The 225286-nt window shown below is 40.3% G+C and carries 293 protein-coding genes, 4 tRNA genes and 33 pseudogenes (2 of these 330 cut by a window edge); 171 read left to right on the top strand and 159 right to left on the bottom strand.

All coding sequences use genetic code 11. From position 1 onward, the window contains the following. From KUH03_RS40575 to KUH03_RS47530, 10 genes are all read right to left on the bottom strand, one after another. On the bottom strand, positions 1-138 hold the 5' end (the start) of the coding sequence (locus KUH03_RS40575) for a hypothetical protein (RefSeq protein ID WP_257090255.1). Its footprint begins 300 nt before the window's first position; only the first 138 of its 438 coding nucleotides appear in the window; the start codon lies at positions 136-138; the stop codon falls past the left edge of the window. Between the two features lie 207 nt (positions 139-345). Continuing rightward, on the bottom strand, positions 346-792 hold the full coding sequence (locus KUH03_RS40570; protein ID WP_257090254.1) for a hypothetical protein: 447 nt from the start codon (positions 790-792) through the stop codon (positions 346-348). Between the two features lie 419 nt (positions 793-1211). After that, the gene (locus KUH03_RS40565; protein WP_257090253.1) at positions 1212-1493 is read right to left on the bottom strand and encodes a hypothetical protein; all 282 of its coding nucleotides are present in this window, start codon (positions 1491-1493) and stop codon (positions 1212-1214) included. An 8-nt stretch (positions 1494-1501) separates the two neighbouring features. Further along, complete coding sequence (locus KUH03_RS40560) at positions 1502-1741, bottom strand: hypothetical protein (protein WP_257090252.1); 240 nt, start codon at positions 1739-1741, stop codon at positions 1502-1504. After that, positions 1738-2766 (bottom strand): hypothetical protein, encoded by a 1029-nt coding sequence (locus tag KUH03_RS40555; protein WP_257090251.1) that lies wholly within the window; start codon positions 2764-2766, stop codon positions 1738-1740. The genes KUH03_RS40560 and KUH03_RS40555 overlap by 4 nt, the downstream gene beginning before the upstream one ends. Continuing rightward, positions 2744-2926, bottom strand: a complete 183-nt coding sequence (locus KUH03_RS40550; protein ID WP_257090250.1) for a hypothetical protein — start codon at positions 2924-2926, stop codon at positions 2744-2746. Before KUH03_RS40550 ends, KUH03_RS40555 begins: the two co-directional genes overlap by 23 nt. Positions 2927-3499: 573 nt before the next feature. Then, positions 3500-4036, bottom strand: coding sequence for a PmoA family protein (locus KUH03_RS40545; protein WP_257090248.1), 537 nt, complete (start codon positions 4034-4036; stop codon positions 3500-3502). Continuing rightward, positions 4033-4377 (bottom strand): PmoA family protein, encoded by a 345-nt coding sequence (locus tag KUH03_RS40540; RefSeq protein ID WP_257090247.1) that lies wholly within the window; start codon positions 4375-4377, stop codon positions 4033-4035. The genes KUH03_RS40545 and KUH03_RS40540 overlap by 4 nt, the downstream gene beginning before the upstream one ends. Positions 4378-4521: 144 nt before the next feature. Next, a complete protein-coding gene (locus tag KUH03_RS40535; protein WP_306429334.1) occupies positions 4522-5571 on the bottom strand; it encodes a Gfo/Idh/MocA family protein in 1050 nt (349 codons plus the stop codon). Positions 5572-5618: 47 nt separating this feature from the next. Beyond that, positions 5619-5885, bottom strand: a complete 267-nt coding sequence (locus KUH03_RS47530) for a twin-arginine translocation signal domain-containing protein (protein ID WP_306429333.1) — start codon at positions 5883-5885, stop codon at positions 5619-5621. Positions 5886-6447: 562 nt separating this feature from the next. Between KUH03_RS47530 and KUH03_RS40530 the strand changes: the two genes are divergently transcribed. From KUH03_RS40530 to KUH03_RS47515, 5 genes are all read left to right on the top strand, one after another. Next, positions 6448-6912 (top strand): hypothetical protein, encoded by a 465-nt coding sequence (locus KUH03_RS40530; RefSeq protein ID WP_257090246.1) that lies wholly within the window; start codon positions 6448-6450, stop codon positions 6910-6912. A 181-nt stretch (positions 6913-7093) separates the two neighbouring features. Beyond that, the gene (locus KUH03_RS40525) at positions 7094-7723 is read left to right on the top strand and encodes a FadR/GntR family transcriptional regulator (protein WP_257090245.1); all 630 of its coding nucleotides are present in this window, start codon (positions 7094-7096) and stop codon (positions 7721-7723) included. A gap of 88 nt (positions 7724-7811) precedes the next feature. Next, the gene (locus KUH03_RS47525) at positions 7812-8297 is read left to right on the top strand and encodes an MFS transporter (protein WP_306429332.1); all 486 of its coding nucleotides are present in this window, start codon (positions 7812-7814) and stop codon (positions 8295-8297) included. Next, a complete protein-coding gene (locus KUH03_RS47520; RefSeq protein ID WP_306429331.1) occupies positions 8237-8491 on the top strand; it encodes a hypothetical protein in 255 nt (84 codons plus the stop codon). The genes KUH03_RS47525 and KUH03_RS47520 overlap by 61 nt, the downstream gene beginning before the upstream one ends. An 8-nt stretch (positions 8492-8499) precedes the next feature. Beyond that, positions 8500-8976 carry an MFS transporter gene (locus KUH03_RS47515; protein WP_373564578.1) on the top strand — a complete coding sequence of 159 codons (477 nt, stop codon included), beginning with the start codon at positions 8500-8502 and terminating at the stop codon, positions 8974-8976. 101 nt (positions 8977-9077) lie between these two features. Here the strand turns inward: KUH03_RS47515 and KUH03_RS40515 are convergent, their stop codons facing one another. The 11 genes from KUH03_RS40515 to KUH03_RS40470 form a co-directional block, all read right to left on the bottom strand. Next, the gene (locus tag KUH03_RS40515; protein ID WP_257090244.1) at positions 9078-10043 is read right to left on the bottom strand and encodes a RagB/SusD family nutrient uptake outer membrane protein; all 966 of its coding nucleotides are present in this window, start codon (positions 10041-10043) and stop codon (positions 9078-9080) included. Between the two features lie 67 nt (positions 10044-10110). Further along, entirely contained in the window at positions 10111-10530 is a 420-nt protein-coding gene (locus tag KUH03_RS40510) for a RagB/SusD family nutrient uptake outer membrane protein (protein ID WP_257090243.1), read from the bottom strand. Beyond that, the gene (locus KUH03_RS40505; RefSeq protein WP_257090242.1) at positions 10476-10952 is read right to left on the bottom strand and encodes a hypothetical protein; all 477 of its coding nucleotides are present in this window, start codon (positions 10950-10952) and stop codon (positions 10476-10478) included. Before KUH03_RS40505 ends, KUH03_RS40510 begins: the two co-directional genes overlap by 55 nt. Positions 10953-11072: 120 nt before the next feature. Beyond that, entirely contained in the window at positions 11073-11678 is a 606-nt protein-coding gene (locus KUH03_RS40500) for a hypothetical protein (protein ID WP_257098095.1), read from the bottom strand. Beyond that, positions 11609-12193 (bottom strand): TonB-dependent receptor domain-containing protein, encoded by a 585-nt coding sequence (locus KUH03_RS40495; RefSeq protein WP_373564577.1) that lies wholly within the window; start codon positions 12191-12193, stop codon positions 11609-11611. Before KUH03_RS40495 ends, KUH03_RS40500 begins: the two co-directional genes overlap by 70 nt. Further along, a complete protein-coding gene (locus tag KUH03_RS49920) occupies positions 12097-12540 on the bottom strand; it encodes a hypothetical protein (RefSeq protein ID WP_373564576.1) in 444 nt (147 codons plus the stop codon). Before KUH03_RS49920 ends, KUH03_RS40495 begins: the two co-directional genes overlap by 97 nt. 47 nt (positions 12541-12587) lie before the next feature. Next, positions 12588-13034, bottom strand: a complete 447-nt coding sequence (locus KUH03_RS40490) for a hypothetical protein (RefSeq protein WP_257090240.1) — start codon at positions 13032-13034, stop codon at positions 12588-12590. A 29-nt stretch (positions 13035-13063) separates the two neighbouring features. Next, the gene (locus KUH03_RS40485; protein WP_257090239.1) at positions 13064-13456 is read right to left on the bottom strand and encodes a hypothetical protein; all 393 of its coding nucleotides are present in this window, start codon (positions 13454-13456) and stop codon (positions 13064-13066) included. An 8-nt stretch (positions 13457-13464) separates the two neighbouring features. Then, positions 13465-13578 carry a hypothetical protein gene (locus tag KUH03_RS40480; RefSeq protein ID WP_257097798.1) on the bottom strand — a complete coding sequence of 38 codons (114 nt, stop codon included), beginning with the start codon at positions 13576-13578 and terminating at the stop codon, positions 13465-13467. A gap of 17 nt (positions 13579-13595) precedes the next feature. Then, on the bottom strand, positions 13596-13808 hold the full coding sequence (locus tag KUH03_RS40475; protein WP_373564575.1) for a TonB-dependent receptor plug domain-containing protein: 213 nt from the start codon (positions 13806-13808) through the stop codon (positions 13596-13598). Continuing rightward, entirely contained in the window at positions 13805-14251 is a 447-nt protein-coding gene (locus KUH03_RS40470; RefSeq protein ID WP_257090238.1) for a carboxypeptidase-like regulatory domain-containing protein, read from the bottom strand. The genes KUH03_RS40475 and KUH03_RS40470 overlap by 4 nt, the downstream gene beginning before the upstream one ends. 552 nt (positions 14252-14803) lie before the next feature. On the opposite strand from KUH03_RS40470, the gene KUH03_RS40465 reads away from it, so the two are divergent. Next, entirely contained in the window at positions 14804-15115 is a 312-nt protein-coding gene (locus KUH03_RS40465; RefSeq protein WP_257090237.1) for a GNAT family N-acetyltransferase, read from the top strand. 263 nt (positions 15116-15378) lie between these two features. On the opposite strand, the gene KUH03_RS40460 is transcribed toward KUH03_RS40465, so the two are convergent. The 8 genes and pseudogenes from KUH03_RS40460 to KUH03_RS40425 form a co-directional block, all read right to left on the bottom strand. After that, positions 15379-15714, bottom strand: a complete 336-nt coding sequence (locus KUH03_RS40460; RefSeq protein WP_257090236.1) for a hypothetical protein — start codon at positions 15712-15714, stop codon at positions 15379-15381. Positions 15715-15952: 238 nt separating this feature from the next. Next, entirely contained in the window at positions 15953-16324 is a 372-nt protein-coding gene (locus KUH03_RS40455) for a hypothetical protein (protein ID WP_257090235.1), read from the bottom strand. A 195-nt stretch (positions 16325-16519) separates the two neighbouring features. Beyond that, positions 16520-17265 (bottom strand): annotated as a pseudogene (locus KUH03_RS40450) (succinate dehydrogenase/fumarate reductase iron-sulfur subunit). A gap of 11 nt (positions 17266-17276) precedes the next feature. Beyond that, positions 17277-19188, bottom strand: a pseudogene (locus KUH03_RS40445) (fumarate reductase/succinate dehydrogenase flavoprotein subunit). Positions 19189-19198: 10 nt separating this feature from the next. Next, the gene (locus KUH03_RS40440; RefSeq protein WP_257090234.1) at positions 19199-19855 is read right to left on the bottom strand and encodes a succinate dehydrogenase cytochrome b subunit; all 657 of its coding nucleotides are present in this window, start codon (positions 19853-19855) and stop codon (positions 19199-19201) included. Between the two features lie 11 nt (positions 19856-19866). Then, positions 19867-20369 (bottom strand): annotated as a pseudogene (locus KUH03_RS40435) (anion permease). A gap of 37 nt (positions 20370-20406) precedes the next feature. Further along, positions 20407-21292 (bottom strand): annotated as a pseudogene (locus tag KUH03_RS40430) (DASS family sodium-coupled anion symporter). Between the two features lie 435 nt (positions 21293-21727). Beyond that, positions 21728-22303 (bottom strand): OprO/OprP family phosphate-selective porin, encoded by a 576-nt coding sequence (locus tag KUH03_RS40425; protein WP_257090233.1) that lies wholly within the window; start codon positions 22301-22303, stop codon positions 21728-21730. Between the two features lie 481 nt (positions 22304-22784). Between KUH03_RS40425 and KUH03_RS40420 the strand changes: the two genes are divergently transcribed. The 7 genes from KUH03_RS40420 (at position 22785) to KUH03_RS40390 (ending at position 27026) form a co-directional block, all read left to right on the top strand. Continuing rightward, the gene (locus KUH03_RS40420) at positions 22785-23447 is read left to right on the top strand and encodes a family 10 glycosylhydrolase (RefSeq protein ID WP_257090232.1); all 663 of its coding nucleotides are present in this window, start codon (positions 22785-22787) and stop codon (positions 23445-23447) included. Positions 23448-23491: 44 nt separating this feature from the next. Continuing rightward, a complete protein-coding gene (locus KUH03_RS40415; protein WP_257090231.1) occupies positions 23492-23986 on the top strand; it encodes a hypothetical protein in 495 nt (164 codons plus the stop codon). 297 nt (positions 23987-24283) lie between these two features. Continuing rightward, positions 24284-24943: a glutaminase gene (locus KUH03_RS40410; protein WP_257090230.1), complete on the top strand. Its 660-nt coding sequence runs from the start codon at positions 24284-24286 to the stop codon at positions 24941-24943. Continuing rightward, entirely contained in the window at positions 24922-25248 is a 327-nt protein-coding gene (locus KUH03_RS40405; RefSeq protein ID WP_257090229.1) for a glutaminase, read from the top strand. The genes KUH03_RS40410 and KUH03_RS40405 overlap by 22 nt, the downstream gene beginning before the upstream one ends. Before the next feature lie 120 nt (positions 25249-25368). After that, positions 25369-25734: a VOC family protein gene (locus KUH03_RS40400; protein WP_077433996.1), complete on the top strand. Its 366-nt coding sequence runs from the start codon at positions 25369-25371 to the stop codon at positions 25732-25734. Positions 25735-25862: 128 nt separating this feature from the next. Next, positions 25863-26153, top strand: coding sequence for a carboxymuconolactone decarboxylase family protein (locus tag KUH03_RS40395; RefSeq protein WP_257090227.1), 291 nt, complete (start codon positions 25863-25865; stop codon positions 26151-26153). 390 nt (positions 26154-26543) lie between these two features. Then, positions 26544-27026 carry an SRPBCC family protein gene (locus tag KUH03_RS40390; RefSeq protein ID WP_257090226.1) on the top strand — a complete coding sequence of 161 codons (483 nt, stop codon included), beginning with the start codon at positions 26544-26546 and terminating at the stop codon, positions 27024-27026. Positions 27027-27106: 80 nt separating this feature from the next. Here KUH03_RS40390 and KUH03_RS40385 read toward each other — a convergent pair whose 3' ends face one another. The 15 genes and pseudogenes from KUH03_RS40385 to KUH03_RS47485 form a co-directional block, all read right to left on the bottom strand. Beyond that, complete coding sequence (locus KUH03_RS40385; RefSeq protein ID WP_257097796.1) at positions 27107-27601, bottom strand: Bax inhibitor-1 family protein; 495 nt, start codon at positions 27599-27601, stop codon at positions 27107-27109. Between the two features lie 341 nt (positions 27602-27942). Next, positions 27943-29382, bottom strand: a complete 1440-nt coding sequence (locus KUH03_RS40380) for a TolC family protein (protein ID WP_257090225.1) — start codon at positions 29380-29382, stop codon at positions 27943-27945. Continuing rightward, positions 29375-32532 (bottom strand): annotated as a pseudogene (locus KUH03_RS40375) (efflux RND transporter permease subunit). Before KUH03_RS40375 ends, KUH03_RS40380 begins: the two are co-directional and overlap by 8 nt. A 22-nt stretch (positions 32533-32554) precedes the next feature. Beyond that, positions 32555-33250 carry an efflux RND transporter periplasmic adaptor subunit gene (locus tag KUH03_RS40370; protein WP_257090224.1) on the bottom strand — a complete coding sequence of 232 codons (696 nt, stop codon included), beginning with the start codon at positions 33248-33250 and terminating at the stop codon, positions 32555-32557. Further along, entirely contained in the window at positions 33175-33594 is a 420-nt protein-coding gene (locus KUH03_RS40365; protein ID WP_257090223.1) for a biotin/lipoyl-binding protein, read from the bottom strand. The genes KUH03_RS40370 and KUH03_RS40365 overlap by 76 nt, the downstream gene beginning before the upstream one ends. 166 nt (positions 33595-33760) lie before the next feature. Continuing rightward, positions 33761-34141, bottom strand: a complete 381-nt coding sequence (locus tag KUH03_RS40360; RefSeq protein ID WP_257090222.1) for a hypothetical protein — start codon at positions 34139-34141, stop codon at positions 33761-33763. A 153-nt stretch (positions 34142-34294) separates the two neighbouring features. Beyond that, positions 34295-35485 (bottom strand): DUF763 domain-containing protein, encoded by a 1191-nt coding sequence (locus tag KUH03_RS40355; RefSeq protein ID WP_257090221.1) that lies wholly within the window; start codon positions 35483-35485, stop codon positions 34295-34297. A 295-nt stretch (positions 35486-35780) separates the two neighbouring features. Next, positions 35781-36095: a hypothetical protein gene (locus tag KUH03_RS40350; protein WP_257090220.1), complete on the bottom strand. Its 315-nt coding sequence runs from the start codon at positions 36093-36095 to the stop codon at positions 35781-35783. Between the two features lie 65 nt (positions 36096-36160). Beyond that, on the bottom strand, positions 36161-36361 hold the full coding sequence (locus KUH03_RS40345; RefSeq protein ID WP_257090219.1) for a hypothetical protein: 201 nt from the start codon (positions 36359-36361) through the stop codon (positions 36161-36163). A gap of 150 nt (positions 36362-36511) precedes the next feature. Then, a complete protein-coding gene (locus KUH03_RS47510) occupies positions 36512-37021 on the bottom strand; it encodes a (Fe-S)-binding protein (RefSeq protein WP_306429329.1) in 510 nt (169 codons plus the stop codon). A gap of 26 nt (positions 37022-37047) precedes the next feature. Then, a complete protein-coding gene (locus KUH03_RS47505; RefSeq protein ID WP_306429328.1) occupies positions 37048-37374 on the bottom strand; it encodes a hypothetical protein in 327 nt (108 codons plus the stop codon). After that, complete coding sequence (locus KUH03_RS47500; RefSeq protein ID WP_306429889.1) at positions 37371-37622, bottom strand: 4Fe-4S dicluster domain-containing protein; 252 nt, start codon at positions 37620-37622, stop codon at positions 37371-37373. Before KUH03_RS47500 ends, KUH03_RS47505 begins: the two co-directional genes overlap by 4 nt. Next, entirely contained in the window at positions 37565-38656 is a 1092-nt protein-coding gene (locus KUH03_RS47495; protein WP_306429327.1) for an FAD-linked oxidase C-terminal domain-containing protein, read from the bottom strand. The genes KUH03_RS47500 and KUH03_RS47495 overlap by 58 nt, the downstream gene beginning before the upstream one ends. After that, positions 38644-39165: an FAD-binding oxidoreductase gene (locus KUH03_RS47490; RefSeq protein WP_306429326.1), complete on the bottom strand. Its 522-nt coding sequence runs from the start codon at positions 39163-39165 to the stop codon at positions 38644-38646. Before KUH03_RS47490 ends, KUH03_RS47495 begins: the two co-directional genes overlap by 13 nt. Then, positions 39126-39431 carry a hypothetical protein gene (locus KUH03_RS47485; protein WP_306429325.1) on the bottom strand — a complete coding sequence of 102 codons (306 nt, stop codon included), beginning with the start codon at positions 39429-39431 and terminating at the stop codon, positions 39126-39128. The genes KUH03_RS47490 and KUH03_RS47485 overlap by 40 nt, the downstream gene beginning before the upstream one ends. 286 nt (positions 39432-39717) lie before the next feature. On the opposite strand from KUH03_RS47485, the gene KUH03_RS40335 reads away from it, so the two are divergent. The 11 genes from KUH03_RS40335 (at position 39718) to KUH03_RS40285 (ending at position 45107) form a co-directional block, all read left to right on the top strand. Next, complete coding sequence (locus KUH03_RS40335) at positions 39718-39954, top strand: FUSC family protein (protein ID WP_257090218.1); 237 nt, start codon at positions 39718-39720, stop codon at positions 39952-39954. 372 nt (positions 39955-40326) lie between these two features. Next, complete coding sequence (locus tag KUH03_RS40330; RefSeq protein ID WP_223585270.1) at positions 40327-40800, top strand: Lrp/AsnC family transcriptional regulator; 474 nt, start codon at positions 40327-40329, stop codon at positions 40798-40800. 19 nt (positions 40801-40819) lie between these two features. Beyond that, positions 40820-41506, top strand: a complete 687-nt coding sequence (locus KUH03_RS40325) for an EamA family transporter (protein WP_257090217.1) — start codon at positions 40820-40822, stop codon at positions 41504-41506. Between the two features lie 38 nt (positions 41507-41544). Further along, positions 41545-41886: an EamA family transporter gene (locus KUH03_RS40320; protein WP_257090216.1), complete on the top strand. Its 342-nt coding sequence runs from the start codon at positions 41545-41547 to the stop codon at positions 41884-41886. Between the two features lie 154 nt (positions 41887-42040). Then, entirely contained in the window at positions 42041-42235 is a 195-nt protein-coding gene (locus KUH03_RS40315; protein ID WP_257090215.1) for a hypothetical protein, read from the top strand. Further along, positions 42220-42498, top strand: a complete 279-nt coding sequence (locus tag KUH03_RS40310) for a 5'-nucleotidase C-terminal domain-containing protein (protein WP_257090214.1) — start codon at positions 42220-42222, stop codon at positions 42496-42498. The genes KUH03_RS40315 and KUH03_RS40310 overlap by 16 nt, the downstream gene beginning before the upstream one ends. 41 nt (positions 42499-42539) lie before the next feature. Then, complete coding sequence (locus KUH03_RS40305; protein WP_257090213.1) at positions 42540-42800, top strand: 5'-nucleotidase C-terminal domain-containing protein; 261 nt, start codon at positions 42540-42542, stop codon at positions 42798-42800. Beyond that, positions 42778-42900 carry a twin-arginine translocation signal domain-containing protein gene (locus KUH03_RS40300; protein WP_257090212.1) on the top strand — a complete coding sequence of 41 codons (123 nt, stop codon included), beginning with the start codon at positions 42778-42780 and terminating at the stop codon, positions 42898-42900. The genes KUH03_RS40305 and KUH03_RS40300 overlap by 23 nt, the downstream gene beginning before the upstream one ends. Next, on the top strand, positions 42897-43736 hold the full coding sequence (locus tag KUH03_RS40295; RefSeq protein ID WP_257090211.1) for a bifunctional UDP-sugar hydrolase/5'-nucleotidase: 840 nt from the start codon (positions 42897-42899) through the stop codon (positions 43734-43736). The genes KUH03_RS40300 and KUH03_RS40295 overlap by 4 nt, the downstream gene beginning before the upstream one ends. Before the next feature lie 155 nt (positions 43737-43891). Then, positions 43892-44491, top strand: a complete 600-nt coding sequence (locus KUH03_RS40290; protein WP_257090210.1) for an MFS transporter — start codon at positions 43892-43894, stop codon at positions 44489-44491. A 16-nt stretch (positions 44492-44507) separates the two neighbouring features. After that, positions 44508-45107: an MFS transporter gene (locus KUH03_RS40285; RefSeq protein ID WP_257090209.1), complete on the top strand. Its 600-nt coding sequence runs from the start codon at positions 44508-44510 to the stop codon at positions 45105-45107. Positions 45108-45171: 64 nt separating this feature from the next. On the opposite strand, the gene KUH03_RS40280 is transcribed toward KUH03_RS40285, so the two are convergent. From KUH03_RS40280 to KUH03_RS40265, 4 genes and pseudogenes are all read right to left on the bottom strand, one after another. Continuing rightward, the gene (locus tag KUH03_RS40280) at positions 45172-47175 is read right to left on the bottom strand and encodes a M13 family metallopeptidase (protein WP_257090207.1); all 2004 of its coding nucleotides are present in this window, start codon (positions 47173-47175) and stop codon (positions 45172-45174) included. 105 nt (positions 47176-47280) lie between these two features. After that, positions 47281-47490 carry a hypothetical protein gene (locus tag KUH03_RS40275; protein WP_257090206.1) on the bottom strand — a complete coding sequence of 70 codons (210 nt, stop codon included), beginning with the start codon at positions 47488-47490 and terminating at the stop codon, positions 47281-47283. Positions 47491-47526: 36 nt separating this feature from the next. Beyond that, positions 47527-48500: pseudogene (gene metA / locus KUH03_RS40270) on the bottom strand (homoserine O-succinyltransferase). A 114-nt stretch (positions 48501-48614) separates the two neighbouring features. Beyond that, complete coding sequence (locus KUH03_RS40265; protein ID WP_257090205.1) at positions 48615-49148, bottom strand: TlpA disulfide reductase family protein; 534 nt, start codon at positions 49146-49148, stop codon at positions 48615-48617. A 675-nt stretch (positions 49149-49823) separates the two neighbouring features. Here KUH03_RS40265 and KUH03_RS40255 point away from each other — a divergent pair. From KUH03_RS40255 to KUH03_RS49915, 7 genes and pseudogenes are all read left to right on the top strand, one after another. Next, positions 49824-51231 (top strand): annotated as a pseudogene (locus KUH03_RS40255) (aconitase family protein); the annotation flags it as partial. 377 nt (positions 51232-51608) lie between these two features. Further along, entirely contained in the window at positions 51609-52289 is a 681-nt protein-coding gene (locus KUH03_RS40245; RefSeq protein ID WP_257090203.1) for a hypothetical protein, read from the top strand. Positions 52290-52566: 277 nt separating this feature from the next. After that, entirely contained in the window at positions 52567-52884 is a 318-nt protein-coding gene (locus KUH03_RS40240; protein ID WP_257090202.1) for a pentapeptide repeat-containing protein, read from the top strand. Then, positions 52881-53132 carry a pentapeptide repeat-containing protein gene (locus tag KUH03_RS40235; protein ID WP_257090201.1) on the top strand — a complete coding sequence of 84 codons (252 nt, stop codon included), beginning with the start codon at positions 52881-52883 and terminating at the stop codon, positions 53130-53132. Before KUH03_RS40240 ends, KUH03_RS40235 begins: the two co-directional genes overlap by 4 nt. Before the next feature lie 208 nt (positions 53133-53340). Next, on the top strand, positions 53341-53649 hold the full coding sequence (locus tag KUH03_RS40230; protein ID WP_257090200.1) for a hypothetical protein: 309 nt from the start codon (positions 53341-53343) through the stop codon (positions 53647-53649). A 71-nt stretch (positions 53650-53720) separates the two neighbouring features. Beyond that, positions 53721-54620 (top strand): WG repeat-containing protein, encoded by a 900-nt coding sequence (locus KUH03_RS40225; protein WP_257090199.1) that lies wholly within the window; start codon positions 53721-53723, stop codon positions 54618-54620. Then, a complete protein-coding gene (locus KUH03_RS49915; RefSeq protein ID WP_373564896.1) occupies positions 54542-54724 on the top strand; it encodes a WG repeat-containing protein in 183 nt (60 codons plus the stop codon). Before KUH03_RS40225 ends, KUH03_RS49915 begins: the two co-directional genes overlap by 79 nt. A 72-nt stretch (positions 54725-54796) precedes the next feature. Here KUH03_RS49915 and KUH03_RS40220 read toward each other — a convergent pair whose 3' ends face one another. Then, positions 54797-55564 carry a DUF808 domain-containing protein gene (locus KUH03_RS40220; protein WP_257097792.1) on the bottom strand — a complete coding sequence of 256 codons (768 nt, stop codon included), beginning with the start codon at positions 55562-55564 and terminating at the stop codon, positions 54797-54799. Between the two features lie 249 nt (positions 55565-55813). Between KUH03_RS40220 and KUH03_RS40215 the strand changes: the two genes are divergently transcribed. The 7 genes and pseudogenes from KUH03_RS40215 to KUH03_RS49905 all read left to right on the top strand — a co-directional run bounded on the left by KUH03_RS40215 (position 55814) and on the right by KUH03_RS49905 (position 59293). Further along, complete coding sequence (locus tag KUH03_RS40215; protein ID WP_120257854.1) at positions 55814-56371, top strand: DUF4256 domain-containing protein; 558 nt, start codon at positions 55814-55816, stop codon at positions 56369-56371. A 45-nt stretch (positions 56372-56416) separates the two neighbouring features. Beyond that, positions 56417-56674, top strand: a complete 258-nt coding sequence (locus KUH03_RS40210; protein ID WP_257090198.1) for a hypothetical protein — start codon at positions 56417-56419, stop codon at positions 56672-56674. After that, the gene (locus KUH03_RS40205) at positions 56668-57291 is read left to right on the top strand and encodes a YciI family protein (RefSeq protein ID WP_257090197.1); all 624 of its coding nucleotides are present in this window, start codon (positions 56668-56670) and stop codon (positions 57289-57291) included. Before KUH03_RS40210 ends, KUH03_RS40205 begins: the two co-directional genes overlap by 7 nt. Continuing rightward, positions 57272-57853 carry a GyrI-like domain-containing protein gene (locus KUH03_RS40200; protein WP_257090196.1) on the top strand — a complete coding sequence of 194 codons (582 nt, stop codon included), beginning with the start codon at positions 57272-57274 and terminating at the stop codon, positions 57851-57853. The genes KUH03_RS40205 and KUH03_RS40200 overlap by 20 nt, the downstream gene beginning before the upstream one ends. Before the next feature lie 271 nt (positions 57854-58124). Further along, positions 58125-58352, top strand: a complete 228-nt coding sequence (locus KUH03_RS40195; RefSeq protein WP_257090195.1) for a hypothetical protein — start codon at positions 58125-58127, stop codon at positions 58350-58352. Then, on the top strand, positions 58349-58990 hold the full coding sequence (locus tag KUH03_RS49910) for a chloride channel protein (RefSeq protein WP_373564574.1): 642 nt from the start codon (positions 58349-58351) through the stop codon (positions 58988-58990). Before KUH03_RS40195 ends, KUH03_RS49910 begins: the two co-directional genes overlap by 4 nt. Next, positions 58896-59293 (top strand): annotated as a pseudogene (locus KUH03_RS49905) (chloride channel protein). The gene KUH03_RS49910 and the pseudogene KUH03_RS49905 overlap by 95 nt, the downstream one beginning before the upstream one ends. 122 nt (positions 59294-59415) lie before the next feature. Here KUH03_RS49905 and KUH03_RS40180 read toward each other — a convergent pair. The 3 genes from KUH03_RS40180 to KUH03_RS40170 all read right to left on the bottom strand — a co-directional run bounded on the left by KUH03_RS40180 (position 59416) and on the right by KUH03_RS40170 (position 62510). Then, on the bottom strand, positions 59416-60837 hold the full coding sequence (locus KUH03_RS40180; RefSeq protein WP_257090194.1) for an RtcB family protein: 1422 nt from the start codon (positions 60835-60837) through the stop codon (positions 59416-59418). A 112-nt stretch (positions 60838-60949) separates the two neighbouring features. Further along, a complete protein-coding gene (locus KUH03_RS40175; RefSeq protein WP_257090193.1) occupies positions 60950-62047 on the bottom strand; it encodes a slipin family protein in 1098 nt (365 codons plus the stop codon). A gap of 400 nt (positions 62048-62447) precedes the next feature. After that, a tRNA-Thr gene (locus KUH03_RS40170) sits at positions 62448-62510 on the bottom strand. Between the two features lie 522 nt (positions 62511-63032). Here KUH03_RS40170 and KUH03_RS40165 point away from each other — a divergent pair. Continuing rightward, the gene (locus KUH03_RS40165; protein WP_257090192.1) at positions 63033-63629 is read left to right on the top strand and encodes a hypothetical protein; all 597 of its coding nucleotides are present in this window, start codon (positions 63033-63035) and stop codon (positions 63627-63629) included. A 157-nt stretch (positions 63630-63786) separates the two neighbouring features. Here the strand turns inward: KUH03_RS40165 and KUH03_RS40160 are convergent, their stop codons facing one another. From KUH03_RS40160 to KUH03_RS40145, 4 genes are all read right to left on the bottom strand, one after another. Further along, a complete protein-coding gene (locus KUH03_RS40160; RefSeq protein ID WP_257090191.1) occupies positions 63787-63951 on the bottom strand; it encodes a hypothetical protein in 165 nt (54 codons plus the stop codon). A gap of 54 nt (positions 63952-64005) precedes the next feature. Then, positions 64006-64239, bottom strand: a complete 234-nt coding sequence (locus tag KUH03_RS40155) for a hypothetical protein (RefSeq protein ID WP_257090190.1) — start codon at positions 64237-64239, stop codon at positions 64006-64008. A gap of 91 nt (positions 64240-64330) precedes the next feature. Next, on the bottom strand, positions 64331-64744 hold the full coding sequence (locus KUH03_RS40150) for a hypothetical protein (protein ID WP_257090189.1): 414 nt from the start codon (positions 64742-64744) through the stop codon (positions 64331-64333). Then, on the bottom strand, positions 64741-65034 hold the full coding sequence (locus KUH03_RS40145; protein ID WP_257090188.1) for a hypothetical protein: 294 nt from the start codon (positions 65032-65034) through the stop codon (positions 64741-64743). Before KUH03_RS40145 ends, KUH03_RS40150 begins: the two co-directional genes overlap by 4 nt. A gap of 228 nt (positions 65035-65262) precedes the next feature. Here KUH03_RS40145 and KUH03_RS40140 point away from each other — a divergent pair, with 228 nt between their 5' ends. From KUH03_RS40140 to KUH03_RS40120, 5 genes are all read left to right on the top strand, one after another. Further along, the gene (locus KUH03_RS40140; RefSeq protein ID WP_257090187.1) at positions 65263-65868 is read left to right on the top strand and encodes a hypothetical protein; all 606 of its coding nucleotides are present in this window, start codon (positions 65263-65265) and stop codon (positions 65866-65868) included. Next, positions 65844-66206: a hypothetical protein gene (locus KUH03_RS40135; RefSeq protein ID WP_257090186.1), complete on the top strand. Its 363-nt coding sequence runs from the start codon at positions 65844-65846 to the stop codon at positions 66204-66206. Before KUH03_RS40140 ends, KUH03_RS40135 begins: the two co-directional genes overlap by 25 nt. Before the next feature lie 61 nt (positions 66207-66267). Beyond that, positions 66268-66744 carry a hypothetical protein gene (locus KUH03_RS40130; protein ID WP_257090185.1) on the top strand — a complete coding sequence of 159 codons (477 nt, stop codon included), beginning with the start codon at positions 66268-66270 and terminating at the stop codon, positions 66742-66744. 26 nt (positions 66745-66770) lie between these two features. Then, positions 66771-67151 (top strand): oxygenase MpaB family protein, encoded by a 381-nt coding sequence (locus KUH03_RS40125; RefSeq protein ID WP_257097790.1) that lies wholly within the window; start codon positions 66771-66773, stop codon positions 67149-67151. Positions 67152-67162: 11 nt separating this feature from the next. Further along, positions 67163-67357 (top strand): hypothetical protein, encoded by a 195-nt coding sequence (locus KUH03_RS40120; RefSeq protein ID WP_257090184.1) that lies wholly within the window; start codon positions 67163-67165, stop codon positions 67355-67357. A gap of 79 nt (positions 67358-67436) precedes the next feature. On the opposite strand, the pseudogene recR reads toward KUH03_RS40120, so the two are convergent. After that, positions 67437-68050 (bottom strand): annotated as a pseudogene (gene recR, locus KUH03_RS40115) (recombination mediator RecR). A gap of 115 nt (positions 68051-68165) precedes the next feature. Here recR and KUH03_RS40110 point away from each other — a divergent pair. The 10 genes and pseudogenes from KUH03_RS40110 to KUH03_RS40070 all read left to right on the top strand — a co-directional run bounded on the left by KUH03_RS40110 (position 68166) and on the right by KUH03_RS40070 (position 77507). Continuing rightward, positions 68166-68868, top strand: a pseudogene (locus KUH03_RS40110) (TIGR00730 family Rossman fold protein). Between the two features lie 739 nt (positions 68869-69607). Next, positions 69608-70153, top strand: coding sequence for an RNA polymerase sigma-70 factor (locus tag KUH03_RS40105; RefSeq protein ID WP_257090183.1), 546 nt, complete (start codon positions 69608-69610; stop codon positions 70151-70153). A 312-nt stretch (positions 70154-70465) separates the two neighbouring features. After that, positions 70466-71368 (top strand): FecR family protein, encoded by a 903-nt coding sequence (locus tag KUH03_RS40100; RefSeq protein ID WP_257090182.1) that lies wholly within the window; start codon positions 70466-70468, stop codon positions 71366-71368. A gap of 36 nt (positions 71369-71404) precedes the next feature. Next, positions 71405-71557: a hypothetical protein gene (locus KUH03_RS40095; protein ID WP_257090181.1), complete on the top strand. Its 153-nt coding sequence runs from the start codon at positions 71405-71407 to the stop codon at positions 71555-71557. Between the two features lie 119 nt (positions 71558-71676). After that, entirely contained in the window at positions 71677-74673 is a 2997-nt protein-coding gene (locus tag KUH03_RS40090; RefSeq protein WP_257090180.1) for a TonB-dependent receptor, read from the top strand. An 18-nt stretch (positions 74674-74691) separates the two neighbouring features. Then, entirely contained in the window at positions 74692-75276 is a 585-nt protein-coding gene (locus KUH03_RS40085) for a RagB/SusD family nutrient uptake outer membrane protein (protein ID WP_257090179.1), read from the top strand. Then, a complete protein-coding gene (locus tag KUH03_RS40080) occupies positions 75185-76240 on the top strand; it encodes a RagB/SusD family nutrient uptake outer membrane protein (RefSeq protein ID WP_257090178.1) in 1056 nt (351 codons plus the stop codon). The genes KUH03_RS40085 and KUH03_RS40080 overlap by 92 nt, the downstream gene beginning before the upstream one ends. A gap of 64 nt (positions 76241-76304) precedes the next feature. Next, complete coding sequence (locus tag KUH03_RS49900; RefSeq protein WP_373564573.1) at positions 76305-76532, top strand: heparan-alpha-glucosaminide N-acetyltransferase domain-containing protein; 228 nt, start codon at positions 76305-76307, stop codon at positions 76530-76532. 64 nt (positions 76533-76596) lie between these two features. Then, positions 76597-76992 (top strand): hypothetical protein, encoded by a 396-nt coding sequence (locus tag KUH03_RS40075; RefSeq protein ID WP_373564572.1) that lies wholly within the window; start codon positions 76597-76599, stop codon positions 76990-76992. Next, the gene (locus KUH03_RS40070) at positions 76989-77507 is read left to right on the top strand and encodes a hypothetical protein (protein ID WP_257090177.1); all 519 of its coding nucleotides are present in this window, start codon (positions 76989-76991) and stop codon (positions 77505-77507) included. The genes KUH03_RS40075 and KUH03_RS40070 overlap by 4 nt, the downstream gene beginning before the upstream one ends. A 525-nt stretch (positions 77508-78032) precedes the next feature. On the opposite strand, the gene KUH03_RS40065 is transcribed toward KUH03_RS40070, so the two are convergent. Together KUH03_RS40065 and KUH03_RS40060 are read right to left on the bottom strand one after the other, a co-directional pair. Beyond that, positions 78033-78692, bottom strand: coding sequence for a hypothetical protein (locus KUH03_RS40065; protein WP_257090176.1), 660 nt, complete (start codon positions 78690-78692; stop codon positions 78033-78035). Beyond that, positions 78692-79363 (bottom strand): exonuclease domain-containing protein, encoded by a 672-nt coding sequence (locus KUH03_RS40060; RefSeq protein ID WP_257090175.1) that lies wholly within the window; start codon positions 79361-79363, stop codon positions 78692-78694. The genes KUH03_RS40065 and KUH03_RS40060 overlap by 1 nt, the downstream gene beginning before the upstream one ends. 343 nt (positions 79364-79706) lie before the next feature. Here KUH03_RS40060 and KUH03_RS40055 point away from each other — a divergent pair, with 343 nt between their 5' ends. Further along, positions 79707-80099, top strand: coding sequence for a GNAT family N-acetyltransferase (locus KUH03_RS40055; protein WP_257090174.1), 393 nt, complete (start codon positions 79707-79709; stop codon positions 80097-80099). Here the strand turns inward: KUH03_RS40055 and hutG are convergent. The 5 genes and pseudogenes from hutG to hutH form a co-directional block, all read right to left on the bottom strand. Continuing rightward, a pseudogene (gene hutG / locus KUH03_RS40050) lies at positions 80096-80976 on the bottom strand (formimidoylglutamase). The gene KUH03_RS40055 and the pseudogene hutG sit on opposite strands and share 4 nt — an antisense overlap. A gap of 107 nt (positions 80977-81083) precedes the next feature. Next, positions 81084-82782: pseudogene (locus KUH03_RS49895) on the bottom strand (hypothetical protein); the annotation flags it as partial. Between the two features lie 313 nt (positions 82783-83095). Further along, positions 83096-83929: an amidohydrolase family protein gene (locus tag KUH03_RS40035; protein WP_257090173.1), complete on the bottom strand. Its 834-nt coding sequence runs from the start codon at positions 83927-83929 to the stop codon at positions 83096-83098. 22 nt (positions 83930-83951) lie between these two features. After that, positions 83952-84347, bottom strand: coding sequence for a hypothetical protein (locus KUH03_RS40030; RefSeq protein ID WP_257090172.1), 396 nt, complete (start codon positions 84345-84347; stop codon positions 83952-83954). Positions 84348-84358: 11 nt separating this feature from the next. Further along, positions 84359-85920 (bottom strand): annotated as a pseudogene (gene hutH / locus KUH03_RS40025) (histidine ammonia-lyase). Positions 85921-85996: 76 nt separating this feature from the next. Between hutH and KUH03_RS40020 the strand changes: the two are divergent. From KUH03_RS40020 to KUH03_RS39970, 10 genes and pseudogenes are all read left to right on the top strand, one after another. After that, on the top strand, positions 85997-86179 hold the full coding sequence (locus tag KUH03_RS40020) for a LysR family transcriptional regulator (protein WP_257097785.1): 183 nt from the start codon (positions 85997-85999) through the stop codon (positions 86177-86179). Between the two features lie 29 nt (positions 86180-86208). Next, on the top strand, positions 86209-86784 hold the full coding sequence (locus tag KUH03_RS40015) for a LysR substrate-binding domain-containing protein (protein ID WP_257090171.1): 576 nt from the start codon (positions 86209-86211) through the stop codon (positions 86782-86784). A gap of 187 nt (positions 86785-86971) precedes the next feature. Continuing rightward, positions 86972-87262, top strand: a complete 291-nt coding sequence (locus KUH03_RS40010; RefSeq protein WP_120257879.1) for an antibiotic biosynthesis monooxygenase — start codon at positions 86972-86974, stop codon at positions 87260-87262. A gap of 106 nt (positions 87263-87368) precedes the next feature. Beyond that, on the top strand, positions 87369-87875 hold the full coding sequence (locus tag KUH03_RS40005) for an S-ribosylhomocysteine lyase (RefSeq protein ID WP_120257880.1): 507 nt from the start codon (positions 87369-87371) through the stop codon (positions 87873-87875). Then, complete coding sequence (locus KUH03_RS40000) at positions 87876-88520, top strand: hypothetical protein (protein WP_257090170.1); 645 nt, start codon at positions 87876-87878, stop codon at positions 88518-88520. Between the two features lie 477 nt (positions 88521-88997). Next, positions 88998-89476, top strand: a pseudogene (locus tag KUH03_RS39995) (trehalose-6-phosphate synthase). Positions 89477-89555: 79 nt separating this feature from the next. Beyond that, positions 89556-90106, top strand: a pseudogene (locus tag KUH03_RS47475) (trehalose-6-phosphate synthase); the annotation flags it as partial. Positions 90107-90160: 54 nt separating this feature from the next. Beyond that, positions 90161-90547, top strand: coding sequence for a trehalose-phosphatase (locus KUH03_RS47470; protein WP_306429886.1), 387 nt, complete (start codon positions 90161-90163; stop codon positions 90545-90547). Beyond that, a complete protein-coding gene (gene otsB / locus KUH03_RS39975; RefSeq protein ID WP_257090168.1) occupies positions 90547-90975 on the top strand; it encodes a trehalose-phosphatase in 429 nt (142 codons plus the stop codon). The genes KUH03_RS47470 and otsB overlap by 1 nt, the downstream gene beginning before the upstream one ends. Before the next feature lie 545 nt (positions 90976-91520). Then, entirely contained in the window at positions 91521-92825 is a 1305-nt protein-coding gene (locus KUH03_RS39970) for a glycoside hydrolase family 15 protein (protein ID WP_306429323.1), read from the top strand. Positions 92826-92845: 20 nt separating this feature from the next. Here KUH03_RS39970 and KUH03_RS39965 read toward each other — a convergent pair whose 3' ends face one another. The 4 genes from KUH03_RS39965 to KUH03_RS39950 all read right to left on the bottom strand — a co-directional run bounded on the left by KUH03_RS39965 (position 92846) and on the right by KUH03_RS39950 (position 94239). Further along, complete coding sequence (locus tag KUH03_RS39965; RefSeq protein ID WP_104382022.1) at positions 92846-93031, bottom strand: CsbD family protein; 186 nt, start codon at positions 93029-93031, stop codon at positions 92846-92848. A gap of 56 nt (positions 93032-93087) precedes the next feature. Further along, entirely contained in the window at positions 93088-93357 is a 270-nt protein-coding gene (locus KUH03_RS39960; RefSeq protein WP_223585233.1) for a hypothetical protein, read from the bottom strand. 280 nt (positions 93358-93637) lie between these two features. Further along, positions 93638-93829, bottom strand: a complete 192-nt coding sequence (locus KUH03_RS39955; RefSeq protein ID WP_257090167.1) for a hypothetical protein — start codon at positions 93827-93829, stop codon at positions 93638-93640. After that, positions 93820-94239 carry a hypothetical protein gene (locus tag KUH03_RS39950; protein ID WP_257090166.1) on the bottom strand — a complete coding sequence of 140 codons (420 nt, stop codon included), beginning with the start codon at positions 94237-94239 and terminating at the stop codon, positions 93820-93822. The genes KUH03_RS39955 and KUH03_RS39950 overlap by 10 nt, the downstream gene beginning before the upstream one ends. A gap of 176 nt (positions 94240-94415) precedes the next feature. Between KUH03_RS39950 and KUH03_RS39945 the strand changes: the two genes are divergently transcribed. Both KUH03_RS39945 and KUH03_RS39940 read left to right on the top strand, forming a co-directional pair. After that, on the top strand, positions 94416-94766 hold the full coding sequence (locus tag KUH03_RS39945) for a hypothetical protein (protein WP_257090165.1): 351 nt from the start codon (positions 94416-94418) through the stop codon (positions 94764-94766). 23 nt (positions 94767-94789) lie between these two features. Further along, positions 94790-95035: a Rho termination factor gene (locus KUH03_RS39940; protein ID WP_120257886.1), complete on the top strand. Its 246-nt coding sequence runs from the start codon at positions 94790-94792 to the stop codon at positions 95033-95035. Positions 95036-95101: 66 nt separating this feature from the next. Here KUH03_RS39940 and KUH03_RS39935 read toward each other — a convergent pair whose 3' ends face one another. Beyond that, entirely contained in the window at positions 95102-95347 is a 246-nt protein-coding gene (locus KUH03_RS39935) for a hypothetical protein (RefSeq protein WP_257090164.1), read from the bottom strand. 402 nt (positions 95348-95749) lie between these two features. On the opposite strand from KUH03_RS39935, the gene KUH03_RS39930 reads away from it, so the two are divergent. Then, positions 95750-96250, top strand: coding sequence for an RNA polymerase sigma factor (locus KUH03_RS39930; protein ID WP_223580154.1), 501 nt, complete (start codon positions 95750-95752; stop codon positions 96248-96250). Positions 96251-96323: 73 nt separating this feature from the next. Continuing rightward, positions 96324-96515 carry a hypothetical protein gene (locus KUH03_RS39925; protein WP_257090163.1) on the top strand — a complete coding sequence of 64 codons (192 nt, stop codon included), beginning with the start codon at positions 96324-96326 and terminating at the stop codon, positions 96513-96515. Between the two features lie 25 nt (positions 96516-96540). Here the strand turns inward: KUH03_RS39925 and KUH03_RS39920 are convergent, their stop codons facing one another. Then, positions 96541-96726: a hypothetical protein gene (locus tag KUH03_RS39920; RefSeq protein ID WP_257090162.1), complete on the bottom strand. Its 186-nt coding sequence runs from the start codon at positions 96724-96726 to the stop codon at positions 96541-96543. Between KUH03_RS39920 and KUH03_RS39915 the strand changes: the two genes are divergently transcribed. From KUH03_RS39915 to KUH03_RS49890, 3 genes and pseudogenes are all read left to right on the top strand, one after another. Continuing rightward, positions 96725-97120, top strand: a complete 396-nt coding sequence (locus KUH03_RS39915) for a PA2169 family four-helix-bundle protein (protein ID WP_257090161.1) — start codon at positions 96725-96727, stop codon at positions 97118-97120. The genes KUH03_RS39920 and KUH03_RS39915 overlap by 2 nt on opposite strands. 171 nt (positions 97121-97291) lie before the next feature. Further along, the gene (locus KUH03_RS39910) at positions 97292-97756 is read left to right on the top strand and encodes a hypothetical protein (protein WP_257090160.1); all 465 of its coding nucleotides are present in this window, start codon (positions 97292-97294) and stop codon (positions 97754-97756) included. Between the two features lie 82 nt (positions 97757-97838). Further along, positions 97839-98255 (top strand): annotated as a pseudogene (locus KUH03_RS49890) (hypothetical protein); the annotation flags it as partial. Positions 98256-98259: 4 nt separating this feature from the next. Here KUH03_RS49890 and KUH03_RS39905 read toward each other — a convergent pair. Next, on the bottom strand, positions 98260-98529 hold the full coding sequence (locus KUH03_RS39905) for an FAD-dependent oxidoreductase (RefSeq protein ID WP_257097778.1): 270 nt from the start codon (positions 98527-98529) through the stop codon (positions 98260-98262). Positions 98530-98700: 171 nt separating this feature from the next. Further along, the gene (locus KUH03_RS39900; RefSeq protein ID WP_257090159.1) at positions 98701-99459 is read right to left on the bottom strand and encodes an FAD-binding oxidoreductase; all 759 of its coding nucleotides are present in this window, start codon (positions 99457-99459) and stop codon (positions 98701-98703) included. Positions 99460-99675: 216 nt separating this feature from the next. Here KUH03_RS39900 and KUH03_RS39895 point away from each other — a divergent pair, with 216 nt between their 5' ends. From KUH03_RS39895 to KUH03_RS39870, 5 genes are all read left to right on the top strand, one after another. After that, positions 99676-100293 carry a hypothetical protein gene (locus KUH03_RS39895; RefSeq protein ID WP_257090158.1) on the top strand — a complete coding sequence of 206 codons (618 nt, stop codon included), beginning with the start codon at positions 99676-99678 and terminating at the stop codon, positions 100291-100293. Between the two features lie 166 nt (positions 100294-100459). Next, the gene (locus KUH03_RS39890; RefSeq protein WP_257090157.1) at positions 100460-100636 is read left to right on the top strand and encodes a hypothetical protein; all 177 of its coding nucleotides are present in this window, start codon (positions 100460-100462) and stop codon (positions 100634-100636) included. A gap of 246 nt (positions 100637-100882) precedes the next feature. Further along, entirely contained in the window at positions 100883-101413 is a 531-nt protein-coding gene (locus KUH03_RS39885) for a hypothetical protein (RefSeq protein ID WP_257090156.1), read from the top strand. 228 nt (positions 101414-101641) lie between these two features. Further along, positions 101642-102631, top strand: coding sequence for a sensor histidine kinase KdpD (locus KUH03_RS47465; RefSeq protein ID WP_306429322.1), 990 nt, complete (start codon positions 101642-101644; stop codon positions 102629-102631). Positions 102632-103071: 440 nt separating this feature from the next. Continuing rightward, a complete protein-coding gene (locus tag KUH03_RS39870) occupies positions 103072-103341 on the top strand; it encodes a hypothetical protein (protein WP_257090155.1) in 270 nt (89 codons plus the stop codon). Positions 103342-103370: 29 nt separating this feature from the next. On the opposite strand, the gene KUH03_RS39865 is transcribed toward KUH03_RS39870, so the two are convergent. The 5 genes from KUH03_RS39865 to KUH03_RS39845 form a co-directional block, all read right to left on the bottom strand. Then, entirely contained in the window at positions 103371-103835 is a 465-nt protein-coding gene (locus KUH03_RS39865) for a family 43 glycosylhydrolase (protein WP_257090154.1), read from the bottom strand. Further along, on the bottom strand, positions 103823-104170 hold the full coding sequence (locus KUH03_RS39860; RefSeq protein ID WP_373564571.1) for a family 43 glycosylhydrolase: 348 nt from the start codon (positions 104168-104170) through the stop codon (positions 103823-103825). Before KUH03_RS39860 ends, KUH03_RS39865 begins: the two co-directional genes overlap by 13 nt. Continuing rightward, entirely contained in the window at positions 104071-105417 is a 1347-nt protein-coding gene (locus KUH03_RS39855) for a glycoside hydrolase family 43 protein (protein WP_257090152.1), read from the bottom strand. Before KUH03_RS39855 ends, KUH03_RS39860 begins: the two co-directional genes overlap by 100 nt. A gap of 96 nt (positions 105418-105513) precedes the next feature. Further along, the gene (locus KUH03_RS39850) at positions 105514-106176 is read right to left on the bottom strand and encodes a response regulator transcription factor (protein ID WP_257090151.1); all 663 of its coding nucleotides are present in this window, start codon (positions 106174-106176) and stop codon (positions 105514-105516) included. Between the two features lie 9 nt (positions 106177-106185). Further along, positions 106186-106803: a hypothetical protein gene (locus tag KUH03_RS39845; protein WP_257090150.1), complete on the bottom strand. Its 618-nt coding sequence runs from the start codon at positions 106801-106803 to the stop codon at positions 106186-106188. Between the two features lie 452 nt (positions 106804-107255). Between KUH03_RS39845 and KUH03_RS39840 the strand changes: the two genes are divergently transcribed. Together KUH03_RS39840 and KUH03_RS39835 are read left to right on the top strand one after the other, a co-directional pair. Beyond that, positions 107256-107762, top strand: a complete 507-nt coding sequence (locus tag KUH03_RS39840; RefSeq protein WP_120257900.1) for an RNA polymerase sigma factor — start codon at positions 107256-107258, stop codon at positions 107760-107762. A gap of 244 nt (positions 107763-108006) precedes the next feature. Beyond that, positions 108007-108630 carry an SIMPL domain-containing protein gene (locus tag KUH03_RS39835; protein ID WP_257090149.1) on the top strand — a complete coding sequence of 208 codons (624 nt, stop codon included), beginning with the start codon at positions 108007-108009 and terminating at the stop codon, positions 108628-108630. 203 nt (positions 108631-108833) lie between these two features. On the opposite strand, the gene KUH03_RS39830 is transcribed toward KUH03_RS39835, so the two are convergent. From KUH03_RS39830 to KUH03_RS39765, 14 genes are all read right to left on the bottom strand, one after another. After that, positions 108834-110228, bottom strand: coding sequence for a TonB-dependent siderophore receptor (locus KUH03_RS39830; RefSeq protein WP_257097774.1), 1395 nt, complete (start codon positions 110226-110228; stop codon positions 108834-108836). Between the two features lie 52 nt (positions 110229-110280). Beyond that, positions 110281-110592 carry a hypothetical protein gene (locus tag KUH03_RS47460; RefSeq protein WP_306429321.1) on the bottom strand — a complete coding sequence of 104 codons (312 nt, stop codon included), beginning with the start codon at positions 110590-110592 and terminating at the stop codon, positions 110281-110283. Beyond that, a complete protein-coding gene (locus KUH03_RS39820) occupies positions 110571-111137 on the bottom strand; it encodes a TonB-dependent receptor (protein ID WP_257090148.1) in 567 nt (188 codons plus the stop codon). The genes KUH03_RS47460 and KUH03_RS39820 overlap by 22 nt, the downstream gene beginning before the upstream one ends. Positions 111138-111621: 484 nt before the next feature. After that, the gene (locus KUH03_RS39815; protein WP_306429885.1) at positions 111622-111891 is read right to left on the bottom strand and encodes a hypothetical protein; all 270 of its coding nucleotides are present in this window, start codon (positions 111889-111891) and stop codon (positions 111622-111624) included. A gap of 23 nt (positions 111892-111914) precedes the next feature. Further along, positions 111915-112805: a hypothetical protein gene (locus KUH03_RS39810; protein ID WP_257090147.1), complete on the bottom strand. Its 891-nt coding sequence runs from the start codon at positions 112803-112805 to the stop codon at positions 111915-111917. A gap of 13 nt (positions 112806-112818) precedes the next feature. After that, on the bottom strand, positions 112819-113928 hold the full coding sequence (locus KUH03_RS39805; RefSeq protein WP_257090146.1) for an alpha-2-macroglobulin family protein: 1110 nt from the start codon (positions 113926-113928) through the stop codon (positions 112819-112821). After that, complete coding sequence (locus KUH03_RS39800; RefSeq protein WP_257090145.1) at positions 113919-114119, bottom strand: hypothetical protein; 201 nt, start codon at positions 114117-114119, stop codon at positions 113919-113921. Before KUH03_RS39800 ends, KUH03_RS39805 begins: the two co-directional genes overlap by 10 nt. Beyond that, on the bottom strand, positions 114116-114379 hold the full coding sequence (locus KUH03_RS39795; protein ID WP_257090144.1) for a hypothetical protein: 264 nt from the start codon (positions 114377-114379) through the stop codon (positions 114116-114118). The genes KUH03_RS39800 and KUH03_RS39795 overlap by 4 nt, the downstream gene beginning before the upstream one ends. Before the next feature lie 41 nt (positions 114380-114420). Then, entirely contained in the window at positions 114421-114606 is a 186-nt protein-coding gene (locus KUH03_RS39790) for a hypothetical protein (RefSeq protein WP_257090143.1), read from the bottom strand. 183 nt (positions 114607-114789) lie between these two features. Further along, positions 114790-115344, bottom strand: a complete 555-nt coding sequence (locus KUH03_RS39785; protein ID WP_257090142.1) for a hypothetical protein — start codon at positions 115342-115344, stop codon at positions 114790-114792. Next, on the bottom strand, positions 115344-115961 hold the full coding sequence (locus KUH03_RS39780) for an MG2 domain-containing protein (protein ID WP_257090141.1): 618 nt from the start codon (positions 115959-115961) through the stop codon (positions 115344-115346). Before KUH03_RS39780 ends, KUH03_RS39785 begins: the two co-directional genes overlap by 1 nt. After that, the gene (locus tag KUH03_RS39775) at positions 115958-116509 is read right to left on the bottom strand and encodes a hypothetical protein (RefSeq protein WP_257090140.1); all 552 of its coding nucleotides are present in this window, start codon (positions 116507-116509) and stop codon (positions 115958-115960) included. The genes KUH03_RS39780 and KUH03_RS39775 overlap by 4 nt, the downstream gene beginning before the upstream one ends. Positions 116510-116568: 59 nt before the next feature. Further along, on the bottom strand, positions 116569-116865 hold the full coding sequence (locus KUH03_RS39770) for a tetratricopeptide repeat protein (RefSeq protein WP_257090139.1): 297 nt from the start codon (positions 116863-116865) through the stop codon (positions 116569-116571). 77 nt (positions 116866-116942) lie between these two features. Continuing rightward, a complete protein-coding gene (locus tag KUH03_RS39765; RefSeq protein ID WP_257090138.1) occupies positions 116943-117497 on the bottom strand; it encodes a hypothetical protein in 555 nt (184 codons plus the stop codon). A gap of 167 nt (positions 117498-117664) precedes the next feature. On the opposite strand from KUH03_RS39765, the gene KUH03_RS39760 reads away from it, so the two are divergent. The 4 genes and pseudogenes from KUH03_RS39760 to KUH03_RS49885 all read left to right on the top strand — a co-directional run bounded on the left by KUH03_RS39760 (position 117665) and on the right by KUH03_RS49885 (position 120162). Continuing rightward, the gene (locus KUH03_RS39760) at positions 117665-118105 is read left to right on the top strand and encodes a hypothetical protein (RefSeq protein ID WP_257090137.1); all 441 of its coding nucleotides are present in this window, start codon (positions 117665-117667) and stop codon (positions 118103-118105) included. Positions 118106-118182: 77 nt separating this feature from the next. After that, positions 118183-118464 (top strand): integrin alpha, encoded by a 282-nt coding sequence (locus tag KUH03_RS39755; RefSeq protein WP_257090136.1) that lies wholly within the window; start codon positions 118183-118185, stop codon positions 118462-118464. A gap of 365 nt (positions 118465-118829) precedes the next feature. Further along, positions 118830-119242 (top strand): annotated as a pseudogene (locus KUH03_RS39750) (family 1 glycosylhydrolase). After that, a pseudogene (locus KUH03_RS49885) lies at positions 119211-120162 on the top strand (family 1 glycosylhydrolase). Before KUH03_RS39750 ends, KUH03_RS49885 begins: the two co-directional pseudogenes overlap by 32 nt. A gap of 3 nt (positions 120163-120165) precedes the next feature. Here KUH03_RS49885 and KUH03_RS39725 read toward each other — a convergent pair. Further along, entirely contained in the window at positions 120166-120681 is a 516-nt protein-coding gene (locus KUH03_RS39725) for a hypothetical protein (protein ID WP_257090132.1), read from the bottom strand. Positions 120682-121113: 432 nt separating this feature from the next. Here KUH03_RS39725 and KUH03_RS39720 point away from each other — a divergent pair, with 432 nt between their 5' ends. Beyond that, positions 121114-121542: a hypothetical protein gene (locus tag KUH03_RS39720; RefSeq protein WP_257090131.1), complete on the top strand. Its 429-nt coding sequence runs from the start codon at positions 121114-121116 to the stop codon at positions 121540-121542. Between the two features lie 917 nt (positions 121543-122459). On the opposite strand, the gene KUH03_RS39715 is transcribed toward KUH03_RS39720, so the two are convergent. The 3 genes from KUH03_RS39715 to KUH03_RS39705 are packed head-to-tail and all read right to left on the bottom strand — an operon-like array spanning position 122460 to position 123276. After that, positions 122460-122585, bottom strand: a complete 126-nt coding sequence (locus tag KUH03_RS39715) for a hypothetical protein (protein ID WP_257090130.1) — start codon at positions 122583-122585, stop codon at positions 122460-122462. Positions 122586-122626: 41 nt separating this feature from the next. After that, on the bottom strand, positions 122627-122929 hold the full coding sequence (locus KUH03_RS39710) for a hypothetical protein (RefSeq protein WP_257090129.1): 303 nt from the start codon (positions 122927-122929) through the stop codon (positions 122627-122629). Continuing rightward, a complete protein-coding gene (locus KUH03_RS39705) occupies positions 122926-123276 on the bottom strand; it encodes a carboxypeptidase-like regulatory domain-containing protein (protein WP_257090128.1) in 351 nt (116 codons plus the stop codon). Before KUH03_RS39705 ends, KUH03_RS39710 begins: the two co-directional genes overlap by 4 nt. Before the next feature lie 272 nt (positions 123277-123548). Between KUH03_RS39705 and KUH03_RS39700 the strand changes: the two genes are divergently transcribed. Together KUH03_RS39700 and KUH03_RS49880 are read left to right on the top strand one after the other, a co-directional pair. Then, a complete protein-coding gene (locus KUH03_RS39700) occupies positions 123549-124208 on the top strand; it encodes an Imm19 family immunity protein (protein WP_257090127.1) in 660 nt (219 codons plus the stop codon). 34 nt (positions 124209-124242) lie between these two features. Next, positions 124243-124620, top strand: coding sequence for a DUF2809 domain-containing protein (locus tag KUH03_RS49880; protein ID WP_373564570.1), 378 nt, complete (start codon positions 124243-124245; stop codon positions 124618-124620). 164 nt (positions 124621-124784) lie between these two features. On the opposite strand, the gene KUH03_RS39695 is transcribed toward KUH03_RS49880, so the two are convergent. The 5 genes from KUH03_RS39695 to KUH03_RS39675 all read right to left on the bottom strand — a co-directional run bounded on the left by KUH03_RS39695 (position 124785) and on the right by KUH03_RS39675 (position 127606). After that, positions 124785-124991 carry a LuxR C-terminal-related transcriptional regulator gene (locus KUH03_RS39695; protein WP_257090126.1) on the bottom strand — a complete coding sequence of 69 codons (207 nt, stop codon included), beginning with the start codon at positions 124989-124991 and terminating at the stop codon, positions 124785-124787. After that, positions 124988-125242, bottom strand: a complete 255-nt coding sequence (locus KUH03_RS39690) for a hypothetical protein (RefSeq protein WP_257090125.1) — start codon at positions 125240-125242, stop codon at positions 124988-124990. The genes KUH03_RS39695 and KUH03_RS39690 overlap by 4 nt, the downstream gene beginning before the upstream one ends. Beyond that, the gene (locus tag KUH03_RS39685; RefSeq protein WP_257090124.1) at positions 125239-125709 is read right to left on the bottom strand and encodes a triple tyrosine motif-containing protein; all 471 of its coding nucleotides are present in this window, start codon (positions 125707-125709) and stop codon (positions 125239-125241) included. The genes KUH03_RS39690 and KUH03_RS39685 overlap by 4 nt, the downstream gene beginning before the upstream one ends. Then, the gene (locus tag KUH03_RS39680) at positions 125697-127103 is read right to left on the bottom strand and encodes a two-component regulator propeller domain-containing protein (RefSeq protein WP_257090123.1); all 1407 of its coding nucleotides are present in this window, start codon (positions 127101-127103) and stop codon (positions 125697-125699) included. The genes KUH03_RS39685 and KUH03_RS39680 overlap by 13 nt, the downstream gene beginning before the upstream one ends. A gap of 236 nt (positions 127104-127339) precedes the next feature. Beyond that, complete coding sequence (locus KUH03_RS39675) at positions 127340-127606, bottom strand: hypothetical protein (protein ID WP_257090122.1); 267 nt, start codon at positions 127604-127606, stop codon at positions 127340-127342. 247 nt (positions 127607-127853) lie between these two features. Between KUH03_RS39675 and KUH03_RS39670 the strand changes: the two genes are divergently transcribed. The 13 genes and pseudogenes from KUH03_RS39670 to KUH03_RS39615 all read left to right on the top strand — a co-directional run bounded on the left by KUH03_RS39670 (position 127854) and on the right by KUH03_RS39615 (position 135842). After that, positions 127854-128546 carry a TonB-dependent receptor plug domain-containing protein gene (locus tag KUH03_RS39670; protein WP_257090121.1) on the top strand — a complete coding sequence of 231 codons (693 nt, stop codon included), beginning with the start codon at positions 127854-127856 and terminating at the stop codon, positions 128544-128546. A gap of 2 nt (positions 128547-128548) precedes the next feature. Continuing rightward, entirely contained in the window at positions 128549-130906 is a 2358-nt protein-coding gene (locus KUH03_RS39665) for a SusC/RagA family TonB-linked outer membrane protein (RefSeq protein WP_257090120.1), read from the top strand. A 25-nt stretch (positions 130907-130931) separates the two neighbouring features. After that, a complete protein-coding gene (locus KUH03_RS39660) occupies positions 130932-131993 on the top strand; it encodes a RagB/SusD family nutrient uptake outer membrane protein (RefSeq protein ID WP_257090119.1) in 1062 nt (353 codons plus the stop codon). Further along, positions 131990-132481: a RagB/SusD family nutrient uptake outer membrane protein gene (locus KUH03_RS39655; protein WP_257090118.1), complete on the top strand. Its 492-nt coding sequence runs from the start codon at positions 131990-131992 to the stop codon at positions 132479-132481. Before KUH03_RS39660 ends, KUH03_RS39655 begins: the two co-directional genes overlap by 4 nt. Before the next feature lie 62 nt (positions 132482-132543). Further along, entirely contained in the window at positions 132544-133137 is a 594-nt protein-coding gene (locus KUH03_RS39650; RefSeq protein WP_257090117.1) for a DUF4038 domain-containing protein, read from the top strand. Beyond that, on the top strand, positions 133124-133387 hold the full coding sequence (locus KUH03_RS39645; protein ID WP_257090116.1) for a hypothetical protein: 264 nt from the start codon (positions 133124-133126) through the stop codon (positions 133385-133387). The genes KUH03_RS39650 and KUH03_RS39645 overlap by 14 nt, the downstream gene beginning before the upstream one ends. Beyond that, on the top strand, positions 133387-133758 hold the full coding sequence (locus KUH03_RS39640) for a hypothetical protein (protein WP_257090115.1): 372 nt from the start codon (positions 133387-133389) through the stop codon (positions 133756-133758). The genes KUH03_RS39645 and KUH03_RS39640 overlap by 1 nt, the downstream gene beginning before the upstream one ends. Beyond that, on the top strand, positions 133755-133991 hold the full coding sequence (locus KUH03_RS39635; protein ID WP_257090114.1) for a hypothetical protein: 237 nt from the start codon (positions 133755-133757) through the stop codon (positions 133989-133991). The genes KUH03_RS39640 and KUH03_RS39635 overlap by 4 nt, the downstream gene beginning before the upstream one ends. 26 nt (positions 133992-134017) lie before the next feature. After that, positions 134018-134191: pseudogene (locus KUH03_RS49875) on the top strand (glycoside hydrolase family 16 protein); the annotation flags it as partial. Positions 134192-134322: 131 nt separating this feature from the next. Next, positions 134323-134529, top strand: a complete 207-nt coding sequence (locus KUH03_RS49870) for a hypothetical protein (protein WP_373564895.1) — start codon at positions 134323-134325, stop codon at positions 134527-134529. A gap of 364 nt (positions 134530-134893) precedes the next feature. After that, positions 134894-135211 (top strand): beta-eliminating lyase-related protein, encoded by a 318-nt coding sequence (locus tag KUH03_RS39625; protein WP_257090112.1) that lies wholly within the window; start codon positions 134894-134896, stop codon positions 135209-135211. An 8-nt stretch (positions 135212-135219) separates the two neighbouring features. Continuing rightward, positions 135220-135654 carry a low specificity L-threonine aldolase gene (locus KUH03_RS39620; protein ID WP_306429884.1) on the top strand — a complete coding sequence of 145 codons (435 nt, stop codon included), beginning with the start codon at positions 135220-135222 and terminating at the stop codon, positions 135652-135654. Between the two features lie 56 nt (positions 135655-135710). Beyond that, positions 135711-135842 (top strand): hypothetical protein, encoded by a 132-nt coding sequence (locus KUH03_RS39615; RefSeq protein WP_257090111.1) that lies wholly within the window; start codon positions 135711-135713, stop codon positions 135840-135842. Between the two features lie 101 nt (positions 135843-135943). Here the strand turns inward: KUH03_RS39615 and KUH03_RS39610 are convergent, their stop codons facing one another. The 3 genes from KUH03_RS39610 to KUH03_RS39600 all read right to left on the bottom strand — a co-directional run bounded on the left by KUH03_RS39610 (position 135944) and on the right by KUH03_RS39600 (position 137724). Next, complete coding sequence (locus KUH03_RS39610; RefSeq protein WP_257090110.1) at positions 135944-136591, bottom strand: MIP family channel protein; 648 nt, start codon at positions 136589-136591, stop codon at positions 135944-135946. Further along, the gene (locus KUH03_RS39605) at positions 136537-136659 is read right to left on the bottom strand and encodes a hypothetical protein (protein WP_257090109.1); all 123 of its coding nucleotides are present in this window, start codon (positions 136657-136659) and stop codon (positions 136537-136539) included. The genes KUH03_RS39610 and KUH03_RS39605 overlap by 55 nt, the downstream gene beginning before the upstream one ends. A 156-nt stretch (positions 136660-136815) precedes the next feature. Further along, positions 136816-137724 (bottom strand): nitronate monooxygenase family protein, encoded by a 909-nt coding sequence (locus tag KUH03_RS39600; protein ID WP_257090108.1) that lies wholly within the window; start codon positions 137722-137724, stop codon positions 136816-136818. Between the two features lie 366 nt (positions 137725-138090). Here KUH03_RS39600 and KUH03_RS39595 point away from each other — a divergent pair, with 366 nt between their 5' ends. From KUH03_RS39595 to KUH03_RS49865, 3 genes are all read left to right on the top strand, one after another. Continuing rightward, positions 138091-138900, top strand: a complete 810-nt coding sequence (locus KUH03_RS39595) for a 2-hydroxyacid dehydrogenase (RefSeq protein WP_306429883.1) — start codon at positions 138091-138093, stop codon at positions 138898-138900. A 170-nt stretch (positions 138901-139070) separates the two neighbouring features. Then, positions 139071-139814 carry a DMT family transporter gene (locus tag KUH03_RS39590; protein WP_257090107.1) on the top strand — a complete coding sequence of 248 codons (744 nt, stop codon included), beginning with the start codon at positions 139071-139073 and terminating at the stop codon, positions 139812-139814. After that, positions 139751-140014 (top strand): EamA family transporter, encoded by a 264-nt coding sequence (locus tag KUH03_RS49865; protein WP_373564894.1) that lies wholly within the window; start codon positions 139751-139753, stop codon positions 140012-140014. Before KUH03_RS39590 ends, KUH03_RS49865 begins: the two co-directional genes overlap by 64 nt. A 6-nt stretch (positions 140015-140020) precedes the next feature. On the opposite strand, the gene KUH03_RS39585 is transcribed toward KUH03_RS49865, so the two are convergent. Continuing rightward, positions 140021-140296, bottom strand: coding sequence for a winged helix-turn-helix transcriptional regulator (locus tag KUH03_RS39585; protein ID WP_373564893.1), 276 nt, complete (start codon positions 140294-140296; stop codon positions 140021-140023). Positions 140297-140478: 182 nt separating this feature from the next. Between KUH03_RS39585 and KUH03_RS39575 the strand changes: the two are divergent. Further along, a pseudogene (locus KUH03_RS39575) lies at positions 140479-141626 on the top strand (MFS transporter). A 201-nt stretch (positions 141627-141827) separates the two neighbouring features. On the opposite strand, the gene KUH03_RS39570 reads toward KUH03_RS39575, so the two are convergent. The 9 genes and pseudogenes from KUH03_RS39570 to KUH03_RS39530 form a co-directional block, all read right to left on the bottom strand. Next, positions 141828-142541: a hypothetical protein gene (locus KUH03_RS39570; RefSeq protein WP_257090104.1), complete on the bottom strand. Its 714-nt coding sequence runs from the start codon at positions 142539-142541 to the stop codon at positions 141828-141830. Positions 142542-142602: 61 nt separating this feature from the next. Continuing rightward, the gene (locus KUH03_RS39565; RefSeq protein ID WP_257090103.1) at positions 142603-142875 is read right to left on the bottom strand and encodes a hypothetical protein; all 273 of its coding nucleotides are present in this window, start codon (positions 142873-142875) and stop codon (positions 142603-142605) included. Positions 142876-142891: 16 nt separating this feature from the next. Further along, on the bottom strand, positions 142892-143266 hold the full coding sequence (locus tag KUH03_RS39560; RefSeq protein WP_257097764.1) for an OB-fold nucleic acid binding domain-containing protein: 375 nt from the start codon (positions 143264-143266) through the stop codon (positions 142892-142894). 300 nt (positions 143267-143566) lie between these two features. Continuing rightward, a pseudogene (locus KUH03_RS39555) lies at positions 143567-146018 on the bottom strand (error-prone DNA polymerase); the annotation flags it as partial. Positions 146019-146220: 202 nt separating this feature from the next. Then, positions 146221-147594, bottom strand: a complete 1374-nt coding sequence (locus tag KUH03_RS39550) for a DNA polymerase Y family protein (protein WP_257090102.1) — start codon at positions 147592-147594, stop codon at positions 146221-146223. After that, entirely contained in the window at positions 147591-148187 is a 597-nt protein-coding gene (locus KUH03_RS39545) for an ImuA family protein (RefSeq protein WP_257090101.1), read from the bottom strand. The genes KUH03_RS39550 and KUH03_RS39545 overlap by 4 nt, the downstream gene beginning before the upstream one ends. A gap of 286 nt (positions 148188-148473) precedes the next feature. Further along, a complete protein-coding gene (locus tag KUH03_RS39540; RefSeq protein WP_223580074.1) occupies positions 148474-149208 on the bottom strand; it encodes a LytTR family DNA-binding domain-containing protein in 735 nt (244 codons plus the stop codon). Positions 149209-149294: 86 nt separating this feature from the next. Continuing rightward, a complete protein-coding gene (locus KUH03_RS39535) occupies positions 149295-150320 on the bottom strand; it encodes a sensor histidine kinase (RefSeq protein ID WP_257090100.1) in 1026 nt (341 codons plus the stop codon). Further along, the gene (locus KUH03_RS39530) at positions 150317-151147 is read right to left on the bottom strand and encodes a hypothetical protein (RefSeq protein ID WP_257090099.1); all 831 of its coding nucleotides are present in this window, start codon (positions 151145-151147) and stop codon (positions 150317-150319) included. Before KUH03_RS39530 ends, KUH03_RS39535 begins: the two co-directional genes overlap by 4 nt. A gap of 538 nt (positions 151148-151685) precedes the next feature. Here KUH03_RS39530 and lgt point away from each other — a divergent pair. After that, a complete protein-coding gene (gene lgt / locus KUH03_RS39525) occupies positions 151686-152567 on the top strand; it encodes a prolipoprotein diacylglyceryl transferase (protein ID WP_257090098.1) in 882 nt (293 codons plus the stop codon). Here the strand turns inward: lgt and KUH03_RS39520 are convergent. Next, positions 152546-153208: a response regulator transcription factor gene (locus KUH03_RS39520; RefSeq protein ID WP_257090097.1), complete on the bottom strand. Its 663-nt coding sequence runs from the start codon at positions 153206-153208 to the stop codon at positions 152546-152548. The two genes, lgt and KUH03_RS39520, sit on opposite strands and share 22 nt — an antisense overlap. A 322-nt stretch (positions 153209-153530) precedes the next feature. Between KUH03_RS39520 and KUH03_RS39515 the strand changes: the two genes are divergently transcribed. Genes KUH03_RS39515 through KUH03_RS39495 form a run of 5 tightly spaced genes read left to right on the top strand, consistent with a single transcriptional unit; the run spans position 153531 to position 155600 of the window. Next, on the top strand, positions 153531-154463 hold the full coding sequence (locus KUH03_RS39515) for a PAS domain-containing protein (RefSeq protein ID WP_257090096.1): 933 nt from the start codon (positions 153531-153533) through the stop codon (positions 154461-154463). Beyond that, positions 154391-154747, top strand: a complete 357-nt coding sequence (locus KUH03_RS39510; RefSeq protein WP_257090095.1) for a PAS domain-containing protein — start codon at positions 154391-154393, stop codon at positions 154745-154747. The genes KUH03_RS39515 and KUH03_RS39510 overlap by 73 nt, the downstream gene beginning before the upstream one ends. 25 nt (positions 154748-154772) lie before the next feature. After that, complete coding sequence (locus KUH03_RS39505) at positions 154773-155018, top strand: histidine kinase dimerization/phospho-acceptor domain-containing protein (protein WP_257090094.1); 246 nt, start codon at positions 154773-154775, stop codon at positions 155016-155018. Between the two features lie 13 nt (positions 155019-155031). Continuing rightward, positions 155032-155406 carry a hypothetical protein gene (locus KUH03_RS39500; protein ID WP_257090093.1) on the top strand — a complete coding sequence of 125 codons (375 nt, stop codon included), beginning with the start codon at positions 155032-155034 and terminating at the stop codon, positions 155404-155406. Continuing rightward, the gene (locus KUH03_RS39495) at positions 155403-155600 is read left to right on the top strand and encodes an ATP-binding protein (RefSeq protein ID WP_257090092.1); all 198 of its coding nucleotides are present in this window, start codon (positions 155403-155405) and stop codon (positions 155598-155600) included. The genes KUH03_RS39500 and KUH03_RS39495 overlap by 4 nt, the downstream gene beginning before the upstream one ends. 206 nt (positions 155601-155806) lie before the next feature. Here KUH03_RS39495 and KUH03_RS39490 read toward each other — a convergent pair whose 3' ends face one another. The 17 genes from KUH03_RS39490 to rocD all read right to left on the bottom strand — a co-directional run bounded on the left by KUH03_RS39490 (position 155807) and on the right by rocD (position 165761). Then, positions 155807-155998 (bottom strand): hypothetical protein, encoded by a 192-nt coding sequence (locus KUH03_RS39490; RefSeq protein WP_257090091.1) that lies wholly within the window; start codon positions 155996-155998, stop codon positions 155807-155809. A gap of 14 nt (positions 155999-156012) precedes the next feature. Beyond that, positions 156013-156222 carry a phytase gene (locus KUH03_RS39485; RefSeq protein ID WP_257090090.1) on the bottom strand — a complete coding sequence of 70 codons (210 nt, stop codon included), beginning with the start codon at positions 156220-156222 and terminating at the stop codon, positions 156013-156015. After that, positions 156219-156407, bottom strand: coding sequence for a phytase (locus tag KUH03_RS39480; RefSeq protein ID WP_257090089.1), 189 nt, complete (start codon positions 156405-156407; stop codon positions 156219-156221). The genes KUH03_RS39485 and KUH03_RS39480 overlap by 4 nt, the downstream gene beginning before the upstream one ends. 162 nt (positions 156408-156569) lie before the next feature. After that, the gene (locus KUH03_RS39475; RefSeq protein WP_257090088.1) at positions 156570-156923 is read right to left on the bottom strand and encodes a phytase; all 354 of its coding nucleotides are present in this window, start codon (positions 156921-156923) and stop codon (positions 156570-156572) included. A gap of 10 nt (positions 156924-156933) precedes the next feature. After that, positions 156934-157140 carry a hypothetical protein gene (locus tag KUH03_RS39470; RefSeq protein ID WP_257090087.1) on the bottom strand — a complete coding sequence of 69 codons (207 nt, stop codon included), beginning with the start codon at positions 157138-157140 and terminating at the stop codon, positions 156934-156936. Then, complete coding sequence (locus tag KUH03_RS39465; RefSeq protein WP_257090086.1) at positions 157137-157742, bottom strand: hypothetical protein; 606 nt, start codon at positions 157740-157742, stop codon at positions 157137-157139. The genes KUH03_RS39470 and KUH03_RS39465 overlap by 4 nt, the downstream gene beginning before the upstream one ends. Then, the gene (locus KUH03_RS39460; RefSeq protein WP_257090085.1) at positions 157670-158194 is read right to left on the bottom strand and encodes a hypothetical protein; all 525 of its coding nucleotides are present in this window, start codon (positions 158192-158194) and stop codon (positions 157670-157672) included. Before KUH03_RS39460 ends, KUH03_RS39465 begins: the two co-directional genes overlap by 73 nt. Positions 158195-158260: 66 nt before the next feature. After that, positions 158261-158602, bottom strand: coding sequence for a TonB-dependent receptor (locus KUH03_RS39455; protein WP_257090084.1), 342 nt, complete (start codon positions 158600-158602; stop codon positions 158261-158263). A gap of 11 nt (positions 158603-158613) precedes the next feature. Beyond that, positions 158614-159705 (bottom strand): TonB-dependent receptor domain-containing protein, encoded by a 1092-nt coding sequence (locus KUH03_RS39450; protein WP_257090083.1) that lies wholly within the window; start codon positions 159703-159705, stop codon positions 158614-158616. After that, positions 159690-160082 carry a hypothetical protein gene (locus KUH03_RS39445; RefSeq protein WP_257090082.1) on the bottom strand — a complete coding sequence of 131 codons (393 nt, stop codon included), beginning with the start codon at positions 160080-160082 and terminating at the stop codon, positions 159690-159692. The genes KUH03_RS39450 and KUH03_RS39445 overlap by 16 nt, the downstream gene beginning before the upstream one ends. Beyond that, on the bottom strand, positions 160060-160725 hold the full coding sequence (locus KUH03_RS39440; protein WP_257090081.1) for a TonB-dependent receptor plug domain-containing protein: 666 nt from the start codon (positions 160723-160725) through the stop codon (positions 160060-160062). The genes KUH03_RS39445 and KUH03_RS39440 overlap by 23 nt, the downstream gene beginning before the upstream one ends. 20 nt (positions 160726-160745) lie before the next feature. Continuing rightward, entirely contained in the window at positions 160746-160919 is a 174-nt protein-coding gene (locus tag KUH03_RS39435) for a hypothetical protein (RefSeq protein ID WP_257090080.1), read from the bottom strand. Positions 160920-161244: 325 nt separating this feature from the next. Continuing rightward, positions 161245-161409, bottom strand: coding sequence for a hypothetical protein (locus tag KUH03_RS39430; RefSeq protein WP_257090079.1), 165 nt, complete (start codon positions 161407-161409; stop codon positions 161245-161247). Between the two features lie 32 nt (positions 161410-161441). After that, positions 161442-162641 (bottom strand): tetratricopeptide repeat protein, encoded by a 1200-nt coding sequence (locus KUH03_RS39425; RefSeq protein ID WP_257090078.1) that lies wholly within the window; start codon positions 162639-162641, stop codon positions 161442-161444. 11 nt (positions 162642-162652) lie between these two features. Then, on the bottom strand, positions 162653-162802 hold the full coding sequence (locus KUH03_RS39420) for a hypothetical protein (protein ID WP_257090077.1): 150 nt from the start codon (positions 162800-162802) through the stop codon (positions 162653-162655). Between the two features lie 731 nt (positions 162803-163533). After that, complete coding sequence (gene rocF / locus KUH03_RS39415; RefSeq protein WP_257090076.1) at positions 163534-164499, bottom strand: arginase; 966 nt, start codon at positions 164497-164499, stop codon at positions 163534-163536. Continuing rightward, positions 164496-165761, bottom strand: a complete 1266-nt coding sequence (rocD, locus tag KUH03_RS39410) for an ornithine--oxo-acid transaminase (protein ID WP_257090075.1) — start codon at positions 165759-165761, stop codon at positions 164496-164498. The genes rocF and rocD overlap by 4 nt, the downstream gene beginning before the upstream one ends. A 123-nt stretch (positions 165762-165884) precedes the next feature. On the opposite strand from rocD, the gene KUH03_RS39405 reads away from it, so the two are divergent. Further along, positions 165885-166070 (top strand): winged helix-turn-helix transcriptional regulator, encoded by a 186-nt coding sequence (locus tag KUH03_RS39405; RefSeq protein WP_257090074.1) that lies wholly within the window; start codon positions 165885-165887, stop codon positions 166068-166070. Between the two features lie 7 nt (positions 166071-166077). Continuing rightward, positions 166078-166335 (top strand): Lrp/AsnC family transcriptional regulator, encoded by a 258-nt coding sequence (locus KUH03_RS39400; RefSeq protein WP_257090073.1) that lies wholly within the window; start codon positions 166078-166080, stop codon positions 166333-166335. A 61-nt stretch (positions 166336-166396) separates the two neighbouring features. Here the strand turns inward: KUH03_RS39400 and KUH03_RS39395 are convergent, their stop codons facing one another. Then, on the bottom strand, positions 166397-166585 hold the full coding sequence (locus KUH03_RS39395; protein ID WP_120257934.1) for a hypothetical protein: 189 nt from the start codon (positions 166583-166585) through the stop codon (positions 166397-166399). A 288-nt stretch (positions 166586-166873) separates the two neighbouring features. On the opposite strand from KUH03_RS39395, the gene KUH03_RS39390 reads away from it, so the two are divergent. The 5 genes and pseudogenes from KUH03_RS39390 (at position 166874) to KUH03_RS49860 (ending at position 169291) form a co-directional block, all read left to right on the top strand. After that, a complete protein-coding gene (locus KUH03_RS39390; protein WP_257090072.1) occupies positions 166874-167035 on the top strand; it encodes a hypothetical protein in 162 nt (53 codons plus the stop codon). A gap of 102 nt (positions 167036-167137) precedes the next feature. Beyond that, the gene (locus KUH03_RS39385) at positions 167138-167797 is read left to right on the top strand and encodes an NAD(P)H-binding protein (protein WP_257090070.1); all 660 of its coding nucleotides are present in this window, start codon (positions 167138-167140) and stop codon (positions 167795-167797) included. Positions 167798-167882: 85 nt separating this feature from the next. After that, positions 167883-168394 (top strand): annotated as a pseudogene (locus KUH03_RS39380) (alkaline phosphatase). Positions 168395-168441: 47 nt separating this feature from the next. Further along, positions 168442-168960: an alkaline phosphatase gene (locus KUH03_RS39370; protein WP_257090067.1), complete on the top strand. Its 519-nt coding sequence runs from the start codon at positions 168442-168444 to the stop codon at positions 168958-168960. Positions 168961-169084: 124 nt separating this feature from the next. Further along, the gene (locus tag KUH03_RS49860; RefSeq protein WP_373564569.1) at positions 169085-169291 is read left to right on the top strand and encodes a hypothetical protein; all 207 of its coding nucleotides are present in this window, start codon (positions 169085-169087) and stop codon (positions 169289-169291) included. Between the two features lie 40 nt (positions 169292-169331). Here the strand turns inward: KUH03_RS49860 and KUH03_RS39360 are convergent. The 3 genes from KUH03_RS39360 to KUH03_RS39350 all read right to left on the bottom strand — a co-directional run bounded on the left by KUH03_RS39360 (position 169332) and on the right by KUH03_RS39350 (position 169617). Then, positions 169332-169404: transfer RNA gene (locus KUH03_RS39360), tRNA-Thr, on the bottom strand. A gap of 34 nt (positions 169405-169438) precedes the next feature. Next, positions 169439-169511 (bottom strand) — tRNA-Thr (locus KUH03_RS39355). 33 nt (positions 169512-169544) lie between these two features. Further along, a tRNA-Thr gene (locus tag KUH03_RS39350) sits at positions 169545-169617 on the bottom strand. Between the two features lie 271 nt (positions 169618-169888). On the opposite strand from KUH03_RS39350, the pseudogene clpB reads away from it, so the two are divergent. Continuing rightward, positions 169889-172489: pseudogene (gene clpB / locus KUH03_RS47455) on the top strand (ATP-dependent chaperone ClpB). Between the two features lie 148 nt (positions 172490-172637). Here clpB and KUH03_RS39325 read toward each other — a convergent pair. Then, a complete protein-coding gene (locus KUH03_RS39325) occupies positions 172638-173066 on the bottom strand; it encodes a thioredoxin family protein (RefSeq protein ID WP_257090064.1) in 429 nt (142 codons plus the stop codon). Positions 173067-173223: 157 nt separating this feature from the next. Between KUH03_RS39325 and purN the strand changes: the two genes are divergently transcribed. After that, entirely contained in the window at positions 173224-173814 is a 591-nt protein-coding gene (gene purN, locus KUH03_RS39320) for a phosphoribosylglycinamide formyltransferase (protein WP_257090062.1), read from the top strand. A 252-nt stretch (positions 173815-174066) separates the two neighbouring features. Here the strand turns inward: purN and KUH03_RS39315 are convergent. Next, positions 174067-175300 (bottom strand): annotated as a pseudogene (locus KUH03_RS39315) (MFS transporter). A gap of 199 nt (positions 175301-175499) precedes the next feature. On the opposite strand from KUH03_RS39315, the gene KUH03_RS39310 reads away from it, so the two are divergent. The 15 genes and pseudogenes from KUH03_RS39310 (at position 175500) to KUH03_RS39235 (ending at position 184775) form a co-directional block, all read left to right on the top strand. Continuing rightward, positions 175500-175637, top strand: coding sequence for a hypothetical protein (locus KUH03_RS39310; RefSeq protein WP_257090061.1), 138 nt, complete (start codon positions 175500-175502; stop codon positions 175635-175637). A 50-nt stretch (positions 175638-175687) separates the two neighbouring features. Continuing rightward, complete coding sequence (locus tag KUH03_RS39305; protein ID WP_257090060.1) at positions 175688-175888, top strand: hypothetical protein; 201 nt, start codon at positions 175688-175690, stop codon at positions 175886-175888. Positions 175889-175928: 40 nt separating this feature from the next. Then, positions 175929-176174 carry a hypothetical protein gene (locus tag KUH03_RS39300; RefSeq protein WP_257090059.1) on the top strand — a complete coding sequence of 82 codons (246 nt, stop codon included), beginning with the start codon at positions 175929-175931 and terminating at the stop codon, positions 176172-176174. Beyond that, positions 176171-176344 carry a hypothetical protein gene (locus tag KUH03_RS39295; protein WP_257090058.1) on the top strand — a complete coding sequence of 58 codons (174 nt, stop codon included), beginning with the start codon at positions 176171-176173 and terminating at the stop codon, positions 176342-176344. Before KUH03_RS39300 ends, KUH03_RS39295 begins: the two co-directional genes overlap by 4 nt. An 82-nt stretch (positions 176345-176426) precedes the next feature. Next, the gene (locus KUH03_RS47450; RefSeq protein ID WP_306429320.1) at positions 176427-176711 is read left to right on the top strand and encodes a hypothetical protein; all 285 of its coding nucleotides are present in this window, start codon (positions 176427-176429) and stop codon (positions 176709-176711) included. After that, on the top strand, positions 176701-176964 hold the full coding sequence (locus KUH03_RS47445) for an SCO family protein (RefSeq protein ID WP_306429319.1): 264 nt from the start codon (positions 176701-176703) through the stop codon (positions 176962-176964). The genes KUH03_RS47450 and KUH03_RS47445 overlap by 11 nt, the downstream gene beginning before the upstream one ends. A 108-nt stretch (positions 176965-177072) precedes the next feature. Continuing rightward, the gene (locus KUH03_RS39285; protein ID WP_257090057.1) at positions 177073-177408 is read left to right on the top strand and encodes a cytochrome c; all 336 of its coding nucleotides are present in this window, start codon (positions 177073-177075) and stop codon (positions 177406-177408) included. A gap of 296 nt (positions 177409-177704) precedes the next feature. Next, positions 177705-178031: a TetR/AcrR family transcriptional regulator gene (locus KUH03_RS49855; RefSeq protein ID WP_373564568.1), complete on the top strand. Its 327-nt coding sequence runs from the start codon at positions 177705-177707 to the stop codon at positions 178029-178031. Positions 178032-178115: 84 nt separating this feature from the next. Continuing rightward, positions 178116-178307, top strand: a complete 192-nt coding sequence (locus tag KUH03_RS39280) for a hypothetical protein (protein ID WP_257090056.1) — start codon at positions 178116-178118, stop codon at positions 178305-178307. Positions 178308-178315: 8 nt separating this feature from the next. Further along, positions 178316-178699 (top strand): TolC family protein, encoded by a 384-nt coding sequence (locus tag KUH03_RS39275; protein WP_257090055.1) that lies wholly within the window; start codon positions 178316-178318, stop codon positions 178697-178699. After that, a pseudogene (locus KUH03_RS39270) lies at positions 178630-179834 on the top strand (TolC family protein). The gene KUH03_RS39275 and the pseudogene KUH03_RS39270 overlap by 70 nt, the downstream one beginning before the upstream one ends. A 23-nt stretch (positions 179835-179857) precedes the next feature. Further along, complete coding sequence (locus KUH03_RS39260) at positions 179858-180142, top strand: biotin/lipoyl-binding protein (RefSeq protein ID WP_257090053.1); 285 nt, start codon at positions 179858-179860, stop codon at positions 180140-180142. After that, a complete protein-coding gene (locus KUH03_RS39255) occupies positions 180064-180822 on the top strand; it encodes an efflux RND transporter periplasmic adaptor subunit (protein WP_257090052.1) in 759 nt (252 codons plus the stop codon). The genes KUH03_RS39260 and KUH03_RS39255 overlap by 79 nt, the downstream gene beginning before the upstream one ends. Before the next feature lie 37 nt (positions 180823-180859). Further along, positions 180860-184027: pseudogene (locus KUH03_RS49850) on the top strand (efflux RND transporter permease subunit). A gap of 136 nt (positions 184028-184163) precedes the next feature. Then, a complete protein-coding gene (locus KUH03_RS39235) occupies positions 184164-184775 on the top strand; it encodes an HAD family phosphatase (protein ID WP_257090049.1) in 612 nt (203 codons plus the stop codon). A 135-nt stretch (positions 184776-184910) separates the two neighbouring features. On the opposite strand, the gene KUH03_RS39230 is transcribed toward KUH03_RS39235, so the two are convergent. From KUH03_RS39230 to KUH03_RS39215, 4 genes are read right to left on the bottom strand one after another with little or no spacing between them, the layout of a single operon-like run. Beyond that, positions 184911-185369 (bottom strand): hypothetical protein, encoded by a 459-nt coding sequence (locus KUH03_RS39230; protein WP_257090048.1) that lies wholly within the window; start codon positions 185367-185369, stop codon positions 184911-184913. After that, a complete protein-coding gene (locus tag KUH03_RS39225; RefSeq protein WP_257090047.1) occupies positions 185345-186292 on the bottom strand; it encodes a hypothetical protein in 948 nt (315 codons plus the stop codon). The genes KUH03_RS39230 and KUH03_RS39225 overlap by 25 nt, the downstream gene beginning before the upstream one ends. Before the next feature lie 14 nt (positions 186293-186306). Beyond that, positions 186307-186588, bottom strand: a complete 282-nt coding sequence (locus KUH03_RS39220; RefSeq protein ID WP_257090046.1) for an RNA polymerase sigma factor — start codon at positions 186586-186588, stop codon at positions 186307-186309. Next, positions 186519-186785 carry a sigma factor gene (locus tag KUH03_RS39215; protein WP_257090045.1) on the bottom strand — a complete coding sequence of 89 codons (267 nt, stop codon included), beginning with the start codon at positions 186783-186785 and terminating at the stop codon, positions 186519-186521. The genes KUH03_RS39220 and KUH03_RS39215 overlap by 70 nt, the downstream gene beginning before the upstream one ends. A gap of 348 nt (positions 186786-187133) precedes the next feature. Here KUH03_RS39215 and lysS point away from each other — a divergent pair. The 10 genes and pseudogenes from lysS (at position 187134) to KUH03_RS39165 (ending at position 193501) form a co-directional block, all read left to right on the top strand. Continuing rightward, positions 187134-188849 (top strand): annotated as a pseudogene (gene lysS / locus KUH03_RS39210) (lysine--tRNA ligase). A 293-nt stretch (positions 188850-189142) separates the two neighbouring features. Further along, a complete protein-coding gene (locus tag KUH03_RS39205) occupies positions 189143-189628 on the top strand; it encodes a patatin-like phospholipase family protein (protein ID WP_257090043.1) in 486 nt (161 codons plus the stop codon). Positions 189629-189666: 38 nt separating this feature from the next. Next, the gene (locus tag KUH03_RS39200) at positions 189667-190101 is read left to right on the top strand and encodes a hypothetical protein (protein ID WP_257090042.1); all 435 of its coding nucleotides are present in this window, start codon (positions 189667-189669) and stop codon (positions 190099-190101) included. A 31-nt stretch (positions 190102-190132) separates the two neighbouring features. After that, positions 190133-190435 (top strand): hypothetical protein, encoded by a 303-nt coding sequence (locus KUH03_RS39195; protein WP_257090041.1) that lies wholly within the window; start codon positions 190133-190135, stop codon positions 190433-190435. A gap of 46 nt (positions 190436-190481) precedes the next feature. After that, positions 190482-191363: a spore maturation protein gene (locus KUH03_RS39190; protein WP_257090040.1), complete on the top strand. Its 882-nt coding sequence runs from the start codon at positions 190482-190484 to the stop codon at positions 191361-191363. A 183-nt stretch (positions 191364-191546) separates the two neighbouring features. Beyond that, a complete protein-coding gene (locus KUH03_RS39185; protein ID WP_120257954.1) occupies positions 191547-191927 on the top strand; it encodes a methylglyoxal synthase in 381 nt (126 codons plus the stop codon). A 21-nt stretch (positions 191928-191948) separates the two neighbouring features. Then, positions 191949-192317, top strand: coding sequence for an OsmC family protein (locus KUH03_RS39180; RefSeq protein WP_257090039.1), 369 nt, complete (start codon positions 191949-191951; stop codon positions 192315-192317). Between the two features lie 227 nt (positions 192318-192544). Beyond that, positions 192545-192910 carry a hypothetical protein gene (locus tag KUH03_RS39175; protein WP_257090037.1) on the top strand — a complete coding sequence of 122 codons (366 nt, stop codon included), beginning with the start codon at positions 192545-192547 and terminating at the stop codon, positions 192908-192910. 5 nt (positions 192911-192915) lie between these two features. Then, positions 192916-193275 (top strand): hypothetical protein, encoded by a 360-nt coding sequence (locus KUH03_RS39170; RefSeq protein ID WP_257090036.1) that lies wholly within the window; start codon positions 192916-192918, stop codon positions 193273-193275. Positions 193276-193285: 10 nt separating this feature from the next. Then, the gene (locus tag KUH03_RS39165) at positions 193286-193501 is read left to right on the top strand and encodes a hypothetical protein (RefSeq protein ID WP_257090035.1); all 216 of its coding nucleotides are present in this window, start codon (positions 193286-193288) and stop codon (positions 193499-193501) included. Here KUH03_RS39165 and KUH03_RS39160 read toward each other — a convergent pair. Next, positions 193498-194424, bottom strand: coding sequence for a mechanosensitive ion channel family protein (locus tag KUH03_RS39160; RefSeq protein WP_257090034.1), 927 nt, complete (start codon positions 194422-194424; stop codon positions 193498-193500). The genes KUH03_RS39165 and KUH03_RS39160 overlap by 4 nt on opposite strands. Before the next feature lie 99 nt (positions 194425-194523). Between KUH03_RS39160 and KUH03_RS39155 the strand changes: the two genes are divergently transcribed. The 8 genes and pseudogenes from KUH03_RS39155 to KUH03_RS39120 all read left to right on the top strand — a co-directional run bounded on the left by KUH03_RS39155 (position 194524) and on the right by KUH03_RS39120 (position 201631). Further along, entirely contained in the window at positions 194524-196392 is a 1869-nt protein-coding gene (locus tag KUH03_RS39155) for a cation-translocating P-type ATPase (RefSeq protein WP_257090033.1), read from the top strand. Continuing rightward, the gene (locus KUH03_RS39150; protein WP_257090032.1) at positions 196290-196514 is read left to right on the top strand and encodes an HAD hydrolase family protein; all 225 of its coding nucleotides are present in this window, start codon (positions 196290-196292) and stop codon (positions 196512-196514) included. The genes KUH03_RS39155 and KUH03_RS39150 overlap by 103 nt, the downstream gene beginning before the upstream one ends. A gap of 272 nt (positions 196515-196786) precedes the next feature. Then, positions 196787-199355: pseudogene (gene gyrA / locus KUH03_RS39145) on the top strand (DNA gyrase subunit A). 342 nt (positions 199356-199697) lie between these two features. Beyond that, a complete protein-coding gene (locus tag KUH03_RS39140) occupies positions 199698-199964 on the top strand; it encodes a hypothetical protein (protein WP_257090031.1) in 267 nt (88 codons plus the stop codon). A gap of 89 nt (positions 199965-200053) precedes the next feature. Further along, positions 200054-200218: a hypothetical protein gene (locus KUH03_RS39135; RefSeq protein WP_257090030.1), complete on the top strand. Its 165-nt coding sequence runs from the start codon at positions 200054-200056 to the stop codon at positions 200216-200218. A 29-nt stretch (positions 200219-200247) separates the two neighbouring features. Then, positions 200248-200457: a hypothetical protein gene (locus KUH03_RS39130; protein ID WP_257090029.1), complete on the top strand. Its 210-nt coding sequence runs from the start codon at positions 200248-200250 to the stop codon at positions 200455-200457. A 2-nt stretch (positions 200458-200459) separates the two neighbouring features. Beyond that, a complete protein-coding gene (locus tag KUH03_RS39125) occupies positions 200460-201161 on the top strand; it encodes a tetratricopeptide repeat protein (protein ID WP_257090028.1) in 702 nt (233 codons plus the stop codon). Further along, positions 201158-201631, top strand: coding sequence for a tetratricopeptide repeat protein (locus KUH03_RS39120; protein WP_257090027.1), 474 nt, complete (start codon positions 201158-201160; stop codon positions 201629-201631). Before KUH03_RS39125 ends, KUH03_RS39120 begins: the two co-directional genes overlap by 4 nt. 135 nt (positions 201632-201766) lie before the next feature. Here the strand turns inward: KUH03_RS39120 and KUH03_RS39115 are convergent, their stop codons facing one another. Both KUH03_RS39115 and KUH03_RS39110 read right to left on the bottom strand, forming a co-directional pair. Further along, positions 201767-202201, bottom strand: coding sequence for an FKBP-type peptidyl-prolyl cis-trans isomerase (locus KUH03_RS39115; RefSeq protein WP_257090026.1), 435 nt, complete (start codon positions 202199-202201; stop codon positions 201767-201769). Positions 202202-202425: 224 nt separating this feature from the next. Further along, positions 202426-202836, bottom strand: a complete 411-nt coding sequence (locus tag KUH03_RS39110; protein WP_120257961.1) for an OsmC family protein — start codon at positions 202834-202836, stop codon at positions 202426-202428. Between the two features lie 203 nt (positions 202837-203039). On the opposite strand from KUH03_RS39110, the gene KUH03_RS39105 reads away from it, so the two are divergent. From KUH03_RS39105 to KUH03_RS39095, 3 genes are read left to right on the top strand one after another with little or no spacing between them, the layout of a single operon-like run. After that, positions 203040-203288 (top strand): hypothetical protein, encoded by a 249-nt coding sequence (locus KUH03_RS39105; protein WP_077434252.1) that lies wholly within the window; start codon positions 203040-203042, stop codon positions 203286-203288. A 53-nt stretch (positions 203289-203341) separates the two neighbouring features. Next, positions 203342-203548 (top strand): hypothetical protein, encoded by a 207-nt coding sequence (locus tag KUH03_RS39100; RefSeq protein ID WP_257090025.1) that lies wholly within the window; start codon positions 203342-203344, stop codon positions 203546-203548. Continuing rightward, positions 203548-204384: an MFS transporter gene (locus KUH03_RS39095; protein ID WP_257090024.1), complete on the top strand. Its 837-nt coding sequence runs from the start codon at positions 203548-203550 to the stop codon at positions 204382-204384. The genes KUH03_RS39100 and KUH03_RS39095 overlap by 1 nt, the downstream gene beginning before the upstream one ends. 239 nt (positions 204385-204623) lie before the next feature. Here the strand turns inward: KUH03_RS39095 and fabV are convergent, their stop codons facing one another. Both fabV and KUH03_RS47440 read right to left on the bottom strand, forming a co-directional pair. Continuing rightward, the gene (fabV, locus tag KUH03_RS39090; RefSeq protein WP_306429318.1) at positions 204624-205640 is read right to left on the bottom strand and encodes an enoyl-ACP reductase FabV; all 1017 of its coding nucleotides are present in this window, start codon (positions 205638-205640) and stop codon (positions 204624-204626) included. After that, positions 205603-205827: a hypothetical protein gene (locus KUH03_RS47440; protein WP_306429317.1), complete on the bottom strand. Its 225-nt coding sequence runs from the start codon at positions 205825-205827 to the stop codon at positions 205603-205605. The genes fabV and KUH03_RS47440 overlap by 38 nt, the downstream gene beginning before the upstream one ends. Before the next feature lie 264 nt (positions 205828-206091). Here KUH03_RS47440 and KUH03_RS39080 point away from each other — a divergent pair. Beyond that, positions 206092-206927 (top strand): annotated as a pseudogene (locus KUH03_RS39080) (multidrug resistance efflux transporter family protein). 327 nt (positions 206928-207254) lie between these two features. On the opposite strand, the gene KUH03_RS39075 reads toward KUH03_RS39080, so the two are convergent. From KUH03_RS39075 to KUH03_RS39045, 7 genes are all read right to left on the bottom strand, one after another. Then, on the bottom strand, positions 207255-207701 hold the full coding sequence (locus tag KUH03_RS39075; protein WP_257090022.1) for an ATP-binding cassette domain-containing protein: 447 nt from the start codon (positions 207699-207701) through the stop codon (positions 207255-207257). Further along, positions 207650-208207 carry an ABC transporter transmembrane domain-containing protein gene (locus KUH03_RS39070; protein WP_257090021.1) on the bottom strand — a complete coding sequence of 186 codons (558 nt, stop codon included), beginning with the start codon at positions 208205-208207 and terminating at the stop codon, positions 207650-207652. The genes KUH03_RS39075 and KUH03_RS39070 overlap by 52 nt, the downstream gene beginning before the upstream one ends. Positions 208208-208217: 10 nt before the next feature. Continuing rightward, the gene (locus tag KUH03_RS39065) at positions 208218-208736 is read right to left on the bottom strand and encodes a hypothetical protein (protein ID WP_257090020.1); all 519 of its coding nucleotides are present in this window, start codon (positions 208734-208736) and stop codon (positions 208218-208220) included. 162 nt (positions 208737-208898) lie between these two features. Next, positions 208899-209261, bottom strand: coding sequence for a S1/P1 nuclease (locus KUH03_RS39060; protein WP_257090019.1), 363 nt, complete (start codon positions 209259-209261; stop codon positions 208899-208901). Continuing rightward, positions 209213-209518, bottom strand: coding sequence for a hypothetical protein (locus KUH03_RS39055; protein ID WP_257090018.1), 306 nt, complete (start codon positions 209516-209518; stop codon positions 209213-209215). Before KUH03_RS39055 ends, KUH03_RS39060 begins: the two co-directional genes overlap by 49 nt. Then, the gene (locus tag KUH03_RS39050) at positions 209481-209690 is read right to left on the bottom strand and encodes a hypothetical protein (RefSeq protein WP_257090017.1); all 210 of its coding nucleotides are present in this window, start codon (positions 209688-209690) and stop codon (positions 209481-209483) included. Before KUH03_RS39050 ends, KUH03_RS39055 begins: the two co-directional genes overlap by 38 nt. Before the next feature lie 102 nt (positions 209691-209792). Then, positions 209793-210173: a DUF4268 domain-containing protein gene (locus tag KUH03_RS39045; RefSeq protein WP_257090016.1), complete on the bottom strand. Its 381-nt coding sequence runs from the start codon at positions 210171-210173 to the stop codon at positions 209793-209795. Positions 210174-210273: 100 nt separating this feature from the next. Here KUH03_RS39045 and KUH03_RS39040 point away from each other — a divergent pair, with 100 nt between their 5' ends. Further along, a complete protein-coding gene (locus tag KUH03_RS39040) occupies positions 210274-210456 on the top strand; it encodes a hypothetical protein (protein ID WP_257090015.1) in 183 nt (60 codons plus the stop codon). Next, positions 210420-210808, top strand: a pseudogene (locus tag KUH03_RS49845) (lipocalin family protein). The gene KUH03_RS39040 and the pseudogene KUH03_RS49845 overlap by 37 nt, the downstream one beginning before the upstream one ends. On the opposite strand, the gene KUH03_RS39025 reads toward KUH03_RS49845, so the two are convergent. Both KUH03_RS39025 and KUH03_RS39020 read right to left on the bottom strand, forming a co-directional pair. Beyond that, entirely contained in the window at positions 210805-211110 is a 306-nt protein-coding gene (locus KUH03_RS39025; protein WP_257090014.1) for a hypothetical protein, read from the bottom strand. The pseudogene KUH03_RS49845 and the gene KUH03_RS39025 sit on opposite strands and share 4 nt — an antisense overlap. 115 nt (positions 211111-211225) lie before the next feature. After that, positions 211226-212528, bottom strand: a pseudogene (locus KUH03_RS39020) (ammonium transporter). Between the two features lie 260 nt (positions 212529-212788). On the opposite strand from KUH03_RS39020, the gene KUH03_RS39015 reads away from it, so the two are divergent. Next, on the top strand, positions 212789-213025 hold the full coding sequence (locus tag KUH03_RS39015; RefSeq protein ID WP_257090013.1) for a porin: 237 nt from the start codon (positions 212789-212791) through the stop codon (positions 213023-213025). A gap of 37 nt (positions 213026-213062) precedes the next feature. Further along, entirely contained in the window at positions 213063-213839 is a 777-nt protein-coding gene (locus tag KUH03_RS39010; RefSeq protein WP_306429877.1) for an outer membrane beta-barrel protein, read from the top strand. Between the two features lie 196 nt (positions 213840-214035). Here KUH03_RS39010 and KUH03_RS39005 read toward each other — a convergent pair whose 3' ends face one another. From KUH03_RS39005 to KUH03_RS38995, 3 genes are all read right to left on the bottom strand, one after another. Further along, positions 214036-215247, bottom strand: coding sequence for an OmpA family protein (locus tag KUH03_RS39005; protein ID WP_257097742.1), 1212 nt, complete (start codon positions 215245-215247; stop codon positions 214036-214038). Beyond that, positions 215208-215426: a hypothetical protein gene (locus tag KUH03_RS39000; protein WP_257090012.1), complete on the bottom strand. Its 219-nt coding sequence runs from the start codon at positions 215424-215426 to the stop codon at positions 215208-215210. Before KUH03_RS39000 ends, KUH03_RS39005 begins: the two co-directional genes overlap by 40 nt. A gap of 78 nt (positions 215427-215504) precedes the next feature. Further along, the gene (locus KUH03_RS38995) at positions 215505-215912 is read right to left on the bottom strand and encodes an NUDIX domain-containing protein (protein WP_257090011.1); all 408 of its coding nucleotides are present in this window, start codon (positions 215910-215912) and stop codon (positions 215505-215507) included. A 910-nt stretch (positions 215913-216822) separates the two neighbouring features. On the opposite strand from KUH03_RS38995, the gene KUH03_RS49840 reads away from it, so the two are divergent. After that, positions 216823-217029: a L,D-transpeptidase gene (locus KUH03_RS49840; RefSeq protein ID WP_373564892.1), complete on the top strand. Its 207-nt coding sequence runs from the start codon at positions 216823-216825 to the stop codon at positions 217027-217029. A gap of 82 nt (positions 217030-217111) precedes the next feature. Next, positions 217112-217872 (top strand): annotated as a pseudogene (locus KUH03_RS49835) (murein L,D-transpeptidase catalytic domain family protein). A gap of 293 nt (positions 217873-218165) precedes the next feature. Here the strand turns inward: KUH03_RS49835 and KUH03_RS38975 are convergent. Beyond that, complete coding sequence (locus KUH03_RS38975) at positions 218166-218756, bottom strand: prolyl oligopeptidase family serine peptidase (RefSeq protein WP_257090007.1); 591 nt, start codon at positions 218754-218756, stop codon at positions 218166-218168. A gap of 224 nt (positions 218757-218980) precedes the next feature. On the opposite strand from KUH03_RS38975, the gene KUH03_RS38970 reads away from it, so the two are divergent. From KUH03_RS38970 to KUH03_RS38925, 10 genes and pseudogenes are all read left to right on the top strand, one after another. After that, positions 218981-219151, top strand: a complete 171-nt coding sequence (locus KUH03_RS38970) for a metallophosphoesterase (RefSeq protein ID WP_257090005.1) — start codon at positions 218981-218983, stop codon at positions 219149-219151. A 94-nt stretch (positions 219152-219245) separates the two neighbouring features. Then, positions 219246-219866 carry a hypothetical protein gene (locus KUH03_RS38965; protein WP_257090004.1) on the top strand — a complete coding sequence of 207 codons (621 nt, stop codon included), beginning with the start codon at positions 219246-219248 and terminating at the stop codon, positions 219864-219866. Between the two features lie 65 nt (positions 219867-219931). Further along, positions 219932-220183, top strand: a complete 252-nt coding sequence (locus KUH03_RS38960; RefSeq protein ID WP_257090003.1) for a hypothetical protein — start codon at positions 219932-219934, stop codon at positions 220181-220183. 75 nt (positions 220184-220258) lie between these two features. Next, positions 220259-220816, top strand: a complete 558-nt coding sequence (locus KUH03_RS38955) for an SMC family ATPase (protein ID WP_306429316.1) — start codon at positions 220259-220261, stop codon at positions 220814-220816. Positions 220817-220912: 96 nt separating this feature from the next. Continuing rightward, positions 220913-221077: a hypothetical protein gene (locus KUH03_RS38950; RefSeq protein ID WP_257090002.1), complete on the top strand. Its 165-nt coding sequence runs from the start codon at positions 220913-220915 to the stop codon at positions 221075-221077. Then, entirely contained in the window at positions 221074-221613 is a 540-nt protein-coding gene (locus tag KUH03_RS38945; RefSeq protein WP_257090001.1) for a hypothetical protein, read from the top strand. The genes KUH03_RS38950 and KUH03_RS38945 overlap by 4 nt, the downstream gene beginning before the upstream one ends. 118 nt (positions 221614-221731) lie before the next feature. Then, on the top strand, positions 221732-222013 hold the full coding sequence (locus KUH03_RS38940) for a hypothetical protein (protein ID WP_257090000.1): 282 nt from the start codon (positions 221732-221734) through the stop codon (positions 222011-222013). 35 nt (positions 222014-222048) lie between these two features. Then, a complete protein-coding gene (locus KUH03_RS38935; RefSeq protein ID WP_257089999.1) occupies positions 222049-223122 on the top strand; it encodes a hypothetical protein in 1074 nt (357 codons plus the stop codon). A gap of 701 nt (positions 223123-223823) precedes the next feature. Beyond that, a pseudogene (locus KUH03_RS38930) lies at positions 223824-224916 on the top strand (AI-2E family transporter). A gap of 235 nt (positions 224917-225151) precedes the next feature. Continuing rightward, positions 225152-225286 carry the 5' end (the start) of a hypothetical protein gene (locus tag KUH03_RS38925; protein ID WP_257089998.1) on the top strand. 231 nt of this gene lie beyond the right edge of the window, so 135 of the gene's 366 nt are visible here — the first part of the coding sequence; the start codon lies at positions 225152-225154; its stop codon lies beyond the right edge, outside the window.

The raw sequence follows: 225286 nt of genomic DNA, 5'->3' as shown, positions 1-225286 counted from the left end.
CACCGCGCTGAGAATAGTTTCTGATTCTAGCCTGACCTGATCAAAATTAAATACACTGATCAATGGATTTGAAGGTTTTGTCAATCCCAAAAATTGATGCAGTGTGCTAATTGATGAAACCTTCTCCGGGGTTTTCATGTGTTCATTGTCGAGTTTACATACGAATTTACTTATTATATTTTGATTGTGAGCTGTTCATTTTTATCAAACTGATGCCCTGATGGTATGATGTTACCTGAAACTCCGGAAATCTGTTCCGAAATTTTGAATCATCGAATATATTGTCATATTCATATCTTGGAAGAAGTTCAAGTAGCTCTTTTAATCGCTTATTAAATAGTGCTCCTATCTTAAATACAAACCTTGGCACAACGGCATACTGTAGTTCCTTATTGTAAATACCAGACGCGATACGAATAAACTCCTTGTAGGTAGGGTGTTTTTGTCAACAGGAAGATGCCAGGTCTGGCCAAATGCATCAGGTGTATTTCCAATCAAAGCCGTTGCTCGACTTGCATCTGGTGTCCATATTAGACTTCTTTTCTTACCATCGCTCAATGGTACCCTGAGTTTCTTATCTTCCTTAATATTGTTAAAAATGAGGGTGTTGGTAATGCTCTGGGTTTTATCTGGTCCATAAAACTCAGGTGCCCGACATATAACTGCGTCTAGTTCACCGGATTCGATTTCACTTAATACCATTTCGGCCATTTTCCTTCTTACATTCCCTTTTCTTCCTACTGGAGCAAATGCCGTTTCTTCAGTTAAAGCATGATCATTCTGAGGATACATGTAAGTGTTATCAAAAATACAAGTTTTGTTCCATTGATCTTACAAGCGTCAATCACGTTCCTTAAAATAAGGGGAAACTGTTCTTCCCACAATGCCGAATTAATCGGAAGACCTAATGTAAAATAGGCAATTTTACTTCCTCTCACTGCTTCAACTGCTTCCTCGTATACGGAAAGATCGGCTGAAAATACCTCGTCCGTATCATTTACCTTTTTGCATTTCTGCTGACAATGCGAATAGCTGAAGTAAAGTTTTTCTTAAGCTCCCTTGCCAGTTCTTCGCCAATCTGTCCATTGGCACCTAATATTGTTTGCATATTATTTTGTTTTACCTATAGACACAAAGTTCTGAAGAACTGTAATAATCAGTGTAACTCAATTAGGGAAATCTGTAACAGAATCTCTGCTATTTATAAGTACCTAAGGCATAATCCTAAAAATAGGATAAAGAAGGTGTGACTTTTCATAATAGTTTGAATGTTTGTATACCCAATCTAACTGTGCTTTTCCGTCAGCAGCAAATTTTGGATTGCTTGCTTTCTCTTTATCAAATGCAGATTTTAGATCTTTATCTTCTTTTAAAAGTTTAGCAGCAGTATCTTCAAAAACATAGGCCGAATAGTATTCTTTTTGGCCTAAAATCGCATCAAAGAAATTCCAGTTGAAATAGGAATCAATCGCTTCTGGTTCGAGTGTTTCCAAAAGAAACTTTACCCCTCTTGATTCAGCGGGACTAAGCAGTCCCCAGCTCTGAACTTAATTTTCTTCAATTCTTTGAGTACGCGAGTATCATAATGGAGATAATGTCCCTCATAGGGGCTTGAAGTTGTCTTAAAATCTTTGATCTTATATTGTTCGACAGTAATAATAGAATCCTTTTGTATTGGATTCAATTTAATCTGATTGAGTTTCAATAAATCAAGAACTTTCCATTCGGATTGTGGAATCACATAATACTTTGGTATAGTAATCTCTTTGGTCGGGATATAGCTGTTATACAATTTAACTTGTTTTGAAAATTTGGCATTTCGGTCATACCATAATCTACTTTCTGAGGAAACTTCACTCGGCTTATATTTAGCCTCAAAACCTTTAAAATCGATGTTTTCATATTTTGTAGAATCGAGTTTCCACATAATGGGATATCTATTCCTATACGATACTGTTTGAGATTTTCTATTCTTTTTTGTCGGATAGCTTTATGGTTCTCATCAATAAATTTGAGGTTATATAGCATATAATCATATGTTGCCTTTACCCGTTCTTTATAAGGTTTCAACATATGTGTTTCCACGACGGTACCAATTACATTGAATAGACTTGTATAGCCGGTTGCATATCGTGGCGAATCCATAAAAACTGGAAAACCACCATCGGGAACATCATTATGAATATTGACATAAGGGACGGAAATAAAACCGTCATTTTCAAGATCCATAAGCAGTTTTCGTTGCATATGACCATTAAAATAGTCTCCTAACTCCTTTCCCAAACGCTCTTTATTGGTAGAAATATAGGTGAACGTATATTGATAATCTGCACCATTACTGACATGGTTGTCAATAAACACATCCGGTTTTATCCATTGAAAAATCTGCTGAAAACTCCTCGAATTTCTGGTATCTGTTTTTATAAAATCCCTATTTAAATCGTAATTTCTAGCGTTTCCACGAAATCCATACTCCTCTGGCCCGTTTTGATTCGCCCTAGAAAAACCATTTCGGTTTAACATTCCACTTATATTATAGCTAGCTATGGCAGCGATAATTACATTTTTAGGTGCTATTATTTTTCCTGTCGCCAAATCTCTCATCAGCATCATTGTTGCGTCGATTCCATCTGGCTCACCTGGATGAATCCCGTTATTGATAAACAACACTGACTTGTCTTTTCTTGATCCTTCCAAAGTTTGTTCTGAAGGGTTGAAAATCACTACATCAATCGGAGCCTTATTATCGTCCTCCCCTTGTTTCATAACTGATCGCTGGAAATTGCCTTGACAATCCCCGATAGAATTCACGCATTTCCTCATAAGTAGTGGATTGATTGCCATTACCTTTTTCGTACGGCGTAAGATTTTGAGAATAGAGTGTATTAGAAATCAGTAAAAGGAATAAAATTGGAAGTTTTTTCATGAGATCAATTTATAAGATCTAATTTAGAAAAAACTTATTGAAATCTATGTCTTATGAACGGTAGTCGAAAACTACTGAGAATCATTTTTATTAGTATTAATGATCTTCTATCGCTGTGCATTTCATACGTGGAAAACCTAAAGAAGCCAATAAAAGAAAAGTAAACGTGACGTAGAATAGCAAGTTCATTACACCCTGATAATTGCCGACTACCGTAAGCCCAAAGCATGAGATAACTGACAGCAGAACCATATAGATGATAGGCCCTGTATAGTGAATACAAAAATAGTATGTATTCACATCCTATAATTATGAAGATTATTAAAACAGAATGAAAATTATCTCTAAATTACTTTTTTCATTTGTGTTTTCGCTACTTAACTGCAGCTCCTAATAAAACTGAAGGCTTCTTCATAAGATCATTTTATTCACCTAAATAAATTATTCAAGTCAATTTCCTTCGAACTATAGCTGAAACAAAATTGTACACTGCGTTACCAAAGGTAAATCGCTATTACTTCCGATCCCTCTTATTGGAAAAAGCAAATTCTTCCCATAATCTGTTGACTGCCATTATTGACAACCTTTTTTGTCCGATGCGATGAGGATACGATAGCGAAATGTAACTGAATTGCCCTTTTCCAATCTTAAATTCAAGACTTCATTTCCATTACTAAAAACTTTTTGTCCGAGCGGATTGGCTGCAAATAAACCATAGCCCCGTGCATGCCAATAGGTCGGATAACCGACATTATCTGGATTGTCCATGATCACAATGCTAATAGTATCCTTTCCCTTTTGTCCATAAAGCATACACCATTTCCCACGCGTACCCCAAGCATCATCATCCACCTTATTCTCACTTGTTATGTAATGGCCTATGGTATTACTCTCAGAATTACCCTTAATTGTTGTTACAGAACCATGCATATCTGTAAACTGCCGTTCTTCTTTGGAAGGCAATTCCAGTTCATGTGCCACGCGCAAGCCTAATAGCCCATCCTTAACATCGGCAAAAGAAACAGCTTCCATAGCAGTAAATGTTGTCGTCCGGTCGATGACTCGAAAGTTGGTCGTTGCCGTAAAAGTAAATGCCGTATGCTCTTTCAATAGCACATGTTTTTAATGTCGCACCAGTCTGCCGTGTATTTTATGACACCTGCTGTACCGCTTTTAGTTTCGGAAATGGCCGTTGTTTTTATCCAGCCATATTTGTTTTTCTTAATTTCGGGTATGGCAGACGAGTTATTCCAAAAATCAAGACCATTGACACTTTCATAGTTCATCCACAAGCCTATATGATGGGGGTGATCCGTTGGTTCATTAGGACGTGGGGCCAATGGAAACCCTCGGGTAATAACTTCGCCATTGGCTGCAAAAATCGGATACAATGTAGGTTTTTCCAAATTATCTGGATAGATAAACGCGGTGAAGGGGCTATCATCTGCCATAACGATAATTTCTTTACGTGCACTGTCTTCCCGAACGGTTATGAATTGCTTTTTTGGGCGGAGACTATGGGTATAATGGCCGCCAGAAATAGCGTAAATGAGAGTATTTTTTTCATTTTTTTGATTGATCTGAATTAAACCCCGCTAATATTTGAATACTTTTCCTCCCGCAATCACTTCTTGTTGCTTATCGTCGAAAATAACCCTTTCGCCTGTCCTGTAGGCCGCATTTGCCATAATAACTGCAATAGAATGGTTGTACCCCGCTTCAATTGGTGCGTTGGGTTCTTTACGGTTGCGGACACATTCCATCCAGTTGCGTATATGTGCCATGGTGACAACATCCCCACCGGTATTCGCCGCTGTACCAACACGGATATTATTCAGACTAATATCCGGCAATAAATTTGCCTTCATTCCCATTGCACGAGCGTACTCTTCAGTCAGACCACCTGTAGCTGAGATGTTATTGGTATCCAAATTGAGCGTTCCGCCGTTGCTGTAATAAATTTCCTTCACCTCCTCCCCGTTCAGGACGCCTGAATTTGTCTGCCTGGATTTAAACAATACCTGAAATCCTTTAGTCAGATCGTCTAATGGACCGTAATCAAATACAGCAGTAAAGGTATCCGCATTTTCTCTTCCATCTTTCCAAAGATAGTTTCCTCCATTTACAACTACACTACGTGGGTGTGGTAAACCTGTAAACCAATGCACTGTATCAATCTGATGGCATAGCCATTGTCCGGGAATACCAGATGAATAGGGCCAAAATAATCGATACTCCAGATAATGTCTGGCATTGAAAGGTTCATACGGGCGATTAAGCAAAAAGCGTTTCCAGTCAGTATCTTCCTCTTTTAGCTTCGCCACTAGATCAGGTCTACGCCATCGTCCCGGCTGATTTACGTTCCAAGTGAGTTCAACCATGACAATATCTCCAAATTTTCCGCTTTTAATAAAATCATTTGCGGCAAAGTAATTTAAACCGCTCCGACGTTGTGAACCGATCTGCACGATCCTCTTACTATCTTTAACGGCCTTTAGTACTGCACGTGCATCTTCCATCGTATCGGCTAATGGTTTTTCGACATAGACATCTTTACCAGCATGAACAGCTTCTATCGTATGTATAGCATGCTGAAAGTCGGAAGTTGAAACAAATACAGCGTCAATATCCTTGATGTCGTACATGGCCTCATTATTTAGACATGGTTTAATGGCATGTCCTAACTTTTGTTTCAGAAGTCAGCACCTTCCTCTCGGCGCAACTTCCAGATATCGCTTACAGCAATAATATCAAAATTCAAATCTTTATAAGCCGCGAGAAACGAAGGTGCATGTGCCCCTTTATGTCTATCTGAAAATCCAACCACTCCAATATTGATGCGATCATTTGCACCAATAATCCGTCGATAACTTGAAGCACTGAAAGCATGTGTTCCTGTATACATACTGGCTCCCAGCAATCCCGCTTTTTTAATAAAATCTCTACGTGAATTAATCATTTTTATAGTTTTAGTTAGTTAACAAAAGAATATTTTTGGTGTTTTGTTTTCTTTTGACAACATACTGCTTATTCAAAATGTAACAAATAGTATTTTTTTAGCTAAAATTCCCCAATCAGCATGGACCACATAGATCGGAGAAATATTAGCAAGCATAGACAGTCAGCCCACCCCATGCCTGCGGTTACCTGCCTTTAGCTATTTCGATTTCCAAACCGCGGATACTTTTATACAAACATACAAAAGAAATACTCAGAAATCTATGTATTTTATGTTAATATAATTTTAGTATTTAACAATATCTGTTTATATTTAAAACAAACCTGACAACATTTAATTAAATACTAAATGAAAAAAATAATCCCGGAAGAAGAACTGATTACAATCGGAAGGATGCAAAAGGATCCTTTTATAATGGCAATCGAAGAAAAAATAGCCTGGAAAAAGACCTAGGACAAAATATCCGCCGTCATCTGTTCTCACAGCAATTACCTTTGATCTATCATAAGAACGGACAAATGATTGCTGAGTACTTGGATGGGACAATTCAATTTATCTGAATATGGCAACAATCTACGTAATAGCGGGACCACCAAACATTGGAAAAAGCACTTGTGGGCCATATTTTATACCCGAAGGCATTAAAATACTTGATGCCGATCTCACTATACAGCGTTATCGCGAGCTCGGAATAATGAATGGATACAAACGGTTCGAGAAAATGTTGCAGGATATGCTTCTAGCTAATCAGGATTTTGCAATAGAAATCAATTTAGGATTGAAAAAACATTTCGACCTGTTGAGACAAATAAAAGCTTTCCACCCTGATAATAGAATCGAAATATTATTTTTCTATACGGACAATCTCGACATTTGTCTGGCTCGGGCACAAAATCGGAAGAGTAGCCAAATACCTCGCAGTTTAGAAAATATTGAGGATTTATACATTCGGGCACTCCCACTCCTGAAACGCAATTTGGATATTTTCGATACATTAAAAGGAGTAGATGTGCGGAAAACCACATAGAGCCCGAAATTATTTTTCAATATCAATATGCTTCAGCAGATATTGAAGTATCCGAAAAACTCCCACAATGGGCCCGATAATAAAAATGAAATTTTATTTGTGTTGTAGCTGAATTTTATTTTACCTTTGCAATCATCAGATGATATGACTATATGAAAATGAACACATCGTACGAAGATCCTTGGCTGAAGAAGTCGCTGCCGCAATTGAAGAAAAAATCAAATTGGGTAATTTTCCGGTGGATTCAAAACTCCCTACTGAGCCCGAGTTGATGAAACAATTTGCTGTTGGAAGATCTACAATTCGGGAAGCAATAAAGTATTTAAGTCAATCTGGTTATCTAAATGTACAACAAGGTTTGGGAACATTTATCAAAAGTGTGACCGGACACCATGCACTTGATGCAAAAATTGAAAAAGGTAATTTTAACGATATTTTCGAGGTTAGACACGTTCTGGAATTGAAAATCATTGAAAAAGCCGCAATAAATCGTAGCGCAAAAGGTTTGAAAGATATGGCTCTTGCGCTTAAAAATAGAGCAAAATATGCCATTAGCGGAGATCTTATCGCTTGTGTAGAAGCAGATATCGCTTTTCATAGCGCAATCGCCGAATCTTGTGGAAATAATATTCTAACAGCGTTATACAATACCTTATCGGTTCACGTGAATAAATTTTTTATGGAAATCTATAAGGATACAACACCCTTCATTGCATCACAAAAGCAACATGAGGAGCTGATGGAAGCTATTAAAGATAAAAACATCCAACAAGCTGTTGCCGTCGCAAATCAAATTATCCAACATAAATAATTTTTAAAAGCTTTTGTAATAAAAATCACGAAAACCAAACAATAATAAATAATGTCACAAAACATCAGATGACCTGATGTATTAATTTATGAAAACAGAATCTTTAAAAGCAGATGGTTCTTGGAATAGTTCCCAGACGGTCTACCCTATTTTATTTGCAATTAGTATTTCTCATCTATTGAATGATCTTATTCAATCAGTTATTCCAGCTGTTTATCCGCTGTTAAAATCTAATTATGCTCTTAGCTTTACGCAAATTGGCTTTATCACCCTAGTATTTCAACTGACAGCTTCCATTCTGCAACCTTTTGTTGGACTTTACACGGATAAGAATCCTACGCCAAGATCCTTGGCTATCGGAATGTTGTTTTCCCTCGCCGGTTTGCTTTGTATTGCCTTTGCTTCCAATTTTATCTATATCTTGCTTTCAGTGAGCCTGATCGGCATGGGATCTTCTATTTTTCATCCCGAGGCCTCCCGTGTTGCACACTTAGCTTCTGGTGGCAAAAAGGATTGGCGCAATCAATTTTTCAGGTCGGTGGAAACGCAGGTGGTGCAATTGGTCCTCTCCTAGCTGCGCTGATTGTTATCCCATTTGGCCAACAATACATCGGCGTTTTTGGTGTATTGGCCATTCTAGCCATTTTAATTCTTACCTATGTCGGAAATTGGTATCAATTGCATCTTAAACCAAAAGCTACGGTCAGCGCACTCAATGCGACACAGGTAAAATCGAGTTTTCCAGATCTAAAATCATCTTTGCTCTAGTTATCCTGTTGATTCTTATATTTTCAAAGTATTTCTATATGGCGTCTATGACCAGCTATTTTACATTTTATCTTATCGATAAGTTTGGCATTACTGTACAAGAATCACAAATTTATCTTTTTGTTTTTCTTGCATCCGTAGCGGTTGGAACAATACTCGGTGGCCCATTAGGCGATCGATACGGCCGTAAACTCATTATTTGGGTTTCAATACTTGGTGCGGCGCCCTTTACATTACTTTTGCCACATGTGGGGCTGACATTAACAATGATACTGTCTATTCTGATCGGACTGATTATATCTTCTGCTTTCTCTGCTATATTGGTTTACGCTACGGAATTGATTCCGGGAAAAGTAGGCATGATCGCTGGACTCTTCTTTGGACTTGCCTTTGGGATGGGGGAATTGGTTCTGCCATTTTGGGATGGCTCGCAGATAGAACTTCCATTGAACACGTCTTTAACATCTGCGCCTATCTTCCATTGATCGGTATTGCGACGGGCTTATTACCCAATATTGAACGTCAGAAAAAGGCCTGATAAAAAAACATCTCTCCGATAATTACCGGAGAGATGTTTCTAAAGATATCAATATCCCGGATTCTGAATAAGCTGTGTATTTCTATTTATTTCATCACGATGTAAAGAAGTAAAATACATCTTATCATCCCAGTTTCTATTTTCGATTCCTGGATCAATATTACTTACAAAATATTTGTAATTATAATTGCTCGGATCATATTTATACAATGTCACTGTCTTATTGTCTTTTAGCGTTCCTGTGATATTGATGATGTTGGCTTTACGTCCTATCGTTTCTGCTGCGATCATCCAGCGTCTTGCATCAAAAAAACGATGCTCTTCATAAGCCAATTCAATTCGGCGCTCATTCCGGTAGCGGTTTTTGAGTGCTGCCCCTGTCTCTTCAACTGCGATTGCAGGCATTCCTGCTCTGAATCGAATTCTATTTAACCAAGTTCTTGCTTCCGCCTCTTCGCCTAATTCGATACAGGCCTCCACATAGTTTAATACAGCTTCAGTATAACGCAACATCGGCCAGGGAATACGTTGTCTTGTATTTTGATCTTCCTGAGCAGGATCAGGATCAACAAACTTCCGCATATAATACCCCGTTCTTGAGCCATTCCAGTCTTCAACAGGACTTTTTCTAGTGTCTAAACCAAAATGCGTGACTTTACTACCTTGCGCATTAACAATTTCATATTGACCGGTTTGGATCTGATTGCTGGGATCTCTTTTTGTCACATCGGCTGTCCTTGGTTTCCAGTCGGAACCATCGTATAGAATTGTTGCCTTCAATCTCGGATCACGGTTTTGATAGGGAGCCGCAGCCATGGCAGCATTTGACCAATCAAATTTTTGCCCCTTATCCGTCTCATAATCATCAACAAGCAATTGAATAGGTGTATTTCCCGCCCAGTTGTGATAACCATTTGGCCCATTATCACGTCCAACCCATCCACCGCGTTCGTCTTTTTCATTAATGAAAAAACGGCCCAAAATAATATCTTTTGCCCCTGCAGCATCTGCCATTTTACTTCCACCCCTAGCGACAAAGCCATATAGTTTGCCGTTCCCTCTGTTGCCGATACGGGCTTGGTCATATCCAGTTTATAGGCAAAACTGGCCCGATCCAAGACTGCTTTTGCCGCTTCCTTTGCTTTTTCCAGCGCTCAGTCTGGCTACCACTGGTATACATCAAATATTCCGGTTTTGTATATGCTTTCAAAAGTGCCGATTTCGCACCGGCTTTATTAGCATCATGAAGATCACTCGCGGCATATAACAATACACGTGATTTTAGTGCCAAAGCTGCTGCTTCACTTGCCCTCCCTTTGGCTGGTGTTATATCCTTTAAAAGTAGCGCTGCGCTATCTAGATCTTTGACGATCGCATCGACACATTCAGCGTAGCTATTTCTAGGCTTCATAAAATCCTTATCATTTAAGGTATAGATCTTATTATCTACGGGTACACCACCATAGAAACGTAAGAGTTGCTGATAATAATATCCACGCAAGAAATACGCCTCCCTAATATTTTATTTGCTTTTACTTGATCAAATTTTGCCTGTCTCAAATTTGAAATAGCAATATTGCTTGCCCGAATACGTACATACATACGTCCATATTCATAGGTATCCATGATATAGCCTTGATCAGCTGGATTGGACCGTGATTCAGTTACTGTATTAATCCCACGATTTGGGTGAGTGAATAGTGCTTCATCTGTCATAGAAGCCATCTCTTGTTCGTAGAAACCGCCCACACCAAAACCATTGTATATTTCAACCACAAAAGCATCTGACAGTCCTGGATCAGACCACACCAGTTCGTTAGGAACTTCACTAAGCGGCTTTGTATTCACAAAATCGTCGTTACATGACTGGAGTCCGGCCGATAATACAAGTATAGATAGTGATATATTTACAATTTTTTTCATTTTCTTATCTGATTTATTTTTCTGAGAATAAATTTCCAATGGCTATTCGTTGTACCCAAAACCTATTGGTCCATAAGTACGGACAACTAGCCTTTCTTTATTTTCATAATTTTATACTACTTAAAACGATAACAACACCCCTGCATTCAGTAATCTCGCCTGTGGATAATATTGTCCCAGTGCGTTTACAGCCTCTGGATCGTACATCTTTAGCTTACTCCAAGTGACTAAATTCATACCATTCGCATACACACGCAATGAACCAATACCAATTTTATCGCAGATTGTTGATGGAAGGTTGTATCCCAATTCTACATTTTTTAGGCGTAGGTAATCGGTGCTCCGCATCCAATATGTATTATTGTACGAGTAATATTGGTTACTCCGATCCGTTAGTCGAGGGTATTCACTGCTCGGATTAGTTATGCTCCACCGTTTATCGTAGAATTCTTCCAGAAAATTACCAATAGAACCCGATTCATCTGTACCAACACGAATTTCTCCGCCTGTTGCTCCTTGGAACAAAACAGACAAATCAAAATCCTTATAGCTCAAACTAAAATTAAATCCTCCTTGGAATGTTGGGTCACTATTTTTATCTCTTCTTACTTTATCATCCGGTGTGATTTTCCCGTCGCCATTATGGTCTTTGTATTTCATATCACCCGGACGTAAAGTTTTGGTAATGGCACTATAATCAAGTTTATTGGCAGCGATATCATCCATATCTCGAAATACTCCGTCATATACATAATAGATATCTGTTTTGATAGGCTTGCCTGTACTTTGCTGCCAAGCAGGAGCACCTGGAGCCTCATCCCAGAAAATAATTTTATTCTTCGCATATCCCCATTGACTCCGACTGTATATCCAAGTTCACCGACTTTACCCTTATAACCGAGATTAAATTCCCAGCCTTTATTATCCACCTTACCAATATTTTCAGCTGGTAGAGTCATACCGGTACTTTGCGGAACAGAAGCATTTTTTCGCCATAGAATGGAATTCCGGCGATTTTTGAAGATATCAAATTCAAAATTTAACTTACCCTGTAAAAATTGGAAATCAAAGCCCAAATTATAATTATTGGCAACCTCCCAGGTAACCATTTCATTTGGTACACGGCTCTCAAACAATGTTTTGGCTAGCTTGTCATCCACAACATAGGTTCCAAATGAATAGGTAGAAAAGTATTGATATTCTTGCAGTTTATCTTCCCAATAAATATTGTCATTCCCCATTTGCCCATAAGAGGCACGAATTTTAAAATAGTTGATGACTGGGATATTTTCCTTCCAGAAATTCTCTTCCGATACCACCCAACCAGCCATTGCACCAGGAAAAATCCAAAACGTTCACTTTCAGGGAACATATAGGAGCCATCATAGCGCCAGAGAAACTCCGCAATATATTTACTTTTATAGTTGTAACCGAAACGGCCAAAATAATTTAACCGCGCTCTTTTCCAAGCTGTTCCGTCGTTATTTTTCTCTTGTTCTCCACCTGCAAATAGGTAATCTATACTATTTGAGAGGAAGTAACGCCTATAGGCACTAAACTTGTCGTTATCCGTCGTCTCTCTGTTCACCCCAGCAATAGCGTTTACTTGATGGTCTCCAAATTTTCGGTCAAAACTTAAAATCCCCCTAATAGAATATTGAGCTGATCTTCATTACTTTGATTTAGGTTTGGATCCGCTGGGCCACGTCGGCCAGCTTGCAATAGTGGCGTCTTACCATCCGCTTCGTAAGCACCCGGCCAGGAATACAATGTCCAAGGAGTACCCCAGGTCTTCTGGTTTTTTACGTACTTATCAACAGAAGCATTTAATGTTAGTTTAAGCCCTTCTACCCATGGATTTGTGATATCCACTTGTCCATTTGTCTGGAAGTAATATCGCTTATCCCGATCATATCCGGTGGCATTCGTTGTAATAACGACAGGATTTTCGCCATTCTCAATATCAGGTCCCGGTTTTCCATTTGGCCATATCGCTGGTTGAGTAGGGTTTCCGCGCATCAACATACGAAAAATAGTTCCTGCACTTTTTGTCGGAAAGTTACGGTTTTCCTGCCTCCCCAAGACACCAAACTGCGTTTTGATGTATTGACTTATGTTTGCGTCAAGGTTAATACGTAAATCATACTGTTTGTAACCGGTTGCAGAATTTTTGTAATAAGCATCTTGATTTTGGTAACCCAATGACAATAGATATTTAACATCTTCTGTTCCTCCATTAATCTGGAGATTATGACGTTGTTGAGAGACCAATCTTTCAATGTAGATTTATACCAGTCTGTATTCGGATGTCCCCAAGGATCTGAACCATCTTTAAATTTCTGAATATCGTCAGGTTTAAAAGGTGCTCCCAACACTGTTCCATCCTTTTTGGTATAAGATCCTGTACCATTTATAGCGGTTAATGCTGCTGACCATTCATCTACAGGTAAGTTATAGATTTCAAGCTCATTACGAATTTCCGCAAACTGTGTAGCGTCTGTCAATTTGGGAATTACCGTTGGTTGAGAATACCCTTGATTGAAGGTATAAGAAAACTGTGGCTTACCGGTTTCCCCCGACGTGTTGTCACGAGGATAACGCCATTCGCTGCCCTTGCACCATAAATTGCTGCTGAAGCATCTTTTAGAACAGAAATGTTTTCAATATCGCGGGGTTAAGCCGCTCGATTCCCCCTTCACGGGCCGGAACACCGTCAATAACCACTAATGGGCTACTATTCCCTAAGGTATTTGTACCACGGATCTTGATCGTGGATCCATCATTTCCGGGCTCCGCACTACCATTTGTAGCAATAACCCCAGGAATTCTTCCCGTCATTGCATTGGAAATGTTCAATGCCGGTGACTGGGCAAGATCACTCCCTTAACTGTAGCTACTGCACCGGTTACTGTTTCCTTCCGCTGTTTACCATAACCAACCACAATGACTTCATCCAAGCTGGATTGAGAATTTAGCAGTGTTACATCTATGGCACGTCGTCCATTGATCACTTCATCCATAGTCTGTTTACCAACCATGCGAAAATTGACCGTACTATTGGGCGGAATTTTGTCCAATTTGTAGCGACCCTCATTGTCCGTTTTTGTCACCAAATTAGTTCCATTAACCGAAACGGTTACTCCAGAAATTGGCATTCCTGATTCATCTCGCACGATACCAGTGACACTTAATTCTTGTTGAAAGAGATTTCCGTAAGACGCTAGGCTTACAGCATCTACAGTTTGGGGCTCAGTGCGACGATTGAACACAGTGATCCTGTCCAAAACGCTCTCTTCCATTGATTTGAGAAATAATGGCAATTAATCATAAAAACTGTTTAATGGTTTAAATTGTATGTTTATTAGTTATTTATTTGCTTTCACAAGATACTCGGTTTAGGATCTTATCAAAGGCGGTTTATAATTGAATTTTGAATAGATGAAAATACAAAAATAAATAAACAATGCAAGTGTTATTTTAACACTATTTAAAAATACACAAGCAGACAACTCATTTACAAGTCATTAAAAGAAAATATATGGATCGCTACAGCTTGATAATACCGGGTAAAATCGATCTGGTTGAAGCTGTACAATAACCAATTTATAGTTATATAGCCCCTATTTGGTAGTTTCAAAAAAATATCGTCTAAATACATAGACGTCTGATCTTTTACTTAAAAATAGAACAGTTATATTTTGAAAAAATCACATGATAAGTTTTAATTATAATCGCTATAGAATTATATGGAAATACGTATTTTTACAAGAAACATTGTTATTGGTTAATTGCGGATAGCAATAGAAATAATAATGTAGAAATATATCTTTCGAAAAAAATCTGCCTCAATCATGAAGATACACATTAGACAAGAAATCCCAAGTGATTATCAAGCCGTTTTTGAACTCGTTCAGAAAGCATTTGAGCAGGAAGAATATAGTGATCATCAGGAACAGTTTCTGGTTGAAAAACTCCGTCAATCGACTGGATTCATACCCAAACTTGCACTAGTTGCAGAGATCGATGGTAAACCAGTTGGCTATATTTTAGTGACAAGGATTAAAATTGTTAATGAAGAAAATCAAGAGAGCTATCCTTCTCTTGCTTTAGCCCCAATTGCAGTATTACCTGAATTTCAGGAAAAGGTATCGGAGGTAAACTAATTGCAGAAGTCAATCAAATCGCAAAGCAACTTGATTTCGGATCTATTATCCTACTAGGGCATGCAGATTATTACCCAAGATTTGGCTATGAACAAACGGTCAAATATGGTATTAAAATGCCATTTGAGGTTCCAGATGAAAATTGCATGATTATCGAACTCCACCAGGGAGCATTAATCGGAGTTAAAGGAGTGGTTGTCTATCCAAAAGAGTTTGGAATAACATAAAAGGATTGGCTGTAGATGACAGCCAATCCTTTTTATTTAATATTTAATGGGGTAATCTTGCATAAGCTCGAATTGGTATCCATCGCTTTTAAGTGCATCGATTAATGAAGATAACTGTTGTTGCCCTTTCTTAGTCTGAAACATGTCATCATGCATTAAAAAAACTACATTATTCGGGACCATGGAACTTTTATTGTTCATAAAGTTGCGTATATGGGATAATGTCGCTTCTTGGCTCACTATCGCATTACCTGTAATACTATTCAAACGCCATTCCACATCCCAACCAAAAATACGATAACCATTTTTATGAAGCATATCAGCTGTTGTAGCGCCATTTTTTAAATCTATCTTCCGGATATCATCATACATCCAGATATTTCTACCCGGAAGTCTAACAATTTTATGCTGAAGATTAAGATCCTTTTCGTTCTTTTCAAAATCTGCAAAAGCTTTTTCCGGATTATTATAGAATCGTGAATATTGGTTATTTGCATGCGTATAGCTATGATTATAGCAAGCAATTAATGGATTACTTTCATATTTCTGAAGATCCCGTTTTCTCCCCTGCTCATGTTGGCATGCTTACCGATTAAGAACACACTTACTTTTATATTTTCTCTTTTGCCAAAGAATCTATCGCCGCACTCCCGATCAAAGGTCCATCATCAAATGTCAAATAAATATGCTTTGGATGTGCATCAAAAGCTCTTCGCAACGAATCTTTCAGGTTACGTTTTTGTTGCTTTACAGGGATAGGATGCAAACTATCAACTGTAAAATGGAGCTGATTTTTTTGAAGAGAATCCCATTTATTCAAAAGAACAGGTACTTTTTCCTTTTGGGTTAACTTTTCGTTTAAAGTATCCCTGCTGCCCTCTTTGCCACTACCCAATACCTTGTTGGAGAAATCTTTGCACGACACATTACCTAAGATCACACCACATGTGAACAATGCGACCAATAACCTTCTACACTTCATATCTATCCTAATAACTTAAGTGATTTTTTTACATTTCAAAAATACTACAAAAACCTACTTAAAAAGTATAATATTTTATAAATCCCTATTTTCCGGGATAATCAGCTACAAAAACAACAAAAATATTTGTCTAAACAGTTTAATATCATTAATTATCGTCTAATACATGACCGCAAAATTTTGAAACAATAGAAGCTATTTCTTCTTAAAGATTAAGGCTCTATTATATTCAAAGTTCATCCTGGCGATATTTAAGACAGATATACCTTGTGGACATTCAACCTCATGCTTCTGTATTTGAACAGTGTCCAAAAGATTCCGCATCCATTTGCTTGACCATACTGAGTACACGGTGATTTCTTTCCTCCTTTCCCTGTGGCAGTAAGGCCATATGTGTAATCTTTGCTGAAGTAAATAGCGCTGCACTCCCATTTTTACAGGTGGCAACACATGCACCGCATCCGATACAAGCAGCTGAATCAAAAGCTTCTTCAGCGAGTTCATGTGAAATGGGAATAACTGTGGCATCCGGTGCCTGACCTGTATTGATAGATACAAAGCCTCCCAGGAAATAATTCGGTCAAAAGCGGACCTATCCACTTTAAGATCTTTTTCACCGGAAATGCTGATGAACGGAAGGGTTCTATCACAATAGTATCATTATCGTTGAACGAACGTAGATGCAACTGACACGTAGTCGTATGTTTCAACGGACCATGCGCAATACCGTTAATCATTACACCGCATTGGCCACAGATCCCTTCCCTACAATCATGGTCAAATTCAACAGGATCCTCTCCGTTCACAATGAGCTTTTCATTTAAGGTATCCAACATTTCAAGAAAAGACATATGTGGATTAAGGCCCTGTAGATCATAGGCTACCAGTTTTCCTGCTGTTTGATTATCTTTTTGTCGCCAGATTTTAAGATGTAGATTCATAATTGTTCATTTTATTTGTAGCTTCTTACGGTAGGTTGTATTTCTTCGAAAGTCAATGGTTCTTTGATCAATTCAGGTTCTTCCCCTTCTCCTTTCCAGGCCCAGGCGGAGATAAATTGAAATTCAGCATCATTTCTCAGCGCTTCTCCATCCGCTGTTTGGTATTCTTCCCTAAAATGTGCGCCACAGGATTCTTCACGGGTCAACGCATCATAGCACATCAATTCACCGATTTCAAAATAGTCTGCAACACGTCCAGCTTTTTCTAATTCCGTATTTAATGAATTTAGTTGCCCACTAACCATAACATTGCTATAAAATTCCTGCTTAAGCTTCTTGATTTCCACTATTGCATATTTAAGTCCCTGCTCATTTCTAGCGAGACCGCAATAATCATACAACAGCTTCCCAAGTGTTTTGTGGAAATAATCGACGGTTTTATTACCCTTAATCTGTAATAATTCATCAATTTGCTTTCTAACCGCTAACTCTGCCTTTTCAAACTCCGCATGATCTGTAGAAATCTTTCCGGTGTGAATTTCATTCGATAAATAATTGGCGATGGTATAAGGCGCAATAAAATAACCGTCCACTGAAGCTTGAAGCAACGAATTTGCCCCTAAGCGATTAGCGCCATGATCGGCAAAATTAGCTTCACCAAGTGCAAATAGCCCTGGCAAGGTGGTCATCAGCTCGTAATCAACCCAAAGTCCGCCCATCGAAAAATGGGCCGAGGGTGATATCATCATCGGTTCAGAATACGCATCATAGCCCGTTATTTTATGGTACATATCAAAGAGATTACCATATTTCTCTTCAATTTTTTGCTTCCCCTGTTCCTTGATTGCTTTCGCAAAGTCAAGGTAGACGGCATTTTTAAAGGACCTATACCAAAACCAGCGTCAATCCGCTCCTTGGCCGCTCTAGAGGATATATCCGCGGTGCAAGATTCCCGAATGCGGGGTATCGACGTTCAAGGTAATAATCTCGATCTTCTTCTGGGATATCATTGGCCGCTCTGTTTTCATCCTGTTTTAATGGAACCCAAATGCGACCATCATTACGTAAGGATTCTGACATCAACGTCAGCTTGGATTGATAATCGCCTGATTGCGGTAAAGAGGTCGGATGAACCTGAATCCAACTTGGGGATGCCATCAATGCCCCTTTTTTATGTGCCCGCCAAATTGCCGATCCGTTACAACCCATTGCTAAGGTAGATAGATAATAGATTTTGCCGTATCCACCCGTTGCAAGTATAACAGCATGTGCAGCATGTCGTTCAATCTCTCCAGTATCTAAATTGCGAACAATAATACCACGCACTTTCCCATCGATGACAACAACATCCAACATCTCATGGCGGGAAAAGAGCTGAACAGTTTTTTTACCGACCTGCCGCATCAAGGCCTGATAAGCTCCCAATAGCAGCTGCTGTCCGGTCTGCCCCTTGCGTAGAATGTTCGACTCACCTGAACCCCACCAAAAGAGCGATTGTTCAGATATCCCCATATTCACGTCCAAAGGGAACACCTTGCGCCACCGCCTGATCTATCAAATTCAACGAACATTCAGCCATTCGATAGACGTTAGCTTCACGCGCACGAAAATCGCCCCCTTTTAAAGTATCCACAAACATACGATAGACACTATCGCCATCATTCTTATAATTTTTGGCAGCATTAACTCCCCTTGGGCTGCTACAGAATGGGCTCTTCGGGGACTGTCCTGAAAACAGAATGATTTGACCTGATAGCCCATTTCGCCAAGAGATGCCGCTATTGAGCTTCCCGCCAGGCCCGTCCCCACAACAATGACATCCAATTTTTTGCGATTGGCGGGGTTAACAAGCTTTGCAGTTTTTTTATAGCGTGTCCACTTTTGCTCCAAAGGTCCCGCTGGTATTTTTGAGTTTAAAGTCATGTCTTCGCCTTTAGTTAACAGTAAAAAATATATAAATTGGCATTAAGGCAAACCCTATGCTGATGACAATGGAGTAGGTTGTACCAATTACCTTAAACCAATGGACAAATTTTGGATGATACAGTCCGAGGGTTCTCACCGCACTATGAATCCCATGGATAAGATGATAACATAAGGCTACCATGGACAAAACATAAATAAGCACATACCACCATTGTTGAAACACTGCAATAACCAATACATAGAGATCCTTATTTCCTTTTGCATCCAGTGGTGGAGCTCCAAACTTATATACGTACCAAAAATTTTGAAAGTGGATAACCAAAAATATCAGAATAAGTGTACCCAGAATTCCCATATTTCGGGAATACCATTTGCTTGCCCGTCCACGCTGGTCTGACTGATATTCCCCGCCTGTTTTTTTATTCTTTATAGTAATGGCCAATCCGTCGATCGCATGCAGTATAATACTCAGATAAAGAACATAGGAAACAATTTTAATCAAGATGTTTCCAGAGAGAAAGTGTGAATAGGCATTAAACTGTAAATGTGCCTGCTCCTGAGGTAAAAATAGCTGCAAATTTCCCAGAAAATGGATAAGCAAAAAGAAAGCGAGAAATAACCCCGTTAAGCACATAAGTATTTTCTTTGATAAGGTCGATAACATAAGCCTTTTATTTAATAATAACCAATAACTTTCATCCATAAACCACCTACACCCATATAGATAATCAGCAGCACAATCCCGATTTCCAGACCCCGCAACCACCAGGACTTAAGATCAACATAACCGCTACCGAAGAATACGGGTGCCGGACCATGACCATAATGTGTTAACACGCCATAGATGGAGCCCAGAAACCCAAGCATCATGGCCAACAACATGGGCGGGATGCCTAATGATACACCCACTCCCAATAATGCAGCATACATTGCGGCAACGTGAGCTGTAGCGCTCGCAAAGATGTAATGGCTAAAGAAATACACCAAAACAATTACGGGAATGCGATCTGCCAACTCAGCCCGCCAATCTGTACCTTGATCAAATCACTAAACCAACCTATAAATCCAAGTTCATTCAGCGAACTGGCCATCATGACCAAAACGGCAAACCAAACAATGGTATCCCAAGCGCCCTTCTCCGCTTTTACATCCTCCCAGGTTAGCACCGAAGTCAGCAAAAGCAAAGTCAATCCAATAAATGCAGTTGTAGTCGCATCAATCGACAGCGAACCTCCAAAATCCAAAGCGCCAGAAGTATAAAAATGCCAATAACATCAACCACTCATTTCTGGATATGGGGCCCATCTCTTTTAATTTTTCCGCCGCCATTTTGGGTGCATCACCCGTCTTTTTTAGTTCAGGTGGATACAGTTTATAAAGTACAAGTGGAACAACAAAAAAGCAACGATGCCCGGAACAAAGCCTGCAACGGCCCAAGACATCCACGTAATATCAATCCCTAGATTAGCAGCAAACTTTTGACACATCGGGTTGCTCGCTGTTCCGGTTAAAAACATGGAGGAGGCAATCAAATTCATGTAGTAGCTATTCAGTGTCAGATAGGATCCCAGCTTTCGATGCGTCTCTGGTTTGTCTGGAACAGAATCAAAACTGATGGCCATAGATTTCATAATCGGGTAAATGATACCGCCACCTCTGGCCGTATTACTAGGTATCGCGGGTGCCAGACACACGTCAGCCAAACCTAGACCATAGGCCAGTCCAAGTGAACTTTTTCCAAAAACTCGAATAAAAAGAAATGCAATACGATTGCCTAAGCCCGTTTTGATAAACCCGCGTGCGATAAAAACGATATCCCTATAAGCCAGATAACCTTATCCCCAAAGCCGGTCAACGCTTTCGTAATAGATTTACCCGCATCTCCGGGAGCTAAAACCTGTGTAAGCGCCGTAAATCCAATCGCCATCATACACATGGTACCCATTGGCGCCGCCTTCAGAATGATCCCGAGTATGGTCGCAGCAAATATGGCAAACAAATGCCAAGCTTCAGGACTAACGCCCTTAGGAACTGGAATAAACCACAAAATGAGCGCAACAATAAAAGTGATGGCAACATTTTTGATACTAATTTCCTTCATAATAATTGAGGTTTAAAAGATTAGAATCTACTTTGTACTTGTACGATAAATAAGTTTTTATTGTATTCATTGGTATTCTGAGTCTGCTTCTTATAGCGATCGAGTTGAAGACCAAGCTGTATCCGCGCACCATAATTTTTCAAAAACTCCAGACCAAACATTGGCGTAAAAGTTTGCCTTGCATTTGCATTTAACTTATAATTTGGGTCGATATACTCATAACGACAGGAAAGCTCAAATGCACTGAGGTTATAATAGTTGACTTCATACCTTAAATTCGGCAGAAAATAGATACCGCGAACGAGGTAGTCACTTAATTTTGAAGTACGCGCCCCTCATCCAATGCATAATATAAGTTATGATTGATAGCCTGTTTTGCTTCCAGTTGCATATCCAGGTTCCAACGTTTCCCAAAATCTACGTTTCCACTCAGATCTACCCCAGTGCATGTACTTGCTTTTTCATAACCTCACCCACACCGCCATTTAGCCCAAGATTGACCCCATATTTTTTTGAAAGCCCAAATACCAAGCGTGTTGAATATTGCTTTCCATTATCATTGTCGACGACTTGGTTTTTACCATTTCCATTGACTACGGAAAAAGAATAACTAAACGGCATATCTCCTAAATTGACCTCCCCTGTTGCTGCCATTCCAATCTGAAAACTCGCCCAACCCAATTTGCCAAATTCAAGATATTGATTTGACCAATCCAACGATTTAATAATATCTATTGGATAAGTTTCCTCAATGCCAAACCAAGGTCGAAACTGACCAACTGTAATGGCCAGCTTAGGGCTAAACGTATATTTTAAATACGCATTTTCAAGTACCTTTGTTTTTGGGTCACTTTTAAAATCAGCTAAATTGGCAAGGACTGCTACTTCAGTTCGCTTACTGATCTGTGCACGCATCTGCACCCGCATATACTTCACCATAAAATTATTGTCCGTTCCAGAACCATCACTATGGTGAAGCCCGTTCACGTCAACATCTTTAGTTGTGCTCACAAGGTACCGCGCCTGAAAAGACCCTTTATCTGCAGTTTGGGATAGGTGATTTCTTCTTTGATTTGCTGTACAGAATCTCTTTTTATCGGCTCAACTGGCCCCGGTTCTTGTCCTTTTACAGTCGTGTATAGCAATAAGTATAAGACAGAAATTGGAATGTAAAGTTTCCTCATATCTAAAACAATTATCTATTCGCCAGTAGCCCAGCGCACTTTTCAATGTCAATAATGTATATTATAATTTATTCTTTCTCTAGTAACATCTAAACGGGTGAATAGTTTTAATTCTCTAATAAATTTTGTAACTAAAAGAAAGTTTCCTCCCAGAGAGTTCAAATTGATTAAATTCCGCGTTTTTGTGTATTTTCACGGTTGAATATATCCAGATTTCAATCTTTGAATTAGTAAAAATTTCAAGATTCAAACAAATACTAAATATCCAAAGAACAAATTATAGATAAATTTTAGAATCAATAAATCATATGAAAGAACAATTAATCAGAAAATGCTGTATTTGCCTCGTACTAATTATCTATGGGTTTTTCATTCCTGTCTCCAAAGCAGCGGAGCGGGAGAAGCCGGCAATGTTTTGGACTTGGCTAGATTATAATCCAACTACAAATTTTGATTCCATCTGCCGTGAGATGAATTACCTGGGTATTGATGGGGTCATGCTAAATGCAGCCAGTCCTGATGAATATAGAGTCGCCATTCCTATTGCAAAGAAATATGGAATACAGGTGATCGCCTGGCTTTGGACGATGAACCTAGAGCATGATCGGGACAAGATCCTAAAAGAACATCCAGACTGGTTTAGTGTTAATAGAAATGGAAAAAGTCTGGCTGATACCACTGCGTATGTTGGCTACTACAAGTTCCTATCACCCGTTGTACCAGGAGTAAAAGAATATATTAAACAAAAAATCCAGTCCTATTGCGAAGTTGAAGGGCTCGATGGTATATCAATAGACTACAACCGCTATGTAGATGTTGTATTACCAACCACTTTGTGGCCAAAGTATAATATCGTTCAGGATCGCGAATACCCAGCGTGGGATTATGGATATCACCCCATTGCCATAGAAAAATTCAAAAACAATATGGTTATGATCCAAGGACACAAAAAGACCCATCAAAAGATCTAAAATGGAGACAGTTTCGTTGTGATCAGATCACTGACATCGCTAATATGATTGCTGAAGTTGTCCACAGTCATGGAAAGACTATGGCAGCCTCGCCTTTTCCTACACCAAAAATGGCTTCAAGAATGGTTCGTCAAGATTGGGGTAAATGGAAACTGGACGTTGTATTCCCTATGGTATATAGCAACTTTTACACCGAGGATCCAAGCTTTATAAAAGATTGTACCCTAGAAAATGTCAGAGATAAGGCTGCGAATACCACTCTGTACTGCGGATTGATGGCTAAAAACAATGATGAAATGTTTGTCGATATGGATGAGGCTTTAAATAATGGTGCTCAGGGAATCTCTATTTTCACCATACACAGTCTCCAAGATCCAAAGATTAAAGAGCGCTTCAGGGCCTATACGACAGCCGCTAAATCCAAAAAAGAAAAAAACAATGGAACCTTACCTCGTATTTCAACCAATAAGGTAGAAAACGACCCTTTTAAGAAAGCTGGCATCATGAAATTGATCACCCAAAAATTCAAGACATGGTAAAAGCGGAAAATCCGGCAGCAAATCCTGTGGTATTATCTAAGTATAAGCAAGTTGATGCATACGATGTCACAAAAAATATCTTGTAAAGGATAAGGTCAGTAACAAAAACTTTTATGTAACTTTCTTTTTCTATGGTGACATACTTTCGGGCTGGAATGTTGATCCTGCACCCTCGAACAGCTAAAGTATCGATACTTTCCTATCTTTGGACTTTCATAAATAGATTGAAGACATGAATAAAACTTTTGGTTTGATAACAGCTTTACTTGTCCTAAGCTATACAGGGCGAATAGATGTGTGCCAGGCGCAGCAGACGACAAGTACCGCAACGGTAAAGGATGCAAAAAGATAGATCAAGCAACATTAAATAGCATTCTTGAAAAGAATAGTCAGCGCTTTAAACTGGGAAAAGTAGCAGATTACATTCCAGAACTGGGCAAAGCAAATGCACAATCCATTGCACTATCTGTTGTAAATAACGATGGTACTCTGGTAAGTGCCGGAGATATACATCAAAAATTTACGATTCAAAGTATATCAAAAATAATTGCGTTGATGATCGCGGTACAGGAAAGTGGTGAAAAAGCTGTTTTTGAGAAAATGGGATATTTTGGAACCGACAAACCTTTCAATCACTTTGGCAATTTAGAAACAATGGGTAAACCGCTTAACCCCATGATGAATGCAGGTGCTATATTGACCACAGCCCTTATTAAAGGGAATGCTGAAGAACCCTTTGCTAAAATCCTTAAGATGATTCGTTTCATTACAAACAATGAACAGATAGATTATAGCCATGCGGTATATAACTCAGAAAGAGAAACTGGTCATCGGAATCGCGGTATGTTCTACATTATGCGAAATAATGGGTTAATTGATGGTGAAGGGAAGAAAAGCTCAATAATTACTTTAAACAATGTTCCATCGAAATCACAGTGGAAGATCTTGCCAAAATAGGCTATTTTTTTGCCAATCACTGTGTCCGTTATGATGGAAACAAACAATTTCAAGATCCTAATCTATCACAGCTTATTCAGTCACAAATGCTGATTGCCGGCATGTACGAATTCAGTGGTGAATATGCCCGTACGGTTGGGCTACCGAGTAAATCCGGTGTGGGCGGAGGAATCGCTGTCAGTGTTCCCCGTAATATGGGAATAGGGGCTTTCAGTCCGGCTTTAGACCAACACGGCAACTCACTGGCAGGTTATCATATGATCCTAGATCTGGTGAATGCCAAACATCTGAGCCTATTTGATTAACAGATCAAATAGCATAAATTAAATCGTTGCAAAACCGAATCCCTGTTTTGCTTGTTAATTCCTAAGTCTGCATAGCTATATGCAGGCCTAGGAATAAATTAAAATACCAAAAATAAACCAATGGTAAGAACAGAAACAATAATCGCTGTGGAAAGTGTTTCTAAAAGTTCAACCTTTTACCAGGATTTGCTAGGTTGTACCAGCGAACATGGTGGCGAGACTTTTGAAATTCTAACAGTTGAAAACAATGTAATTTTATGCCTTCACAAATGGGGTGAACACGCACATCCCACCATGCTCCAACCCAAAAATGCCGGAAATGGTCTAATCCTATTCTTTCGGGTAGATAATCTCCAGGAAGTGTTTGAAAATGCCACCAAACTCGATGCCATGTTCGAAAAAGAAATTCACTACAATGAAAATTCATTAAGAAATCAGTTTATCCTCCGGGATCCTGACAATTATTACCTGATTATTTCAGAATAAGAAGTTCTTCCGTAACTACATGCGTTGGTTTGATTTAACAGATGTTCATTTGACATGTGCTTTCTTAAACCAGTTTAAGTTTATTATTCAATCTTTCCTGCAACTTTGTAGTATCAAAATATAAAACAATGACAGCACGATTAAATATTGCAAAAGTAGATGCAACAGCTTATAAAGCGATGATGGGTTTAGAAACCTACCTCGCTAATACCTTTCTTACCCCTGTCCAGAAAGAGCTTATTAAAATAAGAGCATCCCAAATTAATGGATGTGCTTTTTGCCTTGACATGCACACCAAAGATGCATTAAAGTATGGTGAAACTCCCCAGCGTATATTCTTGCTGAACGCTTGGCGTGAGACCGAATTATTTAATGCCGAAGAACAGGTTTTATTGGAGATGACTGAGGAGATTACCTAATTCATCAACAGGGCCTGACGGAGGAAACTTATCAAAAAGCGAAGAAACTATTTGACGAAAAACAACTTGCACAGATCATTATCGCTATTATCACAATCAATTCATGGAATAGAATTGGTATAAGCACACATTTAGAATTATTAAAGTAGGTAGACCCCGGACATACCCGCTAGGATGCGAATTCAATCGCTCCCGTTGGGATGTAAATGAATCTATAAAAATGGGGTCAGTCCAACGCGAACGGCCCCATTTTCGTTTAAAATAACTAGTCGATAAAATCTTAAATCTACCATCCCGCAAATCGCATTAATCAGCTATCTTTAATCCGAAAAAGTTTATTAAACCAATTAAACTCAGAAAAATGAAAATCGTTAAAAAATTTTAATTGTTTTGGTTATTCTCATTGCCATTCCCTTAATTGTGGCACTTTTTGTTCCTAAGGATTTTGATGCTAAAAGTGAGATTACCATTGACAAACCTAAACAGGAGGTCTTCAACTATGTGAAAATGCTTCGAAATCAAGATCACTTTGGGGTATGGCAACTTTCCGATCCACAAATGAAGAAATCCGAACAGGGCACCGATGGTCAGGTTGGATTTAAATACAGTTGGGATGGCAAGAAAGTTGGAAAAGGTTCACAAACCATTACGCGCATCGTAGATGGAGAAACGATCGAAACATCACTTGACTTTGGATTCGGCGAACCGTCAAAAGGGTATTTTAAGCTGAAAGAAATATCGCCCAATCAGACATCGGTAACCTGGGGTATTACCGGTAAATCACCTTACCCCTGGAATCTAATGAGCCTATTTATGAATATGGATAAGGATTTTGACCAAGGACTCAAAAACTTAAAAGATGTCTTGAAATAGCTTCATACATCATAAAAAAAGGTATTTAAAGCATAATCAAATGATCTTTAAATACCTTTTCTTCAAAAAAACGAATTGAATTAACGACGACTCATCAGAATACGTAAAATATACCAAAACAACAACATGATAGAAGAAAATAGCTGTAATGCTGCCCCTACATATTGTTCATTGCCGTAATTATATTTCAGACTTTGCGTTTGGTACAAAATGCTTCCTGAAGCAATCAACACCATGATGATAGAAAACCAAAGTCCCAATTGAAATCCAAATAATGCGCCCGCGACAATGGCACCCAATGCTAGGAAGCCACCAATAACAAGGATGTTTTTCAGAAAAGAGAAATCCTTATTTGACATAAAAGCAACTGCTGTAAGTGCTGTAAACAAGGCCAGCGTCATTATACTTGCCTGGTAAAGCAAGCCCGCACCATCAGTCATCGAAGCGGCAATAAAAATTATTGGCAGGAAAATAATAGCTTCAATACAATGTAAAATGCCAGTCCAAGATACTGGGTCTGACGACTCTGCGCTAATGTCCATCGAGAAGACAATGAAGCTCCCAACCAGAAACATCCGAGGAGAAACAACCAAATAAACTTCCCACTGACCATCCATACAATAAAATCATAAGGAACTAATTTTATCAATAGGGTTTCTAAAACGATAAATGCTAAAATAGAAAGGGCAACATGAAGATAAGTTTTTTTGTAAAAAACGCCCTTTCAGCCTCATCGTTAACAAGTAAATACTCTTGTGATTCCATAAAACAGTTAAATAAGATGTATTAATATACATTAAAAATAAGCATTAATTCGATTTTCACAAGAAATAATTTAAGCAGAGCCTATCGAATTACCTCGCATTGATACAAAAAAAGAGGACCCCGCCTAGCAGGGTCCATTCAAACAAACAACTTATTTCCAGCCTCCTCCCAAATCTTTGTAGATATTCACAACAGCATTAAGCTGTTGCTTCTTAGTTTCTATCAATTCAAGTTTTGAATCCAATACATCGCGCTGAGTCATCAGCACTTCCATATAATCAGCACGTGCCGACTTAAACAGATCGTCTGATACCGTCACAGAATTATTGAGCACTTCAACTTCCTTGGTTTTGAAATCATAACTCTTGCCGAGGTTTTCGATATTAGACAGTTGGGTAGACACTTCCAAATAGGCATTTAAAATTGCCTTCTCATAATTATAGACTGCCTGTATCTGCTTCGAATTTGCGGTATTGAATTCCGCTTTCAATCCATTTTTGTTTAACAACGGAGCTGCCAACTCTCCTATTATGTTGTACAACATCGATTCGGGCATTTTAAACAAATAGGATGGCTTAAAAGCTTGCAGGCCCAGCGCAGCCGATATTTCCAAGGAAGGATAGAATTCCTTCCGCGCAATCTGTACATCCAATTTTGCAGCAGCAAGTTCATATTCAGCCTCACGGATATCAGGTCTATTGCTCAGGAGTTGACTCGGTATCCCCGTTTGTACTTTCGCAGGTACCATATCCACGAAGCTACTTTTATCACGTTTGATTTCCTGTGGAAAACGTCCTAAAAGGAAATTAATTCGGTTTTCAGTTTCCTTAATCTGCTGGCGTGTCTCAAATTCCATTCCTTTGGTTTTTAATACTTCTGCCTGGAATTTTTGAACAGCAAGTTCTGTCACACGCGCCGCCTGCTTCTGTAGTTTTATGACCTCCAGTGCATTGTCCTGCAACTCGATATTCTGTTTGATAATCGTTAGCTGGTTATCCAAAGCCAACAATTCATAGTAAGATCGTGCAACCTCAGCGATAAGACTGCTCAGGACAAAGTTTTTACCTTCCACCGTAGCAAGATACCTGTTCAATGCAGCCTGTTCAGAATCTTTCAGTTTTTTCCAGACGTCGATTTCCCAGCTTGCATAGGCACCTATCTTTAGATCACCCAGTGGATCGGGCATTTCCTTCCCTGGCGCGATCTCCGTACTGGCATCCCCAGCTCCCTGGCTTGTATAGCGCCCGACCTTCTCCACACCGCCGCCGGCACGTAAACCCACACTCGGTTTCAATGCACCTTTTCGCAGCAAAATATCATTCTTGGCAATAGCCAATTCTTGCAAGGTCACATTCAGCTCCTGATTATTTTTTAATGCCGTATCAATTAAAGCAACTAAATTAGGATCACTAAAAAAATCACGCCACTTCATATTGGCCGAATTCGTTGTGTCCTGTGCAAGTGCTTCAGCAAATTCCTGTGGCACTTGCTTGTTTTCCTGAATCTGAGTCGCTTTAGGAACCTTACAGCCTGTCATTGCTGCGGACAGCAAAACCCCTACTACCCAATATTTATTTGTTTGACTAGCCATTGTTATCGATTTCTTCAGTTAATGGATTTTCATCTTCATGTTTGATAAGTTTACGTTTGGAAGCGATTGTTCCAAAATAAAGTAGAGCCCCGGTATGACAAGGATACCAAAGACAGTTCCAAACAACATCCCTCCTGCCGCTGCAGTACCAATGGTCCGGTTGCCGATCGCTCCTGGCCCAGAAGCCATTACCAATGGAATCAGACCTGCAATAAACGCAAATGATGTCATTAAGATGGGTCTAAACCTCACCTTGGCTCCTTCCAAAGCGGCTTCGATGATACTGAGTCCCTGCGCATGTCGTTGTGTGGCAAACTCAACAATTAAAACCGCGTTCTTACCCAATAATCCAATGAGCATGACCAAGGCCACCTGTGCATAGATGTTGTTTTCCAGTCCTAGAACTTTGAGTAGGAAAAAGCTCCAAAAATACCAATTGGCAATGATAACAGAACCGCAAATGGCATGATAAAGCTTTCGTATTGTGCAGAAAGAATAAGATAAACAAAGCCTAAACAGATCAAAAGATATAGATCGCTTGATTACCACGTCCCACCTGATCTTTGGAGATACCAGCCCAATCAATACCATAGCCCTGTGGTAAGGTTTTCGCAGCGACAGCATTGATCACTTCAATAGCCTCACCGCTACTATATCCAGGAGCAGCAGAACCTGAAATTTCAGAAGCCATGTACATATTGTGACGCGTGATCTCGGAGAGTCCATATACCTTTTCCATATGCATAAAAGCCGAAAAAGGCACCATCTCATCCTTATCATTTTTTACATATAATTTCAAGATATCTTCAGGAAGAGCCCGATACTGCGGTAATGCCTGTACCATGACCTTATATTGCCGGTCATACTTAATGAAATTGGTTTCGTAGTTACTCCCCACCAGCGTAGAAAGCGTATTTAGGGCATTGTCAATAGTCACCCCTTTTAATTGAGCCATATCATTGTCGATATGGAGCATGTACTGCGGAAAACTAGCACTATAAAATGTAAAAACTGAGGACAACTCCGGTTGCTTATTCAATTCACGGACAAAATCCTTACTTACGGTCTCCATTTTCTTATAGTCACCGGAGCCCGCTTTATCCAAAAGCCGCAACTCAAATCCCCCTGCGGCACCATATCCCGGTACTGCCGGTGGCTGGAAAAACTCGATGGAAGCCCCAGGGATATTTTTCGCTGCATTTTCCAGCTGTTCGATAATTTCCTGCGAGGATTCCTTACGCTCTTCCCAACTTTTTAAATTGATCAGACAGGTTCCGGTATTCGCACCAGTTCCCTCAGTCAATATTTCGTAACCGGCCAATGAAGAAACGGATTGTACACCATCGATGTCCTCCGCCTCCTTCTGCAAAGTTTGAGCGGCCAGATTTGTCCGTTCTAAGGTCGATCCCGGTGGCGTTTGGATAATGGCATAAATCATCCCCTGATCCTCGTTTGGAATAAAGCCTGCTGGCACGGAATTATTTAAAAAGTAAGCGCCAATACAGAATCCGATCAATACCACAAAAGTAAAGAGACGCTTGTCAACGATACCTTTCAGTAAGAAAACATATTTGTTGGACATCTTATCAAACAATCTATTGAACGCATCCAAAAATTTGTCCACGATAGATTTCTTACGAGGTTTTCCATGATTGTTCTTAAGCATAATCGCACACAACGCTGGTGTCAAGGTCAATGCAACTACACCGGAAAGGATAATAGATGTCGCCATCGTGATGGAGAACTGGCGGTAAAAAATACCGACAGGCCCCGACATAAACGCAACAGGAATAAATACGGCCGCCATCAGAAATGTAATAGCGATAATAGCACCGCTGATTTCATGCATCGCTTTCTTCGTTGCCTTATAGGCTGAAATATGCAATTCCTCCATCTTGGCGTGTACGGCTTCGATGACGACAATGGCATCATCCACAACGACACCAATTGCCAATACCAGGGCAAATAGTGTGATCAGGTTGATTGTGATACCAAAAACTGCATAAACAGGAACGATCCCACTAAGGAAACCGGTACGGCAATGGTTGGAATCAAAGTAGACCGCCAGTCCCCAAGGAATAAAAAGACAACAATCGCCACCAGTATAAAGGCTTCAATTAAGGTATGGATAACTTTTTCCATGGAAGCATCCAAAATTTAGAAACATCATAACTGATTTCGTAATCCAGTCCTTTCGGAAAAGAAGACTTTAGTTCCTTCATTTTATTTTTAACATCCTGAATTACCTGAGAAGCATTGCTACCATAGGATTGTTTCAGGACAATAGCGGCAGAGGGCTTCCCATTCAAGGTAGAATAAATATCATACATGGCGGATCCAAATTTAATATCGGCAACATCGCGCAAGCGCAACATTTCACCGTTTGCATTTGTGCGTAATACGATATTACCATAGCCTCCTGTTGTTGTGAAACGCCCCGGATATTTCAGGACATATTCAAAAGACTGTGAAGTAATCCCGGAAGACTCGCCGGCCTTGCCCGGAGATGCTTCCAAACTTTGCTCTGACAGAGCTTTCATCACCTCCTCAGCGGATATTTTATAGGCGGTCATGCGATCAGGTTTTAACCAGATCCGCATCGCCAATTCCCGTGTTCCAAGAATATTCGCAACCCCAACTCCGTCTACACGTCTCAATTCTGAAACGATATTCATATCGGCGTAGTTATACATAAAGTTTCCATCAAGGTCTTTATCCTTGCTATATAGGTTGATATACATCAACATATTGGATTCTTCCCTTGTAATTTTCACCCCTCGCGTACAACGATAGGTGGAAGCTTATTAACAACAGAAGCCACGCGGTTCTGCACGTTCAATGAAGCTTGATTTGGATCTGTACCTAGATTGAATACCACCTGTATGCTGGCTTCACCATCGTTACCGGCATCTGAAGCCATATATTTCATTCCCGGAACCCCATTGATGGCGCGCTCAAGCGGAATGATAACAGATTTTATCATGAGTTCCCCATTCGCACCCGGGTATTCTGCTGTAATGTTTACTTTAGGTGGCGATATGGATGGAAATTGAGTTACTGGAAGTTGTACCATCGAAAGAACCCCAGAAACACAATGATCAACGATATAACAATCGAAAGTACAGGTCTATTTATAAAACGACTAAACATAGTAATTTAAGAGTATGGAGATTTATTCTGTTTTTAACTTCAAATTAGAAATGGCATCTTTAGGCTGAACAAAACTGTAGTTGATCTTTTCATCCTCTTTCACTTTCTGTATACCGTCCAATAGGAATTTATCATCTTTTTGAAGTCCACTGCTGACCACATAAAGGTCAGGAAGGGAATTGCTAATTGTGATATAACGCGCTTTTAACTTGCCTGCTTTATCCACGACATAAACATATTTCCGGTCCTGTAACTCGTAGGTTGCCTTTTGTGGAATAATCAATGCCTGCTTCAATGGAAAATTCATAACGACTTTACCACTTTCACCATGTTTCAATAATCGATTGGGATTTGGAAATCTCGCCCTAAAGGCAATGTTACCAGTTTCGCTGTCAAATTCACTCTCTATGGTTTCAACCACACCATGTTCTGGAAGCAATTCGTTATTGGCAAGCAATAATCCAACATGGGTATCTCCGCGTTTACTCACGTTTGTCTGATAATTCAGGTACTCTGGTTCCGACACATTGAAGTATACCAGCATTTGGCTATTGTCGGAGAGGCTTGTCAATAACTCGCCCTCATCCACCAAACTTCCTAATTTTAGCGGGATACGGTCAATTGTACCATCAAATGGAGCTCTTATTTCTGTAAAAGAAAGGTGCAGTTTGGCAATTGCGGAAGCCGCCTTGGCTTGCTCCAGTTTTGCTTTCGCCATCGCAAGTTCGTTGGGGATACGACATTTTTATCGGCTAAGCTCTTGGTGTTCTGCACTTCAATCTCGGCAACATTCACTTCCGCCATAGATTTTCTAAACTCTGCTTCATACATTTTGGGCATAATGCGAAACAGAAGCTGTCCTTTGTGCACAAATTGTCCCTCGTCGACAAAAATCTGCTCCAGGTATCCTTTCTCCTGTGCACGTAATTCGATATTACGAAAAGATTTAATCTGAGAAACAAAATCCTTACGGATTGTTGTATCCACCTGTACAGGAGAGGTAACATTGAATTTTTCCTTTTCTTCTTTCTCTTCCTTTTTGAAGTACACCCAATTTGGCATAATACCATAGCCAAATTAACGAGCATAAATACTCTTTTCATTTGTAAGCGTCTAATTAAAAATAAGTTTGATTGTTTGTTGATATGGTAGTTGAAACAACCTAAGCCTTAGATTATTGTAATACAAAAAGAACACAGAATCATTAGTCTATCAATGAAAGTCTGAATTATTCGGAATACAACGAAAATAAAGTTGGGCTATTTCGGGGATTGGCTATTAAATTCTCCAGTTTTGTTGAAGAATATACCTTTGGGGGTGTAAATAAGCGACAAAATTGCAAAAGGAATCTTTTTGCAAAACGAAATACAAAGATAAAAAGTACAACCGCACAGAACAATAAAGCGACTAAATTAGAAGCTGCTTCGAGGTCTTTGGTCAACTGAAAATTCTCACTATTAAACTCTTCGATAACGGGGTTCTCATCATGTAAGTTTCCAGCTATTAGAGGATCGATGTGGACACTTAGCGTATTAATCCTGTCCTTCAGGTTGGCATTATTGTGCTGGTACATAAAACTGACCGTAGGGCGATCAGATTCGTTAAGCACAGCATGGCTATTACCGCTCCTAATCAATAGGAACCCTATAAAACATAGAATTGTAATAACCGCTTTCATTTGAGGGCAAATATACTAGCGTATAAATAATTTCAATAAGGTTTAACACAATTTAACAAAATGATTACAATCCAACAATAATGTTTAGAAAAGTGACAACTGTTGCCCTATGTCACCACCCTTTGGAGCTTTTGCCTCACCAAATACTGTTCGACCATTGTACCTCCAGGAGTCTCTACGTTCTTCTGCTATGACCTGTTGAATATCAAACTGGGGTGTGAAATTATGCTCAGCGTCTAATATGATCTGATGGAGTTTATGCATGGATTTTAATTTATCGCTATTCCCCAGTTTTGACCTTTCGATACCCTTTTGTAAGATTTGAATACTTTGGTCGTAAATATTCAAAGGGACAGGAAAAGGATGACCATCCTTTCCTCCATGGGCAAAAGAAAAGCGCGCGGGATCTTTAAATCGTGCCGGAGCACCATGGATTACCTCACTGACTAGTGCCAAGGATTGTAATGTACGCGGCCCCATTCCCTTTAACAGCAAAAGCTCCTCAAAATCCTGAGGCTGATTTTCCCGTGCAACATATAACATCGCTCCTAACCTTTTGAGATCAACATCTGCAGCACGTACATCGTGATGGGAAGGCATGACCAATTTTTTAAAGTCCAATAATGCACGGGAAGAATCTTCGTTAACGATAGCCATAATGCCTGTTCTGTTAGGGGCTGCACCAGAAGCGGTCAAGTTCAAAATAAGGCCCTGCGAACGTCCTTCAATACCAGCATGAGGTTCGTCAATGAAAGAGCGAACTTTCTCTGAATGCCAATGATAGCGGCGGGCAGTTCCATCATGATTATGCATACCCTGTTGTACCACAGCCCAATGACCGTCCTTGCTGACAATAAAATTGTGGAGGTATAACTGATAACCATCTTGTATAGCCGTATTATCCACCTTGGCCACTAACTTACTTGTTCGAACCAATTTATTCCCGTCCAAACCGGTTTTATCTGCCAAATAAAGTAGCTCCTGGGGTGTGTCTTTAGAAAATTTACCCTTACCGCCACATATATAAAGGCCGAATGCATCCGCACAGGGATTGATCGCGCGTTTTAAAGCGCCCATGACCGATGTTGTAATACCTGATGAATGCCAGTCCATGCCGAGTACAGCGCCAAAGCTTTGGAACCAAAATGGATCTGCCAATCTCCTCAGCACCTCGTCTTGCCCATAATCCATCAGGATGACCTCCACAATGGATTTGCCTAGTGAACTCATCCGTTCATACAGCCAAGCCGGTACCTTTCCATAGTGTAGCGGCAAATCCGCCGTTCCTGAATGCCTCATAAATAAAACTAAATATATTAGCACAAATGTAACTCTTTTTATTTGCTAAACAAGATTTTCAGAGAATTGGGATTTATCGCTTACAATACCAAGATCCTATACATGCCTAAGGAAATCAGCAGCATGTAAAACCAGGACATCAGACTAATATAAAGAACCGATACTAAAAAGGCTGTATAATCGTGTGATTATACAGCCTTCTCGCTATTTCATATTGCCGGCCAAAGCCGGTTACTTACTATCTATCAATAGTTAAAGATTTACTTTCCAGTCAAAGCCGATATAAATCCAGCACGGAATGATGGATCTTTTTCGGAAAATTCAATCGAGTGTTTATAGGTATCCACATTAAAAACAATTCCGCAGGTTCCGCCTTTTTATTCTCTAAAAATAGTTTGAAACTATAGGCAGTTTTCTTTGATAGATCAACATTCACTTTATTGGATGAAAATACATTTGGCAGAACAACTTCTTTTGTAAAACCATCAGTAGTTGGTATTTGAAACAATTCACCTAAAGCTTTAACTAAGTTGTCAGATTGCGTTCCTAGGGTAGTAATTTTAATTTTTCCTTTCGTAAAGCCCACATCATCACTTGGCTGACCATCGATAATACCTGCTGGGATAAAATCAACGACTTCAATTTTAGCACCTACTGTATCCTTATTGTAAATTGATTTCGTTGTATAAATGCGACTTGAATCGGTTTTAACTTCGTCGGTAATACGCAGAAAGAAATTCTTTTTTCAGGTCCTGGAGTACCATTCGTCAGTTGTTCGATGCGTACCCGCTCAATGGTGTTCGCTGTCGCAGTATCACTTCCATCAGTTTTCTTCTGATTGAATTTCCACAAGCAGCCACCATCATCGTAGCTGTTGCAAGAAGGGCTATAGATTGAATTTTGTACATGGTGAATTGTTTATTATCAGTAATCATTGAAATATTGTTCCTATAATATTACTACTATTACTGATAACAAACAACTATTCGCAATGTTTTTATTTTATTTCAATAAAGCATCGTATAAAATTTCAACGGGGTGAAAAGATTTTCTTCCGGTACCATCTTTGATCTGATGTCGGCACGAAGTACCCGCAGCAGCAATTAGAGTTGCTGTATCTGTGTTACGTACAGCCGGCAATAAAACCAGTTCGGCCACTTTCATTGAGACATCATAGTGTTCGGCTTCGTAACCAAACGAACCTGCCATGCCACAGCAGCCCGACGGAATCACTTCAACGGAATAATTGGACGGGAACGCTAAGACTTGCTGGGTAATGCCTACCAGATGAAAAGCTTTCTGATAGCAATGTCCATGCAGCTTGATCTTCTTTTCCACAGCTGTAAACTGCTCCTGATGAATACGGCCCGCCTCGATTTCCGCCAATAGAAATTCGTCAATCATAAGTGCATTTTTAGCCACCAACTGTGCATGAGTACGAAGATTTTCATCAACCAGACTTAAATATTCATCTCTAAATGTAATGATACCAGATGGTTCAATACCCAACAACGGCGTTTCGTCGGTAATCAGGCCTTTTAGGAAATTAATGTTTTGATTGGCAATCTTTTTGCTTCTTTGACAAATCCTTTGGAGAGATAGGTCCGTCCGCTTTGTACATGTTTTGGAATAATTACTTCGTAGCCCAATGCCGTTAGTAGCTTGTAAGCTGTAATACCAATCTCAGCATCGTTATATTCTGTAAACTCGTCGGAGAATAGATAGACCCTGCGTTTATTCTGCGGTGTTATCGTTTGCTTCCTGACCCATTGGCTCAACGTCGTTCCATTCACCGTAGGAAGAGAGCGTTTAGGTGCAAACCCTACGATTTTCTTTACCAAACCGGATAAAAAGCCATTCTTCACAACAAAATTATAGATTGAGCGACGAGCGATCCCAGTTTCTGGGAATCAGTAAAATTCGCGATCAATTTGGTCCTAAAGCCAGCCCCATGTTCATCGTAATAATGCTGTAAAAACTCGGCTTTCATCTTGGCAACATCCACACTCGACGGACATTCCGTTTTACAGCCCTTGCAACTCAGACATAGATCCATCACTTCTTTGATTTCCTCATGGTCAAAGCGATTTTTTTCGTGGAGTTGGTCAAAAATTGACGCAACATATTCGCTCGTGCACGCGTAGTATCCTTCTCATCCCGTGTCGCCATAAAAGATGGGCACATCGTCCCGCCGGTAATTTCTGTTTTCCGGCAATCACCAGAGCCCGAACATTTTTCAGCCAAACGGAGAATGGATTCATCTTTGGAAAAATCAAAATAAGTTTTTATATCCGTCCTATTTTTGTCATTGTCATAACGCAAATGGGCATCCATTGGTGGAGTGTTGACAATCTTATTTGCATTAAATACTCCTATTGGGTCGAAGATTACCTTTACTTCCTCCAGAAGTTTATAAACCTTTTCTCCGAGTACTTTACCAATAAATTCTCCCCTCAAACGTCCGTCGCCATGCTCCCCACTCAACGATCCATTATACTTTAATACAAGGTCACTTGTTTTTTTTTCCAATATGGAGCGGAAAGTGCGCTTACCTTCTTCTGTTTTCAAATTGACAAAAGGCTCGATATGTAGTTCACCCGCTCCAGCATGTGCATAGTAAGATGCATGCACCCCTTCTTCAACCAAAAGTTTCTGGATGTCACTGACATAGGCCGGAAGATCCTCTGGAGAAACCGCACAGTCTTCGATTAAATTGACCGGTTGGCTGTCCCCAGGAAGATTACGGATAAGCCCTAATCCAGCTTTTCGGACATCCCAGACAAGATTAGTCTGCTCGACTCCAATAATATAAGGATAGGCATAGCCCAACCCTTTCTCAATCAGTTCTGCCTTTAAAGCCATCGCCTTGGCTTCGGTCTCCGCAGCAGTATGACCTCTAAATTCTACGATCAACAGTGCCTGAGGATCACCCTCAATAAAAAAGCGATTGTATTTATAAGTCGGATGCCCGACCGTAAAATCCATGATATATTTATCGACCAGCTCAGACGCCTCAGGCTGATGATTCAATGCGATGACATTTCCATGCATACATTCAACCATATCAGCAAAATGAACACATAATAGTCCAAGCTCCTGCGGTGGTAAATCCATCAAGTGAAGCTTTGCCTCCGTTACAATCGCCAAAGTTCCTCCGAACCCGCCAAAAGGTTACACATATTAAAGGGCTGTGTACGGTCACTCAAAATATCTAAGGCATATCCCGTATTCCGTCGCGTAATTGAACGCTTGGGGTAGCCTGTTTCAATCGCTGCTAAATTTTGAGGATCTGTCAACAAATCATTCATGTGACGGTAGATATCCCCTTCACGATCTGCCTGTAAAAGTTTTTTGAAATAACTTGCCTCATCCAGCGAAGCAAAGCTCACCTCTGATTTATCATCTAAAAGTACATTTGCTGCAATTAGATTATGACGGGTATCGCCCCAGACAATGGAATGTAGACCCGAGGAATTATTACCAATCATACCACCAACCATAGCCCGACTTGCCGTGGATGTCTCCGGACCAAACATGAGCCCAAAAGGCTTCAGGTAACTATTCAGATCATCACGAATCACTCCCGGTTGTACCCGCACCCATTTCTCCTCCACATTCAATTCCAGGATACGGTTAAAATGACGGGATATATCCATAATGATACCATTTCCGACAACCTGTCCTGCCAACGATGTTCCAGCGGTACGGGAATTAAGGTTGTTTGGTTTGCTCGGGCAAAATCAATTAGATTCTTTATATCGTTTATATCAGATGGAATGGCCACCGCCAACGGTTTTTCCTGGTACACCGAAGCATCTGTTGAGTAGGCAAGTAACATGGTTTGATGCGATGCCTCATCTGAATAATACAACTCCCCTTTAAGTTGAGTTGCCAATAAGGCTAACTGATTCTGATCTTTCACTGAATTTGCTTTTTATATAGAAAACAAATTTAGTCAAATTTCTCCTTTGGAAAAAGGAAGAATTGCAAGAAATACACAATTTCTTTTAACAAAACGCATAAAAACGCAATAACAAAATGCAACAAACCGGTATTTTATTTCGCTTCTTCATCAATTGCTTGTATTTTTGCAGCAGCAACACGGTTTAATGAATTAACATCCGCTCTGTTATATGCGTAATCTTATCCTTCGATACACATTACATTCAGATTTTATTATATATTCGATACGGGTACTAGTAGGATTTTTGCTAGGCTACATCCTATTTGTGTCCTTTCCGGAATACTCTGTTTCCTGGACACTTATTTCAATTATCCTAGTGATATCCCCGCAGGAAAACGAGTCCAAAAAAATTGCCATTGACCGTGCCAAATCCAATTTCATTGGCTCTGCCATCGGCCTCAGCTTATACTTCGTACCGATTCCGCAGCTATATGCAATGATTATCGGGATGCTTGCCTCCTCATCATCTGCAAAGCACTGAATATTATGGCTGTGGCCCGCACATCTATGGTGGCTTTAATTATTGTCTACTTACATGAGCAGGAAAGTCGTTCCTATTTTGCAGCCCTCGACCGTTTCGGTTGTGTTTGCGTGGGATGTTTGATCGGCTTAGGTGTCATCCTATCCACCCGGAATATTATTATTAAATTGAGAAATCGGTATAATTGTTGACCATCATAAACTGTAGACCACCTGCAACTCCTTTTCAACCAACAAATTAAAGCAAACAAAGAAAATCAGCAGAAAGGAAAATCGAATAAAATTCACAACAACAACTATTCTTTCAGAATAATATTCATAATTAATACTAATATTTTGAATATTATACTTTTTCCTTACCTTTGCAGTCGAAATGACAAAAGTAGAATATAATTTAGATCAGGTAGATTACAAAATCCTTCGTTTAATGCAGGATAACGGGCGTATCAACAATGCTGATATCGCCAGAGAATTAGGTATGGCTCCTTCAGCAATACTGGAGCGGGTTAAGAAGCTTGAACAGAAAGACGTGATCCTAAAATACAGCGCCAAGATCAATCCAGCGGCTGTTGATCAGAAACTTTTATCATTTATTTTCATCAAATCCAATGATATCATTGGCGAACAACGTGTAGGTCTCGCCCTCGCGGAAATCCCGGAGGTACAAGAAGTACACGACATTGCTGGAGATGACGGTTATCTTATCAAAGTAAGAACGGCAGATTCAACAGGTTTGGTTGATTTAATGCGCAATACACTGGGCAAAGTAGAAGGAATAATTTCTACACGTACCACAATTGTACTTCAGACGGTAAAAGAAGATCAACAGGTTGTTATACCTGAATAACAGAAAGGAGGTTTTAATTATGTTGCAAGGACACAAAAAAGCTGCAAGCCCTTTAATGGTTGTAGTTGCTTATTTTATTATTTATGTGGTATGGGGCTCCACCTTTTTCTTTATAGAAAAAGCACTACATAGTTTTCCACCATTTATATTAGGCTCGTTTCGGTTTGTTACCGCAAGTGCCATCCTGATGAGTTATTGTGCCATAAAGGGTTATAAACTGTTTAACAAACGCTCCATATTGGAAGCTGCCTTTGTAGGCTTCCTACTTCTATTTGTGGATATGGCCGGAGTCATCTGGGCCGAACAATATGTTTCTGGTGGGGTAGCCGCGATTATTGCCGCCGCAGCTGCAATCTGGTTTATTTTACTTGACAAACCCAAATGGAAAGAAAATTTTAGCAGTGTCACCACAGTAGCCGGTGTTGTGCTTGGATTTGTTGGAGTTGTTATGCTATTTGCAGAACAGATCATGGCTTCCAACGACAATGCCAATGGGAATTTGAAAATCATCGCACTTTGTATTTTGGTATTGGGCTCCATCGCCTGGACAGTAGGTTCATTAGCGTCTAAATACTTCAAAAAATCAGAAGCACAAGAAAAGGAAGATCTGCACGTTATGGTCAAAACAGCCTGGCAGATGGTCACTGCAGGTGTTCTTTTAATATCACCGCGCTATTCACAGGCGAGTACGCATCATTTGAATTAAGCAGTGTCGCTCCTGTCGATTGGTTTAATTTGGCATATTTGATCACATTTGGTTCTATCCTTGCATTTAGCTCCTATATTTGGCTTTTGCAGGTGCGCCCAGCGATGGAAGTAAGTACATACGCTTATGTAAATCCGATCATTGCGTTAATATTAAGTCATTTTTTCACTTCACATGCCGTGACTTCCTTACAGATTGTAGGTTTGGCAGTTATTTTGTTCTCTGTTTTACTGATGAACTGGAAGGCTTACCGCACCAAATTGTCAACTAAAAATAAAAACAAAAAGATCCTGCAAGGAGGCACATTGGATACTTTGCCAAAGCATGATGATCGTCAAACAACTATAGATGATCTTCCCGAAGCAGAATTAGTACACTAGGTTGTTATTTTTCTAATTATATGATAAAGCTTAACGTAGATCTATGTTAAGCTTTTATTGTTTTTATCTTTTAGCAAAATTAGACGAGCAGGAATAAGATTTCTTCATATTTAATTGGCTAACTTTGCCCCAGTATTTGGCTAAACTAACTATAATGAATATATCAAAGCAAATTGCCTTTATTGGTAGTTTTGGAGTCGCTTCGCTTTTGATGGTCACAGGTTGTTCAAAGCAACTCCACCCTACACAAAAGGATTTCAAACAATACCATATCAACAAGGATGTACAAGCAGATCCTACCGTCGTTTCCATCTATGAGCCATTCAAGCAAAAATGGAAACCGAAATGAACCGCGTTATCGGACATGCCAATAAGGCGTTGACAAAAGAGAAAACACCTGAAACATTAATGGGTAATTTCTTTTGTGAAGCCTTGTTGTGGATGAGTGATCATTATGCCCACAATCCCGCCGACCTTGCCTTTGCAACAAAAGGAGGAATTCGCAATGATCTCAAAGCCGGGAATATCACAGTAGGACATATTTTTGAAGTAATGCCCTTTGAAAATACATTGACGATTATTGAGCTAAAGGCAGCCAAATACGCCAGCTAGCTGACTATATCGCGACAACCCATGGCCAGCCTATTGCGGGCATGACCTTAACGATAACAGGAAATAAGGTACAGGATATCAAAATCAAAGGACAGGCAATAGATGACAATAAAGCGTACAAACTCGTTACCTATGATTATCTGGCCAATGGTGGCGATAATCTCGTCCTATTGACACAATCGATCGCTAGAACCAACTATCCCCAACGGATGCGTGAAGGTTTGATAGAATATGTAAGTGAATTAACAAAAGCAGGTAAACAAGTAAATGCGGAATTAGATGGAAGAATTAAAATCAATTAATCGGAGAACCTTTATCAAGCAAGCCGGTGGATTTTCTGCAGCACTTGCTTTGGGTTCATTACCTTTTCAGGCGGCAGCAAAAGTAAAAAGATCAAATTGACCATTTTACATACCAATGATGTGCATAGTCGCATTGAGCCTTTTCCAATGGACGGTGGTAAGTATCAGGGACTGGGTGGCGTAGCTCGTCGTAGCACACTGATCAATAAGATCCGTAGCGAGGAAAATAATCTGCTATTATTGGATGCAGGTGACATGTTTCAAGGAACACCGTATTTCAACCTCTTTGGCGGTAAATTAGAGCTCGACCTGATGACCAAATTGCGATATGATGCCGGGACATTTGGTAACCATGAGTTCGATAATGGCCTGGATGGACTCGTGAAATACCTAGATCACGCCAAATTTCCATTTCTGACGGCCAACTATGATTTTAAAGGCACCGTACTTGAAGGGAAAACCCAGGATTATACGATATTTCATAAAGGCGGCATTAAGGTGGGTGTATTTGGACTGGGAGTTGATATCGAAGGGTTAGTAGATCCCAATAATTATAAAGGGATGAAATATCTGGATCCGATTGAAATATCCAACAAAATTGTTAAAATCCTGAAAGAAAAACACAAGTGCGACCTTATTATCTGTCTTTCGCACCTCGGGTATCAATATGAGAATGATAAAGTTTCAGATCTGGTTCTGGCAGCCAAAACATCAGATATCGATCTGATCATTGGTGGACACACCCATACTTTTTTAAATGAACCGACCTTGGTCACAAATTTAAAAGGAACACAGACAGTGGTCAACCAGGTTGGTTTTGCAGGTATCAATCTTGGTCGCATTGATTTTATTATGGAACCGGGATCAGACAAAAAGCAGATGATAGCAAGTACCTATCAGGTCAACCCGTCAATAGCAGAATCGCAACTGGCATAATATTATCCATTTATAATAGATGCCAAATTGACCAAATCAATTTGGCATTTTTTTGACAGAATCCGTTGAAGTTTTTGTGAGCCAAAACCAGCCCATACCGGAAAGATGGAAGCGCTCATAATAAATGACCAGCTTTTAAAAAGCAAATTATTTGCATGAAAAAAATCATATCCATATACCTGGATTCCTTCAAAGGCCTTTCACAGGCCGCATGGCTCTTGGCAGTTGTTATGTTGATCAACAGAATGGGAAGTATGGTCATTCCATTCCTGGGGCTCTATATGACACAGGTCCTTCATTTTGATATCAAACAAGTTGGGATTGTGCTTATGAGCTATGGCATAGGCTCAGTTTGCGGCTCCTACATCGGTGGGTGGTTGACAGATCGGATTGGTAGCTTTAAGGTACAATTCGGAAGTTTAGTATTGGCTTCGCCCCTATTTCTATTGATTCCTTTATTTAAAGAGGTTCAATCCCTGTCTATCATGATCTTTACACTAAGTCTAATTTTTGATGCATTTAGACCTGCGAATTCTGTTTCTGTTGCCAGTTACGCTAAACCCGAGAATATTACCCGAGCTTTTTCGCTCAACCGTTTAGCGATTAATCTAGGTTTTTCAATCGGTCCTGCTGCTGCAGGTTTTCTGGCGACGATCTCGTTTAACTGGATATTCTACGGAAATTCCTTTGCAGTGATGTGTGCTGCAGTAATTTTCTTTATCTTCTTTAATAAAAGACAAAAAGAACAGATGTAAAAGCAAAAAAGAAGCATTGGCAAACAGCAATATAATCGTAAAACAAAGTCGCAATCCTTATACCGATATTCCCTTTGTATTATTTAATATATTCTGCTGCATTTTCTCGTTTTGCTTTTTCCAGCTAATTACGACCTTACCAATATTTTATCGTGAGGTACACCACCTGGATGATCATCAGATCGGATTTCTACTAGGTTGGAGTGGTTTTGTGATTGTGCTATTGGAGATGTTTGTCGTGCATGTCGCCGAAAAGAGGTTCTCCCTGATTAGTACATTGGTGTTTGGTACCGCTTTATGCGCCCTCTCCTACGCCATGTTAAATTATATGGGTGGACTTGGCTGGTTATATTTCACATTTTTCATCTTCGGTCTTGGCGAAATGCTGACACTTCCCTTTATGGCGACCGTATCTGTCAATCGTTCTACACCCAAAACTCAGGGAGCATATATGGGCTTCAACTCCCTGGCTTTCTCTGCAGCAAATATCTTTTCACCATTGCTCGGAACTTCTATTGTTGACTCCTTTGGATTTACAACATTGTGGTGGGCTACAGCACTGACCCTATCCTTTACAGGACTCGGCTTTTACCTTGTGCTGAAATGGATGCGATAAATAATAAAGGGACATTTCAAATGAAATGTCCCTTTTATTATTTAAATAAGATCGGTGGATTTTCTTACCAGATCTTAATACGTTTATCTGTAGGGATAAACATTTTATCGCCATCTTTCGTTTCCCATGCAGCATGGAATGCATCCAAATTGATGATTGGAGCGAATGCCCTATATTGTGCAGGAGAATGTGGGTCCGTTTTCACCTGATTCACAACAAATTCATCCGTTGTCTTCGTTCTCCAAATGGTTGCCCAAGAAAGGAAAAAACGTTGATTCTGCGTAAAACCATCGATTAAACCAGGATTTCCTTTGTCTTTTAAATACAACTGTAATGCATCAAAAGCGACCGAAGAACCACCCAAATCACCAATATTCTCACCTAAAGTGAAACGACCGTTCACAAAAACTCCCGGAACTGGTTCATAAGCTTCAAATTGTTTAACCAACGCATCCGCTGCAGCTTCAAATTTAGCCTTATCACCATCAGTCCACCAGTTGTTCAAATTTCCATTACCATCGTATTTTGCACCCTGATCATCAAAACCATGGGATAACTCATGTCCTATGACAGCACCGATGCCACCAAAATTAACCGCTGCATCCGCTTTGTAATCATAAAACGGAGGCTGAAGAATTGCTGCCGGAAATACGATTTCGTTAAACAATGGACTATAATAAGCATTTACAGTCTGTGGTGTCATTCCCCATTCAGATTTATCAACTGGCTTACCTTGTTTTGCAAGGTTCTCATAAAAAGCCCACTTGCTGGATGATAAAACATTCGCGTAAAGTGATGTTCCAATATCAAGTTTGCTATAATCCTTCCATTTGTCCGGATAACCGATCTTCACTTTAAACTTCGACAACTTTTCGAGCGCCTTCACTTTTGTATCTGCAGACATCCATGTTAGACCATTGATATGTTGCCCGAATGCTTTTACAAGATAGCTTACCAGCTCCTCCGCGTCCGCTTTGGCTTTTGGTGGAAAATTCTCCTTAACATATAACTTACCCAAAAGCTCTCCAGCGATAGAATTAACGAACTCTACCCCTCGTTTGTCCAGTGCACGTTGTTCCTTCTGCCCTTTTAACTTACGACCCCAAAAATCAAAAGAAAGATCATTTAATTCCTGCGTTGTATATGAAGCAGCGGTGTTTAATAAGTGAAATGTCAAGATATCTTTAATAATCGGAAGGTTCGCCGGATTGAAGATTTTATCTAAATTTTCATAGTATTTTAGTTCGGGTACAATAACGGTATCCGCTTTGAATCCTACATCGCTTAGATATTTAGCAATGTCGACGTTTTTTACCATCTTTTTCAAATCAGCAACCGCCACCGGATTATAGCGGCCATTTGCATCACGCGACTGTTCGACAGTTTTTAGATTAGCGGCCAATTCTTTTTCAAATGCAACAATTTTAGGACCTTTTAGATCTCTTGTACGTTGCCCCGATTTGGCATAAAGCGCAGAGATATATTCCGAATAATCCTTTAACGTCTCTTCATTCTTTTGATCCTTAACTTGGTAATAAGAACGGCCTAAGCCTAGACTTCCACCTCCCAAATAAACCGTATTGACATTAGAATTTTTGAGATGCGCATATACATATCCACCAAAGAAAGGGTTTCCTCCGATAGGAGCCACTTCTACCAGATATTTATAAAGATCATCAAAATTCTTTATCGCATTAATTTTTGTCAAATAGGGCTGAACAGGTTCTAATCCCAATTTGTCACGCGTCTTCATATCTACAAAAGACCGATACAAATCCCCTATTTTCTGGTTATCTGTTCCTTTTGTAAACTGGCCTGATAACGATTCCTGCAACACTTTCAATGTAGCGATGTCTGTATTTTCACGCAACTCATCAAAAGAACCCCAACGTGCCTTATCCGACGGAATTTTAACCGTTTTCATCCATTGACCGTTCACAAAATTGTAGAAATCATCCTGCGGACGAACACTTTTATCCATGTAATTTACATTGATTGCATTATTTTGCGCATGGCCGGCCAAAGAACCACATGCCAACAAAGCAGCCAAAAGTATATTTCTCTTCATATAAATTTTAGTTTGTTATGTATCTACACAAACTTAAGAAAAGTTTCGCTATTGTTCCTAACACAAAACATAGTTTTGCAGACAACTGAAATAATAGATATTACACTATGTCTGTCTTTTGTTTTGAGTCGATTTACGGAGCAGGAGAAAGAAAATCACCAGGAAGAGTGCCACTCCACCCAGCCAAATCCAGGGGTTGGCATACCACAACGTGCCGTTTGCCTCCTTGAGCTTTTGATTTTCCTCAATCGGCACCTCAGCATGGAGTATAATAATGGAAAATAGCAAACAAAACAGTAAAGACATTCTTTTCATATGATCTACTTTATATAGATAGAATGCTCCGCCAGCCTATTTTGTTTGCTTAGGATAAAATTTGTGTTCAGTCTTTTTGTCTGATCTCCCCAGATGAACGACATCTTTTAAATCAAAAGGCGTTTCCTGGTATACAAAATAGTTGAGCCAATTATTAAATAACAAGTTCGCATGGCTCGTCCAACGCACCAAAGGTTGATTTTCTGGATTGTCATCTCTATAGTAGTTCTCAGGCATGCGAATGGCCTGGCCTTTTTCTAAATCCCTTTTATACTCTTCATCCAAAGTAAATGGTGCATATTCAGAATGGCCGGTCAGGTAAAATTCCCGACCGCCGCGGGAAGATGCGATGGCAATACCTGCCTCAGGAGATTCGGAAAGAATTTCTATCCCGCTTTTAGCAAGTAAATCGTCTTTCTCCATAGTTGTATGCCGGCTATGAGGAATAAAAACTCATCATCAAATCCACGAAATAACGGGTGTCTTTTGTCGAGAGCAGTATGTTTGAATACACCAAAAAGCTTTTCATCCAACGGTTTTTTCTCCACATCATAAAAATGATACAATGCCGCCTGTGAAGCCCAACAGATATATAAGCTTGACGTTACATGCGTTCTTGCCCAGTCAAAGATCGTCTGAATTTCATTCCAGTAGGTCACTTCTTCAAATCTGACCATCTCAACCGGAGCGCCTGTGATGATCATACCATCGTAGAAGTTTTCCTTCACTTCACTTAGGCTTTTATAAAACATCTCTAAGTGTTCCTCAGGAGTATTTTTTGAAACATGGGTTTCCAATCGAAGAAACTCCATCTCAACTTGCAAAGGATTATTGGAAAGTAAGCGGATAAAATCGGTCTCCGTTGTAATCTTAAGAGGCATCAGATTGAGGACCAAAACACGTAATGGTCTAATATCCTGCTCATTTGCTCTTAGATCACTCATGACAAAGATATTTTCCTTTTTTAAAAGCTCTATCGCAGGAAGGTTATTAGGAAGTTTGACTGGCATATATAAATTTCTCCTTATACAATTAGCATGCAAAATTAACAAGAAAATGGCAGAATACTAAATGAAACCGCAAATTTAAGTTTGCACCAAATCATAGCTTTTTTCCCTTTCAGATTACTCTTCGGTTAATTGCCTTAGGGCTTTTTGAAACTTCGCCGAGCCAAAATCCATCCCGCCCACGTGCTTATTGACCAGTTTGCCCGCTTTATCTATGATAATGGTCGTGGGGATACTCGTCGTACTAAGATCTTTTGGTAAGGCGGAGTTCAGCTGATAGACCGGAAGACTATATTTTCTTTTCTTTAAAAACTTCTCTGAGTATTTCAGGTTACCGTCTACGTCCACCGATAAAAACACAATTCGGCTATTCCCTTGAAAGTCTTTATAGAGTTTGTCCAAAGAAGGCATTTCTGCTAAACAAGGTGAACACCATATCGCCCAAAAATTGATCAAAACAACTTTACCTTTGAGCTGATTCAACGAAATAACCTTGCCTTTACTATCTTTAAAACTAACTTCCTCATTTTTGAGTCGTATGCCAACATGCGTTGTCGGATCATCTCCATACGCATAAACCGATGTGTATGTAAATAGTAATAGCAGTAAGATGCTGATCGCAATAGATCCGACGCTGTTTTTTCTTCTCATATTGTTTCTTTCATGAAGGACACACAATCAACGTTTATTGTATAAATTGATTGTGTTCATCAAGCACAAACTACAATAAAATTACATTTATTCTCGTATTTTAATTCAATATCCATGTCAGCAAATTGACCAAACTTGATGGTTTAAATACATCCTACTGATCCAATGCAGTCTATGAACACAAGAAAAAACTGCAAAATCAGAACATAATAAACCCAGCAGCTGGGAATTAAACCCACCAAAAACAATTTGCTCATTAGTCACCACCCCAATTTATTTTGAGGAAACGATCAATTGAATGCGATGATTTGTCTAAAAGTTATTACAAACAAATTGGCGGCTATGATTATTATATAGTATATAATAAGTAAATCAATATGAGCAAGGAAAATCAATCCAGGAAATCGAAATCAATGGAAAAGTTTATCAGTATAGTTCCCTAAGAAATCTACCGGATGGTGATATCGAACATCTGCCCTTCAGTATTCGGATTCTCCTGGAAAATGTCTTACGTAACCATGATGGATTTAGTATCACGGATGAGCATATCGCCACATTAATCAATTGGTCTCCTCAGCCTGTCGACAAAGATATTCCATTCAAACCAGCACGCATTCTCATGCAGGACTTTACCGGTGTCCCTGCAGTGGTAGATATGGCCTCCTTACGAGCTGAATTTGTTCGACATGGCAAAGATGGTCAAAAATTAACCCAGCGATCCCTGTTGATCTGGTTATCGACCACTCCGTCCAGGTAGATTATTTTGGCACCGAATATTCTTACGACAAAAATGTAGCCTTGGAGTATGAACGTAACCGTGAACGGTACGAGCTTCTGAAATGGGCTCAAAAAGGCTTAAAAATTTCACTGTTGTCCCTCCGGGGATGGGAATCTGTCATCAGGTAAATTTAGAATATCTTGCCAAAGGTGTTATTTCCCGTGATAATTGGTTATTTCCCGACACCTTAGTCGGCACGGACTCCCACACCCCTATGGTCAATGGCATCGGTGTCCTGGGTTGGGGTGTTGGCGGTATCGAAGCCGAAGCAGCGATGTTGGGACAACCTATCTTCTTTACCTGTCCGGAGGTGATCGGACTTAAGCTCACAGGTAGTATTCCTGATATCTGTACAGCGACTGATATGGTACTTTCCATCACAAAAATTCTACGGGATAAAGGTGTTGTCGGAAAATTTGTTGAAGTCTTTGGAGACGGATTAGATACACTGTCCGTCACAGACCGGGCCACCATCTCCAATATGTCACCTGAATTTGGCTGTACGGTCACCTATTTTCCGATAGACGACCGCACACTGGAATACATGCACAGCACCAATAGAACCGAGCAGGAAATCAAGATTGTAGAAAAATACTGTAAACAAAATCTACTCTGGCGCACAGGAAAAGAACAGATCATATACTCCTCCGTTGTCGAATTTAATCTAAGCACACTCGAGCCCACAGTTTCAGGCCCCAAACGTCCACAGGACAAAATTTTGGTTAAGGACTTAAACAATAAGTTTTCACAGCTACTCGATAGTGAACACCATCGACAATACATCCCGATGCCACAACGTTCGGAATCAGCTTGGTTAGCAGATGGCGGATCGGGTACCGAATTTACTTTTGGGAAAGTACCTGTTGAACATGATTCACCACATCAAGTCATTTCAGAGTCTATACATGCCGTAAGAATAAAACACAATCATAAGGAATATATTGTTAGTGACGGTAGTATCGCTATTGCTGCAATTACAAGCTGTACAAATACCTCTAATCCAACAGTCATGATCGGTGCTGGTCTATTGGCCAGAAATGCTATTGAACGTGGGTTACGGACAAAATCTTGGGTAAAACCTCCTTGGCGCCAGGTTCAAAAGTGGTCACACAGTACCTTGAACGATCGGGGCTCAATGCAGATCTTGACGCACTCAGATTCCACACTGTAGGCTACGGATGTACCTCCTGTATCGGAAATTCAGGCCCACTCCCACCACAAATTGCGGAAGCAGTTGAGAAAGGTGAGTTGATTGTGGCCTCAGTATTGTCAGGGAATAGAAATTTTGAAGCACGGGTCCATCCGCAGGTAAAAATGAATTTCCTAATGTCTCCGATGCTGGTTGTTGCCTATGCCCTTGTTGGCCGCGTGGACATCAATTTGATGGAAGATCCTCTTGATTATGATCCGAATGGACAACCCGTTTATTTGAAAGATATCTGGCCAAGTCGTGAGGAAATTACCAAAACAGTCAACGAATGCGTCAAACAATCTGATTTCCAAGAGGTCTACGACGTTATCTTTGATGGTTCTACGGATTGGCAGGATCTAGCAGTCAATCTTGATCAGAACTATCAATGGGATGACACATCGACATATATCAAAGAATCCCCATTTTTGAGAATTTACAGGCTGCTCCGGCACCTATTCAGGACATCCAGCATGCGAGAGTCTTACTTTATTTGGGAGACTCAGTCACAACGGACCATATTTCTCCTGCCGGATCTTTTAAAGAAGAGACTGCAGCAGGAAAATACCTCAAGTCTCACCAGGTCAATAAAGAAGACTTCAACTCCTATGGCTCCCGACGCGGTAATCATGAAGTCATGATGCGTGGCACCTTCGCCAATGTGCGGATTAAAAATAAAATCACCGACCAGGAAGGCGGTTTTAGTAGGTATTTCCCGACGAATGAAGTAAAAACAGTATACGATACTGCAATGGAATATCGCAAAACAGATACGCCTTTGATTGTCTTAGCGGGAAAAGAATATGGATCGGGCTCATCCCGTGATTGGGCAGCCAAAGGCACTTTTCTCCTTGGTGTACGGGCTGTGATTGCCGAAAGTTTTGAACGCATACATCGAAGTAATCTTGTCGGTATGGGCGTAGCTCCACTCGTTTTTATCAATGGAGAAAATGCTGAAACACTCGGACTTGATGGCACTGAAGTCTATACCATCACTGGCTTAGCAAATGCGCTAACACCACATAAACTGCTCGATGTAAAAGCTGTACACGACAATGGAAAGACAACAACATTTCAAGTCAAAGCGAGACTGGATTCAGCCATAGAAATAGAATACTTCAAGAATGATGGTATCTTACAATATGTACTAAGACAATATTTAAAAAACAATTAGTATTGACATTGCTGAAGAAGCATGAAATGAACAAATAGAAAAAGGGCGCCATTAAACGGCGCCCCTTTCACAACCTATATAAAAACCTACCAGAGTTCTATTAGACGATATTCTAGCCACCAAATATACAACGATGAAGCTAGGCCAAAGTTACACCCTTTACCACCTGTTTTCCTCCCTGAAGTCAGCCATTTTTTATCAACGCCCCTTTCATTATCCACGATAAAAATGTATTTTCGCAGGTAATCAATCCCAATATTTACGCAGCAGAAAAATCATGGATGAACTGGTAGAACAGACGATTTCTAAAGTAAGCTTCAATAGCGAATTGCAGCAAATTAAAGAATTTTATAAATGCACGTTTGAATATTGCGATTTCCAAAATGCGGCATTGGTAGATCTGATCTTTACAGATTGTGAATTTAAATCCTGTAATTTATCCAACATTAAGCTCAAGGGAACTCAATTGGATCATATTGTTTTCCAAGACTGTAAGATGTTGGGGATCCAATTCAACGAATGCAGCTCCTTCTCTTTCCATATCGAAGTGAAAAATAGCATGCTCGACTATGCTTCTTTTTTGAACGAAATATGAAGAAATTCAAATTTGAACAGTGTTCATTACAGCATGTCGATTTTGAAAAAGCGAACCTTCAACAGGTAATCTTTAAAGATTGCGACTTTCTGCGTGCCCGATTTGAACAATGCAACCTGGAAGGCTGTGATTTTCGTACCTCCATGAATATCCAGCTGGATCCAGAAACAAATCATATGAAAAAGAGCAAATTTGAATCAGAGCAATTACCCGGTTTGCTCGCCAAATATCAATTGCTGATCGACTGATAAGATTTTAATCATCTCGCTCCAGAAGAAATCTTTAGCAAGAAATTACGAAATAACGGATTTCAGGGATAAAAGAGCCTATTCTAAATCATCATATTTGCCTATCAATTTTAGGTAGATGAAAAATGTCATGCCCTTACGATAGCGAATATACCTTGTGCATATGAGCTCATGATAATTTCCTCACCAAAAAAGCAAATTTATATAGATGAAAAAAACATTCTTATCATTCGCCGTATTAATGGCCGCCAGTACGGTATCTTTCGCGCAGGTCAATAAGGCATTTAAAATTAGTTATGCTATTGTATTCGCAAACAACAGTGGCGGCACGGAGCAAGAAGGCCCTGTTTCACTTTATGAGGCATACGTCAGTAACGACAAAATAAAAGTTATATCTTCGGCGGAGGGACAAGAGTCCATTTTCTTGCGAAAAAGAATGAAGATAAATCAACGATCCTTTATCCCTCCCTATCGAAATACACCGTACACGAAGAGGACGCAACCTCCTTCTCCATAAAATTAGTTCCCGGTCAAACTAAAACCATTGCGGGTTATCCTTGCAAACTGGCACAGATTGAGCTTCCCAATATGGAAGATATTGAAGGTAATACCAACTTGTCCATCTGGTATAGCGAGAAGCTACCTGTTATCTATTGGGAAGGTTTTGATATCTTCAAAAAAATTCCAGGCGCCGTACTTCAGGTAACCACACCTCTTGGCGTAGATATTGTCGCACAAAGTGTCGCAAACAGTCAGTTAAATGACAATGACTTTATTGTTCCCGAAGACTACGATCAAGTGGAATCTATCTACGAAGAAGGCCAAGAGGGTGAGGAAAGCAATCAAATGGCGGAAAACCTTTACCTATTTGAAGACAGTACCTCAGGTCTTATGGGATTGCAAGATAATGCGCAACAAATCATCGTGCCTGCCCAATATCATTACATTACACCATTTGTAGGTGAAATCAGTGTGGTCCAGTTTAAAAATGAGAAATATGGTGCAATCAACCTTGCAGGAAAAGCAGTTATCCCCTTTCAATACGAATATTTAAGCTATGATGATAATTCGGCACAATTTCTATTCGGTCTAAAAGAAAAATATGGGATACTTGACAAGGCAGGTAAAGTCCTTATTCCGGCAAATTACGATATGATCTCCTTTATCAATGGTGGTTACGCTGTTTTTCAACAAAATGAAAAATATGGCATTTTAAATCAAGCTGGAAAAATAACTGTACCGGCTAGCTATAGTTTCATTTCCGAGAATAATAGCACACATTTTATTAGTGTCGAAAATGACAAATACAGTCTCGTTGATATTAAAACAAACAAAACATTGGCTCCGGCTTATGATTTTATTTCAATAACCGAAGAACCGAATCTTTTCCTTGCGAGTAAAGACGGCAAATACGGCTATTTAAATGGTCAGGGAAAATTGCCATTCCTTTTATCTACAGCGGTGCAACAGCATTTAGCGATGGTGTAGCATCCGTCTCGAAAGAAGGCTCAGATGACGTCATTCTAATCAATACAAAAGGTGAACAGGTCGAATTGGATGCAGCTGCTGAAGCGGTAGCCGAAGAAATCTAAAGCATAACCGGCTATTCAAAAAAATAGGGCTGGTAAAGATTACCAGCCCTATTTTTTTATCTATTTACGCTATTAATTCGCGCTTACTGTCTTCTTTTTGCCGAAAATTTTCTTACCTACTGTAAAAAGCAGCACCGCGATAATACCACCGCCCAAGCCGAACAAAAATTCCTTAGCCATACTTGGAAAATTAGGTAATGCATGGTGTAGAAAATCTATATAATGCGAAAAGATACCACCCGAAACCAAAATCAAGGCAATCGTACCTACCACAGCCAATAATTTGATAATAAAAGGCAAAGCGCGAACCAGCAATCTGCCTAAACTGGCCAATGGCCCTTTTTCCTTTGCACTTTTAATCAACTTATATCCAGCATCATCCATCCTGACAATCAATGCTACAATGCCATAAACGCCAACTGTAGCAAGCAAAGCAACCACACAAACAGTAATGATTTGCAAGGTCAGACTTTTATCAAGTACCGTTCCCAATGCAATAATCACGATTTCCACAGAAAGAATAAAATCAGTCGTAATAGCTGCCTTGATTTTTGACTTTTCAGCATCCATATTATTCTCTTCGACAACCTCCTCAACATTGGATTCGCCGGTCTCATGTTTACGATGGAACAAATACTCGATAATCTTTTCAACCCCTTCAAAGGCCAGATAAAATCCACCCAAGATCAAGATATATTTGATGGCTATTGGAAAAAAGACATTCAGTAGTAAAGCTATGGGAACGATAATCAGTTTATTCACTAAAGATCCCTTTGTAATGGCCCACAGAACGGGCAATTCCCTAGATGCTAAGAATCCGGTAGCTTTCTCCGCATTCACGGCCAAATCATCACCCAGAATTCCAGCTGTTTTTTTGTTGCTATCTTACTAGCAACTGCAACATCATCCATTAAAGCCGCAATATCATCTAATATTGCAAATATTCCTGAAGCCATATTTTATTAAAAATTTGAACGTAAAAATATAAATTTAATTCAATTCCCAAATAAGTAATTTAATTGGATTACAATAATCGACTATAAACAGATTTATTTTAATTGTGTATTTTAGATTCAAATTATACCAAATATGAAAAAATCACTTTCAGCTACGGATCAGGCAGCATTATACAAAGTGCTGAAGCAGCGGTTTGATACGAATATGAACAGACATCAGGATCTTGTATGGGAGCAGATACAACATAAACTGGAAGAAAACCCGACCAAGATCTGGAGCCTACATCAAATGGAGCAGAGTGGTGGCGAACCTGATGTTATCGGAATAGATCCGGTTAATGCTGCTTATTTGTTTGTTGACTGTGCCGAGGAAACCCCAAAAGGAAGAAGGAGTTTGTGTTTCGACCAGTCCGCATTGGATTCCAGAAAGGAAAATAAACCGGTAGGCAGTGCCATGGAAACAGCTAAACAGATGGGAGTCGAATTGCTAACGGAAGAACAATATCGACAGTTACAAACGCTGGGGCAATTTGACCTGAAAACATCAAGCTGGATACAGACACCGGCCGATATCCGTAAACTCGGAGGCGCCCTATTCTGTGACCGCCGGTATGATCATGTTTTCACCTACCACAATGGCGCTATCTCCTACTATGCCGCACGTGGCTTTAGAGCAGTATTATACGTTTAACCAAAAAAGAATAAAAAGCTAACTTAAAATAGATTACATCAAAAAATGAAACAGTCTATCATCTTATGGTTTAGCCTCATCTGCATCTTGTTTTCGCGATCAGTATTCGCGCAAGCCCCCTTTCCCGCGTTTCTCCAGGGCACCTGGAAAGTAGCCGATAAAGAACGCTATGAACACTGGGATCGCATGAGCGACGGTGAATTAAAGGGTGTTTCTTACAGCATTAAAAATGGCCAAAAAATCGTCAGTGAGTATCTGAAAATCAAAAACTCGGCGACAAAGTTATTTACACCGCTTTGGTAATCGGTCAAAATAATGGAAAAGAAATAGACTTTGAATTGACTTTTAAGGATAGCACCTATTCGTTTATCAATGAGCACCACGATTTTCCCAACCGAATACGTTATAAACAGCTTGCCGGAGACCGTATTCATATTTCAGTTGAAGGGAAATCCGGAAAAGCACATGCTTTTTATGTCCACAAAATAAAAACTGACAGTCTGAGTGAAAACCCCAATTATGATCGCGACTTAGCTACCAAGTTGGGCGCTGACGACTATGGGATGAAAAGTTATATTTTCGTGCTGTTAAAAACTGGCCAAAATAAAACCACAGATAAACAACTGATCGGCGAAAGCTTTAAAGGACATATGGAAAATATTGGCCGTTTGGTCAAGAATGGGCAGCTGATTGTAGCTGGCCCATTTGGAAAAAATGACAGTGGCTTTCGAGGTCTTTTTATCCTCAATAAGGTTGCAACAATTGAACAGGCCAAAGAAATACTTCAGACAGATCCAGCAATTAAAAATGGTCTTTTGGAACCCCTATACTATTCTTGGTACGGCTCAGCAGCATTATCCGAATACCTACCTTTTTCTGAAAAAATATGGAAAAAGAACATTGATTTACTACCTACCTAAGATTTTGGATCCATTGGGAAGAATCTATTTTTTCAATCCAGCATTCCCTAATGACATGCTGTTGTCAGCTGTCAAATCTATTTTTGAGAAAAATATAAAACGCATGGAAAATAGATCTATACCTTCTTTCAATATTATTGGAATTGCTATACGTACAAGCAATCAGAACAATCAAGCCGCCAAAGATATTCCTGAACTATGGGCCCGGTTTTTCGAAAATGATATCATGAACCGGATTCCAAATAAAGTATCCAATGAGCTCTATTGTGTTTACACAGAATACGAAAGGGATCACACCTTGCCCTACACAACTTTATTAGGTTGTAAGGTCGCTCATCTTGATGATCTCCCGGAAGATATGGATGGCATACGCATCGAAGAAAGTCTGTATCATCATGTTGAGGCTGAAGGAAACCTGGCGGCAGGTATTGTTTACGATGCCTGGTTAAACATCTGGGAAGCCGGTCTTCCAAGAGCATTTTCAGCAGATTTTGAAATATACGGTGAGGAAGCACAAAACCCAGAGCAGGCAAAGGTTGATATTTTCATTGCACTCCAATAGCCAAAGATTTTGTTACATCATTCAGGGCAATAACAGTCAAGCCTGTTATTGCCCTGACAATTTTTATTTATGTAACAAAACGTATGTCGGACCTTTCTTGCATTTATTTTAGCCAAAATATCTTTTACCTTTGTGCCGATTTAATTAAACTAATATGCAGGACACCACAGCCCACCGTAAGAAAATCGTACGATACAGCTACATAAAATTAATCGGAAGTTCAGTTTTCGTAAGCCTGCTATGTTGCCTACTCGCTTTCAGCCTGAAACATATGACCGGATATGTACAGGAAAAAATAGCTGAAGGCGTTTTAAACTGGGATCCTAGACTATTTATCCTATTACCAAGTGTAGGTATTACGGCAATATATTTTCTACGAAAGTATGCTTTTCAAAACCGGAAAAACAAAGGAATCAAGGAGATTTACACAACGCTGGAAACACGAAAGGATCATTTGCCTTTTTCAAAATACCATCCCACTATATCAACGGCTTTTTGACCGTTATTTTTGGCGGATCAACTGGTATTGAAGTTTCTACTGTAGTAGCCACAGCCACTGTAGGAAACCAGGCCTATAAGCGTCTTCACCCTGCTTGGGCCTATAAAACAGAACTGATCTGCGCGGGTGTTATTGCCGGTGTAACACTATTGTTTGGCAGTGCGCTTGGTGGCTTGTTATTTGCCTTTGAAGTCATCGCCAGAAAATACAACAAAACACTATTGATCAGTGGCATCAGCTCCATGTTGGTCGCCTCGCTATTCGTACACTATATGGATGACAGTCCTTTGTTCAACTTTGCAGCGAAGCAATGGCACTGGCAGGCCGTCCCTTTTATCGTCTTACTAGGCCTAATCGCTGGTCTATTAGCCTTGTATTTCACTAAAATTGTGATCTATGCAAAATCTTTCTTTGCCGGAATAAAGAATAATTTTATCCGGGTCAATTTGGGAGCCATTACAGTGGGAATCTTGATCTTCTTTTTGCCAGCCCTATATGGAGACAGCTATCACGGTCTCGGAGAAATCCTGGAAAGTAGTTTACATGGATCTATCAATTGGCTCTACTTTCTTCCCGTTACTGCTATTAGTCCTATTAAAACCGCTTGCAGCAGCACTTACCCTAGGGGCTGGTGGTGATGGAGGTGTCTTCGCCCCCAGTATTGTAACAGGCGCACTTTTAGGTGTATTTTTGCGCAACTGTGCAATCACTATCTGGGCACCCATCTTATTGTCATTAATTTTGCACTATTTGGAGCCGCAGCGATGCTTTCTGCTGCCATCCATGCACCATTTACTGCGATTTTCATTATTGCCAGCATCGTCCCTTCAGGTTATCTACTATTTGCACCCTTATTAGTGGTAAGTGTCATCGCCAAAATACTTTCCAAAAGGATCTATCCTTATAATGTATATACCTACAAGGAAGTCGCCCATAACTAACAGCCAGCATTGACTTCAAGGGGTCTGTCTCCAAATTGAAAATACTAACAGACAAGAAAAAGGATCAAAATTCATTAAGAATTTGATCCTTTTATTTAATTTAATAAAGCTTCAAAATACCCCTAATCTTCGCGGCTACCATCATCAGCCATACGGACAATTTTTGGTGAGAACTTTGCGACGACGTCCACCAACTCCTCTTGCGAGGCCATGACGGTATGGATGTCTTTGTAGGCCATGGGTGCTTCATCCATCCCGGCTCCCAAAAGTGTAATCCCCCGATCAGCAAGCATATCTTTCAACTCAGCAGCGGAAAGCGTCTTGATTGCTTGTGTACGGCTCATCAATCGTCCTGCACCATGAGATGCCGATTGGATAGCAGCCATCTCCCCTTTTCCGCGCACCAGAAATCCAGGAGTAGCCATGGAACCCGGGATAATTCCCATTACGCCTTTTGCCGCAGGAGTAGCTCCTTTTCGGTGTACCACAACCTCCCGGTCATTCCAGGTCTCTTTCCATGCAAAATTATGATGGTTTTCAATTTTGGCTAGTAACTCCGCCCCCAAAGCATCTTTGATCTTGTCATGAATAACTTCATGGCAGGCCGAAGCATAATCACCAGCCAGATTCATTGCCAACCAATATTCTTGTCCTTCCATTGTATTTAAATCCAGATAAGCCAGATTTTGAGCTTGATAGGGTAACTTACATAAAGTCTTCGCCAATTTGGTGTAATGAGCAGCCACAGTTGCGCCTAGACCCCGGGATCCCGAATGTGTCAACAAACCCAGGTAAAGTCCTTTATCAACGTTCAGCACCTCGTCCTTTTCAACAAACTCCACAATCCCAAATTCCACAAAGTGATTCCCTCCACCGGAAGAACCTAACTGTGTCCATGCCTTATCTTTTAAGGATTTAAGCAGATCATTTTCTGCAAACAATTTATTGTCCAGGACGGCATGATCCACACGTTCATGCTTCAGATAGCCATTTCCGGCACCAAATCGCGTATGTTTCAGAATAGTCTCTTTTAATGTCGCCGCATCTGTATCCAATAAGGATGCTGGCAGATCAAAGATGGACAAAGCCATTCGGCAACCAATATCAACGCCAACTCCGTAAGGAATTACAGCATTATCAGTGGCCAATACACCGCCGATCGGCAGTCCGTACCCTTGATGGGCATCGGGCATCAAAGCGCCAGCAACAGTAACCGGCATCTTCATGGCTACTTTCATCTGTTCTTTAGCTCCTGCTTCTATTCCGGACGCGCCATAAATCGTATACTCCACAGGATCTTCATTCAATGCAATTAATGTCGCATCAACAATATCCTGTCCTAATATGGCCTCTGCCAACACACTGAAAATAATATCTTCAGTATACGCTGTTGGATTTTCCAGCACAGATTTAAATTTGGCTAACATTTCTGCTCGCGTAAAACCATGTCGCTTGCTGTTGATTTTCAACGCAGCACCCAATGTATGGTTCTCTTTATATCCTAATGCAATCAGATCATTGCCATTAATTCTTTTATTTTCCATTTTCATCTTTTTTAACAAGGGGATCTTTCCAATCCCAAGCAGGTAGCAATACCTCTTTACAATTGCTACCCGCACCTCTTTTATCCTCAATTTTATTAACTTCCCTTTGTTGTTACTTCACAAACAACTGCTTTAATTGATCTACAATCTGCCCATTTCCCGAAATAGAGATGTTATTGATCCTTTCGGCAATTTTCTCCACATACTCCATTTCCTTCAATTTAAACAACATTGCATTCTCCTCCATAAGTTTTGCAGTATTCAGCAAACTTCTAGTCGAAGCAGTTTCTTCACGGCGCATAATAATATTTGCCTGAGCGCGCTTTTCAGCGATCAACACCTGGTTCATGATATCACGGACATCCCCTGGCAGAATAATATCTTTGACTCCGCAAGTTAATAGACGTAAGCCTAATCCAGCAATATACTCCATCGTATTTTGCAAAATATAAGTGCTTATCTCTGTCTTCTTGTCCATCAGTTCATCCAGCGTCATCTGACCGATATATGTCCGAAGGTTTAATTGCATCACAGCATACAATTGCTTCTCATATTCCTTATTATCCAATAACGCTTTGACGATATCAACGATTTGATATTGCAACGTGAAATTGATCCGTATTTGCGCTTTGTCCCGCGATAGAATCTCCTGACCTACCACATCCAAAGTTAACACACGCATATCTGCTTTTGACACCGCAATAGTCTTTGCGTTCTTCCACCAGTAATACGTTCCTGAATCCAAAATTTCTGTAAACACGCCATCAACAAAAAGTAATCCTTTTTCATTTGGTTCAACTTTGTATTGACGGATATAATAAGCCAACGTTTGCTTTTCAAACAATTGACGGTTGACAGAAACTGGTATTTCGATCTCCGAAATATCCTCCAGCTGAAATTTGCGCACTTGCAACCCTTTCCAGAACACATGTCTACCTGCTGCCAAGGTCTTTTCAAAATTATTGTTTAAGAAAACCAGCGCAATTGCCGTATCCGCCACTTCGACAATATCCACCAGTTCACGAAAGCCCTCCACCTGCAAGAGCACATCAATGTTATGGTTAGACGGAAACGAATTTGCCCTATTGTATACCTCCAGTTTTTCACTGAAACCCAACCAGTACTTACCGGCTTCCAATACACGGATAACTTGGTTATTTTTAACCACCAATCCAATTTCATTGACATTTACTTGTACTCTTTTCATCATATTTATTGTTTATACTATTTTCTAATGACAAAACTTGCTATGAGCTGTCCATCAATGCCGAGCGGGATCAAAAAGAGCCCATACGGAGCTTTACCGTAGAAGCGCTCGAAATGGCCGCCTTAGCGATCCACGACAACGCTCTTCCTGTATCGTCTCTGTATGAGATGTTCCCGATCACGGGCTCCACACCGACTGCCATGAAGAAAACGAAGTTCTCCTCAGTGCCGGACAGACTATAGCAAGCTTTATTTAAGTAACCTTTTTAAAGAAGGTATAACTTTCAAAACCAGAACCTAAATTCTGTGCAATACCCTTATGCTATTCCATCCGAAAATGGAAGTGGGATTCGAACCCACACGATTGAGTTGTTGTTCTAACCAAGCTGAACTATCCTGATTGCTCAGGAGCAGGAGTCGAACCTGCGACCTACAACGGAACTGCCGTGCTCTACCCTTGAGCTACCTCTTTCGAGGGAAGGATTCGAACCTTCAACCCTGGCAACCTTCTCTCATTCTCCTCTTTTTATCAGTATATTGAGTCCCATGGGGAACAATACTATCCTGCTATACAGAAACAGGAGACTAGGATGCAAATCAAAGAATAAGAGTCTTTTATACTTCTCCTAAAAAGAAGTACATATCTTAAAAGCATTTTGCTAGTTTCATCAAAGAACGTTTATCATTGCTGACATTACAAAGATCGCTCTGTTAACATGCAGACCATTTGCGCAATAAAATAAAACACAAATAAAATAACAAAAACAAGCACAACATACTGATAATAAGCTATAAAAATTTAAAAACAAATGTTAGCATTAAAAATTAGAGCCCAAATTGCGCATTTATATTGCGTAGATTAACAGTGACTAGACGAGAGATTTGCATAGATGATCATTAGATAACAATAAATATCACTGATTTCCATGAGAAAGCTTTCTGATATAAGTGCTATTTTTACACCGTTATAATTAATTGGAATTTACTAAATGAGAGCAAAAACATTATTGGTTATACTGGCTATCTATTTTGTCGCTACAAGTTGCACGGGTTCAAAGCCTAAAAATAATACTGTAAAGCCCGCTGGCGACAGCCTAACAACAAAAAGTAGCACTGATACTGCCAAAGCCAGCGATCAGGTAAAGTCAACAACAGATTTTGATCCAGCCAAAGTATGGCTGGAGCACATTTTTCACTGCAATGATGATAAATCAGGGAAGTATTGCTATTATCTGGACAAGGAAGAAGCCCTCTGCACGGCACGTTTTATGGAGTTCTTAGCAGATGCCAATGAAATCTATGGCCCCTCCAATCTAACAGACGCAGAATTACCGGAGGCGGAAGCGCGATACAAAGCGAAGTGGGGAAAAATTTACCCGCTCTACACGCAGGAAATGTGGTTATTCGGCCGAGGTAATGATGATGCCCTAGCCATTAATACCGTCGAAATAAAGAAGCTAAGCACAGACAAGTACAGCGTATTTATAGATTATGGTAACAATATAAAAACGCAAAATGAGGTTCAGCTGGTTCTTGAAAACAGCAACTATAAAATAGATTATTGCAAGACAAGCTTTGTACAATAAAATCTTCGTGCTTTCCGCAGCACAGCCAGAATAATCAACGTAAGGTTCTTTCTGACCAGTATACCGAGCTGACAGACAATTCAAAAAAGCCACTTTTTATCACTAACGGATAAAAAGTGGCAATATAATAAAACAATAAATGGGGCGTGTAGGCCGATTAAATTTGGGGCGAATTGCTCCACTTGACGATATTCCCTTTGTGCAGTAGGCCATCGACAGCTGAGATACGTGATACAGCTTCAGCAGAGCAGCTTGCATCCACCAATAGGAAACTCGCTTCATCTCCTACCTTTGGCCATACTTGTTGACCACTATCGTCCAAAGGTAATTTTCCATTTGTCGCATAGTGTAGGCAACGGACAGATCAAATTCCGTCTCATAACCATAGAGTTGCGCAGCAAGGTTTGCTTTTGCAACATATTGCCACTACCAAAGGTCCCCAGTGATCCTGTACATTATCATTTCCGGTAAGTACCTCCACTCCTGCTTTCCGCAGTTGAGGCAGCGGCATCAGCATATTGCGAAACGGGACTGAACTCGCAATACCGACCTTGGCGGAAGCCAAGCGTTCAGCTGTATATTGAAGATCTTTTTGAGACATATAGCCCAATGCAAAAGCATGACTGATAAATGTCCGTCCCTGCAGTGCGGGATTCTCAAGTACTTTATCTATTAAGTAATGGATCGTTTTGACACCAGATTCACCCCCTCATGCAGATGGATATCGATTCCCTTTTGTTGTCCAAAGCTAACTGAACAGTCAAGTCCATGGGTTTTTCGATACTTCCATCGATACTATAGGGATCTAGACCACCTATAAAATCAACCTTATCCCAAGCGGCAATTTCCTTCATCAGCCCAGCGGAGTCCGTATAATATAAGCCATGTTGTGGGAAAGCAACCAATTCTGCGCCAAAGGAATCTTTCACATGTTCCAATGCCCGCAATAGATTTGCTAATGATTTGCTTCCAGAGGTTGGATCGACATTAAAATGTGTTCTTGCAAAATTAGTTCCGTAACCCTGTAGCAACATGATTAGCTTTTCAGCCCTTTCCACCGAGGTTTTAAGCAGTTCCGGAATAATTTCCTGCTCGCGGGCAATCATATCCTTCACGGTTCTATTTTTAGGAAATACAGCCTTCCAAGGTAGACCATAAAGGGTTTTATCCAAATGGATGTGCATATCCCTAAAGACGGGTAATGCCAATTTTCCTTCGCATCAAATCCACCAGAGCCAACTGTAGTCTGACCCGGCCGAATTTCCTTTATCTTACCGCCCGCTATTGTTACCGTAAAGAGTGCCGTATCAGTTCCAACAATTTTCCCTTCACGATAGAGAAAACCTGTTTCCAATCGTACATTTTCTAATGTATACTGTTCGCTGTGCTGATTGAGTTCATTCATGAAAATATCATTTTTTTCAAAGCTAAGCTATTTAGCCCCTTTTGCTTTGTAGATATTATCACAACATTTGTAAATATTATGGCTGTGGTCGAAAATATCAAGTCTGCATGAATTTTCTCTTAATCCTGTGTTTAATATAAAAATATAGTTACTTTGAACTCGTTTTATAAAACACCACTTTCGTAATATGCAGATTGAAATTGATCACAATTTTTATGAAATAGTCAGTTGGGACAAAGATTATATCCAAATTCAAGGGACAGATTCCCCCTTTCGTGTGTATGCACCGCCTTTTATGATATTGCCTCCCTCAAGCAATATATCAGACTCCATCCGCCAACACCTTCCGGACATGATCAGTCCTATTCCTACCTGGAAAATCCCTATCATTTATTTACAAAACCCTATCTGGTTAAGGTTTTTCATACCTCAGCGGCACCTGTTATTGAACTTAAATCAAGCAGTATCTGCGTTCACCAACGAAAGATTGTAAATACACTCAAGTTGCTCAAGTCCTGGAGTCAGGAATTGTTATACAATGAACTGATCAAAAGGATAACTTATTGGGAAGAACAGCTGGACAACTACGCAATTTCAGCAATCCGTATAGGCAAGCTATCTAACAGGAATTATAAAATCAAGGGCAATGAAATCCATTTTTCATCCCGATTGATCGATTTTGATAAAGAACAGATTAATCTGGTTGTTTTAGCAGCATTTTGTAAATTTTCCAAAAAAACAAGAAAGAATCAGAAGCGATCTATAACTTGTACATCCCTAACTGGAGAGCATTTAATGTATAGTAAGACATGGCAGATATCAGCATACAATTAACAATAACAGGAGACAGCAACTTTGAATCGCTGCGAAACGATCCAATACAATTCTCAGACTTATTAGGCACCGAACAGCAGCGACTGATTAATGATCATGTTGTTGGTCAACTCGATGATCAAGATGGTGCTCCGACACTGACAGATTTTAGCATCAGCAATATTCTCTTTGATCGCATGACACTAAAGGGTTCCTTTCGCCTTCATTTCAAAATTTCCCGACAATTCTGCTGTAGCGATATCTCTTCCTGCCAGACAGATTACATGGATTTTAACTTTACAAAAGAAGATAAAAAAATCTATGCAGAAGGAAGTTATACACTATGGACAATTCAATAAATTCATCCATTTAAAATCGATAACAGATCAGTTGATTCCAAGTTAGGTATCCCATTTAAAAATGAAAATCCCCGAGCGCTATAAAATTAACACAACCTCCTTTTCCTATTATTGGACTAAGGGTATCGGTGTTAAGTTGCTAGATAAGTTGCCCAATAAACCAAATCTGGCCGATGCGGATCAGTATATTCCATTGTTATATCAGTACGATGAGGCCTGCGACCGATTGGTAGAACATTTACATCTGAAAATTGGCTTTACAAAAGGGCAACAATTGATTCGGGATTACCTGCAGGGCAAAGCCATCGAAAGCATTTACGATAAACTGATTTCGGATTTTATGAACACCTTGACTATAGAGCCTCAGTGGCTCGATTGGCAGAAAGTACAACAGGGAATTGCGCTCAGTCAGCGCTCAGGATTGACTGGACTCATTGTATTACGCGATTATTGTCTCATGGGTGGTTATGAATCCAGCGCGATCAATAAACCCTTGATTTTTACTGGAGCACTTAAAAAGGTGCCGTCAAACGCTTAACCGAGACGGTAACATTTTGGGTCGACATCACCGCTGACCAGGCATTACGAAAAGGTGGTATTGGCTTTGAAGCCATTTTATTGACGCGATGTATCCATTCCTTCGCTCGCTTGAATATATTGAAACATGGCGATTGGGACACTGACAAATGGGGTATCCCTTTAAATACGTGGGATATGCTGGCAACAAACTTAGGTTTTTCATTAGTTTATCTAATAGGTCTTAAACAAATGAAATTCAATTTATTAGAAAGCGAAATAAATGGAATTATGCACCTTTGGAAGTATATCGGGAGCTTATTGGGTATTCCATTGGATCTGCTTCCAGACACGGAGGAAGAAGCCATCAAAGCCCTATACTATTGGACCATGACCCAAAAGAAGGCGATCAGGACAGCATTGCATTAGCCCGGGCCCTTATGGAAGAACCCGTACATGCAGCTTACCCGACAAGCAAGTTTGGCAGAAAATTAATGCGGGAGGTACATTTGTACTATAACAACTATCTCCTAGGAAATTACTCCTGCAACCTATTGGGACTGGAAAAGACAACGATCGGTAAGATTGCCTACTTCAACATTCTTAAAAACAAAAAGAAAATAGCCAGATCCTAAAGGATGAGGTTAGGCAACAACAAATACGGAAAGGCCGAAAAGTCCATGAGGGAGTCAAACAGATCTATTTGAAATACAACTAGCCAACATGACGCTCGTAAGGTACCCTGGTGGCGATTGACCGGCCCAAGGTGAGCTCATCGACATATTCCAATTCACCTCCAAATGCGATACCGCGCGCGATTGTTGTAATCTTGATATTGAACTCGCGCAATTTCCGGTACAGATAAAAGATGGTTGTGTCCCCTTCCATCGTTGCTGAAAGCGCTAAAATAACCTCCTCAACACCACCTCGTTGAATACGGTTGAGTAGTCCTTCAATTTTAAGGTCAGCAGGACCTATTCCGTCCATTGGCGAAATCAGCCCCCTAATACATGATAAACACCTTGGTAAGAATTTGTGTTTTCAATGGCCATAACATCACGTGTATCTTCCACCACGCAGATGAGGCTCTTTTCACGTTTAAACGATCCACATATTTCACAGGTCGCATGATCCGAAATATTAAAACATTCCTGGCAATATTGAATGTCTTCTTTCAAACGGTCGATGGACGCCGTAAAACGGGCCACCTCGGGATCGGATTGCTTCAATAAATGCAAGACCAACCTTAGGGCTGTCTTTTGTCCCACACCCGGTAATTTACCAAATTCCGCAACCGCGTTCTCAAGAAGTTTAGAAGAAAAATTCATAATGCAAATGTAAGAATAATCGCAAAAAGTAGCTAGTATTAAAAAAATAGCTATATTGTATTCCTTTTGAAAAAAATGGGTTTTAGAAATTAAATGTATAACGTTATATATGGACATTACAAAAGAAGATAAAATTATCCGCGCTTTTGAGAACAAAACATGGCAGGAAATTAAGGTTAAAGATTCATGGCAGATTTTTAAAGTCATGTCAGAATTTGTGGACGGATTTGAAAAATTGGCTAAAATTGGCCCCTGTGTATCCATATTTGGTTCGGCACGCACACCACGTGAACACAAATATTATCAAATGGCTGTAGATATCGCCGCGCTACTAACTGAACGTGGATATGGTATTATATCTGGAGGTGGCCCGGGATTATGGAAGCAGCGAATAAAGGTGCTTATGAGTCTGGCGGAAAATCCGTGGGTTTGAATATTGAACTTCCATTTGAACAATTTCACAACAAATATATTGATCGGGATAAACTACTTGAGTTCAAATACTTTTTTGTACGAAAAGTAATGTTTATGAAATACTCCCAAGGTTATATCGTTATGCCTGGTGGTTTTGGAACAATGGATGAACTCTTTGAAGCGATTACCTTGATTCAAACAGGTAAGATTGCCCGCTTCCCAATTGTATTGGTTGGTTCAGAGTACTGGAAAGCCTTATGGACTGGGTGCAAAATACCATGTTATCAAACAAATATATCAGTGAAGAAGATCTCAAACTTTATCGCATCGTTGATACAGCTGAAGAAGCAGCAGATCATATTTTCCGTTTCTATGATAAGTATCTGTTGAAACCGAACTTCTAATCGCTATAAGATTAAATAAAACACAAAAAGAGTATCTAAACAATTTGGGTACTCTTTTTGTGTTTTCATGCACACGCCATCTATCCGCAGCCTTCCATCCTAATGAAAATCAGGCCTATCCTAGCATTAAAACTTTTTATTCGCATTGATACGACTACTTCACTTCGTGTTTGTCAGGCATAAATAAACAGCATTTTAACCTTAAACAAAAAGAAATATTTCAAATACATCAGTTAAAAAAAAGCACAACTTATCAGTTCGTTCGATGCAGGTATATAGCGGTCTCACTTCCCCAGTACGGATATAGTACCTCTTAAGTACAGATGAAGCACAGATAAAGTACTATTTTGTTACAAAACGAAATGTACTTTAACAGTGCTTTAAACGAGATATTAGACTACTGAAAACAGATAAAATACAAAAATTGACGCCTTTATCCATTTTAACTACTAGATAACCAAACCTAACACAATAAAGCGCATTCAGCTGTATATAAGAGCAGCGTCCACCGCTACGATTATTCATCCTTTCAGATCTTCTAACCAAGCTCAACGCCTAGCTTATTTACTGAAAAACGAACGAACTATAGGCCGAGAGGCCAAAACAGACAATACCTTATACAATTGGGCTGGCAATATTAATTTTAAAAATTGGAATATTCCTAATTTAGTAACTACATTTACAACACAAATTATATAGTCAGATAACATAACCGAAGAAAAACAGATTATTGTGTCAGATGAAAGATAGTGGGAGCCATTCGGATGAAGAGTTGATTCTATTGATTCAACAGGATGATAATATCGCTTTTGAAGCATTGTATGAGCGCTACTGGAAGAAGCTCTACTATCAGGCTGCCCGAAAAACAGATTCGCTGGAGGATGCACAGGAAATCGTTCAGAATATCTTCACTTCTATTTGGCTCCGAAGACAGCAATTGCATATAGAGAGCAACGTCTCCTCCTATCTCGCTGTCGCTGTGAAATACAAGGTCTTTAAATATCTGGCACAGCGTTATAAACGAGAAGCCTTTCAACAGGATAACGATTGGGTAGATTTTGATAACTCCACCGAAGATTGGCTTCAATTTGAGGAATTGCGAGCCCGGTTGGAACAAGTTGTCTCAACCTTACCCGAGAAATGCCAGCTTATTTTCAAACTATCCCGTGAACAAGGACTGACTTACAAACAAATTGCGGATGAACTTGATATCTCCGTGAAGACAGTTGAAACCCAATTAAGTCGTGCCCTAAAAAAATACGCACTGGTATTCAGCGTTTTCTGATTACTTTATAATTTTTTTCACCCGACTGTCAGGGTACCGCCATATTTCGGGAACTATATAGAAAATACCCCTAAATATGGTTGATAACAATCAATTTGATATTAAGCAATTAGCTTATAAATGGCTTCAAGGCACCTGTACGGAAGAAGAAGAGGCGTATTTACTGCAATGGTATAAAGAAAACAATGAAGCCCCCTCCCTATTCCCGAGCAAATCGCAACGAGTGAGCAAGAGCTTAAGGAACGTTTATTTTCGAATATCAAACAGCAAATAGAAAGCTCCAAAATCGAACCGATTTCCAGATGGTACAAATTGGCTGGAATTGCTGCGGCATTGTTACTCCTATTTGGACTTCCGCTTTATCTCGTACAGCACACGGACTATGAGCAAGTAACGAAAATAGCTACAGTTCAAAAAGTGGTTCATCCTGGGACAAAAGCTGCTGTATTAATCTTGGCAGATGGAACCAAAATAGATCTATCCGACAATAAACAGCATATTCTACATCAAGATGCAAAGGTAAAGATCACGACGACCGCCGAAGGTACGGTTCAATATCAGTTTACCGCCGGAAACAGCAATCCTGGTCATAGAACAAATACCATAGAAACACCGATCGGTACAGAATATAATATCATACTTGCAGATGGCAGTAAGGTATGGTTAAATGCAGGCTCCAAACTGACCTTTCCCGAGACTTTCGCATCCAACAACAGGGAGGTAACATTGTCCGGTGAAGCTTATTTTGAGATTACACCAGATAAGAAAAAACCCTTCTACGTCAATGCAGACCAGCAGATCATCCGGGTTTTCGGAACGCATTTTAATGTACAGTCTTATCCGAACGAGAACAACAGGACCACCCTTGTCGAAGGCTCAGTACAGGTGACACAATCCGGTCGATCCAAGATGTTAAAACCAGGTCAGGCCGCATTCAGCAGGAATAACAATTTACTTGTCCAGGACGTGAACATTGAAGAAGCGATAGCCTGGAAAAATGGCTTCTTCTATTTCGAATCTACACCGGTCAAGGAAGCCCTATCTGCTATAAAACGCTGGTATAATGTGGATATCATCTACAAAGGAACCAATGAAAAACGTGAACTGACCGGAAAAATAAAACGCAACTCCACCGCGCAACAATTGATTGAAACACTCAACTTCCTCGATATTAAATGCCAATTAAAAAACAACAAAATTGAAGTAGAACTCTAACGTATAAAAATATAGAACACATTTACCAACTAAATTATGTATAAAGTTACAACGAATCATTTTGCGCATAAACGGGCAAAACTATTTGGTGCCCTACTTGCCATCCAGTGCCTAGCGACTGTCAATAACAAGGCTATCGCCTTGGTGAGTCAATCAAAATCAAATTACATGACAAAGAATATACATTAGCAAAGTTTGCGCGAGAAATCGAACGGCAAAGTTCCTACGTATTTCTTTACGACAATTCTCAGATCAATGACAATCAAAAGATTCTGATCCATCATACGGACGGCTCCATTGAAGAGATTTTGAATGACAACCTAAAAGAACTATCGTATTCGTACAAAATCGTCAACAACACCATTGTATTAAAGAGGAAAATTGATATAGCCCAGGCAAATAATCAAACTGTCCAACAGCTGATCAAAGGGAAAGTGGTTGATATGGACGGAAAACCGCTAGCGGGCGTCACCATCCGAAATATAGATAATGGCCGTCAGGCCGAAACCAACAGTAAAGGCGAGTTTAGTATAGAAGGCGCACCGACACAACAACTAAGCTTTAGTTCTGTAGGTTATGAAACGGTAAATAATACGATCAGCAACAGCAACCCCTTGACGGTTCAACTGAAAACGGCAAATAACCAATTGGAACAGATCGTTGTGATAGGTTTTGGAACGCAGAAGAAGAAAGATATTACCGGAGCGATTGCTACCATGAACACAAAGGATATTGAAGACAGACCGGTAACCCAGTTAGCTAGTGCCATGGAAGGGAAAATGGCTGGGGTAGAAATCGTCAAATCCTCGGGTCAGCCACAGGCTGGTTTCTCTATCCGTGTACGCGGAACGTCGACAATCACTGCCGGTAGCAACCCCTTGTATATTCTGGATGGTGTTCCTACCGAAAATATCTCCGAACTCAATCCTTCAGATATACAGAGCATCTCGGTGTTAAAAGATGCCGCATCCGCAGCTGTCTACGGTTCTTCGGGTGCCAATGGCGTCGTCCTCATTACAACCAAACGTGGGAATAATGGTAAAACATTAGTAAATTTCGAAACTTATCAGGGTTTTTCAACAATCTGGAAAAGACCAAAGGTATTAAATGCTGCGCAATACAAAGATCTGATGACCGAAGTTGGAGAAACAACCGATTGGTCCAAATATTCAGCCGATACCAATTGGCCAGATCAATTGTTCCGCATGGGGCATAGCCAAAAATATCAGGCCTCTGTACGTGGCGGCGATGAAAAGACCGGGTTTTACATCTCAGGATCGTATCAGAAAGACAATGGTACCGTCATTACAAATACAGTTAACAAAGTCAATTTCAAAGTCAATCTCGATCATCAGATCAACAAGATATTCAAAGTAGGAACGAGCATGTCTTATAACCGCTGGTATGATGTGGATATTCCCGAAAATACACGGAATGGTGTTATTATGAATGCTTATTTAGGTTCCCCAGTGATTGGAATCTACGGTGACAAAGGCGCATTTACCGTAGACCCTTTTTATACAGATCTTGATAATCCTGTAGCATTGGCTACCGGAAATGAACATTCTTATGTCAACAATAGATTTACCGGAAATATCTTTGCTGAGGCGAATATCCTCCCTGAACTAAAATTCAAAACTTTATTTGGCTACGAGAAATACAACAACCAATACCGCAGTTTTGTCGATCCATTTCGTACCACCGAAGGCCGGAAATATAAGGGAATGGCCCAGCTCGACCAACAGGACAATCAGTATTGGATGTCTGAAAATACCCTAAACTATGATAAGACCTTTAATGAAAAACATCACTTCACTGGTTTATTGGGGTATATTACCACCAAAACACAAACAACAGGTTCAAGTATAAGTACACAGAACTTTGCTAATCCAGCGATCCATACCGTTAATGGCGGATCGATGATTACAAGGATGCCTACTGCAAAGGATGCTACAATCACGACCGTTTCTGGTATCGCCAAAATCGGTTATGATTATAATGGCACCTATTTATTTACGGCCAATTTAAGAGCAGATGCATCTTCGGTATTTGGCCCCAACAACCGCTGGGGCTATTTCCCTTCCTTTTCAGCAGGCTGGCGTATATCAAATGAGGGTTTCTTCGAAGCCTGGAAAAATACTGTCAACGATTTAAAGATCAGAGCGAGCTGGGGTAAAGTCGGAAACAGCCAGATACCGGCCTTCGCCTATCTTGGCTTAATAGATGTGACAGGATCGTACGTCATTGGTGATCAGGTTGTACCGGGCTACACACCAATCACGCTGGACAACCCCAGCTTGAAATGGGAAACAACCAACCAGACAGATATTGGTCTTGATGCGAGCTTTCTAAACTCCCGATTGACTATTGCGGCAGACTATTACGCAAAGAAAACAGTAGGACTTTTACTTGATTCGCGTGTACCTTATAGTTCGGGATATGCCAAAGTCCTCAGGAACCTTGGCGATCTACAGAACAAAGGTTTTGAGTTTGAATTAAGTAGCCGGAATTTTGTCCAGGACTTCAAATGGAATACAACCCTAACCTTTGGTCTCAATCGCAACAAAGTTCTGAATATTGATGGCGGCACCTATTACGATGGTAATATTGACGGTCGTGGAAACAGTACCATCGCCAAAGAAGGCCTTGCTTTAGGCACCTTTTGGGGATACGTAGCCAAGGGTGTCAATCCGGAAACGGGCGATATGATCTATCAGATGGCTGATCCCGATGCAGGCCTTCAGACGAGCGATATGGCTGTTATTGGTAATGCTACACCTAAATTTTCTTACGGGATGACAAACGATTTCAGTTACAAAAACTTTAATTTATCTTTTTTCTTGCAAGGTGTACAGGGTAACGACATCCTCAATGCAACACGTATTTATACAGAAGGTATGTGGGAGCCTCGAAACCAAAGTGCGGAAGTCCTTAACCGTTGGAGTCCAACAAATAAGAACAGCACGATGCCACGTCCCGATTTAAACACCACGGAGGATAATTACAATACCAAAATCTCTTCCCGATTTGTTGAAAAGGGTTCCTATCTCCGATTAAAATCGTTAACACTCGGCTATACCATACCCAAACAGGTCCTGGAGAAATGGAAAATTAATAAGCTGCGTTTCTACGTGACCGGTGAAAACCTATTGACTTTTACCAAGTACTCCGGTTTAGATCCCGAGGTCAGTATGTACAGTGCAACCAATCAAGAAGTTGTGAGCTCCAATATGTCTCCGGGTATTGATTTCGGTACTTCACCACAAGCACGCACCTTTATTGTTGGTTTAAACTTAACCTTTTAACCATTTAATTTGAATAACATGAGATCTAATCTATATACGTCGCTCACAATAGCCTTAATGGCATCCCTATCCTTCACTTCCTGTAAGAAGTTTTTGGACGTACAACCAACATCTACGGTAACCAGTGAAAATGCTTACCTGACAGGTGATAATATCGAAAAAGCGATGAATGGCGCTTATAACTCATTCATCGGAAATGGCACAAGACCAGGAAGTAATGCCAATTACTACCAATGGGAGATGATTTTACAAACTGATATCCGCTCTGACAATGCACACGCTGCGGGTGGTGGCGAGATTGACTTTGGACAAATTGATTTCAACACCATCACCAATACCAATGACATGGTTCGAAGGGATTGGGAAGAATTATATGGAGCCATTTCAAAATGTAATATTGTCATTGACAATGTGGGAAAAGTCACTGACCCCACCTTTTCAGAAGAGCGGCGTAAACAAATTTTAGGGAAGCCTCCTTTTGAGAGCTTTCCATTACTACCAGCTGGTCAAATTGTATGGTGGTGTTCCACTGGAAAAACACTCGAACAGCACAGACCCAGAAGTCATCCGTATCAAAAGATCAACTGTAGAAGAGGTTTATGACTTTATAGATTCGGATTTGCAAGTTGCCGTAATCAATCTACCAGACGGATTTGGCCAACCTTCGATCGACAAAGTTCGCGCAACAAAAGGTGCCGCAAATGCCCTCCTGACCAAGATATGGGCACAGCGCCCGGATCGGGATTACAACAAGGTTCTCCAATACGCAAATGCAGTAATTAACGGAAAAGGTGGCTATCAGCTGCTTCAAAACTATGCTGACCTCTTTGATGGCGCACACAACTACAACAATGAGTCAATTATAGAAATCCCATATGTTGCCGGAAGTCCCAATTTAAGTTGTTGGGGAGGTGCCTTCTTTTTCCCCGATCTGGATGGGAATGGACTGATCAATGAAAATGAATGGCGCAGATATGGCACTCCTTCTAAAGATCTTGTAGATGCTTATGACAAAGCGGGTGACACCAAACGAAAAAATGCCAATATCTGGTTCTTTTCTGTCCCTTGGGCTGATGAGTTTTGGAACCCTTGTGCTGATAGCAATACCAAAATCCCCTTTAATGTCAAGCAAAAACACGCCAATAGTTTTCAGAGTGGAGACCATTTCTACCTGCTCCGTCTGGCAGATATTGTTTTGTTAAAGGCTGAAGCTTTAAATGCCTTAGGCAATTCAAACGAAGCAATGAATACCCTTAACATCATCCGTCACCGTGCTGGGCTGCCCGACATCACAACAGGCAACGCAAGTCAGCTGAAATCTATTATACTCAATGAGCGCCGATTGGAACTTGCTTTCGAAGGACAACGTTGGGATGATCTAAATCGCTATGGTGTTACGGTGGACGTTATGAATAAGCTGAACGAGCTCAAGTTTACCTGTAACGAAGGAAATGTAAGTGCCCCTACTCCAATAAAATATAATTTTAACCAAAATAGCCTCCTACTACCAATACCATTATTGGAAATGCAGGCAAACCCTAGCCTGACTCAAAATCCAGGCTATTAGTGACCAACCCGAGGCCGCTTTAGTTGAACTGAATTTACTAAAGCGGCCTTTTTTACATCAATTTATGAACCGCTTTAAATCATTAGACATATTTCGTGGATTTACCGTTGCAGCCATGATACTGGTCAATAATCCAGGAAATTACCACCATGTATATCCGCAGCTGGAACATTCCGCTTGGCATGGCTGTACATTTACAGATCTTATTTTCCCCTTTTTCCTGTTCGCCGTAGGAAATTCAATGGCTTTCTCTTTAAAAAAATGGAAGAAATCCCATCTGCGGTATTTCTAAAAAAATCAGCAAAAGATTTCTATTATTATTTCTGATCGGCTTCTTATTAAATATTTTCCCTTTTGTGGAATGGAATAGCCAGCATCAGCTGGAGTGGCTGTCCATGGAAAAATACCGCTACTTTGGTGTTTTACAACGTATTGCCTTATGCTATTTTTGCAGTGCACTATTAATCTATTACCTCAAAGACAAGGGAGCCGTTATCACGAGTATCTTTCTGCTACTTTTCTATTGGTTAATCTGCTATATAGCCAACCCCAATGATCCCTATAGCTTGGAAGGATGGTTTGGAACAGCTTTGGACATCAAGCTTTTCGGTGCATCTCACCTTTATCATGGTGAAGGTAAAGCATTTGATCCCGAAGATATCTGGAGCGCACCCGCTGCAATCAGTCAAACTGTTTTTGGTTATATTACCGGAAAATATATTATTCAAAGATTAGCGGAAAGAAAGAGTTGATCAGGCTATTTGCCTGGGGACTGGCCTTGATGGTAGCCGGATATTTATGGTCTTTTGCCTTCCCCATCAATAAAAAGATCTGGACCAGCAGTTATTGCCTATTCACAACCGGGATAGCCTTAGCTTTTCTGAGTCTGTTAATTTATCTGATTGATTTTCTAAAGATCAAAGGTCCGCTATACAGTGTGTTTGACGACTTTGGTAAGAACACACTTTTCATCTATTGTCTGAGTGGAATTGTTCCCAGCCTATGTGCCCTTATTTTGATACCAAATACAAAACAAAACCTCTGGGATTTTAGCTATCAGGCGATATTTGGAAACTGGACAAACCAAACACTAGGGTCAGTACTATTTGCCCTATTGTTTGTTTTCCTCAATTGGTTAGTAGCCTTATTCCTCAGAAAAAGAATATCTACATCAAAATCTAGGTTTATTGAAGCAAAAAATTCGGTATTTTCTACTGTCTACAAAGTAGACAGCTCCAGCAGAACGACACAAAAAAAAAGGGCCTAGGCCCTTTTTATATATAAAGATATGGATAAGATATACCGTAGCTACTTTTAGAAAACGCCCCATATTTGTTTACTAATTCCGCCATTACAGTATGCATGTACTAAAGTAAGTCAAATTAACCCTATAGAGAAAAAAAACAAGGGGGACAAAAGGGGGACAAATCGCAATAATTTGATATACAAACCATTACTGTTACAAGATAAAATAGCCAAAAGTGCTTTTTAACAAAAAGAACTAGGTCTAATTTCATCTCGCAAGCACTTTCCATCTATAGGAGCAACGACAGACGCTGTCTCTGTATATAAAAAAAGACCTGAGGTTGGGAGCCCCAGGTCTTAACTAACCAATTATTAACCTAAATTATGAAAAGTCTTTTTTATTATTCTACACAAGGAATATTTCAACTATTAGACCAAAAAGAGTGTCGATTTTATATTTCACATTTTTTTAACAAATTGCTGAGATTGATATGACGAATCTCCCCTTTCCGGATCGCCTGACTATATTATCGAATAATAGATCAACTTATTGGAAGAGCTTGTCTGTGGCAATTTTGTCATAATCAGTGTCAGGTTCAGCAGCTATAAGCCCAGCCGGATTTTGAGTCAGAAAATGCACCTTATTGGGATAGCGTTCGGCCATTTGCCTGACCAGCTCCATCATATAATGATTGCTTGGATAAACCTTTACCTGGGTTCTGATATCTGCTAAATCAGCATATTGACCATATAGATCAATATAGCCCATGCCATAAAACCGGCCATTTTCAATGACAATACAGCTCTTTTCTTCTATACTCCGCCCCTTATCTATAAATACATAAGATGGCCTTTGTTTTAACCATTCATCAATACAACGCTCCACACGTGTATTATGCAGTGCTTTGTCAGGCAAATCAGCTCGACTGACGGATTTAGCTGCCAAACTAGCAGTGCCAAAATGACAAAACTGAGCGCTAATCTCTCCTTCTTTCATAAAGGACTGTAATAATTGAATGGCATCATATTCCCGTTGAAATAACTGAATGCAGTCCTGGATCCGATTCATTTTACCTATTGCCAAATGGAGATACCCATTTTGATCCTCATAGCAAAACAAACCAAATTTTGGTTCATACCGTTTGAGTGCCCGATTATATTTGGGCCAAAGTCGTTTAATCTCCGCACATTCCAGTAGCAGGGACATTAGTTCTGTGCCACAAGACTCGTAACTAATGTGATAGATCTCTTTAAAAAATTTTGTCGCTGCGCCTGAATATTGTTACCTGTAAAGTGGGATAACACCCTTTTCTTGATATTGACCGCCTTCCCCACATAGATCACCTTCCCATTTCTATCATGAAAATAATAAACACCGGCGGTATCTGGCAATTGCTCAAATTCCTTCCGATCTAAATGCGGCGGAAACCGCTGATCGATCGCCTTGTGTTTGATCATTTCCTGAAACACCTGCGTTGTATCGAGCGCACGAAGATAGGCGAAAAGAATCGCTGTTGCATCGGCATCACCACCTGCCCTGTGCCTATTTTCGATGGGTATGTCGAGGTAATCACACAAACGTCCCAAACTATAGGATAAAAGCCCCGGTTTGATCTTACGGGCATAGCGTACGGTACATAATTTAATGGAAGACCAGTCTATTCCGGCCTCCTGAAGCTGAAAACGAATGAAGGAATAATCAAAATTGACATTGTGGGCAACGAAAACACGATCTTTCAATAATGTATAAATTTCTGGTGCAACATCCTCAAATAATGGCGCATCCGCAACCATCTCATTGTCGATACCCGTAAGTGCAAAAATAGAATTCGGAATTTCAACCCCTGGATTTACCAAAGTCTCCCAACGATGCAGCACGCGATTACCGTCGTGTATAACGATTGCAATTTCAGTAATCCGGCTGGATTTTGCATTACCCCTGTGGTTTCTATATCCACAATGGCAAACTCTTGTTTTTTGCTCCGATTCATAGTCATTCCTAAAACAAATATACTAACATATTTAGTATATCTATATATTTTAGCATTTATTTGGCAAAAGAGCAGACAGCCCTTAGCACAACGTTGATTAATCCCGATCAGCCTAACATCACTTGGTCAATTTTCAGCAATATTCGACAGGATAAACAATTCAAGGATAATGTTGACCAGATTTTGTTTATTTTGGATATACTTTTATATAACACATCAAATTATCATCAATGGAAGTAGTACATAAAAACGACGAAAAACATGGCAGTTTTGAGGTAGTAGATCAAGGAAAATCAGCTGCACAAATGACATATACCTGGGCTGGACCAACAAAGTTTATCATTGACCATACCGAAGTCAACGAAAACTATACCGGCAAGGGATTAGGCAAACAACTATTGATGGCTGCCGTAGCCTTTGCCCGAAAAGAACATCTCAAAATCCTCCCCTGTGTCCCTTTGCAAAGTCAGTCTTTGACAAACAAGCGGAGTTGGCTGATGTACTTTTCTAGTGCAACGAAAAAACATACAAGCAGGTTAGATCTTTCTATGAAAGATCTAACCTGCTTGTATCATTTAGACAAGTCTTATTTCACCAAGACCTATCCAAATACAATCGATTAAAACCTATTTAAAAATTTAAAGATAAGATCCGCCGCCAGTTTTGCTGTACGGGCATCGATATCAAAATATGGGTTTAACTCTGCGATATCCATGGATTTCAAATTAGGCAGCCCCACAATAGCACTGTACAAATCGAAAAATAGATCATCCGGAACAATACCATTAAAGGCTAGTGCACTTACGCCGGGTGCATAAGGAGCCGCAAAAGCATCCAGGTCGACAGTTAAGTATATATAATCAACCTGACTGGCAAATACTTCAATTTGCTCCTTAATAGCATTAAGCTTACCTGGAACCAGATCTCTTCGTTCGATAATCTGCGTATGCTTGGACTTTGCATAGTTGATAAGACCACTTGTATTACTGATCTCCTGTATACCAATCGCCATATAATGAAACGATTGGCCCATACCTTCACGATCCGCTTCAATCTGGTAAAATCCTGTTCCTGAATTCCCCTGCCCTCCAGCAAGTGCACGCATATCCAAATGAGCATCCAGGTTGATAATACCGACCTTATGTCCACCATCAGCCACAAAATCTTTTATGCCGAGATAATGCCCATAAGTCACCTCGTGTCCACCCCCAATACAATAGGAAATCCACCTGCTTTAAGAATTGAAGACACAGCATAACCAAGCGCCATTTGACCAGACTCTAAATCACTATCTTTAAGCAAAATATCACCAGCATCTTTAAGCTGTAGTTCAGATGAAAAATGTACCGGCAGATTAGCAAGTACGTTTCGTATAGCGCCAGGTCCATCTTTCGCACCTACCCGTCCCTGGTTGCGGGCGACACCTTCGTCACTGCAAAACCCCAAGAACACCACTGACCGATTCAAATTGGGATCGACCAACAGGTCCGTACATTCCATCAATTGATGCCAGCGCATCCAATCCCTTTGTTCGCCGTCGATTCGCCCTTTCCAGACGGCCTGGTCTCCCCTTATATATAAGTCCCGCTGGTTAAGTAAAAGATTCATTCGTTGTCATTAAACAATTCATCAATAATATGGTCGTCCACCAGTTGTGCCCGGGTAACCTGTAGCGTTGGATTACTTGCCATTGCACTATCCAAGGCTTGATTTGCCTCTTTATTACGTGCCCAGGCACGCCTAGCGATACCATTATTCACATCAAAGTACAACATTTTCTCCAGTTTACCATCTGCGGCTACCGAACCATCAAGCAACATCCCGAAACCACCATTGATTACTTCGCCCCAGCCAACACCGCCGCCATTGTGAATGGAGACCCAGGTTGCACCTCGAAAACTATCACCTATTACATTATGTATCGCCATATCCGCGGTAAACTGGCTTCCGTCATAGATATTACTCGTCTCCCGATAAGGGGAGTCCGTTCCACTGACATCGTGATGATCTCGTCCCAATACAACTGGACCAGCAAGTTCTCTGTTTCGAACGGCTTCGTTAAATGCTTTGGCAATAGCGATACGGCCATTAGAATCAGCATACAGGATACGGGCTTGTGAGCCCACAACCAACTTATTCTTTCCGGCCTCCTTGATCCATTGGATGTTATCCAACATCTGCTGTTGGATCTCCTTTGGCGCTATCGCCTGAAGCGATGTCAGTACATCCATTGCAAGCTGATCTGTCTTTTCCAGATCTGTAGCCTCTCCGGAGGTACATACCCAACGAAAAGGACCAAAACCATAGTCAAAGCACATGGGACCCAAAATATCCTGAACATAAGATGGATATATAAATTTATCTCCTTCCGAATCCAATATTGCCGCTCCGGCACGACTACTTTCCAGCAGAAATGCATTGCCATAGTCGAAGAAATATGTACCCTTGGCAACATGATTATTAATGGCATCTACATGACGAACTAAAGTTGCCTGAACAAGCTGCTTAAATCTATCCGGATCGGTGGCCATCAACACATTGGACTCGTCAAAAGATAAGCCCATTGGATAATAACCTCCAGACCAGGGATTATGAAGCGATGTCTGGTCAGATCCAACAGTCACATAAATATGCTCACGGTCAAAGGCTTCCCAGACCTCCACAATATTACCAATATAAGCAAAGGATATCGTCTGCTTTTTATCCATCGCTATGCGAACCTGCTCCACCAATTGGGCAATATCTTCCACCAATACATCTACCCAACCCTGCTCGTGTCTTTTTTCGCGGCTGTAGGATTGACCTCAGCACAGACGGTAATGCAGCCAGCAATATTACCCGCTTTTGGCTGTGCACCACTCATCCCCCAAGGCCGGAGGTCAAAAACACTTTTCCTTGGATAGACTCTCCAACTGGAAGCTGCCGACGGAAAGCGTTCATGACCGTAATTGTTGTTCCGTGCACAATACCTTGTGGGCCAATGTACATATAGGAACCTGCAGTCATCTGCCCATATTGGGTGACACCAAGCGCATTGTACCGCTCCCAATCATCGGGTTTCGAATAATTCGGAATCATCATACCATTGCTGACAACAACCCGGGGAGCATGTTCCGAAGATGGAAATAAACCCATTGGATGACCACTGTACATATGCAACGTCTGTTCATCCGTCATCTGCGAAAGATAATGCATCGTCAGGCGGTATTGTGCCCAATTTTGAAATACGGCACCATTACCGCCATAAGTAATCAACTCATGGGGATGTTGGGCAACAGCAGGATCCAAGTTATTCTGAATCATCAGCATAATGGCTGCTGCTTGTTTACTTTTTGCCGGGTAGGCTGCTATTGGACGTGCATACATTTCATAACTTGGCCTAAAACGATACATATAGATCCTTCCGTACGCTTTTAATTCGGCCAGAAACTCCGGTGCCAATTCTGCATGCCATGATTTTGGGAAGTAACGCAGGGCATTTCTGAGCGCAAGCTTTTCCTCTTTTTTAGAAAGAATATCTTTGCGTCGTGGTGCATGACTTACAGTCAGATCACGCGCTATCTTGGGGGTAGCTGCGAAGGGATACCTTCTGCGACTACACGACTAAATACATTGTCCATCATCGTTCAATTGAAAACACTTCCTTACCATTTTTCCAGACAGCCGAAGGCTGCATACTTCCTTGATAATAAGTGATATTTTGATAATTATTGGTCTGAAATAAACTAAAATCCGCTCGCATTCCCTTTGCCAGTTTCCCGCGATCATGCAGATTCAAGGCATGTGCTGCCCGGAAGGTCAATGCTGACAAAACCTCCGCGTTGCTGAGCTTTTCCATTGTTGCCAATATACAGGCACTGGTCAGCAATTGGCCAATCGGCGCGGACCCCGGATTCCAGTCACTTGCGATTGCTAAACTTGCACCAGCGTCCAACAGTTTGCGTGCCGGTGTGAAAGCACAACCGATACCAATAGATGCCGCAGGCAATGCCACCGCAACGGTATCTGAATGTGCCAAAAGCTCAATTTCGATTGCAGTAGACGCTTCAAGGTGATCAGCGGATCGTGCTCCTAATTCCACTGCAACTTGACTTCCGGAGGTGCTGAACTGATCTGCATGAACCGTCAAATCGAAGCCCATTTCTTTGGCCCGTTGCAAGTACGGTCTGATCGTTTCGGCGTCAAATGCTGTTTTTTCAATAAAAGCATCCACCCGATTGGCCAACTGCTGTGCTTTCAATTCTGGGAAGAGAGCTGCCTCCATCAAATCAAGGTAATCTTTTGCCGATCCCTTATAGTCCCGTGGCAGCATATGTGCTGCTAGACAAGTCGGTATTAAATCCGCAGCAGTTTGGTCATTTGCCCTCTTAATAGCGCGCAAAATCTTAAGTTCTTCTTCAACTTGAAGACCATAACCACTTTTAACTTCGATAGTTGTAATACCTTGCCGCAATAAAAACCGGAACGATCGATAGTCAGTTGTACCAGTTCATCTTCAGCACTGGCTCTTGTCTGGGATACCGTACTCCAAATTCCCCGCCGGATTCCGCAATTTCCAGATAGGAAGAACCTGCGTTACGAAGCGCAAAATCATTTGCCCGCTGCCCTGCATAGCTAATGTGGGTATGGCAATCCACGAAGCCTGGTAAAGCAACCTGATCACCTTCAAGATGGATGATGGTAGCTCTTTCCTGCCATTGTTGACATAAAAGCTCAAAATCACCTATCTCTTGAATGATTTCTCCTTCAATCAAAATGCCAGCATGATCAATGATCTGTAATTCGTTATCCTTTATAGCACCTTTCAATGAAATATGATCCATTGTCAATAATTGCCTGAAAGGACCTATAAGTTTTAAATCTTTTTCCATGATATGCCAATCTAAAATGTATCAAAACGTTCTACCAACGCGGTCTCAACATCTTGCTGCGGATTAGTCTGCTGACGTAGGGTAATCAGTTCACCCGATTTGACCAATTCCAATGCATTCGTTAACAAAGCTTCCATTGGCTGATCGGATTCAATATGTGGAATAAACTGCCGTATGCGTTCATGAACCGCTTCCAATGCCGGAGTAGACCGCAGCGGGTGATGATAATCCTTCGCCTGTGCTGCGCATAACAATTCAATACTTAGTATTTTATCCACATTGTCGATCACCTGTAGTAACTTTCTACCCGAAATGGAACCCATACTCACATGATCTTCTTGTCCCAGTGATGTTGGGATACTATCCGCACTTGCTGGAAAACACAAACCCTTATTCTCACTTGCAATAGCAGCCGTACTATATTGGAGAATCATAAAACCAGAATTAAGTCCTGTCGATTTCATCAACAACTTAGGCACCCCATTGGTTTGCCCCTCCAGGGATAAATACACCCTCCGATCTGATATATTACCTATTTCCGATACGGCAAGTGTCGCATAATCCAAAGGCAAAGCAATGGACTGTCCATGGAAACTGCCGCCACTGATCGTTAATTCATCGTTTATAATAACAGGATTATCTGTTACCGAGTTGATTTCAACCTCGATCGTGTCCTTTAAGTGAAGCCATGCATTACGTGAAGCGCCATGCACCTGTGGGATACAACGTAAAGAATACGGATCCTGAACACGCGAACAATCTTTATGACTTTCTAAAATAGCTGACCCATAAAGTAGGGAATGGATATTTGAAGCAACATAGCGATTGCCAGCATGTGGACGCAGTTGGTGTAATTCGGAAAAGAAAGGTTTAATGGATCCATTCAGCCCTTCGATCATCAACGCAGCAATAATATCCGCATTTTGAAGTACTCTGTTGAACTCGCTTACAGCTTTCACACCATGAGCAGCCATAAACTGTGTCCCATTGATCAAGGCCAATCCCTCCTTAGCACCTAATTGAACAGGCTTAAGACCATGTTGCACTAAAATATCTGCCGTTGTATAAATCTCACCCTTGACATTCACTTTGCCAAGCCCAATCAGGGGCAGGAAAAGATGGGACAATGGTGCCAGGTCCCCGAAGCACCAACTGACCCCTGTTTGGGTACAACAGGAATAACATCCTGCTCGATATGCCATATTATACGTTCCAATGTACTGTACTGAACACCCGAAAAGCCCTTGGCCAATGCATGAACTTTCAATATAAGCATCACTTTGGCCAAATCATTTGCGATGGGCTCGCCCATCCCTACAGCATGGCTCTTCAGGATATTCTCCTGCAGCACCTGCGTCTGATCCGCATCAATCAGTGTTGTACAAAGCGGACCAAAGCCGGTATTGATACCATAAACCACCTGCCCACGTTCGACAATCTGGCGTACATAGGCTGCACTCTGATCGATAGCTGCCTTCACTTCTGCTGAGATCTCCCCTTTAACTTCCCCTTTTGCTATTGCCAAGGCAATGGAACTGGTTAAATGTCCACTACCGTATAAAAATTTTTCCATTGTTATAAAGCTTTTCTCAAATTTAGCCGCTATATTTAATAATTAGAAATACCATTTTTATCATCAATTGATAACCATGAATTATCAGATAGAACTTAGACATCTTCTCTATTTTAAAGTATTAGCCGAAGAGCTCCATTTCAGAAAAGCTGCTGAACGGCTGTTCATTGCCCAGCCGGGGCTGAGTCGACAGATCAAGCAACTGGAAGAAAACTATCACGTAACGCTGTTTGAGCGCAATAAAGAAATGTCTCCTTAACGGAGGCCGGAGGTTATCTCTTTGACGAGGTGAAAGAACTGTTTAGGCATCTGGATCAGATTGAAACGCAGCTCCAGAGTTTGGCCAACGGCAAGATCAGCACCCTAAAGTTGGGCTTTATCGGATCAGCAGTACAAACAATATTACCTCAGTTGTTGCTCACCCTCAAACAAAAGCAACCCGACATCGAACTGTCACTACACGAACTTGCCAATGAAACACAATTGGATCTTATTCAAAAAAAAGAACTTGATTTCGGTTTTGTCCGTCTTTCCGAAACACCGATAGGACTGCATAGCCTTCCTATCCATACAGAACATTTCAGTCTGGTGCTACCAAACAATCATCCCCTGTTAAAACAGGAGAAACCTGATCTATACCAATTAAAGGACGAATCTTTTATTCTGTTTTCCAAAAATTACAGTCACTCCTATTATGATTTGGTCATGAGTATTTTTCAGGATCATCAGTTTACACCAAAAGTTACACTCCGGACAGTAAATGCATTAACCATATTTAATATGGTGGTACAAGGACTAGGCGTCGCCATTGTACCGGCGTCTTTAAAAATGGTTATCAGGTTGATGTACGTTTTCTTGAACTAGATGGCCTAGCACAACGAACTACCTTATCTTTGGTTTGGAATGCCGAAAACCGCAACCCAGGGATACCTTTCGTTTTAGACATTATTGCTTCTCAGGGCCTGAAAGCTATCATTACTGACACTTAGACCTTTTTTATCGTGGAAATATTTGATATATTTACTTGACTATATATTTAAAAAAACAAATTATGATTTTAGAAGTAGCCGTACTACAAATTATCGAGGGACAACAGTCTAATTTCGAACGTGATTATAAAACTGCTTGCCAGTACATTAGCGCCAGCAAAGGGTATATAACACATTCACTCCGCAAATGCCTTGAAAAGGATAACCAATACATCCTATTGGTCGAATGGGAAACTTTAGAGGATCATACAGTAGGTTTCAGAGAATCTCAATTATTTAAGGAATGGGAAAAACTATTACATCACTATTATGACCCCTTCCCGACAGTGGAACATTATGAAGTGTTAAAATAGTTTTTTCATCCATCTTTTCAATAATATCTACTACCTTTGTAGGAATTATAAATTCAACTTTTAACCCCTGTAAAGTCCTGGACTTTATAGCTATGTACAGAATAAGATGTATACAAAAGAAAAAGCAAAAGTAAATAGTTTCACGGTAGACCATACCAAATTGAAACAAGGGATATATGCTAAAGCTTCCAATACCAATAGTAGCGCTATTGAAAGCTATACGACTTACGATATCCGCATGATCAGACCGAATTCACCGGAACGCATGTTGTCTCCGGAGGTGATGCATACATTGGAGCATTGTTTTGCGACAGAAATTAGAACAATTTTGGGAGATGAAGTCATCTATGTTGGTCCAATGGGATGCTGCACCGGATTTTATGTGGTCTTAGCGGGTACAGACAGAAGTCCCCAAGCTGTAGCCGAATTGATGAAAGAAGTGCTCGAAACGATTTTGACTGAAGGATACGAAGTACCTTTTCAAAATCCGATCAGCTGTGGTAACTACACATTCATGGATTTCACTACATCGAAACAAGCCTGTGTCAATTTCTTGCATTTAATCAATGCTGGAGAGCTCGCTTTCGAATACCCTTATATTGAAGAAAATTAAATGATTCTTAACAAAGAGATTGAAACAATCATTCTGGTAGCAAATAAAAATGAATTATCTTTTACTACCGAAAATAAATCAACCTTCATCTATGAAATAGGTGTTGGAAAAGTAAACGCGCTTTTGTCGTTGGCAACGCTCTATGAAGACATCAAAGCACTGGGCATCAACCCTGTTCTACTGAATGTTGGCACGGTCGGATGCACAAGATACCCAATTGGGCATGTATTGTATCCAAACTACTATGCTCAAGGTGATGCTTATACAGATGGATTCTTTTTAGAAAATACACTTTTCCTAAAAGGACAAGGAGTAATCGAATCGGTTTCCCTTGACAAATTTGACTACGAAGAGGCACTGCTGACTTCAGACCGTTTTATCAATGTCAATACGGCCTTCTATCAAGATATCAAACACCTGAACCCTTTGGCCTTTGATATGGAATCCTATGCGCTGGCAAATTTCTGCTTGCTCAAAAACCTGCCTTTTCACAGTATCAAGATCGTTTCAGATAACTGTGATGGTACAGTAAAAGATTGGGAAAGTATCCTTGGTGAAATTTCGGGGCGATTGGGGACAATCCTGGATGAGTTTATGAGAGACCGACTGGTCAAGGAAAAAATAGACATCCCGAGCGTTTCATAAGACTGAACACGCCATAAAAAGACCTGTAGCGAATACTACAGGTCTTTTTTGAAATAATTATCGACTCTATTTACAGCTAAAAGTAAAGCGGAACTAACTATTACCTAAATTTTCTATTTAAGTCCGATAAAAATCACCAATAGACTTTATTTGAATTAATCAAAACGATTTTGAGCTAGGGTTTGTTCAGTTATATGGATACGCACCCATCGTTATATTCATTATAACTCTTCTACACTGCAAATAAATCGATCTAATATTTTTATGAAGAATAAAAAAAAAATAATAATTTCAAATAGACTGCCGATACAAATAGAACGAAAAAAAAGACAAGCTTATCATCAAACCTAGTGCTGGTGGTTTGGCTACTGGCCTAAATTCGGCCTTTGACTCTACTGAAATCTGCTGGGTTGGCTGGCCTGGAATAGTTCCCAAAGATGACAGTGAAAAAGAAAAATCATCGCACTGCTCAAGCCGATGAATCTGCTCCCCGTTTTTTTATCAAAAGAAGAAATCCACAATTTCTATGAAGGTTACTCCAATGAGGTCCTATGGCCAATATGCCACTATCAACCGAGCTATATCCATTTTGATCGGGAATACTGGTCAACTTATGTTGCTGTAAATAAAAATTTTGTGATGCTGCGCTTTCGGCACCGCATTCTCCCGATTTTATCTGGGTACAGGATTATCAGCTCATGCTGCTGCCACAATTATTACGTCAAGAAAATCAGGAACTCAATATTGGCTATTTTCATCATATCCCCTTCCCTTCAGAGGAGCTATTTATGAATATTCCCCAACGGAAAGAGCTTATTGAAGGTTTACTCGGCGCGGATCTTATTGGATTTCACACCTTTGCAGATAGCCAAAATTTTCTTAATGCCTGTAAAAAGTATTGCATGTACCTTGTGGTCACAATCAGCTCAAATACAGCGATAGACATATATTTGTAGAATCATTCCCCATGGGAATAGACTACGACAAGTTTGTCCGCACGAGTTCCCTTCCCGAAGTTAATGCCATCGCCACCCAATTTCGCAGTCATTTTCCAAACCAAAAATAATAATATCAGTAGACCGGCTTGACTATAGCAAAGGCATATTGGAAAGACTACGTGCTTTCCTGACCTTCCTGGAAAAATATCCGGAATGGCATTCCAAAGTCGTACTGTATATGCTGATCGTTCCTTCCAGAGATAAGGTGTCACAATATAAAAACTGAAAGATGAAATCAACCGAAAAGTCAGCGAGATTAATTCAATTTATGGCAATCTGAGTTGGACTCCCGTACTCTATTTTTATAAATCCCTTCCTTTTGAAGAACTTATAGGACTCTATATTGCATCTGATATATGTATGATTACTTCGACGAGAGATGGCATGAATCTCGTTAGCAAGGAATATATCGCCTGTAAGACCAATTCTGATGGTGTATTGATTCTGAGTGAATTTGCAGGTGCTTCGAAGGAACTCGTAGATGCGCTTATTGTCAACCCATACAACCGAGTTGAAACTGCGGATAGTATCTATCATGCGATTAGAATGCCACCAGAAGAGATTCGCGAACGTACAGAAGCTAATCGCCAGATTATACAGAAGTTCAACGTACATCATTGGGTTCGCCTTTTTCTAGATCGAATGGCAGAAACAAAGGCCATACAACGTGATGAATGGGCAAGGCGAATTTCAGATAAAGTTTTTAACAGTATCGCTGAACGGTACAGACAAAGCCATAACAGGCTCTTTTTTTTGGATTATGACGGCACACTGGTCAAATTTCAAAATCATGCCCAGAAAGCTAGCCCAACGGTTCTTTTGTACAATCTCCTGGATAGTATTATCGCCGATCCGCTCAATACGTTGGTCATCATCAGCGGGCGTTCGCAGGAGAGCTTATCTACCTGGTTTGATGGGCGCTCCTACTATTTGGTCGCTGAACATGGGATATGGTCTAATTTTCCCAACTTTAACTGGGCCTACAAAAGGGCTTGGCACTACACTGGATGCCAGAAGTCAAAAAGCTGATGGAAAAGTTGGCTGATCAGACACCCGGTGCCTATATAGAAGCCAAACCATACTCCTTGGCCTGGCATTACCGTAAAGTGGAACAAGGACTCGGAGAACTCAAAGCCGCAGAACTGAAGGAAATTTTAAATCCTATGTTAAATGACTATGGATTACAGCTCCTTGATGGAAATGCCGTAATTGAAGTTAAGAATACCGAAGTCAACAAAGGAAAAGCTGCCCTAGAAATCGCGGGGCATATTAAAGCCGATTTTCTATTGGCTATCGGTGATGATGTCACCGATGAAGATCTTTTCAAATATCTACCCCGCTCTACTATTAGCATAAAAGTTGGCAACAATAAATCGGCAGCAAAATATTATTTGGATCAACAGGAAGATGTACTTCAATTTTTAAATCAACTTATTATAAATCATGAAGGAAAATAAGACAGCAAACAGACATATGTATCAAGCGGGTATCATTGGCAACTGTTCCTATATAGCGCATGTAGACATTAACAGTAATATCTCTTGGTTATGTTGGCCATCATTTGAAGATAGTTTCGTTTTTGGTGGTCTAATAGATAAAAACCAAGGGGCTGTTTCGTCGTAAAACCCGAAGAAGAAATTGTAGAAACGAAACAGTATTACATCAAAAATTCAAATATACTCTGTACAGAAATCCATACTGAATCTTTTGCCTATCGCATAACAGATTTCGCACCCCGATTCGAACAATTTGGACGATATTTTAAACCGCTGATGTTGATCCGTAAAATAGAACCGCTACGCGGTGCACCCAGCGTTAATATCCAATGTCAGCCCACGGGAAATTATGGTCGTAATGCGTTAAAAGCCACGCGGGAAGCAACCATATTCTCTATAGTAGCGCTGATATCGGTGAACGCATTCGCCTGACGACAGATGTACCGATATCACATTTTTTTCAAGAGGACAGCTGGACAATTATCAGCGAGAATAAATATCTTATATTGACCTATGATGCAGCTTTCGAATCTGCGATTGCCAGCACATGTGAAGACTTCTTTGTCAAAACATTGAGCTACTGGCAGCGCTGGATTAAAAGATGTAGTATCCCCAATATCTACCAAAAAGAAGTGATTCGTTCGGCCCTGGTACTCAAATTGCACCAATATGAAGATACAGGAGCTATTATTGCCGCATCGACCACCAGCCTACCCGAATTTCCGGACTCAGGAAGGAACTGGGATTATCGCTATTGCTGGGTCCGTGACAGCTATTATGTATTGACCGCATTGACGCATATTGGTCAGTTTGAAGAAATGGAAAGTTTTGCCAACTATATCGCTGGTATTACACATCACAACCCGGGCAGGCTTCAACCCCTATATGGCATACTGGGGACCTCCGAATTAACAGAGCATATTCTACCCTATCTAAAAGGATATCAGGATAGCGGCCCCGTTCGCATCGGCAATCAAGCATTCGAACATATCCAAAACGATGTATATGGACAGGCAATGATAGCCTTACTCCCACTGTTTACAGACCAACGTTTCAAAGTCCACGAGAACAAAAATGTACTGGGCTGGGTAAACTTTATTCTGGAGAAAATCGAAGCAACGATCGATGAAAAAGATGCCGGAATCTGGGAATTCAGAAATTTTGCCAACCACCATTGTTATTCCAACCTTTTTCAGTGGGTCGGCTGCAAGGCTGCTTTGCTTATCGCCCGCCAAAATGGTTATCAAGATATGGAACAGCGCGCCTCTGTTTTGCTCGAAAAGGCAGCCACTTATATTGAAGCTTGCTATGACGAAGAAAGAAAAGTTTACCAAAATGCGTTGAACAGCCGAAATTTAGATGCCAGCACACTACAGCTGATTGTCATGGATTACTTAGATCCCAAATCAGATCGGGCTTGGCAGCATCTCGAAATGCTTGAAAAAGAACTGAAAGGTGAAAATGGACTCTTTTACCGTTACAAACACCAAGATGATTTTGGCAAACCCAAATCTACCTTTTTAGTTTGTGCATTCTGGTATGTGGAAGCTTTGGCCTGCGTAGGAAGAGTTGAAGAAGCAAAAGAAATACTGGAAAAGCTGTTGACCTACAGTAACCATCTGGGCTTATTCAGTGAGGATGTTACGGAAGATAATGGTAGCCAATGGGGCAATTTCCCACAGGCATATAGCCACGTAGGACTGATGAACGCTGTATATCGGCTCGCCATTAAATTGACAAGCCCATCTTTTCATTATAAAGCACAAAAAATGCGGTCAACTAGATTGACCGCATTCTCTTCTTATATGTAAGTTTACAATTAATCGAATGCTTACATTTTATCTAACCAATCTTCCACCTCTTCTTTTGTCTTACCAGTTTTTTGTTGCAACTTACCCAACAACTCATCTTCTTTACCTTCTGCATATAACAAATCATCATCGGTCAAATCAGCATATTGTTGCTTTACTTTTCCTTTTAACTCGTTCCAACGTCCTTTCCATGTTAAATTACTCATAATACTTCCTTTTAGTTTAAAAATGAAATGATATACTATATATTATATTAAAGTTTTTATATCAACGTTTGTTTATATTCATCGAAATGTTCACATATTTCTTCCATTCCGATACTTTTACCCATTAGATCAATGAAGCGGTTTTTATAAAGTGAAAAAATATACAAACCTGTAGCAATATTCCCGATAACAAATATGCCTTCAAGTTCGTTGCTTCTAACGATCTTATCCTTCAAATGACATTCCTTTAGCAATGGAATATTGTAGGAAGACCATTTTCCCATTCGATCTCTAAGTATCAATCCAATATCTTTTGCTTTTACCATTGTTATTGTGTTTTCTAATGATAGAACAGTTGTCAAAGGTTAAATGTTTCAAAAATTCAACGACTAAAAACAGAACAAGTGTTTAATTTTAAGTCCACCGTATTTATACGTCCGTTTATCGTTCGACTACCTGGCCTGACTATGGGGTCATGGCAGGAGTCATACTATTATTACAGGCCCCTACCTAGCATTTCCGATTCCCTAATTGCATTGGGAATACCCTGATTAACATGGTCGATTGAAAAAAAGTTTCCAAACCTTTCGGAATGGAAACTTGATGTTAAAGGTCTCCCATGGAGTAAGGTTTATTTTTACCTGGCAAGTAGATCTGGAACCCAACGCCTACACCCAAACCACTCGCTCCAGTACCGGTATTAATGCTGGCCTTGCTATAATTGTAACCGAAAGTTGCTTCCAAGGCTACAGTTCTGGTAATAAAATGCGCATAACCAACATTTGCTCCTAATGCCAATGCAGCACTTTTTCCAACTGAGCTCCCGAGATACCGATGTCACCCTGACCGAAAAAACGTCCTGTGGACGAGCCACCTTGAGGAAAATAGTATCGAACAAAAGGTGCTATACCATAGGTCCATTCGTTGTCCGCATCCTTCTGTGTTCGCAAACCCAGGTTAGCCTGTGCACCGATTGCTAAACCGTCTGACACAAAATAGCCTGCGCGCGGTTGCAATGCGGCATTAAACGACTTTCCTTCGAAACTATAACCCAGACTACCGATTGATCCACCGACCATCCAGTTGCCTTGACGGATAGGCTCAACACCGACATCGGAGGACATCTGTGGTGTAGTTTCGATCTTTTGCGCGTTTGCCTGTAAACAAATACCGCCTGTAACCAATAAAAGTAGTGCAAATTTTCTCATAGTATCTTTTTTAATAAATTACTTTAGTTTAATAACAAGCTACATGGTTGAAAAGTTTTGTATTTATTATTAATTTCATTTTTAGTACAGAAACTATCTTATCCCATCCAATAGCAGCTCCATCGCACAAAAAGACAACGATTCGATACTGACAGCTGTTCATTTAGTAAAAAGGAATGATGAGAACAACAATTCAATTTCGTAGTGGTGCGCCGATGACATTTGAAGATGCTTTTATACTACTAAACGAAATAGACCCTATCGGCAATAGTCCAGGTACGGATAGCGGCACACCCGTACGCAAAGCTCCAAAGGTTCCTGACTTGAAAGAAGTAACACCGGATAACTATTATCCGGAAAGTGCTACCGGCCCCGACCCTACAGAGGAAGAGCAACGTGAAAGAGATGATCTGGACCATATCGATCCAGAACATGAAAAACATCCACAGAGGCCGGATCATGAAGAGGAGGATATCTATCCGCCCGACGCTGACCAGGAGGAGGACGTGGAAGAAAAAGGCATATAATCAAGAATTAAAAATAAAACGATATGACTAAAAATCATGGCAAACAGATCAAAGATGATGCGAAATACGAAGCTTTACGTCGTGAAGGTTACAGTAAGGAAAAGTCCGCGCGTATAGCCAATACGCCCGATTCAGGAAAAAAAGGTGGAAAAAGCGCTGATTTGGATGAAAGAAGTAAAGCAGAATTGCTTACGGAAGCAAAGAAAATCGGAATAAAAGGCCGCCATAAAATGACTAAGGAAAACCTAATCAAGGCGATTCGTTCATAATCAAAAACTCCCTTCGTAAAGGGAGTTTTTTATTAACGGTTTCCTATTGAGGCGCTGATAGCATGTCTAATGTTTGACATCCTTTGAACTATCCTTTTGTGTGGAGTCCAGCAAGGTCGTATCCTTCTGCATACTCATCTTTTGCTGCTCACTCAAGTTGTACCTTGTCTCATCGGCATCACTCGGGGCAATATTATCCGATTGTCCGCTTCCCTCCTGATTATTTTTGGAGGAATTTTTACAGGAAAACAAGGTTGTGCTACCTAATAGTACAATAGCAATCATAGGTATTAATTTCTTTAATTCTTTCATATGTAATTATTTTTGTTTGCTAATCTTTATTAAAATAACCCTGTTCAAGAATCTTTAGTTCAATAAAAAATGAAAAACTGTTCCAATTGGCTACAAAGGCAGACAGTTTACCTGATTAAATTTTCATTATCAAGCCCCGTAATTAGGACATTTTTTTAGGGAATAAATACCCTATTGACCTGCAAAAAAAAAGTTTGGGCAGACAGTCATAAAGGCTTTATTTTTCGAATAAACTAGCCTTCATTGTAGCGTTTCAGCTACAAGGTGTCAAAATACGGCTATACGTATTTTCCGCAGTTAGCTGTTTAAACAAACATTAACAGCTCAATTTCAGAAAAAATTAGCACTCTAATTGCACCAATCTTTCAAGAAAATCAATCATTTTAATAAACGAAAGATATCATGAACAATTCCAATTTAAACTTGCTGGTCGAAGAAAAAAGAAGCTTATTGAAACATTTCGCGGGAAAATTCACTACTGATCCTGACGAAAAGGAGGACTTGATTCAGGAGACACTTATTCGCGCATTGAAGTCGATCGATGACTTTATTAAGCATCCCAAATTAATGTCCTGGCTGTACGTAATCATGAAAAATGTTTACATTAATCAGTATCGCAAAGCCAAGCGAACGAACGACATTCATGAAACCTACATTGGCCTCGAAGCCTACAATACAACTGAATCGAATAAAGGTGAAAACAAATTCGTATCAGACGACATCGAAAAGGCGATGTGCAACCTTTCGGAAGAAAATTACCAAATTTTCCAGTTATTTCTGGAAGGTTATAAATATCATGAAATTGCCTCCTATTTTGGGATGCCAGAAGGAACAATAAAGACGAGAATACATATGACACGTAAGAAATTACAAAAGCAGTTAAAAGTATATCAACTTAAATAAAACCAAATATCATTTTTATTGTTAACATAAAACAAGTCCTTCACAAAATTTAACAGTACAAAAAAACAGCTATATGAAGTCTAAAATCATAAAATTCGATCAGTACTACATGCCGGTTTTGCTGATTATTTGTGGTGGTCCTATCGGAAAGGGAAATAATAAGACAATCGTTCTGCCAGCTTCAACCACTGCAACAAATAAAAAACAAACTAAGGGCAATATGGAAGAGGAAAAGAAACCTGCTTCTTTAAATAAAACAAAATAAAATACATGCTAAAAAAGAGATCGCTTTAGCTAAATAAAGTGATCTCTTTTTGTCTGCGCAATACCCCAACTGATTGATAGATCTTAGCACCGGCATTTTGCCTATTGATCAACAGCGTAGAAATACCTGTCCTTCTTTTTCCCAACGGAACAGTTCCTGCTTCAGTTCTTAGGTGGAAAGATAATTTAATCACATAAAAATCATACGACATGGAAACGATAACAATCAATGATAGTACTTTAATCAATGATTTGATACAAATCAATAATGACCGTATCGCCGGGTATAAAAAAGCAATTGAAATAGCAACACGACTCCATATTGAAGGCTTAAATGACATCTTTGTCGAATATATGAGTCAATCCGAGCTATTTATTGAGGAACTCAAACCTTATCTGGAGCAACAAGCTCAGGCGGCTACCGAGGGTACAATGGTCAGTGGCAAACTCTTTAGGGTATGGATGGATATCAAATCTGTCGTTTCAGGAAACGACGAAAAAGTTTATTATCAAGTTGTGAACAAGGCGAAGATGCTTTTAAAAAGACCTATAAAGATGTTGTTGACAATCAAGATTGGGAAATTACACACGATTTATTACTTCTGATTGAAAAACAGCTCGCCATACAACTTGAAGCACATGAATACATCAAAACATTACGGATAATGCATCTTAATTCATCTCGCTTTTATCCGAAGACCTAAGATCCTTATTAGCTCAATAAATGAGGATCTTTTTATTAAAATACAGCATCATTAAGCTCCATAAACTACCTGTATGAAGATAATAAATACCAAAGGATACACAAGACGTAAAGTTAAACAAAGCTTTAAATACTTTGATGACTCAGGTAAAGCGATTACCGATACAAAGGTATTGGACAGAATAAATCATTTGGTTATTCCGCCAAACTGGAAAGCTGTGTGGATTTCAAAAAATGCCAGGAGTGATCTACAAGCTTATGGTTTTGACCAGAAGGGCCGTAAACAATATATCTATCATCGCAAATTTGTTCAGCAAAAACAGACAGAGAAATTTAAGCATATACTTTATATGGGACAGTATCTGCAAGAGCTCAGAAAAATAACCTCCCGACATTTGAAACATCAGGACTGGGATATGGAAAAACTATGTGCAATTGCCTTTAAGATAATGGATAGCTCGCTTGTACGGATTGGAAACAAGCGTTATACCTTAGAAAATAAATCTTATGGACTCAGTACACTCGAAAAAGACATGTAAAAATAACCGACAATACAATCATATTAGCCTATAAGGGTAAAAGGGTGTCTTTCAGGAAAAATCCTGGAAAGACAAGCAGCAAGCGAAATTACTTAGCGAACTACTCCAGTTTAAAGGGAAAAGGCTTTTTCAGCTTGATAAAACATCTTGTGAAAGTAGATTTTGCGGTCGCATATTCAATGCTTATCTACGGGATCATTGTCCCGGCCAGATCAGCTGTAAAGATATCCGTATTTGGGGCGCCAGCCGCGAAGCGTTCAACCTTTTATCCCAAACAAAGCAAGGGGAAGATTTAAATACGCGAAAAAAACAGCTGAATGGGGTTATAAAGACAGTCGCCAAGCAGCTGGGCAATACCAAAACAGTTTCTGAAAATTATTATATCCATCCAGCTATACAGATGACATTTATGGAAGGAAGATTTCCATTTATCAAGGAAAAATTGACGCTCAGCAAGCTAGAAAACAAACTGTTTCGCTTCCTGTTAAAATATAGCTAATCCGCTATCGTCCAAATTTAAACCATTCGGACAAGGGATGCTTTCTATTTTCTAACCAAAAGGCCACCATTTCCATTGCAGTGACCGAAAATGTAATCCCATTGCCACCAAAACCACAGACAAAATAGCTGTTTTTAAACGCCTTATGTTCACCAATATACGGCAAGCCATCTTTGGTTACCCCAAAAGTTCCCGCCCAGCTAAAATCTCTAAAGAAAGGTTTATTGAATATTTTGTGAAAAGACTTTTCTAGCTTCTCCGACTTTTTGGCAATTAAGGCATCTCGCTTCTGTGGATCGCGAAACTCTTCATCCTCCCCCGATCAAAAATCGACCATCATCGGTCGTTCTCATATAAAGGTAAGGGTCGGAAGTGTTCCAGATCAATACGTCTTTATACGGTTGATACAATGTAGAGTCCACTTCGGAGACAATCGCGAAGGTACTTAACAAGTCCACAAACTTCTCAGGAATAACCGAAACAGTCTCATAGCCCGTGCAATATATAATTTTTTTGTACGGATCGTTGCACCTGTAGATACGGTGACCACAGTGCCCTGCCCATTGCTTTTAACAGAGACAAGTTCCGTCTTATCAAATACCTCCAATCCCGCTTTTACATTATAAACCAATAGTTCATGGGTAAAGCAAAAAGCATCCATACTAGCGCCCTGTCCGGAAAGTATCCCACCATACACATTGGCTAGCCCATATTGCGCTTGAATTTCGGCCGCAGATAGCCAGTTGACGGCAAATCCTGCAGATTCCCGCGCATGAAATTCCTGTTTTAGCCATGGAATATCCTTTTTACGTGCGGCATAATATAAGGATTCCTTTGCGCGAAAACCGGCTTTAGATTTGATTTTCCGTGTAAGTAAACCAATGTCATCTATTGCTTTGCTACAGGCCTTATAACTGGCAATAGCGCCCTCTTCACCGATTAGTTTCTTTAATTCATAGAGCGGTGTATCAATCTCATATTGCAACATGGACGTTGTTGCTGCTGAGCTTCCATTAGCGATCTCCCGTTTATCAATAAGCACACAGTTCTTCCCCATCGCCATACATTGATGGGCAATGAGGGCGCCAGTGATTCCGCCACCAACAATTAAAATATCGCAGGTTTTGTCCTGATGCAGGGAGGGATAAGTCGCCAAAAGCCCATTTTTTATCAACCAAAAAGGTTCGTTAGATTTTAAATCCATAATAAGTGACAAGCAAATGCCTTAATAACCAAATACAAGAGGAAAAGTTTGGATTGCTGTTTCCTAAAGTTACATTTAACATACTCCAACGCGCCATGGTAGGCCATAGGTATTTCGCAGATTTGGCCTTGTCAGAAAAAGATCTTGCCAATAGATAATTTACAATTGTTCGCATCAAACCAAATTAAATCGAATTATGTTCTTTAGTAAAAAGGCATGAAAAATATTATTCCTGAACAGAAAGAAGGAAAGAAACTGGATTGCTTCGAATCCATTGATTTTGAGAGTACGGCAATGGCTGACCTGGCCTTTGATTCTGCATGTTCCAGTCTCTCGAATGTCAATCACTGGTATGAGCTAGCCACAATTCCAGCGACGACTTTTCAATTAACGAACAGTGTTGGACTGCCTATTGACCGCCCATTGGCGCTACATGACTATATTAGGCTGAATATCCCTGGTCCCGGTCTTCCCAGTAGTGCTGGATATAACTGGGTCAATGTCGTTAATATCATCCAGGATTCAACGGCCGAATATAAACTATATGCCTTAACCCTAAAACCTTGCCCAGACCCACAGCATCCGGAAAATAAAGATACCGCCCACTTTTTTGAAGGGGTCTCCTCCTCTACCTTTCTTGTAGAACAACGACGCAACAGCATTTTAATTCAGTATGCGGGACGAAACGAGATTATCAACGTGGAAAACCATAGCCTTGGAGACAATATCAGAAACTTAATCATTGGGATGGCTGCTAAAATAGGTGCATCCTATCCGCAGTGGAAACTGCTCGTCAAAGGCCTTGCAAACCATATCCGCAGCGAACAGAAATAAATATAGCAACAAACTGCCAGGTAGAATACGATTTTTTTAAAAGAAAATAATTTTAAATATTGAAATCTAACCAATAAAAACATCCGATTTGCCACAGATAACCATTCAAATTGTGTTAATTTTTTCGTATATTTAGGCTATATCATAAGGAGTTTTTGGGTTACGTATGAATACTGCTTTTCAATCTAACAATCAAAATACGATCAATCTTCAGCATTTTGGTAGTCTTGTTGTTTTGGATGAACAATTTACTATTGTGGGTTTGAGTGAGTTTGCAGCTGAAAAAGCTGCCCTTTCTACTTCCGCACTATTGGGAACAAACTTTTTGAAAGTTTTGCTGTAGCCTTTGGCGATGCTATTCAAAAAATAGCGACTGCCTTGAGCGAGTTGCGGGAAAATGGACAATCACGTCATATTCTACCTATTAAAATATTCCAAGAACGTGTCTATTTTAAACTTAAAATATACCAAGGCCATTTTTATATTGAATGGGAGCAACAGCACAAAAAAATATATATCCGCAAGAAAGATAAACGAATTCAACTTTTTACTTGACACCATCCAACCTAATAATTGGGACCGGGTCTGTTTGGCCATCAATAAATTATTGAATTACGATCGTGTTTTTGTTCTTCAGGTTCAAGAAACAGGATATAGTGAAGTGATTGCCGAACATACTTCTGATGGCAAACCTTATTTTAGAGGGAAAGAATTTTCTAAAGACTTCATGCCCAAAGAGGCAATGGAATATTATAGTAACTATTCGTATCGATATATCCCCAATGTTAAAAAAAATGACCAGAATTTTGTTTATGTAGAAGACAGCATCGATACGCTCTCCAGTTTGCTCTGCCCACTACCCCATCTCCATCGTCTTTTTCTGGAAAAGATCAATGTTCAGAGCGCCTTATTTTTCCGTATTTGTATAGATGAGGAATTTTGGGGGCTAGTTATAGCTCAGCACGCAGAAGAAAAAGTGATAGATCTGCAACAACGGAAGCTTTGTACTTTTGCTATTCAAGCCGCTACCAACAAATATGAAAGCCATGTTAAACAGAACCTGCTTGAAAGAACAGAACTCCTTAATAGCGCAGAAGTAGAATTAAAAAAGCCTATCTGAGAATAAAATGGTCAATTGTGCTTTGGTTCAGCACATAGATACCCTCATGCAATTAGTCAATGCGGACGGTTTGTCTATATTTAATCAGGGTGATGTATTTAACCATGGGCATACACCACATAAAAACTGTTTTATGAAGTCATTCAATTCCTGCAAACGCATAGCGATAAAGCTTTATTCAAGGATTACAATTTTACATTAAATCATCAGAATCATTTTAAAGAAAAATTGAATTTTGCGGGTCTGATGTACCTCAAGGTCGGCATAGAAAGTGATTATTACCTTGTATGGTTCAGAAAAGCAAGCCAAAGTCGTGTCATGCAAATCCGGCAGGATCAAAAACACCGTCGAAAGCCGGATTATTTGGAGCTCTGGGAGGATGTTCGTTATGATGTGGCAAAGCCATGGAATGATGCTGAAGTCAATTTTGTGCTGCGATTGAACCAGATTATCAAAGAATCTATATTTAGAAAACTGAGAGAAAGACAGTTACTCAACGAAGAACTGTTGAGCCTGAACAATGAATTAGAAATGTTTACTTATACCCTATCGCACGATCTGAAAAACCCCTTGTCAATCTTAAAAATGGGTATACAATTTCTACAGCAGCATTCCGAAGATATTGATCTTTCAAAAACTAACAAATGGTATCAAAATTTCAGCAGGAGTGTTTCCAATATCGAAGACATCATCAACAATATGGTCCAATTGAGTCAACACCGTGCGAGCGTTTTGGACAAAGAGCCACTTCCCATGGCTTACACACTGCAGCGTATTTTCCAGGAAAACAAAACCCTTTATAATACACCTGATTGTCAATCATATTTTGGGCAATTACTACCGATTTGGGGTGAAAAGAGTGCCGTCTATCAGATCTTTACCAATCTTATTGTTAACGCGATCAAATATTCCGCCCAATCAGACAAGCCTACTATTAAAATTGAAAGTACAAATCAGGAAGATATGACTTATTATCGCATAAAAGATAATGGTATAGGCATCCCTGAGGAGCATCTGCCACATATCTATGAAATGTTTTCCCGTGCTGACAACGTCTCGGGTATTCCAGGTACAGGGATCGGACTATCCCTTGTTAAACGCGTCATGGAACGTTTGGGAGGTACAATAGAGATCGAATCCACAGTTGGTCTAGGAACAACAGTCCACCTATATTTTCCTATTGTGGCACCTTTTCCTGATCATATGCTCAATGATTGATTTACGTAGCTTCGGAGAATATGACTGCTACAAACCGCTCCGGAGCTAATCATATTGCTGATGATTGTCGGGTTGGAGTTCTGCCCAAAAAGATCAATGCTAGTTCTTCTTCGTTAATTTTCGGTAAACAACCAAGGTTATCACAAAAATAAAAATGAGAATAAAAAGCCAAATACCTGGTTCGGCATACCATTCATTTGAATTCCCGCTATTTAACGCTTCTGTTTGTTCCGATGGTTGTGTTACTAGAGCTAGTATATAATTTAAAACATAAGGTACCTTCATCATAATCTGTTTCGTTAATCCAACATCTATAGAACCCTAGTCATGCAAAAGTCGTTTGAATTGGATTAGTTTAAACCAATTGCCCTTTGTAATTGTTCCTTTAATAAAAGCTATAGTTATAAACGATATAGCAATTGCATTCAATCATCAAAATAATGGAAAAGACATTACAGCATTCGATAGTGAAACAAGGTTTGATTATTTTATATTATTTCAGCAATAGATGGTATCGTAAATGTCTCCTTACGGAAGGCCATATTACCGCTCTAAATGCAACTCCCGCCATGAAAACGTCAATAGAGGACCTCGAAAAAACGAATACACTTAGCGAAAAAGAACTTAGGTGCAATCATCAAGATGCAGACAATGATAGCAACAATAGGCTACATCAAATTGATAAAAATCAGGTGGAGATAAGGATTTGAAAAAACAGTTAACCCCAAAAAAATACAGATTAACCCCTAAGGTCAATCTGTAAGAACACGTAGCTGATTGTTTTGGCTAAAATCAATATCACGGATAAATACCATCCGTTTATCTCCGGTTTTTGTTGTTCGTCCATGATAGACACATCGGAGTTTCCCCTCGCGGTCTTTAAAAATGCTGTTGTGTCCTGTACCTGACACGGTCCCGCCTCTATCCGTATTTTTTCAATAATCGGATTCGTTTGTGATTTTTCATAGCTTCCCAACGGAGATTTAGCGGTAGCATAACCAACAGCATAATTTGCTCCCGCAAAATAATTTGCAGAATACATCATATAATACTGTCCTTTTGCGTGGATTAAGAAGGATCCCTCTGTCCACCTTCTGTTAATTTCGCCAGAAGACACCGACCGACTTTCCCATTCCGATTGTGCATCACACATGCGCGCGGGAGGACGTATTAAAAGTACCGGCTTTCCAATCACATGCTGCATACTACTATCAAGTTCGATACCATAAACCCAGCTTTCTTCAATAGCATTGTACCCCATTTAGACTTGGCCCAATCGGCAATTTCGGAGGTAACGGGATGTTCATAGCAGCAACGCGAGTAAAATAAATAATTTCTATTGTCGACATCCCGAAAGACATTCGCATCAATAATAGGATATCCAGGGTCAAATAATGGTTTACCTGTCAAATCTATAAATGGTCCCAAAGGACTATCCGCTACGGCAACACCAATACGATAATTCTCCAGCTTATTTCCAGGGTTTTCCTTCCAGTGCGCACTATAATACATATAGTATTTATTATTGATGGCGTACACCTCTGGCGCCCAAAAGTCCTTGATCCCCATCCTTTGGCCTGGTTGCCATCATACACTTTCCCAGCTTCCTTCCAATGCCTAAGATCTTTAGAACTGTATGCTATGAACCCATTTTTTGTACCTCCCGTTCCGTATAGATAATATAGATCCGTAGGTTGATCATATAAAATAAAAGGGTCACCAAAAGCGACATCAATAGGCTCGTCAGATTGGTTGACAAGTTCAAGCAACCTGAACTTGGAACTGTCAAATTTGGGAATTGCAATACCACTTTGTCTATCAGAAACAAGATCAATAGGTATAATAGCTGTACGTCTTGGAGCAACTTGAGTGTCAGAATAATGTGTATGACATATATAATACCATTGTTGTCCTTTTTGGAATAAATCACCATGGCCAGTACCGGCAAATCCACTTGTATGCTGGCTCAATAAAGGATTTGTTTCAATTTTTTTCCAGGGACCATACACGTTGTCCGCTACCGCAACACCTACGGCATAGTCTTTATTTCTAAAATCATTGGCCGAATAAAACATATAATAATGATTGCCTTGCTTTACAACAGTAGGTCCCTCACTGACTGACCATGTTGAACCAGCAGTATTCTCCCAAGCTTTTTCAGCATGCAAACATTCTTTTAAGGTTTCTGTTTTGATTCCTGAATAGTCATCTTTTAATTCCGCAACGAAGATGCGGTTTCCTTCCACCAATCTCACATGAAACAAATATTTCTTACCATCGCTGTCCCTAAAAACATAGGGATCAATCTGCTTTCCGCCATCAATAAGCGTTTTGGCAATGCCCTGTTTAAAAGGGCCCATCGGAGAATCGCTGATAGCGATGGCAATTTGCTCATCAGCCGTATAAGCCATGTAAAATTTGCCTTGCTCCGACCAGACTTGAGGTGCCCAAAAGCCTTTGGTTCCAAATACATCTTCTTTTACCAATGCAAATCCGGCTTTTGCACCAATGGGGCCCGCCCATTGTTTCAAGTCTTTAGACCGAAATACTTTAAAGCCTAACTGTTTATCGCCATCACCATTGGTACCATATAAATAGTAATAACCGTTATCGTAGAAAATGGTGGGATCCGCCTGAAAAAGACCATTTTCTAATGTCAGTGACCTGACCATAGAATCGGTTTGAGACTGTGTAAAAATACCATGCCCTGTTGCGTAGCTCAACGAATCTATCGCACTGAGAATAAAAAGCAATATAAAAATTTCATCTGTTTCACCTGAATACAATTTAAGTTCACACTAAAATTGAACAAATAATTTTTATATCACAGGTATTATCGTATCAATGAAAGATCAATTTGTATCTTTTTCTTATTATCAGGGTTAATTCAATATCCCATTTTCGAAGGCAAACTTCACTAAATGTGCTGTATTTTTCACACCCGCTTTATCAATTAAATTTTGACGATGGCCCTCCACTGTACGCTTACTCAAAAAGATCTTATCGGCAATTTCAATATTTGTATAGCCTTCAGCGATAAGCCCCAAGACTTCAAGTTCACGTTCAGAAATTTCAAAATCAGCCCGTGATCCTATCGGATGCTGCGCATAACGTTGCCCCGAACGTATATGTTCCAAAAGCAACATGGAGATCTCTTCACTCATATATCGGCCACCAGCTGCAATGTGGTTGAGCGCAAAAAGTAATTCGTTATACCCAATGTTTTTCACCAAATATCCCATAAGGCCATACTCAAACCCTTCGATGACATAATTAATCTGGTTCAACATCGATAGGATGACGACTTTTATATTTCCATACTGCTTATATAAGACCCGCAAAAGCTCTATACCATCCATTTCCTCCATGCTGATATCCGTCAAAATAATATCTGGAACTGAATCTGGATTCGATTGCAGGTAATCTAGCGCTTCCTTACCATTGGAAGCCTCCCCAACAACTTCAAAACTATCCTGGGATTCTAAAAGCAATTTAATACCATTGCGCACCACCATATGGTCTTCTACCAATAGGATTTTTATCATATCGTCTATTTAAATAGTTAATTTAAGAATTATACCCTCTTCGAGGCTGTCACTAACAATTTGAGCACTGTAAAGCTCTGTTATTTTTATTAAACGCAATGGGCTATCCTCACGTTTGGGTCTCTGTAATGAATTGTCTTCTTTAAAATAGGGTAACACCTTAATAAAGATCGCAAAATCGATGAGCTGCACAGATATCGAAATTGCCTGAATAGGCATTTCCTCCTTCAAATATTCAAATAGTGCCGTAAGCAATTTAAAAAGGCGAACTTGAATATGACGCTGAAGTTCCTTTAAATTTGGATCGAGAATAATATCTATGGTAAAACTAAGCTTTTGTTTATAGGAAGCCACTACTTCATCAATCGCATGGAAAATCCCAAGATCATTCAAAATTGGGTTATAGAGCAAAGTCGCTTTATTACGCAACTCAATTACTAGAGAAGCCAATGAATCACGTAAACAATGTAGCTCTTCAAAATCACCGTGTCTGTTGGTGAAATTCTGGAGCGAAATACGCATACCATACACTTCTTGCAAGCTCGTCCCTAAAGTAACGCCCAATACGCCCGAAATCTTCTTGTTGACTCCGGATAATGGATTTGTAAAATTCTTCTTGGTTCCCACCCCAAATCTGATTTAGATCATGCCCCCTTCGTTTCGCTGTGATTGATCTATATATAAATTTTCGTCTTCGTTCCCCATAGTATTATGCTTTTTTGTACCTATGTTTAATAACCATTATCAAACTCGAACAGTTTTTAAAAACTGATAAAACGTTAAAAGATGGCTGTATAGTTTATAGTACTACGTATAAATACGTAGTAATACGGGATAAAGAATGGATTTAAACAAGGTAAACACTTGTTGTTAAAGTAAAAAACACCTTAATTCTCTCCCCGAATCAGACGGTATAACTATTGAAATAAATAGCAATAAACACTGATTTACAATAGCTTACAATAGAAACAAAATTACTCAACGCGATTTTAAATTTAAAAACATTGACTTTTATCTTTTTTTTCTAGCACCCTAATTGTAGTAACCTTGGCACTGATAGACACTTAAAAATTGATAATATGGAAAATACAACAATCGATCAACTGTTTAAGGAAAAGAGACCTACATTAAAATATTTGGCTGCTCAATTTACAAGTGATCCAGATGAAAGAGAAGACTTGGTGCAAGAAACTATGGTTAGATCATTATCTTCCATAGAAAAGTTTATAAAGCATCCTAAACTCATGTCCTGGTTATATATCATTATGAAAAATACGTATATTAATCAGTATACACGGAATAAGAGACTGGAAAATTACCGCAATGAATATATAAGTACCGGTTATGTCAATGAAATTACACGTAACCGTGGCGAAAATAACTTTGTGGCATCGGATATTCAACATGCGCTCAATAATTTACCAAAGGATTATTACAATGCTTTTGCGTTATTTTTGGAAGGGTTCAAATATTATGAAATTGCGGAGCACTTGCAAATACCTGAAGGAACTGTAAAGACACGTATCCATATGGCGCGCAAGTCCTTACAAAAGCAACTTAAAACCTACTCGAAGAGTATTTATTAAAAATAGCAACCCTTTATATAGTGAAGCAGGCGCTTATCGTGCCTGCTTTTTTGTTTGCCTATTTCCGATTTGATTTTTTTGAATCAACAGCAGCTCTCCCATTAATTTAGTATATTAGACTAGGTACTAACTAAATACAGATTAATAATTATAGATATATGAAACCATCATGATTTATTCAATCACATAGGGAGGATGAATAAATCTGATAGCTTCATCACAAATGAAAAACAAATTTAAACGGATGAAAAATAAAATAAAGTTCTTATCGCTAGTTGTCAGTAGTGGTTTCTTATTTATGATATCCTGCCAGTCTGTCTCCAATGACAATCAAAACAGGATACGGGTCAGCGGTGAAGGAAAAATTAGGATAATGCCGGACCAAGTTACACTCACTATAAATACGGCATTTACAAAACCGAGAATGGTGGACGCTGTAAGGGAAACACAAAATACCGTAGATAGTGTCATTGCCATACTGGGAAAATACGGGAATAAAAAGGAAGATATAAAGACAAGCAGTGTATCAGCCAATAAAGACTATCAATATATTGGAAATACGACTAAATTTGTCGGCTACCAGGCACAGCAGACTATTGATTTTGTCCTACATGATTTATCCAAATTCACTGAATTAACGGGAAAATTACTTGAGACAAAAATAAGCGGAATCGGTTCCATTTCATTTGCCCACTCCAAAGCCGACAGTATTCTACGGGAAGCTGACCTGATTGCCTATGACGACGCACTAAAATCCGCCCAAAAGCTCGCTTCGAGAGCTGATGTAAAATTGGTAAACTCTTGTTCCTGTCAAACGATGGCAGCCCTTCCAATGAATCTACCGGTAATAGAACAGGGATGGCTTTAGAAACATTTAGTAAAGCTTATGGCGGGAAGGTTTTAAAATAGCACCAGAGGTGCTCGAATTTAAAAGAACAATCTACACCGAATTTGAAATAAAATAGTACACTCGCTATACAATACATTCGGTCCAGCGTATAATAAAATGTCCCCAAAAAGTTGAACACTTTTGGGGACACGGTATTTTCAGTATTTTTTATTGCAATTTTGCTAGAATTTGAGACTCAGCTCGGCAGCAAAATTCCTCGGCATTTGGGCGACAACCACCCCTTGTCCAGAAAAATAATGTGCATTGCTGATATTGTTCATCTTGACACCAAAACGATAGAAATCACGTTCAAGAGAGATCGAAGCATTAATCAACGTATACGCCGGAAATGTAAATTTCCCTGTTATAGAATTATCAGCCGAAACCTGCTTTCCAACGTGATTGACACCAAATCCAAAACCCAGCCCCTGTAGTTTTGGAGTCTGTAACACATAGCTGATCCAGGAATTAAAAACTTGTGCAGGGCCTGCAGAAGCAGGACGCCGCCCTTCTACCGTAGAATCTGCCCGTTGAAATCTACTATCATTGTAAGTATAGCCCGTAAGAATATTTAACCCTCTTATCGGATTGGTAATCAGTTCCAACTCAACGCCCTTGCTGCGCTGCTCCCCATCCTGAATTGTTATCTTAGGGCCGTCATTGGCTGCCAGACGAGTCATATTATTCACGACGATATCGTAATAAGAAGCCGTAAAATTAAAACGGTTATTCCAGAAATTGGTTTTGATCCCTGCTTCCCATTGATTGGCTAATTGCGGTTTCATCTCTCTTTGTCCCTCAGGATTCTCTAGAGCCGGGGGCACATAACTAAAGCTATTCATATAATTACCATAGGCCGACAATTTATCTTTAAGAACCTGATATACAACCCCAAACTTAGGTGAAAGTGCCGTTTGTTTGAAGTTTGCCTCTCTTATATTTGTACTTAAGTTCAATTGACCACGGCTATTATAATGGTCTACTCGTAAGCTCAAAATAGTTGTTAGACGATCTGTCAGAGACAGTACATCGGATATATAAGCACCATAGATGTTGCTTGAAGAATAGTTACGTTGTAGTGGTCTTGTAGACAGTTGTATTTTTTGCGAGGCCAGTTGATTGGAAATAGGCAAATAACCTTTTTCTAAATCCAGCGCATTGATAGTATCAAACACAACAATAGGTGAATTATTATTCCGTAAGGTCTGGTTCAGATAATCTAGCCCGATCAAAATTTTGTTTTTGACACTTCCGATCTGGAAGCTTCCATTGAAATTTTGCTGGATACTCGTAGAACTTCCTTCGGTATTCTGCCATTGGACATTGCGTTCAAGTAGAGCATCACTTTCCTTGCCCCGAATAAATTGGTATTGGTAGATACCTTCTGTTTTTCTGAAATTTCTGGAGATCAACGTCTGCGAAGTCCAATTATCTGAAATCTTGTAATTTACCTCACCTTTGATATTGATGGACGGGGCTTTCAGCGTAATATCATTATTCGAATAGGATCTATTCCAGTCAAATCCAAAGTCTTGAGGTCTCTTTGCAAAAAACTGGCGTGTGCGTGTGAGAAAGATTATGGGGTATTGGTACCCTCATAATTGTATAGCTGGGCTCCCAGATTAAACGTTAATCGATCATTGACCTCATAGTTAAACGTTGGTGCAACAAAAATGATTTTCTAAATTCCGAATCACGGAAACCGTTTTGGTACTGATAGGCTGTATTTAAACGAAACAGCGTCTTACGGTTGCTGGTGATAGGTCCGAATACATCGGCTGTAAGGCGGTTTAAGTTATAGCTACCAAATAAATAAGATACTTGGCCGCCGTAGTAATCCTTAGGTTTCTTCGTGACGAGGTTGACCAAACCACCGAAAGAGGTTGCTGCTCCACCATACAAAGTACCTGAAGGACCTTTTATAACCTCGATACGTTCCACATCCGCAGGATCAATTTCACCATTCGTGTTTGCAGGAGGCCATCCACCAAACCTATTTTCGTTGGGAATCCACGCAGATTGTAATAAATAGCACCATCTGACCCACGGCCTGGACTTCCTTGCACTTTTACCATCCCCACGACGTTTTTAACAGCCTCCGACAAATCAGTGGTCAACTGTTCTTTCATCAATTCTTTGTTGACATTGGAATAGGACTGTGGATTTTCCATATAGCCCAACTGTACCTTTGCAACTTTTGAGCTATCGCGTTCTAAGAATTTATTGCGTCGATAACCATACACGGTCACCCCATCCAGATAATAATTGTTTTTAGTCCCGTAAATCGTCGGAAGGACAGTTGTCTGCTTGTCAACATGAATATTTTCCCGCAATAACTCAATATCATTTAGACTGACTTGTAGAATATAATCACCTGGAGGAACATGGTCTAAATAAAATTCTCCATCAGCGTTTGTCCGCCCCTGGTAAGATGTATTTAATAGCCGGACAATGGCATCCTTGGCAACAACAGACTGGTCTACCATGATTTTGCCGGATATACGATCGGCCTTCTGGCCAAATGCTGTGAAAAACAGCAGGATTGAGACGATAAAAGTATCGATCTTTTCATAAAAATTGTAATGGTTTTAAATTCTATTGAAAATTTTATTTAGACAAATTCTAAACAAAAGTAATCTATATTTTTAAAATTCAAAACAAGCTTATAAATTCAGGCTGACAACAAGCCTTTCGCCATTCACTTATAATATTTACTATATAAAACAAAAATACCTAATGAGTATAATTATTTCCTCAAAATACTTTCAAACAACAAAAATAGACTATTAGCACTTATTTATATTCAATAAATTTAAACCCAACTTCCACAAAAAAGATAAAAAAGCTGTCTAGCGCACTTATTTTTAGATTAAAAAGCCGCCCCTACTTGCTATCTCATGGTATATTAATAAAAAGGCTACTCCCAGAAATTTCCGAGAGTAGCCAAAGTTTTAGATTTTTTTGGAATAATTAGGGCACGATAGTCAATATCGTATTCGTACTCCGGGCATTAACCCCAGGATCATACATAGATTCTATTGTCGTGATTCCCGAATTAAAAGTCCCCAGGTTATTCGCTTTAACCTCATACTCGTAAATAGATCTCCCCTTAGATAAGCGATCCATAAAATAATTCGTTGAAGCATCTTTCGAGCTGAAATAGTAATTCTTCCGCCATTGATATCCCGAAGGACTATACACCGGTTCTACACCGGCTGGACGGCTATCTTTCAGATGAATGTATTGTATCGGCTCATCATTGATTACCGTAATCCTAACTTTGATACGTTCCCCAGTTTAGCTTCCTTAGATTCTACCCATTGCCCTTTTCGTTCCACTAGATATACTTTCTGAACCGAAAGTGCATTTGTACTTGATTTTATCTGATCAAGATCAGCAAAATACTGATGAACAACAGCTCCATAAACCGTTCTTTCGTTATGATTTTGAACTTGAATATCGAGATCGGTCTGCAAATCGACTTTATCGAACTGCTTACTGACTTCGCCCAAAACAATATTGCTCAATTCGGCCTTTTTGTTGTTAATCGAGATCTGTACCGTATTTTCAATAACAAAGTCTTTTGGATTGTTGGCCAATAACAGTGCATAAATCGCATCTACAGTCATCCATGTACTATACCAATGATTTACCTGTTTGTTATAATAGATCCATTGGGTGACTTGATTTAGCTTAGCCGGATTGTTTATTTTGTAAGCTTCCACAAGATAGGATTGCAAACTGATCTTATTGTACTGGTTCACATTACTTTTCCAGTACATTCCTTTCTGTACATCGATCACAGCTTCCTGATCAAGTCTATTTTTGATCTCCATACTCTGCTTGCTCTGACCAAAGATCTGACTCACAATCCATGTTTTCGCTGCCAACCCCGCGCTCCGACCAGCGCTACTTAACGAAGAATTGACCAATTTGCGTTGCAATATCTGAAGGGAATCCTTTGGTAAAGGATTAAATTCAGTCCAATACCTGCGTGCATACAAATAGTCTATTCCCACATCAGCACTGGTCTTGGGCGAAAATATAACAGGATCCCGGTCAAGATATTGGGTAAGTTTTGAGGCCATTGCACGGATATCACTATTGACCAAGGTTTTGTCCAAATAGAGCACCTTTCCAATGATTTCCAGCATACGGATACTAATTTCAGTATTGGGCTCTCCCCATCAAACCATGAAAAGGAACCATTTGAGGATTGATTATTTCGTATTTTTGTTCAACAGCATTGATTTCCGCTTGTATATCTGTTCCAAAGAACGTAGCAATTTTCTTCAATTGTTCGGCATCACCCTGTATGTCACGCAGCCAGGGCATTTCTTCCATTTTGAACTCATTCAAACCACTATTCTCTTCCAATCGGCCTTTTGTTACATCTACATTCAATTTCTTGAAGTAGGCTGCCACTGCTGGATAATGCAACTGGATATATTGGGCCATCTTGAGACCAAACCACTTACTGCTCAACTGTTCGTTGCATTCGTAAGGATAATTTTTCAGGTAGTCCAGTGCGGAGAGTATTTCTAAAATGGGATTGCTTTGTACCTGGATTCTCCCCATCAGATTGTCCTTCGTACTTCCCTTTACCGTAAAATTTTTGGATTCACCGGCTTTTAGGACAATCTTTTCTGTATCGCCAATCAGTATCTTATTTGGCAGCACGGGTATTTCTACAATCTCACCATCCGAAAACTCGCCACCTGCTGCAACGATGCGGATTTGTATCGTCGGATATTCCGCCGGAATCTTTAACGACCATTCCACTGTGCTGTTATTGGATGGCTCGACACTAAAGTTTTTTAGTACTGAATCGATCTGGAAAGCAGTTGAAACCACTTGATTATTTCGTGGATCGATAAGCTCTATTTTTGTATTTCCCTCAATACGTTCTTTGCTCAGGTTTTGAATCTGTGCCTTGATTGTCAACTGGTCATTCGTTCTAAAATAACGCGGGATATTCGGACGCAACATCAACTGCTTTTGGGTTTGTGTAAAATAGGTCCCGCTAGCCGATGCCAGATGCTGATCATGAGCAAAAAGCAGCAATTTCCATTTCGTCAATGCTTCGGGACTATCAAATTCAAAACTGATATTCCCTGCTTCATCGGTATACAAATTGGGATAGAAGAAAGCTGTTTCCTGTAGATTAGTTCGAGCTTTAATATGTTGTAGCTGTTTATCCGCTGGTAAGTCCATCGCACTGCTACCTACTGCCATTGCCCCCATTCCAAACTGAGCTACTTCCTCATTTACCACCATATATTCGCCGTTTGCTGCACCCCCTCAACTTTCGGCTCATACATAATTGCCGAAGTCGGTAAAGGACTTGACTGCTTTGCCACCGTAGACACTCCTCTCACGCGTGTTTGGAGTACCTCACGAAAGAGACTCGGATCCCGTAATTCATCATACATGACCGATGTCATCCTATAAGCTTGCTCGTCGATCAACTCCTCGTATGTGGCATCCTGTTCCAGGAATTTCCAATGAAGCCCCGGCGGGCTGACAATAGTTCATAGTTGTAAATTTCATCCCGCCGATTATCCACATAAACCCCATAGAAAGTCGAAGTAAAAATGTTACCTGAATAGGTTTGCTGTTGAAAAGCGTTTACAATATAGTAGTTATTTGATCTTGGATAATACGGATAACGAAATTGAAAAGAACCTAAAGCGTGGCTAGCGAATGCGTCCAAAGATGCATCATACATTGTCGCTAATACCTCGGTTGCGATTGGTTTATCCTCTTGTTTTATTGTAAAACTCCATTTTCTTTTTGACCGGGTGTTATTTTATCTCTAAATGTCTTGGTTTGGATTGTTAGTTCTTTATTTTGTTGTGAAATAGGAACAGCAATATGGGATAGTGTCATTTTATTATCCACCAAAAATAATGCATTCAGCTGTAGTTGCCCCACGACATCCTGCTCAGTCAGCACAAATTGATAGGCAATACGACCATCTTTCCAACTTAATACCTTTGTCTCTAATTTCTGCGAACCTCGCTCACGAAACAGTAGTAGTTTTTGGCATTTTTAACATCCGTCTGCATATTGATAGTAACCTGATCGCCAATTTTGTATTTGACTTTATCCAACTGGTAGGAGAAAACTGCTGGTCGCTTAGTTTCTTATCTCTCGACCGATATAGACTAGTGTAGCTAATAGCGCGCACCGTATCCCCTTCCTGTATACTGATGGCTTCGATCTGATATCGTCCCCAATCAAACTGTAATGAGTCCAGTATGATCTTGCTTGTATCTGCGTTATCAAAATCATAGCTAGCAATTTTAATTTTTTCTCTTCTTTTTCGAGCGAAGCCGGATCGAAATAAAGCGGAAAATACTTGCTATAAAGATCTTTTGAAAGCAGGTGGTACTCCGCCCTTCCGAAACTTCCCCGATATTCATCTGTCAGCGGGAGGCTTGCCTGTTCCAATTTATAAATGTTGACCTTTCCGCTGAATTTTAATGGAAAACCATTTTGATTCTGCTTTAAAATGGTAACATCCCGCCATTTTTTCTCTTCCATCAGATTCGGTACCTGAATCTGGAGCTGCCATGGACGGGACGAATAGGTATAACCTCCAGAAGCCATCTGCATCTCCCCTGTCTGATTGATTACCTCAGCCTGGTAGACCAATACATAATCTTTCAATCCGGAAAACTGACGATCCATCAATGGTACCCGTATCGTAAAGTTTCCTTGGCATCAATGGTTGTGGTAGAATCACTATGAACGATATCCTTTCCTTCCTTGGTATTATAAAACGAAACTTTATACTTCACTGCCGCGCCAATTAGCGAAACACCCGAAAGGCTCTCCGCCTTGCCAATGAATACTGCTGTATCTTTCGAAGTATAGGTGAACTTATTTGGCTCAAAAGTTACTTCAAATGTTGGACGTTTATATTCCTCAACCTGAAAATATTGCTGATCAAGCTGTTTAGATTCGTGAAAAACCAATAGATTATAATTTCCGTTCAATGCCTTTGATGGCAATTGGAAATTCGCATGGACAGACCCAAATAAATTGGTTGTCAAACTGATCGAGTCAATCTTCTGACGATTGCCATCCTGAAGATAGATTTTCACATTTTGCCTTTCCAGGACTTTGCCCTGTTGTACATGATCATCGTAAAGAATAGTCTTAAAATAGACTTTTTGCCCAGGACGGTAGATGGCTCTATCCATCAAGCTGAGCGCACGCATATTTGTTCTTTTATTGTTCTCCTCTACAGACGTCATCCGATCTTCATAATAAACATTATTTTGTTGTTGATCCAAAGGAATCATCGTTTTTTCCCATGAAGCAACAGCATGTGATTATGTAAATAGGCAGCATTTTTGGGAGAATAGGTGGATTTGTAATTGAACTCGCCCGCTGCATTGGTCTTTAATTGCGTGATCAGTTTAGGCAGGGCTTTATTTCTCAATTGATAAAGTTCCACCATTTCATTTGCGTAGGGAGCGCCGGTTTTCCGGTTCAATAGCAAACCCGTATAGACAAATTCATTTTGAGGTTTTATATTTATACTGCCAGACAAAAATGCGTCAGAAATAATCAGCTGAGAAACAGCCACATCCCGATCCTGACCGTTATCTTGGAATGATTTATTATTACCGATCAAAATCGTGTAGGTACCAGCTTTAAGGGGATTAATTTTATAAATTGTATTGTGCGTCGTATAATCGTTAAAGGCTTTCAATGCCACCTGTTCCTCATAGACCACTGGTGCATTTACTGTAGTCTGATAACTTGCGGAATCATATTTTACCGTAAAGTCCTTTATGCCCTTAGGCGTAGGACTTGTATTATAAATACGGATATATAAAGTATCCACATTCGTGTGGTTAACCTGGAAAGGAACATATTCGTCCGTCGGTGCCGTTCTTTTATAATTTAGCCTGATGAAAGACTTTTTATTTCCCTCCTCAAATTATCTACATTCGAAAGCCAGGGCGATTTTGGATATTCTTTTAACGCTTGTTCAAGATATGTAATTGCCTTTGTCTTTTTCCCGATGTCGTTGAAACTTGCCGCCAACCGATAAAGTAAAAATGCATTGTAGTCACTTTTATAGGTTTTTATATGCTCCAGGTAGTCGCCTTCCTGCTCTTCGATATTATTCCATTTCCAATCATAAGACATGATATAGCTGATTGCATCTAGATAATCATTCTTGGTGCTGATTGCCAACAATTGCTTTTTAAGTTTATCCTTATCAGCCGCATTAGTAGCTTTTAATGTATTTAAAAAATCCAGATATTGATAACCTAAAAAATGGTAAAGAGGGGATTCAGGCTCATATTTCGTGTTTCTACAAACAGCCCCTTCCAGCGCGCTATAGGTTCCGCACTTAAACTGTTTACGTCCGAAATTGAGAGACGAAAAATAGAATCGATCATACCGATTTTACCTTTTGCATCTTTAGCTACAAATTTGTTCTGGCTTTTACTTGCATATCGGTTGATATTTGAAAATAAATAAAGTGCATAAAAGTTTTGGAGAACCGATTTATCCAGCTTTTCGGCAATCCGGATATTGTCTTCAAAATGTTTCTGGATACGCAAAAAAGCGGAATCTTCAGATTGGTTTACTTCCAACACTTTCCCTTCCGCCAAAAATGCACGTACCCATTCAGCCTGGTTTCCAGAGCGCCGGGCTTCGGCTTTAATATCCGCCAATATGGGCAATGTCTGTGTGAAATTTTTAATTGCAATGAGCCTTTCGACATCATTCCACTTTGTCTCCACCTTGCCTGGCTTAAGCTCCTGCGAAAATCCCCAGATTGGGAGACATGTCAACAATAACCAAATGTATCTTTTCATATAATATGACGCTAAATATCTACTAAATATGAGCATTTTTTTTCTGAAAGGATGCAGTAAATAAATAGATTCCATAATCGTTTAAGAAAAAATTAAATAGCACCCTATTTAGCATCCCGAAAGCGTATTTTACTTCTTTTATTTATCTTTACGGCAAAATACAGCATATGGGTTATTTAAAATTTACGAGCATCTCTTTCTTTCTGGTCCTAATCTTATCAGCATGCCAAAATAAGGCTACGAATTCAACATCCATAAAACAAACAGCAGCAGCCGATACAACAATTCCTCCCCAACAATCTCAAGCAGAGAAAGCCCATCCCACTGCATCAACGCCGACGACCAATCCAACAGACTCCATGATAGATGGTCAGGTTTTAGTACCTTTTGCCTATCGGATCTGGGATGATAACAATGTATCCAAAGTGATTAACAACGGCTGGTTGGAACTTCATCGTAAAAACGGAAAATATAACGTTGCACCAGCGAAATATACCATTACTTATGAGAAAGAAGAACCTTGTTCGGGCTTACCCACAGAAACCATAAATCCGCAAAATGATGTGTTGGTATTTTTAACATATCCGCTATACAGAATGGTTCAGTAGACAGTATAGCGCTCCCCAATAAGATTATTCCACCCAATAAACCGGTTGAATTTAACTATAAAAACGACCGCTATGAGTTGCGTGCTACTGGCATTGAATTCTATAAGGATGAGGATCAGAAACCCAATGCAAGATATACATTAAAGCTTTTTATCAATGGTCAGTATCAGCGGACTTTGATCGACCAGACGGCTTATCATGACACAGCGACGGCGCTTGAATTTATTGGCGACCTCGATCGGGATGGCAAATTGGACTTCGTTATCTCCAGTCCCCGTGATTACGAAGAATCGAGAACAGTCATCATTCTATCTACAGCAGCATATCCATTTGTTGGTACAGTACAGTTTGATTGTTAGCTGGTCTTCTTTTAATATGTCATTCCCTTATTGTAACCTTAAAGATCATAATTTACCCAAAATACCAGATCAAAAATCAAACAATTCTGTTGTCTAAAAACGATCAAAATAAAACAGTTATTTTTTTATATATTTAATAAATAATTCATATCCAGTTAATATCAGTTTCGTTCCTTTATAATAGAATAATTAATGCAGTTAACACTTTAATGTATCAATTATGAAAACGATCAACTATTTTTTCCAACGGATTATATTTAGAATCTTTTTAGGTCGGTTCAGTTCATTCTATTCACCACTAAGATTCCACAAAAATTAATTCATATTCAGGTCGGATAGCACATCTGACAGCTATATTTCATTAAATGCATTTAACCAAAGATGCCTTTGGCAAAGATTTTATTTGGGGAGTATCTACCGCCGCTTATCAAATCGAGGGGGCACATGATCAACATGGCAAAGGTCCTTCTATATGGGATATCTTTGTAAAGAAAAGAAACCGTATATTTCAGAATCAACATGGCGATCAAGCCTGTGATTTCTACAACCGCTACATACAGGACCTGGCATTAATGCAAGGTATGCATATTCCCAATTATCGTTTTCCTTATCCTGGAGCCGTATCTTGCCGAATGGTATTGGGCAAACCAATCAATCAGGTTTGGATTTCTACGATCGTCTGATCGACCTCTCACTGGAATTAGGGATTACACCTTGGGTTACCCTATATCACTGGGATCTCCCCTATGCGCTGGAAAAAAAAAGGCGGCTGGGTTAACCGTGATGTCAAAGAATGGTTTGGTGAATTTGTATCCACCTGTGTTGCCCGTTATGGAGATCGTGTCAAAAATTGGATGGTACTCAATGAGCCGACTGTATTTACGGCCGCGGGATACTTCTTTGGTGTACATGCTCCGGAAAGAAAAGGTTTGGGCAACTTTCTTGCGGCGGCTCACCATGCTGCATTAGCACAAGCACATGGCGCCAGAATCTTAAAATCTTTACAACCGGAAAGCCAGGTGGGCACGACTTTTTCCTGTTCCCATGTAGAACCATTCACAACAAGGGAAAAAGATGTGATTGCCGCAAAAAAGCCGATGTATTACTCAATAGATTGTTTATCGAGCCATTACTGGGTATGGGCTACCCCACTCAGGAAATCAAAATTCTCAATCGAATTGAAAAATACATCAAACCGGGTGATGAGAACGATTTAAAGTTTGATATGGACTTTATCGGTATTCAAAATTACACCCGTGAGATGATTCGCTACGCTATGTTTGTTCCCTATCTTCAGGCAAAGATCGTAACGGCCAAGGAACGTAAAGTTGAAATGACCGAAATGAACTGGGAAGTATACCCCAGCTCCATTTACCAAATGCTGAAAAAATTCAGCAGCTACCCCAATATCCCGCCACTCATTGTCACCGAAAATGGTGCAGCTTTTAAGGATCAAATTGATCATGGACAGGTACATGACCCCAAAAGATTGAACTATCTGCAGGAAGCCATACAACATGTCTACCAGGCAAAAGAAGAAGGCGTAAATGTCAAAGGCTACTTTGTCTGGACTTTTTAGACAATTTTGAATGGGCGGAAGGATATCGCCCACGATTTGGGTTGGTGTATGTAGATTTCCAAAACCAGCAACGTATTATAAAATCCTCAGGTCACTGGTATGCTAACTTCTTAAAATAAACCTTACTTCTTTGCTGACCGACTTTTCCATCTATCGACCAGTTTCAACAGCAGCGGAATCAATAGGAAGGGCAATAATAAACTGATCATACTGACGGCCGTATTTCGTCCGTTATCACCAAAAAAGTAAGCCGAAAGCGAACCCAACAGAATTGGAACACCAAAGACCAGAATTTTCACCCATGCTAATTCGGTCTCGGCCTGACGAGTATCGCGAAGAGGAATAGCTTCGACCACTTTAGCCTCTCCTGCATTGAAATAAGCTAAAATTTGTGTTATTTCAGATGCTGTTAATTCCCGCGGTCGCAAAATCTCTCCTTTTACAACAATGAGCAATCCACGCTCGTCCTGTTGAATACTATCAATATCCTTTGTTTTAAAGTATTTCCTATACCCCATTGGGTTAAGAGCGTATCCTTTATAATCACTTCCGGGACAGAGACAGGAGAAGTTATCCGCATTCAGTGAAAAAATAATATCGGTATGATCATCCCGAATAGCCGCTATAAAAGCTATCACAGCGTGAATACAACTTAGTGCCAGAAATTGAATTATAAATATCCAAAAAGACAGCTGTAATAACCAGGATACAAGCAGCGCCAAAGAACCAAAGCAATGGAAAACCATTTTAGGTGTACGATCAGATTTATTTTGCGGTTCAGAAAATAGGTAGCAATCACGCAGATGACAGAAACTATACCTGATTTCCACTCCCAAAAGATGGAAAGAAAACCTATGAAGAAAATAAGGCTATACAATACCAGTGTGAAATAATCCCCACTTTTACCTAAATTTTTCCGTTCGATTTGGATACTATTTCCCAAGTTTCAACGCTTTTAAAATAATGACTACTTTCTTGTTCGCTTATATAGCATTAATTGGATAAAGATATTTATATTTATCCAATTAATGAATATTTAAATAGAGAGATAAGCAGGGTAAATTTGACTTATGAAGACTTTTCAGTTTAAATCACACAATGTTAAAAAGGGCTTAATCTTTGGATTCAGTTATTTGATTATAGTTTTTACTATTTTCTACCTTATCTATGGTGGCATCGATGGGATGGCCGATGCTGTCAATAACTTTGGATCAGCCAAAGCGCTGGGCTTCTTGGTCGCAATCATTGTTATTGGTCCATTTGTTGTGATCCTGCAGCTAATTAACCCCAAAATAGAGGTACTTATTGATCATCAACATATTCTGATCAAACAACAGAAGAAACCGGATCAGGACATCCTTCTAGACGAAATTTATAGCATGAAGATAAACCATACATTGGTCAATCAACTTCAGCTTTTTGATCAGCAAGGACAGTTACTCATAACGATCCACCCCCAACAGGATATGCAAATCATTTACGGATTGCTGCTGAAATAGCACAGCATAAATCCTTCACCCAACAAAAAGGTAGCAAGAAGATCTTTGGTAATCCGATTGAGACCATGTCTTACACAAGGAAGCTTTAAAACTGAAACAGATTAACATTCCTGACTTGATTCAAAATAACACAAAGATTTTAAATAGAATAAAAATAATAGGTGAAGGTATACTATCCCAATAATCAATGGACATTTTATATGATATCCCCGCTCATCATCTGGGTAGGACTTTGCTATTTAATCTTTGTCGAGCGAAATTTTTCCTTGGTTCTTATGGGCTTTGCTTTATTTTCTTTTCTCTTTTTTGCTATTGCCTTTACGAAAGATTTGGAACCAAGTTAACCATCTATGCAGATCGGCTCGAACTCCGCCAAAACTTTCAGCAGCCCCAATCATGTTACTACACAGATCATGAGTTTGTCGTGGGTTTGACCTATGATACCTATACTCGACAGGTGTTTTCAAAAAAATACGCAGGTCGATCACGTTATTTTTTCTATCCATTGGATGAAGATGGCAATCGTGTGAAAATGCTTTCTACTGCGCTTGAACTAAGTATTACCAAGGGTCGATATCGAAAAATCCAAAAGATTTGTCAGAAAGCTTGGAAAAGCTGGATCTTCTAGCACATTTGCGTTATAATAACAACAATGATACTGTTATTGTTAGAAATAGATAATCCTGTTTATAATAGCTGTACCGCATTCAAATTTATTTTAGCTCCAGCAATTCCTTGCCGAATTTTTTTCTCAATAAACGGATTCATCGGTGGGATGCCAAATTTAGTATTTTCTAACCAAAATTTGCTTGTATACCGGCTTTTCAATTCGAGCCAAAGACCCGAAGTAACCTCTTTCTTTACGCTCTTGAATTCTTCTTTCGTCATGAATCGACGTTCTTGCGTATAAAACTCACTCAAAAATCAAAAGGGACAAATTCGGATTTACGACCTCTTTTGATAGCACCGACGTTCATTACCACCCTGCTGACCAACTTACCCTGTTCAGGTTGATCGAGATTTGTCGGCGAATAATTTTCCATGGTTACGCCGGTATATTGCTGCCCTTTGACCTTAAAGAAACTTACTTCTTTTTGGCTATTGGGTGGAATAATGTCAAAATAGACCTGTACATCGCCACGGGCTGTTTTTTGATATAGCCGGTATTCAGATTACCCGTCCGGATGATTCGCCGCCCTTTATCCGGGACCATAACAAATTTTGGCGGAAGATCATTCGCAACAGACTGTGCCTTCATGCGCATCACATGTGGCTTCCATTGCCAGAAATTACCCATCACCTCTCTAAAATTCTGAGTAGCGATGGAATCCTCAAAAATCCGGTAATCCAAAATACGGTGATAGACTTTCCCATTCTTGTTTTTCAACGGAATATAATATTCAATAATTCCGTCGTAGAAATAACGCGTACGCTTATTGAAAAAGTGGTATTTCTAAAATACCCTTTCAAAACCAGATAATCATACCGACTCTTATCTCCGATTGCGACCTCATCTATTTTAATACTACGTGGAATCAATTTGATCAACTTCTCCTTACGTAGCCCCGAGCTCAATTCCTCATAATTATTATAAGAAATATGCTGTAATATGATCTTTGCGCTTGCATTCTGCCTAAGCGAATCTATAGCAAACTCCCCTTTTGCATTTGCCACACCTAATAATGTTCCATCTTCAGCGTAGATATTCACTAGAGGTACAGGTTCACCACTCAAACTATCAACGATACGTATCTGAGCAAATAGAACGTTGCAACTAAAAAAACACATAAGAGAAATAATATTTTTGCCATAAATCAAATTATTGATCTAAAATATAAAATAGTCATTAAAATAACTGTCAAAAATCGTTAAAGAACAGCCGCAACGAAAATCCACTACAGTAAATATAGTCTACTAACTCCCCTTTTATTAAGAGCTTTTTTGCCCTGTATCGTCGTTCTCTATAAACTTCTTTTTATATTTAGCCATTAATCTAATGGTATAATATGGATAAACGCATTTCAGTTAATGAGCTTGAGGGAAACGTATTCTTTTGGTATTATTATTTATGCTGGTTCCGTGGTTATGATGCTGAAAACGAATTAAATATTGATGAAGCACTGGATGTTCTGAAAATTGATGTGGAAGATTTGGTCAATTGGGAACAATTTTTCTTCCCTCCTAATACAGATGATGAAGTACTTCGATATATCGCTGAAGACCTGACAGAGGAATTGTCCATTCATATCCAATTCCGTTCAAATGCAATCGTTTTCTTTCTCAATGATAACTATATCGGTAATCTAGGCGGCCATTTTGAAGCCTGGTTTCTGACCTTAGAAGAATTGAAATCTTTTGTGAAGTATCCGTTTGTATTTTTGTTACTTCTACCGATGCTCGGCATTCCGGCTGCACAGGCACAAGAAACCAGATCATTGATAGAAAAACACTTGACAATTATTCCAATTCTTAAAGATCATGCTTCCTATATAGCAAGCTGTATCACAAATGGATTAGTTATGACAAACGGTTTTGTACGGCAAAATGCACTAGGCCTAACCAATGATCAAAATCACAGTGTCAGAAATATAAATCAATATCCGAGCGATAAAGATGACATCATCGCACTGAATAAAATATTGGAACAGTTTGTTCAAAAAGACTAACCTCTACCAACTTTATTTGATAAGCATAATCACGATGATAAAATTAACGAGAGTCCACTACCTGGTTTTAATGTGTGCAACAATAGTCTTAGGATTATTATCACGGAAAATTACAGGAATCCCATTATCTGTGGGCGATGGTTTATACGCTGTGATGATCTACTGGTTATGCAGGTTTATATTTTTTCAGCGATCCCTCAGCTTTTGCTTTGTAAGTTCATTGATATTTTGTTTTGCAATTGAGTTTCTACAATTGGTACAACATCCACTATTAATCAGCGTCAGAAGTCATCCGCTATTACGACTGCTATTTGGCCAAGGCTTTCTCTGGTCTGACCTGATCGCCTACATCGCTGGATCTGCTATCGCTTTTCTCTTGGATCGATCTTTTCACCGATCCAAGACAAGATAGAAAAGAATAAGGTTAAAAGCATAGCCTATGCAGAACACCGATAATATACTGACAATAAAAAGAATCTTTTCATATTTTGATCGTTTGTTGTCTGTAACGAATGTGGTAATTCAGCCTTTTATAAATTAATTATAGGTGCTTTCTTTTTTACAGGTATAATTTCCTCAAATCGTATTCAGATAGTCATTTAATGACAGCTCCGTTTCTACCTGTAATTTTTTCCGTAATCTATATCGGTGTATTTCAACTCCTCTGACAGTAATATTCTGCAATTGCGCAATTTGTTTGGATGTAAAATGAAGCTTCAAATAAGCACATACTTTAAGATCATTGCGGGATAATCCGGGATGTTTTTCCTTTAACTTATTCAAAAAACCATCATTAAGCTCATCAAAATGGCTGGCAAATTGATTCCAGTTGGCGCTGTTTTTTCAATATCTTTTAATAGGTTATTGATACGCTTTAGATTGGAATCTTCATCGTCACCCGTATCCAGCTTAGCCAATTCATCTCTTACTTTGATCAATGCTCCCGAATTTTCCAGCAGCTGCATACTCGTACTCGCCAATTCTTTTGTTTTGGTGATGACCTCATTGGCCAACCTCTCATTGTTCAGCTTCACAATTTCTTTTTCATTTTTTTCAATTTCCAGCTGATGGATATAACGCAGCAGCTGCTCAATTGTTTTTCATGTTTTAGCTGCTGTTTATGCTGTTCAATTTTTCGCAGACGAATCAGACCCAATACACCAAGTGTAGCGAGTAGAAAGTAACCGATTTTTGCCCATAAGGTTTTATACCAAGGTGGCAAAACGACAAAACTGTATTCCGCTACACTGGATACTTGATTTAGGTTGTTCCGAACCTTAACTAAGAACGTATACTCGCCGTCCTGCAAGTTGGTATACGACTTTTCGGACTGCTGTGTCCAAGAAGACCAATTCTCATCATAACCCGACAATTTATAGCTAAACTCCAGATGTTGATGTATGCCATAACTTGGTGAAGAGAAGTTAAATCGGAAAGAATTGAAAACAGCCGGCAACTGTAAGATACTGTCCTTTCCAGACGCTTCTTTTAGTTTTGACATATTTGAAAAAAACCAGCAAAAATAAGACTATCGCCCTTCCCTGTTGCCATAACTTGTGAGAGCATAGCGACCGGCTTAAAGCTTTGTTTCAGGTATTTGTCATAATTGATATGAAGCACTCCTTTTTCTGCGCCTACATAGATATTATTTTTATCGAAACTATAGATATGCTCAAAACCGGAAGTACTCATGCCTTCTATTTCTGGAAAATTAACCAAATCATAGGTTCCCTTTTTGGCGTCAAACTGTCCAAGACCAACTGTTTTCTTTGTACAAAACCAGATATTACCATCTTGGTCATCCTTTAGATAGCGGATGGTCAGATCCTTAAAAGCAGCAAACTGTTTGCTTGGCACAAATCGCTTGCTATTATAATCATAATTATAAAGCCCTTTTTCCGTTGCAAATACAACTTGATTTTTTATTCTAAACACATAATTTTGATAATCCGCGGGTAGTCCATTCTTTTGTGTATACAGCTCAGCCTGATAAGACTTCTTATCTTTTGAAAGTGTTATGCGGTATATTCCTCTGTAGGGATGTGAAGCCCATATTGTTCCATTTTCATCCTGTTCAAGAAAGCGAAAAGAATCAGATGGTCCATTGAGCAGGCCTTTAGAAGAGAAAACACCGTTATGAAAATGCAATAGCTCCAAGCCCTGATAGGTACCAACTAAACTCTCTTCAATAGGATATACCATATTTAATGGAAGCAATTTCCATGTCCCTATACCCTGTGTTAGTGGTTTGATGGAATGATCCGTGATCTGAAACAAACCCTTATTGTGCCCCAGTAACACGTAGCCATTGAGTTGTTCTAAGCGCCAGGCTTCTCCAGCATCACTCCCTTGAAGCAGTGAAAACACGGCCGGTGAACGGCTTTGATCTATTAGATCTCTTTTTATATTGGCATAATATACTCCATTGGATGAAGAAAGATAAAGTGTATTATTAAAGATGACAGCGGAATATCCGGTAACATCATTGTCCATATTTGGTCTCAGGTAACGAATAGCACTTCCATAACTGATGACCGAAATTACATTATCAGTACCAATCCATATATTCTTTTGCTTATCAACGAAAACGGTGGTGACGTTCTTATTTTGCAAACCTTCCTTGACGCCGATCCGTTGTATTGTATTTCCGGCCATATCACGTATGTGACAACCTTCTTTTGCATTACCCACAACAAATGTTAACTCGTCGATCTGTGCTAAGGATGGGGTATAGCTACCATCGTTATCCTGCTTATTCAATCGCGTCATTTTTCTGCCTTGCAAGGCATAATTTTCATTATTTAAAGTAGATAATAATATACGATCCTTGCCAAAAGGCATTATAGTAGCAATCTTAACATCTTTAAAGGGTAAGTCTGTGATATAGGAGTCCATTTATTATCCCGGAATTCTAAAAAACCATTCTTCCGATCCTGTGCATATAATATTCCCCCGATTGTCCCATAAAATACCATTCCACAGCAGCAGGGTGTACCTGGATCTTTTGTCCTTTTAACTCAAATATAACATCTGTTCCTCGAAAAAAACTGATTGCCCTACCCCAACAGTATTCCAGATATCTGCAAAGTTCCGATATTTTGGAGGAATTAGCTCTTTCAATGACCTGTAGGTCAATCCTGATTGCGAAGAGCGTTCAAAATAGCCAAAATCACCTTGCCCCCAACATATATACGATCATTAACATCAATCCATATGGAGCGAATATTGGTGTGATTGGGCAAGGAGAATGTTTTCCAATATCGTCCGTCAAACGTCAACAATCCTTCGCTATTGCCAAAATACATAATCCCATGGCTGTCCTGTTTGATATCCCATGTTCGGCTCCCGCCTTGATATATCGATTTGCTATAATTATACACCAGTGGTAAGCCAAGCAAATCCTGTCCAACCAGCCGATTTGAAAAAACAGAAAATAGCGTAAAAAATAGGATGACAAAACACTTCATAATAATTCCCTTCAATTGGCTGACGTAAACTTGACGTAGCCCAAATATATTGAATTTTAGCCGAAAAACCCAACATGACGTAGTGTTGTAGTACCTCTAAAATTTAGCAAACCCATCCGTAAGACTAATTTTGGTATTTGATAATTATAAACAATTCCTAAATTTTAATTCATTACACATGAGAAATAATATCAGTATTATTGCCAGTGTTGCACTGTTCTCTTGCTTGACAAATACGGTCATGGCACAGAACAAAACCATCAGTGGAAGGATCACCAACCAAGCGGGAAATCCTATTGTCGCGAGCATCTTTTTGCAGGGCAATTCCAAGATCGGTACCAGCAGCAACGAGAACGGGGATTTTAGTCTTTCAATTCCGCAAAATTCGACCAATTTGGTGATCTCCTCTTTGGGGTATGAAACACAAACCGTTTCTATAAATGGGAACCTCTTAAATATTCAGCTCCAACCCAAGGGTGATTTCAATCTGGACGAAGTAGTTGTTGTCGGCTATGGTACACAACGAAAGGGAGATCTAACAGCTCCTATTGGAAAGGTAGATATGGGTGAAATGGTCAAACGGACTGTCGCCAATCCAATGGATGCCCTACAGGGTGCTGTCACTGGCGTACAGATCGTCAGTTCGGGAGCACCAGGATCAACGCCATCCGTCCGTGTCCGTGGTGTAGGCTCTTTTAATAATGAAAGTCCCCTTTATGTTGTAGATGGGATGTTCATGGATAATATTGACTTCCTGAATCCAAATGATATAGCCGACATTTCTATTTTAAAGGATGCTTCTGGAGCAGCAATCTATGGGGTTCGTGCCGCAAATGGTGTCATTCTGGTGACTACAAAAAAGGAAGCTTAAATATGAAATCAAAAATTACTTATAATGGTTTCGCAGGTTTCCAGACACCAACAAATGTTTTAAAAATGGCCAATGCGCAGCAATATGCGGCCTATGCAACGGCTATTGGTAATGACGCATTTGTTAAGAGTTCTGTACAGAAATTTGGTGGTACCGAAACCAATCCCGCAATGGATACAGATTGGTTCAAAGAACTGTTGCGTTCCAAGGCCCTGATCACAAACCATAACTTGGATATGATGGGTGGAGGTGAAAAAATAACCTATGCGATGGGACTTAATTACGTCAAACAGGACGGGATTATGGATGCCAGCAATATGAACCAAAAATACAATATCCGAATGCAGGTGGATGCTAAAGTAACAGACTGGTTAAAAGCAGGTTTTAGTGCACATTTCAATAACTTCAAAACCTATTCACCTAACAACGCCGCGTTCAGACAGGCCTATTTTGCTTCGCCACTCTATCCAGTCTACGACCCTTCACTGGAACTTGCCAAACCTGAAAAATTTGGATCTAGTACTGCGATTGGCATGCAATCCGGATTTTGGTACAATAATCCGATTGCAACGGCATTCTACAATACCAATCAAACCAAAGGTTTTCAGATTTTACCAACAATCTATTTGGAGGCAGAGCTTTGGAAAGATAAGATCACTTTTCGCTCACAGCTTAGCCAGCGGTATCAATCTACCCACAACATAAACTATAATCCTGTTTATTATATTGATAATGATCAACGCAACGACCGCTCTTTTTTACGATCAGCGCAAGCACGTAACACCAATTATATCTTAGATAACCTCTTAACCTATAAAGATCAGGCCGACAAACACCACTGGTCTATTCTACTAGGCCAGTCTTCTCGTGAAGAACGCTGGCGTGAGACCTGGGTTCAAGCCAATGATGTACCTGCGTCCGAAGAATTTTGGTATGTGGGGGTGGATGCCCAAGGCACTGGTTCAGCTACTGGTTACGGTGAGAGAGGGTCAAGAAATGCAGGTATATCCTATTTCACGAGAGGCACCTATGACTATGACAACAAGTATCTATTGACGGCAACATTCCGTGCTGATGGAAGTTCAAAATATCAGACAAAATGGGGTTATTTCCCCTCGATAGGTTTGGGTTGGGTATTAACCCGCGAAAAGTTTATGGAAAACCAAAAACTCTTCAATCAATTGAAGGTCCGTGGAAGCTGGGGTAAATTGGGGAACGACGGTATTCAACCCAATGCTGGATACGCGACAGTGTATTCGGGCAATAATTATTCGGGAATATTCGGCAGTGAAGGTGCAACAAATGGAACACGTGTACCCGGATATCGTGTCGGCCGATTTTTCACCCAGGTCCGCTGGGAAGTTGTTGAAGAATGGGATGGTGGTCTAGATTTCGCTTTGTTGAACAATCGCTTAACAGGTACAGTAGACTACTATCACCGTACAACAAACGATCTCGCTTTTAGCAGGCCTATCCCCTTTTCCTGGGATCGTGTCTACGGCAATTGGGGCAGCGTAACGAACAGTGGCTGGGAGATTGGATTGCAATGGAAAGACAAAGTTGGTGACTTCGGCTATGCGATCGGCGGAAACCTGACCACATTAAAAAACCGAGTAAAGAACCTCGGTGGACTGGAAAATATCATGAATGGTTATCCCGAATGGTCGGCAGAATTTCCAGCGAGGATTGAGCTCAATCAACCCATCAACTTCTATTACGGTTATGAAGTTGCAGGTGTCTACCAAAATCAAGCGCAGATTGATGCAGATCCCATTGCGAAAAGATATAACCAACAAAATCCAAATACACCGATTTTACCAGGGTATCTTCAATACAAAGATCAGAACAACAATGGTGAGCTTGATGAAAAAGACCGCGTTAACCTCGGGAACTATCTTCCAACTATCGCCTACGGATTTAACCTAGCATTTGATTACAAAAAGTTTGATTTAAGCATCGCCTTTCAAGGTGTAGCGGGCAACAAAATCCATAATCTTAATCGTGCAATGCGTCGAAAATACAATCAGATGAATGCAGATGCCGCTTTCATCGAAAATCTCTGGACCGGAGAAGGTAGCAGCAACACCCACCCTTCTGCAAAAGGATCTGTAGCCCCATGGAATCTGCAAGCAAGCTCGTTTTTTGTCGAGAGTGGTGCCTATTTACGGATACAGAATATTCAGCTTGGCTATAATTTTGATCTGAATAAAATACCAGTACGTGTTTTTGCAACGGCTGACAGACCTTTTATATTCACGAAGTACAATGGTTTTACGCCAGAAATAACTGGAATGGGATTCGATGCCAACGTCTATCCGATTGCTTCGTCTTATAGTCTAGGTGTCAAAGTATCGTTCTAACTGTTAACCTTTTAATTTAAACTGTATGAAAACTTTAAAATATATTCTGATTGCAAGCTGCTTAGGCCTCTCTTTTACCATATCCAGCTGTAGTAAGTTTTTGGACAAACCCTTAGAAAACCAGCAGCGTTCCGAGGAAATCGATTACAGCAATACGGCATTGATGTACGGCCCTGTATCCGGCGTGTACCGTTCGGCTGCAGATGATAATCTGGTTCATTGGATCGACCTTTCCATTCGTTGTATGCGCGATGACGACTACCAACAAGCTGCCCCAAATCCAAATGACAATCCCGAATTAATGGGCATCAAAAATTTTCAAAATGATGTTACAATTCAATCCTATTGGGGACTAAATCAATCTTGGATTAGTTATTACAGTCTCGTTATCGCAGCAAACAATGCCTTGATCGAGTTGGATAATTTTGCAGCGAAAATTCCCACATCCAATACCGCTGACATAAAGCTCAACAAACAATACAAGGCAGAAGTCAAAGTCTTAAGGGCATACGCCCATCTGATGGCATCACGTCTATTTGGCAATGTACCTATTCTGATTGATAGCGATAATATCGGCCGATTAGCTACGATCAATAAAAGCACCGCTGCGGAAGTCCGACAATTTATTATTGATGAAATGAATGCCTGTTCGGAGGACCTTGAAGATGCACGTCCAAACCAGTCTAAACACATTGGTGCTGTGACAAAATACACCGCTCTCCTGTTAAAAGCAAAAGCGGCGGCAGATCTGGCAGGAAATGACAATGGAAGCACACATTGGAATGAAGTGCTTGATGCCACCAACAAAATTATAGCCAGTGGTCGGTTTTCTTTATATCCTAACTATTACGAGCTTTTTAAAATTCCTGGAAAGCTGGCTAATGAGTCAATCTTTGAACTACAATATTCCGATTTTGGATTAGGCACAGGTGATATCGTTCGACCAGGTGTTGACTGGGGACTTTCTTCAAATGGCAAGGTCCTTCAGGTGATCAGAAAGGGAGTCCTATTTCCGGTGCTGGATGGGTTCCCCCTTCACAAAATATTGTTGATTTCCTTACCAATAGAGGCGAAACCGAACGTTTGAAAACGACGATCCAATATTGTGGAATCAATGGCAATCCGGCTACAACCGCGACAACACCAAGCGGCGACGTGGTTTATGGTAATCCTTTTGGTGTCAAATATTTCAACGGCAAGGCCTATCTTCCGAAATCCCAGATGACAGCAGGCCGAATGGAGTATGGTGCGAATAATAATGTTCGTATATTACGTTATGCAGATGTACTTTTATTAAATGCGGAAGCAAAAGTCAGAAAGGGACAAAATGGAGACGAACCTTTTCGTCTGATTCGCGAACGCGCAAAACTAACACCAATTGCCAATGTCTCCCTCAATCAGATCCTTGACGAACGTCGGGCTGAATTTGCCTGTGAATGGTGGGGCGAACGTTTCAATGACTTGGTTCGTACGGGGCGTGCAAAAGATGTCTTTGGTTCAAAATTCATTCCCGGTGTAAGCGAGTTTCTCCCTATACCTCAGACCCAAATAGATGCAAATCCTAACTTTAGATAAATGAAGACAGCAGGAAGATTAATAACATTATTATTGCTAAACCTTCTCTTCGTTCCTATCGTATGGGGACAAAAAGGGAAAGTCATAAAACAGCAGTCGCAAAAACCGGTAACGGCTTTACAATCATGCGTGATGGAAAACCCTACTTTATCAAGGGAGCGGGCGGAACAAGCAATATGGAACAATTAAAAGCCTATGGAGGCAACTCCATACGTACTTGGAGTCCTCAAGGCGCGGATGAAATCCTAAATAAAGCACAGCAATTGGGGCTTACGGTCACCTTAGGGCTGGATGTGAAAACAGAACGACATGGCTTCGATTATAACGATCAAACGGCAGTTGCCAAACAGAAAGAATACCTTCGCACAGTTATCCTGAAATACAAAGATCATCCAGCCTTATTGGCCTGGGGCATCGGTAATGAGCTCAACCTTCATTACAGCAATCCCAAAGTCTGGGATGCCGTCAATGATATTGCAAAAATGATCCATGAATTAGACCCCAATCACTTGGTAACGACCATGCTTGCGGGTATAAATCAAAAAGAGATTGATTATATCAAGTTAAAGTGCCCTGCTCTGGATCTTATTGCCGTGCAGGTATACGGTGGACTCGCCGCTGTTCCCCAAGAATTAAAAAAAAGTGGGCTGGAATAAAGCTTATATCGTCACGGAATGGGGACCTACGGGGCATTGGGAAAGTCTACAGACACCATGGGGAGCATCCATTGAGGAGAGCAGTAGTCAGAAGGCAGCCGTCTATAGATCCAGGTACGAAGCTTCGATCGGTCAGGACAAAAACTGCCTGGGTTCTTATGTCTTTCTATGGGGTCAGAAACAAGAACGCACACCAACCTGGTATGGTTTGTTTACCGAAGCGGAGAAGAAAATGAAGTCGTTGATGTAATGCATTATCTCTGGTCAGGCAAATGGCCTAACAATCGGGCACCGCAGCTAGAATCCTTTTTGTTGGACAACAGGCAGGCAAAAGATTTTATCTATCTTGAATCAGGTAAGAAATATCCGATTGAAGTCTTTGTAAAGGATCCTGATGGGGATAAATTACAGATCCGTTGGGAACTCCTTCATGAGAGTACAGATCTCAAAGAGGGTGGTGACCGTGAGGAGCGACCTCAAGCGCTATCCGGTCATATCAAAAGTAATTCCGATACCAAGGATCTATCACCGCTCCCATCAAAGCAGGCGCCTATCGTCTATTTGTTTATGCAAGCGATGGGAATAATAATGTCGCGACAGCAAATATTCCATTTTATGTGAATTCAGATTCGGCTAAAACAGGAGACCTCACCTATCATTTTTCTCCTTCACCGACCTGGTCCGACGAATTTAACTATTCGGGTCTACCGGATAAGAACAAATGGTCCTATGATGTCGGTTCTTTAGATGACGGCTGGGGTAACAATGAACTGCAATATTATATGGACGCATCATTAACGAATTCCAAGGTAGAAGATGGCCTCTTAAAGATTACGGCGAAAAAGAAAATATAGGCGGCAAATCCTATACTTCGGCTCGATTGGTCAGCAAGAATAAAGGTGATTTTACTTATGGAAGATTTGAGGCCCGTGCCAAATTACCTAAAGGTCGTGGCACCTGGCCTGCTATCTGGATGCTTCCGACCGATTGGAAATATGGAGGATGGCCCAACTCAGGTGAAATAGATATTCTCGAACATGTTGGCTACGAACAGGATGTCGTTCATATTTCAACGCATACCAAAGCTTACAATCATGGTATAAATACGCAAAAACAAGTAAAAGACAGGTTACAGGAGTTTCCGATGAGTTTCACAACTATCGGGTTGACTGGACTCCCGCCTACATCAAAGGTTTTGTGGATGACCATGAAATCTTTCATGTTGACAATGAGCACAAGAGTTTTAAAGAATGGCCCTTTGACCAAAACTTCCATTGGCTCATCAATTTGGCAGTGGGTGGCAACTGGGGTGGCAAAGAAGGCGTCGATGACAGCATATTCCCTGTGACATTTGAAGTTGACTATGTACGTGTCTATGATTTACTAAATTAAAAGTTCATTCGATGTTCTCGTTTTAAAACAAAACCGCTTGTCATAATCGCTTGACAAGCGGTTTTACTTTTTTAGGATTGCTTCATTGCAGATTTAGCAAAAGACGAAGTAATCAGTGATCCCGAACATGTTTTTTTGTTCAAAAGCAGGAAAAAGTAAGAACGTATTTATACTTTTGAAAACGCAAGCGGCGATTGACTTTTTTCGGTTCATCGTTTTGGTATGAAAGATTGGAAAAACTGCAATAGCCATTGCTTAATTAGAAAGACACCTGAGCTAAAACACTTACTATGTACAACTTTAAAAACGACTATTCGGAAGGGGCCCACCCCGTATTTTAGATAAACTTATTGAAACCAATCTCGTGCAGCAATCCGGATATGGAGAGGATGAATATGCACAACAGGCAAAAGCAATTTTAAAAAAAAAATTAAACAATCCAGATGCGGGCATCTATTTCGTCTCTGGAGGAACGCAAACAAATTTACTGGCCATATCGTTCTTATTGCGTGTCCATGAGGCTGTAATAAGTGCAAAAACGGGACATATTGCAGCAAATGAAACGGGTGCAATCGAAGCCACCGGGCACAAAGTCATCACAACCGAAACAGCAGATGGGAAATTAAGGTCTGAAGATATTGCTAATGTTCTGGAGGCCTATGCGCTGGCCCCCATGTCGTAAAACCACGTATAGTCTATATCTCCAATTCAACAGAAATTGGCACAATTTACACGCGTGATGAACTCAAGGCACTCTTTCAATTCTGTCAATCCCATCATTTGTTACTGTATCTCGATGGTGCCCGATTGGGACATGCACTTACTGCTGAAAATAGTGATTTGACACTCGCTGCCATCAGCGAATATACCGATGTCTTTTATATTGGTGGCACCAAAAATGGAGCCCTTTTGGGAGAAGCCATTATCTTTAATAAACCTGAATTGGCTATAGATTTTGACTATGCAATCAAACAAAAAGGTGCTATGTTGGCCAAAGGACGTATTCTTTCAATCCAGTTTCTGGAACTATTTAAAGATGATCTCTATTTCGATCTGGCTCGGCAGGCAAATGCCCTGGCCATGCGTATTGCGTCAGCAGTTCGTGAAAAGGGCTATACTTTTTAACTGAATCCACCACAAATCAATTATTTCCTATTCTTCCAAAGAAGGTCATTGAACGATTGAGCCAGCATTACCAATTCTATAACTGGAAAAATATAGACGCTGAGCATACCGCGATTCGGCTCATCACCTCTTGGGCGACTGATGAGGAAAAGGTTGAAGCTTTTATTCGGGATTTGCAGGAAGCCTAAAAGAAAAGACGATTATTTGCTGAGCGATAACTACTCTATATAAGCAAAAAAAGCGCGCAAGGAAATAATAGAATTCTTGCGCGCTTCTTTTATACCAAAAATTAATCTTTAGGTTCCAGCGCTCTCCACACGCCAGCTGCGACAGCAGCGCCAACTAACGGTGCCACGATAAATAACCACAGCTGCGATAATGCATTGCCTCCAGCAAGAATCGCTGGTCCAAATGAGCGCGCAGGATTAACCGAAGTACCTGTCACCGGGATCGCCACCAAGTGGATCAAAAGCAATGTAAATCCGATAGCTAAGCCTGCCATAGTACCATTACCTACCTTTGAGGTTGTAGCCAATATGACAAAAAGAAAGAGAAAAGTTAAAACGGCTTCGATTAGAAAGGCTGAAGTTTGACCATACTCGTTTTGATAACCTTTTCCCCATCCATTGGATCCGTAAGCCCACTCTCCTGCCGAAAAGCCGGCTAATTGCCCACTCAAAATCTGTTGCAATACAAAGGCACCCAAAAGTGCACCGATAAACTGCGCAATGATATAGACAATCGCGTCCTTAGCGGACATTTTTCCGGCCAGTAGTACGCCTACTGTCACAGCTGGGTTAATATGACAGCCCGAAATCCCTCCAATGGCGTAGGCGAAAACCACGACCGAAAGACCAAACGCTACCGCAATACCCAAGAGGCCTAGCCCTGAAAGTCCCCCATGGTATTGGCTCCAGCAATCGCGGCCGCACCACAACCAAACAGTACCAAACCAAATGTTCCAATTAGTTCGGCAACAAACTTTGAAGATGTTTTAATTTCCATATGAATCTGTTTATAACTTAGTTAACTCTAATTTAATCATTTTTTATATAAAACAAGAACAACGAATAAATTATTGTAGAACAATATCTACATCCCTATGGAATCAAAGCAACCCTATATTTCTAGTTATATTGGATATGACTTGGTTATTTCGGTTCAATCTGTCAGCGCTTCAACTTCCCGGATCAGTGCCTGAAGGATATCCCCTGTCGAACCATCCCGATAGGGATGAATGGATTGCCCTAGCCAGATACCGACAAAATCTATATTTTTATTCGCTTTGGCAGCCGTTCTCAACGCATTCGTCAACTTATTTTGATAGGGATAAGGTAAAATATAATCCGTCCTATCCAAGGTCTCAATAAAAGTGTTCTTTATCGCCCTGGTAAACCGTCCCGAAAAACTCCGGGTCAATACAATATCTGATTCCTTCACCCTACTTAGACGTTGTTTTTCAAAATCCAACAACGCACTTTCCTCAGATTTAAGCAATAAACTTCCGACCTGAAAACCAGCCGCTCCCAATTGTCTCGCCGCAAGCAAGGTATTGGCATTGTATATCCCGCCTGCATAGATCAAGGGTTTACTTATATGATCATGTACTTGCGACAACAATGCCAGTCCGCCAATCCGTGGGATAGCGATATCATTGAAGCTTCCGCGATGGCCACCAGCCTCTAGCCCCTGTACACAAATAATATCAACACCCGATTTTTCCAATATCAGGGCCTCCTCAACGGATGTGCAGGTACCGATCAGGATAATCTTATTTTCCTTTAAAAGGCCTATGCTCCCATCGTCTAGATTGCCAAAAATAAAACTGACGATTTTGCACTGGCTTGCGATAATAGCAGCTACTTGTTCTCGATAATCCGTCAAATGAATTTCCTCAAACTTCGGCAGCAAGACCGCTAGTCCATGTTGACGAGCTAATGCTGTTACAAAGGAACTCACCTTATCATAGTGGGATCTCAGACTTTCTGACACCTCAGGCATGCTATTGACGAAAATATTGACTGCAAAAGGCTGTGTCGTCAGCTTTTTCGTTGCAGCAATGGCATCCATACATTTTCGTAGGATAAATCTCCAAGGGCCAATGTACCTAAAGCGCCAATTCCTGAAGCCGCTGCAACCATTTCGGGGTTGTAACACCAAACATAGGCGCCTGTACGATCGGATATTTTGTGCCTAATAGCTGTGTAATTTGAGTTGACCAGTTCATGATGAAGTGATTTTTATCGGCAAAAGTTAAATCGGATAAGTTGATTATAATTTCAAACTAATTTACCGCTTTTATTGGGCTTTTTGCAAGCATCAACCGCATTTATTCGACAAACTTTAAACCAGATAAAAAATTAATACTGTATATTTACTTAGGAAATACAATTTTATGAAAATAGCTTTCTTTTCAACCAAACCATACGATAAAATATTTTTGAACGGGAAAACGAAACCTACCGTTTTCAATTCAATTTTTATGAAACCCATCTCGGCCCCCATATTGTCAACGCAATTGACAATGAAGAGGTTGTTTGTGTTTTTGTCAATGACAAGTTGGACCGCAAGGTGATAGAAATCCTTGCTCAAAAAGGCGTAAAATTAATCGCCTTGCGATGTGCAGGTTTCAATAATGTAGATTTGGATGCGGCGAAAGAATTTGGTATCCAAGTCTGTCGTGTACCCGCATATTCTCCTGAAGCCGTTGCCGAACACACGATGGCTATGCTACTGACACTCAACCGAAAAACACATAAAGCCTATAATCGCGTCCGTGAGCAAAACTTTGCCTTAAACGGCTTGTTGGGCTTCAATATCCATCAAAAGAAGATTGGTGTTATCGGAACAGGGAAAATCGGTAAAGCGTTTATCCGAATTGCCCTCGGGTTTGGAGCGGAGGTCATCGCGTATGATCTGTATCCTGATCAGGATCTGATCACAGCCGGTGTTCAGTATACATCTCTTGATCAATTATTTAGGGACTCCGATATCATCTCATTGCATTGTCCCCTTACACCAGACAACCATTACCTCATCAATAAAGAATCGCTAGCAAAAATGAAGGATGGGGTTACCATTATCAATACGAGTCGCGGTAATCTTATTCATACCAATGATGCCATTAGCGCATTGAAAGAGCGAAAAATAGGATTGTTAGGAATTGATGTTTATGAACAGGAAGAGAAACTATTTTTAAAGATCTCTCCACCGTTATTATCGAAGATGACACCATTCAGTTGTTGATGAGTTTTCCAAATGTCTTAGTTACAGCACATCAGGCCTTTTTCACAACGGAAGCATTAACCCAAATTTCTCAACGCACATTAAAAAGTATTGCTGATATATTATCCACCGGCACCACCGACAATGAGGTGATCTTATAGCAGTACATCCAAAGGTCATTAATTTTTAACATGAATAATACAGAGAACAATAAAGTTTTGAAAGGCTTTTTATTGGCTGTTAGCGCAGCCATACTTTGGGGTGTTTCCGGAACTTTTGGTCAATTTCTTTTTCAACAACGAGGGGTAAATGTCGAATGGCTGATTACCATTAGAATGTTGGTAACAGGCGCTGTCCTACTAATTTTAGCAGGAGCAAATAACCGAAGGGACTTATGGTCTATCTGGAGCAACCGCAAAGATGCCATTGACCTGCTCTTATTTAGTATTGTTGGTGTGCTTGCTGTTCAATATTCTTATTTTGCTGCGATTAACTATTCCAATGCTGCTACAGCAACGGTGATGCAATACACCGGTCCGGTTATGATCGCGATCTATATTGCGTTAAAAGAGCGGAAATTTCCCAATGGCAAAACATGCTTGGCAATTTTACTGGCCGTATTAGGTACGTTTTTGCTGGTCACCCATGGTAAAATAGGAACATTGTCGATCTCTGGAATTGCGCTGTTCTTTGGATTAGTGTCGGCAGTAACACTGGCCTTTTATACCTTACAACCTGTTCATCTCCTTAATAAGTATAAGTCAACAGTTGTCATTGGCTGGGGTATGCTCATCGGCGGAATTGCATTTTGTTTTGTCAGGGCTCCTTGGGATGTAGCTGGTGTCTGGGATATACAGACCTATAGCTATACATCGTTTATCGTTATTTTGGAACCCTCATCCCTTTTTACGCGTACCTCACAGCAGTCAAATTAATTGGCGGTCAAAAAACCAGCCTTCTCGCTTCCGCTGAACCTTTATCAGCGGCATTACTGGCGGTATTATGGCTTAATACACCTTTTGCCTTTACAGACTGGATGGGTACTGCTTGCATTATCCTGACGATTGTTTTATTGGGGACCTCAAAAAAGAAGAAATGCATACTGTGTAGACAACTACCAGGATGCATTTCCTAATCCTTCCTATACACGCTCACTTTTATAGCTTAACCACCATTCATCGAGCCGCTCTATAATTGGTAACAATGTTTTTCCCAGATCGCTGAGTTTATATTCTACCCGTGGTGGTGATTCTGCATAAATCTGTCGGCACAGGATACCATCGCGTTCCAGCTCCCGTAGTTGTACCGTTAATGTTGTCTGTGCCATATCATCCATTTCCCTACGCAATTCTCCAAACCGCTTAGGACACTCTCTTGCAATGGCCTTGATCAGTAAAACCTTCCATTTTCCACCTATTATCTTGAAAATACCATTGACATCGCAACAACTTCCAAAAAACTCACTTTTTTTTTTCGTCCATAATCACCTCATACTGACCATTAGTTCATAAAACCATACCAAGTACATAATTTATAACTACTTGATCATAAAAAATTTCCAAACTACTTTTGAGTATAAAATTATCAAAAACTTTCTATATGCGCTTCCAAATTAAAGATTTGCTTCATATTTCTATCTTATCCATTGGCATCTTTTTGTTTGTCATCGATCTATTCATTATCAATGTTTCTTTACCGACCATACAGCATGCCTTGGATCTGAGTAATAGTGCAACGCAATGGATTATTATTCTATATATTATTGGGTATGCTAGTCTGTTGATCAATGCAGGCAATGCCGGAGATTATTTTGGCAAAAGAAATTATACCTACTGGGTATGGCCGGTTTTACTTTTGCGTCGCTCTTATGTGGACTGTCAACCAATATCTATTTCTTACTAATCGGCAGGCTGCTCCAGGGAATTAGTTCAGGTATGATGGTACCACAGGGCATCGCATTAATTACCTTACTTTTTGAAGATGCGACAAAACGATCAATGGCATTGGGAATATATGGCAGTATTGCAGGTGTTGCCTCTGTCATTGGTCAGCTGCTCGGTGGCCTGCTTCCGGATCAATCCTGGATACCGGAAAGCTGGCGTCTTATTTTCCTAATAAATATTCCTATTGGTGTCCTTGCCTGTATTGCCGCTTATCGTTATGTCCCCAGTGATCAGGTAAATCCAAAATCCTCGATCTCATTTATACCGATGCTGACTTTGTTTATACTCATGATAGGCATGATATACCCCTTGATCATGGGACCTGAATTGCATTGGCCGATCTGGTGTATCCTGCTGTTGGGGACCGTACTCATCTTAACGCTATTGTTCCTGAAAAAGCAGAAGAAGCTATACCAAACCGGACAACAGGCACTTTTTAACTTCTCACTCTTCCGCAGCCAGGTCTTCAACCTTGGGCTGGTAGCTGCACTAGCCTATTACATGGTTCAGGATGCCTATTTTATTATTAATTCCAATTATTTACAGAATCACAAGAGCTACACGGCTACCATGACCGGTGTCGCTTTCGTTTACCAAGGTATTGGGTACGTCGTTGCAAGCCTTATGGTCAACAAGTTGATTCAACGTTATGGGAAAGCAGTGGTGCTGGCCGGATTGGGCACAATGGTTATAGGACTGTTCTTTCATCTGCTCGTTTTCAACAAAGAGACTATCGCGACGGATCAGCTTCATCTGCTCTTTTTCATTTATGGGCTTGGATGTGGTAGTGTACTCCCTCCCTGATGACACTTGCATTAAAAGATGTCAACAAGGAATTAATTGGTGTAGGATCCGCCATCTACCTCACGATACAACAGCTGTCTATCTGCCTCGGTATTGCTTTTGTTGTTGGACTTTTCCTATACGAAAAAGGAAACACCTTCTTCCAGCTGAATAATGTCACTGCTGCTTATGGTTATGCGACGACAGTATCTATGCTATTACTCATCTTTGTTGGCTGTTGTATCGCCTACTTACCGACAAATCGGAAAAAGAAAGACAACTGTACCACCGCTCAGCAGCATCATGACTGTGAAGTACTGAATTAATCTTTTCCTTCGTATTTTTTGAATAATGCATAATCATACGGTATGTGCATACTGAGGACTTTGCTTCCCATGTATCTCCACCTTCAGGCAGATAGAAATCATAGGCGTTGTCAAGGAAATTCTCCCCATTGGGAGCTTCTTGCCAAGTCTTCTTTTCGCGGTTATAGAGTAATATCATGCAGCTTACACAGTGTTGGTTGCCCTCTTTCTTGGGGTTTTCATAACATTTGCCAATTTTGATATTCAGTTTTTGTTCGATAATAATAGCTGTCAATCGCTTGTTCGTGAGATAGATTAAAGCCAATTGTGCATCTTCATCTGTGGGAGAGTTCTTGGCAGGAATTAATTTATCAAATTGCGCGTTTTTAATCTTTGCTATCTCAGCCGATTTGAATTCAGGAGCAAGAAGATTGGTATCTACAGGACGAAAGTCCTCCACATCAGCTACACGGGTGACACCGGGTTCTAAGGAAGATCCCCGTGCTGCTGTATCAGCATCCAATGCAGCCGTCCCCTCATCATTTTTCCCAAATACCTGAGCTAGTTCCGACAAATGATGTCCGATATGGTTAAAACCAACAACATAACGTAAAAAAACAAAACCTATCACAAGTACAGCTAAGCCTATTATTAAGCCCTTTTACTCCCTGCCCCTTTGCTTTTGTCTTTTTCTACTTCCAAAAAGAAGATGGGACAGGCTCTTGACGAGTAGTGGAATTGCTGTGCGGAACTTCATCGTAATCAACTAAAAACAAGTCTTTACCATCAAAAAGATCAATATGTCCATCTTCGAACATTTGAACAATATCGCGGGCCGTTTTCAATTTTACATTTGCGCGATTGGCGATCAGTTTAATAGCACCATCGTAATTGTCCTGTTTAATTAGATCAACAATTATTTCTTTATCGATTTCTATCTTGTTGACGAGAATAGTTTTGTTCATCTGCTTGTATCTTCTTTCAGTTGATTCCTGTTATACCATGTTCTTTACGAGGTTCAAAAATGAGATTAATAAATGGAAGATCAATGAAAATTCCGTCCTTTATAAAAATATCATTCACCGGCTCATCCTCTTCGGCCAGATTTTTTAATAAACCGGACATATCAAAGCAACGTTCGGCAATGACATGGATCACCTCTCCCTCTACCTGTACTTTTCCGGCAACCATAAACAATTTAGCCCGAAGGATCTCCTTTCGGTATTTTTCGAATATCTTACTCCAGATAACCACATTTGCAAATCCGGTATCATCTTCAATGGTCACAAATAGCACGCCTTTGGATGTCCCCGGACGCTGTCGCACTGTAATTAATCCGCATACCTTTACGGGCATATTATTTTTGATCAGGTTTAATTTTTCAGTTGGAACAACGTGAAGCAGATCCAATTTGTCACGCAGGAAACTTACGGGATGCGCTTTGATGGACAAACCGGTTCTTGCATAATCCGCTACAACATGTTGGCTGGGACGCAACAAGGGTAGCTCAATCTGCCCTTCTATACCTTGTGGTGAAGGTTTCCCTTCAAATAATCCAATGGGACGATCCCCTAAAGCAGTGATTTCCCACAATGCCCTCCGGCGATCGATGCCCAGTGAACGGAAAGCATCCGCTTCAGCCAGCCTTTCCAGGGCAGACAGGGACAACCCAATTTCCATCATCGTTGTGATAGCCGAATATCCATGTTGGCGCGCTGAGGTCAGCAACAGCGCTTCTTCTTCCGAAAATCCCTTGATCTGACGTAAGCCCAACCGCAGCGCATGTGGGCGCCCCATTTCCCCTTCCAGGGTATTATCCCAGTGGGAATGGTTGATATCTATGGGAAGAACTTTCACCCCATGGCGCTCCGCATCTATAACGATCTGCGCAGGCTGATAGAATCCCATAGGCTGACTATTGAGCAAAGATGCTGCAAAAATATCGGGATAATGGCATTTGATCCAGGATGAAACATAGACCAGCAGTGCAAAAGATGCCGCATGGCTTTCCGGAAAGCCGTAACTTCCGAATCCTTCCAGTTGACGAAAAACCCGTTCGGCAAATTCTACGGTATAATCTTTCTTCACCATACCATCGATCATCTTTTGCTTAAACACCGACACCTGCCCTTTTGCTTTAAAGGTCGCCATACTGCGGCGCAGTTCATCCGCCTCGGCAGGTGTAAATCCAGCCGCAACAATCGCAATCTCCATAGCCTGTTCCTGAAACAGCGGGACACCAAGCGTTTTTTCCAAAATCGCCCTAATTTCCTCTTTAGGATAGTCCACAGCCTCTTCCTTATTACGACGGCGCAGGTACGGATGCACCATATCCCCTGTATCGGTCCCGGACGTACAATGGCCACTTCAATAACCAGATCATAAAATATCCTTGGCTTTAGTCGTGGCAGCATGGACATCTGCGCCCGGCTCTCAATCTGAAATACCCCAGGGTATCGGCATGACAGATCATATCATATACCTTTGGATCTTCAACTTCTCCAATCTTGGCCAACGTCAGATCCAGCCCATAATGCCTTTTGGCAAGATCAAAAGCTTTCCGGATACAGGTCAGCATCCCCAATGCCAGTACATCTACTTTGAGGAAACCCAGCGCCTCCAGATCATCTTTGTTCCACTCCAGGTTGGTCCTATTATCCATACGGGCATTTACCAATGGACAGAGTTCATGCAGATTACCCTGTGTAATAACAAAACCACCGGTATGCTGCCCCAGCTGCCTTGGAAACCCGATATACTGATGCGTCAATTCGAGTACCTTACGCAAATGCGGATCGTCGGGATTAAAGCCTTGTTCCTTCAAGCGCTCCAGATCAATATAATCATCCCAATGACTGCTGACCACGCCGGCCAGACGGCCGACAGTATCCATGGATAGCCCCATGGCTTTCCCGACATCACGTACAGCCCCTTTGGCGCGTACCTGCGTTACTGTCGCCACAATAGCCGCACGATTGCGACCATATTTCTCATAGATATACTGAATCACCTCTTCACGGCGTTCATGTTCAAAATCCACATCGATATCGGGTGGTTCATCCCGCGCATCGGACATAAACCGAGCAAAGAGCAACCTGAATTCGGCAGGATTGACTGAAGTAATGCCTAGGCAATAACAAATCGTCGAATTGGCCGCCGAGCCACGTCCTTGACATAAAATACCCCTTTCTTTTGCAAAACGCACATAATCATAGACGGTCAGAAAATAAGAAGCGTAGTCCTTCCGCTCAATAAAATCAAGTTCCATCTGGATGGTATCCCGGATAGTATCAGGGATTTGATCACCAAACCTATCTTTCGCCCCTTTCCATGTCAAATAGACCAATTCCTCCTGCGCGGTACGCCCATTAGAAGACAGTTCATCTGGATAAACATATTTTAGATCATCCAGGGAGAAGCTACATGCTGCTGCTATTTCCATGGTCCGTGCGATGGCTTCAGGATAAGGTCTAAACAGGCGCTCCATCTCTGCTATAGGTTTCAGATACCGTTCGGCATTGGGGTACAATTTAAATCCTGCATTTTGAATGCTGCATTTCTCTCGGATGCAGGTTAAAACATCCTGTAGTTCCCGCCGTTCGGGTACATGATAATAGACATCCCCAAAGCAACAAGGGAATAGCAAGGTTGTCACCCAATTGTTGCATACGGAACAGGAGCTTTGCATCATCACCACGGTATAGCCGTTTGACCCCAAATACAGGGCAGCGCCCAGTTGCTGCTTATATTCCGTTACAAAAGCGAGAAAATCGGCTTCCAGTTCAAATTTGGCCGTTAACCGGGTGGGTGGACAAATGATAAATCGAATTCCTTCCCTATACTGATAAACATCCGACCGATAGAGATGACATTTTCCTTTTTCAGCCCGCAGGTTGCCTACAGTCAATAAAGATGACAACCGTCCATAAGCTTCTTTATCAGTTGGATAAGCCAATAAACTTGGACCATCCTGTAAGTCCAGGCGACAAGCTGGAATAAGTGTAATACCATGCTTCTTTGCGGCAGTATGGGCGCGAACAATACCAGCAAAACTATTCCGGTCAGTAACCGCAATTTTGCGGTACCCCAATTGTGCTGCACGTTCCATCAGTTCTTCCGGATGGGAAGCTCCTTCCAAAAAACTAAAATTGCTCGTTATCTGTAATTCACAATAACCCATCATTATGCAAAAAAACCATGTAAAAACCATTGATTGGGCAAACTGTCGTCGTAATGCCCCGAACGGTAAAGCCAAAATCGCTGACCTTTCTCATCCTCAACGGCATAATAATCACGATGTTCACCTTTATCTATCCACCATTCCCGTTCAATGCGCTCCGGCCCATCCGCCTTTTTAATGGTATAGACTTCCCTTTATAGCGAAATAACAATGGTGGATAATCGGGAATAGGTGCTGTAACCAGAATAGGTTCTGGTATGCTCAACAGACGTGTGGGCCGGGGTCTTTCCGTTTGCCAGTCAACAGTGGCGACTTCCTGGACTGAATTGGCAGTTTTCATGGAGCGCTCAGGCCAATAATGTGCTGCGGGCAAATAACGGGAAATATCACAGCTGGGGTCTCTGCTTTTCAGACGATCCAATAATTCGGTCACCATGGGATTATCTAGTCCAATACGATTGCCCCATAAATTCTCCTGAACAGGATCGGCCTCTTCAACCTTGGGTACCTCCAAGATAAACAGTTCAATACCCAATGCAGGTTCTATTTGTGCGATCTTCAAGGCAAATAACTGAAACAAGTGCTGTTCATGCGCTGTCGCCCGATTGGTTCCGATGTTGATCTGTTCGATTTTTCCGTCAACGCGGTGACATTGCAGTACCGCCTCCCGTACACCTTTACCTTCCCCAATCAGGCGTTTACAGATTGCGTGTAAAAGCTGCTGGAGGGCAAGCTCAATACCATCGGCTGTACGGATCGGTTCCAGACAGGGCAACCGTTCTTCATAGGGAAAGATCGGCTTTATGGAAACAATAAATTCATCTTCATGCCCAATAGCCTGATCCAGGCGAAGGAGCAAATGATTTCCAAAACGCCTCCGTAATGCTGTACGCGGCATGGCCGCAAAACTTCCAATTGTTTTCAAGCCAAGGCTTTGTAATCGTGCTAATACGGCGGCTTCCAGTCGTAATGCCTGGGCTGGTAAAGTCAATAAGGCGTCAAACTGCCTATCCGTCTTTACAATGCTGTTTTCCTTGCCAAAACGGGCTATTGCCCAAGCTGCACCGATGGTATCTGCAATACAGGTCTGTACATCGTAGCCATGTTGCTTAAACCTGGAAACAATATGCTTTAGATAAGATTCTTCTCCACCCCAAAGGTGGGCACAACCACTGATATCCAAAATCATTCCTTCGGGCGGGTCTATCGCTACGACAGGTGTATACCTGATACACCAATGTGCAATGCTTTGGAGCAATTTTTCCGTTAATCCCGGACGTTCATTGATCACTTTTAAGGAGGGTAAAAATGCCTTTGCATCAGCAATGGCCAAACCGGGATATATACCTTCCTGTTCAGCCAGATGATTACTGGCATTGACGATCAGCTTTCCATGGGTGGAAATTGCCAATACAAAAGGTATTCCCCTGAGCTGGGGATGCCCAATCGCCATCCAGTCTGTTTTTAGATGGCGAAACCACAGGGATGCAAATCGCTTTTTCATGCCAATCCCCGATTATGATAAGATGGTGCCCAGCCTTCAGTCTCTTGCCTTGTTTTAGCAACAGGCTCAAAGCCGCCAGCACTCCATGTCATCTGCCATCGCCCCGGATTTCCGTTCCGAACTTTCAACAAGGCTATATCCCAACTTGGATAGCCAATTCCCGGCAGTCCATCTTCCAATTGGCTTGGCAGCGAGCTAATTTTCCATCGTGCAGCACAGGCTGTTGCTCCCAGTAACTTCGGGTTGTGCTGCAGGATAAATCCCGTTACTGCACTTTTCTCCACGGCCAGCTGCAAGCGCCGCGACTGTACGAAGTCCAAATGATGTATCTCTGCCAGTACAGCCGTTATGCCTTCACACTTTAGGGCCTCTTCCATCGCCCATAAAACATCCTTTTCCCGTTCCATACGGACGAAAATGACATTTTCAGGTACAACACCAAACGATTTCAGGGCAGTAGGAAATAGTGTATGAAAGCAACTTATCCAAATGCAGATCCCACCATTACGCATCAACTTGCCCAACAGACCGCTGATAAAACCACAAGAAACGGCTCCTCCTATCCGATCAAAACTAACAAATTCGTGAATCACTCCCTAGGGAAAATTCCATTGGGGAAAGCCCCTCCAATGGACCAAGGCCTATCGGAAGTACATCAGCCGATTTTTGTGGTACTCCCTGCCATACCAACAGGTCCTTTTTCAATTGGCCGATTAAAGCTTTTTTTTGTTAATAACATAGCCACCTCCGTCTTAAGTTTAAGCAAATTTAATACTAATAATTTTAGTATTAAAGCGAAGCTGCTATATTTTTTAGCTTTTCAGAATTTATAAATATGGGTAAGCCTTCTTTTCGGTTCCAAAAGAACTTACGTTCCCATTAGAAATCATTCAGAAATTGCTGAATAACATCCTTCTTTCTCGTCGCTACAGGAATCATTTTCCCATCTGCCATCTCCAACTGACCATCTTTAAAATATTTTTTAATATAGTTTGCATTGATCAGATAAGATTGATGACATCGGATAAACTCTGTTTCGGGCAACATGGTTTCGAAGTGTTTCAATACTTTAGAAACCATCATAGGCTTGTTGTCTTTGATATAAAATGTGGTATATCCCTTGTCGCCATGGCAATAAAGCACGTCGTCGATATTCACAATCTGTGTATATTCAAAAGTACGCAAAGCTATTTTCTTAGGTTTATTAGGCGCCTTTAGATAGCTCTCCGCCATATTTAACTGCATGCTATTGAATCGATATTCAGTATTCTTTTTATAACATTTTTCGATCGCTTCGATAAACTGATCGGGCACCAAAGGTTTCAACAGATAAGCAATGGCACCGATATTAAGAGCTTCAATGGCGTATTGATTGAATGCTGTAATAAAAATCGTATTGATATCCAATTTAAGTTCAGAGAGAAAGGATAAACTTGAACCATCTTTCAGCTGAATGTCAGCGAGAATTAAATCGGGGTTGGTTGCCAGTAGTTCTCGCTCGGCCTGTGCAATGGAAGGGCTGTAACCGACGATTTGAACATAAGGGATACTATCCAGGAGTGACTTTATATACAAGTATATATTATACTCATCTTCAAGAATATAAACTTTCATAATACTGATTTTTTAGTTAAAATATAAAACAAGTGGAATATAAATTTCGACTTTATAACCACGCTGATCATCGCTATAGTTTGGTGTTATTTCAATCCGTGCTTCTGGTTCAGCATCCGCAAACAAAAGCTCCAGACGTTCTTTTGTAATAATCTGGGATAAGGACGTCTTGTGAGAAACCTGTTCCTTATGCACCTGCATCCCCAGCCATTGTCACAGATGCTGACATGCAGTTGGTTTTCATGTGTACGGAAAGAAATCTCCAGTTGTCCCATATAAGGTAAATTCTTAAATGCATGCTCAATGGCGTTTTCCACAAATGGCTGTATAATCATCGGTGGAATCATGACATCATCCAGATCCAGATCGTCGGTCTCAATCTGAAAACCAAACACATCTTGATAACGCATCTGCTGTAAAAGTATATAATTATTTAATGATTTAATTTCCTGATCCAATGAAATATATTCTTCCCTATTCAATTCAAGAATATCACGGATCTGACGTGATAATAAGAGCAGATATTGATTAGCCTTTGCCTTTTGTTCACTACTGATCAATCCTTGTAGGTTGGCGATAGCATTGTATATAAAATGTGGATTTAGTTGGTTTTGCCTTGTTTTTTGTTCTAAAATAAGCTGTCTATTCTCCGCGAGAATACGTTGATTGATATTCTGCAACAATTTCTGTTTGTTTCTGAAATAGATAAAAAATGCAATACTGAATACCAGGGCCAATAGAATAACAAATATCCAGCGTTGTTGGACCAATATCTTATGGTTGAATGCATTCGTCGTTCGCAACAGCGTAATCGCCTGATCCTTTTTCTCTGTTTGGTATTTTGTATTGATATCGTTGATTTTTTCGGCCTCGATCCGCTGTGTGCTCCGTTTATAATCTTGAAAACTTGAATCCAATGCAAAATAGGCCCGTTCATAATCTCCTTTTAATGCATAAGCTACTTGCAGATTCTTATAATAAAACATTTTATTATGGTTAATCTTATGCTTTTTAATAAATCGGAGACCAGCATTAAAATAAAATATGGCCGAATCCACCTGATTATTGTTTAGGAAATTCTTACCAAGATTTGCAAAAATATATGCATTCAAGGTATTGGTTGCCTGTAAATAATTGAAGTACTTTTGGAGGCCTCTAGCGCTTTTGAGTTGTTTTCGATACTAAAATAATACTGCGACTGTAAGTCATACATACGCATGATAATGGCCGAATCTTTTGTTGCATTTGCATAGTGTTTACAACTGTCCAGGGTACCTTTTAGTTTTTCAAAATCATGCAAAGCCATATATTGCATAAATTTCATCTCCTGGTAGGCCTGAGAGACATGTGCATTCGATTTATTGGGATGATAATGATACCAGGACTCCACATCCTTTAGCGCCTGTCGATATTCTCCCTGCCGGTATTCCGCATTGGCCAATAGATTATAAAACAGAAAGGTAAACACACTTTCATGTGCTAAAGCATACTCTTTCGCATCAATAATCTGCTCCATCATCGTTCCGCTGGTTACATCATGAAAACTGAAATTGGCACGAATCCCCAGATAATCCTTTAAAACAGCCAAATCCGAAGATAATTTTTGCCCTTCCAGATTTTTTAGCGCAATTTCGACGGAATCTATATTATCATCCAGTAAATATTCGTAGGCCAACAGAATCGAACTGTAAGGAGAATGCTCAAAATAGCCATCTTTAAGCAGTTCATTTCTTTTCTTGTTTACAAGGGCTGCACTCTTGAAATCCTGTGTTGAAAGATAGCGCAGCATCACATTCTCATAGCTCAGGTCAAGAGAGTCGTTGGCTACGACCGTAGCCTTCTGTGCGTCCTGGGGCTTATTCTGATGACAAGAAAATAACTGGACCAGCAGTAAAATCACAATAAGACAGTAAAACGCTCCAGTTCTATATAATTTCATCAGAATATTTATTAATTCACTTTTGTTCTTCTCCAAAGGTATACGTATGTCCTTCTGTAATTTTCTGTAATTTAAAATAATAATGCCGCTATGATGAGTACGATATTTTAAACGTTAAGGTATAACGCTCATCAGAGTTCCGTCAATAAGTAATCGAATATCGGAATATTCCCAACAAAACAATATACCTGAGTTCAAAAATATTTAACTTTCCTGATATTTAAGTAGACTCATAATGGATAAAGATACACAGAAGTATGCTACCTAAGATTCATCCTTTAGCAGGTAGGTCCACCATCTTTAAATCAAGTTGTTTATAACAAAAAATTTCGTCATGCGGTCTTACTAACAAACAAATATACAGGATCGAAAAAAGATAAATCAGGCATTTTAACAATCGTACGGGCAGCATCAATATTTGTATTGAATGATCGAGTTTTAGAACCAACAACGCAGCTTTGAACTTATTTTCATGATTTAATGTAACAAAAGACCATCTCCTTATACTAATACCATACACTAAATATTTTAAGGCATAATGACGAGTAGCTTAATATTGAATTTCATCACTTGGGATGTCAATAGCGACATCTTTACCATACCGATCATCAATCACCCTATCCGTTGGTACGGCATATTTTGGCTACTTGGAATTATCCTATGCTACAGACTGTTATGGACAATGTTTAAAAAGGAAGGCCGAGCGGTTGATTTTTTGGATCAGCTTAGTATCTATATTGTCTTGGGCACAATTATAGGCGCACGTTTGGGACATGTCTTATTTTATGATCCCTCGTATTATTTCAGTAATCCGCTAAAGATCTTCGCCATATGGGAAGGTGGTCTGGCTAGTCATGGCGGTGGTATTGGTATTTTGGTCGCTATTTTCTTGTTCGCGAAGAAGCAAAAGCTTCCCTTCCTTTGGGTTGCAGATCGAATCGCATTGGTGGTCCCTATCGCTGGAGCCTGTATCCGCCTGGGTAATCTAATGAATTCGGAGATGATCGGTACGCCAACAAACATGCCCTGGGCTTTTATCTTTACTTCTATTGATCAAATACCACGACATCCGGCTCAATTATATGAAGCGTTGTTTTGTATGATACTATTCCTGTTACTACGTTATCTTTGGACAAAACCGATCCTAAAAAACAACATTGGCAATTGCTTCGCTTTATTGTTAATCCTATTGTTTTCCTTTCGATTTTTAGATGAGTTTCTAAAACTCAATCAGGAAGATTTTGAAAATTCATTGTTCATTAATATGGGACAGCTACTGAGTATTCCATTTATACTTATCGGATCTGTTTTACTTATCATCAACAGTAGAAAAAAACACAACAGCAGTTGCAAACCAAAAGTTAGTCAAGCAGGAATCAATTGGATTATTTTAATGGACTATTTGAGAATACCGGATTGAAAGGCAACCTTAACAAGTTCTGCCGTATTTTTTACATTCATTTTTTCGATCAAACTTTGTCGATGGCCCTCTATTGTGCGTTTGCTCAAAAAGATTTTGTCGGCAATCTCCATATTCGTAAAACCATCAGCGATCAATTTCAGCACTTCCAGTTCGCGTTCACTGATATCAAAGTCAGTTAGCGAACGGTTTGGTAAATCCGTATAATTTTCACCAGAGACCACCTGATCAAGCAGCGCCATACTAATTTCTTCACTCATGTATTTACCCCCATTAGCCACATGGTTTAGTCCAAAAAGAAGCTCGTTATAATCCACGTTTTTAAGAAGGTAACCCGAAAGGCCGTGCTTAAACCCTTCTATAACATAATGGATCTGATTCAACATCGAAAGGATGACAACCTTAATGGATGGATACTTGGCTTTGATCACACGCAACAACTCCATGCCGTCCATATGATCCATACTGATATCCGTTAAGATAATCTCAGGCAATAATTCGTTGCACAGGAGTTGAAGTGCCTCATTGCCATCCGAAGCCTCCCCGATGACGACAAAGTCCTCTTGAGATTCCAATAACAATTTAATACCATTACGTACGACCATATGATCTTCAACCAATAGTATCTTCACCTTACCCATCTTTTGCAATATTTAATAAAAATTTATCTTTCTTCTTTCTCCAAACAGTATGCTACTATGGAGTTCAGTTGCATTTTTACCTTGAAAGACCCAGAAACCTCTTGTACCTCCAGCCCTACTCCGCCTACTGTCCAAACTGGCACAACCTGAATAAAGGTACAAAATTCTATCCATTTAAAGGACTTTATAAAGACATTCCATTGGCACTTATTTCAGAAAGAGAAACCATTAAACACTAAATTTTAAAGAAAGTTTCGGAAGGATCTGGAAAGGGAACAATATTTGTTTTAAACTAAATAGCATTTTATTTTTTTGAAACTTTATGATCCGTTCCGACCAAGATATTTTAACTATACTCAGCACCGCATCGGGGGCTTGTGCGATTTATGATAGTCCTGAGCTTTATATATCCTATGCCAGTGCAAGAATGCTCCAGTTGTGGAATTGTGATGAAACTGCCCTTGGTCAGCGGCTGGAAGATTGTATTATACAGGAGGATCTCCATGCTCGTATCTCCAAATTAAAACAGGTGTGGTTTAGCCAGAAAACCCTGCTAGAAGAAAATGTATCAATCAGACTTGGTCTGGAAGGGCAATCCGATAGGTATAACTGCAGCATAAAATACCAGCCCCTTATCAATGCAGCAGGAGAAATGTATGGTATATATCAAGAAATAAATATTATTCCCCATCATATGCCGATCGCCCAACAGTCGGATGAAAAGAATAACATTGAGCAAAAACTTCTTGAGGATCTACTAACTCCAAAATACAGTCTGGAAGGAAACATTCATGCAGTCACCAGTTTAAATAAATATCCATTACCGGACCGGGAAACCAAAAATTTAAACCAGAAACTAAAAGCAGCACTAAAGAAAATCATTGAAAGCGAAGAGCATTATCATTTCGCACTACAATCTGCCGAAATGGGGACTTGGAATCTAAACTGTAAGAGCTACATTGTACACTGGGATGAACGTACACGTGAGCTCTTTGGCTTTGCCAAGGGTGAGGCTGTTCCTTATAGCGAGGTTTTACGCTATATACACCCCGAAGATAGGAACAGAATAGATCGGGAAGTCAAAAAATCATTGAGTTATCAAAATAAGGGTGTTTATGATGTACAGTTTCGTACTATTGGTGCCGAGGATCAAAAGTTACGCTGGCTCCATTGCAAGGGAAAATGTATTTTGATCAGGACCAACAGCCGGAATGGTTTGCCGGCACCACGCTGGATATTACACAACAGCATGTAGAGCGTGAACAACTGGAGGCCATTAATACCTTGATCGCAAAGAAAGACCAAGAGTTTAGAATGATCGTGGAGGTTGCAGGAATTGGCATCTTTTCCATTGACCTAGAATCCAGGAAAATGGAACTCAATGATCAATGTCGCGAACTTTTTGGCTTTGATCACCAACGAGAAATACAGGAAGTGGATTTTTTCACCCAGATCCTACCGCAATACCGGGATAAGATACGTCATATCTTTCAGGAGGTTGTATCCAAACAGTCCCCTTTGACTGTCAATGTGAAATAGAAGATAAAAAAACAGGCAAAATAAAATGGCTTCGATCTGTTGGTGGTGGACAATTATCGGCCGATTCAAACCGACAAATCATATACGGTGCAATATTCGATACAACCAACGACAAAGAGGAGGAAAGAAAAAACTGGACTTTATCAGTATCGCAAGCCATGAATTGAAGACTCCTTTGACCTCACTGATTGCCTACATACAGCTCTTGCTTACAAAGGAGCAGACACTCAGTTCGGAAAAAAAGACTACAATATCTCCATCAATCAAATGAGCAGGCTACACGCATGCGTGGACTGATCGAGGGTTTCCTGAATGTATCCCAGCTCAATGAGGGGAAATTATTGCTCCACAAAAATACATTTCGCATCTGTACACTGATAGATTACATCCGTAACATCTATTCACTAAAACCCATCAAGCATCTTATTCATTACACCGGAGCAACCCATTCCAGACAAGAAATAGTCGCTGACCGTGATAAGATCGAACAGGTGATCATTAATTTCATCGACAACGCCATTAAATACGCTCCCACCAATTCGAACATTATCATGGATGTTCTGGTGGATGACCATTATTTTAATGTAAAAGTCAGCGATCAGGAAGAGGCATCAGTGACAAGCACCAAAAACAGATTTTTAATAAATTCTATCGGGTGAATGATTCAACAGATAGTTACGCCTCTGGATTCGGTATCGGATTGTTTATCTGCCGAGAAATTATCCAAAAACATCAGGGAGAAATTGGTGTGGACAGCACACTCGGTGAAGGTTCGACATTCTGGTTTAAGGTCCCTATCCATTGTCGGGAATTACCTGTAACTGCTACGCATAATGCATCTAAACAGGATTGATTAATGCTTTGCTTACACTGAGAAAGACCATATTTCTTTCTGAGAGCTTGATTCGCTATCACCAATAGGAATCAGCTGTAGCGTATAAATTGTACGAACAGGATTGATGAAGACTTCACTTGTGTTATCACTGCACGGACATCCAGGATCTTAAAAACAATAGCAGTAAGGGCATTATTCCTTAAAAAGCAACAGCTGTACGTCAATTATACAACTGTTGCCTTATACTTTATCAGTCTTCTCGAAAGACTATTTCTTTTTAGCTCCTGCCCAGCGATATCTTCCCAACGGTAATAGTGAAAAGTCTTATCATCGCTCATGGCAACAAATAAACCATGCTGAAATGTATCATTTAGACGGATAGACACGACGTCCGAACCATCACTTTGTGTAGCCATAACGGGCACCGTCTTTAAATGAGTATGTTCAAATGGGTTTGACTTTGTACCCTCACGGCTAAAAATCTGAAAGCGGTTAGCCCCTGATCGGAAACCAAAATATAGCCCGTACTATCCGTCAATTTATAAATTGAAATACCCTCATGGTCTTCTGTGAAACCTTCGGTCGCAAACAAGGCCAACTGTTGATTGCCCTTTGTAGGATCTGCATAATACTGTTTCACCCCACTTGTTCATCCGAATAGTAGATATAGCCGAGTTCATTGTCTACAGCGATGGCTTCAATTTCTTTCTTTCCACTGAATGAACCAAACTTACGGACTAAGGTGGCCTTCACAGCACCGGCACCATTATCCGTCAAGAGATATTGGCCCAAGTACCCCTCTTTGGGACCATTTTTTCTTCCCACAATGGCATAGATCTCCCCTTCGGTGAGGTATAAAGTGCTATTCCCATCAGATCCCTGAAATCAGGTTCTGTTTCCCCTACAAACATATCCAATCCCCCTGATCGATTGGTTTCATATCTGGCAACGAGAATATGCGTAGTTTATGTGTCATACGTTCTGTTGTCACAGCGATATCGACGGGTTTCCTCCGATGATCAAACCATAGGCGATATCCACATTATTTGGGCGTTTCAAATTTGAGGCTACCTTATCTTTAACAATTTTACCTTGTAAATCGTACACAAATAAAGCACCATCCGCATCTTTGTCGGTTGCGATGACCAGACTTTTGCTAGGATCGGTTTTATTGACCCAGATCGCAGGATCATCGGAATCGTAACGTACCGCATCAGTAACAAAAACAGGTTTAATAGATTCCGTTGCGGATGTATTCGTTTTTGGGTTATTACAGGAGACTTGCAGTAATGTCGATGCCGTCAAGCCAAAAAATAGTATTGTTTTTAACGTTGTTTTCATGTTGAATTAATTAAAATTTGGCACCAAAAGCACCAACATAAGTTGCAGGTTGTGGAGAGCTATAGGATAAACCATTTGATAGTGTCAATCCATCTATAAAATGTGGTTTGAATGCTAACGTACCAGCTTTCAAAGCGGATGAATTTCCTTGTAGATGGAAATCCCAGGCTGCATTAAACACATAATTATCACCGGGAGTTTCTAATGGATAGTTCACAAATTTAGGTTGTTTTCCCCTGCCAATTTGCCCCTGACATCATTGGTCCCTTCAACGATATCATTCTTTCCGACCTGAAATTGGTCCACCGTCAATTGATCATAACCATAATACCAATTGTTGCTTGATACCGAGCGCTTATCTTCGGGCTTCTTGGGGTCGCGTTTAACCCCGAATCGGGTATTGGCGAACAGATTATTGTACACTTCCGCTTTAACAGAGGCCTCTAACCAAACCGAACCACCTTTTGCGGTCGGCCGACGCCAGCCCGTATTCAGCATGGTATTGTTGTAAACGATGATATGTGCCTGTGGTATTCTGTCTCCTGAATTGGAAAGCTTTAAGGCATTGGTGTTGACACTGTAGACCAGATTGTAGGCTACATCAGCAAGACAACCAGATTTAAAGTTCATAGCTTCACCTCCAGTGACGCCATTCGAGAAGAAACGATTGTTAGCGAAGATAATTTTACCACCTTCAATATAGGTGCAATCTTCATGAAAATGACTGATTGTGCTATTTTGAACAATCAGTTTCCCATCAATATTGGAAAACCATAATGCGGGTAGCGCTTCACCAGCTGTCTTTTTATATAATCCCATTTTGACAGACATTGAAGCATCGGAGGTAACTGCTCCCCATATTCGATAATGGTATGGTCTAAAACTAACTCCTGACAACTAGGTGCCGCTAAAATACCACCCCAAAGCTTTCCAAATTCATTGGTTTTGGATTTGTATTTATCTTCTACAGTAAATTTCACCGGATTTTCAGCGGTACCTAGCGCATATAGATTTCCCAACACCACGATTTCAGCTTTACCAACAGAGTCCATTAACACCGTCACGCCCTCCTCAATGGTCAATGTTTTTCCTTCGGGAATAATAATATCACCTTTAATATGCTGGATACTCCCCTTACTCCAAACGCCGGAAACTTCACCAATAGCACTACCATTGGCATCAGAAGTATCCACGTCAATATTTGCCTTTTCACAGGCCGCTAACAATGCGATTGAAAGAGCTGTAAACAATAAAATAATGTTATTTTTCATCTGTATATTTCATTATGAGCATGTGCTCGATTTATTTAATTATAATATGCTAAATGCTTCACAAACCTATTTATTCAGATTATAGCGTAGACCTAGGATATAATTTTGGCCATATAAATCCTTTCGAATAAGCGTATTACCACCCTGCACGAGCTTTTCCATAATCTTATCATTCTCAGGATTTGTCCCCTTCACATATAGTTCCATAGGTGTATTTAAGATATTATTGGCTTTGGCGAAAATTGCCCATCCTGCACGGAATTTCTTTTCCACAGAAGCATCAAGTTGAATAAATCCCTTTTGCCATAAATCATTATTCAAAAACTGGGAAACGGTATTGATCCGGGATCCGGTATAAGATCCAGCCAATTGTCCTTCCCAACCTCTGTTAGCATCTTTGTATAACAAGGATAAATTAGCTATATGTGCTGCTTGCCCATAAAGAGGGCGAGTTTGATCCAAAAGATAGGATCGGGATCCTGCGTAACCTCGTTCGTCTTACGGGTCATTTTAGTCGTGGTGATGCTCGAATGCGTATATGTATAATTCGCCTTAACACCAAATTTTTGGATATACTTGATATAATCAACCTCTAAGCCGAAGTTTTTAGCAGTTCCAAAATTTCCAGGTGTATAGTATACGTCCTGCCTGCGTACCTCATCAGGCTGAAAAGTGTACTCGATGGGGTTTTTAATCTTTTTATAAAACATACCCACAAGAAATTGTGATGACGCTTCTGGGAATAATTCGTAACGTAAATCAAAATTATCGGCCAACGCGTGTTTCAAATCTGGATTCCCTCGCTCCATAAATTCCTCATTGACAACACTAGATGGAACAATTTCGTAAAAACCAGGGCGGTTTAATGCCCGATAGTAAGCTGCATGAAGTTGTTGCTTTTTGTCCAAATGATATTTAATCGTTAAACTCGGCAACCATTCGGTATAGACCTGAGATCCCTCAGGTCTCTTTTCTCCAGCAGGGAATAATAATTTATACCCCTGGTTCGTATGCTCCATACGTATACCTCCGATCATTTGCAGCTTGTCATTCTCATAGTTGAACATCCCGTAAACCGCAGTCGTTTTTTCATCAGCATCGTAGGTCAATGCATTAGCCACAGCACCAGTAGCATTACTGACTGTCAATTGAAGATCCGTGTACTTCTGAAAATCAACCCCATACTTATACTTCGCCTCATCAGAGATTGGAGAAAGGTTATAATTATTATAGAAACTGCTCCTTTGTTTGTCACGATATAAACCACCCGTGGAAATCTCCAGTTTGTTTTCTGCCATCGGCACTTTATAAGCGAGGTCCCAATAGCCGGCTCGATCCTCATCGGTATTACGTTCCCAACGGTAAGTCACTGGCGACTTGTTTACGAGAGAAGTCCGTCTACGTTCAAAGTTCTCCTCCACTCCATCTAAGCTAATTGTCGTATTCTGCGGCAACTCATTGCGCGCCGAAGACAAGACACCCGACCAGCGAAAATTCAAACGATTATCCAAAAATGATGGTCGCCTTGGAGATTACCAGTGTAGATCTGTTGTTGTGTCTTCCTGCTCCGGGTCACATAGGTCAACTCGGACTTACCGTTACTTGGATCGTACTGTCCATTGTAAATCGTATTGACCGCATCTCGTAATTGGAGATTGTTCAAGTTCACATACATCTGGTAAAAACTCAGTCGATGGTTTGGGTTGATTCGATAATCAATTTTGTTATGCAGTCCCAAGCGTTGTTGCTGTTCATCATATTGTCGGTCACTCTGTTCGGTAATGACCGCATTGGGATTGATATCAACGACAGACGATTTGTAGAAAATAGAACGACTGCCGCGATGAAGGTTTTGATAACTTGCCCTAGTATGACCCCAACTTATCATCTAAATAGCGATTGCCAATCGTTAGGTTACCGATAAGATCTGGGGATGGTTTTTTATACGTATAGTCCAACGTTCCCTTATCAAAATCAGCAGAAGTAGCATTATAATTTTTCCCATGAAGTTCATAAGGAGATTTTGACGAAACCCCGCTGGTGGAAAAACTACCAAAATCCCGATTAAAATACCGTTGGCTGTATCCTGTAGCCAGGTTAGCCTGAAACAATAATTTGCTTGGAGCAGATTTCATGACCATATTCACGACACCACCAATGGCATCAGCCTCCATATTTGGCGTCAGGGATTTGTAGATTTCCAATCGCTCCAACATATCCGATGGGAATAGATCCAGGGGCACATAGCGATATTTGTTGTCAGGACTGGGGACTTTCACGCCATTGACCAAAGTCGTGTTATAGCGTTTGTCCATGCCCCTTAAAATAGCATACTGCCCTTCACCATTCGAATTCCGTTCGATGGAAACACCCGAAACACGTTGCACAACATTTGCCACTGTAATATCTGGAGAGATCTCAATTGCCCGAGCTGATACGACGTTCATGATCTGTGAGGCATTCTTTTCTAGTCGACGGGCGCTTGGATCATCATCGCCGCCATTTCGCTTTCCTTTGACAGTTACCTCCATTAAAGTTTGTTCACTCGAGGCTAGCTGAAAAGTAAAATGAGGTGTATTCTCTTTTTAATCTCAATTTCTTTAATCAATTCAGTATAGGCCACATGCCGAATATGGACTTTATCTGTACCTGCGGATAGTCCTTTGAATTCAAATGAACCATCCAATTGTGTCTTGGTTGACAAACCCCTTTGTTCAAGGAACACGGTCGCACCGACTATGGCTTCCCCTGTTTGTCCATCCAGGACTTTCCCTTGATCTTGGTTGCATAAGCGGCGCTGATCGAAATACTGGAGGCAAGCAATACCGTTAAAACGTTTTTCATTTTTAATAGATTATTATGAATCTCTGATTGTTGCTGCAAATATGATAGCCTGCAACAGATTCACAAAATCTTTGGCGTTACAAGAAAGAAACAAGCTGAAACAGGGGATCAACCAGAGGGAATCAACAACAAATAAACAACTGAAATAAAGACAATTACAAGCAAAATAAGCGCCGTTAACCTTCAGTTATCCTTATGTTAAGAAATTATGAAATACTAAGCAGATACCCGGCGAGATCCTCACCCTGTTCCAGTTTTAGTTTTTTCCTTAACCGATGTCTGGCCACACGAAGACTATCCTGTGATATCCCCAACAGGATCGCGATATCTGTATTATTGAGATTGATTTTCAGCAATGCGATCAGGCGCATGTCGGCTGCGGTCAGATCAGGAAATAGCTTGATCAGTTTTTCAAAAAACTATGATGTACGCGTTCAAATGTCCCCATAAACTCTTTCCAATGGATGCCTTGCGTAATATGTTCACTGATCTGTTGTACCAACCGTTGCATAGGTTTCTTTTGATCCCGTCGATCGTCTTTGACTAGCGCTTTCAATTCGTCGCGAAGTTCTTCCAGAAATTGGTTACTGCGGATGAGGTTGAGCGTATGGGATGTGAGTTCCTTTTCCTTCAGCGTTAGCTCCTGCTTGAGCTGCTTATCTTCCAACAGCTGATTTTTGAGTGCTATTTCCGCCAGTTCACGCTCCGCTTCCTGTTTCCGTGATTCAGCGATCTGAGTTTTGATCCTTATTTTCTGCCGGCTATAAAGAACATAGGATAATACACTCAATAAGATCAATACCACAATCGTACCGAGCAACAAGATCGAATTGATCCGTTTGTTTGTCTGTAGTTTTTCTATTTCCTCCGCCTTTTGATTCATATCATACAGTGCCTGGAAAAATGCTGTGTGCCGCGCCCCATCCACACTATAAAGCTCCAGCACGAGTTTTCGGCTCCGTTCTGCATAGAAATAAGCACTGTCCATTTGTCCGCTTAAAGCATATGTCTTACTGAGATCTTTTGTCGTTGATGCCATCTGATAGACATCTCCAAGATTCTCCGCTAGGCGAAAAGCGAGTTGGGTCAGCTGAATACTTTCGGGATATTTATTGGTTTTTCGAAAGATATCACCCATATTATTGATCACCACAATCCTTCCATAGTTATCCTGTGTTTCCTGATATAAATTCCTCGCCTTTTCAAAATGCAAATAAGCACTATCATATTTCCCAAGATCTTCATAGATACTGCCCAAGTTTTCATGAATCTTAGCTTCCCCATTACGATTTGTCTGCTCACGGTAGATCACCAAGGCCTGTTTTTGATAGACAAAAGCCGAATCATAATGTCCCTCCTTTTCAAAAAGATGCCCCATATTTCCCAGGACAGAAGCCTCACCATTTCGGTCATTTTCGCTTTTGAATGTGTGTAGCGCCTTGTTAAAGTATTCCTTGGCCAACTGATGTTGCTTGTTGAAGATATTGAGTTCACCGATATCACTCCAGTTGGATCCCAGTGCCTGTTTCGCGTTGAGCTGGGTGTAGATGCGATCTGCCTGGAAGTAATAGTCCTGCGCCTGGGCATAATGCCCTTGATTCACGCATAACCAACCTATTGTCTGCAGGCAATTTCCTGTAGCAGTAGATCACGGTCGTTTATGGCTTTCGCATAACGTTTTTTCACTAAGGTAATCGCCGAATCTGGATAATTTTGGCTTAATACCCGAATCTCTTTAAATGAATCAGCTTGTGCCGTAGTCAACTGTGAGAAAAAAAAGCTGTACCAGAAAGAAGGTCGAAAATATAATATTGTAAGAAATTCTCATTTTTGCCGTAAATAGTCGCCGCGTAAATTTAAGCGTTAGCATGTTAAGAGAATATTAAATCAGATTAAACTTAATATATGTCTGCTGTCCTATTGGCAGGATATTTTATACGAAAGTGCTTCTTTTCTTTGCTTGCTTATTGCTATTTCTTTGGTGTTTCATTGCTGTTTCTTTGGTTATTTATGGGTTGTTCTTTACCGTTTCTAGGCCTGTTCTTCGAGACTTCTTCGTACCTTCTAGGGACCTGGCTTGGGACTGCTTTGCTATTTCTTTGCTATTTCTTTGGTGTTTCTTTGGTGTTTTATTGCTGTTTCTTTGGTATAACGGCAATAAAACACTAAACAATTAACCTCCAACAGGCCTTGTTGGACGCAGCTTGCCTGCACCAAAGTTCCTATCATATACGAAAAAACGACCTAACAAGATAAAAGCAAATAACTTAGGGCTGAACTATTGAAAAGACCCTATAAGGGACGACATCCAGAAACAGTAAAAAATAAGGGGTATCCGATCTTCCTGTCAGATACCCCTTCGTATTTATTGATTTATTAAATATTAATACAAGCGCACTACATGACCTTTTGCTCAATCTTAGTTAAATATCACTAATCCTTACAGAGAAGCCGATCTAAGCCAAAAGCAATATAAAAGGAAATCATATTAGCTATCAATCACCAGATTTGAGTTCGATCAGCGGTGTTATGCGTTCTAAAATATCAAAAGCAACTTCCGCCATCTTATTCCCTTTATTGTCCAACAAAGGGTTTACCTCAACGATTTCCAGACAGCTTACCTTTTCAGATCGTATAATTTCTTCCAATATCAGGACGATTTCCTTTGGCATAAAGCCCTTGGGAACAGGCGTTCCGGTACCATCTGAAATCAATTCGCTATCCATGCTATCCACGTCAAAAGAGATATAAATCATATCGCAATCCTGCAAACCGAGCAGTGCTTCAGCCACACAGTCTTCAATTCCACGTTGGCGAATTTCTTCGACACGGTAATTTTTGATCCCCAAATGCGCAATCAATAGATCTTCAGGTTCCTCGGTATCTCTGACTCCAAAATAGATTAAACTCGCTGGTTGTATCTTTTCTGCCGGACCAGCAATACGCTTCAGCTTATTCCAGAATTCCTGCGTTGATTGATCAATTTCATTAATTTTACAGGACAGGTTATCTTCGTTCAACATGGCCGCCAAGGGCATGCCATGCATATTGCCAGAAGGTGTTGTATAGGGTGAATGAATATCCGCATGGGCGTCAACCCAAATCACACCCAATTTTTTATCAGGATAAGCCGACTTGATACCGCTTATTGTCCCCATTGCCGAAGAATGGTCACCCGAAAATACCAAAGGGAAATTACCCGCCGACAGACTATCTTCCACTGTAGAGGCCACCTGCTTACACTGCTCATAGATCTGTTGGATATGTTTACCGAAAGGATGGTTATCATTTTGGTAAATGGAACTATTTCGTGTAGGCACATCCACAAAGGGATAATTGATAAAATACTGACTTCCTTTGTTGATCGCCGCAATCTCAATAGCATCTATACCAAGGTCAGAACCTCGGGTACCCGCACCAATATCAGATCTGTTTTTGATCAATTCAATCATTTTCTTCATCGTGCAGTCGCATTAGTCAACGATCGTTCGATTATCTCCAGGCAGCTGTCGATTTGACTTTCCGTAATCACCAATGGTGGCGCCAAACGGATCTTGTTGCCATGAGTAGGTTTTGCCAAAAGACCATTTTCCTTAAATTCTAGGCAAATATTCCAGGCTAGATCACTCTCTTCGCTGGCATTGATCACAATAGCTGTCAATAGTCCTTTGCCCCTGACTTCGGTAATCATATCCGATTTGGCCGCAATTTTTCGTAAACCCTCCAAAAACCGATCCCCCATTTGACGGGCATTGTTGATCAGATCTTCATCCAGCACAACCTGAAGCGCTTCCATCGCTACCGCACAGGCCAGCGGATTACCACCGTAGGTAGAACCATGCTCACCCGGTTTGATACACAACATAATAGCATCATCTGCCAATACCGCTGAGACGGGCAATACACCTCCAGATAGGGCCTTACCCAATATCAATACATCCGGTTTACTCGCACTATCCACATCATCAATGGCATAGGAAGCCAACATACTTCCGGTTCTTGCTATACCTGTCTGGATTTCATCCGCAATAAAGAGTACATTATAGGTTGTACACAACTGGCGTACACGTTTCAAATAATCTGCATCCGGAACCACAATTCCCGCTTCACCCTGAATTGGCTCAACAATAAATCCGGCAATATTTTTATCCTGTTTAAACAAGGCTTCCAATGCCTCGATATCATTGTAGGGCACCAATGCTATTCCTTCCACGAAAGGACCGAAATCGTTGGTTGCAGTCGTATCGTTTGAAGCAGATATCACCGAAATGGTACGTCCATGAAAATTATCTTTGGCAAAAACTATTTTAGCTTGATTTTGAGCAATACCTTTGACTTGATATGCCCATTTACGACAGAGCTTCATCGCTGTTTCAACAGCCTCTACACCCGAGTTCATAACCAAAGCTTTATCAAATACGAACAGCTTACAGATCATTTCCTCAAAATCTCCCAGCTTATTGTTATAGAAAGCACGTGAAGTCAAAGTCAACTTCTGAGCTTGATCTGTCAACGCAGCAATAATACGCGGGTGACAATGCCCCTGATTGACTGCTGAATATGCCGACAGGAAATCAAAATAAGACTTACCATCAACATCCCATACCATGACACCTTCTGCCCGCTCCAACACAACCGGTAAAGGGTGATAGTTGTGTGCTCCATATTTTTCTTCCTTGGCAATAAATGCCGCGCCGTTTCCTTGTTTAGATACAATACTCATAATTTGGATTTTATTTCAAATAATAACAAATATACAATTTTTACTATTTTTAAGATAAAATAATAGAATTTAACGCTATTTTAGCGTTAAAATATTAAAATTAACTTTTAAACCTACATAACAATGAACGGAATAGATGAATTTGACCTTCAAATTTTAAAATACCTAGATGCGGATGGCCGAATGGCGTACTCCGCTATTGCAACAGCATTAGGCGTATCCAATACCATGATCCATCAACGTATCAATCGTCTCATGGAGCAAGGGATATTAACAGGTATAAAACCCGTATTAGATGAAAAAGATTAGGTTATGATTGGGGGCTTTTACGGGGCTCAGTCTGGAAAAAGATCATGATTCAAGTCGTATCATTGCCGAGCTGAAAAAGATCCCTGAAGTTACGGAATGTTATTACATCACTGGAAACTACACTTTATACGTAAAGATTATCGCCAGAAACCATGAACATATGCGTCAGTTGCTTTATGAAAAAATTGACAACATTCCGGGCATCGCAAAGACAGATTCTCTCATCGAATTAGGATGTGCATTTAAACGCAATATTATCCTTTAACAACAATAGCAAGCTCAACTGGTCTTGGATCTCAGACAGCAATCTTGGATTCAAGACCTTGTTATTGTTTCCCGATATTTGCCAGCTCCTCCTCTGTCCAATAAATCAGTTCCCGTAATACAAACACATTTTCATAGCTTCCCAACCCATCAATATAATCCCACAGATTGCCTTCAACTTTAACCGGCCTGCCATGGTGCAGTATATCATACCCATTATCCAACCAATTTTGTATCTGCTCTTTATCCATCTTTATATGATCTTATTGTTAATATTTATTTAAAACGATTACCTCAAATATAAGGCATTTTTGTGAGGGAAATAAGTCTCTATACAAGAAAATTTAAATATGATACTTTATTAAAAAAACAACATATCGGTGACAAGTTTTCAGTTCGAATTAGGCAGTTTTAGGATTAAATAAAGTATATTCGTATAAAACCAAATTGTATAATTATGGCAGATTTTTTTCTATGTTGGCTATGAAGGTGAAGACGAACTACTCGAACTCGTAGCAGTATCAACCATCCAATCGCTATTGTATTTTCAGGACGCCGATCAGGAAGATTTTACGACAATAAAAACCTCTATCGATCAAAATTTTATTGTGGAAGAAGATCTGATTACTGTAGCAGACGCCCTGAGACTGGATCAATCCATCGTACGTTTTACACCCGGAAAACCAAATTACAAAGATTAGGGATTCTGCTGTAAAACTATTGTTTATCAACAGCAGTATTGCTGTCCCGATTGACAGGGATAGCCTGTCGTTCATTTGATGTAAAACAAAAAAATCAACAACATGAGAGCAGTTTTAATTGGTGGTTCCGGTGCCACTGGAAGAGTACTTGTTCATGAACTATTAAAATCTACGGATTTTACCGAAGTCGTCGTCCTCTTACGGCGCAAGAACTTTGATGAGCAACCCAAATTACGGCAGATCGTTGTAGACTTCAGTAAACTCCAAGAGTTTGAACAGGAAATTCACGGCGATGTTGCTTTTTCCTGTCTGGGCACCACAGTCAAAGATGCAGGTAGTAAAGAAGCGCAATGGAAGGTAGATCATGACCTCAACCTGCAATTCGCAGCGCTGGCCAAGAAAAATGAAATCCCCTGTTTTGTATTACTTTCGGCGGTCAACGCAGATGCTGAATCGAAGATTTTCTACAATCGGATGAAAGGGAGTCTGGAGCAACATGTGAAAGCACTAGATTTTGGTAAACTTATTATTGTACAGCCCGGCGGCTTGATCCGTCCCAATACAGATCGTTTAGGTGAAAAAATCGGCATAAGCGCATTGCGCGCTTTTAACCGTATCGGCCTTTTTAAGAGCTATGAAGCGCTACCTGTTGCCCTGGTTGCCCAAGCAATGATAAAGTCCATTCACGCCCGCAAAGAACGCATCAATATCATCTCAGTGGAAGATATCAAACAGCTATCAGACAAGGTGAACCAAGGGTAATGTAAAAAGTATTCATAACAATGAATTAACAATAAGCTAATCCGGGCTTATTAATTTGCTGTCATTTATTTTATCTATCACACTAATGAAAAAACGCGTTTTATTCCTTTTTCTCTTTGCTTTTATTTATGTATTTCCGGCTTTTAGCCAAGAAGCAAAATATATCTTTTACCTCATCGGTGACGGAATGGGACTTAATCAAGTCAATCTGACCGAAATACACCGTGCCGAACTCCAGCAAAAAAACAGTACAGTACCTTTGGTCTTTACCCAGTTTCCCCATGTTGGATTTGCTTCCACGCACTCCCAATCCAATGGTGTTACCGATTCTGGCGCTGGTGGTACAGCTCTTGCCGTCGGTAAAAAACGAAAAACGGTGTTATCGGAATGGACAGTACCGGAACAGTGCCACACAAAAGTATCGCTTATGCAGCCAAGGAAAAAGGAAAGAAAGTCGGTATCATCACCACTGTGAGTATAGACCATGCTACACCTGCTTCGTTTTATGCCCATCAGCCTGACCGTGATATGTATTACGAAATTGGCAAAGAAATTATCAGCTCAATTTTGACTTCTTTGGTGGATCCAATTTCCTAAAACCCGAAACAACCTTTGATAAACAGCCAGCTCCTTCCCTTTTCCCTTTGTTTGAAAAAGCAGGATACAAAGTTTTAAAGGGAAAAGAGGCCTATACGCAACATCCCCGCAAGTCTGACAAAATTATCCTTATGAATACAGACGGAACTGCAACAGATGCGCTAAAATACGCCATAGATCAAAAACCATCTGACCTCAAGCTAGCGGATATTACCGCTGCTGCCATCCAATCGTTGGAACAAAACAATAAAAATGGATTCTTTTTGATGGTTGAAGGTGGAAAAATAGACTGGGCCTGCCATGCAAACGACGCTGCTACCACCATCCAGGAAGTATTAGACTTTAATTCGGCAGCAGAGCTTGTGTATGAATTCTACAAGAAACACCCCAAAGAAACACTTATTGTGGTGACTGCTGACCATGAAACCGGTGGATTGGGTATCGGCAACGGTAGCTCTACTTTAAAGACAAAATTACTGGCTAATCAAAATTATCGCATGCCGAGCTTTCAAATGAAATCGGTAATCTGCGCAAAAACAAAGCAAATGCAACTTGGGATGACCTAAAAATCTGCTTTCCACGCATACAGGCCTGTATAACCAGGTAAAAGTCAATGCGGATGACGACAAATCACTACAGGGAGCTTACCAACGTAGCTTCGTTGACCACCAGAATGAAACAGCAAAAAGTTTGTACGCCAGTGATGACAAAATCGCGGCTTTAAGCATTGCCATACTAAACCGTATGGGCTCAATTGCCTGGGCTTCCAACAACCATTCAGCAGCTTACGCGCCCGTTTATGCCATTGGTGCAGGCGCAGAGCAGTTCAACCAAAAAATGGACAACACCGATATACCGAAGAAAATAGCGATAGCCGCCAAGCTCAGCTTAGACTAAAAACAAAAAAATCCCCAAGAAATTCTTGGGGATTTTTTTGAGCCTCTTATCGGAATCGAACCAATGACCTACTGATTACAAGTCAGTTGCTCTACCAGCTGAGCTAAAGAGGCCTTCTAAATGAATTTTAATGAGTATCGCTCAAAGAGCCTCTTATCGGAATCGAACCAATGACCTACTGATTACAAGTCAGTTGCTCTACCAGCTGAGCTAAAGAGGCTTTTTAAAGAAGTTTGATGAGTAACACTCGAAGAGCCTCTTATCGGAATCGAACCAATGACCTACTGATTACAAGTCAGTTGCTCTACCAGCTGAGCTAAAGAGGCTTTTTACTTCTTTTCAATCTTAAAACGACCTCCGTTTTAAGATGCTGCAAATATCGAAAGCCTAAATCAAAAATGCAAGTCCCCGCTATAATTTTTACCCGCTTTGATGCCAAATATTTAAAAATCAACAGCATTATTTTTTAATACTGAAAATTTGTCATGAATCAATAAATATTAATGTCATTTTTTCCGAATTAACACATAAAACCCGAATGGCATTTCAATTGTTATACCCCTACATATCAACAAAATTTTAATTAAGCGATACAGAATGAACTTTAACAATTACACAATCAAAGCCCAAGAGGCTATACAAAAAGCGTCGGAGATAGCCGCTGGAAATCAGCAACAGGCCATCGAGACAGCACATATATTAAAAGCATTACTTACTGTAGATGAAAATGTTGTCAGTCACCTCTTAAAGAAATTGAACGTCAACATCCCTTACCTTGGCGCTGAGCTTGATAAGCAAATCGAGAGCTTCCCCAAAGTAAGCGGAAGTAACATCTATCTCAGCAGTGATGCAAACAATGCTTTACAAAAAGCACAAGGATATCTCAAAGAATTTAACGATGAATTTGTCTCGGTCGAGCATGTACTACTGGGTATATTGGCCACTTCAGACAAAACTCAACCCTACTGAAATCACAAGGGGTAACGGAAAAAGATCTCAAAACTGCCATTAAAGAATTGCGGGGCAATAGTCGCGTGACCGATCAAAATGCAGAGGCAACTTACAACGCACTTGGAAAATATGCCCGTAACTTAAATGAATACGCCGAATCCGGCAAACTAGACCCGGTCATCGGTCGGGACGAGGAGATCCGACGTGTCATGCAGATTCTTTCACGACGCACCAAAAACAACCCCATACTCGTTGGTGAACCGGGGTTGGTAAGACCGCTATTGCCGAGGGAATCGCCTATCGGATTATCAAAGGTGATGCGCCGGAAAACCTAAAGTCCAAGATTGTATTTTCATTGGATATGGGAGCCCTCGTTGCGGGAGCTAAATACAAGGGGGAATTTGAGGAACGCTTAAAGGCCGTTGTCAAAGAAGTAACGGATTCCAATGGTGAGATCATCCTCTTCATCGATGAGATCCATACTTTGGTTGGTGCTGGTGGTGGTGAAGGGGCTATGGATGCCGCAAATATCCTAAAACCTGCCTTAGCCAGAGGTGAACTACGTGCCATTGGAGCGACCACACTCAATGAATACCAAAAGTATTTTGAAAAAGACAAGGCGCTAGAGCGTAGATTTCAAAAGGTAATGGTCGAAGAACCAGATACACAGGATGCCATTTCCATCCTGCGGGGACTCAAAGAACGTTATGAAACACATCATAAAGTACGTATCCTAGATGAGTCTATCATCGCAGCGGTAGAATTATCGCAACGTTATATCGCCGACCGTTTTCTACCGGATAAAGCAATTGACTTAATTGACGAGGCTGCCTCCAAATTACGCCTGGAAATGGACTCTGTACCAGAAGCCGTGGACGAATTAGAGCGCCGTATCATGCAATTGGAAATCGAACGCGAAGCATTGAAACGTGAGAATGACGATAAAAAGGTGCAGGAACTTTCTGAAAGCATTGCCAACTTATCCGCTGAACGCGATACCCTAAGAGCTTCATGGCAAGAAGAAAAAAAAGCCTGGTGGACAATGTAAATCAAGAAATTGAAAACATTGAAAACTATAAACTTGAAGCCGAACAGGCCGAACGCTCAGGTGATTATGGCAAAGTGGCCGAATTACGTTACGGACGGATCAAAGAAGCACAGGAAAAAGTGGAGAAACTGAAAGCTGAACTGGCTGAAAAACAGGAAAGCAAACGCATGCTCAAGGAAGAGGTAACTTCTGAAGATATTGCTGATGTCGTTGCTAAATGGACTGGAATACCTGTCAGCAAAATGATTCAGTCTGAACGTGAAAAGCTGCTGAATCTGGAAGAGGAACTTCACAAACGGGTCGCAGGTCAAGATGAAGCCATTGAAGCGATCTCTGATGCAATCCGTCGTTCCAGAGCAGGACTGAATGATGCAAAACGCCCGATAGGTTCATTCATCTTCCTGGGTACAACCGGGGTCGGAAAAACCGAACTCGCAAAAGCCCTGGCTGAATTTCTATTCGATGATGAACAGTCTATGGTCCGTATCGACATGTCCGAATATCAGGAAAGACATGCCGTGTCTCGTTTGATCGGTGCGCCTCCGGGATATGTCGGTTATGATGAAGGCGGTCAGCTCACAGAAGCCGTACGCAGACACCCTTACTCGGTCGTATTACTGGATGAAATCGAAAAAGCACATCCGGATGTATTTAACATCTTGTTGCAGGTATTGGATGATGGTCACCTGACGGACAACAAAGGTCGTACGGTCAACTTTAAGAATACGATCATTATCATGACCTCTAATACAGGATCGCATATCATCCAAGAGAATTTCAGTCATTTGGATGATGACAACAAAGAGGAGATCATTGCAAAAACGCGGACGGAGGTATTTGATCTGCTTAAACAGTCGATCCGTCCAGAGTTCCTGAACCGTATTGATGAAGTAATTATGTTTACGCCATTGAGTAGAGATGAGATCGGTGATATTGTGCGACTTCAATTTACACATGTCCAAAAACAACTGGCCGAACAAAACATCTTTATCACAGCCTCAGACGAAGCAATGGATTGGTTGGCACAACTCGGATACGATCCGATCTATGGCGCCAGACCATTGAAACGTGTCATTCAGAAACGTATTCTGAATGAGTTGTCGAAAGAAATCTTATCCGGCAAAGTCAGTCGTGATTCGATTATCAGACTGGATGTGTTTGATGGAAAATTCGTCTTTATCAATAAACAGGAAGATTGATAGTTTATGAATAATCATAAGAGCCCCACTCCATTAGCGGGGCTCTTATGTTATAAACAGGTATTTTACAGGTAAACTATCTTCTAATTCGAAACCCCTACTGCTTTCAGCAATTTCTTCACATCGTCCTCCCCATCAAGATGCTGCACTAAGGCTTTCGTCTTAGCATCATAAACATACAGTGAAGGATAATTACTGGGGCTAAATTTTTCAATAAACTGTGTACCGGAGTCGAACAAAATTTTACATTAGCAGCACCTTTCAGCGCTTTGGCATGCATATTAATAAACCCATCCACGTAAGGTTTGTCATTCATCGAGATAAAATAAAAACTAACGTTTTTTAGCTTTTGCAAATTCTGTGCGATGCCCGCTCCCATTTTCTGACAATGACCACAACCTGGATCATAGAAATCCAAAACGATATAACCTGTCTTCGGCAATTTGTCCGAATGGAACTTGCCCGACTGATAGACCTCATCAAACGTAAATGCCGGAATTGTTTTTGGAGCCTGCGCAAATAAGGGTTGAAAAAGAAAAAATGCACATGCAAAAAATAGGGAGCAGAGTAACTTCATGTTAAAGAATTTTAAACTGACAATGAATATTCAATTAATTTTAATCAATAATAGCTAAAAATGCGGTTCTATTCGTCAATATTTTAGTTTTTTTACAAAAAATGCGTAAGTTTGGACTAATTTTTAAATCGATCAAATCTATTAATACTCATTAATCGTGAAAAAACGAATTGCCATTTTTGCTTCAGGTTCAGGGTCCAATGCTCAAAAAATAATGGAACATTTCAAATACTCAGATGAAGTTGAGGTTGCGCTGATCCTGTCCAACAACCCTGATGCTTATGTTATTCAGCGCGCTGACAATTTTGAAATTCCAGCACATATATTTGATCGCAATGAATTTTACAACACGGACAATGTCGTTAATATCCTTAAAAATTTAAATATCGATCTGATCGTCCTGGCAGGTTTCCTATGGCTTGTTCCAAACAATCTTTTAAAAGCCTATCCAAATCAGATCATCAACATCCACCCTGCTCTCCTCCCCAAATATGGCGGCAAGGGCATGTATGGCGACCATGTACATAAAGCTGTTTTGGCCAACAAAGAGGAAGAACATGGCATTACCATTCATTTTGCCAATGAGCACTTTGATGAGGGCGAGATTATTTATCAAGCAAAATTTAAGGTAGACGCCGGTGATACCCTGGATATCATTAAGTTCAAAGGACAGCAATTGGAACACCAGCATTTCCCGAAAGTAATTGAGAACCTAATCAAAAAATGTAAAAACAACATTTTTATTTAGAATTATTTTAAACAAATTGTAACTTTGCCTTATGAACGAAGTTATTGAATCCTTTGTGGAACAGTGTGAGGGCGAGGGCAAAGCAAGCCCATTTCAATTTAGAAGTGCCGCAATGAATCCTTTTTCTGATTTTTCCTGTGTTTGTTTCAAAAAATGCTGTAAAAAATATAAAGAAGGAAAACGTTGCAAAAAGTGCCCCGGCCGAAAAAAATAGGCTGCTAGTATAGGCTGTCTGTTGTGATATATCTGAGTTTACTCCTCTAGATAGTTCAGGTCCTTATCAAAGCTTTCTTCAAGCTGTGTCAGTGAATACATGGCAATACCAGAAAGAAGCAAGACCATCGTAATTGCCGCGGTGACAATACCAAAAGAATCCACCAAAAGTCCATAGATCATTGTTGACGGTATCAAGGCACCTCTGACAAAATTAGGCGCTGTGGTAGCCACAGTAGCCCGCAGGTTGGTCCCGAATTGCTCTGCCGAAATAGTCACAAATGTTGCCCAATACCCTACTCCTAACCCCATGATAAAAGCCAAAACCAGAAATTTATTGGCTGTAATTCCAGTACTCAAAAGATACCATAGCGAACTACCGATAATAATCAACTGGCAGATAAAAACCACCTTTTTCCGGGATTTTAGAATCTGTGCAAACACACCTGCCAACACATCACCAATGGAAATTCCGATATAAGCAAACATCACTCCTTTACCCGCGCTCAGGGTTTCGGATGCCCCAAGTGCTTTTCCTATTTCTGGAGCCTGCGTGACCAGCACCCCACCACAAACCAGATTGGCAAGCCTATACAGAGACAATTGATATAACGTTTCAATCGGCCTTTATCGGTAAAGAGCATCCTAAAATCACCTTTGGGAACATCCTTTTATCCTGTTCCTTAAATAGACCAGATTCAAAAGAACCAACACGCAATAGCAACAACAATAAACCCATTCCACCACCAACAAAATAAGCGGTACGCCAATTAAATTCCTCCGAAACAAAGTAGGCTAAAATAGCGCCCAACACCCCGACACTGGCAACCAGCATCGTTCCATAACCGCGCTTTGACTTATGCATGCTTTCCGAAACCAAGGTGATCCCCGCTCCCAGTTCCCCAGCCAATCCAATCCCGGCTATAAAGCGGATAATTCCATACTGCCACACATCCCCTACAAAACCATTTGCAATATTCGCTAAGGAATATAGTAGAATGGAACCAAACAACACTTTTAAACGCCCGTATTTATCACCGATAATTCCCCAGATAATTCCACCCAGCAACAGGCCGCCCATCTGCATATTAAGGACAAACTCTCCTTTTACCCGCATCTGTTCTATCGGTACTCCGATATCCGTAAAGGATTGAATGCGGACAATAGAAAAAATAATGAGGTCATAGATATCGACAAAATACCCCAACGATGCGATCGTTACCAATAGCCATACCTTCTTGCTTTCAGTCTGTTTATCTTTTAATGTTGACATTTTAGGTTCTTTGATGCCGTAAAAATACCATAGTGAAATAAGAAAACCAAGATTTCGGAAAATAATCCGGTACATTGTTCTATTTTTGTATCATGAGATACAGTCCGCGTGCATTAACATGGCTATTGCGTTTTTACCCTCCTTTTTTATTTCAGGGAATCTGGGTAAAAAAATCAGTCCTGGCTTTAAAGGAGCCGAAGTGAAAATTTACAAGACTCCGTTCAATATCAACACCAATAAAACCTTGTTTGGTGGAACAATTTTCGCTGCTGCAGACCCTATATTTCCAATCCTAATCGATCAATACCTTCAAAAACAGGGTTTAGAAAGACTGTAGCCTGGCTCAAGTCATCTCGGATTGATTTTAAAAAACCCGGCAAAACAAGTGTGGGCTATTCTGTTCAACTTTCGGATGAACTACTGGACGAATGTAGCCAAACCATTCGCACGAAAGGCAAAATTGTCAAAAACCTGAGTCTGGAAATCAAGGATAAAAATGATGACTTATGTGCTGTAGTACATTGTGAAACCTACATTCGTGACTTGAATTTTACATTCCCGGATAGAAATCGAAAGGTCGAGCAATAAGAAATTGATATCTTTGTCCAATTACCAAAAAAATAGAAACATGAACAAAATCGCTTTCATGGCTATCGCATCCTTGGCAATAGCGGCATGTGGAACCACTGGCACAAACAATGTAAAGGTTTTACAAGATTCAACAATCAAAATCCATGATGAAATCATGCCTCAGATCGCTCATTTTGACCGCGATGCAGTCAAAATAGACTCTATCTTGAATAATCTAAAAACACTGAAAGCTGCTAAGGCGGACTTAGACACCACAGCAACAAAAAAGACCTTGGTATATTGAAAGCCAATCTGGAAAGTGCAACAGACCATATGATGGACTGGATGAAAGCATATAAGCCTGACAGTACCGATATCAAATATTTTGAAGTCGAATTGCAAAAAGTATCCGACATGAAGAAAATATTTGATGCTGTCTCCAAGGAAAGCCAGGAGAAATTAAAGAACTTCTAGGTGAACAGCCCTGCTCAATACGACCCTATAACAGGATAGAAAAGCCCAGTAGGGCAAATTAATAATGAAAGAATAAAAACAGATGAAATCTATATTTAAACTTTGTTGTGCTACGGGCCTATTGCTTGGTTTATTTTCTTGCAAAAACACGAGCCAGTCCAACTTACCAATTTATGGTGAACGGGAAGCCGTCGAAAAAACAGTTGACGGAAAACAAGTGATAGATACAGTTTATCATACCATACCGGCATTTAAATTTTTGAACCAGGATAGTGTGATGATCTCAGAGAAGGATTTCGAGGGAAAGTATATATCGCAAACTTCTTTTTACACATTGTCCAAGCATCTGCCCAACAATGAACCGTAATTTGCTCAAAATCTATACACAATATAAGGACAATGATGCTGTTCGCTTTTTGTCCCATAGCATAGATTTTAAATATGACCAGCCTTACGTGTTGAAAGATTACGCAAATAAACTAGGCGTAAGCAATGACCATTGGCAATTTGTTTCAGGTACAAAGGCAGATATTTATGGTATAGCCAACCAATACCTGGTTTATACAGCTGAGGATAAGAATGCCCCGGAGGTTATGATCACCAAGGTTACCTTGTCTTGATTGACAAGGATAAACGCATCCGTGGCGCTTATGATGGTACTAATGATGAGCAGGTAAAAAAACTAATGGAGGACTTACCAAAGCTATTGAACGAAGCTAAAAACTAATATGCGTACCCTCTTAACGACCTGTTTTATTATCGGTTGCCTAATATCGGCTGTGATCGGCTGTCAAAGCGAAATTGATATCCGGACAGCACAATACAGCGTAAATGGTCAAAAAGTGTATATAGCACATTGTCAGAATTGCCATGGCGAAAAAGGAGAAGGATTGGGAAACCTCTACCCTCCGCTTACAGATACCAAATTTTTGGAAACAAATCGTCAAAAGCTTGCCTGTATCGTTAAACATGGCGCAACAGGGGAACTCGAGATCGCAGGCAAAAATTCAATAACACGATGCCAGCTTCAAATCTTTCCGCCGTTGATATTGCTTATGTACTGACCTATATCAATACAAAGATCAATAAGGGTAAGGAAATATTTCCCTTAAATGAAGTGGAAAAACAATTAAAAAATTGTCAATAAAAAAGAGGAACTTGTAAAAGTTCCTCTTTTTTTTTGGCCTACTGCCAGAGAGACACGTTAAATCCTGCCGACTAAAAAATAATCATCCAAAGCCAAAACAATTTAAATCTTTTTTCCTTATTGTATTATTGGTCCAATTTGTTTTTGTATTTATTGATTTATAACAATAATTTGACATTTTGGATTCAAATTAATCACTAATTTTGCAACCGAATGAACGTTCGATTGATGCAGACAAATGAAAAAATTGCAGCTGTCTTTGCTGCCACACTTAAACTGATACACACAAACGGTTTCCATGGGACACCAATGAGTAAGATCGCACAGGAATCTGATGTAGCGATAGGAACTATCTACCACTATTTTCCCTCTAAAGATGATTTGATCTTTGCATTGTTCAAACATTGCCGGTCAATCTTGAACGATTACATATTTGATGGGATAAAAGAAGACTTTGATTATAAAGCTTCTTTTTTTTCATGTGTGGCGCAACTTTGTTCAGTTCTATTTAGAAAACGGACGAATCTTCAGTTTTTTTGAACAGTTTTTTCCTCACCTTATTACGAGAAGAATAAGGCTGAGATACAGGAACCTGTCGGTGGCCAAAACAAGGTACTTGACTTTTTGCAGGAAGGCATTGACAAAAAAATTTTAAAACAAGTAAATGTTCACCTATTGGTGGCAAGTTATATCGGTGTGGCTTTGTCCACAGTACATAGCATCAAATTCAAAGATCTTCACTTCTCCGAACAGAATATGAAGGAGTTAATGGAAATAATTTGGGATGGTGCTGTCAATAGAAATAAAAATAATTAATGAGATATATGAAGTTTAATAAAATCGTTTACTCCTTAGCGACACTGTCGCTGTTGAGTAATACAGGATTTGCACAACAGCAATCTGAAAACTTGCCGCCAAATGCGACGCTTCAGCAGCTGATAGATTATGCACTACGCAATCAAATTTCTGTAAAACAGGCACAATTGGATGAGGCCATCGGTGAAAAGGATATCGATATCTCCCTTTCAGGTTGGTACCCACAATTAGGTTTGAAAGGAAGCTATAACTATAATGTGATTGTCCCCGTGGTCAATATCGGTGGAAATAATATCAAAATGGGGCAGAATAATGCCAGTGCATTGACGCTACAAGCCGATCAGCAATTGTTGAATCCCGAATTGATACAGGCAAAAAGGCTGCCTCATTAGTTCGCCTAAGCAACAAACAAAACACCGAAAGCAAAAAAATAAATGCGGTTGTGGAAGTCAGCAAAGCTTACTATGACATCCTAACCACAGAGGAAATGATTAAAATTGTCCGCGAAAACATCGCTAGGCTCCAAAAGCAGCTGAAAGACGCAAAATCGCAATATGATGTCGGAGTGGTTGACAAAACGGATTTTAAAAGAGCACAGATCGCTTTGGCCAATTCCAACGCAGACGAAAAACGGAACGTCGAATTACGAAAATATAAATATGAATATCTGAAACAGCTGCTAGCATTGGATAAAGGCCAAAATCTTACTTTATCATTCAGTAATAGCAACATGGAATCCGAAATTTTATTGGATACCACAGCTGCTGTAAGTGTTTCCAATCGGATCGAATTCCAACAATTGGAAACATCGAAAAAAATTCAGCAATTGAATACGCAATATTTTAAATGGACCTATTTACCTAGCGTAAGTGCCTTTTATAACTACGCATTCAATTATCGGAATGATAAATTTAGCAAACTCTATAACGACAATTTTCCGGGTTCTGTCGCAGGTTTGAATCTCTCTTTTTCTATTTTCGACGGATTTAAACGAAAAAACAAGTCAATAAATCCAGGTTGCAGGAGGAACGTATTGACTGGGATATCAAGAATCTGGAAAACAGTATCAATACGGAGTATGCCTTATCAAAAGCCACATACAATGCCAATCTAAATGATTGGAAAACGGCAAAAGAGAATGTAGAATTGTCCAAAGAGGTTTATGAAACAATCAAATTGCAATACGATGAGGGAATCACAAAATACCTGGATTTAATGACAGCTGAAAATGATCTCAAAATAACGCAATTCAATTATCTGAGCGCGCTCTATGCATTGCTATCAAGTAAATTGATGTTCAAAAAGCAGTTGGGGCAATCCAAACTAATTAATCAATTCAAACGGAAACTAATACAAATCATGAATAAAAGACAATTATTATTCGCTTTCTTCCTTGGGACGGCTTTAGTATGGACCTCTTGTGGAAATAAAGATGCAAAAAAGCAAGGTGCAGCACAGGCTCAGGCCGAGAAGGTTGTTCCTGTTACCTTTGGCGCAGCATCACATGAGACTGTTACGGAACCATAAGTTACCCAGCAACAGTCAAACCGTTGAACGAAGCAGACCTATTTGCAGAAGTAAGCGGTTATATTACCAAAATATATGTTTCAGACGGTGCTGTGGTCTCTAAAGGTCAAGCCTTATATGAGATTGACGGAACACGTTATAATGCAGCGGTACAACAGGCCAAAGCAAGCCTTCAAATCGCACAAACAGATCTCGACCGTCAAAAAGAGATTTGGCCCGTTATCAAGTATTGGCTGACAAAGACGCGATCGCTAAACAGGTTTATGATAATGCCGTATCAAATGTTGCTGCTTCGCAAGCACAGGTAGAATCTGCGCGCGCGGCATTGGTAACAGCCAATACCAACCTGTCCCGTTCTACGATTCGTGCGCCATTCTCCGGAACCATTGGTATATCACAAGTACGCTTAGGTGCTTTGGTCAATCCTGGTACTACACTATTGAATACATTATCCTCAACAAGCCCGATTGCCATTGAGTTTCAGGTCAACGAAAAAGATATCAGCAAATTTGCTCAAATGCAAAGCAGCCATTCTTCTTCGGATCTTTCGCTTTTATTGCCGGACGGAAGTACCTATGAAGGTAAAGGAAGCATAACGACCATTGACCGTGCTGTTGACCCAGCGACAGGAACAATTAAAATACGGGCTACATTCCCCAACAATGCCAATGCGTTAAGAGCGGGCATGAATATCACCATGAATGTATCGACCACATCGGCAACTGAAGAAATCGTTGTCCCTTACAAAGCTGTCTTCGAACAATTGGGTGTGTTCAATTTATATGCCGTTAACGATAGCAGCAAAGCTGAAATCCGTCAGGTAAAATTGGGTATTAAAGCCGGTGATAAAATCGTCATCAAAGAGGGTGTCAAAGACGGTGAGAAAATCGTTGTTGATGGAGCTATGAATGTCCAAAATGGTGTTAAAGTTGTCGATGCTGCCACTGCTGCCCAACAAGCTGCAAAAGGCGCTCCGAAAGGAAAATAACAGCATTAATTTTTAAAGAGAATCTAAAAGATATAGAATGATTTCAGAAGTATTTATTAAGAGGCCAGTTACCGCAATCGTTATTTCGATATTGATTTCAATCATCGGAATTATTGCTGTATCTACGTTGCCAATTAGCCAGTACCCTTCTATTGCACCGCCAACTGTAACAGTTACAGCAAACTATACAGGCGCAGATGCACAGACGGTTGAGCAGACCGTGACAACGCTGATTGAGAGTCAGATCAATGGTACACCTGGCATGATTTATATGTCGTCAAATAGTACTTCAAATGGTCAAGCAACAATTACTGTCACATTTGAAGTAGGTACCGACATCGATATCGCAACCCTAGACGTACAAAACCGTGTCGGGATTGCAGAACCTGCCCTTCCAGAAGCTGTTAGACGTTTGGGGATCACTACCCGTAAAGCCAATAACGATATCTTGATGTTGGTGGCTTTAACATCACCCAAAGGAACCAGAGATGAAAATTTTCTGGCCAATTACAACAACTTGTACGTCAAAGATGCGTTATTGCGTGTCAAAGGTGTCGGTGATGTAACGGCCTTCGGTCAACCTTTCTCCATGCGTGTGTGGTTAGATGCCAACAAATTGGCTAATTTAAGCATGACACCTGCAGATGTTTCCGCAGCTATTGCCGAACAAAACACCCGTATACCAGGGGGAGTGTCGGAGCACGTCCACAAGAGTCTTCGACCGTATTTGAATATCCTATTATTACGGATAGTGACCTTTCCAATCCCGAGGACTTTGAAAATATTGTCGTCAAAACCAATAAAGATGGATCCATTGTACTCTTAAAGAATGTCGCACGTGTAGAACTGGGACAATTTAGTTATGGAACTTCTTCCAAAGTAAATGGAATGACCTCGTCAGCGATGATGATCAACCAGACACCGGGTGGAAACGCCGTTGAATCCGCAGAAGGTATTGTTGCTGCCCTGGAAAAATTAAAGCAATCTTTTCCAACTGACGTTGATTACACCATCAGTTACGAAACCGTTTCTGTGGTAAATGCATCCATTTCTTCGGTAATCCATACCTTGGTGGAAGCGCTACTTTTGGTAACCTTTGTGGTATTCTTCTTCCTACAAAGCTGGAGAGCGACATTAATCCCTGTTCTAGCGATTCCAGTGTCGATTATTGGTACCTTCATCTTCTTCCTGATGTTTGGTTTCTCCGTCAACAACTTGACGATGCTTGCCTTTGTACTGGCCATCGGTATCGTAGTGGATGACGCCATCGTTGTGGTGGAAGCGGTTCAGCACTATATTGACCATTATAAACTGGATGCTAAAGAAGCAACACGTCGTGCAATGGGTGATATTACTGCACCGGTTATCGCAATTGCCTTGATCTTGGCCGCGGTATTCGTTCCGGTAGGATTTATTCCGGGGATGGTGGGTAAACTGTATCAACAATTTGCGATTACCATTGCTGTATCAGTTATGTTATCCGCATTTATTGCCCTTTCCCTGACACCTGCGCTATGTTCAATTTTATTGAAACCAACGGCTGTACACGAAGGTGCAAAAGGATTGAACAAGTTCTTCTACAAATTCAACGTTTGGTTTGAAAAAGTGACGATCAAGTACTCACGCGGTGTAAAACAAGCCATCAAAAAGGCGCCGCTTGTGTTGATTATCCTTTTATGTATCTTTATCGGTACAGGTTATATGTTTACCACCAAGCCAACAGGATTTATTCCTTCTGAAGACGGTGGTGCATTCTTCGCTGGGGTCACTTTACCTGAGGGTTCATCCTCTGCCCGTACCAATGAAGTATTAAAAGAGATCGAGGACGATTTACACAAGACCTTCCCTGAAATCAAATACGTAACAGCCATCTCGGGTATCAATATTTTGAACCGTGCCTTCAAATCAAATGGTGCAACGCTATTCGTCTCCCTAAAACCTTGGGAAACACGTACACGTACCGCCAACGATATCGCTGGTATGATAATGGGTAAATATATGGGCTATACCAAAGCAAGGGTATTGGCCGTAACGCCACCGGCAATCCCGGGTTTAGGTACTTCCGGCGGTTTCTCCCTACAAATTCAAGATTTACAAACAGTAAATATCAAAGATTTTGAAGCCACTGTAGGTAAATTCCTGATGGCGGCCAACCAACGTCCTGAAATTGAATGGCCTATACCATGTTTAACACCAATTCGCCAAACTACAAATTGGAAGTCAACCGTGAACAAGCAAAACGTATGGGCGTACCGATCTCAAGTATCTATTCGACAATATCGGCCTATTTAGGAAGTAGCTATGTCAATGACTTTACGAAATATGGCCGTAGCTATCGTGTCGTTACACAAGCCGATATCCCCTACCGGATGAACATTGAAGACATCAATAAGCTGTATGTCAACAATACGATGGGTAATCCAGTGCCAATGGGTACATTGGTGAAATATGAGCTGATTACAATGCCGTCGATCATCAACCACTACAATATCTTTAGAAGTATCGAGATCAATGGTAGTTCGGCCCCAGGCTATTCTTCTGGAGATGCGTTGAAAGCCTTGCAAGAAGTAGCTGCTCAAACATTGCCTGAGGGATTTGACTATCAGTTCTCAGGTCTTTCACTACAAGAGATGCAGTCCGGATCAAAGACCGTTCAGATCTTTGCGCTATGTATCTTATTTGTATTCCTACTGTTGGCAGCATTGTACGAAAGCTGGTCTGTTCCATTCTCTATCCTCCTATCAGTTCCTTTAGGTGTATTTGGAGCGATCTTGACTCTGACGTTGATACCAACATTGGATAATAATATCTATGCACAAATCGGTTTGGTGACCATCATTGGTCTTGCGGCCAAGAATGCGATCCTGATTGTGGAATTCGCCAAAGAGCGGGTTGATATCGGAATGAATCTCTATGAAGCAACGTTAGACGCTGTAAAATTGCGTTTACGCCCGATTATCATGACCTCTTTTGCCTTCATCCTAGGTATTATTCCATTGATGTTGTCACATGGTGCCGGTGCCATATCCCGCCAAACAATCGGCTGGACGGTATTCGGTGGTATGACTGCGGCAACACTTTTGGCAATCTTTATCGTACCGGTTCTATTCGTTGTGATCACACGAATGGCTTACGGTAAGAAAAATTGGCTGAATTAGAAGCTAATTTTGATGAAGAAAAAGCGAAGAATTTAAGTGCACACTAAGCAGATAAAATTTGCCGTATGTGCTAAGACCATACCGTAAATGCTAAGACGCCTTTCCTTCTGACGAAGGAAAGGCGTCTTGCTTTTTGCTCTTCCAATTATAATTTTTAATTTTACCACACACTATTAAATACATATGTCACCTGAATCACAACGTAAATTTGAACAGCTCAACCTTCTTGCCGAATCCTATGACGCCCTACTATTCGACGTCGACGGTACTTTGGCCGACAACATGGATGCCCACAAACAAGCATATCAAGCTGCCGCCGAACAATATGGTGTCATTTTGGATGTCAATCTTATTGACGAAACAGCCGGCTGGCCTACGGTTGCCGTTGCCGAGGAAATCAGTAAACGCTATGGCGTAGACTTCGATTATCAGGAATTTTCAACGCTAAAGTCCACCATATTTCGGGATGAGTATGTCTTTAAAACAAAGCCTGTGGATTATGTTGTTGAACATTTAAAATATCAAAAGGGTAAAAAACATATTGCAGCTGTCTCGGGTGGCACTAGAACAACCTTGTCGATGACCCTGACAACCATAGGCGTATGGGATGACCTGGAAACATTGGTCTGTGCGGGTGATACAGCAGAAGGCAAACCCTCGCCCCAACCGTTCTTACTTGCTGCTTCACAGCTGAATATAGCTCCTGAGAAATGTTTAGTCTATGAAGATGGTGTCCCTGGTGTAGAAGGCGCAAAAGCCGCTGGAATGGGCTGGGTCCGCGTAGATGAGCTATAATTAATCTAATAAAAACGCTACAAAAAGCCCCGAATTTTCTATTCGAGGGCTTTTCTTTATTCCTACGTTCCCTCCTTTCAGACTGTTCAATTCTGGGAGCGATTCGCTTCTACTTTCGCATGACTTCTTTCTATACTAGAAGCTGGTGATAATTTTCACACCACCATTACTATAATTCAGGTCAGATGACCGTAAGCCGCCGACCGGTATTTTATAATAGGGTTCCACAGAAATGGAAAGTTTTCCTACTTTCTGTTTTCTTCCAACCGAGAAATTAACAAAACCATTTACACCTTTATCATCCACATTCTTTTCGGTGGACTTTTGCTTATACTCCGTATTATTGGTTTCATAAATGGTCGCGCGCTCCTGATCCAGTACACCAACATAGGAAACCCCTACAGAGGTATAAAAATTCTTTGTGATTGCATAACGAACATCAACCGGAATATCCACTGTTAGAATTTTACCAGAGACACGTTCGTTGCTTTTGGCATCTTTCGCATCGGCCAAACCCTTTGCAAAAGCATTACTCAAACCATTGGGTTGTGAAAGATAACTTGGTGCGTTCATTTCAAAAGAATTGGAAGCCATCGCCGGTGTGATGGGCGTATTTCCCGAAACAGCACCATAGTGTTGGATCGAAGCACCTGAACGAATGCTGATCTTACTTGAAACATTATAGGCAAGGGCAACTCCCCGCCAAGCGTGATGCTTTCAGAAGTGGAGGCTGGAGACACAAATGCGCCCATTTCCCACTTTCTATCGAGGTCATTGTTGGATTTCAACATCACACTACCCCTCCGGTTTTCCTGTTGTCCAGCATATAGCGCAGCAAGGCGTGCAGCTTCACGTTGGGTCTGTGTGGAAGAAACCACAGTATTTGAGTTCGTTGGTGTCACATTTGATTGCGTTGTTGTGGCAACCTGAGTCCTTGTCGTGATATCGGCCGAAGCAGTGACTGTAGGATCATCCAAATTGATCTGTGCGGATAATGTACTATTTCGCAATTGCATAGTCTGCCCATCCAAAGCGGCGAAATTATTTGATACATTGATATTATTTCCACGCACAGTCTTTCCACCAAATAGGACAAACTGTTGTTGCTGACTATTATCCGTAGGCTCACTTTCCGCCTTCGAATAAGTAAATGGTCTATCCCGCAATAACTCCTGTGTACTTAGCCCCTGCTCTCCAGTGACAGCAGACAATGAGCGTTGAATAGACTCTTTTAAATCTTTATTATCGGCGAGAACCTCGCTATTTTTATCATTTTGTGTTAAAACTGCAGAAGACGGAGCTACCGAAGAATTATTTTTTAAACCCCAATACCCCACACCAAAACATAAAATTACAGCGGCTGCCGCACTCCAATATTTCCAAGCGGAAGAAGGCGGTGCTGCTACCCCATGCTTTGATGCAAACTTTTCCCAGGAGCCTTCCCGATACGGTAGCTCATGGTCTTTTAATTGCCCAATGATTTCTTCTATCAATTCTTTTTTCTTATTGCCTTCCATTGTAACAACAATATTTATCTTATTTCTTGAACTACACCGGTATAGTCCAAGTATAATTTTCTCAGTTTTTGTTTTGCCCTTGTCAGATAAGTACGCGAAGTACTATCGGGTATATTTAGCATTTGGGCAATTTCATCATGTGAATACCCTTCTATTTCATAGAGATTAAAAATAGTTTTTTGAATTTCGGGAAGCTGATCCAACAGACTCAGGATTTCATTCACCTCTAAGCGGCTTTCCAATTGAACCGACGGCGTATGCATATCCCCTTCAGCCATATCCTCAACAGAATACATTTGTTTTTTACCCTCAAAAAATCAATAGAGATATTGGCAGCGATTCGACCGATCCAGGCCCTAAATGACTTTTCAAGGTTCTCCGCATCGATATCCATATTAAAGGATTCCAATTTTCGAAAAATCCGCACAAAGCTCTCATTCACAAGCTCCTCGGCATCCACATCCTGTTTGACATAGCGGATAATGATTGCCATGAGGTAGCCATAATATTTTTATAGACGAAAGCCTTTCCGTCCTCACGATTTCGCAAGCAACGCTCCAGGGCATCATGTAAAGATGATAGCTTCTTGTTATAAAAATATGACTGAATAATTCCCACTTAAACTATTTAAATATTAAGCTTCAAATAACGAAAATAAAATTATAAAACTTAAAATCAAATAGTCGAATGTCCCCGCTTAATATCACTATTTAACTATTTTTATTCTCCTAACGGTTCCTATTTATATTTCGCTACACTGCTTTCAAAAAAATCAATAAAAAGAATTGAAAAAATGGCTATTTTTGCATGATTTTCACATTTTAAATATTATTCAGACCGAATGAGTACTGTATTATCCGAACAGGAACAACTTAGAAGACAGGCGATGCAATCGTTGTTGGATATGGGAATCGAGCCTTTTCCAGCAAATGAATTTGTCGTCAACGCACACGCTGCCGATATTTTAGAAAACTACGATAGAGATAAATTGAATTATAAGAACATTACCATTGCCGGACGTATCATGAGTCGTCGTGTCATGGGAAGTGCTTCATTTTTGAAATTCAAGATTCTACCGGACGTATCCAGGCCTATATCAAGCGTGATGACGTATGTCCTGATGAAAATAAAGATCTCTATAATGTCGTTTTCAAAAAGCTATTGGATATTGGTGATATTGTAGGTGTCAAAGGATATGTTTTCACAACACAGACCGAAGCTATCGCAGTACACGTTGAGGAACTTACCGTATTATCCAAATCTTTGCGCCCACTTCCGATCGTTAAATCTGCCGAAGGCAAAACTTTCGATGCCTTTACAGATCCGGAGCAACGTTACAGAATGCGTTATGTGGACTTGATCGTGAACCCTGCCAATAAAGATATATTTGTAAAACGTACCAAGCTTTTCAATGCCATGCGTCAATTCTTTAATAATGCGGGTTATATGGAAGTGGAGACACCTGTTTTGCAGTCTATCCCTGGTGGTGCAACGGCACGTCCATTTATCACACACCATAATGCACTGGATATCCCATTATACCTTCGTATCGCCAATGAGCTTTATCTAAAAAGATTGATCGTGGGTGGTTTTGACGGTGTGTATGAGTTTTCAAAAACTTCCGTAACGAAGGAATGGACCGGACCCATAATCCCGAATTTACGGCAATGGAAATCTATGTAGCCTACAAAGACTACAACTGGATGATGGATTTTACAGAGCGCCTGTTGGAATATTGTGCTGTAGCGGTCAATGGTACCACTGAAGCAACTTTCGGTGAGCACAAAATTGATTTCAGAGCGCCATATAAGCGTATTTCCATGACCGATTCCATTAAAGAATTTACTGGATTTGACATCACAGGAAAAACCGAGGATGAAATTCGTATTGCTGCAAAAGGCATGGGAATCGACGTCAACGAGACAATGGGTAAAGGCAAGCTGATCGACGAGATTTTCGTGCTAAATGTGAGGGGAACTATATCCAACCAACCTTCATCACGGATTATCCAAAAGAAATGTCACCATTGACAAAGAAACATAGAGACAATCCTGATTTAACAGAACGTTTCGAGTTAATGGTCTGTGGAAAAGAGATTGCCAATGCTTACTCGGAATTGAATGACCCTATTGATCAACGCGAACGTTTCGAGGATCAATTACGCCTTTCGGAGAAAGGTGACGATGAAGCGATGTTTATTGACCAGGATTTCTTGCGTTCTTTGGAATATGGTATGCCTCCTACTTCTGGTTTGGGAATAGGTATGGACCGCCTGATTATGTTTCTGACTAATAATGCTTCTATTCAAGAAGTATTGTTCTTCCCGCAAATGCGTCCAGAGAAAGTGGCAAAAGTTGCTGATGTGAAAGACTATGAAGAGCAAGGCATCCCAGCGGAATGGGTACCAGCTCTACAAAAAATGGGTTTTACAACCATTGAAGCATTGAAAGAAGCCAACCCGAATAAAGTTTTCAATGACCTGGGTGGTATGCGTAAAAAGCTAAAACTAGAGGTTGCGATGCCGAGCAAAGAAGATGTACTTGCTTGGTTTAACTAACCGACTACAAGCATATAAAAGGCGTGTCTAAAAAATTGGACGCGCCTTTTTGTTGGTATAATTAGGAATGTATCACTATTGCAGTTTAATCCAATCTATTGCCTATATTTTTATTACAAAAACCTTACCCAAGAAAGGGTACGCTAAATTGTAAACATTTTCTATATTTACGTATCTTGAAATAAAAATTGCTTTAGCGTATGAAGAGCATACTTGCCCTTGATGGCGGTGGTATTCGGGAATTATTCCGGCTATGATACTTGTGGCTTTGGAGGAGAAATTACAAAAAAACAATGGATCCCAATGCACGCATCGCCTCCTATTTTGATTTTATTGCCGGTACAAGCAGTGGTGGGATTCTGACAAGCATTCTACTATTCCCAGAAGAGGGAAATCCCACGCACCCCAAGTTTTCAGCACGTGACGCCCTAAACCTATTTGTCAATCACGGGACAGAAATCTTTCACACCTCCAAATGGCGACGTTTTCTAGGTGGATTTGGTCTGGTCAGTGAATTGTATTCCTCAGTTGCCTTATCAAATGTGCTGGACAGATATTTTCAGAATGCACGGTTAAGCCATCTCATTAAGCCATGTATTATCACGGCCTACAATATTGAGCTCCGTAAAAATCATTTTTTCAGACAGCAAAAAGCCATTACACATGGCGAAGCGCGTGATTTTTATCTAAAGGACGTCTGTAAGGCAACCTCAGCGGCTCCAACCTTTTTCCCGTTGCTGAAATATATTCGATATCAAACACCAGATACCCGCTCATAGATGGTGGCGTATTCGCGCAAAACCCCTCCATCTGTGGTTTGCTGGAAGTTTTAAAAGCGTTCAATAGTACGCAAATCAATGATGTATTTATGGTATCCTTGGGTACCGGCGTTTCAAAGACAGCATATAATTACGAACACTTCAAGAAAAAGCTTGCGATCCAGATAGGCCCTGCCCTAGTCGATATCATGACAAGTGCTTCTTCTGAAAGTACCGAATTTTTTATTCAACAATTGTTCAGGAACAATGGCAAACAGCAGAATTATGTTCGCCTGGAGCCGGCAAACCTGTCCAGTATCAACGCTTCCCTAGATGCTGCCTCGCCAAATAATATTCAGAAACTCATATCCTTATCCGATAAGCTGATCAGCGAGCATGAGGATACGCTGGATTATATCATCGAACACCTCATTAAAGAAAAGAATCAGAATAAGAAGAAAAATCCATGGAGCCAGTTGATGGATAAATTCTAAAAGGTTACTTTTACGCATATTTAAATCTATTATGGCATTAAACTACGTTTGGGTTGCATTTTTCTTAATCACATTTGCCGTAGCCCTTGTAAAACTTATCTTCTTCGGAGATACCGAAGTTTTCCAACAAATTGTCAACTCCATCTTTGACAGCGCTAAAAACGGAGCTGAAATCTCCTTAGGGCTGATTGGGATGATGAGTTTTGCCTTGGGAATCATGAAAATTGGTGAGAAAGGCGGCATGATCAATATCTTCGCAAAAATCGTAGGGCCTTTTTCCATAAATTATTTCCCGAAATCCCTAAAAACCACCCGGCTCTTGGATCTATCCTGATGAATTTCTCCGCCAATGCACTTGGCTTGATAATGCAGCAACGCCTTTGGGGCTTAAAGCGATGAAAGAGCTTCAGGAACTGAATCCCAATAAGGAAACGGCAACGAATGCACAGATTATGTTTATCGTACTCAATGCCTCCAGTTTGACCTTATTACCGATTTCGATCATGGCTTATCGAAAAGAAGCCGGTGCGCCAGATCCTTCCGATGTATTTCTTCCGATTTTGATTGCAACCTTCTTTTCCACCTTGGTCGCTTTGATCCTTGTTGCCCTTTATCAGAAAATAAACCTATTTAACCGTGTGGTTTTGGGCTATTTAGGTGCGATGGGGTTATTTATTGGCGGATTACTGTATTATTTTTCGGGACTACAACAAGCTGAAATCGAAGTCTTCAGCAAGGTGTTTGGCAATGTGATCTTGTTTAGCTTGTTCACTTCGTTTATAGGATTGGCCTTGTTCCGCAAAGTCAACGTTTACGATTCCTTTATCGAAGGTGCCAAAGAGGGCTTTGAAGTTTCTGTCAAGATTATCCCCTATCTGGTGGCGATGTTGGTCGGTATAGCTGTCTTTAGAGCTTCTGGAACGATGGATTATATGGTTGCGGGAATATCCAAAGGTATTGCTCTCTGTGGTTTAGATACGTCTTTTGTGGATGCTCTTCCTGTTGCATTTATGAAACCGTTAAGCGGTTCGGGTGCACGCGGACTTATGGTCGACCTGATGAATGCCAAAGGCCCGATGGACTTTGCTGCCCGCGTTGCCTGCGTGATCCAGGGTTCTACCGAGACAACATTTTATGTACTGGCAGTCTACTTTGGTGCCGTGGGTATCAAACGGACAAGACATGCCCTGCCTTGTGCGCTTTTGGCTGAGTTGGCCGGTGTGGTAGCAGCAATTATTATCTCTTATATCTTTTTCAAATAGTATTTATTGTTGGCAATAATTAAACAGCGATAGCAAATAAACACTTAATGAATTAAACCAAGAGATCTCTATAGTAGACAAATAACGATAATAGACAGATAATGGTCTATGTGTATTCAATCAGTCAGGAATCGCTTCGAAGGGTTTGAATGCATAGACAAATGAATAAATAATTAGAGACGAATGAAAAAAACAATCGCACTGATCGCCCATGATGGCAAGAAACCAGAAATGGTTGCCTTTGTCAAAGACCACCAAGATTTGTTGGAACATGCTAATATCATCGCAACGGGAACAACAGGTTCCTATGTGCGCCAAACCGGATTACCTGTGGAGCTAAAATTAAGTGGTCCTATGGGCGGTGATGCACAGATCGCTGCATTGGCCGCTGAAGGTAAAGTGGATGGTATTATCTTCTTCCGTGATCCCCTTGGCAAACATGCCCATGAACCCGACATTCAGATGTTAATGCGTGTATGTGACCTCTATAATGTTCCATTGGCAACAAATCCGGCTACTGGAAGCTTAATTATTGAAGGATTATTGGAAGATCTCGTTGACTAACAAAAAGCTATTTTATTAAAAATGATGGAAAATGAAGTTATTGTCACCATAGGTGAAACCCCTTATACAACGACTGTACAATATGGCAAACACCAGATTATTGTCGACGAGCCGGAAGATTTAGGTGGTCAGGATCAAGGGATAAGCCCCACACCACTTTTACTTTCTTCTTTAGGTACATGTAAAGCTGTCACAGTAAAAATGTATGCTGATCGAAAAAACTGGCCCCTAGAAGAAGTTATGATCCGTCTTTCTCACGAAATCAAGACCAGTGAACAGCAACAGACGACCTATATACAATGTCACATTAGCTTCAAAGGGGATTTGGACGACGAACAAAAAAGAGGTTATTTAAGATCGCTGAAAAATGTCCTGTACATAAAATCTTAACTAATCCTATTGTAATAACTTCAAATCATTTGTAATTGTTTCTTGGGATAACGGACAACACTATTTATATTTGTCCGCACAAAAATCTTCCCATAACAATCCATGCCTTTGAGGCAAATGGATACAGAAGGTTCTATTTGGCCTTTGAATTGAGTTGAAAGTACTCAATTTTGAAAGAATAAGCAGGAATCAATAATACATACACGTTCAATAAAAATAGCAAACCAATGCAATTGGATCCACAAATAGCAATAGACTCTCCTTTTAGATCAATTAAACGGGAAGACTGGAAAAATCTAAATGGAAAAATATTGCACAACTTCAGTTCCGAAGATCTTGAAAATCTACATGCGCTCAATGAGCCATTGACAAATCAGGAGATCGAAGAAGTTTACGTTCCTTTGAGCCATTTGCTAGAAATTCACATTGACCGTTTCCAAAGCCTGCATCAACGCACAAATCGCTTCTTTGGGAAAGAAGAGAGCAAATTACCCTATATTATCGGCATTGCCGGATCTGTGGCCGTCGGCAAAAGTACAACAGCAAGAGTACTGCAACGGGTACTGAGTATGCTGCCTTCAAACCAAAAGTAGATCTGGTGACAACAGATGGCTTCCTCTACCCCAATCAACAGCTGATCGAAAAAGGTATACTCAACCGCAAAGGATTCCCGGAAAGCTATGACGCCAAACGGTTGATTCATTTCCTCTCTGCTGTCAAGTCTGGAGCCCCTAAGATTACTGTTCCAGTTTATAGCCACTTGGTTTACGATGTCCTGCCAGACGACCAACAGCAAATCATTGAACAGCCGGATATCCTGATTGTCGAAGGTATTAACGTATTACAGGTTAACTCACAACGCCCCGCAAGGGACATAGTGTTTTCGTTTCCGATTTCTTCGATTATTCCATCTATGTACATGCCAGTGAGAAAACCTCATCGAATGGTATACCAATAGGTTTGAATCCTTGCGCGCTACAGCCTTCCAGAATCCGGCTTCATTTTTCCATAAATATGCGAATATGTCAGCCGAGGAAAGTCATGCCATGGCCGTGAACATTTGGAACGAAATCAACAAACCCAACCTGATCAAAAATATCTTACCGACCCGCTATCGGGCCGACCTTATCCTCGAGAAAGGCAGCCACCACTTTGTCAAGAATGTGAAAGTCAGAAAGATCTAATTGAGCCGCCCCTTAAATTGAAGCACTTCATTCAGGATCTTGCTCTGCACCTGCTGGTGAATCCGATTGCTTGAAGATATGGTGCTGACTTCAACTTTGTATTTCACAAAGTCTTTGGCCAGATCCGCTATTTTCACCGAGAAGCCCTGTCCATGGTCCAAATTGGGATTATTCTGAAATAAAGGTTTAAAATACTGCTCCAGTTCTTCCACAGCGACGGCATGGTCAACCGGCAGCTCGAATTTCACGACTATTTTATTGGACTTCTGTGAGGTTTTGTTGACCAAAGTCGCGGTAAACACCAAGTTATTCGGAATCATCACAGCATCATCATCCTCGTCCCGGACAACCAGATTGGCTAAGGTGATATCAACAATTTTGCCCTGATACTCCCCGATTTTAATGCGGTCACCGACAGAAAACTGATCCGAAAACATAATGATCAGACCCGATATCATATTTGTAATATATTCCCTAAAAATAACAGCAATGGCCATGGCAACGATTGTCATACTGGTGATAAAGTCCTTCGGATTGATACCTAAAGCAATCATCACACTCACAATAATGAAAAATACATTTCCTACGGTCGCCACACGTGTGATGCCGAGCACGAAGTTGCCACGCACAACCTGATGTTCATTTCTACTGTTGTACAGTTTAACCAAAATAAAATGACCGATCGAAATCAGTACGCTGGCTGTCAGAAAGGTATTCAGTCCGTATGCAATATTTAGTATGCTATCTTTCTGCTTATAAAAAGCTTCAAATTGCACAAATGAAGCCGTCAGTGCAACAAGTAGTATGATCCGTACAATAAAAGAAATTGAAATAGATTTCGTCATTTTTAAACGTTGATGATTTGCAAATAAAAACAAATTTATCGTTTTCTCCACTGTCACCAAAGATTTTTTTTGCGGCATGGGGAACTAAAAATGTTGCATAGCTAAACAATTTTACTTTACGTAAAAACCATTATCAGGAAATACCTATCTTTGCCTAAAGACATTACATGCTATTAAATGAAGGAATCCAACGTGCAAACTGAACTCAACGTCACCGGAATGCATTGTACAAATTGTGCTATTTCAATCCATAAATACCTAGAAGACAATGGTGCTAAGGAGATTTACGTTGATTTCGCTTCAGATGAAGTAAAGTTTTCCGATATTCCGCAGGACCAGGTTCCAAAGCTCGTTAAAGGCATCGAGTCTCTGGGATACAAAGTCATCAAGGACAAAGATGTCAGACTAAGCTTCTGGAAATCAGTTGAGTTTAAATTTCTGATCTGTCTGCTCTTTACGATTCCACTCTGGAGTCACATGTTTGTGGATCTCCCCTTACTTCATGACCCCTATGTACAACTGGCCTTATGTACACCTGTCTATCTTGTTGGTTGTATCTACTTTGGCAATAGTGCACTACGCTCACTATGGAATAAAATGCCCAATATGGATGTACTTATCTTTGTGGGTTCTACGGCAGCATTCGTCTATAGCGCTATTGGCACATACTATAAACTAGGGCACGATTACCAATTTTACGAAACCTGCGCAACCATCATTACCCTGGTTTTTATGGGGAATGTACTTGAAAAACGTGCTGTTACCAAAACCACATCTGCCATCAAAGATCTGGTTAAATATCAAGACATTAAAGCGATTAAAATTCTCGACAATCAGGAGATTGAAATTACCGCTAGAGAGATTAAATCCGGAGATATCCTCAAAGTAAATACGGGAAGTCTGATTCCAGCAGATGGTGACATCCTGGATGGACACGGCTGGATAGACGAATCAATGATCACGGGCGAGAGCATGCCTATCGAAAAAACAAAATATGAGGCTGTCATTGGTGGAACACTGCTGACTGCTGGCAATATCAGAATCACGGCAACGAAAGTAGGTTCAAAAAGCGTTTTGTATCAGATCATTCAATTGATCAAAGATGCACAGAGCAAAAAACCGCCTATCCAAAAATTTGGCGATAAAGTAGCGGCCTATTTTGTTCCTATTGTAGTCACAATCGCCTTTTTCACCTTTTTTATTGCTTACTTTATTGCCCAGTTGCCCCTGCAGCAAGCCTTGATGAATGCCATAGCGACACTTGTTGTGTCTTGCCCTTGTGCAATGGGCCTGGCTACACCAACAGCAGTGATGGTAGGTCTCGGTCGGGCGGCCAAGCAAGGTATCCTCATCAAGGGTGGAAGCACAATTGAAGAGTTATCCGAACTCAAACAGATGGTCTTTGATAAGACAGGGACACTGACAACGGGCGATTTTAACATCAAGGCCATTCAGACCTTTGGCATCGAGCAATCCCAGGTTGAATCCATTATTGCACAACTGGAAAGCTACTCCAGTCATCCAATTGCCCAATCCATCCGCAAGCAGCTCAAGGAAATAAGATCCTATCGTATTATCTTCAAGGAAGTCAACGAAATTAAGGGACAGGGAATATTTGCTACAGACAGCAATGGGAACAGCTATTCAATCTGTAATGCAAAAATCGGTAAGAAGGATTATTCCAATCGATACGACCTGACGCTGACGATTAATGAAGTGGTCATTGCAGGCATCGTTTTGGAAGATCAGATCAAGCCTTATGCAAAAGAACTTATTCAATATTTAAAAGATAAAGGGATCAGACCTATTCTCCTAAGTGGTGACCGACAGAGTAAATGTGAGCGTGCTGCACAAAAGCTTGGCATAGCTGATGTCTATTGGGAAAAATCGCCCAGCGAAAAGCTGACGATTCTGTCCAAACTAAAAAGACTGCCCCTACAGCGATGGTCGGTGATGGCATCAACGATGCTCCTGCCCTTACGGCAGCTGATGTCGGTATTTCGCTTGGCGATGCAACACATGTCGCCATTCAATCCGCGAAAGTGATCCTATTGAACAATGATCTGAAATCAATCGAGAAACTGCTACAGATTGGGCATCACACTCTCCTGACGATCAAGCAGAACCTTTTTGGGCATTTGCATATAACATCATTGCGATTCCATTAGCCGCTGCGGGGTTTCTGGGCCCTATGCTAGCAGCGTTAAGTATGGCCTTCTCCGATCTTATTGTAATTGGCAACTCGATCCGCCTACGCTTTAAAAAAAAATTGAAATAAAAACAATACAGCATCAGTACCAAGACAATCCATAAAAGATTGTCTTTTTATGTATATTAGGCTTCAATTCATTCGCTTTTGAGGTTAAATTTTTGTAACTTCGCATGCGTAGCAAGCCAATTAAAAAGGCTTGCTTACTAGTTTTATTGAAACCAAATTCATATGGCTGAAGAAACAGAAAACGACAACAATCTTGTTCCGGCAAACGACCGGATTATCCCAATCAATATCGAGGATCAGATGAAGTCTGCTTACATTGACTACTCCATGTCTGTCATTGTATCCCGGGCTCTTCCTGATGCACGTGACGGCATGAAGCCTGTACACAGACGTGTACTTTATGGTATGTTGGACTTAGGGGTTACCAGTGGCAAGCCTTATAAAAAGTCTGCCCGTATCGTTGGTGACGTATTAGGTAAATATCACCCACACGGTGATTCTTCCGTTTACGACACCATGGTTCGTATGGCTCAAGATTGGAGTTTACGCTATCCGTTGGTAGACGGTCAAGGTAACTATGGTTCCATTGACGGTGACCCTCCTGCGGCAATGCGTTATACTGAAGCAAGATTAAAGAAGATTGCCGAAGAAATGCTTTCCGATATCAACAAAGATACTGTTGATTTCCAAAATAACTTTGACGACTCCTTACAGGAACCTACTGTATTACCGACCCGTATCCCTAACCTTTTGGTTAACGGTGCTTCGGGTATCGCTGTAGGTATGGCAACGAATATGGCGCCACATAACCTATCTGAAGTAATTGATGGTACCATTGCCTTCATCGATAACCGCGATATTGAAGTACCTGAGTTGATGCAGCATATTAAAGGTCCTGATTTCCCAACTGGGGCATTGATCTATGGTTATGCTGGTGTTCAAGATGCTTGTAATACAGGTCGCGGCCGCATCGTTATGCGTGCAAAAGCAGAAATTGAAACAACCAAATCTGGAAAAGAACAGATTATTGTAACCGAAATCCCTTATCAGGTGAATAAGGCCAATATGATCGAGCGTACTGCTGATTTGGTTAACGAAAAGAAACTGGAAGGTATTTCTGCAATCCGTGACGAGTCTGACCGTACAGGTATGCGTGTCGTTTATGATATTAAACGTGATGCTAACGCGAATGTTGTCTTAAACAACCTATTTAAATACACGGCGCTACAAACCTCTTTTTCAGTCAATAACATTGCCTTAGTTAAAGGAAGACCTGTACTGATGAATCTAAAAGATATGATTCGTGAGTTTGTTGAGCATAGACATGATGTCATCGTCAGACGTACACGTTACGAACTGGCGGAGGCCGAAAAACGTGCGCATATCTTAGAAGGATACCTGATTGCACTGGATCATTTAGATGAAGTCATCAAATTAATCCGTAACTCCGATACACCTGAAGATGCGCGACTTGGATTAATGGAGAAATTTGGTTTATCCGATCTTCAGGCACGTGCGATTCTAGATATGACCTTGCGTCGTCTGACAGGACTGGAACGTGATAAGATCAAAGAAGAATATGCTGAATTGATGAAAACAATCGACTATTTGAAATCTATATTGGCAGATGAAGATCTCCGAATGAAGATCATCAAAGATGAGTTGATTGAGATCAAAGAAAAATATGGTGACGAACGTAGATCGCAGATTGTACACTCTGCAGAAGATATGCGTATGGAAGACTTTATTGATGACGAAGAAATCGTGATCACCATCTCCCACAACAGCTATGTTAAACGTACGCCATTATCAGAATATAAACGCCAAGGTCGTGGTGGCCGTGGATCAATCGGAACAAATACACGCGAAGAAGATTTCACAGAGCATATCATTACAGCTTCGGCGCACAACTATATGCTCCTATTTACCGAAGCAGGTCGCTGTTTCTGGTTACGTGCATTTGAGATCCCTGAAGGAAGCCGGACATCCAGAGGCCGTGCGCTTCAAAACATTATCAATGTACCGAAGGAAGAGAAAATTAAGGCGTTTATCTTAGTGAAGAACCTGAAAGACCAAGAATACCTGGAAAACAACTTCATTATCATGTGTACTAAAAAGGTACCATTAAGAAAACGTCTTTGGAAGCTTATTCCCGTCCAAGAGCAAATGGTATCAATGCGATCAACATCAACGAAGGTGATCAATTAATCGAAGCTTGTTTAACTACAGGAAGCAGCGAAATTGTAATGGCACTGCGCTCAGGAAGAGCAATCCGCTTTAATGAGTCTACCGTTCGTCCAATGGGTCGTACAGCTACAGGGGTTCGCGGTATTACCTTGTCTTCCGAAAGTGATGAGGTGATTGGCATGATTAGTGTCGATGATTCAGAAACAACGGTATTGGTGGTTTCGGAGAAAGGCTATGGAAAACGTACAGATATCGAAGACTACCGTGTCACAAATCGTGGTGGTAAGGAGTCAAAACAATCAATGTAACCGATAAAACGGGTGAGTTGGTTGCGATAAAAGGTGTTACAGATGCCGAGGACCTTATGATCATCAATAAGTCTGGTATTGTTATCCGGATTGCTGTAGAAGGATTACGCGTAATGGGCCGTGCAACACAGGGTGTGAGACTCATTAATCTGAAAGACAACGATGAGATTGCTTCCATCACGAAAGTAGATCGTGAAGAAGAATCTGACGAGGAATCTGGAGATATCGAAAATCCAACAGAAGGAGATAACGAAGGATCAGCTTCCGAAGAAAATATAGATTCAAACGAAGAATAAACTGCATGAAAAACTTACTGATATCATTGTTAATATCTGCAAGTAGTTTAACTGTTGCTGCCCAATCAAATTTGAAAGAGGGTAGCAACAGTTTTGCTTTATATACCAAAACTGGTGATTTCAAACATCTTGAAAATGCCAGAAAATTTGCTGACGCCGCATTTCTAACAAAAAAGATACGTCTGCTGTCAACAATAACCTTTTAAGGGCTTTGGTATATAGCTCACTGGCAGTTGCAGATTCAACTAGAAAACAGCAGTATAAAATAGACCCGATAGATATATCCATCAAATCGCTAAAATTGTTGGATGCAAAAAAGCGCGCCGGAATTTTCCTGCAGAGATGGACTATGTTCGTCAAAATCTTGCTGGCGCAATCTCCTATCAGGGCGGTATCGCACTAAAAGACAATAAATTTGATAAAGCTTATAAGGCTTACCTTCGAATAGACTCCCTTGGTTTTAAAAATACCGACCTCAAATATAATCTTGCCGTACTTGCCGGAAAAAATAAAGATTATATGAATGCTATTAATTACTATAACGAGCTTATTAAAGCTGAAAATCCCAAACCAACCTACTTTTTGAATTGGCACAAATTTATAGCTTAGGAGGTACTAAACAGGATGTCTTAAACGTTCTAGAGAAAGGACATGTTATATTCCCGGAGAATAAGCAAATCCTTTTTAGATTAATAGATGTGTATTCGGCCAATAATTCGTATGATGCAATATTGAACGTTATTGCTGATGCAATTCGTTTGGAACCTGAAAATGTAGAATTAAATTACATTGCCGGTTATTCTTACGAAAATGCGAATGATCTAAAAAAGCAAAAGAATATTATAATAATGTATTACGATTAGATCCAAATAACTATGAATCTAATTTGGCATTGGGCTTAATTAATCTCGAAACGCTATTAAAAGATCCGACAAACCAGGATATCCAGGATTTAACGGTCGAATATCTATTAAAAGCAAACGAAATCAAACCCTACGATGTTAATGCCTTAAAAGCCTTAGCAAAATATTATACGCTTATCGATGATGCGTTACAATTAGACAGGGTGAATTTATTATTGAATCAATTAACAGTTAAATAGATATGAATTTAAAATCTCTATTATTATTAGCGGCAATAGGTACTGTATCTACATCAGTTTCTTTTGCCCAAACGGGTAACGTAAAAAAGGCAAAAACTGGTCTCGCTAAATTTCAGGAATTAAAAGATGCTGGTACTGCACAATTAGGCTTACCAAATCTTAAATCAGCAAAAGAAGCTATTGACGCTGCTGTGATCAACGAGAAGACAAAAGATAATGCAGAAGCTTGGACAGTATATGCTTTAGTTAACGCAAACTTATCAACTATAGATAAATCCGCTGAATTGGCAAAATTAGCAGAAGATGGTATTGCCAAAGCAAAACAATTGGATACAGATGGAGCAAACAAAGCAAACATCACTGTAGCTGAGCAAATCCTTGGCCAATACAACTTCAATATTGGTGCAGAAGAATACCAGGCACAAAAATATGCCGATTCCTATAGTTCGTTCACCAAAGCATTGACGTACCTTCCCGGGGATACACTCGTGACTTACTACAGTGGTGTAGCGGCATTGTCCAACAAGGATTATAAAAATGCGATCGAACGTTACAAAGAATTGATCCCTAGAAAAGACTTCTCTTCACATAAAACAATTATGGTTGATTTACCGAAATTGTATTTATCATTGCAAGACACAACTTCTGCTCTAGAATATGCGAAAAAGCTGCTGAAGCCTACCCGGACGACAATGCAGCGATGACGCAAAATATCGAATTGAATTTGATCACAGGGCACGAGAAAGAGACCATTGATGCCATCACGACACAATTGGCTAAAGATCCTTCGAATAAAAGCTTAAACTATTATTTAGGTATCGCACAGGCATCAGCAAAAAATGATGAGGCGGCAGTTGCGGCATATAAAAAAGCACTAGAAATCGACCCTAACTTCTTTGAAGCAAATACAAATTTAGCGATCACGTTGATGAATAAAATTCGTGAAAAACTAAATGTTGTTAACAACAACAGAAAATTGACGCAAGCGCAATACAACACAGAAGTGGACAAGATTAAAGCAGAATTGAAACCTGTATTACCATACTTAGAGAAAGCTGTTTCTTTGCAACCAAAGAATGTAGATGCTTTAACAAATCTAAAGAACTACTATGTTTTTATGCAAGATGAAGCTAAAACTACTGAAGTCACTGCTAAAATCAAGGAATTAGAATAATTTTAATAAATTCTTCTAAAATAAATAGAAAATCCCCAGCGTTTGTTGGGGATTTTTTTATGCTTGAACCGTAATTATTGTCTTCTCCAGGGATTAGCCGCCCACCAGTTGGAAACTGGTATTTCCAATCCGCTATTATAGAATTGCGATCAGTTCAATCTGAAATACCAAGGTGCACTCCCCTCCTTTTCGGGGCATTAATTCTTCCTTGCCATAAGCTAAGTGTGGTGGAAGGTAAACTTGCCAGATTGATCCAACAGGCATCATACACATAGCCTCCTGCCAACCACGGATAAGTTCATTGATATAAAATGTTTCTGGTCGTTTATGCCTATAGGAGCTATCAAATACCGTTCCGTCCAATAGCTCACCCTTATAATGACAGATTACTTTTGAGGTTTTCACCGGAATTTTACCGGCCCCCTCCGTCAATATTTTATATTGTAAACCCGATGGGCAGACTGTTACATCTTCCTGCGTAGCATTCTCTTTTAGAAATGCAATCCCTTCCTCCTTATTCTTTTCCAATAACGCTGTCGCGCTTAGCTTATTCTTCTTTTTCTGTACCAAAGTAATATCGTTTAAATGCTAACGTAATGATCAGCACTGCGTATACAGCTGCAGTATCCGCGATAGGTTTTATTGCAGAATACCAGGTGTTGACCAAGGTCCAAAGTAACGGCTTTTTATCTTTTTAACGAAAAAATGCAGCGATTTTTAGGGAATCCTAAAACGTCACTGCATTCATCGCGTAGATCTACAGTGATCTACACCAATTTTTATATTCCAAACCGCTATACCAAGGCAGCATGCAATGTTTTTTCAAAGCTAAATGCTTTGCTGACCGGGCAATTCTCCTTTGCTTTCTGAGCAAGCGCTTGAAATTCGGTGTCGTCAATGGAGGGTACTTTTGCAGTCAATTCAAGCTCAGAACGTACGATTGCACCATTTTCAAATACAATGGTCGATACCGTTTTGAGTTCATCGGGGACAAAACCAGCTTCGGTTAAAAACGCGCTCAGCTGCATCGTAAAACATCCGGCATGGGCTGCGGCCAATAGCTCTTCCGGGTTGGTACCAATACCATTCTCAAACCGTGTTGAAAACGAATATTGTGCCTGATCCAATACCGTACTATCTGTGGTCAGATTTCCCTTACCTTCTTTTAAACTCCCATTCCATTGGGCTGTTGCTTTTCTTCTCATGATTATTTCTTTGTTGTTATATTTTATTATCCTTCGATACCAGCTTTATTCTCAAAGTTTTGTTGAAAAATAATACGCTAGATCCATTTAAGAACGATCTATATATACAACAAACCTGCCTATAAAAAGTTGTATTTAATTGTATAAAATCATGTCGCACTTCCTAAGAAAGTCTCGTTATTTAATACAATAAAACTAAACTCATGAATAAATTAGCGTATCTCCTCGTCTTAGTAGCATTCACTTCCTGTAAAACTCGTCAGAACACGCAACAGGCTCTAATTCAAGATTGTCCCGAAGAAAAAATTGTCAATAAGATCCCCGGACCACCAGTAAAAGGAGAATCTGAGAAAATCTACTATATCTATCAGGGCAAAAAAGTATCACCTAAACAATTCGATCAGGAATGGCTTGAAAAAAATTGTGAGATTAAGGAGACAGTCGTCTACTAATTTTATTTCTAAAAACAAGCCTAAACACGTATTTTTGCCTAAAATTTTTTAAAATGACAGTTTCTCTTCGGGAGGTCAATAAAAAGATTTTAGGCTATGTTTCTTTAACTTTCCTCGGTTATTTCACGATAGGCTTATCACTTGCGACCTTACCCATTTTTATTCATCAAATTTTAGGATTTAATACAATTATCGCCGGATTGGTCATCAGTGTCCAATATATTGCAACCTTTTACTACGGGGTTATGCTGGAAAAATAGTGGATACCAAAGGCCCCAAGATATCCGTCCTGCGCAGTATGCTCTTTTTTGCACTCTCGGGGATCTTACTTCTATTCGTCTTTTTATTCAAATCACAACCTTTCATCAGTCTAGGTTTATTGCTGATCACGAGGTTGTTCACAGGTATTGGTGAAGGGCTTGTCGGCGCCAGTCCGATCAATTGGGCGCTATTGGAACTCGGCGATGAACATGCGGCCAAAGCCATCTCCTTGAATGGTATTGCGAGTTATGGCGCACTTGCCCTCGGAGCACCACTGGGTGTATTGATGGTGGACCATATCAGTTATGAATCATTGGGACTGCTCACCTGTGCCATTGGTATCTTGGGCTATCTTTATAGCAAATCAAAAACTCCCTTTCGGGTGATTGCCAAGAAGACAAGTACCGTCAGTTTCAAACATGTACTTTTGACTGTCGCTCCATTTGGAACCTGTCTGGCGCTGGGTGGCCTTGGTTTTGGGAGTATATCGACCTTCATGACACTATATTATGAACATTTTAACTGGCAGAATGGTGCCGCCTGTTTGACCGTTTTTGGTATTTTCTTTATCCTGACAAGACTTGTGTTCAATAAGGTTATTGATCAATATGGCGGTTTGAAAGTCGCCTTGGTCAGTCTTTTTGTAGAATCATTAGGTTTATTGGTGATTGCCCTCGCACTCCATCCTCTTTGGACACTTATTGGCGCAGCATTGACAGGCCTGGGCTTTTCACTTGTTTTTCCTGCCCTAGGTGTGGAGGCCATCAAAAGGTTGATCAAAGCCAACAAGGTTCGGCACTGGCTGCCTATGGCTTATTTATTGATATTTCTCTAGGGATTACAGGGCCATTGATCGGCTTTGTTGCTAATAATGTTGGTATGACTGGGATCTACCCCTTCAGCGCCATAATAGTGTCTATTGGTTTTGCAGTCGTGGGCAATTTATTATATAATCAGAGACCGAAGCTTGCTTGACGTCCCACAGATAAACTACAGGGGATATGCAAATAGAAGAAACGAAAAAGGCTAACCATCGGGTTAGCCTTTTTATATTACTCGTATCGCTAGCTTATATTAGTTTTCAATGCTCGGTACAGCTACAACCTCATTGGTATCAGCATTGTAATCTATACCATCAAAGTTAAAACCAAATAAGTTGAAAAACTCATTGCGGTAACCTTCGATATCGGAGATCTCAGTCAAATTTTCTGTATTCGCTTTCTCCCATAGTGCAGCTACTTCAGCCTGAACATCTGCACGCATCTCAAGGTCGTCAACACGGATTCTGCCTTTATCGTCAAGCAATACTTTGCCATCAGCAGTATAAAGACGCTCTGCAAATAAACGTTGCATTTGTTCAATTGTACCTTCGTGGATTCCTTTTTCTTTCATCACCTTGTATAATAAGGAAATGTACAAAGGTACCACTGGGATCGCTGAACTAGACTGTGTTACTAAAGCTTTGTTTACAGAAACATAAGCTACCCCATGAAGATCACTTAAGATCGCATTGATTGCAGGTACAGTACCTTCCAAATCATCTTTCGCACGGCCAATCGTTCCATTGCGGTAGATCGGATAAGTCAATTCAGGGCCGATATACGAATAAGCAACTGTCTTTGCACCTTCGGCTAAAAGGCCTGCAGCTTTAAGATCTTCGATCCAAAATTTCCAGTCTTCCCCACCCATTACGGCAACTGTATTGGCAATATCTTCACTATTTTCTACGGGTTGGATCGTAATATCCGAAACAACGCCCGTATGGAAGTCGACCGTTTTATCGGTAAAAGGTTCCTGTATAGGTTTTAAAACAGAAGCGTGTGCAACACCTGTTTTCGGGTGCGTACGACGCGGAGATGCCAAACTGTAAACCACTAAATCTACTTGACCCAGATCCTTTTTGATTAATTCAATGGTCTGTTTTTTGATATCGTCCGAAAAGGCATCACCATTGATACTTTTGGCATATAATCCAGCTTCGTGGGCTTCTTTTTCAAAAGCTGCAGAATTGTACCAACCAGCGGTACCTGGCTTACCTTCTGCCGCAGGTTTTTCAAAAAAATACACCGATTGTAGCAGCTCCAGAACCAAACGCTGCAGAAATCCGGGATGCAATACCAAATCCTGTTGAAGCACCGATCACCAATACTTTCTTTGGACCATTCGCGATCTCACCCTTCGATTTCACGTATTCAATTTGATTTTTAATGTTTTGCGCAGCCCCTTGTGGATGCGAGGTTAAACAAATAAAACCTCTAGTTCTTGGTTGTATAATCATCTTGATGAATTTTCTTACTACTTGTTTTATTGATTAGGCAAAATAAGGAATTTTAAATGAGAAAATCGCCATAAAAATCAATTACTTTTTGTTTCATTTCCGATTAAACGGGCATTTGCTTACTTTCACTGTATTAAATTGACAGCACATCCATTTTATTTATGCCATTCCAATTTACAATAAAAAACAATAAAAATACGGCACTTTTTTTTTAGAATAGTTGCCGCATTATTTTTCGCCAGCACCTTTGTTTTAAACCGCGTTATGGCTGTTTCGGGAGGAAGCTGGCAGTGGACAGCATCCTTACGTTTCATCTGGATGCTTCCCATCTTGTTTGTTATCGTATTCATTAGAGGCAATTTAGCTCCGCTCTTTGATGCCATCAAATCCAATCTGCCGCAGTGGCTGCTATGGAGTACAATAGGTTTTGGTGTATTTTATGCCACCCTTACCTTTGGTGCTAGTTTTGGCCCTCATGGTTGGTCGCCAGTACCTTTGAATTCACCATTATCGCAGGTATGTTTATCGGCCCCTTGCTGGAAAAGAAAGAGAATCGAAGCAGAATTTCCAAAGCTTCACTCCTGTTCTCGATCATTATTTTTTTGGGAATTGTCCTGATGCAAATCTCAGAAGCACGTGCAAGCTCCATAAAATCCATGTTATTGGGAACCATCCCTGTATTGATCGGGGCGATTGCCTACCCTTTGGGAAATCGCAAGATGATGCAAATAGCGGGAAATAAATTGGATGCCTTCCAACGAACACTGGGCATGACGTTATGCAGCATGCCTTTTTGGATTCTGCTCAGCATCTTTGGCTATATGGACAGTGGACTCCCAACTGAGAGTCAGTTGTTCCAGACCTTCATGGTTGCCATTTTTTCAGGAGTAATCGCCACCCTCCTATTCTTTACGGCAACAGATCTGGTCCGCACCGACCACAAAGCCCTCGCGGCGATTGAAGCAACACAAGCCATGGAAGTAATCTTTACACTATTGGGCGAAATAATACTATTGCAGGCTGGTTTTCCAAATAGTTACTCCTGTATGGGAATTGCCCTCGTGGTCATTGGAATGATACTCCATAGTCGTGCAAATTAAAGTCCGGAAGCATAAGAGATCAATTTTCATCAGCCTGTAGGGTCTTGCTGATCTTGCTTAAATTCAAGCTATTGGCCATAGCAGAAAAAAAAAATTTCGTAGTAAGTACCTTTCTGCATATAAAGTTCCTCATGTTGCCCCTGCTCGACAACATGGCCTTTCTCCATCACGACAATTGCATTGGAATCAATAATCTGGGAGATACTGTGCGATACAATAATTACCGTGCGATCTTTCTTGATCGCATCAAGGCTATTTTTAATCTGCTCCGTAGCAATGGCATCCAGATTTGCTGTGGGCTCATCCAGAAAAATAATAGGGGATTTTTCAGAAACAAACGTGCAATCGCAATACGCTGTTGCTGTCCACCGGAAAGCAATTGCGCATCAGAATCGTAACCTTTTGGCAACTCCATAATCTGCTGATGGATATAGGCTTTTTAGCTGCTTCCACGATTTCTTCCCGCGAACTCCCCATCTTGCCATATTCAATATTTTCAAATATTGTCCCTTTAAAAATATGGTTACGCTGCAGCACCATGCCAATATGCTGTCGGAGGAATGCGGTATCATAGTTAGCCAAATCTACACCATCCAATAAGATCTGCCCACCTGTCGGTTCGTAGAATTTATCCAACAAGTTGATAATTGTACTTTTTCCCGCACCACTTAATCCGACTAAAGCTGTAATTTCATTGGGTTTAATAGCAAAGCTAACATCTTTTAGCGCTTGCGTCCCATTGGGATACTCAAAGAAAACCTGACGCAATTCCAAATGACCGTGAATTTTTTCCGGCCGATACGTTCCTTTTGACTCAATCTGATCATCCGATTCCAGGATCTCAAAAAAGACTCCGAATAGATCAGGGCATCATTGACCTCATCATAAATGCGGTGCAATTGGCGAATCGGTGCCGAGACATTGTTGAACAGCATGATATGGAACATAATGGCCCCAATTGTAATTTGTCCAGATAGCACCAAATAGGCCGTCAATACAATAATGATAACGACCGCAATCTGCTCTACAAAATTCTTTATGCTATCGTAAAAGAAGCTCGTCTTTCGCGTTTCCATTTGATTTTCGGTCATCTCAAATTGAATCTTCTCATGTCGTTTTGCTTCTTCGGGCTCCCGTACAAAAGATTTGATCACGAGTATTGATTCAATAAGACTGATAATTCGATTATTTTTAGATTCACGGTAATTACGCATTTGTCGCCTGAATCCTGTCAGTTTTGAGGCTTGAGTCTGACTAATGTAAAGGTATAATGGAATCACTGCAACCCCACTAGGCCGACGTATACATTAGCATAGAACATACAGCCAATGCGATGATTGCATTGGCAAATAAGGGCAAAATATCAATAAAGAAGTTTTGCACCAAACGAGTAAGTGAGCTGATTCCAGCATCGATACGTGTGGCTAACTTTCCACTTTCATTATCTGCAGAAGTATAAAAGGCAAGTTTATAAGTCAAAATGCGGCTGACAATAGACTGAGAAAAATCCCGTGCAATATAAATCCGGAGTTTTTCTCCATAGAATTTTTGACCAAACTGCACCAGCGCATAGACAATTTCCTTCAGCAACAGTACTGCACTAATGATCCCGACGATATACAGCCCCTTAGATAATGGTTCCTTGGCCACCATCATTGCATTGATGGTATCCACTGTATATCGAAGAATAAATGCATTGATTTGAGCAGCAAATGACCCTACCACAGTCAAAAGTAAAGTATAAACAATCAGCTTGCGATAAGGGCGGGCAAAGGGAACAATTTTTTTAAACAGCTGTGGAATAGTCATGGAGAAAGATTATGATAAGCATGGAACAAGTAAGCATTACGCTTTGTTTAAAAGTAAATAGAAAATCATATAAATCCTATACAGCAAAACTGAAATACCAGGGCAAAAAAAGTCGTACCATAAACGATGATACGACTTCAATATACTGTGCTTTAAATGAGCTTATCCAAAAATCCGGTTCAGCACCTTAGCCAGACGCAGACCACCTTTGAGTAAACATTGCTCCATGGTATCTTTATTTTGATAAACATAGGAATAAGACAGGTTAGCATTGTTGGCTACATCAGCATAAATCTTTTCTGCAAGCTGATTTGACTCATACAACCAATTGGACAATTCACCAGCGGCCAATTGTTCATTTTCCTTTTTGCCATTGATATCCAATACTGTTGCGTACTCCGTATAACTATATTTCTCATTATCCACCAGATCGCTGTCCCAAACGCGGTGAATGTTCGATTTTTTTCCAAACCAGCTCACTTCGATCTTATTCCCACCCTGATCTTCTGCTCGGCTGACGTGCATAGGTTGATGCGCATCCCCAAGATATGGATCAAGAAATAAAGATTCTGTTGCTGTTGATCCAACGAAATATTTTTATCTGCAAAAGATTGCTCGATACGGATTGCTGTTTTGTATAAATTTTCATCAGCCGAATTTTCAAGTCCCAGTTGAAACTCGGCCCAAGGTAAATTAGAATTTAAATTTATAAAATGAGAATTACCTAACTTCTTAAATTCTGGATTAGGATCCGACTTGATAAAGTCCCCCAATTTGCCCAATATGCCAACTTTTGCTGTCCAATGATTTTTCCAATATTCTTTTTGCTTTCTTGTTCAAATGACGCTCAGCGATCTCAGCGACGACACGATGCCCAATGGTTCCCCAGGCAAATACCGATGAAAGTTGAAAACAAAAAGCCACAGCCAGCAAACCCTTAATCATTTTTTTCATTGTTGTATCTATTTAATTGTAATTATTTAAAAATATCGAACGCATATTTTGCCGAAGACCAAAACTCGTCGAGTGCGATTATCCGTGGTTTAAAGAACGTGATCAGCTCCCCCACTCCGTTTCCTTAAAAATACTATGGCCTTCCAGTGTGCTGTAGATCTGACAGATCGGCTTGCCATATTCGTCACAACCTTCCATATCCCATTCCCATTCTTCTCCCAGAATATCATGAAGCAGATTTTTGTACTGCAGAAATTGCTCGGCCATCAACGCACGGATTCCAGCATCGGTATGTGACCAGGTTATCGCAATTTTCGCAGCTTTCTTGTCGGCATCCATTTTAAAATACAGCTGTTTGATCCCTGTTTTATAGTTAACCCAATTTACTTTTTCACCATCAGCGGATGCATGCAGGGACATGAATTGCCCAAACTTGGTCCAGAACAGCTGTTTTAATTGTTTTACCTCTTCTCTAGAATACACAAATACAATTTTTAAGTCAACAAAATTAAGAAAATAGCTCGGTATGCCTAAACCTTATTGGTATTAAAATTGTTGTTTTATCAACAAACAAATTCAAAAGATGAATATAGACAAGAAAAAATCGCTCTTACTGCTGGCCGCTGTGGCTTTGGGAACTGTTGCATATAATGCATTAAAGCCAGTGATATCGCGTCCCGATGTAGTGGACCCTTTTGACTTAGATAAATACCTTGAAAATGGTTTGAAATCGCTCGACTCGATTTCCGTTGGGAAAGAGGACTGAGTCAGGTTTCAGCAGAATACAGCAAAAATAAAAATGGAACGATCCGGGTAAATAACCAAGGCTATTCGGAGGAAAAAGAACAATGGAAACAATCCATCGGAAGAGCCAAATTTGTTAATGGTCCTCATGAAGGCGCATTGAAAGTCTCTTTTTCGGTCCCTTTTACAATGGCTATAATATTGTAAAAATAACCCCAGATTATAAATATGCACTCATATTTGGAGACAATCTCGATTATATGTGGATTTTGGGTAGAGATACAGCGATTCCTGAAAAGATCCGAAACGAGTTTCTAACCTATGCATTACAATGTGGATATGAAACCGGCAATCTGGTCTGGACAAAACATTAGTCGAAAATCGGCGCCAGTACCTGATAATTGAGAGTGGGATCCTGTGCTAAAACATCAGCAATCTCCTGAAGATCCTGTTGGTCGATGGCATTTTTGATTCCAGCATTGTATAGATTCGCAAGAAATAGCGCGGCATCACGCTTTTCAGCTAGCGCTAAAATAGAACTTCCAACATAGAAATTGAGAACAGATGTGGCATAATCGCCAAATATATTAAAACCAAAATCGCCATTTTTCTGTAAGGAATAGCGCATCATTTTCTCAAAATCCGAACGTAAAGTATCTTTTGTAGTATCTTTCATAGCATAAACTCAAATATTCCAGCCTATTCAACCTTTGGCAAAGGTGCAAAAAAATCCCAAACAATGCTGTAAGGAAAAGCATTGTTTGGGATGATTATTATTCCGGTCAAAGGGCCTAAAGAGCCTCAGCGTGCTGAGAAACGTCCAGACCAAGTTCTTCATCTGTTTCTTCCACACGTAAAGGAGAAATCAGATCCGTTACTTTTAATAGAACCAAAGAGCCTACAAAGGCAAAGAAAGATACGGCGAACAAGGCAATGGTATGCACGAAAAATAACTTCGTTTCACCAAAGAACAAGCCATTGTCAACGACCAAAGGATTGACATTATGGTGGGCAAATACCCCAGTCAGCACCATCCCTACCATACCACCTACACCATGACAAGGAAATACATCCAAGGTGTCATCAATACTTGTTTTACTTCTCAAATAGACAACCAGATTGCTGATCAATGCAGCGACTAATCCAATGACCATGGCGTGTGGAATACTGACAAAGCCTGCTGCTGGTGTAATTGCAACCAAACCCACAACAGCACCAATACATGCACCCATCGCCGATGGTTTTTTACCTCGGATAATATCAACAAATATCCATGCCATTGCTGCCATCGCCGAAGCCGTTGTTGTTGTTGCAAATGCATAGGCCGCAATTGTATTGGCCCCACCAGCCGAACCGGCATTAAATCCAAACCAGCCGAACCACAGTAAGGCTGTTCCAAGGATCACATAGCTTATACGGGCTGGATTATGCGTCTGTGATTTACGGCCTTTAAATAAATGGCTGCCGCCAACGCTGCCCAACCTGCTGACATGTGCACGACAGTACCGCCGGCAAAATCAAGAACACCAAGTTTCGCCAAAATCCCCTCAGGATGCCAGGTCGCATGCGCCAAGGGCATATAAATAAAGATACCGAATAAGATAATAAACAACATATAAGAGTTGAATCGGATACGCTCAGCAAATGCCCCAGTAATAAGTGCTGGCGTAATAATCGCAAATTTCAGTTGGAACATCGCGAATAAAACCAATGGAATAGTTGGTAATGCTCCCCAGGCGATATTCCCTAAGGTCCCCTTCATCATAAAGAATGTGCGCGGATCACCTATAATCCCACCGATATCATCACCAAAGGCCAAACTAAATCCGACAATGACCCAAAGGATTGTCATCAGACACATACAGATAAAACTCTGCATCATCGTTGAGATCACATTCTTTTACTGACCATCCCGCCGTAAAAAAAAGCCAGACCTGGGGTCATAATCAACACCAACGCCGAGGAAGTCAATAACCAGGCCGTATCACCTGTATCAAACTCCGCTTTGTCCAGTGCAGACAAATCTATAGATGGAAATACAAGTCCCAATACGCCCAAAAGTACCAGAACTAAAAGTGGAATAATTTTTTTCATTTGTTTAAACTGATTAGTCTTTATTAATACATCAATAAATTGTTATTTAAAATACAAAAACAAAACAAAAACCCATTTTTACTTATTGTTTTGACAAATATAAAGTGTTTTTATTGAAAAATTACTATCAAATATTATTTTTTGTAATATTTTTTACATAATTTCACATCAACAAAGACAAAAAACAACAAAAACCTATAAAAAATCAGTTAAAAATCAACCAAAAATCCAAAACAAATCAAACTTTAAACCTCTTAAACATGAAAAAAATCTTAACATTCATTATTTTTTCAATAATTTTCATCAAAACATCAAAATCACAAGAAGAAAACAAAGAAAAATCAGTAGAAATATCAGGATCAGTAGACACCTATTGGAAATATGACTTTCAAAACAAACCAAATATCAATACTTACTTTACTGAAGACAATAATTCAGTCTCCATTGGTATGGTTGATCTGGCCTTAAAGAAGAATTTCAAAAAGCATCTTTTGTAGGAGAACTATCTTTTGACCCCGCGGACAATATCGATCTATTGTAAATGGAGACGGCCAACCCGGAGACGACAAAAACAGCTTCCACATTCAAAATCTCTATGTAGGTTATAATCTAACGGACAAGCTCAATCTGACCGCCGGATTTATGGGAACATTTGTCGGATTTGAAGTCATCTCACCTACCTACAATTTTCATTACTCCACCTCTTATTTATTCGGCGCCGGTCCTTTTCAAGATGCCGGACTGAAAGCAACCTATAGTTTCTCCGACAAGTTTGCACTAATGGTCGGTATATTTAACGATTGGAATGTATACCAAGATCTAAATGGGGTATCGCATGTAGGTTCGCAATTAACTTACAGACCTAACGATAAAGGCAGCTTCTACCTAAACTTCCTAACAGGCTCCTCCGTTGGTGGTAAATCAAACTACAGCTCAGGCACACTCGTAGATTTTGTGGGCAATTATGATTTCACACCCAAATTCTTTCTTGGCGTAAATGCCACACATTACAAGAGAAGAGCCGAAGGCGGTTACACTGGGATAGCGCTCTATCCAAGGGTTCATCTCTCCGAGCATTTTGGAATAGGATTACGTGAGGAATTCTTCCAAACGCACAAAGAGGAAAGCAATGGCATCCCAAGTTCAAATATGTTAGCAACTACCCTGACAGCCGAATACAACTACCACGGCTTCAAATTCATTCCCGAAATTAGATTTGACAAAAGCAATACCGAAAAATTCATCAAGAATGACCTATCCCCAACAAAATCGGCCGGACAATTTTTGTTAGCCTGTGTATATAGCTTCTAAATGAAGTATTATCCAAACTCTTTTTACCTATAAATGCTTGCAAGAATGATTTCATATCCTCGCGAAATCAATTAGATATCCATAAATACAATCTCTGCAAATAAAAAAGCGGATCTTTTGGATCCGCTTTTTATCTCTCCTATCATATCTAGAATCTCGTATCTCAAGTCTAGCATATCACAACTCAAATCCCCTATTACCTTACGCTAACCGCAACATGTCGGTCTAAAATCCGGTCCGTCTCTGGTGCATCTGCTGGGTATTTTGCAAATTGCGAGCCATAGCCTTCCGCTCCGATCACCTGTTTAGACAGCCCCGCCTTGTCCAGGTAGTCCTTTACCGCATTTGCCCGATCCAACGATAATTTTTTATTATACTCTTCATTTCCGGTTTTATCTGTATATCCACCAATTTTCACATTAGCAGCAGGGAAAGCTTTGAGAATCTCGGCCAGATTACTGAGCTGAGCCTGACTTTCAGGTAATACTTTCGCAGTGCCCGTTTCAAAATTCAGGTTATCAAAATCAAACCACGTATTTTTCAATGAATCCTCTCCCAAAGATTTATAGTCGGATTTTAAAAATTGTACCAACCGATCTTCTATACCACTTTTAAATGCCCCCAGCTTCCCGCCATTTGGCAACATCACATCCAAATGCTCACGATCGACCGGACTAGCCGTACCATTTCCCATTGCATCCCCTGAGTTCATCGGCCCCTGATTAACACTGGTATCTGTAACAGCACCATTTTTATTGCCACTACAGCCTTTTCCAAACAAAAACCAGAGCAATGCGATAACGATCAAAGCAATCAAAATTTTCCACCAGCCTCCGCCTGAGGAACCCGTTGACGCGGCGGCCGTTCTGGCTCCATCTGCTCTAGGCAATGCCAACGGCTCCTTATGTGCCTCCAACTCAGTAGCAGGATTAATGACTGTTGCTCCGGGACGGTTTTCAATATGTTCTACAGGAGTATCCGGTATGACCTCTTCAGGCACTATCTCCTCAGGTTTTACTTCCTCAGGTGCAGAAAAATGGCCACCATCAAATAATTTCCCAAAAGCGCCCAAACCCAACCCCGCCGGAATAGCGGCAGCAAAAGCTGTTTTATTATCCTGTAAAGTTTGATTTATGGTATTCGCATCCCACTGTTGACCTTTATTGGTCAAAGTGGAAAATATAGCTGGCAGGGACAAACCCATCAATTTTTGTACCGACTCAGCGCTGAATCCCAGATAACCTGCCACTGTACCCAATACAGTCTCTAGACCACCACCAAATATTGAAGTCAGTATATTGCTACCTCCGGATTCTCCCGACTGCCCCTCAGTATCTTCACGAGCTTCCTGTCCGCCCAGAAGTTGATTCAGATCAAAATTCGAAAAACGCTGTTTCGCCTGCTCCAGAATTGTAGAAATCCCACCCCGCCTTCCGTCTGCTGACTCAATCCCAAAAACAAAGAGGGAACAACAACATTTAAGCCCTGTTTTACCTGTTCATTATCCTGGTTTAGACTTTGTCCGATCCGAGTAAGAACCTCATCATCAAAAAAGTCTTTCGCTGATTTTAAAAGCTGATTTTCCATAACCTTTGTTTATTAATTGTTTATATATAAAGCATTAACAAACAAAGCCTTAATTTGTTCACATCATGCTATCCAACATCAAAACTCTCCTGACAGCCACTTTGGAATGACGAACTCTTCGGCTAGATGTGCCAGCCGATAATCTTGCCAGTTGGCCTTATTGATCCATTGCACTTCTTCCAGTTCGGCCTGTGGTTGAAAATCAAATTTCATAGCGAATTTGATCAAATAAATATATCCTTCTACCAGCGTATCACGCTCATTCACCGCCTGCGTCACATGCCGACCAATAAACTGCAATGTCGCAGGCTCTGTATCAAACTGCAACTCTTCCCGGAGTTCCCGAACCAAGGCTTCCGAATCGCTTTCTCCCGCAGCAATCTTACCGCCGGGCAATTGAAAATATTTTGAGCCCTTTTTCCTAACCATCAATAGTTCCCCTTCAGGGTTCAGCATCATAGCCGAACAAATTACAATCGTATGCATACTTTATACTTGAAATTACAAAACTAACTTTTTGTCAATCATTTAAAAATGTGTTTTATTCTTATATTTAAAGAATAAAACAATAATTTACATAATCCATATATGCATCAAGGATTAACATGTCTCGTATTTAGCCTATTATTTCTATCGTTGGGCTGCCAGCAGGAAAAGAAGAATACAGCAGAAAAAGAGCAACCAATTAGACATCAAGACACCGTCACTGCCAAAAACAGGACGTAAAGCCTAAACTAGTGACAGCAGCAGATATTATGATCAAAAAGATCTGCTTTACAAAAATACACACTTGAAGATACCTATCCCTATAAGGATACCACGGTAGCTTTCAATGGGATAAAATAAAGGAACGTTTAGCTTACGTTGAAAATTTTCAGCAGACACCGTCATTGTATGCTGTTCTTCAAAATTATCAAAATGAAAAAGGTGAAGCTCCTACGATCAAAGATTTCAAAAGGGATTCTTACAAACGTGTGTCAGACAGTTTCAATGTCGAGCGTTATCAGGCAGCACCATTGTATGACCCAACAACAGACAAACCGGTACGTTATGGACGTGATGGCTGGCTGGTCCGTGTAAAGGGTTCAGACACTTTGGCGCGGGTACCTATTGCCGGAGTATCATTTGAAGGTGAATATACCGTCCCTAAGCGCTATCTGCGACTCATAAGCGATAGTGTACAATTTAATATTATTAATGTTGTTGATGTCAAAAACCAAAACATCTGCACATTGGAAAAAGTGGGTAAAGAGTGGCTCGTGCGCAGTATGAACCCGGTTACCAGTGGCCGGCACAAACCGCCCCATGCCCAAGAAACACCCACCGGACTTTTTGTGGTCCAGGAACACAAATCAAAAATGTTCTATTTTGAAGATGGTACGCGAACCTATGGCGGATTTGCTCCTATGCGACCCGGTTTACCGCTGGAGCATATATTCATGGTGTACCGGTCAATAATCCGAACGGTAGCATCATCGAATACAGTGAAAGTTTGGGCACAACACCTAAGTCACATATGTGTGTCAGAAATGCGTCATCTCACGCTCAATTTGTCTATAAACGGTCAAAAGACCTTTCCTCCTTGGTCATTGTTATTGATTAACAATATTTAACATTCTGTAAATCAAATATGTATTAACTTTAATAATTATTTTTGTAAACATCTACACAGAAAAGGGAGGAGAATGGGAAATACGATTATGTTTCTTTTAATGGCACTTAATACAGCATTGTCATCAAAAGAAGAATTAAAAACAACAGACCAACAAACCAATACCCATCATATAAATGTAGAACGTCAACGGACAGCCGTTGATTCTTTATATGATGAAATGAATCTAGGCCCAGTATTAAAATACGAGGCATTTCGACAAGCAATGGAAGGTAGAAAAGAGCTTTCCATCCACAACAAAGATATTATGACAGTCATCGACTTTTCCATGGCATCCACGGAAAAAAGACTTGTTGTACTTGATCTGGAACACAAAAAGTGCTTTTTAACACCTTGGTATCACACGGAAAAAATAGTGGTGAAAATTATGCTACAGATTTTTCGAATCAGCAGGAATCATTAAAAAGCTCATTGGGATTTTTTGTTACCGAAAACACCTATAATGGTGAAAATGGCTACTCCTTGGTATTGGATGGCCTTGAAGAAGGTATAAATGACAATGCCAAAGCACGATATGTGGTGATGCATGGCGCAGATTACTGCAGCACAGGCACTATCTCAAGCTTGGGAAGGTTAGGCAAAAGCTACGGATGTCCTGCGGTTCCCCGGGAATATGCCGGACCGATCATCAACACAATAAAGAATGGAACACTCCTCTTTATCTATGCGGACAATCCGGACTACCTTGCCAAAACGCACCTGATCCATCAACCAAATGTATTGATGGCGCAATTCAATCGAAAACAACGACTTGATATTGCAGATGAAGGTTAACATAAAGAAAATTTAAAATGTAAAAACGAAGCCCGAGAATTGGCTATTTAAAACTAGATCTCAAAGGGTTAGGAACAAAATTCATAAAAATGGGATGTCCAGATTCTTGTTGAACATCCCATTTTTTATAACATTATATTTTTAAGGGAGCAATAGGCCACACATAAAATAGCTATGCCATCCAACCTAGGATTTATGCTTTTTCTTAAATTTTAACATCCAGTCATAGATCGCATCATCGTGGAATAAGCGTTCCACACTACCATGTGTCCCTCCTTTTATCACATTTAAGCTCACATCAGCTTCAGGGTCCACCTTTTTATGGCTTTCATAATTTTTCTGGATTCTGAAATAGGTACGGCACGATCAGCTGTTCCATGATGTAGCCAAATTGGAACCTGCGTCAGGTTGGAAGCATATTGGCTCGATCCGCCACCACAAATCGCCACGGCTGCAGCTATCCGCTCCGGATATTTTCCAGCAACATCCATGGTCCCATAACCACCCATACTCATACCACAGACGTAAATGCGGTCGGGATCAGCATTATAATGCGCGATAACATAATCAACGATCTCTATCACTTTATCCGGATCCCAGCCACCGCGGGATTGGGGAGCAACAATAATTCCGGGCACCTCCTGCCCTTTATTAATCGCATACAGTAAACCGTAACGTTTTACCCGATCCAAATTCGTACCTGACAGACTTCTACCATGCAAAAACACAAAGACAGGTTGTTTTTCCGAGGTTGCATCATCGGCATCAGCTTCTTTTAATAGAAAAGGATAAGCTGTCTCCCCTTTGATCGCTTCTATTTCCTGCGCATTTATCTTCATCAAAAACAGAAAGAAAACACACAAAAACAGGTATATTTTACGCATAAATTTATTTTATCTACGATTACTTAGCTTAATTCTGGAGGACTAAAAATACAATTAAACTATTTTTTACCTGCCGCATTTAACAACTTTTAACATTTTCAATGCATCAAACTAGGCGCTTCAAACCTGTGTTCCTACAAATTTGGTCTGATATGCAATTATAATTGCATATCAGACCAAATTTATCTTAGTTTGTACTATTACGTAAAAAATAAGGGCTCATCATGAAAATACTGCATACTGCCGATTGGCATTTAGGGAAACGACTGGATAGCTTCTCTCGGATGGACGAACAGCTTTTGGTCATGGAGGAGATTATTCAGCTAGCAGACCAGCAAGAGGTCGACCTGGTTCTTATCGCAGGAGATCTTTTGATACGTTCAATCCCGGTGTAGAGGCTATCGAGTTATTTTACAAAACGATCAAACGATTGGCAAAAATGGCACCCGACCTGTTATCGCTATTGCCGGAAACCACGATTCACCCAATTTGATTGATGCACCAGATCCTTTAGCCCGGGCATCTGGCATTATTCTCATTGGTCACCCAAATGCAGTTGTAACGCCATTTACGGCCGAAGGTTTTTCGGTCCTAAAGTCAGACAATGGCTTTATCGAGTTGAACCTGGAAGGCTATAACTATCCTATCCGTATACTCCATACCGCTTATGCCAATGAAATCCGGCTGAAACAATATCTTGGTGAAGACAAAGAAGTTCAATTAAATAAAGCTTTGGCCGACAATTGGCAAAAATTGGCTGAGACCTATTGTGACGAAAAAGGCGTCAATATACTGACGGCTCACCTTTATATGAATAAAATCGGATCCCCATTAATCGACGAACCTGATGGGGAAAAGCCAATTAAAATTGGAAATGCTGACCTGATCTATTCAGAATCCATCCCGGCTCAGATTCAATACACCGCACTCGGCCATATTCATGGATTCAAAAATATCGGTTCTCCGGAAAAACCTGTTGTATACGCCTCATCTCCCCTTTGTTATAGTTTCGCCGAAGCTGGCCAGACCAAATATGTAAGCATTGTCAATGCTGTACCCGGTGCAAACGTAACATTTGAACGAATTGCACTCCTACAGGAAAACCCTTAGTCCGGAAATCCTTTGATGATATCGACCAATGTATCACTTGGCTCTCCGAGCATCCAGAAACATTAGTGGAATTAACACTCAAATCCGAAACCTTCCTCAAAGCCGAAGACCGTAAGCTGATTTATCAGACACATCCGGGTATCGTCTATTTAATTCCGGTTGTACAGCACGACAAACAAAACCCACTTGATGCAAAAGAAATTAATCTGACCCAAGATATATCCGCACTTTTTCAGGATTATTTCAAATCCAAAAACGCCAACCAGGCGCCCAATGACGATATACTCAACCTTTTTCGCGAAATACTAAATTCTTAAGCCCATGATCCCTTTAAAGTTAACTGTAGAAGGTATATATTCCTATCAAGAACGTCAGACAATAGATTCACAGCCTTGACAGATGCCGGTCTTTTTGGGATATTTGGTGCTGTTGGATCTGGTAAGTCATCTATCCTGGAAGCGATCACCTATGCCTTATATGGTGAAACCGAACGGTTAAATGCGCGGGACAAACGCGCTTACAATATGATGAATCTGAAATCAAACCGTTCCTATATCGAATTGGATTTCATTAACTTCGAAAACCGTACATTCAAAGTAACAAGGGAATTTAAACGCAATTCCAAAAATTTTGAAGATGTCAAATCTCCTACGGTTGTATTATATGAAAATATCAATGAACAATGGGTTCCATTGGAAAGCAGTAACACGCAATCGATCATTGGATTAAGTTACGAGAATTTCAAAAGAACAATCATCATTCCCCAGGGGCAATTTAAGGAGTTCATTGAGCTGGGTGCAAAGGAACGAACTGATATGATGAAAGAAATCTTTCAGCTCCATCGTTTCGATTTGCAGGACAAAGTTGCAGCCCTTTATAAAAAAAAAAAATCAATCCGAACTAGATCAGCTCAATGGCCAGTTGATGGGTTTCGAAGAGATCAACACTGAACGTATCATAGCGACACGTGACAAGCTGAATGAAGAGCGGAATCTTTCAGCAAGGCGCAGCATACAAACAAGCTGCTTCAGGAGAAATTTCAGGCATTGAAAAGTGTGAAAGAAGATTTCCTGGAATTGAGCAAAATGAAGGCCCTATTTCAACAGCTGACCGATCAGCAAGCCGAAAAGGAAGCTTTGCGCCAACGGATGATACGCTTTGAAGAAGCGCATACAAACTTTTTCACATCCTCCAGACACAAGAGAAATTGAATCAGGAAGATGCGCAGGAACAAAGCAAGTTACAGTTAGAGGAAGCAAAATCTGTAGAGCTTCAACAAGCTATCCAACAGCTATCGCAGCAACTGCAACAGGTAAAACCACAATATGAGCGATTGCCTGAACGAAGGATCAGTGAATTGGATCTGGAACTTATTCTACAGCTGATCAATTTTTCAACTGAGATAAAAGGTTTAAAAGAAAGTGCACAGAAAGGACGGGATTTTGTCCAAAAGGCTAAGGAACAACAGCTGCAATGTAAAAACAACATTCAGGAAACCGAAACCCTACTCCTTCGGCTAAAACAATCCAAACCGTCGGCAAATGAGCTGATGGAACTGGGACAATGGTACACCAAACAGCTGGCCATCCAGCAACAGGAGACCGAACTCAACCATCAACTCCTGGAGCTCAAAGCTTCCATAATCGATCTTCAAGTTGATTTGCAAAGCAAAACTTCGATGCTACCGCGTTTGATTCTGCGTATGCAGCCGAATTACAGGAACTTGAAACCCGGCTCAACACGCTAAACGACGAGAAAGCACATCTTCTGTTACAACAGAAGCTCACGCAATTCGCGGAGAACCTAAGTGCGGGATCTCCTGCCCCTTATGTGGAGCCCTGGAACACCCCGCTATCGCGGAAGGAATGGATATCACACAAGAGCTGACAGAAAACCAACGGGCGACAGCAGAAATCAATGCGCGCATAAAATCCAAGGTTGATCAAAAGTTCGAGATTGAAAAGCTCCTACTTCGCCTACAATCCCTACAAGTACAACAAAATGATGTCACAAGCAAGATCCAGGCAAACAAATCTCAGAAGTCCGCTCATCTACTTCAATTTACCTGGCCAGCGTACAGCAGCACGGATGAGTCAATTTATACACAAAAAAACAGGAGCTTTCCAACATCGAAGCGCAGATCGTAGCTACAGAACAGATTGCTACGACCCATCAGACCGCCTTGACAGATATAGAGAGCAAGCTGGAAAGAGCGAATATAAAATTAAGTGGTCTTGAAATTGAAGAAGCGCAAAAGCAAACACAGATCAATCAAAATATAGGCCATCTAAAACACCTGAACTGGGCAGATTATCAATCCGGGGAGAGAGCTACGGTCGAAAACGAATATCATACATTAAAAGCCGAAAATCTTCGTATAGAACAGGACTATAATACCTTGACAGATCGCTTAAACAAGCTAAACAGTCAATTTGCTGCACAAAATAGCCTGGTTCAATCCATTCAGGAACGGATTATCAATATAAGGTCTGAAATCCTACATATTAACACGACGATCGAACAACTCCTCCAGGCTTCTGTATTCAACGCGATAGATCAGGTAAAAGAGACATTAGCGGAGAATCTACCTGTACAGAAAATCCGTGCTGAACTGGAACAGTTTCAAATCCAATTTGAAACCCTGAAAGCCCAGATCATGCAATTAGACAAAAAGTTAGCCGATAAAGTCTACGATGAGGCAGTCTTTATACAGCAAGAAGCTGCTTTGGAAGAAAGCTCCCATCACCTTAAAATCATGACCGAGAACGTTGCTAAATGCGAACAGGAGTTGAATCAGTTGGAGACAGCCTACGAAAAAAAGGAAACTTTACTGCAACAACAAATGCAATTAAACCTTCGTAATGATAATCTGAAACAGCTATTTAACCTATTTAAGGGAGCGGGATTTGTGCAGTATGTTTCCTCAATCTATCTACGCCAGCTTTGCGACCATGCCAATATCCGTTTTCACCGAATGACGCGCAACCAGCTAAGTTTACAGATTAATGAAAACAATGAATTTGAAATCATTGATTATTTGAATGAAGGCAAAAGCCGGAGCGTAAAAACACTCTCCGGCGGTCAAGCTTTCCAGGTATCCCTGAGTCTTGCGCTGGCCCTAGCTGAAAGTGTACAGTCAATACCAAAGCCGCTAAAAACTTCTTTTTTATCGATGAAGGCTTTGGCACCCAAGATATCGCTTCTGTCAATATTGTCTTCGAAACCTTACTTGACCTGCACAAAGAAAATCGAATAGTCGGCATTATCTCGCATGTTGAAGAATTGAAAGAACGGATCCCAATATCACTTTCCATCGAAAAAGATGAAGAGCATGGCAGTCAAATTTTCATTAATTAATTGTAAATCCCAAAGTAATTTTGTAGATTAGTTATAGTGACAGAAGCCAAAAACTGTCGCTATAACCAAAAACAAAAGATTATGGGCTTATTTTCAAATAACCGAAAAGGAAAAGGGTCTCATCCTTTTTTTTCATAAAGCAGCTAAATCGACAATTCATTTAGCAGCAGAAAACAACAATCAATCCACTGAACATAGGACAACCTCATCTATGCTTTTTGTCAAGCAATATGATATCATGCGTATCTTAAAGGATATTTTAATGCCGCAGAACCAGAATTAGTTTTTGGCGAAAAATTTATATGATTCAGGAGGCAAGGAAATTTCTCGCCCTCCCCTGCCATGATCTGTATCTGGTCAGTACTGTTATACTTAATCTATCGCTATTCTTCAAGAGGAAAAGAGACCATTTCCCAGATAAACATCCCTATCCATTCGGGTGATCTTCAAGGCCCTATTCTCTCGCTTTACTGCCCTTAAAAAGAAATAAAAAAATCATTGAAATTCTAAAAAGTAAGTTTAATTTAACGATATAAAACATTTATAAAAAAATATTGTCATACGTAAAATAGAAATTAAAGCGGTACTTATTCCAGACACATGAAATACAAACAGATAAACAACAACTCCATTAACCAGATTATGCTTATCATCATTATTTTGCTGATATGCATTTTGATATTTACGAGTCTATTCTACTATCTTCCTGGCTTTTTGGGAGCAATAACATTATATATCCTCTTCCGGAAAATCAATTTCAAATTAACAGAAGAGAAAAAATGGAACAAATCCGTCGCGAGTATATTGTTAATCTTGCTTACGATTATATTTCTAGTCGGACCATTGTATCTCCTGATCAATTATATGGTACCGCAAGTGACTGATGCAATCAGCAATAAAAATGAGATTATGGAAAAATTTGATTCCATTAAAACCTATTTCAAAGATAGCCCATATCTCAGCAACATTGATCTATCGGACACAGCATTGATGGGTGCACTTCAACGGGCGGCCAAGTTTATCCCCAACATCCTAAATTCCGTTGCAGAGGTAGGCGTAAATGTTTTAGTCGCATTATTTGTACTTTACTTTATGTTGGTCAGCAGCAAGCAATTGGAGCGGGCTATATACAATGCCATTCCGTTTTCTCCGGGAAGTAAGACAGAGTTATGGCAAGAGTTTGATATGATGGTTAAATCAAATGCCATTGGTATTCCGATCCTTGCGATGTGCCAAGGTATTGTCGCGGGTTTAGGCTACTGGTTTTTCGGCTTGAAAACCCCATTTTTTAGGTATTCTGACCGCTGTTTCCACCATAATCCCAATTCTGGGTACGATGGTTGTTTATCTTCCAGCAGCGGTATTTCTCTTAGCAAATGGACAATCCGGTAATGCGATAGGGTTAGCACTTTATGGTATCATTATCATTGGAAGTATTGATAATATTCTTCGCTTTACAATTTTGAAAAAACTTGGAGATGTCCATCCTTTAATAACCGTTTTTGGGGTGTTATTGGGATTAAATCTCTTTGGTATGTTAGGATTGATATTTGGTCCACTTATCCTATCCTGTGTGGGTGTCTTACTCAAAGTATATAGCAATGAATTTGGTCGAAGTACACCAGAAATTATACAATCTACGACGTTGATAGACCCCAATAGTCCCAGCAACACCACAGATACAATGGAATAGCTTAAAATTTGGAGACATATTACAGTGGGAAGCATCAAAGATGATAACCAGTAAACTGTCATAACTTGAGTTTGGACGCTGCATAATCCCATTTTTTTATAGTTTTGGTTCTTCAATGGCGTCGTTGTGGAATGATCTATCCTCAGTTCAAGCTGAACGGTATAAATATATTCTGCTAGCACGCCTGAAAAAGAATAACAAATCACTAAAACTGGTTTAAAATCAAAGGTAGTCTATGAACAAAAAAATAATCTTAGGAGTAACTGCTTTACTCGCGGCGGGCATGCTTTATTCATGTAACAACAAGGGCAATCAAAAGACAGCCGGCACGGAAAATAGTACCACAGAAAATACGGCCGAAAATCATGAC

The organism is Sphingobacterium sp. E70 (genome assembly GCF_019285695.1).
Classification (GTDB): Bacteria; Bacteroidota; Bacteroidia; order Sphingobacteriales; family Sphingobacteriaceae; genus Sphingobacterium; species Sphingobacterium detergens.
This window is presented reverse-complemented; position numbering and strand designations above follow the sequence as displayed.

Excerpts from the sequence above, each read along its gene's own strand:
- KUH03_RS40570 (WP_257090254.1), bottom strand. The coding sequence starts at position 792 with ATGTATCCTCAGAATGATCATGCTTTAACTGAAGAAACGGCATTTGCT.
- KUH03_RS40555 (WP_257090251.1), bottom strand. The coding sequence starts at position 2,766 with ATGAAACAAGGGGAGGACGATAATAAGGCTCCGATTGATGTAGTGATT.
- KUH03_RS40550 (WP_257090250.1), bottom strand. The coding sequence starts at position 2,926 with ATGAAAAAACTTCCAATTTTATTCCTTTTACTGATTTCTAATACACTC.
- KUH03_RS40540 (WP_257090247.1), bottom strand. The coding sequence starts at position 4,377 with ATGGCAGATGATAGCCCCTTCACCGCGTTTATCTATCCAGATAATTTG.
- KUH03_RS40535 (WP_306429334.1), bottom strand. The coding sequence starts at position 5,571 with ATGTACGACATCAAGGATATTGACGCTGTATTTGTTTCAACTTCCGAC.
- KUH03_RS47530 (WP_306429333.1), bottom strand. The coding sequence starts at position 5,885 with ATGATTAATTCACGTAGAGATTTTATTAAAAAAGCGGGATTGCTGGGA.
- KUH03_RS40530 (WP_257090246.1), top strand. The coding sequence starts at position 6,448 with ATGGCAACAATCTACGTAATAGCGGGACCACCAAACATTGGAAAAAGC.
- KUH03_RS47525 (WP_306429332.1), top strand. The coding sequence starts at position 7,812 with ATGAAAACAGAATCTTTAAAAGCAGATGGTTCTTGGAATAGTTCCCAG.
- KUH03_RS40515 (WP_257090244.1), bottom strand. The coding sequence starts at position 10,043 with ATGGCAGATGCTGCAGGGGCAAAAGATATTATTTTGGGCCGTTTTTTC.
- KUH03_RS40505 (WP_257090242.1), bottom strand. The coding sequence starts at position 10,952 with ATGAAAAAAATTGTAAATATATCACTATCTATACTTGTATTATCGGCC.
- KUH03_RS40500 (WP_257098095.1), bottom strand. The coding sequence starts at position 11,678 with ATGGATGATATCGCTGCCAATAAACTTGATTATAGTGCCATTACCAAA.
- KUH03_RS40495 (WP_373564577.1), bottom strand. The coding sequence starts at position 12,193 with ATGGGGAATGACAATATTTATTGGGAAGATAAACTGCAAGAATATCAA.
- KUH03_RS40470 (WP_257090238.1), bottom strand. The coding sequence starts at position 14,251 with ATGGAAGAGAGCGTTTTGGACAGGATCACTGTGTTCAATCGTCGCACT.
- KUH03_RS40465 (WP_257090237.1), top strand. The coding sequence starts at position 14,804 with ATGAAGATACACATTAGACAAGAAATCCCAAGTGATTATCAAGCCGTT.
- KUH03_RS40460 (WP_257090236.1), bottom strand. The coding sequence starts at position 15,714 with ATGTATGATGATATCCGGAAGATAGATTTAAAAAATGGCGCTACAACA.
- KUH03_RS40455 (WP_257090235.1), bottom strand. The coding sequence starts at position 16,324 with ATGAAGTGTAGAAGGTTATTGGTCGCATTGTTCACATGTGGTGTGATC.
- KUH03_RS40440 (WP_257090234.1), bottom strand. The coding sequence starts at position 19,855 with ATGTTATCGACCTTATCAAAGAAAATACTTATGTGCTTAACGGGGTTA.
- KUH03_RS40420 (WP_257090232.1), top strand. The coding sequence starts at position 22,785 with ATGAAAGAACAATTAATCAGAAAATGCTGTATTTGCCTCGTACTAATT.
- KUH03_RS40415 (WP_257090231.1), top strand. The coding sequence starts at position 23,492 with ATGATTGCTGAAGTTGTCCACAGTCATGGAAAGACTATGGCAGCCTCG.
- KUH03_RS40400 (WP_077433996.1), top strand. The coding sequence starts at position 25,369 with ATGGTAAGAACAGAAACAATAATCGCTGTGGAAAGTGTTTCTAAAAGT.
- KUH03_RS40395 (WP_257090227.1), top strand. The coding sequence starts at position 25,863 with ATGACAGCACGATTAAATATTGCAAAAGTAGATGCAACAGCTTATAAA.
- KUH03_RS40385 (WP_257097796.1), bottom strand. The coding sequence starts at position 27,601 with ATGTTTCTGGTTGGGAGCTTCATTGTCTTCTCGATGGACATTAGCGCA.
- KUH03_RS40380 (WP_257090225.1), bottom strand. The coding sequence starts at position 29,382 with ATGGCTAGTCAAACAAATAAATATTGGGTAGTAGGGGTTTTGCTGTCC.
- KUH03_RS40370 (WP_257090224.1), bottom strand. The coding sequence starts at position 33,250 with ATGGCGAAAGCAAAACTGGAGCAAGCCAAGGCGGCTTCCGCAATTGCC.
- KUH03_RS40365 (WP_257090223.1), bottom strand. The coding sequence starts at position 33,594 with ATGCCAAATTGGGTGTACTTCAAAAAGGAAGAGAAAGAAGAAAAGGAA.
- KUH03_RS47490 (WP_306429326.1), bottom strand. The coding sequence starts at position 39,165 with ATGGATATATCCCGTCATTTTAACCGTATCCTGGAATTGAATGTGGAG.
- KUH03_RS40330 (WP_223585270.1), top strand. The coding sequence starts at position 40,327 with ATGACAAAAGTAGAATATAATTTAGATCAGGTAGATTACAAAATCCTT.
- KUH03_RS40325 (WP_257090217.1), top strand. The coding sequence starts at position 40,820 with ATGTTGCAAGGACACAAAAAAGCTGCAAGCCCTTTAATGGTTGTAGTT.
- KUH03_RS40315 (WP_257090215.1), top strand. The coding sequence starts at position 42,041 with ATGAATATATCAAAGCAAATTGCCTTTATTGGTAGTTTTGGAGTCGCT.
- KUH03_RS40310 (WP_257090214.1), top strand. The coding sequence starts at position 42,220 with ATGGAAACCGAAATGAACCGCGTTATCGGACATGCCAATAAGGCGTTG.
- KUH03_RS40305 (WP_257090213.1), top strand. The coding sequence starts at position 42,540 with ATGACCTTAACGATAACAGGAAATAAGGTACAGGATATCAAAATCAAA.
- KUH03_RS40300 (WP_257090212.1), top strand. The coding sequence starts at position 42,778 with ATGGAAGAATTAAAATCAATTAATCGGAGAACCTTTATCAAGCAAGCC.
- KUH03_RS40290 (WP_257090210.1), top strand. The coding sequence starts at position 43,892 with ATGAAAAAAATCATATCCATATACCTGGATTCCTTCAAAGGCCTTTCA.
- KUH03_RS40280 (WP_257090207.1), bottom strand. The coding sequence starts at position 47,175 with ATGAAGAGAAATATACTTTTGGCTGCTTTGTTGGCATGTGGTTCTTTG.
- KUH03_RS40275 (WP_257090206.1), bottom strand. The coding sequence starts at position 47,490 with ATGAAAAGAATGTCTTTACTGTTTTGTTTGCTATTTTCCATTATTATA.
- KUH03_RS40265 (WP_257090205.1), bottom strand. The coding sequence starts at position 49,148 with ATGAGAAGAAAAAACAGCGTCGGATCTATTGCGATCAGCATCTTACTG.
- KUH03_RS40240 (WP_257090202.1), top strand. The coding sequence starts at position 52,567 with ATGGATGAACTGGTAGAACAGACGATTTCTAAAGTAAGCTTCAATAGC.
- KUH03_RS40235 (WP_257090201.1), top strand. The coding sequence starts at position 52,881 with ATGAAGAAATTCAAATTTGAACAGTGTTCATTACAGCATGTCGATTTT.
- KUH03_RS40230 (WP_257090200.1), top strand. The coding sequence starts at position 53,341 with ATGAAAAAAACATTCTTATCATTCGCCGTATTAATGGCCGCCAGTACG.
- KUH03_RS40225 (WP_257090199.1), top strand. The coding sequence starts at position 53,721 with ATGGAAGATATTGAAGGTAATACCAACTTGTCCATCTGGTATAGCGAG.
- KUH03_RS40215 (WP_120257854.1), top strand. The coding sequence starts at position 55,814 with ATGAAAAAATCACTTTCAGCTACGGATCAGGCAGCATTATACAAAGTG.
- KUH03_RS40210 (WP_257090198.1), top strand. The coding sequence starts at position 56,417 with ATGAAACAGTCTATCATCTTATGGTTTAGCCTCATCTGCATCTTGTTT.
- KUH03_RS40195 (WP_257090195.1), top strand. The coding sequence starts at position 58,125 with ATGACCGGATATGTACAGGAAAAAATAGCTGAAGGCGTTTTAAACTGG.
- KUH03_RS40180 (WP_257090194.1), bottom strand. The coding sequence starts at position 60,837 with ATGGAAAATAAAAGAATTAATGGCAATGATCTGATTGCATTAGGATAT.
- KUH03_RS40175 (WP_257090193.1), bottom strand. The coding sequence starts at position 62,047 with ATGATGAAAAGAGTACAAGTAAATGTCAATGAAATTGGATTGGTGGTT.
- KUH03_RS40165 (WP_257090192.1), top strand. The coding sequence starts at position 63,033 with ATGAGAGCAAAAACATTATTGGTTATACTGGCTATCTATTTTGTCGCT.
- KUH03_RS40145 (WP_257090188.1), bottom strand. The coding sequence starts at position 65,034 with ATGAATGAACTCAATCAGCACAGCGAACAGTATACATTAGAAAATGTA.
- KUH03_RS40135 (WP_257090186.1), top strand. The coding sequence starts at position 65,844 with ATGGCAGATATCAGCATACAATTAACAATAACAGGAGACAGCAACTTT.
- KUH03_RS40130 (WP_257090185.1), top strand. The coding sequence starts at position 66,268 with ATGAAAATCCCCGAGCGCTATAAAATTAACACAACCTCCTTTTCCTAT.
- KUH03_RS40120 (WP_257090184.1), top strand. The coding sequence starts at position 67,163 with ATGGAAGAACCCGTACATGCAGCTTACCCGACAAGCAAGTTTGGCAGA.
- KUH03_RS40105 (WP_257090183.1), top strand. The coding sequence starts at position 69,608 with ATGAAAGATAGTGGGAGCCATTCGGATGAAGAGTTGATTCTATTGATT.
- KUH03_RS40095 (WP_257090181.1), top strand. The coding sequence starts at position 71,405 with ATGTATAAAGTTACAACGAATCATTTTGCGCATAAACGGGCAAAACTA.
- KUH03_RS40085 (WP_257090179.1), top strand. The coding sequence starts at position 74,692 with ATGAGATCTAATCTATATACGTCGCTCACAATAGCCTTAATGGCATCC.
- KUH03_RS49900 (WP_373564573.1), top strand. The coding sequence starts at position 76,305 with ATGAACCGCTTTAAATCATTAGACATATTTCGTGGATTTACCGTTGCA.
- KUH03_RS40065 (WP_257090176.1), bottom strand. The coding sequence starts at position 78,692 with ATGTCCCTGCTACTGGAATGTGCGGAGATTAAACGACTTTGGCCCAAA.
- KUH03_RS40055 (WP_257090174.1), top strand. The coding sequence starts at position 79,707 with ATGGAAGTAGTACATAAAAACGACGAAAAACATGGCAGTTTTGAGGTA.
- KUH03_RS40030 (WP_257090172.1), bottom strand. The coding sequence starts at position 84,347 with ATGGAAAAAGATTTAAAACTTATAGGTCCTTTCAGGCAATTATTGACA.
- KUH03_RS40020 (WP_257097785.1), top strand. The coding sequence starts at position 85,997 with ATGAATTATCAGATAGAACTTAGACATCTTCTCTATTTTAAAGTATTA.
- KUH03_RS40010 (WP_120257879.1), top strand. The coding sequence starts at position 86,972 with ATGATTTTAGAAGTAGCCGTACTACAAATTATCGAGGGACAACAGTCT.
- KUH03_RS40005 (WP_120257880.1), top strand. The coding sequence starts at position 87,369 with ATGTATACAAAAGAAAAAGCAAAAGTAAATAGTTTCACGGTAGACCAT.
- KUH03_RS40000 (WP_257090170.1), top strand. The coding sequence starts at position 87,876 with ATGATTCTTAACAAAGAGATTGAAACAATCATTCTGGTAGCAAATAAA.
- KUH03_RS47470 (WP_306429886.1), top strand. The coding sequence starts at position 90,161 with ATGGCAGAAACAAAGGCCATACAACGTGATGAATGGGCAAGGCGAATT.
- otsB (WP_257090168.1), top strand. The coding sequence starts at position 90,547 with ATGGAAAAGTTGGCTGATCAGACACCCGGTGCCTATATAGAAGCCAAA.
- KUH03_RS39965 (WP_104382022.1), bottom strand. The coding sequence starts at position 93,031 with ATGAGTAATTTAACATGGAAAGGACGTTGGAACGAGTTAAAAGGAAAA.
- KUH03_RS39960 (WP_223585233.1), bottom strand. The coding sequence starts at position 93,357 with ATGGTAAAAGCAAAAGATATTGGATTGATACTTAGAGATCGAATGGGA.
- KUH03_RS39950 (WP_257090166.1), bottom strand. The coding sequence starts at position 94,239 with ATGAGAAAATTTGCACTACTTTTATTGGTTACAGGCGGTATTTGTTTA.
- KUH03_RS39945 (WP_257090165.1), top strand. The coding sequence starts at position 94,416 with ATGATGAGAACAACAATTCAATTTCGTAGTGGTGCGCCGATGACATTT.
- KUH03_RS39940 (WP_120257886.1), top strand. The coding sequence starts at position 94,790 with ATGACTAAAAATCATGGCAAACAGATCAAAGATGATGCGAAATACGAA.
- KUH03_RS39935 (WP_257090164.1), bottom strand. The coding sequence starts at position 95,347 with ATGAAAGAATTAAAGAAATTAATACCTATGATTGCTATTGTACTATTA.
- KUH03_RS39930 (WP_223580154.1), top strand. The coding sequence starts at position 95,750 with ATGAACAATTCCAATTTAAACTTGCTGGTCGAAGAAAAAAGAAGCTTA.
- KUH03_RS39925 (WP_257090163.1), top strand. The coding sequence starts at position 96,324 with ATGAAGTCTAAAATCATAAAATTCGATCAGTACTACATGCCGGTTTTG.
- KUH03_RS39915 (WP_257090161.1), top strand. The coding sequence starts at position 96,725 with ATGGAAACGATAACAATCAATGATAGTACTTTAATCAATGATTTGATA.
- KUH03_RS39920 (WP_257090162.1), bottom strand. The coding sequence starts at position 96,726 with ATGTCGTATGATTTTTATGTGATTAAATTATCTTTCCACCTAAGAACT.
- KUH03_RS39910 (WP_257090160.1), top strand. The coding sequence starts at position 97,292 with ATGAAGATAATAAATACCAAAGGATACACAAGACGTAAAGTTAAACAA.
- KUH03_RS39900 (WP_257090159.1), bottom strand. The coding sequence starts at position 99,459 with ATGGATTTAAAATCTAACGAACCTTTTTGGTTGATAAAAAATGGGCTT.
- KUH03_RS39895 (WP_257090158.1), top strand. The coding sequence starts at position 99,676 with ATGAAAAATATTATTCCTGAACAGAAAGAAGGAAAGAAACTGGATTGC.
- KUH03_RS39890 (WP_257090157.1), top strand. The coding sequence starts at position 100,460 with ATGAATACTGCTTTTCAATCTAACAATCAAAATACGATCAATCTTCAG.
- KUH03_RS39870 (WP_257090155.1), top strand. The coding sequence starts at position 103,072 with ATGGAAAAGACATTACAGCATTCGATAGTGAAACAAGGTTTGATTATT.
- KUH03_RS39865 (WP_257090154.1), bottom strand. The coding sequence starts at position 103,835 with ATGCAGCATGTGATTGGAAAGCCGGTACTTTTAATACGTCCTCCCGCG.
- KUH03_RS39850 (WP_257090151.1), bottom strand. The coding sequence starts at position 106,176 with ATGATAAAAATCCTATTGGTAGAAGACCATATGGTGGTGCGCAATGGT.
- KUH03_RS39840 (WP_120257900.1), top strand. The coding sequence starts at position 107,256 with ATGGAAAATACAACAATCGATCAACTGTTTAAGGAAAAGAGACCTACA.
- KUH03_RS39835 (WP_257090149.1), top strand. The coding sequence starts at position 108,007 with ATGAAAAATAAAATAAAGTTCTTATCGCTAGTTGTCAGTAGTGGTTTC.
- KUH03_RS39820 (WP_257090148.1), bottom strand. The coding sequence starts at position 111,137 with ATGGTAGACCAGTCTGTTGTTGCCAAGGATGCCATTGTCCGGCTATTA.
- KUH03_RS39810 (WP_257090147.1), bottom strand. The coding sequence starts at position 112,805 with ATGCTGGAAATCATTGGAAAGGTGCTCTATTTGGACAAAACCTTGGTC.
- KUH03_RS39805 (WP_257090146.1), bottom strand. The coding sequence starts at position 113,928 with ATGGTGGTAAATGAGGAAGTAGCTCAGTTTGGAATGGGGGCAATGGCA.
- KUH03_RS39795 (WP_257090144.1), bottom strand. The coding sequence starts at position 114,379 with ATGTATGATGCATCTTTGGACGCATTCGCTAGCCACGCTTTAGGTTCT.
- KUH03_RS39785 (WP_257090142.1), bottom strand. The coding sequence starts at position 115,344 with ATGGATCGTCAGTTTTCCGGATTGAAAGATTATGTATTGGTCTACCAG.
- KUH03_RS39780 (WP_257090141.1), bottom strand. The coding sequence starts at position 115,961 with ATGATTCCTTTGGATCAACAACAAAATAATGTTTATTATGAAGATCGG.
- KUH03_RS39765 (WP_257090138.1), bottom strand. The coding sequence starts at position 117,497 with ATGAAAAGATACATTTGGTTATTGTTGACATGTCTCCCAATCTGGGGA.
- KUH03_RS39760 (WP_257090137.1), top strand. The coding sequence starts at position 117,665 with ATGGGTTATTTAAAATTTACGAGCATCTCTTTCTTTCTGGTCCTAATC.
- KUH03_RS39720 (WP_257090131.1), top strand. The coding sequence starts at position 121,114 with ATGAAGACTTTTCAGTTTAAATCACACAATGTTAAAAAGGGCTTAATC.
- KUH03_RS39715 (WP_257090130.1), bottom strand. The coding sequence starts at position 122,585 with ATGGAAAATTATTCGCCGACAAATCTCGATCAACCTGAACAGGGTAAG.
- KUH03_RS39700 (WP_257090127.1), top strand. The coding sequence starts at position 123,549 with ATGGATAAACGCATTTCAGTTAATGAGCTTGAGGGAAACGTATTCTTT.
- KUH03_RS49880 (WP_373564570.1), top strand. The coding sequence starts at position 124,243 with ATGATAAAATTAACGAGAGTCCACTACCTGGTTTTAATGTGTGCAACA.
- KUH03_RS39685 (WP_257090124.1), bottom strand. The coding sequence starts at position 125,709 with ATGTCAAAACTAAAAGAAGCGTCTGGAAAGGACAGTATCTTACAGTTG.
- KUH03_RS39680 (WP_257090123.1), bottom strand. The coding sequence starts at position 127,103 with ATGGACTCCTATATCACAGACTTACCCTTTAAAGATGTTAAGATTGCT.
- KUH03_RS39670 (WP_257090121.1), top strand. The coding sequence starts at position 127,854 with ATGAGAAATAATATCAGTATTATTGCCAGTGTTGCACTGTTCTCTTGC.
- KUH03_RS39665 (WP_257090120.1), top strand. The coding sequence starts at position 128,549 with ATGAAATCAAAAATTACTTATAATGGTTTCGCAGGTTTCCAGACACCA.
- KUH03_RS39660 (WP_257090119.1), top strand. The coding sequence starts at position 130,932 with ATGAAAACTTTAAAATATATTCTGATTGCAAGCTGCTTAGGCCTCTCT.
- KUH03_RS39650 (WP_257090117.1), top strand. The coding sequence starts at position 132,544 with ATGGGGACAAAAAGGGAAAGTCATAAAACAGCAGTCGCAAAAACCGGT.
- KUH03_RS39640 (WP_257090115.1), top strand. The coding sequence starts at position 133,387 with ATGCATTATCTCTGGTCAGGCAAATGGCCTAACAATCGGGCACCGCAG.
- KUH03_RS39605 (WP_257090109.1), bottom strand. The coding sequence starts at position 136,659 with ATGGAAATTAAAACATCTTCAAAGTTTGTTGCCGAACTAATTGGAACA.
- KUH03_RS39600 (WP_257090108.1), bottom strand. The coding sequence starts at position 137,724 with ATGGATGCCATTGCTGCAACGAAAAAGCTGACGACACAGCCTTTTGCA.
- KUH03_RS39590 (WP_257090107.1), top strand. The coding sequence starts at position 139,071 with ATGAATAATACAGAGAACAATAAAGTTTTGAAAGGCTTTTTATTGGCT.
- KUH03_RS39565 (WP_257090103.1), bottom strand. The coding sequence starts at position 142,875 with ATGAACAAAACTATTCTCGTCAACAAGATAGAAATCGATAAAGAAATA.
- KUH03_RS39560 (WP_257097764.1), bottom strand. The coding sequence starts at position 143,266 with ATGCCCGTAAAGGTATGCGGATTAATTACAGTGCGACAGCGTCCGGGG.
- KUH03_RS39550 (WP_257090102.1), bottom strand. The coding sequence starts at position 147,594 with ATGAAAAAGCGATTTGCATCCCTGTGGTTTCGCCATCTAAAAACAGAC.
- KUH03_RS39540 (WP_223580074.1), bottom strand. The coding sequence starts at position 149,208 with ATGAAAGTTTATATTCTTGAAGATGAGTATAATATATACTTGTATATA.
- KUH03_RS39530 (WP_257090099.1), bottom strand. The coding sequence starts at position 151,147 with ATGAAATTATATAGAACTGGAGCGTTTTACTGTCTTATTGTGATTTTA.
- lgt (WP_257090098.1), top strand. The coding sequence starts at position 151,686 with ATGACGAGTAGCTTAATATTGAATTTCATCACTTGGGATGTCAATAGC.
- KUH03_RS39520 (WP_257090097.1), bottom strand. The coding sequence starts at position 153,208 with ATGGGTAAGGTGAAGATACTATTGGTTGAAGATCATATGGTCGTACGT.
- KUH03_RS39515 (WP_257090096.1), top strand. The coding sequence starts at position 153,531 with ATGATCCGTTCCGACCAAGATATTTTAACTATACTCAGCACCGCATCG.
- KUH03_RS39510 (WP_257090095.1), top strand. The coding sequence starts at position 154,391 with ATGTATTTTGATCAGGACCAACAGCCGGAATGGTTTGCCGGCACCACG.
- KUH03_RS39505 (WP_257090094.1), top strand. The coding sequence starts at position 154,773 with ATGGCTTCGATCTGTTGGTGGTGGACAATTATCGGCCGATTCAAACCG.
- KUH03_RS39500 (WP_257090093.1), top strand. The coding sequence starts at position 155,032 with ATGCGTGGACTGATCGAGGGTTTCCTGAATGTATCCCAGCTCAATGAG.
- KUH03_RS39490 (WP_257090091.1), bottom strand. The coding sequence starts at position 155,998 with ATGGCTACACAAAGTGATGGTTCGGACGTCGTGTCTATCCGTCTAAAT.
- KUH03_RS39475 (WP_257090088.1), bottom strand. The coding sequence starts at position 156,923 with ATGAAAACAACGTTAAAAACAATACTATTTTTTGGCTTGACGGCATCG.
- KUH03_RS39465 (WP_257090086.1), bottom strand. The coding sequence starts at position 157,742 with ATGGGATTATATAAAAAGACAGCTGGTGAAGCGCTACCCGCATTATGG.
- KUH03_RS39460 (WP_257090085.1), bottom strand. The coding sequence starts at position 158,194 with ATGAAAAATAACATTATTTTATTGTTTACAGCTCTTTCAATCGCATTG.
- KUH03_RS39445 (WP_257090082.1), bottom strand. The coding sequence starts at position 160,082 with ATGATAAGTTGGGGTCATACTAGGGCAAGTTATCAAAACCTTCATCGC.
- KUH03_RS39440 (WP_257090081.1), bottom strand. The coding sequence starts at position 160,725 with ATGGAGGTAACTGTCAAAGGAAAGCGAAATGGCGGCGATGATGATCCA.
- KUH03_RS39430 (WP_257090079.1), bottom strand. The coding sequence starts at position 161,409 with ATGCGCCTGATCGCATTGCTGAAAATCAATCTCAATAATACAGATATC.
- rocF (WP_257090076.1), bottom strand. The coding sequence starts at position 164,499 with ATGAAGAAAATGATTGAATTGATCAAAAACAGATCTGATATTGGTGCG.
- rocD (WP_257090075.1), bottom strand. The coding sequence starts at position 165,761 with ATGAGTATTGTATCTAAACAAGGAAACGGCGCGGCATTTATTGCCAAG.
- KUH03_RS39405 (WP_257090074.1), top strand. The coding sequence starts at position 165,885 with ATGAACGGAATAGATGAATTTGACCTTCAAATTTTAAAATACCTAGAT.
- KUH03_RS39395 (WP_120257934.1), bottom strand. The coding sequence starts at position 166,585 with ATGGATAAAGAGCAGATACAAAATTGGTTGGATAATGGGTATGATATA.
- KUH03_RS39385 (WP_257090070.1), top strand. The coding sequence starts at position 167,138 with ATGAGAGCAGTTTTAATTGGTGGTTCCGGTGCCACTGGAAGAGTACTT.
- KUH03_RS39325 (WP_257090064.1), bottom strand. The coding sequence starts at position 173,066 with ATGAAGTTACTCTGCTCCCTATTTTTTGCATGTGCATTTTTTCTTTTT.
- KUH03_RS39300 (WP_257090059.1), top strand. The coding sequence starts at position 175,929 with ATGAACAAAATCGCTTTCATGGCTATCGCATCCTTGGCAATAGCGGCA.
- KUH03_RS47450 (WP_306429320.1), top strand. The coding sequence starts at position 176,427 with ATGAAATCTATATTTAAACTTTGTTGTGCTACGGGCCTATTGCTTGGT.
- KUH03_RS47445 (WP_306429319.1), top strand. The coding sequence starts at position 176,701 with ATGAACCGTAATTTGCTCAAAATCTATACACAATATAAGGACAATGAT.
- KUH03_RS39285 (WP_257090057.1), top strand. The coding sequence starts at position 177,073 with ATGCGTACCCTCTTAACGACCTGTTTTATTATCGGTTGCCTAATATCG.
- KUH03_RS49855 (WP_373564568.1), top strand. The coding sequence starts at position 177,705 with ATGAACGTTCGATTGATGCAGACAAATGAAAAAATTGCAGCTGTCTTT.
- KUH03_RS39275 (WP_257090055.1), top strand. The coding sequence starts at position 178,316 with ATGAAGTTTAATAAAATCGTTTACTCCTTAGCGACACTGTCGCTGTTG.
- KUH03_RS39235 (WP_257090049.1), top strand. The coding sequence starts at position 184,164 with ATGTCACCTGAATCACAACGTAAATTTGAACAGCTCAACCTTCTTGCC.
- KUH03_RS39230 (WP_257090048.1), bottom strand. The coding sequence starts at position 185,369 with ATGGCTTCCAATTCTTTTGAAATGAACGCACCAAGTTATCTTTCACAA.
- KUH03_RS39225 (WP_257090047.1), bottom strand. The coding sequence starts at position 186,292 with ATGGAAGGCAATAAGAAAAAAGAATTGATAGAAGAAATCATTGGGCAA.
- KUH03_RS39220 (WP_257090046.1), bottom strand. The coding sequence starts at position 186,588 with ATGTATTCTGTTGAGGATATGGCTGAAGGGGATATGCATACGCCGTCG.
- KUH03_RS39215 (WP_257090045.1), bottom strand. The coding sequence starts at position 186,785 with ATGGCAATCATTATCCGCTATGTCAAACAGGATGTGGATGCCGAGGAG.
- KUH03_RS39205 (WP_257090043.1), top strand. The coding sequence starts at position 189,143 with ATGGATCCCAATGCACGCATCGCCTCCTATTTTGATTTTATTGCCGGT.
- KUH03_RS39195 (WP_257090041.1), top strand. The coding sequence starts at position 190,133 with ATGGCATTAAACTACGTTTGGGTTGCATTTTTCTTAATCACATTTGCC.
- KUH03_RS39185 (WP_120257954.1), top strand. The coding sequence starts at position 191,547 with ATGAAAAAAACAATCGCACTGATCGCCCATGATGGCAAGAAACCAGAA.
- KUH03_RS39180 (WP_257090039.1), top strand. The coding sequence starts at position 191,949 with ATGATGGAAAATGAAGTTATTGTCACCATAGGTGAAACCCCTTATACA.
- KUH03_RS39175 (WP_257090037.1), top strand. The coding sequence starts at position 192,545 with ATGCAATTGGATCCACAAATAGCAATAGACTCTCCTTTTAGATCAATT.
- KUH03_RS39160 (WP_257090034.1), bottom strand. The coding sequence starts at position 194,424 with ATGCCGCAAAAAAAATCTTTGGTGACAGTGGAGAAAACGATAAATTTG.
- KUH03_RS39155 (WP_257090033.1), top strand. The coding sequence starts at position 194,524 with ATGAAGGAATCCAACGTGCAAACTGAACTCAACGTCACCGGAATGCAT.
- KUH03_RS39150 (WP_257090032.1), top strand. The coding sequence starts at position 196,290 with ATGGTCGGTGATGGCATCAACGATGCTCCTGCCCTTACGGCAGCTGAT.
- KUH03_RS39140 (WP_257090031.1), top strand. The coding sequence starts at position 199,698 with ATGGACTATGTTCGTCAAAATCTTGCTGGCGCAATCTCCTATCAGGGC.
- KUH03_RS39125 (WP_257090028.1), top strand. The coding sequence starts at position 200,460 with ATGAATTTAAAATCTCTATTATTATTAGCGGCAATAGGTACTGTATCT.
- KUH03_RS39120 (WP_257090027.1), top strand. The coding sequence starts at position 201,158 with ATGACGCAAAATATCGAATTGAATTTGATCACAGGGCACGAGAAAGAG.
- KUH03_RS39110 (WP_120257961.1), bottom strand. The coding sequence starts at position 202,836 with ATGAGAAGAAAAGCAACAGCCCAATGGAATGGGAGTTTAAAAGAAGGT.
- KUH03_RS39105 (WP_077434252.1), top strand. The coding sequence starts at position 203,040 with ATGAATAAATTAGCGTATCTCCTCGTCTTAGTAGCATTCACTTCCTGT.
- KUH03_RS39100 (WP_257090025.1), top strand. The coding sequence starts at position 203,342 with ATGACAGTTTCTCTTCGGGAGGTCAATAAAAAGATTTTAGGCTATGTT.
- KUH03_RS47440 (WP_306429317.1), bottom strand. The coding sequence starts at position 205,827 with ATGATTATACAACCAAGAACTAGAGGTTTTATTTGTTTAACCTCGCAT.
- KUH03_RS39065 (WP_257090020.1), bottom strand. The coding sequence starts at position 208,736 with ATGACTATTCCACAGCTGTTTAAAAAAATTGTTCCCTTTGCCCGCCCT.
- KUH03_RS39060 (WP_257090019.1), bottom strand. The coding sequence starts at position 209,261 with ATGCACGTCAGCCGAGCAGAAGATCAGGGTGGGAATAAGATCGAAGTG.
- KUH03_RS39050 (WP_257090017.1), bottom strand. The coding sequence starts at position 209,690 with ATGAAAAAAATGATTAAGGGTTTGCTGGCTGTGGCTTTTTGTTTTCAA.
- KUH03_RS39040 (WP_257090015.1), top strand. The coding sequence starts at position 210,274 with ATGAATATAGACAAGAAAAAATCGCTCTTACTGCTGGCCGCTGTGGCT.
- KUH03_RS39025 (WP_257090014.1), bottom strand. The coding sequence starts at position 211,110 with ATGAAAGATACTACAAAAGATACTTTACGTTCGGATTTTGAGAAAATG.
- KUH03_RS39015 (WP_257090013.1), top strand. The coding sequence starts at position 212,789 with ATGAAAAAAATCTTAACATTCATTATTTTTTCAATAATTTTCATCAAA.
- KUH03_RS39000 (WP_257090012.1), bottom strand. The coding sequence starts at position 215,426 with ATGGAAAATCAGCTTTTAAAATCAGCGAAAGACTTTTTTGATGATGAG.
- KUH03_RS38995 (WP_257090011.1), bottom strand. The coding sequence starts at position 215,912 with ATGCATACGATTGTAATTTGTTCGGCTATGATGCTGAACCCTGAAGGG.
- KUH03_RS38975 (WP_257090007.1), bottom strand. The coding sequence starts at position 218,756 with ATGCGTAAAATATACCTGTTTTTGTGTGTTTTCTTTCTGTTTTTGATG.
- KUH03_RS38970 (WP_257090005.1), top strand. The coding sequence starts at position 218,981 with ATGAAAATACTGCATACTGCCGATTGGCATTTAGGGAAACGACTGGAT.
- KUH03_RS38940 (WP_257090000.1), top strand. The coding sequence starts at position 221,732 with ATGGATATCACACAAGAGCTGACAGAAAACCAACGGGCGACAGCAGAA.